Raw genomic sequence first — 230,686 nt, 5'->3', positions numbered from 1 at the left:
TGTCCGTCAAGTGGTACTCCACATCGTCAACGATCACGGGCCGTGATGCATTCCTGACGGGAGAATCCACCGGAACTGACCGGTGAGTCAGTGCCGGGTACCCGACATTGGCCAGAAATGCATCCGACGTCTTCGGTCCGGACCATTGACCGCAGGCCCGTCCTCCCGCAACTCTGGATCGCGCCACCGAACGAGTTCGTGAACTCGGTGCAAGCATGTGAACGCCTCGCACCTGTCTGGGCATCTGAGACCCCCCACCCCTCAGGAAAGCAGGTACAGCCGCATGAACGAGACGTCTCCGCGCGCCCTCCGGATGGAACAGCCTCTCCCGGAGACCGAGCAGACATCGGATGAAAAGGTCTGGCAAAGCCCCGGTTATGCGGTGGTGGAGACCGCGCTGGAGGTCACCGCGTACGCCCTCGGCGACCGCTGACCGGCTCTGCGGACACCGCACCATGACCGCGACACACGCGCGGGTCGAGCGCGCCGCCGCCTGGGGGACCGACGAGTTCACCGAGCGGCTGCGCGCCGTCACCGCGGCGCGCTACCACGACCGGCATCCCTTCAACCTGCGGATGCACAGCGGCGATTTGACCCCCGCCGAGCTGCGCCGCTGGATCGCCGCCCGCTTCCACTACCAGCGGCACATCCCCGTCAAGGACGCCCTGATCCTCGCCAAGCTGGACCGCCCCGAGCTGCGCCGCGCCTGGCTGCGCCGCATCCAGGACCACGACGGCACGGCCCCGGGCGAGGGCGGCATCGAACGCTGGCTGCGGCTCGGCGAGGCGGCCGGACTGCCCCGCGAGGAGCTGTGGCGCGGCACCCGGGTACCGCCCGGTGTACGCCTCGCGGTCGAGGGTTACGTCAACTTCTGCCGCCTCGGCCCGGCGCTGGACGCGATCGCCGCGTCCCTGACGGAGCTGTCCGCGCCCGACCTGATGCGCACCCGCATCGCCGCCTTCGAACGCCACTACCGCTGGATCGACCCCGCCGGCCTGGCCTACTTCCGCACCCGCATCGACCAGGGCGCCCGCGACGGAGCAGAGGCTCTCGCGCTGGTCCTCGCCCGCGCCCACACCCGCAGCGAGCAGGAACGGGCGCTCGCGGCGCTGGAGTTCAAGTGCGATGTGCTGTGGGCGTTGCTGGACGCGGTGGCCGGGGCGGGTGTGAGGGAGGCCGTGGCCGGGGCGGGCGTGCGGCCGACGCCAGCCGGGGCGGGCGTACGGCCGACCACGGGCGGGGCGGACACGCAGCCGGCGCCGACAGAGGCGGGCGCGCGGGCCGCGGTCGACGCCGCGGACGCGCGGGGTGCCATCGGCGGGGCCGAGGCGCGGGGCATCTGGGCCGAGGCCGAGGCAAGAGGCATCCGGGGCGGTGGTGCGCCATGACCTGGCGCCCCGTACTCGACCGTTCCGTCGTCCTGCGCCACGACCAAGTACGCGGCACCGATCTGCTGCTGCTTCCCGAGCGCGTGGTCGTGCTGCACGGCAGTGCCGGACCGGTCCTGGGCCTCTGCGACGGGAGCCGGGTTGTGGACGACATCGTCGCCGAGCTCGGTGCGTGGTTTCCCGGCGCTCCCGTAGCCCGCGAAGTCCCGGAATTCCTCGCCGCGTTGCGAAAGGAGGGCTGGCTCCGGTGACCGTCGATCCTCCCTGGGCGCTGCTCGCCGAGCTCACCCACGCCTGTCCGCTGCGCTGCGGGTACTGCTCCAACCCCGTCGAACTGACCGGTCGGTCAAGGGAGTTGGACGCCGACCAGTGGTCCGACGTGTTCCGCCAGGCCGCCGCTCTGGGCGTCGTACAGACCCATCTCTCCGGCGGCGAACCCCTGTTGCGCCGCGACCTGTCCCGTATCGTCGCCGCGGCCGACACCGCCGGCCTCTACACCCAGCTCGTCACCAGCGGAGTCGGCCTCGGCGACCGGCGCATGACGGAGCTCGTCGACGCGGGCCTGCGCAGTGTCCAGCTCTCCGTGCAGCACGCCGACCCGGCCGCCTCCGAAGCCATCGCCGGTGCCCGCTCCTTCGCGGCCAAGGAACGCGCCGCCCGCCTCATCCGCGCCTCCGGCCTCCCCTTCGGCCTCAACATCGTCCTGCACCGCGCCAACCTCGACGCCCTCGACGAGCTGATCGACCTCGGCCTCGCCTGGGGCGCCGACCGCATCGAACTCGCCCACACCCAGTTCCACGGCTGGGCGCTGCGCAACCGCGCGGCCCTGCTGCCGACGTGCGAACAGGTCGAGCGGGCCCGTGCCGTGGTGGTCCGCCGACGCGAACTCCTCGACGGCGTCGTCGAGTTGGTGTGGGTGGCGCCCGACTGGGTGGAGGCCACCGCGAAACCCTGCATGGGCGGCTGGGGCGCCGTCTCGCTCACGGTCGCCCCCGACGGCACGGTCCTGCCCTGCCCGGCCTCGGCCGCCCTCCCCGGCCTCGACCCGCCGAACGTACGCGAGCACCAACTCTCCTGGATCTGGCGGGAGTCCAAGGCGTTCAACGCCTACCGCGGCGAGTCCTGGATGCCCGAGCCCTGCCGCGGCTGCGCCCTGCGCAGTGCCGACCACGGCGGCTGCCGCTGCCAGGCCCACGCCCTGACCGGCGACGCCGCCCGCACCGACCCGGCCTGCCGGCACGCCCCCGACCACCACCTCGTACGCGATCTGGTGCAAGGCCCTCGCACCGGTCTCGTGTACGCCCATCGAGAGGCAGCTCCATGAGACGACGACGTCTGCCGACGGCACTGACCACCCTGGCGCTCGCCACCGCCACCCTGGCCGCCCTGCCCGCGGCCGCCCCGCTACCGGCCGCCGCGGCCCCGACCGTCGCGAGCCGTCCGGCCGCCGCCCCCGACTGGTCCGTGGCGATGATCGACTCCACGATGGCCCGCTACACCCCGAGCACCATCGGCGGCTGGTCCTACCCGGTCGGCCTCTACCTCTACGGCCAGTACCTCACCTACAAGCGGACCCACGACGCCCGCTACCTCACGTACATCAAGAGCTACGTCGACCGGTTCGTGAAGAGCGACGGGTCCATCGACCAGTCCTTCAACAGCCTCGACAGCATGCAGGCCGGCCGCCTGCTGGTGATCCTGCACCACGAGACCGGCCAGGACCGCTACCGCAAGGCGGCGAAGAAGATCCGCGACCGCCTGAACACCTACCCGCGCACCGGCGACGGCGGCTTCTGGCACGCCGACACCAGCAGCCGCGCCCACCAACTCTGGGCGGACGGCGTCTACATGGTGAACCCGTTCCTCGTCGAGTACGGCAAGGAGTTCGGCGACAGCGCGTACACGAACGACGAGGCGGCCAAGCAGCTCTACGTCTACGGCAGCCATCTGCAGGTCGCGAACGGGCTGTTGAAGCACGCCTACGACGAGTCGAAGACGGTGAGCTGGGCGGACCCGCAGACCGGGCTCGCCCCCGAGCACTGGTGCCGGGCGGTCGGCTGGTACTCGATGGCGATCGTGAACGTCCTGGACGCCATTCCCGCCAGTCAGTCCCGGCGGCCGCAACTCCTCTCCATCTTCCGGAAGCTGGCGGCCGGACTGGAGAAGCACCAGGACCCGGCGACCGGCCGCTGGTTCCAGGTGATCGACAAGGGCGACCGCTCCGACAACTGGACCGAGACCTCCGGCTCCAGCATGTTCACCTACGCCCTCTCGCGCGGAGCCCAACAGGGCTACATCGACAAGCACTTCGCCGCCGTCGCCCGCCGCGGTTACGAGGGTGTGCTCGCGAAGCTGTCCGTCGGCTCCGACGGGCGGACCGACCTCGCCGACATCTCCATCGGCACGAACGTCGGCGACTACGCGTACTACGTCGGCCGCACCCGGGCCACCAACGACTTCCACGGCCTGGGCGCCTTCCTGATCATGAACGAACAACTGCGAGGTGATTAGTGTCATGAGCACGTCCAGAAGGGCGGTTCTCGGTGCCGCCATCGCCGGGGCCGCGGTCGGACTCACCGGCGTCACCCCGGCCCACGCCGCCTCCTGGCAGCAGAAGTGGGCACCCTCGGCGAGCAGCGACGGCCTCGGCGCCTTCGAGACCGTCGAGGACGACCGTGCCGACTCGCACCCGGCCGGGCATCCGCACATCTTCGCCACCGGCAACAACTGGCGCTTCAACATGCACACGGTCGACCGGGACACCTCCACCGACCGGCAGCGCCAGGAGGTCACCGGCCTGCGCACCGGCAGCAGCAGCTACCTCAAGTGGACCGAGGGCCAGACCTGGCGGGTCACCTACTCGATGTACATCCCGAGCTCGCTGAAGGCGACCACCACCTTCACGCACATCATGCAGATGAAGCAGCCCGGCACCGGCACCTCGCCGATCGTCGTGCAGTCCCTGCGCCGGGTGAACGGCAAGCAGACCATCGAGCTCAAGCTCGCGATCGACGACATCCTCGTCGGCCGCACCGACCTCGACCCGCTGCACGACAAGTGGACCGACGTCGACTTCCAGATCAAGGTCGGCAACGGCTCGGCGGGCTCGGTGCGCTGGATCCTCAAGTCCGGCGGCTCGACCGTGATCGACGCGTCCAAGACCGGGGTCGACACCTTCCTGGCCGACCGGGTGCGCCCGAAGTGGGGCATCTACCGCTCCCTCGGCGACACCTCCGGTTCCCTGCAGGACACCTACCTGCTGCTCACCAACCTCCGCGGCTATCAACTGGTCTGAGGAGCCGTCAGTCATGAAACCCCCCACCCCGCGACGCAGAGCGGCAGCGGTCGTCCTGTTCGTGGTCGCCGTAGTCCTCGGACTCGCGCACCCCGCCGCCCTCGCGGCACCGCACACCGCCGCACCTGCCGCAGCCGTCTACAACGTGCGTGACTACGGCGCCAAGGGCGACGGCTCCACCAACGACACCCCGGCGATCAACAAGGCCATCACCGCGGCCAATTCGGCGGGCGGCGGCACGGTCCGCTTCCCCGCCGGCAAGTACAAGTCCAAGAACACCATCCACATGAAGAGCGATGTGACGCTCCAGGTCGACACGGGCGCCACGATCCAGGGCTCCAGCGCGGACACCTACGACGCGCCCGAGTCCAACCCCAACGACAAGTACCAGGACTACGGGCACAGCCACTTCCACAACGCGATGATCTACGGCGACCGGCTGACGAACATCGGCTTCGTCGGCGGAGGTGTCATCGACGGCGCGGGCAACCTGATCACCGGTAACCCCAAGTCCGGCGAGGCCGACAAGATCATCTCCCTGACGCGGTGCGACGGACTGCGCATCGGCGACGGCCTCACCCTGCGCCGGGGCGGCCACTTCGCGGCCCTGATCAACGGCTGTAAGAACGTGACCTCCGACCACCTGACCATCGACACCGCGAGCGACCGCGACGGCTGGAACGTCATCTCCACCACGAACGTCACGGTGACCAACGCGAACATCAAGGCCAACGACGACGCGCTCGTCTTCAAGAGCGACTACGCGCTCGGCGCCAAGCTCCCCAACGGCCATGTCCGCGTGAGCGATTCGTATCTCTCGGCCCGCTGCTGCAACGCCCTGATGTTCGGCTCCGAGACCTGCGGCGACTTCTCGGACTACCAGTTCGAGAAGATCCGTATCGAGGGCGCCGACAAGTCCGGCCTCGGGATGGTCTCCATGGACGGCGCGAAGATCTCCGACGTCCACTACCGCGACATCACGATGACGGGCGTCCACTCCCCGATCATGCAGAAGATCGGCACCCGCAAGCGCTGCGGCAACAGTCCCGGCATCGGATCGATCAGCGACATCACGTACGACAACATCACGGCGATCGGAAACACCCCTTCCTTCAGCCCGACCCTGTGGGGCGAGACCGGTCACCGCATCCACGGGGTGACGTTCAACAACGTCAACATCACCGTCCCCGGCGGCAACGGCACCATGTCCACCGCCGTGCCGAGCAACGACCCCAACGACTACAACCCCAAGGCGATCGGCACCCGGCCGGCCTACGGCTGGTACCTGCACAACGCCGACGACGTCCAATTCACGGACAGTTCGGTGAAGTTCGCGGCGGACGACGGCCGCCCCGCGGTCATCGCCAACGCGGCGAGCGGCATCCGCTTCATCCGGTTCACCGCGCAGAAGGGCAGTGACTCACCCTTCGACGTCGGCTTCCAGGACGTCACCGGCGGCTGCCTGACGGACAGTCACAACACTTCCGGGGGTGCCCTGCGGGTCTCGGGTGCACAGGACTGCGGTACGGCGGCCAGGCCGCTCGACCTGGAGAACCCCCGCCAGGACTTCCTCCGCGGCTCCGTCGGCGGCCTCTTCCTGCACTGGGGGCTGCGCACCGCGCCCGCCCACACCAACTGCACGACGTGGGAGAACGACGTCACCAACGGCGGCTGGAGTCCCGACTACTGGGTGAACGAGGCCCAGAAGCTGCACACCCAGTACCTCGTCCTCGCCACCTTCCACAGCCGCCTCGGCTACGCCCGCCCCTGGCCCTCGAAGATCCCAGGCTCCTGCGCCACCAGGCGCGACTTCCTGGGCGAGCTGATCACCGCCGCCAAGGCCAAGGGCATGAAGGTCATCCTCTACATGACCAACGACCCCCAGTGGCACGACGAGGGCGGCCACGAGTGGCTCGACTCGGCCGCCTACTCCGCCTACAAGGGCAAGAACGTCGACCTGACCACCAACGACGGCTTCGGGCAGTTCAGTTACGACAACTTCTTCGAGGTCATGGACCGCTATCCCGACCTCGGCGGCTTCTGGATCGACAACGACAACGCCTACTGGGAGAGCCACGACCTCTACCAGCAGATCTACCAGAAGCGCCCGAACTACACGATCAGCAACAACAACGAAGACACGCCGATCATGGACATGATCAGCAACGAGCAGAAGACGGGCATGACCCCCGCCTACGACTACCCCCAGGCCGTCTACACGGCCCAACCGCGCCTGACCGAGGCCGACTTCAAACTGCCCTCCTCCGGCGCCTGGTGGTACGACGGCTCCAACCCGTCCGTCGACAGGAAGCTCACCCTGGGCCGGCTGATCACCAACGCGGGCTCCTCGGTGAAGGCCCTGATGGCGGAGACCGCCCAGGTGAACGGCAAGTTTCCTTCCAATCAGGCCGCCTTCAACACCTTCGCCGACTCCTACCTCGACCCCATCTGGGAGTCCCTGCACGGCACCGAGGGCGGCGGCTACATGTACGGCGGCCTCAAGCCCGGCTTCTGGAACGACGGCGCCCACGGCGTCACGACGATCAGCAAGGCGGACCCGAACCTCCAGTACGTCCATGTCCTGACCCCGCCCAGCACCAGCACCCTGCGCATCCGCGACAACGGCTACCGCATCGCCTCTGTCACCAACCTCCGCACGGGAGCGGCGGTTTCGTGGACCCAGTCTGGCGGGGTGCTCACCCTGACCGGGCTCGGCGCCTGGGACCCGTACGACACCGTCTTCAGGGTCACCACCGCCGGCCGTCAGGGCATCCTGACCGGCGTCAAGGTCACCGCGAGCGCCTCGGCGAGCGGGCACCCCGCAACGGCCGCGGGCGACGGCGACTACGGCACCTACTGGGACAGCAACAAGACCCTGCCGGTCAGCCTCACCTTCGACCTCGGCTCGGCGAAGAAGGTCCAGTACATCGGCCTCAACCAGCGGGAGGACTCCGTCGCCTACGCCCGCTCCGACACCGAGCAGTCGGCGCGGATCAAGGACTACAAGGTCTATCTGAGCGACGACGGCTCCAACTGGGGGAGTCCGGTCAAGACGGGCCAGCTGCCAAGTCGCCGCGGAATCCAGGGCATTGACCTCACCGCGGCCAACGCCCGTTACGTCCGCCTCCAGGTCGACACCACCTGGGCCGCGTCCAGCGACTCGACCCGCTACAAGCGGCTGCGGATCGACGAGGCCTGGATCGGCACCTCGTACGCCACCCCGGCGGCGGCCTTCGCGCCCATGTCGGACAACGGCCAGTCCCTGCGCCCGGCCATGGGCTGGAGCAGCTGGAGCTTCGTGCGCCGCTGGCCGACCGAGGCGAAGATCAAGGCACAGGCCGACGCGCTCGCGGCGAGCGGGCTGAAGGACCACGGGTTCGTGTACGTCAACCTCGACGACTTCTGGCAGAAGTGCGACAGCAATGGCTTCGTCGTCGACTCCTACGGCCGCTGGGCCGTCGACACGGCCAAGTTCCCCGGCGGGATCAAGGCTCTCGCCGACTACGTCCACTCCAAGGGCCTGAAGTTCGGCTTCTACGTGACCCCGGGCATCGCGAAGAACGCCGTCACGAAGAACACCCCGATCGAGGGCACGTCGTACCACGCGAAGGACATCGCGGACACCTCGAAGACCGAGAAGAACTACAACTGCAAGAACATGTACTACATCGACTACGGGAAGCCGGGCGCGCAGGAGTTCGTGAACTCGTGGGCGAAGCAGTTCGCCTCCTGGGGAGTCGACTACCTGAAGATCGACGGGGTGGGCAGCCAGGACATCCCCGACGTCCAGGCCTGGGACAAGGCGCTGCGGGCCTCCGGACGGCCCATCAACTTCGCCCTCTCCAACAACCTTCCGATCGCCAACGCCTCCACCTGGCGGCAGCTCGCGAACAGCTGGCGCACCCAGGGCGACGTCGAGTGCTACTGCGGGCCCGGCGACAACGGCAGCGGCTATCCGCTCACCGACTGGTCGCATGTCTCCGCCCGCTTCACCTCGGCCGCCAACTGGCAGCAGTACGCCGGACCGGGCGGCTGGAACGACCTGGACTCGCTGGAGATCGGCAACGGCGACCAGGTGGGCCTCACCGCCGACCAGCGCCGCTCCCACTTCACCCTCTGGGCGATGGCGGCCTCCCCGCTGCTGCTCGGCACCGACCTCACCCACCTCGACACCGTCGACAAGGCGATGCTGACCAACGACCGGCTGATCGGCGTCGACCAGGACGGCGTCGCCGCCAAGCGGGTCGTGAACAGCGGTGTCAAGCAGGTCTGGAGCAAACGCGAGAGCAGCGGCGCCTACGTGGTCGCGCTGTTCAACACCGGCACGTCCGGCAGCAGCACGGTCTCCGTGAACTGGTCGCAGGTGGGATTCACCGGCTCCGGCGACGTCACCGACCTCTGGTCCGGCTCCCACAAGGGCGTGATCGCCGACTCGTACAGCGCGACGCTGCGGCCGGGCGAAACACGTCTGATCCGGGTGAACCCCGTCAACAGCGCGCTGAGGGGACAGTAATGAAACACAACAGAGCTCCCGCCTGGGGCCTCTCCCTGGCCCTCGCGATCCCGCTCGCCGGCCTCACCGGCGCGAGCACGGCACAGGCGGCCACCGACTACCAGGCCGAGGACGCGGCCATCACCCAGGGCACGGTGGCCAGTAACCACACCGGCTACACGGGCACCGGCTTCGTCGACTACACCAACGTCAAGGGCTCCTACGTGGAGTTCACGGTGAGCGCCGCCTCCGCAGGCCCCGCCTCCCTCACCCTGCGCTACGCCAACGGCACCGCCACCGACCGCCCCATGGACATCTCCGTCAACGGCACGGTCGTCTCGCCCGCCCTGTCCTTCCCGGCCACCGCCGACTGGAACACCTGGGCCGAGAAGACGGTGAACGTCACCCTCAGCGCCGGCTCCAACAAGATCCGCGCGACCGCCACCACGGCCAACGGCGGCCCCAACCTCGACCGCATCCGCATCGGCACCCCGTCCGACACCCAGGCCCCGACCCGCCCCGGCCAGCCGAGCTGCTCCGACATCGGCGAGGACGGCCTCACGCTGAGCTGGGGCGCCTCGACGGACGACACGGGCGTGACGGCGTACGACCTCTACGAGCACGGCAACAAGATCGGTGAGGCGTCCGGGAGTTCGACCTCGAAGGCGCTGACCGGTCTGACCCCTAACACCACCTACAACCTGACCGTGATCGCCCGCGACGCGGCCGGCAACACCTCCTCGGCCAGCCCGGTCGTCGACTGCACCACCAAGCCCAGCTCCGACACCGCCCCGCCGACCAAGCCGGGCACGCTGTCCGCCACCGACGTCACCGCCAACAGCGCCGCCCTGAGCTGGGGCGCCTCGACGGACGACCGGGCGGTCGTCGCCTACGACGTGCGCAGCGACACCACCGTCTACAAGTCCGTCACCAGCGGCACCTCGACGACCCTCACCGGCCTCGCCTGCGACAGCCCGTACGCGCTGAACGTCGTCGCCCGCGACGCGGCGGGCAACGTCTCCGCGCAGAGCAACACGGTGAACTTCACGACCAAGGCGTGCGCGACCGACGGCGGCGTCCCGTCCTCGATCTCCACGCTCTCCAGCGGCTGGACGATCCCCTGGGGCACCTACTGGATGCCCGACGGCCAGACCGCGCTGGTCACCGAGCGGGACGACTTCCGCGTCTGGAAGGTCACCAAGGACGGCACGCGGACCCAGGTCGGCACGGTCCCCAACGCGGTCACCACCAACGGCGAGGGCGGGCTGCTCGGCGTCGCCGTCGACCCCAAGTGGGCGAGCAACCACTACGTCTACTTCATGCACACCGCGTCCGAGGGCAACCGCGTGGTCCGCATGACGTACGACGGCACCAAGCTCAGCGACTACAAGATCCTGCTCCAGGGCATCAAGAAGAACCGCTACCACAACGGCGGCCGTCTCGCCTTCGGCCCCGACGGCTACCTGTACGTCTCCACCGGCGAGGCGCAGACGCCCGACCTCGCGCAGGACAAGGACTCCCTGAACGGAAAGATCCTGCGCATGACCACCGACGGCAAGCCGGCCCCCGGCAACCCGTTCGGCAACTATGTTTACAGTTACGGCCACCGCAACCCGCAGGGCCTCGCCTTCGACCGCAGCGGGCGCTTGTGGGAGGCGGAGTTCGGCAACAGCTCCAAGGACGAGCTGAACCTCATCAAGCCGGGCGCCGACTACGGCTGGCCGATCTGTGAGGGCAGTTGCAGCACCTCGGGGATGACCAACCCCAAGGCCACCTGGAACGTCTCCGAGGCCTCGCCCAGCGGTATCGCCATCGTCCGCAACGTCGTCTACATGGCGTCCCTGCGCGGCGAACGCCTCTGGCGGATCCCGATCAACGGCGACAACGAGAGCGTCGGCACACCGACCGCGTACTACGTCGGCACGTACGGCCGTCTGCGTACGGTCACCAAGGTGCCCGGCGCCGACCAGCTGTGGCTGTCGACCACCAACGCCGACAACAACGGCAACGAACCGGACGGATCCGACAAGATCTTCCGGGTCAACATCAGTTAGGAGTGCTACCAGTTGGGGCGCTGTGCCGGTCAGGCCCGGTACAGCGCCTCGACCTCGTTCGCGTAGGCGTTCTCGATGGCCTTGCGCTTCAGCTTCAGGGACGGGGTCAGCAGACCGTGTTCCTCGGTGAACGGCTGGGCCAGTATCCGGAACGTACGGATCGACTCGGCCTGCGAGACCAGGGTGTTGGCGGCGACCACCGCGCGCCGTACCTCCGTCTCCAGGTCCGCGTCCCGCACCAGCTGGGCCGGCGACATCTGCGGTTTGCCGCGCATCGTCAGCCAGTGCTCCACGGCCTCCTGGTCGAGGGTGACCAGGGCGGCGATGTACGGGCGGTCGTTGCCCACCACGATGCACTGGTTGACCAGCGGATGGTCGCGCACGCGCTCCTCCAGGATGCCGGGGGAGACGCTCTTGCCGCCGGAGGTCACCAGGATCTCCTTCTTGCGGCCGGTGATGGTGAGGTAGCCGTCCTCGTCCAGCGAGCCCAGGTCGCCGGTGGCGAGCCAGCCGTCGTGCAGGGTCTCGTCGGTGGCCTTCTGGTTGTTGAGGTAGCCCTGGAAGATGTTCGGGCCGTGCAGCCAGATCTCGCCGTCGTCCGCGATGTGCACGGTGACGCCCGGAATGGGCACGCCGACCGTGCCGTAGCGGGTGCGCTCGGGCGGGTTGGCCGTCGCGGCGGCCGTCGACTCGGTGAGGCCGTACCCCTCGTAGATCTGCACGCCGGCGCCCGCGAAGAACAGGCCGAGTCGGCGGTCCATCGCGGAGCCGCCGGACATGGCGTTGCGGATCCGGCCGCCCATCGCGGCCCGCACCTTGGAGTAGACGAGCTTGTCGAAGAGCTGGTGCTGCATGCGCAGCCCCGCCGAGGGCCCCGGCCCGATGCCCCAGGCCTTCGCCTCGACGGCGTCGGCGTACTTCACGGCGACCTCGACGGCCTTCTCGAACGGCCCGGCCTTGCCCTCCTTCTCGGCCTTGCGCCGGGCGGAGTTGAAGACCTTCTCGAAGATGTACGGCACCGCGAGGATGAACGTCGGCTTGAACGCCTGGAGGTCCGGCAGCAGGGCCGCCGCGTTCAGCTGCGGCTGGTGGCCGAAGCGGACGCCGTTGCGGATCGCCGCCACCTCGACCATGCGCCCGAAGACGTGCGCGAGCGGCAGGAACAGCAGGGTCGCCGCCTCGTCGCCCTTCTTCGAGTGGAACACCGGCTCGTACTTCTCGACGACCGTGTCCGCCTCGTACATGAAGCTGCCGTGCGTGATGACACAGCCCTTCGGGCGGCCCGTCGTGCCCGAGGTGTAGATGATCGTCGCGACCGAGTCGGGGGTGACCGCCTGCCGGTGCCGGTGCACCAGGTCGTCATCGAGATGCGCGCCGGCGTCGTACAGCTCCTGGACGGCGTTGTTGTCCAGCTGCCACAGCTGGTGCAGCTGCGGCAGCCGGTCGATGACGGTGGCGATGGTCATCGCGTGGTCCTCGTGCTCCACGATCGCCGCCGAACACTCGGCGTCGTAGAGCATCCAGAAACACTGCTCGGCCGAGGAGGTGGGGTAGATCGGCACCACCTGGGCGCCGATCGTCCACAGCGCGAAGTCGAACAGGGTCCACTCGTAGCGGGTGCGGGACATGATCGCGACCCGGTCGCCGAACCGGATGCCCCGGGCCAGCAGCCCCTTGGCGAGGGCCAGCACCTCGTCCCGGAACTCGGCCGAGGTGACGTCCCGCCACTGGCCGCCGTCGTCCTTGCGGCCGAGCGCGATGTGCAGCGGGTCTTCCTGGGCACGCTGGAACACGACGTCGGCCAGACCACCCACCGGCGGGGCCAACGCCAACGGAGGGCTGGTGAACTCGCGCAAACCCACTCCCCGCTCCCTCAGCGCCGTATTCGAGACTCCGCAAGCGCCGTGAAAGCTACCCCACCCTGAGACGCGGCGGGAGAGGGGCCGAATCGGAGCAACCCTCACTTACAGCCTGGTCACAGGCCGGAAAATGCCCTCACATCAGGAAGGGTCGGACAGAAAACTGACGGTTGAGTAAGTTTCGGTCCCGTAATCTCCACCGAATCTGTACGACCTGACTACGGCCCTTGACCGCTGGTCAACGGCCTCATCGGTGGTGCGCCGGCGTCTCTTCCTTCAGCGTCGCAGGGGCGGAATTCGTCACTCCGGTCGGGGTCGGTTTCGGGCTCCTGACCAGGCCGACCACCAGGGCCCCGGCCACCGTCGCGGTCAGCCCGGCCGGCACGGCCGCCGAGGAGAGCCCGGAGGCGAAGGCGGTGCGCAGCGTGTGCTCGGAGAAGGTCCCGCGCAGCGCGCCGGCCGCGCCGCCCGCGAGCGCGTGGGCCGCGCCGCTCGGCAGGGTGTCGCCCATCCGCGAGGTCACCACGGTGCCGTACACGGCGATCCCCAGCGCGTACCCGAGCTGCCGGAAGGTGTTCACCGCACCGCCCGCCATCCCGGACCGCTCCGGCGGTACGGCGGCCAGCGCGGCCCCCGCGATGCCGGGCGCCACCAGACCCGTACCGATGCCGACCAGAATCAGCCCCGGCACCAGCGCCGACGCCGTCGAGCCCGCGTCCAGCCCCGTCATGCAGAACTGCCCGGTGCCGATCAGCAGCAGCCCGCCGCCGACGGTGATCCGCGCCGGCACCCCGTGCAGCAGCCGCCCGCCGGCCGCCGCCACCACGAACGAGGCCAGCGACAGCCACAGGAACACCAGCCCGCCGCGCACCGGGCTCATCCCGAGCATGGTCTGCAGCCAGATCGAGTCGTACGCCATGAGACTGAACGCCGCCGCGTTGAAGGCCAGCGCGCCCACCATCACGCCCGAGAACGCGGGCTTCAGGAACAGCCGCGGATCCAGCAGCGGGTCGGCGGAGCGCAGTTCGACGGCCAGGAAGCAGCCCAGCGCCACGACGGCCGCCGCGAAGGTGGCGAGGGTGCCCGTGTCGGCCCAGCCGTCCTGCCCGGCCCGCACCGCGCCGTACGTCAGCGCCCCCGCGAAGGCCGCGAAGCTCACCGTGCCCGCCCAGTCGACGCGCCGATCGCGCGAGCCGTGCGACTCCGGTACGGCCTTCAGGGTCAGCCACACCGCGGCCAAGCTCACCGGCAGATTGACGTAGAAGATCCACCGCCAGCCCGGCCCGTCCGTCAGCAGCCCGCCGACCACCGGCCCCACCGCGGCCGCCGCGCCGCTCACCGCGCCCCACACGCCCAGCGCCACCGAGCGCTGTTTGCCCTGGTAGACGGAGCCCAGCAGCGGCAGCGTGGTCGCGAACATCGCCGCCGCGCCCAGCCCCTGCAGACCGCGCGCCGCGACCAGCATCCCCGGCCCGCTCGCCAGCCCGCACAGCAGCGAGGCCGTCGCGAACACGACGACACCGACCAGGTGCACGCGCCGCCGCCCCAGAATGTCGGCCGCGGCGCCTATGCCGAGCAGCAGCGCGGCCAGTGCCAGCGCGTACCCGTCCATCACCCACTGCAGATCGCTCAGCGACGCGTGCAGCGAGCGCGCCATGTCCGGCAGCGCGACCACCGCGATCGTCACGTCCAGCAACAACATGAACGTGCCCAGGCACACCGCCGTGAGCGGCCCCCATGTACGCATGTCCCCAACTCCCTGTGCTTCTTCTCCGTCGGATGCGTTTCTCTCCGTACGATGGGCTCCGCGCGGCCGATCACGGTGGAACCGAGGCCTCGGCCGCGGAAACCCGACAGGAGAGGGCATGACGACGACGGAATTCCACGGGCCGGTCATGGAGTCGGACACTTTCGACCGGCTCGATCTGCAGATCCTGGCCGCCCTGGAGACGAACGCCCGGGCCTCCTTCAGCCGCATCGGCGCGGTCCTCGGCGTCTCCGACCAGACCGTCGCCCGGCGCTTCCGCAGGCTGTCCGCCGAGGGCGGGCTGCGGGTGGTCGCGGTGCGCGACCCCGAACTGCTCGGCCACGACCAGTGGAACCTGCGGCTGCGCTGCGTCCCCGACACCGCGCTCAAGATCGCGGAGGCGCTCGCGAAACGGCCCGACACCAACTGGATCGCGCTCGCCGCCGGCGGCACCGAGGTACTGGCCGGGACCCGGCCCCACAGCCCCGGCGACCGCGACGACCTGCTGCTCGGCAAGCTGCCGCGCACGCCCAGCGTGGTGGAGATCCGCGCCCACCAGCTGCTGCACCGCTTCTTCGGCGGCCCTGACGGCTGGCTGCAGAAGTTCCGCGCGCTCACCGACGACCAGAAGGCCGCCCTGCGCCCCGACCCGCCCGCGCCCGTCACCGGACCCGCCCGCATCGACCCCGAGGACGAGCCGCTCGTCGACCTCCTCGAACGCGACGCCCGGGCCACCTACCCCGAACTCCAGCGCGCCACCGGCCGCTCCGAGTCCGCCGTCAAACGCCGGCTCGCCGCACTCGTCGCCTCCGGCGCGATCTACCTCGACGTCGAGTACCACCCCGAGATCCTGGGCTACCCGCTCTCCGCGTCCCTGTGGATCACCGCCGCGCCCGCCCGGCTGCACTCCGTGGGCGAGGCCATCGCCGGCCACGCGGAGTCCGCCTACGTCACCGCCACCTCCGGCGTCTCCAACCTGCTGGTCAGCGCGGTCTTCAAGAACACCGCCGGGCTGTACGAGTACCTCAGCGGCCCCCTCGGACGGCTCGACGGGATCCAGCACGTGGAGTCGGTGCCGTATCTGCGCCGCATCAAGCAGCTGACGTACCCGCCACCCGTCCGCTGAGCGGACCTGGTGAAGTCGGCTGCGGTTCGGCAGCGCCGCCAAGGGGCGCGGGGCTGTGCCGAGCGTGGGGGAGCGACCAGCCACGACGGCGCCGCAGACGAACGACGACACATCGCCGCACATCCAGCGGAGCGCTCAGCCCCTGCGCCGGCGCTGCAGGCGGTCGCCGCCCGTCAGGATCGCCGCCGCCAGGGCGTCCGCCGCGCTCTGGGCCGTGGTGGGGCGGCGGCCGTGGACCAGGACGAAGTCGACGCGGCCCAGTTCCGGGAGGCCGAAGCGGTCCGGGACGCGGACCAGGCCCGGCGGGATCAGGCCCCGGGAGTGGGCCATCACGCCGAGGCCCGCCCGGGCCGCCGCGATCAGGCCGTTGAGGCTGCCGCTGGTGCACGCGATGTGCCACTCCCGGCCCTGCCGCTCCAGGGACTCCAGGGCCAGCGCGCGTGTGATGCCCGGCGGCGGGAACACGATCAGCGGCACCGGACGGTCCGGGTCCAGGCGCAGCCGCTCCGCGCCGATCCAGACCAGCTCGTCGTGCCAGACCAGCTCGCCGCGCGGGTCCTCGGGCCGCCGCTTGGCCAGCACCAGGTCCAGCTTCCCGGCCTCCAGCTGCTCGTGCAGCGTGCCGGACAGCTCGACCGTCAGCTCCAGGTCGACCTCGGGGTGGTCGTGCCGGAAGCCCTCCAGGATCTCCGGCAGCCGGGTCAGCACGAAGTCCTCCGAGGCGCCGAACCGCAGCCGCCCGCGCAGCCGCGTGCCCGTGAAGAACGCCGTCGCCTGCTCGTGCACCTCCAGGATCCGGCGCGCGAAACCGAGCATCGCCTCTCCGTCCTCCGTCAGCTCCACGGAGTGGGTGTCCCGCGAGAACAGCTGCCGGCCGGTCGCGTCCTCCAGCCGCCGCACATGCTGGCTGACCGTCGACTGCCGCAGCCCGAGCCGCCGCGCGGCCTGCGTGAAGCTCAGGGTCTGCGCCACCGCGAGGAAGGTGCGCAGGTGGGAGGGCTCGTACATGGGGACAACCGTAGCCGGTCATCACGAAAAGCGATGACAGTCAGAGCGGTATGACGGATTCCCGATCGGCTCGCCGAGGAGGACGATGAACGGGGGCCCTCCGGGCCCCGGACAGCCACCAAAACCGCCGACAGCAACGAGCAAGTGGAGCACCGTGAAACGCCTGCAATGGCCGAGTTGGATGCCGATCGACCCGTACATCCTGCTGCTGCTCGGGACGGTGGGCCTCGCCGCCCTCTTCCCGGCACGCGGGACCGGCGCCGACGTCGCCTCGGGCGCCTCCACGGCCGCGATCGCCTTCCTCTTCTTCCTGTACGGCGCCCGCCTCTCCACCCGTGAGGCGCTGGACGGACTCAAGCACTGGCGGCTGCACGGCACGGTCCTCGCCTGTACGTTCGTGATCTTCCCGCTGCTGGGCCTCGCGGCCCGCGGCCTGGTCCCGGTCCTCCTCACCCACCCGCTCTACCAGGGCCTGCTCTTCCTCACCCTGGTCCCCTCGACCATCCAGTCGTCGATCGCCTTCACGTCGATGGCGCGAGGGAACGTTCCGGCGGCGATCTGCGCCGGCTCCTTCTCCTCCCTGGTCGGCATCGTCGTCACCCCGCTGCTCGCCGCGGCGCTGCTCGGCAGCAGCGCAGGCGGCTTCTCGGCCGACTCGCTCGTCCAGATCGTGCTCCAGCTGCTGGTGCCGTTCGTCGCCGGGCAGCTGCTGCGGCGCTGGATCGGCGGCTTCGTCGCCCGGCACAAGAAGGTCCTCGGCCTGGTCGACCGGGGTTCGATCCTGCTCGTCGTCTACACCGCGTTCAGCGAGGGCATGGTCCAGGGCATCTGGCACCAGGTCAGCCCCGCCCGGCTCGGCGGCCTGCTGGTCGTCGAGGCCGTGCTCCTCGCCGTGATGCTCGCGCTGACCTGGTACGGCGGCAAGGCGCTGCGCTTCGACCGCGAGGACCGCATCGCCATCCAGTTCGCCGGCTCCAAGAAGTCCCTCGCCTCCGGACTCCCCATGGCGAGCGTCCTGTTCGGCGCCCACGCCTCCCTCGCCGTGCTGCCGCTGATGCTCTTCCACCAGATGCAGCTGATGGTGTGCGCGGTGATCGCCAAGCGCCGCTCGCACGACCCGCAGACCGAGATCGTCAAGCCCGCTCCAGCCGCACCGTCACGAACCGCGGTCGGTACAGGCTCACGTTCGCGTTGATGCTCGCCGAAGCGCCGGTCGTCTCCAGCCAGTTGACGTCGTAGCTGAGCACCAGCCGTCCGTCGCCGTCCAGTTCGGGGTGGGCCTGCGGGTTGTACGCGGCCACCCCGGACGTCGGCAGCGACGGGCTGAAGCTCTTCGTCGGCCCGTGCCAGGGCCCGGTGGGGGAGCAGGACCAGTACGAGGTCACGGTGGTCAGCCCCGCCGCACCCGTCGCCATCGTGAACAGCACGTACGTGCCGCGGACTTGAACGACGGAGAACGCGCTGCCCACCTTCGCGCCCCGCAGCGCCCGCGGCTTCAGCCCCCACCCCGAGCCGTCCCAGTACCGCCAGGCCGACGGGTCCGCGAGCCTGCCCTCCGGCACCCGCGCGACATACGCCGACGAGGCCGGGCGGGCGACCGCCTGCCCGTCGTCGCCGCCGAAGACGTACGTCCAGCCGCCCCTGCTCACCAGCGTCGTCCCGAACAGCAGCCGCCGGGACGGATCCGGCACCAGGCTCTGGTCGAGCACCTTCACCACCGACTCGACCTTCAGATCGGGCAGCGACAGCGTGGCGACCTCGGTGGCGGTCGGCACCCCGTAGATCCACGGCGACTGCCCGGCCGTCCGCACCCACAGCAGCACCCGTACGACCGACTCGGACGAGCCGGGGGAGCGCGGCTCGACCCGGGCCGCGACCGGCCACCGCCACTGGTCCGGGGCCGGGTCGGGGAAGAGCGGGGCGGACAGCGTGGACTGCAACCGGCCCTTGCCGTCCATCACCACGGCCGAGTTGCGGACCAGCGGGGCCGCGGTGTCGCGCCAGGCGTAGGACTCGCCGACCGGGTTGGGCGGGCGGTGCACCTGGCCCAGATAGGTGTCCGAGAACAGCCACAGCACCCGGCCGTCCGGCAGCCGCACCGAGTGGGTGCCGTCGCCGCCGGTCCAGTCGTCCGTCTGGGTCGCGTCGTCGCCGTACCGGGCGAACTCGGTGGTGAGACCGGCGTCCGCCGACACCTTGCCGAGCCTGAGCGGGCCGCAGCCGCCGCCCTCCCGCTCCCCTCCGTGCGGAAGGGCGGTGAGCAGCACGGCCCCGAGGACCAGGGCCAGCAGCAGGCCCAGCCCGGTCCCCGTCCGCTGTCGTGCTCGTCGGTCCTCGGGCACCCACGGGACGTTAGTGGCTGCCGCTCACATGGTCCATGGGCAGCCACAGCACGGTGTCCTTCGACGACTCGGCGGAGAAGTCTGGCTTGGCCAACTCCTCGTCGCTCAGCGCCCGGTCCCACACGTGTACGTCGTCGATCGCGCCGGTGAAGAACGCCCTGCTGTCCATGCGCTGCCCGATGTGCACGCCGAAGGGCGAGTTACGGCTGACCGAGCCCGGCACATCGGCCGCGCCGACCGCCGTACCGTCGATGAAGAGCGTCAGCCGGCCACCGCCTCTCCGCAGGGTCAGGTGGTGCCACTGGCCGTCGTTGTAGGCGCCGGCCGTGCGGACGGACGCCGACCGCGGGGCCGCCGCTCCGTCGCGCACGGTGATCAGGCCCTGGACGCGGTCGCCCGCGGGCTCCCCGCGCAGCCACACCTGCGGCTGGCCGGACCCGACGCCGCCCATCCACAGCAGCGGCTGCTCACCGGTCGTGGCCGCGTACCGGAACCACAGCGACGCCGTGAAGTCCCTTGTCCCGAGCGGCAGTCGGTCGCTGTACGGCAGTCGTACGGCGTCGTCCGTGCCGTCGAACTCCAGCGCGCCCCCGGACACGCCCGCGGTCTCCCGGGCGCCGCCGAGGACGGCCGCGGGGCGGGCGTGCGGGGCGAGGTCGGCGGTGGTCGGGTCGGGGCCGCGGCGCGGTCGCAGCCAGTCCTCGGTGAAGCGGGCGAAGCGGATCTCGTCGCGTGCGTCCACGGCCCCGCCCTCGTACATCAGCCCCACCGTGTCGTGGCTGATGCGGGCCATGTCGGAGTAGCCGGACCAGTCCGTCGTCACGACCGTGCCCCGGTCCACGCTGTCCCAGCTGCGCCCGCCGTCGTACGAGGAGCGGATCATCATGGTCCGGCGGCGGTCGGGGTCGCCGGGGCAGGCCAGCAGCAGGCGGTCGCCGAGGCGCAGCATCGAGCCCTGGACCTGCGGGGTGTAGAGGTCCGGGAGGTCGCGGAAGGGGGCGGCGAAGCTGTCGCCGCCGTCGCGGCTGACCGCCTGGGTGCGGTGGCCGAGGTCGGTGCCGTCCTGTTCCCGGCCGCTGACGAGGATCGAGCCGTCGGCACGCTCGGCGAGGGTGACCTCGGAGGGCTTCTGCCGGAAGGTGCCGTCGGCCGCGATCGGCCAGGAGTCGGTGGCGCCGATCCGCCAGTGGTCGCCGCCGTCGTCGCTGACGATCAGCGCCGCGTGGTTGGCGCTCACCCGATTCCCGTCCCAGGTCTCGGTGTTGACGCCGAAGACCAGTCGCCCGGCACGCTTGCCACGGGTGAGCTGGATGCCGTGCACAGGACCGGTGGCGTACCAGGAGTTCCAGTCCGGGGGCAGGATCTCGGGGCTCAGATCGCGCGGCTCGGACCACGTCAGGCCGTCGTCGTCGCTGTACTGCAGATGCGGGGTGCGGTCGCAGGGCACCGAGCAACTGGCCGCGTCCGTACGGCCCGTGTTGTACGTCTCCGCCAGCAGGACGCGGCCCGTCCCGCGGTCCACGATCGGCGCCGGGTTGCCGTGCGTGTCGCCGCCGCCTGGGTTCACGACCCGGAGCGGGCTCCAGGTGCGGCCGCCGTCCTGAGACCGCTTGACCACGATGTCGATGTCGGCGGCGTCCCCGCAGTTGAGCCGGCGGCCCTCGGCGAACGCGAGCAGCGTGCCCTCGGTGGTCCGCACGATCGCCGGGATGCGGAAGCAGGCGTAGCCGGGCTCCTGGGCGGCCTTGAAGAGGACCTGCTGCTCGAAGTCGGAGGCGGACGCGGTCGGTTGGGCGTGTGCCGGGTTCGGGAGGGCGGCCAGCGCCGCGGCTGCGGCGAGTGCGGTGACGGTGGCTCTCAGACGTGTGCGAAGACGTGATGGCATGGTGCGAACCTGCCCTTCAGAGGTCTGGACATCTGGACATCCCACGTCCAACGTCCCGATCGCAGAGGCTAGTTGGGGGCTCAGGCGCCTCACAAGGAGCGTGCGGCTACTCGGTCGGGTCGCGGCGGCGCAGGGCCGGCAGGACGGGAAGTACGGTCGCGGGTCCGGGACTTGGCGAGGGAGCGGCGCCCGTCCTGCGGCAGACCAGGGCGTCGGGGTCGCTCGCCGGGGTCTGGAGGGTGTAGCCGTTGGGGCACGCGGGGCCCGGGTCGCCCTTGGGTCCGGGATCCCCCTTGTCCCCCTTCGGGCCCTGGACGCCCTGGGTCCCCGGGTTGCCGTTCACGCCGGAAGCGCCGGTGGGTCCGGCGGCTCCGTCGGCCCCCACGGGGCCGGGGTCGCCCGACGGCCCGGGCGAGCCCTCGGGGCCGACGGGCCCCTCCGGACCGGCGGGGCCCGTGGGCCCGGACGGACCGGGCACGCCGCGCGGCCCCTGGGCGCCGTCGGCCCCGGCCGCACCACCCGCCCCCCGGTCGCCCTTGTCGCCCTTCGCGCCCCGAGCGCCGGGGAGCGCGGCGGGCACCCGGATCCGGTCCAGCAGGTCGTCGACCGCCTCCGACGGGTCCGGCGCCGCCGGGGTCCCGCCGCTGGCCCGGACCTGGTCGCGCAGGGCCCGCACGTCCTGTGCGAGCGTGGACAGGGCCTGGCCGCGCCGGTCGGCCTCGGCCTGCATCTGGTCGGCGCGCCGGTCGCCGGAGTCGATGCGCGCCCACAGGATCACCGCCACCCCGCACAGGGCGACCAGCACACAGACCAGGAAGACGCTGCGCCAGCGCGGGGCGAGCAGCCGCTCGAATCGGGACGTCACGGCGCACCTCCGGGCCGCTTGATGTCGGGCCGGTTCACGGCGCACCGCCGAGCCGGTGGATGTCGAGCCTGAGCCGCGCGATCTCCGACTGGTCGGCGGCATGCAGCGTGGACAGTTCGGTGATGCGCGTGTCCCGTTCGGCCACTTGCCGTTCGAGCCGGTCGCGCTCCGACTGGAGCTTCTCGGTCAGGCTGGAGTAGCCGCTCAGCGCGTTCTCCCCGCGCTTGCCGAGATAGGCCACGGCGGCTGCGCCCAGCACGCCCGCGGCCGCCAGTAACGAGCCGAGCAGGGTGGTGCCGGCATCCAAGTGACTGCCTCCTACTTGGACGACGGGCCGCACGGCACGCGGCCCGTGGAACTCACCCAAGTAACGAGCCACTTGCCAACGGGGTGTGCCAAGGTGAACCACTACGCCGGACGGGTGGTGATGGGGCGTCAGAACTGACGCATAAATGCAGATTTCAGGGCCGGAGCACCACCTTGCCCCGATTGCTCCGCGACTCGATCACCGCGTGCGCCCGCGCCGAGTCGGCCAGCGCGAACTCCCCGTGCACGGTGGGCTTCAGCGCACCCTCCCCGAACAGCCGCCACAGCTCCCGCCGCCACCGCTCGTACAACTCCGGCTTACCGCGCGCGATCCGCGCCATCTGGAAGCCGATCACCGACTTCGCCCCGACGAGCAGGTCGTACGCCTGTATCGTCCCGCCGCCCGAGCTGTACGCCACCAGCCGCCCGCCGGGTGCGAGGGCGCCGATCGCCGGGGTGAGCAGCTCGCCGCCCACCGCGTCGAGGGTGTAGTCGACGGGTTCGCCCCAGCTCTCGTCGGCGTAGACGATCACCTCGTCCGCGCCGAGCGAGCGCACGAAGTCGGCCTTGCCCGGGTCGGACACGGCACCCACGACCCGCCCCGCGCCCCGCACCCGCGCCAGCTGCACCGCCAGGTGGCCGACCCCGCTCGCCGCGGCCGTGACGAGCGCCGACTCGCCGGGCTCGGGACGCGCTGCCTCCAGGGCGCCGAGCGCGACCAGTCCGCTGCGCACGAGCGCGACCGCGTCGACGGCCGAAGCGGTGTCCGGGACCGGGGAGGCCATCGCCTCGTGCAGAAGCGCGAAGTCGGCGTAACCGTCCCCGAAGCACAGCCCGGTCACGCGCTCGCCCGCGCGGAAGCGGCCGACGCCCTCGCCGACCGCCACCACCTCACCGGCGATCTCCCCGCCCAGCGGGATCGGCTCGGCCGCCTCGGTGACCTTGCGGACGACGGGCAGCGTGACGCCGACGGCCTCGCAGCGGACGAGCAGCTCTCCGGGGCCGGGCTCCGGAACCGGGGCTTCCTCCAGGAACAGGGGCCCGCCGGTGGACTCGTACCGAACGCGACGCATCGCACCTCCAGAAATCGTTGGGAGTCCCAACGGTATGGCGTCAATCGTTGGGAAGTCCAATGAATTCTCGGTACGCTGTCCGCATGTCCGAAACCGGAGCCCCCCTCGCCGCCATCCGCTCGCTCCCCAGCTGGCTGCTCGGCCGTGCCGCCGCCCGTGGCCGCGCCCTGGTCGCCGAGGCGCTGGCCGCGGAGGGGCTCAAGATGTGGCACCACGTGGTCCTGTCCGCCGTACGGGACCTCGCGCCCGTCGCCCAGGCCGACCTCGGCCGGAGCGTGCGGCTCGACCCGAAGGACCTCGTCGGCGTCCTCAACGACCTTCAGTCCGCGGGCCTCGTCGTGCGCGAACCGGACCCCAGGGACCGCCGCAAGAACGCCGTGTCCCTCACCGAGGAAGGTGCGCGGCTGCTCAAGCGCTGCGAGAAGGCGGCCCGCGCGGCCAACGACGAACTGCTCGCCCCGCTCTCGGCGGCCGAACGCGACCGGTTCATGGGCCTGTTGATCCGGATTTCCGGTACGGAAGGCTGATACGGAGGGCTGACGACGGATAACGTTCCGTCATGACCGCACCCCTCGCCCTCGATCCAGCGCGCAGCGCCCTCGTCCTCGTCGATCTGATGGACCGGATCGTCGCGCTGCCCCTGGAGCCCCGTAAGGGCACCGAAGTCCTGTCCACCGCCGAGGAGTTGGCGACCGCCTTCCGGGTGGCCGGAGCGCCCGTCGCGCTCATCCGGGTGGAGCGGCCCGGTGTCCCGGAACAGCCGCCCGGCAGCGGGCTGGTGGCCGGCCTGGCCCGGGACGGCGATGTGGAGGTCGTGAAGCGGACGATCGGCGGCTTCCAGGGCACGGACCTGGACGAGCGGCTGCGTGAACGGGGCGTCCGTACCCTCGTGTTCGGCGGTATCGCCACCAACCTCGGCGTCGAGTCCACCGCCCGCGCCGCCGGCGACCTCGGCTACGACCTGGTCTTCGTCGAGGACGCCATGGCCGCGTTCACGGCCGCCGAGCACGACGCGTCGGTACGGCTGGACTTCCCGCGGCTGGGGACCGTGGTGACCGCGGCCGAGGTGAGGTTCGTGGGCTGACCCTCACACCAGCGTCCCGCCGCCGTCCACCACCACGACCGAGCCCGTGCTGTAGCCGCCGCGCATCAGGTAGAGGTACGCCTCGGCGACATCCGCCGGCTCGCCCACCCTGCCCACGGGGAGCGAGCCGGCGGTCGAGGCGTACAGGCCCTCGCGCTCGGCCTCGGGCAGGTCCCGCCACAGATCGGTGCGGATCACACCGGGCGAGACGACGTTCACGCGGATGGGCGCCAGCTCCAGGGCGAGCGCGCGGGTGAGCGACTCCATCGCCCCGCACAGGCTCGCCGCGACCGTCGTGCCCGGCATCGGGCGGCGGCCCGCGGTGCCGGTGGTCAGCACGACCGAGCCGCCCGGCCGGATCGCCGGGGCCCCGTGCTTGACGGCCGTGTACGCGCCCCACAGCCGCGTGTCCAGGAAACCCCGGGCGCGGCCGAGGTCCGAGTCGGCGAGACCACCCAGCAGGATGGAGTCGCCCGCCGTGTACACGAGGTGGTCGAAGGCGCCGAGCCCCTCGAAGAAGGCCCGTACGGCCTCCTCGTCGGTCGCGTCCAGGACGTGCCCCTCGGCGCCGTCCGGCAGCCGCTTCAGCGCCGCGGCCACGCTCTCCTGCCGGCGCGAGGCGACCACCACCTCGGCGCCCTCCCCGGCCGCCGCCTCCGCCACCGCCAGTCCGAGCCCCGCCGTACCGCCGATGACGACGATCCGCTGTCCTCGCAGGCTCATGCCGTGCTCCCTTCCTCCACTGTTCGACTCGACGCCGTCCAGCCTGCGGCCGCCCCCGTGCCGCCGTCCAAGACCTCTTCCGGCGTCGGCGATACCCTGAAGGCATCGCCGAGGGAAGGGGCGGCCATGGACCTGGACCTGCGGAAAGTGCGCTACTTCGTCGCGGTGGCCGAGCTGCTGCACTTCGGACGCGCGGCCGAGCGGCTGCACATCGCGCAGCCGGTGCTGAGCCGTCAGATCCGGGCGCTGGAGAAGGACTTGGGCGCGGAGCTGTTCGTACGGGACAGCCACGGGGTGACGTTGACGACGGCGGGTGGGCAACTCCTCGACGACTCACGTCAGTTGCTGGCCTCGGCGGATGCCGCTCGGCGCCGGGTGTGGGCCGCCGCCCGTGGTCGGCGCCGCTTCGTCGTCGGCTTCCGGGCGGGTGTCGTCGTGACGCATGTCCTGCGCGCCTTCGGCGCCGCGCACCCCGACGTCGACGTACAGGCCCGCCGGGTGGAGTGGGACGACCAGGAGCAGCTGATTCTCGACGGGACCGTCGACGTGGCGTACGTACGGCGTCCGATCCGCGAGCAGGGGCTGCGGCTGCTGCCCCAGTACACCGAGGACATGGTGGCCATGCTCCCCGCCGAGCACCGGCTCGCGGGCAAGCAGGAGCTGCGCCGTGCGGACCTGGACGGTGAGACCTGGCTGCGCTACGTCGATCCCCGGCCGGACGACGTGCCGATCCGCACGGTCGAGGAGAAGTTCGAGCGGGTGGCCGCCGGCACCGGCATCACGCTGGTACCGGTGTCCGTCGCCGAGCAGTACTCCCGCCCGGACATCACCTACGTGCCCGTCGTGGACGCCGAGCCCGGTGCGGTGCTGCTCGCCTGGGACGCGGGCCGGCACTCGGCCCTGGTCGAGGCGTTCGTGGCGGCCGCACGCGGCTGAGGCGGGGCCCCGCGGCGCAGGGGGCGCTCCCCGCCGGTCGGGGCCCCGCCGCCGTGTCGCGGGGGGCCGGTCAGCTCTGGGCGGCCGCGGTCCGTAGAGCGATGCGGTCCTCGCCCGCGTACACGTTCATGGAGGCGCCCCGCAGGAAGCCCACCAGGGTCAGGCCCGTCTCCGCGGCCAGGTCCACCGCCAGGGAGGAGGGGGCCGAGACCGCCGCCAGGACCGGGATCCCGGCCATGACGGCCTTCTGGGCCAGCTCGAAGGAGGCCCGGCCGGAGACCAGCAGGATCGTGCGGGACAGCGGCAGGTCGCCGTTCTGCAGGGCGCGGCCGACCAGCTTGTCGACGGCGTTGTGGCGGCCCACGTCCTCCCGTATGTCCAGCAGCTCCCCGTCCTCGGTGAACAGGGCCGCCGCGTGCAGACCCCCGGTCCGGTCGAACACCCGCTGGGCCGCGCGCAGCCGGTCGGGGAGGCTCGCGAGCAGTTCGGGCTCGACCCGGACCGGGGGAGTGTCGGCTATCGGCCAGCGGGCCGTCGTACGCACCGCGTCGAGGCTCGCCTTGCCGCACAGGCCGCAGGACGAGGTCGTGTAGACGTTCCGCTCCAGGGTGATGTCGGGGATGATCACGCCCGGTGCGGTCTTCACGTCGACCACGTTGTACGTGTTCGAGCCGTCGACCGTGGCGCCCGCGCAGTAGACGATGTTCTGCAGGTCCGACTGCTCGGCCAGCACGCCCTCGCTGACCAGGAAGCCCGCGGCCAGCGCGAAGTCGTCGCCCGGGGTGCGCATGGTGATGGCGAGGGGTTTGCCGTTCAGCCGGATCTCCAGCGGTTCCTCGGCGACGAGGGTGTCCGGGCGGGACGAGACCGCCCCGTCGCGGATGCGGATCACCTTGCGTCGTTCCGTGACTCGTCCCATGTGTGCCTCAGTCCCGGTTCTGTACGTGCTGGTAGCCGAAACGGCCCTTGATGCAGAGATTGCCGTGGGTCACCGGGTTGTCGTGCGGGGAGGTGACCTTCACGATCTCATTGTCCTGCACGTGCAGGGTGAGGTTGCAGCCCACTCCGCAGTACGCGCACACGGTCGTCGTCTCGGTCTGCTCGGACTCGTTCCACGTACCCGCCGCGCGCATGTCGAACTCCGACTTGAACGACAGCGCCCCCGTGGGGCACACCTCGATGCAGTTCCCGCAGTACACGCAGGCCGAGTCGGTCAGCGGGGCGTCGTGCTCGACGGCGATCCGGGCGTCGAAACCGCGCCCGGAGACGGAGATCGCGAAGGTGTTCTGCCACTGGTCGCCGCAGGCGTCCACGCACTTGTAGCAGAGGATGCACTTGTCGTAGTCGCGCACATACAGATCGTTGTCGACCTTCGGTTCCTCGTTCAGGCGGGCCGCGTCCGGGCCGAAGCGGTCCGGCTTCGCCTCGTACTCCTTGATCCATTCGGCGACTTGTGGAGTCGTCGACAAGTCGACCGAGGAGGCGAGCAGTTCGAGGACGATCTTGCGGCTGTGCCGGGCGCGCTCGGTGTCCGTGTGTACGACCATGCCGGGCTCGGCCTTCCGCGAGCAGGCCGGCACAAGGGTCCGGGAACCCTCCACCTCGACCACGCACACCCGGCAGGCGTTCTTCGGCCGGAGCGTGTCGCCCTCGCAGAGGGTCGGGACGTCCTTCCCGGCCGCCCGGCACGCGTCGAGGATCGTCGAGCCCTCCGGGACCCTGGCCTCCCGGCCGTCGATGGTGAACTCGAGCAGCCGGCGCGGGATCCCCAGCGGTGTCACGGTCATTCGTACGCCCCCAGACGGTCGATGGCGGATTCCACGGCGTTCCACGCGGTCTGCCCCAGACCGCAGATCGAGGCGTCCCGCATCGCGCGGCCGACCTCCCTGAGCAGCGCGATGTCACCGGCGGCCGCCGCGCCCGACCGCTCCACGATCCGGTGCAGCGCCTCCTCCTGCCGCACGGTCCCGACCCGGCACGGCACGCACTGCCCGCACGACTCGTCCCGGAAGAACTCGGCGATCCGCAGCAGCAGCCGGGGCAGCGGGACCGTGTCGTCGAAGGCCATGACCACTCCCGAACCGAGCGTCGTGCCCGCCTCCCGGGTGCCTTCGAAGGTGAGCGGGATGTCCATTTCGTCCGGCCGTACGAAGCCGCCCGCGGCTCCGCCGAGCAGGACCGCGCGGAGGTTGTCCCGGACCCCCGCGAGCGCGAGGACCTCGCCCAGCGTCGCCCCGAACGGCAGCTCGTAGATCCCGGGCCGCTCCACGCTGCCCGACACGCAGAACAGCTTCGGCCCGGTGGACTTCCCGGTCCCGATCGCCGCGTACGCCGGTGCGCCCATGGTCAGGATCGGCAGTACGTTGACCAGCGTCTCCACGTTGTTCTCGACCGTCGGCCTGCCGAACAGGCCCTTCTCCACGGGGAACGGCGGCTTGGAGCGCGGCTCGCCGCGGTAGCCCTCGATGGAGTTGAAGAGGGCCGTCTCCTCACCGCAGATGTAGGCGCCCGCACCGCGCCGGATCTCCATGTCGAAGGCGTAGCCCTGGCCGAGGACGTCCTCGCCGAGGAGGCCACGCGCGCGTGCCTGCGCGATCGCGTGCTCCAGCCTCCGCAGCGCCCGCGGGTACTCGCCGCGCAGATACACGTACCCCTTGTGCGCGCCGGTCGCGTACGCGGCGATCGTCATCGCCTCGACCAGCGCGTACGGGTCGCCCTCCAGGATCACCCGGTCCTTGAAGGTGCCCGGTTCGGACTCGTCGGCGTTGCACACCAGGTAGTGGGGGTGGTCGGGCTGGGACGCCGTGGCCTGCCATTTGCGGCCGGTGGGGAAGGCGGCGCCGCCACGCCCGACCAGGCCGGAGTCGGTGACCTCGCGGATGACTCCGGCGGGGCCGAGCTCGAAGGCCCGGCGCAGGGCGGTGTAGCCGCCGTGGGAGCGGTAGTCGTCGAGGCTTTCCGGGTCCACCACGCCGACCCGCCTAAGCAGGACCAGCCCGTCCTGCCCCGCCTGGGGAACCGCCAGTGCCGCCGGCGGTTCCTCCGGCGCCGAATCCGGTGAGCTCGCCGCGAGTACGGCCTCGTGGACCGTCGCCGGCGCCGACACCGCCGTACGCACCGGATCGCCCGCCCTGATCGCGAGCGCGGCGGGCGCCCTTTCGCACAGGCCCAGACACGGGCTGCGCTCCACCGAGACACCGGGACCGAGCCGTGCCTCGATCCCGGCGCACAGGTCGGACGCGCCCGCCGCCGTGCACGCGAGGTCCGTGCAGACGTGCAGTACGGTCGCCGGGCGCGGCTTCACCGAGAACATCGCGTAGAAGGTGGCGACCCCGTACGCTTCCGCCGGCGGCACGGTCAGCCGCCGGCACAGGTAATCGAGGGCGCCCTCGCTGATCCAGCCGATCCGGTCGTTGATCGCGTGCAGCCCCGGCAGCAGCAGGTCGCGGCGGTCCCGTGCCTCCCGGCCGCCGCGGGCCCACCTCAGGTCGGCGTCGGAACGGTCCGCGCCCTCCCACGAGGACTCCGGGGGGCCCAACAGGGCGTCCACGGCGGCCCGTTCGTCGTCCGTCGGCTTGCTGTCGCCGAAGTGCAGGTCCACCACATCACCTCACGATGGTCGCAACCGGAAGCTTCTCGATCCGGATCGCCGACGCCTTGAACTCCGCCGTCCCCGCGATCGGGCAATTGGCCTCGATCGTCAGCTGGTTGGTGTCCACCTCGTCGGGAAAGTGCATGGTCATGAAGGCGAGCCCGGGCCGCAGCGCGGTGTCGATCCACACCGGCGCCACCACAGAGCCCCGCCGCGAGGACACCTGCACCTCCTCGCCGACCACCACCCCGTACCGCTCGGCGTCCTCCGGGCACAGCTCGACGTACTCGCCGCGCCGCAGCGGGGAGGCGTAACCGCCGCTCTGCACACCGGTGTTGTAGGAGTCGAGCCGCCGCCCGGTGGTCAGCCGGATCGGGTACTGGTCGTCGGTGAGGTCGACCGGCGGATCGTGCTGGACGATCCCGAAGGGAGCCGACATCCCGCGCCGCGCCGGGTCCTTCTCCCACAACCGGCCGTGCAGATACGTCGGTTCGAGCTCCTCGGTGCTCGGGCACGGCCACTGGATGCCCTGGTGTTCCTCCAGGCGCTCGTACGTCATCCCGTAGTGGTCCGGCGAGACCGAGCGCAGCTCGTTCCAGACGGTCTCCGAGTCGGCGTACTTCCAGTCGTGGCCCAGGCGGGCCGCGAGGTCGCAGATGATGTCGATGTCCTCGCGCGCCTCGCCGGGCGGGGTGACCGCGCGGCGCACGCGCTGAACTCGGCGCTCGCTGTTGGTGGTCGTGCCGTCCGTCTCCGCCCAGCCGGCGGTCGCGGGCAGGATCACGTCCGCCAGTTCGGCCGTCTTCGTGAGGAAGATGTCCTGCACGACCAGGAAGTCCAGCTCGCGCAGCCGCCGTACCGCCTGCTCGCTGTCGGCCTCCGACTGCGCCGGGTTCTCGCCGATGCAGTAGACGGCCTTGAGCGTGCCCTCCTCCATCGCCTCGAACATCTCGGTGAGGTTCAGGCCGTAGTGGGGCTGGATGACCGTGTCCCAGGCCGACTCGAACTTCAGCCGCGTGTCCGGGTCGAGGATGTCCTGGAAGCCCGGGAGACGGTTGGGGATGGCGCCCATGTCGCCGCCGCCCTGCACGTTGTTCTGGCCGCGCAGGGGCTGCAACCCGGCGCCGTACCGGCCGACCTGGCCGGTCAGCAGGGAGAGGTTGATGAGCGCGCGGACGTTGTCGGTCCCGTTGTGGTGCTCGGTGATGCCGAGGGTCCAGCACAGCTGGGCGCGCTCGGCGCGGGCGTAGGCGTGCGCCAACTCCCTTATGGCGCGGGCCGGTACGCCCGTCACCTTCTCCGCGAGGGACAGCGTCCAGGGCTCGACGAGTTTCCGGTACTCCTCGAAGCCGCTCGTCGCCCGCTCGATGAACGCCTCGTTGGCCAGGCCCGCGTGGATGATCTCGCGCCCGATCGCGTGCGCCATGGGGATGTCCGTGCCGACGTTCAGGCCGAGCCAGCTCTCCGCCCACTCGGCGGTGGACGTGCGGCGCGGATCGACGGCGTACATCCGGGCGCCGTTCCTGATCCCCTTCAGCACGTGCTGGAAGAAGATCGGGTGCGCGAAGCGGGCGTTGGAGCCCCACATCACGATGACGTCGGTGTGCTCGATCTCCTCGTACGAGGAGGTCCCGCCGCCCGAGCCGAATGCGGCGGACAGTCCGGCGACGCTCGGGGCGTGGCAGGTCCGGTTGCAGGAGTCGACGTTGTTGGTGCCCATGACGACCCGCGCGAACTTCTGCGCCACGTAGTTCATCTCGTTCGTCGCTCGGGCGCAGGAGAACATGCCGAAGGCGCCGCGGTTGCGCTCCAGGCCGGCGGCCGCCCGGTCCAGGGCCTCATCCCAACTCGCCTGCCGGAAGGGCTCGTTGCGGGAGTCGCGAACCAGGGGGTGGGTGAGGCGGGCGTAGGTCTTCGGGGTCCGGTCGCGTTTGCTCATACGACACTCCTCATGCGGCGGTCCTCAGTGCGAGCAGGTCCGAGATGGCGTGCACGGTGCGCAGGGTGGGCACCTCCACGCCGGTGATCTCCGCCAACTCGACGACGGCCGCGAGGAGTACGTCGAGTTCGAGCGGCTTGCCGCGCTCCAGGTCCTGGAGCGTGGAGGTGCGGTGGTCGCCGACCTTCTCGGCGCCCGCGAGCCGGCGTTCGATGGAGACGCCGACCTCGCAGCCCAGGGCCTCGGCGACCGCGAGCGTCTCGGCCATCATGGTCTCGATGACCTTGCGGGTGCCGCCGTGCAGGCACATCTGCCGCATGGTGGCGCGGGCCAGCGCGCTGATCGGGTTGAACGAGATGTTGCCGAGCAGCTTGAGCCAGATGTCGTTGCGCAGATCGGGTTCGACCGGGCACTTCAGGCCACCGGCGACCATGGCCTCGCTGAAGCCCTGACAGCGCTTCGAGACGCTGCGGTCGGGCTCGCCGATCGAGAACCGGGTGCCTTCGAGATGTCGCACAACTCCCGGGCCCGCCAGCTCTGTTGCCGCGTAGACGACACAGCCGACGGCCCGTTCGGGCGCGAGCACCGCACTGACCGCGCCGTCGGGGTCCACGCTGTCGACGCGGTGGCCGTCGTAGGGGCCGCCGTGCCGGTGGAAGTACCACCAGGGGATGCCGTTCTGGGCGGCGACCACCGCCGTGCTGTCGTGCAGAAGGGGCTCGATCAGCGGCCCGCACGCCGCGTACGAGTTGGCCTTCAGACCGAGGAAGACATAGTCGACCGGACCGATCTCGCCCGGGTCGTCGGTGGCGTGGGCGCGCGCGGTGAAGTCGCCGCGCGGGCTCAGCACCCGTACTCCGTGCTGCCTCATGGCCGCGAGATGCGGTCCACGGGCGACGAGATGCACATCGGCGCCGGCGCGGTGGAGCGCGGCACCGACGTAGGCGCCGATCGCACCGGCGCCGAGAACTGCGACTTTCATGACGAGGGAGCTCCGTTCGGTTCGAGGGATACCGCGGAGATGGCTGACCGTCGAGCTGACGGCCGAACTCTGTCGACTGAATATTGTCTACAGTATGGGAGTGAGGGCGACAAGACTCCGCGCAGCACCTGGTGGTTGACCGTTCATCGACCGCGACCGACCGTTCGTCGCGCGATGCATACCGCTCACCGCATACGGTCGACGCTTTGCCTCCCCGGTCCTTCCCAACTCCTTTACGGATTCCTAGGGTTCGGGATCATGAGCCCCCCTGTAGCACCGCCCGGCTGGAGCCGTTGGCTCGTTCCCCCGGCCGCGCTGTCCGTGCATCTCTCCATCGGCCAGGCCTACGCCTGGAGCGTCTTCAAGCCGCCGCTCGAGTCCGCGCTGAACCTGGACGGCACCGAGAGCGCGCTGCCCTTCCAGTTCGCCATCGTGATGCTGGGCCTGTCCGCCGCGTTCGGCGGCACGCTCGTCGAACGCAACGGGCCGCGCTGGGCGATGACCGTGGCGCTGGTCTGCTTCTCCTCCGGCCTGCTGCTGTCCGCGCTGGGCGCCGAGACCAAGCAGTTCTGGCTGATCGTGGTCGGCTACGGCGTGGTCGGCGGCATCGGCCTCGGCATCGGCTACATCTCGCCCGTGTCGACATTGATCAAGTGGTTCCCGGACCGGCCCGGCATGGCCACCGGCATCGCCATCATGGGCTTCGGCGGCGGCGCGCTGATCGCCTCGCCCTGGTCGGCGCAGATGCTGGAGTCCTTCGGCACCGACCACTCCGGGATCGCGCAGACCTTCCTCGTGCTCGGGCTGTCGTACGCCGTCTTCATGACCCTCGGCGTGCTGCTGGTGCGGGTGCCGCGGACGGAGCGGCCGGTCGAGAGCGCGCCGAGCGCCTTCGAGGGCGTGCAGGTCTCCGCCAACAGCGCTGTGCGCACGCCCCAGTTCTGGTGCCTGTGGCTCGTGCTGTGCATGAACGTGACCGCGGGTATCGGCATCCTGGAGAAGGCCGCGCCGATGATCACGGACTTCTTCGCCAACTCCTCGGCGGCGGTGTCCGCTTCGGCCGCGGCCGGCTTCGTGGCGCTGCTGTCCGCCGCCAACATGGCGGGCCGGATCGGCTGGTCGTCCACCTCCGACCTGATCGGCCGCAAGAACATCTACCGCGTCTACCTCGGTGTCGGCGCCCTGATGTACGCGCTGATCGCCCTGTTCGGCGACTCCTCCAAGCCGCTGTTCATCCTGTGCGCGCTGGTGATCCTCTCCTTCTACGGCGGTGGCTTCGCGACCATCCCCGCCTACCTCAAGGACCTCTTCGGCGCCTACCAGGTCGGCGCGATCCACGGGCGGCTGCTCACCGCCTGGTCCACGGCCGGCGTCCTCGGACCGCTGATCGTGAACTGGATCGCCGACCACCAGAAGGACGCCGGCAAGTCCGGCTCGTCCCTCTACACGCTCTCCTTCATCATCATGATCGGCCTGCTCGTCGTCGGCTTCGTCGCCAACGAGCTGGTCAAGCCGGTCGACGCCCGTCACCATGTCCCCGCCCCGAAGGAGGAGGCCGTCGATGTCGAACGACAGCAGCCAGAGTCCGCCTGACCGGCGCCTGCTCATCGCCTTCGCCTGGCTGTGGGTGGGGGCACCGCTCGTCTACGGCCTGTACGAGCTCGTACAGAAGGCGACGAAGCTCTTCAGCGGGTGACTGTTCGGCAGGTGTTCGGGCGTCCGAGGGTCTGACAGAAGCCGACAACCCGGACGCCCGAATCCTGTCGCCTTACCTGCCGCCGTACTGGTGAGTCACTGATCAGACTGGTGGATCCCGCTACCCGAGGTACTTACGAGGGGGACCACCCAATGAACCGCTCGCGTATCGCCGCCGTCGGTCACTACCAGCCCGCCAAGGTGCTCACCAACGAGGACCTGGCGGGGATGGTGGACACGAGCGACGAGTGGATCACGTCCCGGGTGGGGATCCGTACACGCCACATCGCGGGCCCGGACGAGCCGGTGGACGAGCTCGCCGCGCACGCCGCCGCGAAGGCGCTCGCGGCGGCCGGCCTCGCGCCCGGCGACATCGACCTGGTCCTGGTCGCCACCTCCACGGCGATCGACCGCTCGCCCAACATGGCCGCCCGGGTCGCCTCCCGCCTCGGCATCCCCTCGCCCGCCGCGATGGACGTCAACGTCGTGTGCGCCGGGTTCACCCACGCCCTCGCGACGGCCGACCACGCGGTGCGGGCCGGCGGCTCGGCCCGGGCCCTGGTCATCGGCGCCGACAAGATGTCCGAGGTCACCGACTGGAGCGACCGTACGACCTGTGTGCTCGTCGGCGACGGGGCGGGTGCCGCCGTGGTCGAGGCCGCGGACGAGTCCGGCATCGGACCGGTGCTGTGGGGCTCGGTGCCCGAGATGGGGCACGCCGTGCGCATCGAGGGCACGCCCCCGCGGTTCGCGCAGGAGGGGCAGAGCGTCTACCGCTGGGCCACCACCCAGCTGCCGGCCATCGCCCGCAAGGCCGTCGAGCGCGCCGGGCTCACCCCCGCCGACCTCGCCGGAGTCGTCCTCCACCAGGCCAACCTGCGCATCATCGAGCCCCTCGCCGACAAGATCGGCGCCGTGAACGCCGTCGTCGCCCGGGACGTCACCGAGTCCGGCAACACCTCCGCGGCCAGCATCCCGCTCGCGTTCTCGAAGCTCGTCGAACAGGGCGCGCTCTCCACCGGCGACCCGGTCCTGCTCTTCGGCTTCGGCGGCAACCTCTCCTACGCCGGCCAGGTCGTCCGCTGCCCGTGACCTGCGGGTACCGCACGGTGTGACGCAGTCAACTCCCTGTTTCCCTGGCCGCGGTGCGCCGTAGACTGTAGACGAAAGACAATCCATACTGGCTTTCCGGCTGCAGTTGCCCCGCGCTGCCCCAGGAGGGGGACCGACCGATGTTGTCGACAGGACTGCCGCAGGGCGCGGTGCCCAAGCTCGAACGGCCCGGCCCGCTGCGCGACCGCGTCTACGAGGCGCTGCTCGAACTCATCACCACCCGCGCCCTCCAGCCCGGCCAGCACCTGGTCGAGAGCGAACTCGCAGGCCACCTCGGCGTGTCGCGCCAGCCCGTGCGCGAGGCGCTGCAGCGCCTGAACACCGAGGGCTGGGTCGACCTGCGGCCCGCCCAGGGCGCGTTCGTGCACGAGCCGACGGAGGAGGAGGCCGACCAGCTCCTCACGGTCCGTACGCTCCTGGAGGCCGAGGCCGCCCGGCTCGCCGCCGCGAACGCGGGCCGGGCCGGCATCACCGTGCTCGAAGAGCTGTGCGCGGAGGGCGAGAAGGCCGTCGCCGCGGACGACGTGGACGGGGCGGTCGCGATGAACGCCCGCTTCCACGCGAAGATCATGGAGCTGGCGGGCAACGCGGTCCTCGCGGAGCTGGCCGCCCAGGTCGACCGCCGGGTGCGCTGGTACTACACGCCGATCGCCCGCCAGCGCGGTGTGCAGTCCTGGATCGAGCACCGCGCGCTGATCGCCGCGATCTCCGACCGGGACGAGCAGCGGGCGACGGAACTGATGCGGGAGCACACGGAGCACACCCGGCGCTCGTATCACGACAGGGCGAAGTCCTGAGCCCTCGCGGTTCTGCTGCCGCACCAGCGGTTCTCCACCGCCAGCATGACCGTCAACACGCCCACCAGGGCGAGCAGTTCGGCCATCGCCGAGACGTGCACCCCGAGCAGCGCCGTCGCCAGGGCCACCGGGGCGGCACTCGCGCGGAAGCGTACGGGGTACAGGCGCAGGACCGCGCGGAACGCCACGTCCCCGACGAGGAACAGCGCCACACCGCCGGCGAGCGCCAACGCGGGTCCGGTGTGGAGGTGTTCGGTGAGATGGCCGAGGGTCTTCTTCACACCGGTGGCCAGGTAGGCGATGCCGAGCAGCATCGGCAGGAAGGAGTAGTAGTACGCGTTCATCGCCAGACGCCAGCGTCTCGGTGCCGGCGTCGCGCGGAACGCGGCCTCGGCGACCTCCTCGTCGCGCACGAAGTACGTCCACCACAGCGCGATCCCGAGCGCCAGCGACAGGAACGCGCCGCCCAACAGGCCCGGCGTCAGCGGCAGATCACCGATACCGGTGCCGATCGCGATCACCGACTCGCCGAACGCGACGATCAGCAGCAGCCCGTGCCGCTCCACGAAGTGCGCCGGGTCCAGGCTGCCCAGCTGGACCCGCATGGTGGCGCTGGACCGGCCGTCCGCGCGGCGCGGCCCGTGCTCGGCGATGAACGGCGTGACGAACTGCAGGACCAGCGCGAGGAGCCAGAACCCGTCCGCCGTAAGCCCGTTGAAGAAACCCGCCGCCGTCACCGACAGCGCGGCCAGGCCGTTCGGGACGCCGTACCAGATCGAGTCCAGGCCGTGGCTGCGGGTGTAGAGCGCCGTGTGGACGATCACGACGCCCAGGAAGCCGAGGCCGAAGACCACGCCGGTGTCGTCGAAGACGCGGGGGATCGCCAGCGCGCACACCAGGAACGCGCCCATGCCCAGCATCAGCAGCAGCCGGCGTGAAGGGCGGTCCGGCGGCACCTGGTTGGTGAGGTACGCATAGGCGCCGTACATCCAGAACAGCACCACGAGGATCAGCGCGACGCGGCCCGCGGTGGCGAAGGTCAGGTCACCGGCGAGCAGCACGGTGAGCTGGGTGAGGGTGAAGACGAAGACCAGGTCGAAGAAGAGCTCGAGGGTGGTGACTCTCCGGCCCTCTTCCTGGCCCTTTTCCCGCACTGCCATGTCCACGTGTCCCCCCTGAACCGACGCTGACCAGATCGTATGCGGCGGCGTGGAGCCCGGCGCGCGGATATCCGGGGCGCCGGTCTTTGTCCTGTCAGTGGAGAAAGTCGAGGACAATTCGCGCACAGCTTCTTCCCAGGTTCGGCGCCCGCTGCTACGTTCCCCTCGAAAGCCCGAACACTGGTGGCCGGTTGAGGCGGGGAGGGGCTCGTGAGACGCATGACGGCACGACCCGCGAACGCTCATCAGGCCAGGCTGCTCAAGCTGTTGCGCGACGGCGGCCCCAACTCCCGTGCCCAGCTGGGCGATCAGATCGACCTCTCGCGGTCCAAGCTGGCCGTGGAGGTGGACCGGCTGCTGGAGACGGGCCTGGTCGTGGCCGACGGACTCGCCGCATCCCGCGGTGGCCGCCGTTCCCACAACGTCCGGCTCGCCCCCGCTCTGCGCTTCCTCGGCGTCGACATCGGCGCGACCTCGGTCGACGTCGCCGTCACCAACGCCGAGCTGGAGGTCCTCGGACACCTCAACCAGCCCATGGACGTACGCGAGGGACCCGTCGCGGTCTTCGAGCAAGTGCTGTCCATGGCCGCGAAGTTGAGGGCCTCGGGGCTCGCGGAGGGCATCGACGGCGCCGGCATCGGCGTCCCCGGACCCGTCCGCTTCCCCGAGGGCGTGCCGGTGGCCCCGCCGATCATGCCGGGCTGGGACGGCTTCCCCGTGCGGGAGGCGCTCAGCCAGGAACTCGGCTGCCCCGTCATGGTCGACAACGACGTGAACCTCATGGCGATGGGGGAGATGCACGCGGGCGTCGCACGCTCCGTGGGCGACTTCCTCTGCGTCAAGATCGGCACCGGCATCGGCTGCGGGATCGTCGTCGGCGGTGACGTGCACCGCGGGGTGACCGGCAGCGCGGGCGACATCGGGCACATCCAGGCCGTGCCCGACGGGCGTCCGTGCGCCTGCGGCAACCGGGGCTGCCTGGAAGCCCACTTCAGCGGGGCGGCCCTCGCCCGGGACGCCGTGGAGGCGGTCGAGCAGGGGCGGTCCGACGAACTCGCCTCGCGGCTGGCGGCGAACGGCACCCTGACCGCCGTCGACGTCGCCGCCGCTGCCGCCGCGGGCGACGCCACCGCCCTCGACCTGATCCGCGAGGGCGGCACCCGCACCGGCCAGGTCATCGCCGGCCTCGTCTCCTTCTTCAACCCCGGCCTGGTGGTGATCGGCGGCGGGGTGACCGGCCTCGGCCACACCCTGCTCGCCGCGATCCGCACCCAGGTCTACCGCCAGTCACTGCCCCTCGCGACGGGCAACCTGCCCATCGTGCTGGGGGAGTTGGGGCAGAACGCCGGAGTCATCGGCGCCGCCCGTCTCATCAGCGACCATCTCTTCTCGCCCGCGTAAAGCCACTTCCCGACACGGCTCACCCGCACAACGCGCCGCTTCGCCCTGCCCTCTGCACCTGAAGCCCTGCTCCGCCCTGCCCTGAAACCGGCCCGCACGCCCGCCAAGGGGACCTCATGGCACCAGAATCACCGCTCCTCAGCATGTCCGGCATCACCAAGTCGTTCCCCGGAGTCCGGGCCCTCGACGGCGTCGACCTCGACGTCCAGGCCGGCGAAGTCCACTGTCTGCTCGGCCAGAACGGGGCCGGCAAGTCCACCCTCATCAAGGTCCTGGCCGGCGCCCACCAGCCCGACACCGGCACCATCCGCTGGCGCGGCGACGAGGTCACCCTCCGCTCACCGATCGCCGCCATGCGCCTCGGCATCGCCACCATCTACCAGGAACTCGACCTGGTCGAGCACCTGTCGGTGGCCGAGAACGTCCACCTCGGCCACGAACCCACGGCCGCCGGCTTCGTCGTACGGGGAAAGGCCGCCAAAGCATCAACGGCCGCACTGCTCAAGCGACTTGGGCATCCCGAGATCGACCCGGGGCGACTGGTCGGTGAGCTGTCCGCGGCCCAGCAGCAGATCGTGTCCATGGCCCGGGCGCTCTCCCACGACGTACGGCTCATCGTGATGGACGAGCCGTCCGCCGCCCTCGACCCGGACGAGGTCGACAACCTCTTCCGCATCGTCGGCGACCTGACCGCCGACGGGGTCGCCGTCGTCTACATCTCCCACCGCCTGGAGGAGATCCGCCGCATCGGCGACCGCGTCACCGTCCTCAAGGACGGCCGCGCGGTGGCGGTGGGACTGCCCGCGAAGTCGACGCCGACGCGTGACGTGGTGGCGCTGATGACCGGGCGGAACGTGGAGTACGTCTTCCCCGAGAGGCCAGTCTCGGTGCCGGAGGCCGCGCCCGTGCTGGAGGTCCAAGGGCTGTCCCGGGAGGGGGAGTTCGAGCCGCTAGACCTGGCGGTGCGGCCCGGCGAGATCGTCGGGCTGGCCGGGCTCGTCGGCTCCGGGCGCTCCGAGATCCTTGAGACGATCTACGGAGCCCGCAAGGCGAGCGCGGGCCAAGTCCGGGTCGACGGGCGAGTGTTGCGTCCCGGGAGCGCGCGCGCGGCGGTACGGGCCGGGCTCGGGCTCGCGCCCGAGGAACGCAAGGCGCAGGCCCTGCTGATGCTGGAGTCCGTCACCCGCAACGTCTCGGTCTCCTCCATGTCCCGCTTCTCACGCGGCGGTTGGATCGACCGCGGCGCCGAACTGGGCGCGGCACGCGCCGCGACACGCGAGCTGTCGCTGCGCCCCGACAACCCCGCCGTACCGATCCGCACCCTGTCCGGCGGCAACCAGCAGAAGGCCGTCCTCGCCCGCTGGCTGCTGCGCGGCTGCCGTGTCCTGCTGCTCGACGAACCCACCCGGGGCGTCGACGTCGGCGCCCGCGCCGAGCTCTACGCGGTGATCCGCCGCCTCGCCGACGAGGGCCTCGCCGTGCTGCTGGTCTCCAGCGAGGTACCCGAGGTGCTCGGCCTCGCCGACCGCGTACTGGTGCTCCGCGAGGGCCGCGTCGTCCACACGGCGCCCGCCCGGGAGCTCGACGAACACCGCGTACTCGACCTGGTCATGGAAGGAAGCCCGGCGTCATGACGCAGCACGCCTCCCCGCCGCGGGACAACACCGACAAGGTGCCGTCGCTCGGCCAACCCCCCTCCTGGCGCGGCCTGTTGGCACGGACCGACGTCCGCACCCTCTCCCTGCTCGGCGTGCTCGCCGCGCTGGTCCTGATCGGCGGCATCACCAAGCCCGACGAGTTCCTCGACACCCGCAACCTCCAACTCGTCCTCACCCAGGCCTCCGTGATCGGCGTCGTCACCGTCGGCATGACCTTCGTCATCACCTCCGGCGGCATCGACCTCTCGGTCGGCGCGATCGTCGCCCTCGCCTCGGTCTGGGCGACGACGGTGGCCACCCAGGACTACGGCTTCGCGGGAGTTCTCTTCACGGCGGTGATCGTCGGGGTGGGCTGCGGTCTCGTGAACGGACTGCTCATCGCGTACGGCGGGATGGTCCCGTTCATCGCGACCCTCGCGATGCTCGCCTCGGCGCGCGGCCTCGCCCTGCAGATCACCGACGGCAAGACGCAGATCGTCAGCATTCCCAGCGTCCTCGACCTGGGCGAACGGGACGCGTACGTGCTCGGCATCCCGCCGCTGGTGATGGTGTTCGCGGTGGTCACGATCATCGGCTGGCTGATCCTGAACCGCACGACGTTCGGACGCCGCACGGTCGCCGTCGGCGGCAACGCGGAGGCCGCCCGGCTCGCCGGCATCGACGTCCGCCGGCAACGGCTGTACCTGTACCTGCTGTCCGGGCTGTGCTGTGGCATCGCCGCCTTCCTGCTGATCATCCTGTCCGGCTCGGGACAGAACACCAACGGCAACCTGTACGAGCTCGACGCCATCGCCGCCGCGATCATCGGCGGCACGCTGCTCAGCGGTGGGCGCGGGACGATCACCGGGTCCGTGCTGGGTGTCCTGATCTTCACGACGATCACCAACATCTTCGCCCTGAACAACCTGCAGAGCGACGTCCAGCAGATCGCCAAGGGCGCGATCATCGTGGCGGCTGTGCTGGTCCAGCGTCGTACCGCCAGCGTGTCCTGAGGAAAGGTTTCAGTAATATGTCACATACCACCCGTGGATCCAGTGCTATGTCACATACCACTGGCCGCAGAGGCTTCCTCTTCGGTACCGCAGCCCTCTCCACAACCGCCCTCCTGGCAGGTTGCACGAGTAACGAGTCCAAGGACGAGAGCCCCGCAGCCAACGACCAGTCCGCCGCCGACGACAAGCCCGGCAAGCACGTCACCATCGGCTTCGCCGGCCCGCAGGCCGATCACGGCTGGCTCAACGCGATCAACGACAACGCCAAGAGCCGCGCCAAGAAGTACTCGGACGTCACCCTGGAGATCACCGAGGGCTCCAACGACACGGCCGCCCAGATCGGCCAGATAGAGACCCTCATCAACAAGAAGGTCGACGTCCTGGTGGTGCTGCCCGCCGACGGCAAGGCGCTCACCCAGGTCGGGCTGAAGGCGATGCGCGCGGGCATCCCGGTCGTCAACCTGGACCGGATCTTCAACTCCCCGCAGGCGTACCGCTGTTGGATCGGCGGCGACAACTACGGCATGGGCCTCAACGCCGGCACGTACATCGGCGAGAAGCTCAAGGGGAAGTCGGGCGCCAAGGTCATCGAGCTGGCCGGCCTCGACAACCTGGAGCTGACCAAGCAGCGCACCCAGGGCTTCGACGACGCCCTGAAGAACTACCCGAACATCAAGAAGGTGGCCCGGCAGGCAGCCGAGTTCACGGTCGAGTCCGGGCAGGCCAAGATGGCCCAACTCCTGCAGGCGCAGCCCAAGTTCGACGCGCTGTGGAACCACGACGACGACCAGGGCGTGGGCGCGCTGCGCGCCATCGAGCAGGCCGGGCGCGAGGACTTCCTGATGGTCGGCGGCGCGGGCGCGCTCTCCGCCTTCCAGGCCATCAAGCAGGACAACGGCGTCCTCAAGGCGACCGTCCTCTACCCGCCGACGATGGCCGCGTCCGCGATCGACCTGGCCCGCGCGCTCGGCCAGGGCAAGGGCGTCAGCGGTCTCGCCGAGTTCGAGATCCCGGCCTCCCTGACGCTCTACTCGGCGGTCGTCGACAAGGACAACGTCGACCAGTACATGCCCACCGGCTTCCGCTGACGGGCCCCGCCCCGCACCCCCCACGGCGCCGCCGCACGCGGACCCGCGGCGCCATCACGACGAGGACGAGGAGGACATCCGTATGGGACAGCCCGAGCAGCCGGACGGACCGGAGGGCGCGAAGCCGCCGCTTCGGGTCGGCATGGTCGGCTACGCGTTCATGGGTGCCGCCCACTCCCAGGGCTGGCGCACCGCGGGCCGCGTCTTCGACCTGCCGCGCCGCCCGGTCCTCGCCGCCATCTGCGGGCGCGACGCGGCCGCCGTGCGTCAGGCTGCCGACCGGCACGGCTGGGCGACGGCCGAGACCGACTGGCGGGCCCTGGTCGAACGGGACGACATCGACCTCGTCGACATCTGCACACCCGGCGACAGCCACGCCGAGATCGCCCTGGCCGCCCTCGCCGCCGGAAAGCACGTGCTGTGCGAGAAGCCGCTCGCCAACACGGTCGAGGAGGCCGCCGCGATGACGGCGGCGGCCGAAGAGGCGTACGGGCGTGGCCAGTTGGCGATGGTCGGCTTCAACTACCGCCGGGTCCCGGCGACCGCGCTGGCCCGCCGGATGGTGGCCGAGGGCAGGATCGGCACCCTGCGGCACGTACGGGTGACGTACCTTCAGGACTGGCTCGTGGACCCGGAGTTCCCGCTCACCTGGCGGCTGCGCAAGGAACTGGCCGGCTCCGGTTCGCTCGGCGACCTGGGCGCGCACATCGTCGACCTCGCGCAGTACCTGGCGGGGGAGCCGCTGGCCGGGGTGTCCGCCCTGACCGAAACCTTCGTACGGCAAAGGCCGTTGCCCGTCGGCGCCACCAGCGGACTGTCCGGCACCTCGTCCGCCGGCACCGGTGAGGTCACCGTCGACGACGCGGCCCTGTTCACCGGCCGCTTCACCTCGGGCGCCCTCGCCTCCTTCGAGGCGACGCGCTACGCGACCGGCCGCAAGAACGCCCTGCGCATCGAACTCAACGGCGAGCGCGGCTCGTTGGCCTTCGACCTGGAACGCCTCAACGAGCTCTCGTACCACGACGGTACGGAGCCCGGGACGCACGCCGGCTTCCGCCGCATCCTCGTCACCGAACCCGACCACCCCTACCTCGACGCCTGGTGGCCGCCGGGCCACGGCCTCGGCTACGAGCACACCTTCGTCCACCAGGCCCGCGACCTCGTCCACGCCATCGCCGAGGGCAGGCGGCCCGAACCCTCCTTCGCCGACGGACTGCAGGTGCAGCGCGTGCTCGCGGCGGTCGAGGAGAGCGCCGAGAAGAACTCCGTCTACACGACCGTCGCCGTCTGAGGAGGACCGGACCCATGCCACGCCAGTTCACGCTCTTCACCGGCCAGTGGGCCGACCTGCCGCTCGAAGAGGTGTGCCGCCTCGCCCGCGACTTCGGCTACGACGGCCTCGAACTCGCCTGCTGGGGCGACCACTTCGAGGTCGACAAGGCCCTGACGGACCCGGCGTACCCGGACTCCCGGCACGCACTCCTCGACAAGTACGGACTCAAGTGCTGGGCCGTCTCCAACCACTTGGTCGGCCAGGCCGTCTGCGACGCCATCATCGACGAGCGCCACCAGGCGATCCTGCCGGCTGAGGTGTGGGGAGACGGCGACCCCGAGGGGGTACGGCGACGCGCCGCCGACCGCATCAAGGACACCGCGCGTGCCGCCGCCGCCTTCGGCGTGGACACCGTGATCGGCTTCACGGGCTCGTCGATCTGGCACCTCGTCGCCATGTTCCCACCCGCACCCGAGTCCATGATCGAGCGCGGTTACGAGGACTTCGCCGAACGCTGGAATCCCGTCCTGGACGTCTTCGACGCCGAGGGAGTGCGGTTCGCGCACGAGGTCCACCCGAGCGAGATCGCCTACGACTACTGGACAACTCGGCGTGCCCTGGAGGCGGTTGACCAGCGTCCCGCCTTCGGCCTGAACTTCGACCCCTCCCACTTCGTGTGGCAGGACCTCGATCCGGTCGGCTTCCTGTGGGACTTCCGTGAGCGGATCTACCACGTCGACTGCAAGGAGGCCCGCAAGCGCCTCGACGGGCGCAACGGCCGCCTCGGCTCCCATCTGCCCTGGGGCGACCCGCGCCGCGGCTGGGACTTCGTCTCCGCAGGTCACGGAGACGTCCCCTGGGAGGACGTCTTCCGGATGCTCCGCTCCATCGACTACCAGGGCCCCATTTCGGTCGAGTGGGAGGACGCCGGCATGGACCGGCTGCAGGGCGCACCCGAGGCCCTGACCCGCCTCAAGGCCTACGACTTCGAGCCGCCGTCGGCCTCCTTCGACGCGGCCTTCGGCAACTGACCCTTTCCAACCAGTAATTGACTGCTCATCAGCTCTCCGGGACGACGGCGCGTCCCGGCGTACGCACCCGCCCGTACAACCGGCCCCTTACTGGAGGCATTCGTGCACGGGAACGACCGCACCACCAGCACCGACAGAACCGAGACCCACAGACGACGCTTCCGCAGAGCCGTCGCCGTCCTCGGCGCCGCGCTCCTCGCAGGTGCGTCGCTCACGCTCACCGCACCCCAGGCCGGCGCAGCCGTCGCCGACCCGGGCACCGCCCCCGCCGCGGCGGAGGACTTCCAGCAGGTCACCCTCGCCAAGGGTGAGGCGGAGACCGGCGAGCCCATGTCGCTCGCCGTCCTCCCGGACCGCTCGGTCCTGCACACCTCCCGCGACGGCGAACTCCGCCTCACCGACGCCGCCGGCAACACGCGGCTGATCGGCAAGCTCGACGTCTACTCCCACGACGAGGAGGGCCTCCAAGGCGTCGGCGTGGACCCGGACTTCGCGACCAACCGCGCCATCTACCTGTACTACGCGCCCCCGTTGAACACCCCGGCGGGTGACGCACCCGAGACCGGCACCGCAGCCGACTTCGCGCCCTTCGACGGCGTCAACCGCCTCTCCCGCTTCGTCCTGAAGGCCGACGGCACCCTCGACACGGCCAGCGAGAAGAAGGTCATCGACATCCCGGCCTCCCGCGGCCTGTGCTGCCACGTCGGCGGCGACATCGACTTCGACGCGGCGGGCAACCTGTACCTGTCGACGGGCGACGACACCAACCCCTTCCAGTCCGACGGCTACACCCCGATCGACGAGCGCGCCGACCGCAACCCGGCCTTCGACGCCCAGCGTTCGGCCGGCAACACCAACGACCTGCGCGGCAAGATCCTGCGCATCAAGGTGGGCGCCGACGGCTCGTACACCGTCCCCGACGGCAACCTCTTCGCCCCCGGCACGGACAAGACGCGCCCCGAGATCTACGCGATGGGCTTCCGCAACCCGTTCCGCTTCAGCGTCGACAAGAAGACCGGGATTCTGTACGTCGGTGACTACGGTCCCGACGCCGGCGCCGCCGACCCCGCCCGAGGCCCCGCGGGACAGGTCGAGTTCGCCCGCGTGACAGGCCCCGGCAACTTCGGCTGGCCGTACTGCACCGGCGCCAACGACCCCTACGTGGCATACGACTTCGCGACCAAGACGTCGGGTTCGGCTTTTGACTGCGACGCACCGAAGAACAACTCCCCGCACAACACCGGTCTGACGGACCTGCCCCCGGCCCAGCCCGCCTGGATGCCGTACAACGGACCCTCCGTACCCGAGTTCGGCGACGGCTCCGAGTCCCCGATGGGCGGCCCGGTCTACCACTACGACGCCTCCCTCGACTCGCCCGTCAAGTTCCCGCAGGCGTACGACGGGAACTTCTTCGCCGGTGAGTTCGGCCGCCGCTGGATCAAGCGCGTCGTCAGCGACGGCAGCGGAACCGTGCAGTCCATCAACGCCTTCCCGTGGACCGGTACCCAGGTGATGGACATGGCCTTCGGCCCCGACGGCGCGCTGTACGTCCTCGACTACGGCACCGCGTGGTTCGGCGGCGACGAGAACTCGGGCCTGTACCGCATCGAGAACGCGACCGACGGCCACTCCCCGGTGGCGCAGGCCGCGGCGAGCAGGACCTCTGGGCAGGCACCGCTGCGGGGCCAGTTCTCCTCAGCGGGCACGTCCGACCAGGACGGCGACGCGCTCACGTACAGCTGGGACTTCGGCGACGGCGGCAGGTCGACGGCGGCGAACCCGACGTACAAGTACAAGAAGAACGGCACCTACACCGCGACGCTGACCGCGAAGGACACCACCGGCCGGACCGGCAGTGCGAGCGTGCAGATCGTCGTCGGCAACACGGCGCCCACGGTGACGCTCGAACTCCCGCGTGACGGGCAGCTGTTCAGCTTCGGTGACGCGATCCCGTTCAAGGTGAAGGTCACCGACCCCGAGGACGGCCAGACCATCGACTGCTCGAAGGTCAAGGTCACCTTCGTCCTCGGCCACGACACCCACGGCCACCCGATCACCTCGGCCAACGGCTGCACCGGCACCATCCAGACCACCGCCGACGGCGGCCACGACGAGGACGCCAACATCTTCGGGGTGCTCGACGCCGAGTACACCGACGGCGGAGGCGGCGGCCAGGCCGCGCTCACCTCGCACGACCAGAACGTGCTGCAGCCGCGGCACCGCCAGGCCGAGCACTTCGGCAACAGCTCCGGCGTCTCGGTCATCACCAAGGACACCGCGCACGGCGGCAAGACGGTCGGCGACATCGACAACGGCGACTGGATCTCCTTCACGCCGTACGTCCTGAGCAACGCCAAGAAGATCACGGCGCGCGTCTCGTCGGGCGGCGCGGGCGGAACGCTCGAGGTCCGGGCCGGCTCGTCCACCGGCACCCTGCTCGGCAAGGCGACCGTCCCGGTCACCGGCGGCTGGGAGACCTTCCAGGACGTCAGCGCCGATCTGTCCCGCGCACCGAGGGGCACGACCACGCTCTACCTCGTCTTCAAGGGCGGCACGGGCGCGCTGTTCGACGTGGACGACTTCACCTTCACGACCGGCTGAGAGGAGGAACCGTGATGCGCTCAACTGCCCGACTGGCGACCGCCGTTGTGGGCGCGGCACTGCTCCTCGGCTGCGTCTCGGGCCCCGCCTCCTCGCACCCCGGGGCGGCCGGGAAGCGGGTGCTGGTCTTCTCCAAGACGGCCGGCTTCCGGCACGACTCCATCCCGACGGGCATCGAGGCGGTGAAGCAGCTCGGCACCGACGGCGGCTTCACGGTCGACGCGACCGAGGACGCGGGCGCGTTCACGGGGAAGAACCTGGGGCGTTACGACGCGGTGGTCTTCCTCTCCACGACGGGCGACGTACTCAACGACGCCCAACAGGCCGCGTTCGAGGGCTACATCCGGCACGGCGGCGGTTACGTCGGCATCCACGCCGCCGCCGACACCGAGTACGACTGGGCGTTCTACGGCGGCCTCGCCGGCGCCTACTTCCAGTCGCACCCGGCGATCCAGCAGGCCACGGTCGACGTCGAGGACCGCGCCCATCCCTCGACGTCCGGCCTGGCACGGACCTGGGACCGCACCGACGAGTGGTACAACTACCGCTCGAATCCCCGCGATCGGGTCCATGTGCTGGCCTCGCTGGACGAGTCCTCCTACACCGGCGGCACCATGAACGGTGATCACCCGATCGCCTGGTGCCAGAACTACCAGGGCGGCCGGGCCTTCTACACCGGCCTCGGCCACACCAAGGAGTCCTACGCCGAACCCGCGTTCCGCGCCCACCTGTTGGGCGGCATCCGCTGGGCGACCGGCGACGCCCAGGCCGACTGCCGGCCGGAGAACGGCTACCGCGCGCTTTTCGGCGGCGGTTCACTGGACGGCTGGAAGCAGGCCGGCCCGGGCTCCTTCACCCTCTCCGACGACGGCACGCTGACGTCGTCGGGCGGGATGGGCCTGCTCTGGTACGCCACGTCGGGCTTCACCTCGTACTCCCTGAAGCTCGACTGGAAGATGGCCGGCGCGGACGGGGACGACAACTCCGGTGTGTTCGTGGGCTTTCCGCCCTCGGACGACCCCTGGTCGGCCGTGAACAACGGCTACGAGATCCAGATCGACGCCACCGACGTCCCGGAGAAGACGACCGGGTCCGTCTACGGCTTCCGGTCCGCCGACCTGAAGAAGCGTGACCGTGCGCTGAACCCGCCGGGGGAGTGGAACACGTACGAGATCCGCGTGGAGGGCGAACGCCTCCGCGTCTGGCTCAACGGCGTGAAGATCAACGATTTCACCAACACCGACCCGGCCCGGAGCCTCGTCGACGGCCACCTCGGCATCCAGAACCACGGAGCCGACGACCAGGTGTCCTTCCGCGACATCCGGCTCAAGGAACTGCCCGCCAAGGGCAATTGAGCGACGGCGGGCGGGGGACGCCGGACCTCCGCCCGCCGTCTTCGCACCCCGTGGGGGCGTCCGTACGACGTTCGGCGTGACGTCGTACACCTCGCTCGCGACTCCTCGGTGCCGCACGACTCGTCCAATGCGCTCGACAAGGAGGCTGCCCATGTCCGCGCCCGATTCCGTGTCCCTTGCCGTCTCCGACTCCGGTTTTTCAGGGCCGCGCGTCGGTGTATGGCTGATCGGGGCGCGTGGTTCCGTCGCCACCACCGTCGTCGCGGGCTGTGCCGCGCTGACCGCCGGCCTGCACGCGCCGACCGGCCTGGTGACGGAGACACCCGAGTTCGCGGAGGCTCAACTCCCGCCCCTGTCCGCGCTCGTGTTCGGCGGCCACGACACCCTGGACTGCCCGCTGCCCAAGCGCGCGGAGGCACTCGCGGCCGGCGGAGTCCTGCCGCACGGCCTCTCCGCGGCGGTCGCCACCGAACTCGCCGCCGCCGAGCGGGAGATCAGGCCCGGCGGCCCGACGCCGGGCGACACCCGGACCGAGACGGAGCTCATCACCACCTTCACCGCGGACATACGTGACTTCGTACGACGGCACGGCCTGGCGCGCGCGGTGGTCGTGAACGTCGCCTCCACCGAGCCCGCGGCCACGGGGGCGACCCTGCCGCCCAGTTCCCTCTACGCGGCGGCAGCCCTCCGCGCGGGCTGCCCCTACGTGAACTTCACGCCCTCGACCGGCCTGCACCACCCCGCGCTGGCCGCAGCTGCCGAGTCGAGCGGGCTGCCGTACGCCGGCCGCGACGGCAAGACGGGCCAGACGCTGTTGCGTTCCGTGCTGGGGCCGATGTTCACGCAACGTGCTCTGACGGTCCGTGCCTGGTCCGGCACCAACCTCCTCGGCGGCGGCGACGGAGCGGCCCTTTCCGACCCGGCTGCGGCCGCCGCCAAGAACGCCGGCAAGGAACGGGTCCTGACCGACACCCTCGGCACGTCCCCCGAGGGCGAGGTCCACATCGACGACGTCCCGGCTCTCGGCGACTGGAAAACGGCCTGGGACCACATCGCCTTCGACGGCTTCCTCGGCACGCGCGTGATCCTCCAGACCACATGGCAGGGCTGCGACTCGGCGCTTGCGGCGCCTCTGATCCTCGACCTGGCACGACTGGCCGCACGGGCGCAGGAGGTGGGGCTGAGGGGTCCGCTGACCGAGCTCGGCTTCTTCTTCAAGGACCCGGTGGGGGACGGGCCTTCGGCGCTGGGTGAGCAGTATGCGGCGTTGGTGGGGTTTGCGGGGCGGTTGAGGGGTGTGGCGCGGGGCGGCGGTGAGGGCCGGGTGGTGGCGGGCGGGCCCGGTGAGTCTCCGGAGGTCGAGCGGAGTGGTGGCTTCCTCGGGGTGGAGGGGGCTGAGGGTTTCGCCGAGTGGGTGAGGTCTGGTGGTGCCGTTGGGGTGAAGGGGGCTGGAGGTTTCGCCGAGTCGGCGAGGCCTGGCGGTGCCGTCGGGGCGGAGGAGCCAGAGGGTTTCGCCGAGTCGGTGAGGCCCGGCGGTGCCGTCGAGTCGGAGGGTGCCGGTGGCTCGGTCGCGTTGGAGCGTCCCGGTGGCTTCCCTCGTGCCGGACGGCTGGAGGAGCTGCGGTGAGCCGTACTCGTGCCTGGGCCGAACTCCTGCGCCTTCCCGCCCTGTTCACCGTCCCCGGCGACGCCATCGCCGGCGCGGCGGCGGCCTCCGCGACGCCGACCCCCCGCACCTTGCTCGCCGTCGGCTCCTCCGTCTGTCTCTACGAGGCCGGCATGGCCCTCAACGACTGGGCTGACCGCGGGGAGGACGCCGTAGACCGTCCCCACCGCCCTCTCCCTTCCGGCCGCATCCACCCCGACGCGGCCCTCGCCGTGGCCAGCGCCCTCACCGGCGCGGGGTTGGCGTTCGCCGCCCGAGCCGGCCGTCCCGCCCTGACGGTCGCCGCGCCCCTCGCGGCCACGGTCTGGGCCTACGACCTCCGCCTCAAACACACACCGGCCGGCCCGCCAGCCATGGCGGCGGCCCGCGGACTCGACCTGCTGCTGGGCGCGGCGGCGACGAGCGGTCACACCCGTAAGGCCCTTTCCTCCGCGGTACTGCTCGCTACGCACACCCTCGCGGTGACGGCGGTGTCCCGCCAGGAGACGAGGGGCGGCTCGCCCCTCGCACCGGTGGCGGCCTTGGGCACCGCTGGCCTGCTGACCCGGGTGCTAACCCGCGCCGCGTCCCGACTCCCGGCAGGCCGAGAGCAAGCAGGCGCCTACGGCCCGGCGGGAGACTCACGCGCCACCGCGGCCGACGCCCTGCGCCTCGCCCTCGGTGCGGCCTACGCCTCCACCGTCGCCCGCCCGTACCTCCACGCCACCCTCAACCCCTCACCCCCGCTCACCCAGCGGGCCGTCAGCAGCGGCATCCGCGCCACGATCCCCCTCCAGGCGGCCCTCGCCGCCCGCTCCGGCGACGGCGCCAGTGCCGCCCTGTTCGTCGCGGCTCTCGCCCCGCTCGGCAGGAGGTTCGCGAAGAAGGTGAGCGTGACGTGAGCCGGGGACCGATACGTGGTGAGGGCGCCGAGGCGGAGAGCGCGCCGGTCGCCGAGGCGGAGAACGTGCCCGGTGTGGGACGGGCACCCGGTGTGGGGCGGGTACCCGGCGTCGGACGGGCACCCGGTGCGGGACGCGTGCCCGGTATGGGACGCGTGCCCGGTGCAGTGGGCCGGGTCAGCGCCACCCCCAGCAGCAACCCCAACACCACCCCAAGCCACAGCTCCAACACCAGCCCAAGCCACAACCCCATCACCAACCCCAGTCACGCCCTCGTCACCCCACCCCCCACCAACACCCCCCTCCGCTTCGGCTACGGCACCAACGGCCTGACCGACCTCCGCCTCAACGACGCCCTCGCCCTCCTCGCCGACCTCGGCTACGACGGCGTAGGCCTGACCCTCGACCACATGCACCTCGACCCGCTGGCCCCCGACCTCCCCGCCCGCACCCGCCGCGTCGCCCAACGCCTCGCCACCCTCGGCCTGGACGTCACCGTCGAGACGGGCGCCCGCTACGTCCTCGATCCGCGTCGCAAACACGGCCCCACGCTGCTGGACCCGGAACCCGACGACCGCTCCCGCCGCGTCGGCCTCCTCATCCGCGCCGTGCAGGTCGCCGCCGACCTCGGCGCTCACGCCGTGCACTGCTTCAGCGGCATCACCCCGGCCGGCACCGACCAGGACACGGCGTGGAAACGCCTGGTCGAATCACTCACCCCCGTCCTGGAGGCCGCCACCACCGCCGGCGTCCCCCTCGCCGTCGAACCCGAGCCGGGCCACCTCCTCGCCACCCTCGCCGACTTCCACCACCTGCGCCGCATCCTCGGCGACCCCCAGGACCTCGGACTGACCCTCGACATCGGCCACTGCCAGTGCCTCGAACCCCTCTCTCCCGCCGACTGCGTACGCGCCGCCGCTCCCTGGCTCCGCCATGTCCAGATCGAGGACATGCGCCGCGGCATCCACGAACACCTCCCGTTCGGTGACGGCGAGATCGACTTCCCGCCCGTCCTCTCGGCCCTCGCCGCCACCGGCTACCAGGGCCTGACCGTCGTCGAACTGCCCCGCCACTCCCACGCGGGCCCTCACTTCGCCGACCACTCCCTCCAGTTCCTCCACCGAGCGGCGGCCACGGCCGTCACCCCGTCCGATCCCGCCCCACCACACGGCGATCCCTCCGCCACCCCCGAAGGGAGCAGCACCTCATGAACCACCCGCACGCCACCTGGGAGACCCCCACGGCAGCCCTCGGACCCACCGATCCGACCGCCACTGCGGAGGGAGCGGCCAACGGCACGACCCCGGCCGCACCTCCACGGAGACCAGAAGACGGCACGAACCTCGCAGCAAGCCCGGAGCCGCAAACCGACGACACCGGCCCTGCCCCCGCTCCGGAGCCGACGACTGATGGCACCGGCGCTGCCTCCGTTCCGGAGCCGACGACTGATGGCACCGGCGCTGCCCCCGCCCCGGAGCCGACGACTGATGGCACCCGGATCGCCTCGGCCCCCGAGTCGGAGACTGATGGCACCCGCATTGCCCCGCCCCCCGAGTCGACGACCAATGGCACCCGCGTTGCCCCCACCCCGAAGTCACCCGCCCGAACCCCCGTCCCCACCCTGCACGATCACCTCACCGCCCACCTCGACGCAGCCGCCCGCGCCTGGCTCGGTCAGGCTCTCGGCGAGGCCGCCGAGCAGCCGGGGATCCATGGGCCCATCTCCGTATGGGAGTTGCGGCTCGCCGAGGCCGGGCGCCGATGCGGGGCCGAGTACGCCGACGCCGCCCGCGTGCTGATCCTGCACGCCGCCCGCGCCGGCACGGACGCCCTCAACCGCGTCTACTCCCAGGGCACCGCCGCCGAACGCCGCGCCGTCCTGCACGCCTTGCCCCACCTCGTCCCGGGCCCCGAGGCCGTCCCGCTCGTCGAGGACGCCCTGCGCACCAACGACACCCGGCTTCTCTCCGCCGCCGTCGGCCCGTACGCCGCCCGTCACCTCACCCCCCACCACTGGCGGCACGCCGTCCTGAAGTGCCTGTTCACCGGTGTGCCCGTCGCCGAGGTCGCCGACCTGGACCGCCGCGCCCGCGCCGACGCCGAACTCGCCCGCATGCTCGCCGACTACGCCGCCGAACGCACCGCCGCGGGCCGTCCCGTGCCCGAAGACCTGCACCGCGTCCTGACCCTGACCGACCCCACGGCCACCCCACCCGCACCGGCCGCCGAACACGGCCCGCGCGGAACCGACGGCAAGGAGTCCTGATGCGCATCTTCGACCCCCACATCCACATGACCTCCCGCACCACCGACGACTACGAGTCCATGCACGCCTGGGGCGTCCGCGTCGTCGTCGAGCCCTCTTTCTGGCTCGGCCAACCCCGCACCTCGCCCGCCTCCTTCTTCGACTACTTCGACTCCCTCCTGGGCTGGGAGCCCTTCCGCGCCGCCCAGTACGGCATCGCCCACCACTGCACGCTCGCCCTCAACCCCAAGGAGGCGAACGATCCCCGCTGTGTGCCCGTCCTCGACGAACTGCCCCGTTATCTCGTCAAGGACCAGGTCGTCGCCGTCGGCGAGATCGGCTACGACTCGATGACCCCCGCCGAGGACACCGCCCTCGCCGCCCAGCTCCAGCTCGCCGCCGAACACGGCCTGCCCGCGCTCGTCCACACCCCGCACCGCGACAAGCTCGCCGGCCTGCGCCGCACCCTCGACGTGGTCTGCGAATCCGACGTTGCCCCGGACCGCGTCCTCGTCGACCACCTCAACGAGACCACCGTCAAGGAGGCGAAGGACAGCGGCTGCTGGCTCGGCTTCTCCGTCTATCCCGCCACCAAGATGGACGAGGAACGGATGGTCGCGATCCTGCGCGAGTACGGCCCCGAGCAGGTGTTGGTCAACTCCGCCGCCGACTGGGGGAGAAGCGACCCGCTCAAGACCCGGCGGGTCGGGGACGCGATGCTCGCCGACGGATTCAGCGAGGACGAGGTCGACCGGGTGCTGTGGCGCAACCCCGTCGCCTTCTACGGGCTCAGCGGCCGCCTGAACCTCACCCTCGCCGACACCGCGGCCACCCACGAGGGCAACTCCGTCCTCCGCGGCGGGGAGTGACCGATGCGCTTCCGGCACCCCGACGGCTCCACCGTCCACCTCGCCTACTGCACCAACGTCCACCCCGCCGAAACCCTCGACGGCGTCCTCGCGCAACTCCGCGACCACTGCGAACCCGTCCGCCGCCGCCTCGGCCGGGACCGCCTCGGCATCGGCCTGTGGCTCGCCAGGGACGCCGCGCACGCCCTGGTCAGCGACCCCTCCGCACTGCGCGGCCTGCGCACCGAACTCGACCGGCGCGGCCTCGAAGTCGTCACCCTCAACGGCTTCCCCTACGAGGGCTTCGGCGCCGAAGAGGTCAAGTACCGCGTCTACACACCGGACTGGGCCGATCCCGAACGCCTCGACCACACCACCGCCCTGGCCCGCGTCCTCGCCGGGCTCCTCCCCGACGACGTCACCGAGGGCACCATCTCGACCCTGCCGCTGGCCTGGCGCACCGCCTACAGTCAGGACCGCGCCGAGAAGGCCCGCTCCGCCCTGCTCACCCTCGCCGAACGCCTCGACGCCCTCGACGAGTTGACCGGCCGCTCCATCCGCATCGGTCTGGAGCCGGAACCCGGCTGCGTCGTCGAGACCACCGCCGACGCCCTCGCCCCGCTCACGGACATCGCCCACGACCGCGTCGGCGTCTGCGTCGACACCTGCCACCTCGCCACCTCCTTCGAAGACCCGCACACCGCCCTGGACGCCCTGACCGAAGCCCGCGTCCCCGTCGTCAAGTCCCAGCTCTCAGCCGCCCTCCACGCCGAACACCCCCATCTCCCCGAGGTACGCCAAGCCCTCGCCGCCTTCGACGAACCCCGCTTCCTGCACCAGACCCGCACGGCGACCGCCGCCGGCCTGCGCGGCACCGACGACCTCGGCGAGGCCCTCGCCGCCGACGCCCTGCCCGACGCGGCACCCTGGCGCGCCCACTTCCACGTCCCGCTCCACGCGGCCCCCGCCGCGCCCCTCACCTCCACGCTCCCCGTACTCAGGGCGGCCCTGTCCCGGCTGGTGGGCGGCCCGCACCCGCTTACCAGCCACCTGGAGGTCGAGACCTACACCTGGCAGGCCCTCCCACCCGAACTGCGCCCCCGCGGCCGCGCCCAGCTTGCCGACGGCATCGCCGCCGAACTCACCCTCGCCCGCGACCTGCTGACCGACCTCGGCCTGAAGGAACTCCCATGAGCACCGACCCACGACCGGCCAGGGGCGCCCACCAAGCACCCACGGTCAGCGCGCAGGCCTCCCTCGGCGCCGAGCAGGCCGCTCCCGCTCCCACTCCCCTCCTCGTCCTCGACGTGGTCGGCCTCACCCCCCGTCTCCTCGACCACATGCCCCACCTCAAGACGCTCGCCCGGTCCGGCTCCCGCGCCTCGCTCGGTACCGTCCTGCCCGCCGTCACCTGCGCCGCGCAGTCCACCTTCCTCACCGGCACCCACCCGTCCGAGCACGGCATCGTCGGCAACGGCTGGTACTTCCGCGAGCTCGGCGACGTACTCCTGTGGCGCCAGCACAACGGTCTCGTCGCCGGAGACAAGCTGTGGGACGCCGCCCGCCGGGCCCACCCCGGCTACACGGTCGCCAATATCTGCTGGTGGTATGCCATGGGCGCCGACACCGACATCACCGTCACTCCCCGTCCCGTCTACTACGCCGACGGCCGCAAGGAACCCGACTGCTACACCCGGCCCCCGGCCCTGCACGACGAACTCACCGAAAAGCTCGGCACCTTCCCCCTCTTCCACTTCTGGGGACCCGGCGCGGACCTGGTCTCCAGCCAGTGGATCGTCGACGCGACCCGCCACATCATGCGCACCCGGCACCCCGACCTGACCCTCTGCTACCTCCCTCACCTCGACTACGACCTGCAGCGCTTCGGCCCCGACGACCCACGCTCCCTGCGGGCGGCCGCCGACCTGGACGCAGCCCTGGCCCCGCTCCTGGACGACGCCCGCGCCGAAGGCCGTACCGTCGTCGCGCTGTCCGAGTACGGGATCACCCGGGCCGACCGCCCCGTGGACATCAACCGGGCCCTGCGCCGCGCCGGACTGCTGGAAGTGCACACGCAGGACGGCATGGAGTACCTCGACCCGATGGCGTCCCGTGCCTTCGCGGTCGCCGACCACCAGATCGCCCACGTCTATGTGCGCCGGCCCGAGGACCTCGACGTCACCAGGGCAGCCCTGGCCGGACTGCCCGGCATCGACCAACTCCTCGACGACGAGGGCAAGAAGGCCCACCACCTCGACCATCCGCGCTCCGGCGAGCTCGTCGCCGTCGCGGAGCCGGACGCCTGGTTCACGTACTACTACTGGCTCGACGACGCCCGCGCGCCCGACTTCGCGCAGCTCGTCGAGATCCACCGCAAACCCGGTTACGACCCGGTCGAGTTGTTCATGGATCCCCTCGACCCCTACGTCAAGGTCAGAGCCGCCACCGCGCTGGCGCGCAAGAAACTCGGCATGCGCTACCGCATGGCGGTCGTGCCCCTGGATCCCTCACCTATTCGCGGCAGCCACGGCCGCCTTCCTGCGAGCGACGACGACGGTCCGCTCCTCATCTGCTCCACCCCCCGCGCCGTCGGCGACCGCCTCGCGGCCACCGACGTGAAGTCACTCCTGCTCCAACTGGCCGGTCTGGACAGGCCGGTCCCTTCCAACCCGTCTCTTCCGACTGGTCACCAGTGAAGCACTCACCACTGACAACGCCCTCCGATCCCGAGGAGTTCCACGCATGAGCCGCACCTCGCAGACCGACCCCGAACTCACCCACCGCCTCACCAGACGAGGCATGCTCGGCGTCGCCGCCGGTGCCACCGCCGCCGCGCTGCTCGGCGCCGCGGCAGCTCCCGCGACGGCCGCCGAACCGACCGCCGCCGGCCGCGGCCGCCCCGTCCTGCCTCCCGGCCGGCTCGGCATCCAGCTGTACAGCCTGCGCGACAAGGTCTCCACCCTCGGATTCGCGCCCGTCTTCGCCGAACTGGAGAAGTACGGCTACGACGAGGTCGAGTTCGCCGGATACACCCAGGGCTCGGCCGGCCCCATCACCCTCGCCCAGCTCAAGCGGCTGGCCAGGAACCACGGACTGACCCCGATCGGCAGCCACGTCGGCTACTACGCCAGCGACCCGAACGCCTACACCTTCGCCCAGAACCTCACCAAGGTCCTCGACGACGCCCAGGCCCTCGGCCTCAAGCACATCGGCACCGCCTCGGGACCGTTCCGCTACGGCTCCACCGTCGACGCGTGGAAGCGCGCCGCCGAGGAGTTCAACACGTACGGCGCGGCGGCGAAGGCGCGCGGCATGAAGTTCTACCAGCACAACCACTCCGACGAGTTCTCCTTCGCCACCGACAATCCCAAGGTCCGCCTCTACGACGTACTGCTCGCCGAGACCGACCCCGACCTGGTGTTCCTGGAGATGGACATCTTCTGGGCGTACGCGGGCCAGTTCCGCTTCTCCAAGCGGCCCGACGGTTCCGCCGCGCCCTTCGAGCCGCTCGACTACGTCCTCAGGCAGCCGCACCGCTACCCGCTGTTCCACGTCAAGGACGGAGTGAGCGACCCCTCCAACCAGTTCGGCTACCGCATGGTCGACGTCGGCGACGGCGACATCGACTACCAGAAGTTCATCTCCGCCGTCACCCGACTGCGCGGCGAACGCCTCGCCCACCACTGGCAGACGGAACACGACCAGCCCACCGAGTCCTACACGTTCGCGCGCCGCTCCAGCGAGTACCTGCACAGCCTGCGCGAGAACTGCTGACCGACTGGACAGCACACACATGAGGAGGCCCTCCCCGCATCGCCGGGGAGGGCCTCCTCACGCGCGTGTGCCCGTCAGCCCGCGGGCTGCGGCTGCGCGCTCAGCACGTCGGAGCCGCTGCGCCCCGGCTGCCGCAGCAGCAGCGCGATCGCCGCCGCGACCATCGAGACGCCACCGGCCAGCGCGTACGCCCCGTTATAGCCCCAGGCCGCGACCACCATGGAGCCGAGGCCGCCGCCGAACAGGCCACTGATCAGCTTGCCGCTGTAGACCAGGCCGTAGTTGGTGGCGTTGTAGTTCTCCCCGAAGTAGTCCGGGGTCAGTGCCGCGAACATCGGGTAGAAGGCGCCGCCGCCGAAGCCGGAGAGGAAGGCGAAGAACAGGAACAGCCACTCGCTCTTCATCTCGCCCGCCAGGATCACGCCGAACTGGGCGAGTCCCAGGACGACGATGACGAACACCAGGGTCGACTTGCGGCCCCACTTGTCCGACAGCCAGCCCACGACACCGCGGCCGACGCCGTTGATGACCGCCATGACACCCATCGAGGACGCGGCCACGAGCGGGCCGAAGCCGATGTCCTTGGCGTAGTCGACCTGGAAGGAGATCCCGAAGATCGAGACTCCGGCGGTCATCACGATGGCCACCCACATCAGGGGCAGCATGCCGGTCCTGATGGCCTCCTTCGGCGTGTACTGCTTCACCGCCGGAGGGTTCTTGGCGAGGCTCGCCGCGTTCTTCTCGCTGCCGGAGAACGTCAGCGGGTCGATGTCCGCGGGCCACCAGTTCTTCGGCGGGTCCTTGAAGAAGAACGCGCACCCGAAGACCACGATCATGATGTAGCAGCCGATCAGGTCCAGGACGCGGTGGTAGTTCCCGGTGTCGAAGGCGTAGTTGAAGATGAAAATGAACGGCAGCGACCCGTACGCGAAGCCGCCGTTGACGAATCCCGTCCGGGCGCCACGGCGCTCCGGGAACCACTTGCCGACCATGTTGATGCAGGTCGCGTACACCAGACCGGCGCCTATGCCGCCGATCACGCCGAAGCCCAGGATCGCCAGCAGGACATTGCTCAGGTGCGACAGGGCGAGGAAGCCGACCAGGCACATGCCGGAACCCATGTACATGGCCCTGCGGGCCGTCAGGATGCCCTTCTCGCGCATCCAGCCCGCCGGGAAGGCGATGCCCGCCTGGAAGAACACCCAGACACTGAGGATCCAGAAGGTGTTGGACTGCGTCCAGCCGTGCGCGTGGGACAGCGTGTCCTCTGCGGAGCCGTACGCGTATTCGAAGACGCTGATGGCCATCATGGCGATCCACGGGAGATACACCATGAACTTGCGGGAGTGTCCGAGGATGTCCCGGTCGGTCTCGCCGATGCGGTAGACGCGGCCTCGGGAGTCGGTCACCTCGCGGTAGGGACGGTGTGCGGCTGCCGGGTCGGCCGAGAGCGGATCTGCGGTCATGCTTATGCCATCTCCTCGCCGAGCGGGTGCGGGTTGGGGACGATGCGCCGGGCCTTCGGCCTGCCCGGGGACTTCAGGAAGAGCGCCAGTACGGCGGAGGCGAGGCCGATGGAACCGGCCAGCACGAACGCGCCGTGGTAGTCCCAGGCGCCGACGACGACCGCGCCCAGGCCGGAGCCGACGAGCCCGGAGATCAGCTTCGAGCTGTAGACCATGCCGTAGTTGGTGGCGTTGTTGTTCTCGCCGAAGTAGTCCGCGGTCATGGCCGCGAACAGCGGGAAGATCGCGCCGCCGCCGAAGCCGGAGACCATGGAGCAGAACAGGAAGAACGGCATGCTGCCCATCTGGCCGGATACCAGCACGCCGAACTGCGCCGAGCCGAGCACGATACAGACGATGATCAGGGTGTTACGGCGCCCGGAGCGGTCGGATATCCAGCCGATGACGCCACGCCCGGTGCCGTTCACGATGGCCTTCAGGGACATCGCCGTGGCCACGATCCCGCCCGCGAACCCCATGTCCTTGCCGAACGGCACCTGGAAGGCGATGCCGAAGATGTTGATGCCGGCCGTGCACAGCAGACAGAACCACATCATCCACAGGACGGGCGTACGGGCGGCCTCCTTCGGGGTGTACTGCTTGACCGCCGGCGGGTTCTTCTCCAGGGCCCGGCGGATCTTCGGGTCGTCGGTCAGCCGCAACGGGTCGACATGGGCGGGCCACCAGTTCTTCGGCGGGTCCCTGAAGAACCAGCCGGCCGCGGCCACCACCAGACACAGCCCGATGCCCACACAGGCGAGCACGGTCCGGTAGTTGCTCAGGTCCATGTACGAGGTGAACAGGAACACGAAGGGCACGGACCCGTAGGCGAAGCCGCCGTTGACGAAGCCGGTCTTGCCGCCCTTGCGCTCCGGATACCACTTGCCGACCATGTTCACGCAGGTCGCGTAGACGAGACCGGCGCCGATGCCGCTGAACATGCCGAAGCCGACATAGGCGACGGCCACATGCGGTGCGTACGCCAGCGACAGATAGCCGAGCATCGTGCCGACGGCGCCGATCATCATGGCCGTACGGGCGGGCAGCTTTCCGCTCTCCCGCAGCTGGCCGGCGGGGAAGGCCACGGCGGCCTGGAAGAACACCCAGACGCCCATCAGCCAGAAGATGTGTCCGCTGCTCCACAGATGCGCCTCGTGGAGCGTGTCCTCCGCCGACGTGAACGCGTACTCGGCGGAGCTGATGCCCATCATGCCCACCCAGGGCAGGATGACCATCCATTTGCGTGTCCGGCCCATGATGTCGACATCGGATTCCCCGATGCGGTACACGCGGCCGTTGCGGTCCGTCACCTCCCTGTAGGGCACGGACCTCGAGTAGTCGGTGGTTGTCATGTCTCAGCAGCCCCTTGCGTCGAAAGTTCTGGCCAGCGCCCCCTGTCCAATGCCTTTCGCGTGCGCACGGGTCCCGGGGCCGGCCGACCGCACTGTCGGCCGGCCCCGCGTCTCGCTCACCTCATGAACCGCCCCCCAACAGGCCCGCCGCCCGCGCCCAGCGGTACTTCGCACCGAGCACGGCCACCGGCTTCTCGGTCGTGTACGGGTACGCCACGACCCCGCGCTCGTAGAGGTACTGGCAGGCCTCCTCGACCTCGACGTCGCCCGCGAGCGAGGCCACCACGGGCTTCTCGATCCCGCGCTCCCGGAACTCGGCCACCACGCGCGCGGTGAGCTCCGCGAAGACCATCGGCGGAGTCACGATCGTGTGCCAGTAGCCGAGCACGAGCGCGTGGATGCGCGGGTCCTCCAGACCGAGCCGGATCGTCGCCTCGTACGTCGACGGCGGCTCGCCCCCGGTGATGTCGACCGGGTTGCCCGCGGCCCCGAAGGGCGGGATGAACTTCCGGAAGGCCTCGTCGAGATCCGGCGGGATCTCCATGAGGGACAGCCCGTTGTCGGTCACCGCGTCCGACAGCAGCACACCACTGCCGCCGGCCCCGGTGATGATCACGACGTTGTCGCCCTTGGGTGCGGGAAGCACCGGCAACGCGCGCGCGTACTCGAGCATCTCGTTCAGCCCGGGCGCCCGGATCACCCCGGCCTGCCGCAGGATGTCGTCGTACACGGCGTCGTCGCCCGCGAGCGCCCCCGTATGCGACCCGGCCGCCTTCGCACCCGCCGCCGTACGACCGGCCTTCAGTACGACCACCGGCTTCCTGGGTACGGTCGCCCGCGCGGCCTCCACGAAGGCGCGCCCGTCCTTGAGGTCCTCCAGGTGCATCGCGATGCACTCGGTGTGCGGGTCCTCGCCGAACCAGGTCAGCAGGTCGTCCTCGTCCAGGTCCGACTTGTTGCCGAGGCCCACGATCGCCGACACGCCCGTCTTCGTGGTGCGGGCGAAGCCCAGGATGGCCATCCCGATGCCGCCGGACTGCGAGGTCAGGGCGACGCCGCCCTTGACGTCGTACGGCGTGCAGAACGTGGCGCACAGGTCCTGCCACGTCGAGTAGTAGCCGTAGATGTTCGGGCCGAGGAGGCGGACGCCGTACCGCTCGGCGATCGCGACGATCTCCTCCTGGAGTTCGTGCTCGCCGGTCTCGGCGAAGCCGGAGGGGATCAGTACGGCGTTGGGGATGTTCTTGCGTCCCACCTCCTCCAGCGCCGAGGCCACGAACTTGGCGGGTATCGCGAAGACCGCCACATCCACCTCACCGGGAACGTCCGTGACACTCTTGTACGCCTTGCGGCCCAGAATGTCATCGGCCTTGGGGTTCACCGGGAATATGTCCCCGGCGAATCCACCGTCGATGAGGTTGCGCATGACCGAATTGCCGATCTTGCCCTGCTCGTTGGAGGCACCGATCACGGCCACCGCCGAGGGCTGCATCAGCCGGCGCATCGAGGTGAGCATCTCATCGCGCGTGTACTTGCGACGAGGCGGCGGCTGCTTCTCGGCGAGGATCACGCGGATGTCGGCGGCGACCGCACCCTCCGGGGTGGCGATCACCGGGTTGAGGTCGACCTCCGCGATCTCCGGGAAGTCCGCGACCAGTTGGGAGACCCGCCGGATCTGCTCGGCGATCGCCCACCGGTCCACGGCCGCCTGCCCTCGCACCCCGTGCAGGATCTCCGCCGACCGGATGGAGTCCAGCATGGACAGCGCCTCGTCGGCGCTCACCGGCGCCAGCCGGAACGTGACGTCCTTGAGGACCTCGACGAGCACCCCGCCGAGCCCGAAGGCGACCACCTTCCCGAAGGTCGGGTCGGTCACCGCGCCGACGATGACCTCCTGCCCCTGCGGCAGCAACTCCTGGACCTGCACGCCCTCGATGCGCGCGGTCGCGTCGTACGCGCGCGCGTTCTCGATGATTTTGTGGAACGCCGCCCGTACGTCCGCCGCACCCTCGACGCCGACGATCACCCCGCCGGCGTCGGTCTTGTGCAGGATGTCCGGGGAGACGATCTTCATCACCACGGGCCCGCCGAACCGCGCCGCGTACGACACGGCCTCGTCGACGTCGGTCGCCAGCTCCTCCCCGGGTACGGCGATCCCGTACGCGTCGGCGATCACCTTGCCCTCGGGCGCGGTGAGCGCGGTCCGCCCCTCGGCCCGCACAGTGTCGAGGAGCGAGCGCACCCTCAGCTCCCGGTCTTCCGCCATCACGTCAGATCACTCCGTTCGACTTGAGCAGGCGCAGCTCCTCGTCGCCGAGGCCGAGCTCGCCGATGTAGACCTCTTCGTTGTGCTCGCCGAGCAGCGGTGAACTGGTGACCTCGACGGGGGAGTCGGAGAGCTTCAGCGGGCTGCCGACGGTCGTGAACTCGCCGCGCTCGGGGTGCGGGACGGTGACGACCATCTCGTTGGCGACCAGGGAGTCGTCCTCGATGATCTCCCTGGTCGAAAGGATCGGCCCGCACGGGATGTTGTGGGCGTTGAGCCGCTCCAGCACCTCCCACTTGGGCAGCGTCGAGGACCACTCCTCGATCAGCTGGAACATCTTGTTGAGCTTGGGCAGGCGCGCCTCCGGCGTGGCCCACTCGGGGTCCTCGGCGAGTTCGGGCCGGCCGATGAGCTCGCTGAGCGGCTGCCAGCCCACGGGCTGCACGATGACGTACACGTAGTCGTTCGGGCCGCCCGGCGCGCACTTGACCGCCCAGCCGGGCTGGCCGCCGCCGGACGCGTTCCCGGACCTGGGAACCTCCGTGCCGAAGTCCTCGTTGGGATATTCACGGAGCGGACCGTGGGCCAGGCGCTGCTGATCGCGCAGCTTCACCCGGCAGAGGTTGAGCACAGCGTGCTGCATGGCCACGTTCACCCGCTGACCGCGCCCGGTGTGCTCGCGCTGGAACAGAGCGGCGAGTATCCCCGCCACGGCGTGGACGCCCGTGCCCGAGTCCCCGATCTGGGCCCCCGTCGCCAGCGGCGGCCCGTCCTCGAACCCGGTGGTCGACATCGACCCGCCCATGGCCTGAGCGACGACCTCGTACGCCTTGAAGTTGGTGTACGGGCCCTCGCCGAACCCCTTGATGGAGGCATAGACGATCCGCGGATTGATCTCCTGGATGCGGTCCCAGGTGAAGCCCATGCGGTCGACCGCGCCCGGTCCGAAGTTCTCGACCATGACGTCCGAGCGCCGGATCAGCTCGGTGAGGATCTCCTTGCCGCGCTCGGTCTTGGTGTTGAGGGTGATGCTCCGCTTGTTGCAGTTGAGCATCGTGAAGTAGAGGGAGTCGACGTCCGGGAGGTCGCGCAGCTGCTTGCGCGTGATGTCCCCGGTCGGCGCCTCCAGCTTGACGACGTCCGCGCCGAGCCAGGCCAGCAGCTGGGTCGCCGAGGGACCGGACTGGACGTGGGTCATGTCGAGGACACGGACACCGGCGAGTGCCTTGGTGGGCGTTCCAGTCATGCGGGCCACCTCACTTGTACATGGTCTGGTTCATGGTTCCGGGGGCGTACGCGTCCGGGTCGACCCAGACGTTGATCAGCGACGGCTTGCCCGACTCACGGGCGCGGCGCAGGGCGGGGCCGATGTCGGCGGGGTCGCGGACCTCCTCGCCGTAACCGCCCAGCATCTGCGCGAACTTGTCGTAGTGGACGTCGCCGAGGGTGTTGCCGACCCGCTCGCGCTCCAGGCCGTACTTCTGGGCCTGGCCGTAACGGATCTGGTTCATCGAGGAGTTGTTGCCGACGATGCCGACGAACGGGAGGTCGTAGCGGACGAGGGTCTCGAAGTCCCAGCCGGTGAGGGAGAAGGCGCCGTCGCCGAAGAGGGCGACGACCTCCTTGTCGGGCCGCGCCTGCTTGGCGGCGAGCACGAAGGGGACGCCGACGCCGAGGGTGCCGAGCGGGCCCGGGTCCATCCAGTGCCCGGGCGACTTGGGCTGGACGACCTGCCCGGAGAAGGTGACGATGTCGCCGCCGTCGCCGATGTAGATCGAGTCCTCGGTCAGGAAGTCGTTGATCTCGCTGACCAGACGGTACGGGTGGATCGGTGAGGCGTCCGACTTCAGGCTCGGCAGTCGCTTCTCGATGGCGGTCTGCTCGGCCGCGCGCAGCTCGTCGAGCCACTCCTTGCGCTTGGCGGCGCCGCCGTTGATGCGCCCGGAGGCCGCGTCGGTCACCGACTTCAGCACCAGGCCCGCGTCACCGACGATCCCGAGGTCGATGTCGCGGTTCTTGCCGACGGTCCGGTAGTCGAGGTCGATCTGCACGACGGTCGCGTCCGGCGAGAGGCGCTTGCCGTAGCCCATGCGGAAGTCGAAGGGCGTGCCGACGATGACGATGACGTCGGCGTTGGAGAAGGCGTAGCGGCGCGACAGCTGGAAGTGGTGCGGATCGCCGGGCGGGAGCGTGCCGCGCCCCGCGCCGTTCATGTACGCCGGGATGTTGAGGGTCCGTACGAGCTCGATCGCGGCCTCGGTGCCGCGGGTCGTCCACACCTGGCTGCCGAGCAGGATGGCCGGCTTCTCGGCGTGGACGAGCAGGTCGGCGAGCTTCTCGATCGCCTCGGGGTCGCCGGCCGAGCGGGTCGAGGCGCGGTAGGCGCCCTGCTTCGGCACGCGCGCCTTGCTCACCGGCACCTTGGCGTCCAGCACATCGCGCGGGATCTCCAGGAAGGAGGGCCCTGGCGCGCCGTGGTAGCACTCGCGGAACGCCATGGACACCATGTCGGCGGCGCGGGCCGTGTCCGGCACGGCCGCCGCGAACTTGGTGATCGGCGTCATCATGTCGACGTGCGGCAGGTCCTGCAGGGACCCCATCTTGTGCTGGGTGAGCGCCCCCTGGCCGCCGATCAGCAGCATCGGGGACTCCGCGCGGAAGGCGTTGGCGACACCGGTGACGGCGTCGGTCGTACCCGGACCGGCGGTGACGACCGCGCAGCCGGGCTTGCCGGTGAGGCGCGCGTAGCCGTCGGCGGCGTGGGCGGCGACCTGCTCGTGGCGGACGTCGACGACCTCTATGCCCTCGTCGACGCAGCCGTCGTAGATGTCGATGATGTGGCCGCCGCACAACGTGTAGATGCGGTCGACTCCCTCTGCCTTGAGCGCCTTGGCAACGAGATGACCACCGGAAATCACGTCCTGGGTGTCGTCGGGCATGGCGAAGTCCTGTCCCTTCGTAGGGGGTTGGAACGCTCTCGCGGTACATTGCATACAGTCGACGAATACTGTATGAAGCTTGTTATCCCGCATCCGGTGGGTGGTGTCCAGGGGGCGTGCGGCACTTTTAAGTCAGGAGCCGGAATGGACCTGTACGAGCACCAGGCAAGGGAACTCTTCGAGGAACACGGCATTTTGGTGCCGAGGGCCGAGGTGACCGATTCTCCCAAGAAGGCCCGTGAGATCGCCCGCGCACTCGGTGGGCGCGTAGTAGTGAAAGCTCAGGTCAAGACGGGTGGGCGAGGCAAGGCGGGCGGGGTGAAACTCGCCGCCGACCCGGCCGCCGCGGAGCTCACCGCGCGCCAGATCCTGGGCATGGACATCAAGGGGCACACGGTCGGCAAGGTGATGCTGGCCCAACCCGTGGACATCGAGACCGAGTTCTACGTCTCCTATGTGCTCGACCGCGCGGCGGGCACCTTCCTCGCGATCGCCTCCGCCGAGGGCGGCATGGAGATCGAGGAGGTCGCGGCCACCCGGCCCGAGGCCGTCGCCCGCATCCACATCGACCCGGCCGAGGGTGTCACCTCGGCGAAGGCGGGCGAGATCGCCGAGGCGGCCGGACTGCCCGCGCAGACCGTCGACGTTCTCGTACGGCTGTGGGAGGTGCTGGTCCGCGAGGACGCCGTACTCGTCGAGGTGAACCCACTCGTGCGCACGCGACAGGGCCAGATCCTCGCCCTCGACGGCAAGGTCACCCTCGACGACAACGCCCGCTTCCGGCAGGCGCGTTGGGGCGCCGACGACGTGGAGCACGACGACGCGCTGGAGGCGGCGGCCGCCGCGAAGGGCCTCAACTACGTCAAGCTCGACGGCGAGGTCGGCGTCATCGGCAACGGCGCGGGGCTCGTCATGTCGACCCTGGACGTGGTCGCGGGCTGCGGCGCCCGGCCCGCCAACTTCCTCGACATCGGCGGCGGCGCCTCCGCCCAGATCATGGCGGACGGCCTGTCCGTCATCCTGTCCGACCCGGCGGTGAAGTCGGTCTTCGTCAACGTCTTCGGCGGCATCACCGCCTGCGACGCGGTCGCCGACGGCATCGTGCAGGCCCTGGACTCCGTGCAGTTGACCAAGCCGCTGGTGGTACGCCTCGACGGCAACAACGCGGCCCGCGGCCGCGCCATCCTCGACGGCCGCGCGCACCCACTGGTCCAGCAGGCCACCACCATGGACGGCGCCGCCCGCCGTGCCGCCCAACTCGCCACCGCCGGCTGAAGGAGCCCGACATGGCCATCTACCTCACCAAGGAGAGCAAGGTCCTCGTCCAGGGCATGACCGGCGGCGAGGGCATGAAGCACACCCGGCGCATGCTCGCGGCCGGCACGAACGTCGTCGGCGGCGTCAACCCGCGCAAGGCCGGACAGACCGTCGACTTCGACGACCGTGCCGTCCCCGTCTTCGGCTCGGTCGCCGAGGGCATCCACGCGACCGGCGCGGACGTCACGGTCGTGTTCGTGCCGCCCGCCTTCGCGAAAGCGGCCGTCATCGAGGCCGCCGACGCCGGTATCGGGCTCGCGGTCGTCATCACCGAGGGCATCCCCGTCCACGACTCCGTCGCCTTCCACGCCTACGCCAAGTCGAAGGGCACCCGGATCATCGGGCCCAACTGCCCGGGCCTGATCACCCCCGGCCAGTCCAACGCGGGCATCATCCCCGCCGACATCACCAAGCCGGGCCGCATCGGCCTGGTGTCCAAGTCCGGCACGCTCACCTACCAGCTCATGTACGAACTCCGCGACATCGGCTTCTCGACCTGCGTGGGGATCGGCGGCGACCCCGTCGTCGGCACCACGCACATCGACTGCCTCGCCGCCTTCCAGGACGACCCCGACACCGAACTGATCGTCCTCATCGGGGAGATCGGCGGCGACGCGGAGGAACGCGCGGCCGCCTACGTCCGCGAGCACGTCACCAAGCCCGTGGTCGGCTATATCGCCGGTTTCACCGCCCCCGAGGGAAAGACGATGGGGCACGCGGGCGCGATCGTGTCCGGTTCCTCCGGCACCGCGCAGGCGAAGAAGGAAGCGCTCGAGGCGGTCGGAGTGAGGGTGGGATCCACACCGACGGAGACGGCGAAACTCGTGCTCGCCCGTCTCGAAGCCGGGCGTGGCGGCACTCATAGTTGATGTGAGCCATGCAACCCCCGCCCCCGACTGTGCACCGAGAGCGGAGCAACCCGATGGCAACCGACCTCAACCCCGGCAAGACCCCTACCCTCACCCTGAAATCAGGCACGTCCTGGTCCGACGCCTGGCAGCGCTGCCTCGCCGTCGCCCCCGAGGCCTTCCAGGACGACCGCGTCCGCAACCTCTGGGGCGCCGCCTGGCGGACGGACGGCCGGGCGCTGCCCGCCACCAGCCCCGTCGACGGCAGCCCCATCGCCGGCCCGCCCCGACTGGACCGGGACACCGCCCACCAGGCCGTCCGTGCCTCGCTCGACCAGCACCGTGCCTGGCGGCACGTCCCCCTCGACGAGCGCCGGGCCCGCGTCGCGGCCACCCTCGACGCGCTCACCGAACACCGCGAACTGCTCGCCCTGCTCCTCGTCTGGGAGATCGGCAAACCCTGGCGGCTCGCGCAGGCCGACGTCGACCGGGCCATCGACGGAGTGCGCTGGTACGTCGACGGAATCGACCCCATGCTCGACGGCCGGGCCCCGCTGGACGGGCCGGTCTCCAACATCGCGAGCTGGAACTATCCGATGAGCGTGCTCGTTCACGCAATGCTGGTACAGGCACTGGCAGGCAACGCGGTCATCGCCAAGACCCCGACCGACGGCGGGCTCGCATGTCTGACCCTGGCCTGTGCGCTGGCCGCCCGCGAGGGGATTCCCGCCACCCTCGTCAGCGGCAGCGGGGGCGAGCTGTCGGAGGCGCTGGTGCGGGCGCCCGAGATCGGCTGCGTCTCCTTCGTCGGCGGCCGCGACACCGGCGCCGCGGTGGCCACCGCAGTCGCCGACCTTGGCAAACGACACGTACTCGAACAGGAGGGACTCAACACCTGGGGCATCTGGAACCACTCGGACTGGGACGCGCTGACGGCGGTGATCCCCAAGCTCTTCGACTACGGCAAGCAGCGCTGCACGGCGTACCCGCGCTTCGTCGTCCAGCGGCAGCTGTTCGACGAGTTCCTGGCGGCGTACCTCCCGGCGGTGCGCACGCTCAGGGTCGGCCACCCGCTCGCCGTCGAGCAGCCCCAAGACCCGTATCCCGTACTGGACTTCGGACCGGTCGTCAACGCCGCCAAGGCCAAGGAGCTGCACGACCAGGTCGCCGAGGCCGTCGACCGCGGCGCCGTCCCGCTGCACCGCGGCAGCGAGACCGAAGCCCGCTTCCTCCCCGGCCAGGACACCTCGGCATACGTCCAGCCGGTCACGCTCCTCAACCCGCCGCCGTCCTCCCCGCTGCACCACGCGGAGCCCTTCGGCCCGGTCGACACCATCGTCCTGGTCGACACGGAGGCGGAGCTGCTGGCCGCGATGAACGCCTCGAACGGCGCGCTGGTGGCCACCCTGTCCACGGACGACCGGGCCACCTTCGACCGACTGGCCCCGCAGATCCGGGCGTTCAAGGTCGGCCACGGCAAGCCCCGCTCCCGCGGCGACCGCGACGAGCTGTTCGGCGGCTTCGGCGCGTCCTGGCGCGGCGCGTTCGTCGGCGGCGAGCTACTGGTGCGCGCCGTGACACAGGGCCCTACAGGGGAACGGCTGCCGGGGAACTTCCCGGACTACCACCTCATGCCGTGACCTGAGCTGCTGCTCGGCTCATGCCGTGATCGACGGCCGGGTGGCGTCCCCCGTGTCCGCGTCCCGGGGGCGCCACCCGGCGATCACCTCGTCGGCCAACCACCGTGCCACGCCCCGCGGATAGGGGCGGGGCAGGCTCAGTACGACGTGGTTCACGCCGGCGTCGACCAGTGCGGCCACCGTCGCGCGCGTCGCCGCCGGGTCGTCGTACGACACGAGGACCTGTACGGACCGTGTGATCTCGCGCGGATCGCGGCCCAGTTCGGCGCAGTGCGCGTCCAGCACGCGTGCCCGCTCGGCGACGAACTCGACGCTGTTGTGCGGCGGTCCGGGGACGTTCCACACGTCGGCGTGCTCGGCGACCAGCCGCAGCAGCCGGGTGCCCCAGCCGCCGATCAGCAGCGGGGGACCGGGGCACTGCACCGGCTTGGGCTCGTTCCGCGTGCCCCTCAGCCGGTAGTGCCGGCCGTCGAAGTCGAAGACGTCCCGTGTCCACATCAGCTTCAGGATCTCCACCGTCTCCGCCAGCCGCGCGATGCCCTCGGCCGGCGGCACCAGCGTCAGCCCGTACGCCTCGTACTCCTCGATCGCCGGATTGGCCCCGGCGATCCCGCCCGCGCCCGGCGGCTGGTGCGTGCCGCCCACGCCGAGCCCCAGTACGAGCCGCCCGCCCGAGATCACGTCCACCGTGGACGCCATCTTGCCCAGCAGAGCCGGCGGGCGGATCCGGTTGCTCGTCACCAGCAGGCCCAGCCGCAGCCGCTCCGTCTGCGCGGCGAGCGCGCTGAGCAGGGTCCAGCCCTCGTGTATCTGTCCGTCCTTCGGGCCCGCGACCGGCAGCAGGTGGTCCCACAGCCAGGCGTCCTCGATCTCCGGCACGGCGTCCGCCTCCAGCCAGACGCGGCGGATGTCCTCGTACGGCACATGCATCGGGGTGGTCTTGATGCCGAAGCGCACAGTCGTCATCGTCATGTTCGTCAGCGTAGCGAATCATCATGGCTGCTGACGATCAGGTAGGGTTACAGTCTGGGCATGGCAGCAGACGTGAGACCCGCGCCCCTCGAAGCCCGGCTCGGCTACCTCCTCAAGCACGCGCAGGCCCAGCTGGCCCGGGCGTCCGCGGAGGCGCTCGCGCCGTACGGGATAGACGGTCATGAACTGGCCGTGCTGGTGGTGCTGTCCGGCGAGGAACCCTTGTCGCAGGCCGAGGCGGCCGCCCGGCTCGGCGTGGACCGGACCACGATGGTGTCGCTCGTCGACGGCCTGGAGGGCCAAGGCCTGGTGACCCGGCGACGCAGCCCGCGGGACCGCCGTAAGAACATCGTCGAGCTGACCCCCGCGGGCCAGGAGTGTCTGCGCGAGGGGGAGCGGGCGCGGCGGGCCGCCGAGCGGCGCTTTCTCGCGCCGCTGGAGGAGGGGCAGGCGGAGGGGCTCGTACGGGCACTTCAGGCCCTGCTCGCCGACGGCAAGCCGTAGCGGAACGGACACCTCGGGTGACGGATATGCAGGTGAAAGGCGCTCCGAAACCTTGGTATTGTTGTCCGTGTCGCCGCGGGGAACACCCCCGGTCAGGCGGCAGACACCTGGTCCGGGTGGCGGAATGGCAGACGCGCTAGCTTGAGGTGCTAGTGCCCTTTATCGGGCGTGGGGGTTCAAGTCCCCCCTCGGACACCAGCAAGACCCCTGCCGAGCAGGGGTCTTTCGCGTTCCCGGGGTTCCCGGCCGGTCAGCCCGCCCGTCTCGTCGCGGGCGAGGCGGGCGGCGGAGACGTACGCGAAACTCCTGGGCGACGAAATAGCCGGTGCCGGCCGTCAGTACGAGCACAGCCACACTTCCACGGCACTCATCGACGGGACCTTTGAGTCGGGGCATCCCGCCGCGTGCCGTGCCCCGAGGGGTCCGTCGATCCGGCGGACAACGGGTGGCTCCTCTTGCTCGGTCGGTATCAGGACAACGCCCGTGACCCGGTCCGAGTTCCCAGCTCACGGGCCGGTTCCGGCGCGCCCCGCGGGTCACGTCGGAACGCCCACTCCATGGTCGGCTCCACCACGAAGCGGAAGATCCGCCGGACGGGCGGTGTGCACAGCACCGTGACGATCGCGGCGGCCGCCACCGTGACGGTGAGCTCCCCGAGCGGCCGGTGGATCCAGTCCGGCGAGTACCAGCCCCAGAACTTGGACCCCTGGGCGACGAACCCGTGCAGCAGATAGCCGTAGAGCGTGCCCGCGCCGAGGGCCGTGAACCACATCCGCCGCCCCGGCACCCAGGCCAGGAAGCAGGCGACCAGGACCATGGAGCAGCCGAAGGACGCCAGCGTCATCAGCGGCCCGTACCAGGTGGGCGCGCCCAGCTCCGCCGCGCTGTCGCGGTGGAAGAACCAGGCGCCGGTCATCCGCGGCACCGTCCAGTACGCCACGGCGAGCGCGGCGGCGAACACCGGGACCGCCAGCAGGCGCACCCTCCATTGCCGTACCAGCCGGAAGTGCTCCGGCCGCAGACACAGGCCGAGCACGAAGTACGGCAGGAACTGCAGGACCCGCTGCAGGTCGAGGTCGTTGCCGATGGACGGCGAGACGGTCGCCAGCGCGGCGATCACCAGGGCGAGCGGCAGCGGCCATCGCACGCGCTGCCAGATCGGGGTGGTCAGCCGCCAGACGAACAGCGCGACCAGGAACCAGGTCAGATAGAGCGGGTCCAGCAGGCTGATGGGCCGGTCCGGCTCCTGGTCGGTCCAGCGGGTGAAGAGGGTGTACGCCGTCTCGAACACGACGTACGGCACGGCCACCCCCGTCACCAGGCGCCTGATCCGGCCCGGGCTCGCGTCGAAGCTGCGCGAGAAGTAGCCGGAGACCACGATGAACGCCGGCATGTGGAAGGCGTAGACGAGCATGTACAGCGCGGAGACGGTACGGCTGCCGTCCCGCAGCGGCTCCCAGGCGTGCCCTGTGGCCACCAGCACGATCGCCAGGTACTTCGCGTTGTCGAAGTAGGAGTCCCGCTCCTTCGCCCGCGCGCGGGGCGGGGAAACCCCGCGCTCCGGTAGAACTGGCACGGGAGTTTCGGCGGTGGCCACTGTGGCCTGGTGCTGGGACATTACGACCGCCTCACCCGTTCCGGCGGCCGTAAACCACCCCGTACGGGTCCTGGCGTGAACTCAGCGGTTGACGCCGGGGCCCGTACCGGGCGTCCGGGGGCCGGTCAGAGGTCGAACTCGTGCGGCGGCAGGTCCAGGATGAAGCAGGCCTCCCGTACGACGGCCTGCTCGGTCTTGTCGAAGTCGCCGTCGGCGCCGCCGATGACGATGCCGATCTGGATGACGGCACGGGCCTCGGCGGGCTTCTTCTTCGCCTTGGCGATCTCCTGGAGCACGCTGACCTTGCCGAACGCGAAGTCCGTGGTGAGCTTGTTCAGGTTCTCCTCGAAGCGGCGGCGCAGGTCGTCGGCGGGGAAGTTCTGCAGCACCTCATTGGTGGCGATCAGCTGGGCCACGCGCTGCCGCTCGGCCGGATCGATGGTGCCGTCGGCAGCCGCGACCAGGGCGCACATCGCCATGCTGGCGTCACGGAAGGCGCCGCTCTTCAGATCGTTCTTCTTCGCCACGAGCTGGGTCTGCATCGTCGTCGCGGATTCCTTGATGCGGTCCCACAGGGCCATGAGAACTCCAGATGTTCGGTGTCGTATGAGATCTACAGCACCGTAGAAACTAGTGGCGCGGCGGATAAGTTCCGTCCGTTCCAGGAAAGTTCACCTGCCGCGCGCCGCCGCGAAAATCCGGTGCACCGGACCCTCCCCGCTCCCTACACTCGCCACGCACCGTGCGTCACCGTGACGCGCGGGCAGGCGAGGGGAGACGGCCGTGCGGTACCGCACCGAAGTCGTCGTCCCCTGCGCGCAGTACGAGGTGATCCTCGTGTCCCCGTCCGTCCGGTGCCCGCTGCGCGGCCGGTACCGGATGCCCCTGGCACACGTCTGACACGACCCGCCGCCCTCACCGGCGTGCCACGGCCGTGCCCGCCCCGCCCGGGAAATCGCGCTGCCCGATCCCACAGATCACCAGAAAGGCCAACGGGCCGTGCGCACCAACACCAACCCCCTCGCCCTCGTCCGCAACCTCGGCATCCTCGCCCACGTCGACGCGGGCAAGACCACCGTCACCGAGCGGATCCTGTACGCCACCGGCACCATCCACCGGCGCGGCGAGGTCCACGACGGCACCACCGTCACCGACTTCGACCCGCAGGAGCGCGACCGGGGCATCACCATCTTCGCCGCGGCCGTCAGCTGCGACTGGGACGGCCACCGGATCAACCTGATCGACACCCCCGGGCACGTCGACTTCGCCGACGAGGTCGAGCGTTCGCTGCGGGTGCTGGACGGGGCGGTCGCGGTGTTCGACGCGGTGGGCGGCGTGGAGCCGCAGAGCGAGTCGGTGTGGCGGCAGGCCGACCGGCACGGCGTGCCGAGGATCGCGTTCGTCAACAAGCTGGACCGCGCGGGCGCCGACCTCGACACCGCGGTCGACTCCATCCGGCGACGGCTGCATCCGGCGCCCCTCGTCGTGCAGTTGCCGATCGGCGCGGAGGACGGCTTCACCGGTGTCGTCGACCTGGTACGCATGCGTGCCCTCGTCTGGGCCGACGGCAGCGACACCGCCGAGCACACGCGCGTGCCGGACGAGCTGCTGGACGAGGCGCGCAGGCGTCGGCGGCTGCTGGAGGAAGCCGTCGCCGAACTCCACCCGGCCGCGCTGGAGGAGTTCGTCGACCGGGAGTCGCTGTCCGCCGACACCCTCGCCGGCGCCCTGCGGGACCTGACCCGCAGCGGCGACGGCGTGGTGGTGCTCTGCGGCTCCGCCTACCGCAACCGCGGCATCGAGCCGCTGCTCGACGCCGTCGTCGCCTACCTGCCCTCACCGCTCGACGTGCCCGCCGTACGGGGCACGTACGACGGTACGGAGCAGGAGCGCGCGGCCGACCCGGCGGCGCCCTTCGCCGCGCTGGCGTTCAAGGTGAACGCCACGCCGACGGGACGGCTGACGTACGTACGCATCTATTCGGGCACGATCGAGAAGGGAGACACCGTGTGGGACGCGGGCACGCGCCGCGCCGAGCGGATCGGGCGCATCCTGCGCGTCCAGGCCGACCGCCACGCGCGCGTGGACCGCGCGGTCGCCGGGGACATCGTCGCCGTGGTCGGGCTGAAGTCGGCCCGCGCCGGCTCGACGCTGTGCGCTCCCGGGCATCCGCTCGTCATCGAACCCCCGGGTGTCACCGAGCCGGTGGTCTCCGTGGCCGTCGAGGCGCGGCGCACCACCGACGCCGACCGGCTGGCCTCGGCGCTCGGACGGCTGGCCGAGGAGGACCCCTCGCTGGTCGTGCGGACGGACCCCGAGACCGGTCAGACGGTGCTGTCCGGCATGGGTGAACTGCACTTGGAGGTGGCCGCGGAGAAGCTCCGGCTCGCACACGGGCTGGAGGTCAACGTCGGCCGCCCGAGGGTGAGTTACCGCGAGACCGTCGGGCGTGGGGTGTCCGGTCTTGTCTTCCGGTACGTCAAACAGGACGGCGGGGCGGGCCAGTTCGCCCATCTCGTCCTCGATGTCGAGCCGCTGGAGGCCGGGTTCGAGTTCCGGTCGGCGGTCGTCGGCGGGCGGGTACCGCAGGAGTACGTCCGCGCGGTCGAGGCCGGTTGCCGGGACGCCCTCGCCGAGGGCCCGCTCGGCGGACACCCGGTGACCGGGCTGCGCGTCACCCTGACCGACGGGGCGACGCACGTGAAGGACTCCTCGGAGACCGCCTTCCGTACGGCGGGCAGGCTCGGCCTCCGGGAAGCCCTGCGGGCCTGCGCGATGGTCCTGCTGGAACCGGTCGCCGAGGTCACGGTCACCGTGCCCGAGGACTTCGTCGGCGGCGTGCTCGGCGACCTCGCCGCGCGCCGCGGCCGGGTCTCGGGCTCGACGACGCGGGCCGGCACGGCGGTGGTGACGGCCACCGTGCCCCTGGCCGAACTCTTCGGCTACGCAACCCGGTTGCGCAGCCGGAGCCAGGGCCGGGGCACGTTCACCGCCCGCCTGATCGGCCACGCACCGGCACCGGCCGCCACGGCGGCCCGGGCCTAGCGGCCGGGGTGGCCCCCACTCGCATCCGGGTGGGGGCCACCTCCGCGTGATCCCGGCGAGGCCGGCGACTGGCTCAGCCGACGCCACCGCGAGTCCCGCCCGCGTCAGGGATACGACACCACCGTCGACGGCGTGGTCGAGGTTCCCGACGTCGGCGCCCCGGTGTCGTTGACGACGTGCTCGTACTGCCCGTTGCCGCCCAGCGACACCACCAGCAGGTCGTGGAAGCGCACCCCCGGCCGGTTGGGCGCCGCGAAACCGCTGTGCTGCACGATCGTCGGGTCCACGTTGTAGTAGCAGTAGCTGCCAAGTCCCCAGCCCTCGTGGGCGGTTACTCCGTCGCCCACCTTGTAGGCGGCGTAACCCTTCACCGACCCGTTCTGGATCGCGGCCTGGTTCGGGGCGTCGTACGCCTTCTCGTTCTGGAAGAAGATCGTGCGGCCTCGCTGCCCGTACCACTGCACGTCGTACTTGTTGAAGTGCTCGACGAACAGCCCGGCGCACAGCACGTCGTCGCCGTTCACGACGACTCCGTAGTCGGCCCGGTTGGTCTCCCAGCCGACGCCCGTGCCGTGGTCGGCGCGCCAGACCCAGGTGTGGTCGACGATGGTGTGCCGGCTGTTGATCACCATGCTGGTGGTGGCCTTTCCGGCGCCCGCGCCGCCGATCCGCACGAACACGTCCTGCACGGTGGTGGGGTTGGCGGAGTGGTCCCGGGAGGCGCCCCTCGGGCCGACCTCCAGCAGGGTGGGGGAGTTGACCGGACCCGCGTCGATCAGGAAGCCGGCCAGCCGCACGCCCTCGACGTCGGCCACGCGGAGGGCCGTAACTCCGTTGTCCGGTACGAGAGTCGCGTAACCGAGGCCCAGGACCACGGTGTTGGCCCGGTTCACCTGGATCGGCCGGTCGAGGTGGTAGATCCCCGGCGTCAGCAGCAGGTGGAGGCCCTGGGTGAGCGCCTGGTTGAGGGTGGCCGCGGAGACACCCGGCTTGGCGACGTAGAACTGCGACAGGGGGAGTGATGTGCCGCGCGGGGTGCCGTTTCCCCAGGTCACCCCACGGGCGTTGGTCCGCTTCTCCGGCAGGAAGACGCGGAACTCGGAGCCGCTGACGTACAGGAACGGCTTCTCGCGGGAGACCGGTGTCGTGGCGAGCGTCGTGTACGGCGGGTTCGGGAAGCTCTGCGCGGGGGCGCCCTCGACGCCCGAGAACACCATGTTCCAGACGCCGTTGAGCCAGCTGCCGATCGCGCTGTCACGGGTGTACCACTGCTGCTGGGAGTACGGGCCGACCTGGCCGTCGATCCGGCTGTCCGCGATGTAGCCGCCGCTTGCCCAACCGTAGCCCGTGGGCGAGAGGTTGAGGCCGCCGCGGACGTGCATCCGGCGGAACGGGGCGGCCTGCGCGACCGCCCAGCGGTTGGTGCCGTTCGCCGGGACCAGGGCGAGGTTCTCCGCCGAACGCCAGAAGTTCTGCGTCGCGTTGCCGTTGAACCAGCCCGCGTCGACCGTCACGTCCCCGTTGATGGTCGTGTCGTCGGGGGAGAGGCCGAGGCCCATGACCGAGGTGTAGAAGCCGAGTTGGGCGTTGAGGCCGTTGTAGGTGCCGGGCTTGAAGAGCAGGGCGTAGCGGCCCGTCCCGAACTGGGCCGACTCCTGCTGCTTGAACACCTCGTCCAGCCGGGCCTGGATGCCGGGCGTGGACGGGTCGAAGACGAGGACGTTCGGACCGAGGTCGCCGCCTCCGGGGAGGAGGCGCGGCTTCCCGGTCCGCGCGGGGGCGGCGGACGCGCGGGCCGGCAGGGCGAGCGCCGCCGGAGCGGCGGCCGCGGCGGCGAGGACGGTTCTGCGGCCGATGTCGGGCACAGGCATGGGGCGGCTCTCCTGTTCAGGAAGTGAACCTGGTGGGGTTTGGGAGCGCTCTCTCGCCGGTGAATGCTTCAACTGCTCGAACGCTCGCGTCAAGAGGCGCGACCGGAGTTCCACAAGGGTTGCCGTACCCCTTGACGAGGCCATCTCTTGAGGTTTAACTCACGTCCTAAATTAAGCCATGAGTGCAATCCCTGAAGGGACCCGGGAGCCATGCGCAGCATCCGAGCCGCGGCCGTAGGCGCCGTCACCATGTCACTCGCCCTTGCCGCCTCGGCCTGCGGGGGCGGTTCGTCGAACGGTGGCGGGTCCAACGACTCGCCGAAGACGCTCACGTACTGGGCCTCCAACCAGGGCGCCAGCATCGCCGTCGACAAGAAGGTCCTGCAGCCGGAGCTCGACAAGTTCGAGAAGCAGACCGGCATCAAGGTGAATCTGGAGGTCGTGCCCTGGTCCGACCTGCTGAACCGGATCCTCACCGCGACCACCTCCGGCCAGGGCCCCGACGTCCTGAACATCGGCAACACCTGGAGCGCGTCCCTGCAGGCGACGGGTGCGCTGCTGCCCTGGGACGCGAAGAACTTCGCGAAGATCGGCGGCAAGGACCGCTTCGTCGACTCGGCGCTCGGCTCGACCGGCGCCGAGGGCAAGGACCCGGCCGCCGTACCGCTGTACTCGATGGCCTACGCCCTCTACTACAACAAGGAGATCTTCGCCGACGCCGGCATCACCAAGCCGCCGGCCACCTGGGCCGAACTCATAGCCGACGGCAAGAAGATCAAGGCGAAGGGCAAGTCCCCGCTGGGCGCGGAGGGTTCGAACCTCTCGGAGAACATCCACCACGTCTTCGTCTTCGCCAAGCAGCACGGCGGCGACTTCTTCACCGCCGACGGCAAGGCCGACTTCACCAACGACAACGTGGTGGCCGCGGTCAAGCAGTACGTCGACCTGATGGCCAAGGACAAGGTCATCCCGACCGGTGACGCCGAGTACGCGCAGAACCAGTCGGTCAGCGACTTCGCCAAGGGCAAGCAGGCGATGCTGCTGTGGCAGTCCGCGTCCGCCAACCTCAAGTCCCAGGGCATGAGCGAGAGTTCGTACGGCATCGCGCCCGTGCCCGTGCAGTCCGGCACCCCCGGCACCGGCGCCCAGATCAACTCGATGGTCGCGGGCATCAACCTCGCCGTCTTCAAGAACACCGACAACCTCGACGGCGCCACCAAGTTCGTGAAGTTCATGACGAGCGACGCCGAGCAGAAGATCCTCAACACCGCCTACAGCTCCATCCCGCCGGTCAAGGCGGCCCAGGAGGACGCCGCGTTCAACACCGCTTCGAACGCCGTGCTGAAGCAGACCCTGGCGACGAGCGCCGCCGCGCTGCCGCAGGTCGCGGACGAGTCGCAGTTCGAGACGGCGGTCGGCACGGCGGTCAAGAACCTGTTCGCCGACGCGGCCGCCGGACGCGCGGTCACCACCGACTCCGTCAAGAGCGCGCTGGAGAAGGCCCAGCAGCAGATGCCGGCGAAGTGAGCACGATGACGACGACCGCACCGGCGGAGGCCGCGGTGCAGCAGAGCCCTCCCGGGACGGCGGAGAAGGCGCCCCGCCGCCGCCCCGGGAGGATCCGCCGCATCGGACTGCCGTATCTGCTCCTGCTGCCCGCCCTGCTCCTCGAACTCCTGGTCCACCTGGTGCCGATGGTGATCGGCATCGTGATGAGCTTCAAGGAGCTCACCCAGTTCTACATCCGCGACTGGGGCACCGCGCCCTGGTCCGGCCTCGACAACTACAAGGTGTCGGTGGACTTCGACGCCCCCGTCGGCGAGGCACTCCTCCACTCCTTCCTCGTCACCGTCGCCTTCACCCTGCTGTCGGTCGGCCTGTGCTGGCTGATCGGCACCACGGCCGCGATCTACATGCAGGACACCTTCCGCGGCCGCGGTCTGCTGCGCGCCCTGTTCCTGGTGCCGTACGCGCTGCCGGTCTACGCGGCCGTCATCACCTGGGTGTTCATGTTCCAGCACGACAACGGCCTGGTGAACCACGTCCTGCACGACCAGCTGCACCTCACCGACAAGCCGTCCTTCTGGCTGATCGGCGACAACAGCTTCTACGCCCTGCTGACCGTGTCGGTGTGGAAGGGCTGGCCGTTCGCCTTCCTCATCGTCATGGCGGGGTTGCAGAACATCCCGGGCGAGCTGTACGAAGCAGCCGCGTTGGACGGCGCCGGCATGTGGCAGCAGATCCGCCGCATCACGCTGCCGTCCCTGCGGCCGGTCAACCAGGTTCTGGTCCTCGTCCTCTTCCTGTGGACCTTCAACGACTTCAACACGCCGTACGTCCTGTTCGGCAAGGCCGCCCCCGAGGCCGCCGACCTCATCTCCGTCCACATCTACCAGGCGTCCTTCGTCACCTGGAACTTCGGCACCGGATCCGCGATGTCCGTACTCCTGCTGCTGTTCCTGCTCGTCGTGACGGGCGTGTACCTGGCGCTCACCTCACGCGGACGGAGGGCCGCAGATGCCTAAGTCCCCGATGGCACCGCCGAGTTCGTTCCTCTGGTCCCGGCGGGTGTTCCTCACCCTGCTCACCGGATTCGTCCTGATCCCGGTGTACGTGATGGTCTCCAGCTCGCTGAAGCCCCTCGCGGACGTGACCGGCGAATTCCGTTGGCTGCCCAGCGGTCTGACGATCCGTCCGTACATCGACATCTGGTCCACCGTCCCGCTCGCGAAGTACTTCGTGAACTCGCTGATCGTGTCGGTCGCGGCCACCGTCTGCTCGGTGGTGGTCGCGGTCTTCGCCGCGTACGCGGTCAGCCGCTACAGCTTCCGCGGCAAGCGCGTCTTCACGGTCACCGTGCTGTCCACGCAGATGTTCCCGGGCATCCTCTTCCTGCTCCCGCTGTTCCTCCTGTACGTCAACATCGGCAACGCCACCGGCATCGCCCTGTTCGGTTCGCGCGGCGGCCTGATCCTGACGTACCTCACCTTCTCCCTCCCCTTCTCGATCTGGATGCTGATCGGGTACTTCGACTCGGTGCCGCGCGACCTGGACGAGGCGGCGCTCGTGGACGGCTGCGGCCCGCTCGGCGCGCTGTTCCGAGTCGTCGTACCGGCCGCGATACCCGGCATCGTCGCCGTCGCCGTCTACGCCTTCATGACCGCCTGGGGTGAGGTGCTCTTCGCCTCCGTCATGACCAACGACACCACCCGCACCCTCGCCGTCGGCCTCCAGGGCTACTCGACCCTCAACGACGTGTACTGGAACCAGATCATGGCCGCCTCGCTGGTCGTCAGCGTGCCCGTGGTGGCCGGCTTCCTGCTGCTCCAGCGCTATCTCGTCGCCGGGCTGACGGCGGGCGCCGTCAAATGACCGACTCCCGGCAGCCCGTCACCGACTCCCGACATCCCGTGACCAACTCCCCGTATCCCGAAGGGACTTCCGTGTCCGACCGCATCGACCTCGCCGCCTTCCCGCCGGACTTCCTGTGGGGCACGGCCACAGCGGCGTACCAGATCGAGGGAGCCGTCGCCGAGGACGGCCGCTCCCCGTCGATCTGGGACACCTTCTCGCACACGCCCGGCAAGGTCGCGGGCAACGACAACGGCGACGTGGCCTGCGACCACTACCACCGCTGGCGCGAGGACATCGGCCTGATGCGTCAACTCGGCACCAACGCCTACCGGTTGTCGATCGCCTGGCCCAGGGTCGTGCCGGGCGGCACCGGCCCGGTCAACCCCAAGGGCCTCGCGTTCTACGACGAGTTGACCGACGGACTGCTGGAGGCGGGCATCACCCCGTCCGTCACCCTCTACCACTGGGACCTGCCCCAGGTGCTCCAGGACCGAGGCGGCTGGCCCGAGCGGGACACCGCCCTCGCCTTCGCCGAGTACGCCTCGGTCGTCGCCGAACGCCTCGGCGACCGCGTCTCCCTCTGGGCCACCCTCAACGAACCCCTCTGCTCGGCCTGGATCGGCCATCTGGAGGGCCGGATGGCACCCGGCCTCACCGATCTGACCGCCGCGGTCCGGGCCTCGTACCACCTGCTCCTCGGCCACGGACTCGCCGCGCAGGCGATCCGCGCCGCCGCGCCGAACGCCCAGGTCGGCCTCGTCACCAACCTCTCCACCGTGCACGCCGCGACCGACCGCGAGGAGGACGTGCGGGCCGCCCGCCGCATGGACGGCCACGTCAACCGCTGGTGGCTGGACCCCGTCCACGGCCGGGGCTTCCCGGCCGACATGCGCGAGGTGTACGGCGTCGAACTACCCGAGCGGAAAGGCGACTTGGCGACCATCGCGACACCCCTCGACTGGCTCGGCCTGAACTACTACATGCCGGCCACCGTCGCCGACGACCCCTCCGCCCCCGCGCCCCACGTCCGCTCGGTCCGCCGCCTGGGCGTCCCGCGCACCGGCATGGACTGGGAGATCGACGCGAGCGGCATCGAGACGCTCCTGCTCCGCCTCACCGAGGAGTACGGCGCCCGCCGCCTGTACGTCACCGAGAACGGCTCCGCCTACCCGGACGTCGTACGCCCCGACGGAACCGTCGACGACCCCGAACGCCAGCGGTACCTGATCGACCACCTCGCTGCCTGCGCCTCGGCCGCCCGAAAGGGCGCCCCCCTGGCCGGCTACTTCGCCTGGTCGCTCCTCGACAACTTCGAGTGGGCGTACGGCTACGACAAGCGCTTCGGCCTGGTCCACGTCGACTACCGCACCCAGAAGCGCACGATCAAGGGCACGGGTCACCGGTACGCGGACATCGTCCGGGCACACCGCGGACGGGCCCGGAACGCGGCCTGAGCAACGGGCCGAAAGTCCAGGGAGAGGGGGTCCCAGGGCGGCGCGCGTTGCCGCCCCAGGACCCTGCCGTACAGGAAGCGACCGAGGTCGCCGGGCGGCAGTCGGCTTCTCCTTCAGCACCTCCCAGCTGTTCTGGCCGACCGCGCGGGAGTAATCAACTTCCGTCCGAGCGGGACGAGTTCATCTGCATCGGGGTCACTTGGTGGCACTGCGCCCGCAAGGTTGCCGAGTCACTGAGCTAGCAGTCCCTGAACTCCGGGGACTGGTTCAGGATCTGGGAGCGCTGGGAGGTGAAGCGCTTGTATGTTTCGCCGTTTCGCGCGCCCGGGTGGAAGGTCGCCACCCTGTGGCAGTTCTGGAAGGCCAGTTCCACCCCGAAGTGGCGTTCCAGGCTGCCGCGGATGGCGTCGCTCGCGAGGGCGCGGAGGAGCTGGCCGCGTTCCGTTTCCGACGGGGGAGGGGTCTGGTTGTCGGTGAACTCGGCCTTGCCGTCCTTCAGTTCGGTGGCCAGGGAGGCGATGAGGTCATAGGCGTAGGGGAGGGACGTGCGGACCGTGTCCACGAAGTCCTCCTCGCGGATGTCACCGGACTCGGCTTCGGCGAGGAGCTTCGGGGAGACGTCGAGAGACATGAAAGGGGGTGTCCGTTCTAATCGTTGGTGTAGGTGGCTCATGGGGGGTGGGTCAGCCGAGGGTCGTCGGGTCCGGGACGAAGTCCGGGTCCACCTGGGCCGCCAAGTCGGTGCCCGTCGCCTTGTCCGCCCACGCACGGGCGTTGCGCAGGTGGAACTCGACGGCATGGCGCTGGAGGCCGGCCCAGTCCTTGGGGCGGGCGTCGGCCGCTTCGCGCAGGACGTTCAGGGCGTGGTGGTTGTGGGGCTCCAACTCGCCCTCCGTGCGGCCCTGTTCGGCCGCCCGTACCCAGGGGGAGTGGACCAGGTGGGTCAGGAGGTCGTCGCCCACCTGTTCCTTGAGGAAGAGGAGGTCGTCCTCGCCGGTCACCTTGTTGCCGACGACCGCGGTCCGGATGCCGAACTCCCGGGCGTGGTCGCGGTACTGGCGGTAGACCGAGACTCCCTTGCGGGTGGGTTCCGCCACCAGGAAGGTGATGTCGAAGCGGGTGAACAGGCCCGACGCGAAGGCGTCCGCGCCCGCCGTCATGTCGACGACGACGTACTCGCCGGGGCCGTCCAGCAGATGGCCCAAGTAGAGCTCCACCGCGCCGAGTTTGGAGTGGTAGCAGGCGACGCCCAGATCGCTCTCGTCGAACTCGCCCGTCACCATCAGCGGTACCTCGCCCGCGCGCCGGACGTGCCGGGCGTGGATCTCGTCGTCCCCGAGGAGGCGGAGCAGGCGGGAACCGTGGCCGGGCGGGGTCGTCTTGATCATCGACTCCGCGGACGCGATCCGGGGATTCGTACCGCGCAGATAGTCCTTGATGGCGGGCAGGTGTGCACCCAGCGGTGGTGCGGCCGGGGTTTCGCCCTCGTGGCCCAGCGCCTCGGCCAGGTGCTGGTTGATGTCGCCGTCGATGGCGAGTACCGGCGCGCCGGAGCGGGCCAGATGGCGGGAGAAGAGTGCCGACAGCGTGGTCTTGCCGCTGCCGCCCTTGCCGACGAACGCGACCCGCATTACCGGGCCCGGGCCGGGCTCATTTTGAAAATGAATGTCATGTGGCTAGGTTTTAGGCACGTTCCCCGCCCGTGTCAAATCGAGGTGATCAAGCGGATGAGGGTGATCAAGTCGCAGTCCTTAATGCATATGATGTGCAAGTGCTTGACTACTGCATCAGGGCGGCGGGCCCGGACGACCTCGATGGTGCTCGAGCCGTGATGCTCGACACCCTCTACCGCGACTTCGGCACCGGCTACGTACCGCACTGGCACGGCGATATCGTCGACCCGGCCGCCGCGTATCTCGCCCCGGCCCGCCACACCCTCCTCGTCGCCCTCGACCCCGAGGACGGAGCCGTCGTGGCCACCGGCGCCCTCGACTCCCGCGGCCCCGCCCACCCGCCGAACCCGCGGCACATCGCCGAGCGCTTCCCCTCCGGCGAGACCGCCCAACTGCGCCGGATCTACGTCCGCCCCGAGCATCGCCGCCGCGGTCTCGCCCGGCGTCTCGTCACCGAGCTCCTCGCCTTCGCGGCCGCCGACGGCGGCTACCGCGCCGTCTATCTGCACACCGACCCGGCCGTCGAGGGCGCCGAGCCCTTCTGGCGGTCGCTCGGCAAGGTCGTGCTCGATGAGCGCGAGGAGCCCGCCGGCGGACAGGGGATCATCCACTTCGAGATACCGATGGGGCGATAGCCGCCGTGCACCGACTCCGACTGCTCCTCGCCCTGCTGCTCACCCCGGCCCTCACCGGCTGCTTCGCCTCCGGCGGCGCCGACGGCTCCTCCGGCGACGCCAAGTCCGGCTCCCGGCTGCGGGTCGCCCTCGCCTTCCCGCCCGCCGAGAACCTCTCCCCGTACGGCGCCGACGCCACCATCCTCAGCCGCCTCGGCGTCACCGAAAGCCTCACCGCCCTGGACGCCAACGGCGCCGCCGCCCCCGCGCTCGCCGCCTCCTGGCGCCAACTGGACGACCGCACCTGGCTGTTCACCCTCCGCGAGGCCACCTTCCAGGACGGCACGGAGGTCACCCCGGCCGCGGTCGCCGCCTCCCTCACCCACGCCACCGAGGCCAAGCCGGCCCCGGCCGCCCTCTCCGGAGTCACCCTCAAGGCGGAACCCCAGGGCAGCACCGGCGTACGCGTCACCACCGGCAACCCCGACCCCGTACTCCCGCTCCGCCTGTCCAGCCCGAGCCTCGCGATCCTCGCCGAGAAGGGTTACGACGAGAAGGGCGCCGCCGACCCGGTCGGCACCGCCACCGGCCCCTTCGAGATCACCCAGGTCACCGGCGCCACCTCCGCGACCCTCGACCGATACGATGACTACTGGGGCGGCCGCGCCCAATCCTCCGGCGTGGACGTGAAGTTCATCGCCGACGGCACCGCCCGCGCCGCCGCCCTGCGCACCGGCCAGACCGACCTCGCCGAGGCGATCCCGGTCGCGCAGGCCGCCTCCCTCGACAAGGCCACCCGCAGGGAGACGGCCACCACCCGCACCACCGGCCTGCTGCTCAACGCGAAGAAGGGCCCCTTCAAGGACCCGAAGCTACGGGCCGCCGCACGCCGGGCCGTCGACACCTCCGCCCTCGCCGACGGCGTCTACGAAGGCCACGCGGACCCCGGCGTCGGCATCTACGGACCCGCCGTCACCTGGGCCGAGGGCCAGCGGCAGCAGCCGGCCGGGCGCGCGAAGGCCGCGGCGCCCGACGGCACGAAGGTCACCCTCGCGACGTACGACAACCGGCCCGAACTCCCCGAAGTCGCCCAGGTGTTGAAGCAGCAGCTGGAGCAGGCCGGATTCGAGGTCCGGCTGGAGGTGCGCGAGTACTCGCGGCTGGAGAGCGACGCGCTGGCCGGGAGGTTCGACGCCTTCGTCCTCGCCCGCAACACCCTGGTCGACATCGGCGATCCCGTCGCCGTGCTGGCCAGCGACTTCACCTGCGACGGCGGCTACAACCTGGCGCTGCTGTGCGACAAGGCGGTCGACCGCGCGGTGGCCCGGGCCGAGGGCATCGCCGACACCGGCGAACGGCAGGGCGCGGCCATGGCGGCCGAGGCGGCGATCCTCGGCACTGACGCCGTCGTACCGCTGGTCCACCAGCGCGTCATCACCGGCGTCGGCACCTCGGTCCGCGGCGCGCTGCTCGACCCGTACGAGCGCACCCTTGTCACCTCCGGCACCCGGCGCTGATCGCATGCGGCACCAACTGACCGCGCTTTTCTGGCGGGTTGGGCTCGCTGGCGCCCTCGTCTGCGGCATTGGCCTACTGCCCTGGCTCTCGCGCACCGACCCGGCACTCACCGTGCTCAAGGCGCGTTCGGTCGAACGGGAGCCGACGCGAGAGGTGTTGGCCGACATCCGCTCCCAACTCGGCCTGGAAGAGGGCCCATTGCGGCTGCTCGGACAGTGGACGGGCGGGCTGTGGCGCGGTGACGCCGGACGGTCGTGGATCTCCGGCGCCGAGGTCACCCCCACTGTTCTCCAGGCCCTCGGGGTCTCCCTGCTGCTCATGGCGGTGGCGCTCGCGGTCGCCGCCGGCACCGCCGGACTCGTGTGCGCCCGCACGCTGCACCGGCAGGGGCGCCGGGGGCGCGCGGGTGGCAGCGGCTCCGCCGTGCTCGCCGCGCTGCCCGAGTTCCTCACCGCGTCCTTACTGGCCACGGTCGTCGGAGTGCAGCTCGGCTGGCTGCCGGCCCTCGGCTGGTACGGGCCCCGCTGGACCGTGCTGCCCGCGCTCGCTCTCGGCCTCCCCGCGGGGGCCGTGCTCGGGCGGCTCCTCGACGACCTGCTGCCCGGCGCGTTCGCGGAGTCCTGGGCGCGGGCCGCGGCAGCGCGCGGACTGCCCCGCCGTACCATCGCCCGCCAGGCGGTACGCCGTTGCGTGCCCGCGCTGCTCCCCAACACCGGCCTGTTCGTGGTCGGGCTGACCGGCGGTTCGGTGGCCGTCGAGCAGATCTTCGACATCCCCGGCCTCGGCCGCACCACCCTCCAGGCCGCCCTCGCCCAGGACCTCCCCGTCCTCCAGGCGGGCACCCTCGCCCTCGTCCTCCTCGCCGCGGCGGCGACCGGCGCCTCCCGCCTCACCACCCGCCTGCTGATCGGACCGGCCCTGCGCGACGGAGCCCTGCCGTCCCTGCACCGCCCGACCCCACCGGCCCGCGGAATCCGGCCTTACCTGTACGGCGGTGTCCTGCTCGCCGTCGTGGCCCTCGGCCTGCCCCGCGACCCGCTCGCCCTGAACACGCGCGAGCGACTCCAATCCCCGTCCCGGGCACACCCGTTCGGCACGGACGCCCTCGGCCGGGACATCCTCGCCCGGGTCGCCCATGGCGCCCTCGACACCCTCCTGCTCGCCCTCGCGATCAGTGCCGTGGCCCTGGCCGCCGGTGTACTGCTCGGGCTGCTGCCGCGCCTGTCCGGGCCGTTGGTCGACACGGTCAACGCCGTACCACCTGTCCTCGGCGCGCTCCTCGTCACCGCCGTCGCGGGCAGCGGGCCGGTCACGCCCGCGCTGGCCGTGTTGCTCGTGGCGTGGGCGCCGCTGGCCACGCACACCTCGGCGCTGCTGCGCCAGGAACGGGCTGCGCAGCACGTGACCGCCACGCGGGGCCTGGGCGCGGGGAGTTGGTACGTCCTCCGGCATGAACTCCTCCCCGCCGTCCTCCCGCCCGTCACCCGCCACGCCCTGCTCCGCCTGCCCGGCATCGCCCTCGCGCTCGCCTCGCTGGCCTTCCTCGGGCTGGGAGCGCAGCCGCCGTCCCCGGAGTGGGGCCTGCTCCTCGCCGAGAACCAGCCCTACGCCGAGCGCGCGCCCTGGGCGGTCCTGGCACCGGCGGCCGTACTCGCCCTGTTGGGGGCGCTGGCGGTGAGCGCGGCGGGAGGGGTACGACGGCGGCCGGGGCGTCGTACGGTCGCAGCCGCCGCGTCTGTCGAACGATCTGCTCGGGCACGGGAGTTGGTGGGGGCGGAATGATCTCCGCCCTGTCGGCCGGCGTGCGTCGGCGGACGCGGAACGACACCCAACTCACTCCGCTGCTCAAGCTCCTGATCCTCACTCAACTCGCCTTCAACCTGGGCTTCTTCGCTGTGCTGCCCTTCCTGTCGGAGCATCTGGGGCGGGCGGTGGTGATGGCGGGGTGTGGGCTGCGGATCGCCGGGTTCGCGTGGCTGGGGTATGCGGAGGCGACCTGGGCGGTGATCGGGTCGGTGCTGCTGATCGGGTTCGCGGACGCGGGTCCTGGCGTTGTTCGCGGTGGCGGGTCAGGCCGGGGTGTTCGTCGGGCCGTTGCTGGGGGCGCTGCTGCTGGGGTTGGACTTCCGGGCGGTGTGTCTGGCTGGGGCCGGGATCTTCGTACTGGCCCTCGCGGGGCACGCCTGGCTGTTGCCGCAGCGGATACCGGGCTGGGCGCGGACGCGTATGAGCGGCGGCCTGGGCCTGCTCCTCCGCAACCGGCGCTTCCTGGCGCTGTGTTGTGCGTACGGCGCCCACCTGCTCGCCTACAACCAGCTGTACCTAGCCCTGCCGGCGGAGCTCGAACGGGTCGCGGGCTCCCAGGCGCCGGTGGCGTGGCTGTTCGCGCTGTCGTCGCTGCTGGTGGTGGGGGCGCAGTTGCCGGTGACGCGGTGGGCCGGGTCGCGCCTGACTCTCCGCCGCTCGATGCTGGCGGGGCTCCTGCTGATCACGGTCGGCTTCACGACGGTGGCCCTGGCTTGCCCGGCCGCGTGGACCGGCGCACCGGGCCTGCTCCCGTCCGCAGCGTTCGTCGTCCTGCTCACCCTGGGCCAGATGCTGGTCACCCCTGTCGCCCGCGCCTGGGTCCCCGACCTGGCGGTGGAAGGCCGCAACGGCCTCTACACGGGCGCGTTGTTCTCGGTGTCCGGCCCGATGGTCCTGGCAGGCACCTCGGCGACGGGCCTACTGCTCGACAGCGGCCTGCCACCGACCGTCCCGTGGCTGACCCTGGCCGCCGTACCGGCTGCGGCGATGGTGCTGCTGCCCCGCGGATAGGGTCGCCGCCATGAAGATCAAGACGGAAATCGCGCGAGAACCGAGCGAGGAACTCGTAGATGCCTTCAGCCGATTGCTGCCCCAGCTGTCCCGAACCGCAAGGCCCCTGGACGCCGAGGCCGTCGGCCGGATCCTCTCCAGCGACGCGAACACGACCCTCGTAGCCAGGGCCGACGGGCGAATCGCCGGCACCCTGACCCTGGTCACTTTTCCTCTGCCGTCCGGCTTCTGGAGCGGATCGTCGAGAACGGTGGCGGCGACCAGTTCGCCTTCGTCAGGACCCCGCCCCGGGCCGATGTCTTCGTATCCCTGGTACCGATGGCCGGCACCGCGGCGATGAGCGGGTCAGGACGCGATCGGCTCGCGTTCCGCCTCCTGTTCCAGCATCTGCTCCACCTCGCCCTCCTGGACCCTCGACGTGCGGTACAGCCAGTAGATGTCTCGGCCGAAGGACCAGGTCAGGGTTGTGAGGGCCAGGGCTGTCACCGCGAAGGAGGCCGCGTGGGGGAGGAGGCCCGAGGCTGCCAGGAGGAGGCAGATGCCCTGCATCGCCGCCACCGTCTTGCGGGCCGTGCTCGGGGGGAGCGGGGCGTTCAGCCAGGGGTAGGCGCGGGCCGCCGCCACGAACGCGTAGCGCATCGCGCCGATCAGCAGGACCCAGGGGCCCAGCCGCATCGAGACGTACACGCTCAGCACCAGGATCAGGAACGCGTCGACCTCCATGTCGAAGCGTGCGCCGAGGGGGGTGGAGGTGCCCGTCGCGCGGGCCACCTTGCCGTCCACACCGTCCAGGATCAGGGCCACCGCCGTGAGACCCACGAAGAGGGTTACCGGGGGTGAGCTCTCGAAAGAGTCCGCCACCAGGGCTGTTACTCCGCCCACCAGCGTCGCCCTGCCCAGTGTCACCCGGTTCGCCGGGCCGAAGGAGCGCACGCGCGAGCGGTGCAGTGCCTTGGAGAGCACCGCCCAGCTGGCGACGGCGAAGGCGAGGCCGGTCAGCCAGCCCGCCGGCCCCATGCCGATCGCCGTACCGAGCAGGGCAAGCAACAGGATCTGCAGACCCGCTCCCACAGCGGTCTCCTGCTGGACCAGCCTTGCGTCGTAAGTGTTGTTCAGGGCCACCGCACACCCTCCGGCCATGTGACAGAGTCGATCAACGCCGCGTACTGTGCGCGGCCTGTGCACACCTCGGTACGTGAACCACTTCCCGATCGTTCAGGAGGACGCCGATGAACCGCACCGCAAGGGCGTTCTGGCTACGCCAACCGGGTGAAGGTGAGATACGGGACGCAGACCTGCCGGAACCCACGCAGAGTGACGTTCTGGTGCGTTCGCTCTTCTCCGGAGTGAGCCGGGGGACCGAAACGCTCGTGTTCCGCGGAGGCGTCCCCGAGAGCCAGCGCGCGGCCATGCGGGCGCCTTTCCAGAAGGGCGAGTTCCCCGCTCCCGTGAAATACGGCTACCTGAGCGTGGGCGTGGTGGAGGAGGGGGCCGAGGAGCTGGTGGGGCGGACGGTTTTCTGCCTCTACCCGCATCAGACGCGGTACGTCGTCCCCGCCACCGCCGTCACCCTCGTACCGGACACCGTCCCCGCCGAGCGCGCCGTCCTCGCCGGCACCGTGGAGACCGCCGTCAACGCCCTCTGGGACGCCGCGCCCCTGGTCGGCGACCGGATCGCCGTCGTCGGTGGGGGAATGGTGGGCTGTTCGGTGGCCGCACTGCTCGCACGATTTCCGGGCGTACGCGTGCAGCTCGTCGACGCCGACCCCGCCCGCGCCAAGGTCGCCCAGGCCCTCGGCGTCGACTTCGCCCTGCCCGCCGACGCCCTCGGTGAACGCGACCTCGTCGTGCACGCCAGCGCCACCGAGCAGGGCCTGGCCCGGTCGCTGGAGCTGCTGCGGGACGAAGGGACCGTCCTGGAGCTGAGCTGGTACGGCGACCGCAGGGTCTCCCTGCCGCTCGGCGAGGACTTCCACTCCCGCCGGCTCGTCGTCCGCAGCAGCCAGGTCGGCACCGTCGCCCCGGCCCGCCGCTCCAGCCGTACCTACGCCGACCGGCTCGCCCTCGCCCTCGACCTGCTCGCCGACCCCGCGCTGGACGCCCTCATCACCGGCGAGTCCGCCTTCGAGGAGCTCCCGGACGTCATGCCGCGCCTGGCCGCCGGGGAGATCCCGGCCCTCTGTCACCGGGTCCGGTACGCGGACACAGCCTGACGAGTCGTTCAATCCGGGACGACCTGTGGGCTTGCAAGACCGCCTGACCTGAGAAAAGAGTGAGAGGCGGCTGAACGCAGGGAAGCGAAGAGCCGTACTACACGGCATCCCCCGGCAGGGATCAGCCGGGGGACCAGACGCGCCGCACCTGGAGGGTCGTCCGTTGTTCAGTGTCACTGTCCGCGATCACATCATGATCGCCCACAGCTTCCGCGGGGAGGTCTTCGGACCCGCGCAGCGCCTGCACGGAGCCACGTTCCTCGTGGACGCGACGTTCCGCCGCGAGCAGCTGGACGACGACAACATCGTCGTCGACATCGGACTGGCCACGCAGGAACTCGGTGCCGTCGTGAGCGAGCTGAACTACAGAAACCTCGACAACGAGCCCGAGTTCGCCGGCGTGAACACCTCGACGGAGTTCCTCGCCAAGGTCATCGCCGACCGGCTCGCCCAGCGCATCGAGAAGGGCGCGCTCGGCGAGGGCGCCAAGGGCATCGCCGGAATCACCGTCACGCTCCACGAGTCGCACATCGCGTGGGCGAGTTACGAGCGTGCCCTGTGACCGACGTGACCCTGGAGAAGGCCGCGAAGCCCGCACTCGGCTATGTGCCGGTGCAGAACTCTGTCCTGAAGAACGCCGAGATCCTCCCCATGTCCCTGCGCTCCGTGCACTTCGTCCTGCCGGGCGGCGTCGACGACCCGGCCGCGCCGAGCGGCGGCAACGCCTATGACCGGCGCGTGAGTCTGGACCTCCCCGGCTTCGGCTGGCAGGTCCACAAGCACGCCGTCGACGGCGGCTGGCCCCGGCCCGATGCCTCGGCCTGCGCGGAACTCGCCCGCACACTGCGGGAGTTGCCGGACGGCAGCGTCGTCATGATGGACGGCCTCGTCGCGTGCGGCGTCCCGGAGATCGTCGTCCCGGAGACCGAGCGGCTGAACCTCGCCGTCCTCGTCCACCTCCCGCTCGGCGACGAGACGGGCCTGGAGCCCGCGGTGGCCGCCGAGTTGGACGCCAAGGAGCGTGACGTGCTGCGGGCCGTGCCCGCCGTCATCGCCACCAGCGACTGGGCGGTACGGCGCCTGGTCTCGCACCACGGCCTGGCCCCCGAGCGCGTCCATGTCGCCGCCCCCGGCGCCGACATCGCGCCCCTCGCCTCCGGCACCGACGGCGTCTCCCGGCTGCTGTGCGTGGCCGCGGTGACCCCGCGCAAGGGCCAGCACCGGCTGGTGCAGGCGCTGGCCGCCGCGGCCGACCTGCCGTGGCACTGCGTGTGCGTCGGCGGACTCACCCAGGACCCCGAGTACGTCGGCCATCTCCGGGCACTGATCAGGGAGTTCGGCCTGGAGGACCGCATCGAGCTGGCGGGCCCGCGGGCCGGCGCCGAGCTCGACGCCAGCTACCACACCGCCGACCTGATGGTCCTGACCTCGTACGCGGAGACGTACGGCATGGCCGTCACGGAGGCCCTCGCGCGCGGCATCCCGGTGCTCGCGACCGACGTCGGCGGTCTGCCCGAGGCGGTCGGCCGCGCCCCCGACGGAGGCGTGCCCGGCATCCTCGTACCGCCGGAGGACCCCGCCGCCCTCGCCGCCGAACTGCGCGGCTGGTTCGGGGAGGCGGACGTACGACGCCGGCTGAAGGCCGCCGCCAGGGGCCGGCGGGCCGCCCTGGACGGCTGGGCGACCACGGCCCGCAGCCTCGCCGGAGTACTGGGCCGGCTGCCGAGCGAACCCAGGAGGGCGGCATGAACAGGACCAGCACCAAGGTCGGCGGGAAGATCCCGGCACAGCCGGGACCGAGGGAGACGAAGGTGGGATCCGTGGCAGCTGCCGCCCAGCAGGAAAGCGCGACCGGGCCCGGGTTGACACCGGGTTCCGTGATCCCCGGCGCCGGCCCCGCACAGCGCCCCGGCGAGCGGGCCACCGTACGCCTGCGGGAGACCGGGCCCGACGAGCCGCCGCGTTACGCCCCGGAGTGGCTGGAGCTGCGTGAGCCCGCCGACGCGGCCGCGCGGGCGCATGAGCTGCTCGACCCGCTGCGGATCCGGCTCGCCAACCTGCCGGGCAAGGCCGGTCTCGTCATCCACGACCTCGGCTGCGGCACCGGCTCCATGGGCCGCTGGCTCGCCCCGCGCCTCGACGGCGCCCAGCACTGGATCCTGCACGACCGCGACCCCTACCTGCTGCACTTCGCGGCGGTCGCCTCCCCGCGCTCGGCCGCCGACGGCAGCCGGGTCACCGTGGAGACCCGGCGCGGCGACGTCGCCCGGCTCACCCCGGACGCCCTCGCCGGCGCCTCCCTGGTGACCGCGTCCGCTCTCCTCGACGTCCTCAAGCGCGAGGAGATCGAGACCCTCGCCGCCGCCTGCACGGGCGCCGGCTGCCCGGCCCTGCTGACGCTCTCGGTGGCGGGCCGCGTCGAACTCACCCCGTCCGACCCGATGGACGCGGAGATCGCCGAGGCGTTCAACGCCCACCAGCGGCGCGACGGACTGCTCGGCCCGGACGCCATCACCGTCGCGTGCGAGGCCTTCTCGGAGCGGGGCGCGACGGTACGGGTCAACCCGAGCGCCTGGCGCCTCGGCCCCGGCGAGGCCGCGCTCACCTCGCAGTGGCTGCGCGGCTGGGTCGGCGCGGCCGTCGAACAGCGCCCCGAGCTGAAGCAGCGCGCAGAACGGTATCTGCAGGACCGCCTGGCGGCCTGCGAGGCGGGCGAACTGCACGTCACGGTCCACCACAGCGACCTACTGGCACTGTCCCGGCCGACGGGCGGGGCGTCATGAGCGTGGAGACGGTACGGGCGCTCGTGGTACCGACCGACCGACGTGGCACGGCGGAGGCACGACGGGGAGTGGACGTCGTGTCCGGGGCGCCGGCGGGTGCCGAGGCGCGGGCCGCTGTGCCGACGTGCGGTGCTGTTGAGGCGCGCGCCTCCCTGCCGACGCGGCCCCGCGTCGAGGCTCGGGCCGAGAGCGCCGCCCGCCCTGCGGTTCTGCCCGTTTCCTCCGTCGCCGTCGAGGTGTGGGAGGACGGCTTCGCCTGTCTCGCCGCTCGGGACGCCGCTCTGCTCGCGCGGGCCGATGTGCTTGCCGCCGCCCCGCCCACCGGGCCCGCCGTCTCCGAGGCCCGTATCGGTGTGATCGTCTCCTCGGCCCGGCCCGAGCCCGCCGCCGCGCGGACGCCCTGGTGGCGTGGCGCGCTCGCACGGATCAACTCCCGCGCCGTACGCACCCACTTCGGCACCGTCGCCGGTGTCGTCATCCTCGGCGCGCTGCTGTGGCACCTCGGCACCGGCGTCCTGCTGGACGGGCTGCGCAGCATCGACGCGACGACCCTGGTGGTGTCCCTGCTGATCGGCGTCGCCACCACCGTGCTCAGCGCCTGGCGCTGGTCGCTGGTGGCCCGAGGCCTGAAGATCCGCCTGCCGCTCGGCCCGGCCGTCGCCGACTACTACCGCGCGCTGTTCCTGAACGCTGCCCTGCCCGGCGGCGTCCTCGGCGACGTCCACCGCGCCGTCCGGCACGGACAGAACGCCGGCGACCTCGGCCGCGGAGTTCGTTCCGTCGTCCTCGAACGCGTCGCCGGACAGGTCGCGTTGACGGTCGTCGGTACGGCGATGCTGCTCACGATGCCGTCACCGGTGCTCGGCGAGGTACGGCACTTCGCGCCCCTCGTCGGCCTCGCGGCCGTGGGAGCGCTCGCCGTCGTCGTCGCGCTGCGCATGAACAAGGCGCCGTCCCGCCGCGGAACGCGCCTGCGCTCCACGCTCGCCGAGGCCCACGAGGGCCTGCTGTCGCGCCGCAACTGGCCCGGCGTCACCGTCTCCTCACTGCTGATCCTGGCCGGCCACCTCGGCATGTTCGTGCTGGCCGCCCGGGTCGCCGGCTCCGGCGCCTCCGTCGCCGTCCTGCTGCCGCTGGCCGTCCTCGCCCTGGTCGCCATGGGACTGCCCCTGAACATCGGCGGGTTCGGCCCCCGGGAGGGCGTCACCGCCTGGGCGTTCGGCGCGGCCGGCCTCGGCGCGAGCAGCGGTGTGGCCGTCGCCGTGGTGTACGGCGTGCTGAGCTTCGTGGCCGCCCTGCCGGGCGCCGTCGTCCTCGTCGCCCGCTGGTACACGGGCCTGCGGGCGGGTTCCGGGACGTCCCCGGAACCCGAGGGCTCCTATGCGCGCCCCTCCTCGGAGGTCAGCAGCGAGAAAATCGCGCCGAAGGAATCCGCGAGGCTCGCCAGCAGTTCCTTCCCCTTTCCCGCGGAACCCAGCGAAGGGCGCCCGATGACACCTGAATCGGTATAGCCGGACATACCGAGGGTGAGCAGATGGCGCCGGTCGTCCGCGACGAAATCGGAGGTCTCATAACCGGGGCGGAGAAATTCCGGATGAGCGTGCAGAAGGATGGAGGTCTCGATTTCTCCCGCGTGCATGTCGGTCAGCAGCGAGGTGGTCACCCCCGCCCGCTGCCGCGCCGCTTCCCAGTCCTCCGCGGCCGGGAACAGGGCCATGCGCTCGCCGCGGGCGGAGGATTCCTGGACGACGTTGCCCAGTACGTAGTTCCCGCCGTGCCCGTTGACCACCACCAGGGCCTCGACGCCGGAGCGGCGCAGCGACTGGGCGATGTCACACACCACCGAGTGAAGGGTCACCGAGGAGATGCTGACGGTCCCGGGCCAGGCCGCGTGCTCGTGCGAGCAGGAGATCGTCACCGGAGGGAGGAGGTGCACCGGGTACGCCGCGGCGATCTCCCGGGCCACGGCACAGGCGACCAGCGTGTCGGTCGCCAGCGGAAGAAACGGACCGTGTTGTTCGAAGCTCCCCACCGGAAGGACGGCGACCTGCGTTGAGACACCCGCCGCCCTGGTCCGTACCTCTTCCGTAGTGTCCGCCGGCACCAGTCCGTATGCCGCCGTACGCGCGCCCGAACCACTCATTTCTTCACGGCCTTTCGTCTCTGCTTAGGAATCGAATCATGACAGAAAAAATCGGCGTACTCGCCAAGAAGACCCCGCAGCGCACGGGCGTGGAACGGATAGTGAATGCACCGCTGCCCACGGTGTACGGGCAATTCCGGGCCGTGGGTTACATGGATCACGACCGCGGCGATGAACAAGTGGCCCTGGTCTACGGTCAGATAGGCACCGACGAGGTCCTGACCCGGCTGCATTCCGAGTGCCTGACCGGTGACGCGTTCGGCTCCCAGCACTGCGAGTGCGGCGACCAGCTGGCCTCCGCGCTCAAGGCCGTCGTGGCCGAAGGCAGCGGCATCGTCGTGTACTTGCGCGGTCACGAGGGCCGCGGCATCGGCCTGCTCGCCAAGCTGCGCGCGATGGCCCTGCAGGCGGAGGGCCTGGACACGGTCGAGGCCAACCTCGCGCTCGGCCTGCCGGTCGACGCCCGCGACTACGGCGTCGCCGCCGGGATGCTGCACGACCTGGGCGTGAAGTCCGTACGGCTGCTCTCCAACAACCCGCGCAAGCGCGAGGCGTTGGTGCGCCACGGCATCGAGGTCGCCGAGACCGTCCCGCTGTTGATCCCGCCGTGCGAGAGCAACATCACCTATCTGCGGACGAAGCGGGAACGGCTGGATCACGTCCTGCCACACCTGGACGCGGTGGCTCACCTGTCAAGCTGACCGCGTGCAGACACAAGCCAGTGCCGTAGTCATCGGCGGTGGGGTGATGGGCACGAGCATCGCCTACCACCTCGCCGCCGCCGGTGTCCGGGACGTCGTACTCGTCGAGCGGGACGAACTGGCCTCCGGGTCCACGTCGAAGGCCGCGGGCGGGGTGCGGGCGCAGTTCTCCGACGAGCTGAACATCCACCTCGGGGCGCGCAGCCTGGAGGCCTTCGGGCGGTTCCAGGAGGAGATCGGGTACGACATCGGACTGCACCGCGTCGGCTACCTCTTCCTGCTCTCCACGCCCGAGGAGGTCGCCTCCTTCGAGCAGAGCGTCCTGCTGCAGAACTCGCTCGGCGTGCCGAGCCGCATGATCACGCCGAAAGAGGCGCGCAAGCTCTCCCCGCTGATCAGCACCGACGGCCTGCTCGCCGCCGCCTGGTCGCCGGACGACGGCCACTGCACCCCCGAGGCCGTCGTCCAGGGCTACGCCTCCGCCGCCCGCGCGCTCGGCGTCCGCATCCTGCGGCACACCGAGGTCACCGGCATCGAGCTGCACGGCAGCACGATCACCGCGGTGTCGACGACTCTCGGCCGGATCGCCACCGGCACGGTGATCTGCGCGGCCGGACCCTGGTCGCGGGCCGTTGGCAAGATGGTCGGCGTGGACCTGCCGGTGGTGCCGCTGCGCCGCCAGATCGCCGTCACGGAACCGGTCAAGGGCCTGCGCCCCGACCTGCCCATGACCATCGACTTCACCACCAGCCTGTACTTCCACGCCGAGGGCCCCGGACTCCTGCTCGGCATGTCCGACCCGGGCGAGCGGCCGGGCTTCGCGACCGACCCGCACGACCGCTGGATCCCCGCCCTGTACGCGGCCATGGAGCGCCGCGCCCCCGCCCTGCTCGACCTGCGCCGCACCGGCGGCTGGGCGGGTCTGTACGAGATCACCCCGGACCACAACGCGCTGATCGGCGAGGCCCGTTCGGTCTCCCGCTTCCTCTACGCCACCGGCTTCTCCGGGCACGGCTTCCTGCAGGGACCCGCCGTCGGCGAGGTCGTCCGCGACCTGTGCCTGGGCCGCGTACCCTTCGTGGACGTCAGCCCCTTGAGCGCCGACCGTTTCGCGGCCGACGCCCCGCGCCCGGAGGCCAACCTCGTATGACAGAGCTCCACCTGTGGCTGCGCCACGAGGACCGCAGGACCGAACGCCGCACGCCGATCGTGCCGTCCGACGCCCGGCGGCTCGTGGACAGCGGAGTGACGCTGACCGTGGAGGAGTCCCCGCAGCGGATCTTCCCGATCGAGGAGTACGAGGCGGCCGGCTGCCATGTCGCGACGGCGGGCTCCTGGGTGTCGGCGCCGCCGGACGCGGTGATCCTCGGCCTGAAGGAACTCCCGGACGGGCCGGGCGAACTGACACACCGCCACATCTTCTTCGGCCACGCCTACAAGCGGCAGCCCGGCGCGGAGGCCCTGCTGCGCCGGTTCGCGGCGGGCGGCGGCGCGCTCCTCGACCTGGAGTACCTGGTGGACGACCACGGCCGCCGCCTCGCCGCCTTCGGGTTCTGGGCCGGCTATCTGGGCGCCGCCCTCGCCGTGCTCCAGCAGCGCGGCGGACTGGTCGCTCCGCTCACGCCCACCTCCAAGGACGAGCTGGACGAACGGCTCCAACGGGCCGACGGCGACGAGGAGTTCACGGCCCTGGTGATCGGCGCCCTGGGCCGCAGCGGCCGCGGCGCGCGCCTCGCCCTCCAGGTGGCCGGCGTCGAGCCCACCTGCTGGGACCTCGCCGAGACCCGCGACCTGGACCGGCCCGCCCTGCTCGCGCACGACGTCATGGTGAACGCGGTCCTCGCCACCACCCCCGTCCCGCCCTTCCTGCGCGAACAGGATCTCGACGACCCGGCCCGCCGCCTGCGCACCCTGTGCGACGTCACCTGCGACGTCGGTTCCCCCCTGAACGTCCTGCCGGTCTACGACCGCACCACGGACTGGACGGACCCCGTGCGCCGGCTGCGCAAGGAACCCCCGCTCGACCTGATCGCCATCGACAACCTGCCCTCCCTCCTCCCGAGGGAGTCCAGCACCGACTTCTCCGCGGCTCTCGTCCTCCAACTGCTGGAGTTCGGCACCGGCGGACCGTGGGGCCGCTGTCTGGACCGCTTCCACCAGGCCAACCGTGAACTCGGCATCGCAGAAGGGGAGTTCCGCAATGTCTGAGCGCGTCCCGGCGAGCGGCACCGTCCACTGGATCGGCGCCGGCCTGTCCACGGGCAGCGGTCTGGCCCGGCTGTGCGAGAGCGCCGACCGGGTACGGCTGTGGCACCGCACCGAGGAGCGCGCCGCCGGGGCCCTCTCCCGGCTGGGCCTCGTCGGCCGCGCCGAGCCCCGCACCTACACCCTCGCCGCGCTCACCGCCGAACTCGCCCCCGGCGACGTCGTCGTGTCGATGCTGCCCGCGCCGGAGCACGCCGGGATCCTCGCCGCCTGCGTCGCGGGCGGCGCCCACTTCGCCTGCTCCAGCTATGTCTCGGACGCGGTCCTGGAACAGGTGCCCCAGGCCGCCAAGGCCGGCCTGGTCGTCCTCACCGAGGCCGGGCTCGACCCGGGCATCGACCACCTCTTCGCCCACAGCCTGGTGGCCCGCGCCCGCGAGGCGATCGGCGACGGTACGGCGGCCTCGTACAGCTTCACCTCGTACTGCGGCGGCATCCCCGCGGTGCCGAACGACTTCCGGTACCGCTTCAGCTGGGCACCCGCCGGAGTCCTCAACGCCCTTCGCTCGCCCGCCCGTTACATCGAGGACGGCGCCGAGACGACGGCGGACCGGCCCTGGGAGGTGACCCGGCCGCACGTCCTCGACGGCGAGACCTTCGAGGTCTACCCGAACCGGGACAGCGTCCCCTTCGTCGAGCAGTACGAGCTGCCGGCCGCCTGGCAGGCCCGGTCGTTCGTGCGCGGCACCCTTCGGCTGGAGGGCTGGCTGCGGGCCTGGGACGCCGTGTTCGATGAGCTCAAGGGCGGGGACGACGCCCGGATCGCCGCCCTGGCACGGGAGTTGGCGGACCGGTACCCGACGACGCACGCCGACCGCGACCGGGTCGTACTCGCCGTCTCGCTCGACGTGCGCTCGCAGGAGGGCCGGAACTGGTCGGGCTCCTACCTCCTGGACGTGGTGGGCGACGCGGAGGAGAGCGCGATGGCCCGGCTGGTCTCCCGGCCGCTCGCCCTCGGCGTCGGGCACATCCTGGACGGTTCGCTGCCCGCGGGCCTGAACCGGGCCGCCGAGACGGCGGCCCGCTCCGAGGAGTGGTTGGGTGAACTGGCCGGCCAGAGCGTGGAGTTCACCCTTCGCACCGAGGGGTAGCGGCGGCTCAGTCGGTGACCGACTCGTGCACCAGCCGCTTGAGGTCCGGGAAGAGCTTCAGCGAGGACTTGGGGCGGACCTGGGTCATGAACTGCACGGTCAGATCACGGCTCGGGTCCACCCAGAAGGTGGTTGTCGCCACCCCGCTCCAGCCGTACGTGCCCGTGCCCGTCGGCGCCTGGCAGCGCTCGGGGTCGATCACGACCGAGACGCCGAGGCCGAAGCCGACGCCGTCGTTGCCGGGCTCGTCGTGGGCCGGGCGGGCGCCGAAGGAGCGCAGGTCGGCGCCGCCGGGCAGGTGGTTGCGGGTCATCAGATCCACCGTCTCCGGCTTGAGCAGTCGGACGCCGTCGAGCTCGCCGCGGCGGCGCAGCAGCTCCATGAAGCGGTGCACGTCGTACGCGGACGCGACCAGGCCGCCGCTGCCGGACAGGAAGCGGGGCCGTCCGCGCAGCGGCAGCCCCGGGATCGGCTCGATGCCGCCGGCGTCCGTCTCGCCGTACAACTCGCTGAGCCGCGTGGCCTGTTCGTCCGTGACGCAGAAGCCGGCGTCGGTCATGCCGAGCGGGCCGAGGACGCGCTCGGCGACGAACTCGTCGAGCGGCTGCCCGGAGACGACCTCGATGACCCGGCCGAGGACGTTGCTGGCCACCGAGTAGTTCCACTGCGTGCCCGGCTCGAACTGGAGCGGCAGGCTCGCGTACACGTCGACCGTCTCGGCCAGGTTCGAGCCCGGCACCACGGCCGACTCCAGGTTGGCCGCGCGGTAGAGGGCGTCGACGGGGTGCGAGTGGTAGAAGGCGAAGGTCAGGCCCGCGGTGTGGGTCAACAGGTGCCGGATGAGCGGGGGTTGGGATGCGGGGCGGGTCACGACCTCCGTGCCCGAGCCGCTCTCGTACACCTGCGGGTCGGCGAAGGCGGGCAGGTGGCGGGCGACCGGGTCGTCGAGCGAGAGGCGGCCTTCCTCGACGAGTATCAGCGCGGCGACCGTGGTGACCGGCTTGGTCATGGAGTAGATCCGCCACAGGGTGTCGGGCTCGACGGGCAGGTCGGCCGCGAGGTCGCGCCGGCCGTGCGTGGTGAGGTGGGCGACGCGGCCGCCGCGGGCCACGGCCACCAGGTAGCCGGGCAGGCGCCCCTCGTCGACGTAGTGGGCGAAGTGCTGGTCGAGGCGGTCCAGCGCCTTCGCGTCCAGCCCGATCTCGCCCGGGTCCACCTCTTGCCGCAGCTGTGCCATCGCTCGTTCTCCTCCACTTGCACTGGTCGAGGTTGCGCTCCGGTGCACACTCGCCGAACCGGCCTCAGACATCATCGTCGCGCAGGAACGCGGGTCGGGTCCCCCTCTTGGCCGGTATTGATCGCTTGGGGCGAACGTTTCGGCAGCCGCAGTCCGGCCGCCGCGCCGATTCCGGCCGACGCGGCGAGCACCAGCAGCGGCAGCGCGTGACCGTGCCCGAGCCCCATGAGCGTCGTGGCCACGGCCACTCCCAGCACGGGTCCGACGTTCATCGCGGTCTGCTGCAGCCCGCCCGCGACTCCGGCCGACTCCACGGGCGCCTGCCGTACGACGACATGGGTGGCCGCGACCATCACCGTCCCGTATCCGGCCCCCAGCAGCGCGAACCCGGCGCACAGCGCGGGCGCCCCGGAGGCGCGCACGAGCACGAGTACCCCGGCCGCCAGCACGCCCATCGCTCCCACGGTCGTACGGCGGGCCCCGGCCCGGCGCAGCAGCACGGCGGCGCCGGGCGCGGCGGCGATGACCAGGGCGGCGAGCGGGAGACCGAGCAGGGCCATGTGCAGGGGGTCGAAGCCGAGGGTGTCCTGCAACAGGAAGGTGGCGACGAAGAGTGTGCCCTGCAGCGTGGCGGAGGCGACGACCAGGATGCCGAGCGAGGAGGCGACGGCGGGGGACCGGACGACGTCCGACGGCAGCAGGGGGCTGGGGGAGCGCCGCTCGTGGCGGAGGAAGGCGACACCGGCGGCGAGGGCGAGGAGGAGGGCGGCCCAGCCGGTGGGGGAGCGGCCGTCGGAGGTCAGCGTGACGAGGAAGTGGACCAGGGCGGCGAGGGAGAGGGCGAGGAGGGTGGTGCTGAGGGTGTTGAGGCGGGCCTCTGATGGGGCAGCGCCGGGCTGCTCGGCAATGGTGTCGGGTCGGCCCGTCCGCGGCTGTTCCGGGCCGTCGCGGACGGTGAGGGCGAGGGTGCCGAATGCCAGTGCCGGTGCGACGTTGAGGAAGAAGACCGTTCGCCAGCCCGGCCCCGAGACCAGCGCCCCGCCCAGGACCGGCCCCGCCGCGGCCGCCAGGCCGATCGCGCTCATGCGCAGGGCGATCGGCATCCGCAGCCGGTCCGGGGGGAACGCGGCCCGCAGCATTCCGAGCGTGGCCGGTTGCAGCAGCGCCCCGAACACGCCCTGGGCGACCCGCAGTGCGATCACCCAGTCGATCCCGGGCGCGACCCCGATCCCCGCCGAGGCGGCCCCGAATCCCAGCATCCCGACGCCGAAGACCCGTTGATGCCCGTACCGGTCACCGAGCCGCCCGGCGAACACCAACAGCCCCGCCACCGCGATGAGATACCCGGTACTGGTCCACTGCACCTGCGCGAAGGACGCGCCCAACTCCCGCTGCAGGGTTGGCTGCACGACGGTGAGGACCGTGCCGTCCAAGGCGACGATCATCGCCCCGACGACGCTGCTCGCAAGGGCGACGGCGCGGTGCGCGGTCACGCCTCGGCTCCCAGGTGCGCGTCGAGCGCCGAGTGCAGCAGCGGTACGAAGTCGTCCGCGCCGGTGGCGAGTTGGAGGCTGCCCCAGCCCCACAGCTGGGCGATGCCGTGCAGGTTCGCCCAGAGCGCGCCCGCGACCAGCCGGGCGTCGACGTCGGGGCGGGTCAGGGTGACCAGCTCCACCAGGCGGCCGAACAGCGGCAGGCTGGTGTCCCGGAGCCCCAAGTGTCCGCTCTCCAGCAGATCGTGACGGAACATCAGCTCGTACATGCCGGGGTTGTCGAGCGCGAACCGCAGGTACACCTCGGCGAGCGTCGTCAGCTGCTCGCGCGGTGGCGCCGTATCGCCGGCGGCCGTCGCCGCCGTCGCCCGCTCACCCAGCTCGGCGAAACCGCGCCGCGCGATGGCGGACAGCAGCTCCAGGTGGGTGGGGAAGTGGCGGCGCGGCGCCCCGTGCGAGACCCCGGCGCGGCGGGCGATCTCGCGCAGGGTCAGTGCCTGCACGCCTTCCCGGGCGACCAGCTCCACGCCGACGTCGACCAGCCGGGCCCGCAGCCCCGTCTCCGCTTCTTCAGGCATAGACAGTGTCTACCAGGTATGGATAGACACTGTCTACCGATGGCTGCCGAGGCCGGTAGGTCGGGAATGCGGCACGCCGCTGTGCGGGTTGACCAGATATGACTCAGGACACACTGCTCGAACTGCTCCCGGACCAACGTGGCGGCGTACTGGTCACCCTCAAGGCCGACGGCCGCCCCCAGCTGTCCAACGTCAGCCACCACTACGACCCCGACGAGGGCATCATCCGGATCTCGGTCACCGACGACCGTGCCAAGACCCGCAACCTCCGCCGGGACCCGCGGGCGTCCTATCACGTGTCCACCCCCGACCGCTGGGCCTACACGGTCGTCGAGGGCGTCGCCGACCTCTCGCCGGTCGCGAAGGATCCGCACGACGACACGGTCGAGGAGCTGGTCCGCCTCTACCGCGCGGTCCTGGGCGAGCACCCCGACTGGGACGACTTCCGTGCGGCGATGGTCCGCGACCGGCGACTGGTGGTACGGCTGAAGGTCGACCGGGCGTACGGGATCCCGAAGGGGGTCATCAAGCGCTGAAGCGCCCATCAGGTGATGGCCTGTCACCTCGCCGCGCTCCGGCTAAGGTTGATCCACTGAGAGTGACGCGGACGCGGGGAGCGGGGGAGCGCGGGACATGCTGGATCTCCTTTCGGTGGGCGCCATCAGCGCCGTCCTCGGCGCGGTCGGCAACGGCATGGCCGGGGAATTCGGCAGGTGGGCCTGGGAGTCGGCGGGCGGAGCGGTCCGCCGCGTCGCCGGGCGGGAGGTCCCCGCACCCACGACACCCGGCCAACTCGACGACGTGGCACGCCTGGTGCACGAGCGGGTGCACACGGATCCGCAACTCGCCCACGCCTGGGCCCTGTTCGCCCGCTCGGCCCCCGTACCCGGAGTGCCCGAGCGTCTCGCGCGCCCGCGCCTGCCCGGTGCCCCGCGCTTCTTCACGGACCGCGAGCAGGCCGTGAAGCTCCTCGACAAGGAGGCGACCCGCCCCTTCGAGGGCCGCCCCAGGCTCGCTCTGCTGCACGGCCCCGAGGGCATCGGCACGACCACCCTGGCCTGCCACTGGGGCTGGCGTCAGACGGACCGCTACCCCGACGGCCAGCCGTACGTCGACCTGCGCACCCGCACCCCCGAGGCCGCCCTCGGCGATCTCCTGCGCCAACTCGGCCTGCGGGACGAGCAGATACCCGCCTCCGCCGACGCCAGGACCGAGCTCTTCCGGCGCTGCGCCGCCGACCGCCGGCTGCTCCTCGTCCTCGACCACGCCACCTCGGCGGCGCAGCTCGAACCACTGCTGACCACCGCGCCCGGGGTGTTCACCATCGTGGTCGCCCGGCATCCGCTCGTAGGTCTCGGCGCCCTGCGGATCCCGGTCGGTCCACTCGCCCGGCGGGACGCGGTACGGATGCTGAAGAGCGTCGCGGGCGAGGACGCGATCGCCGCCGCGCGCGCCGGCCTGCCCACGGTCCTCGACCGCTGCGCCGGCTCACCGTACGCGCTACGGGCCGCGGCCCTGCGCCTGACGACGGGGGTCGGCGGCCCCGAGGACCCCGCAGCGTCCCCGGCCGATCCAGCCGCACCCGCGACCGACCCCGTCCGGGCCGCCACCGAGGACTCCTACCGCCACCTCGCCCCCGACGCCGCCCGCCTCTACCGCCTTGCCGGTCTGCGCGACTGGCCCGCCCTGGACGCGGCCATCGCCGCGCGGGCCGCCGACATCGACGAGACGGAGGCCGCCCGGCTCCTGGGAGAGCTCGCCGAGGCGCTGCTCCTCGAACGCGCCGACTCCGGCCGCTACCGCTACCGCCCCTCCGTCCGCGCCCACGCGGAACGCACGGCAGCCGCCGTCGACGGAGTCGCGGCCTGCTCGGCGGCGGTCGCCCGAGTCGTCGACCGCTGCCGTGACCTGGCCGTCGGCGCGGCTCAGGCCGCGCTGCCGGAGAGCTGGCGGGTGCCCACCGCCCACTCGCCGGTCACCTTCGCGTCCAAGGGCGAGGGCGTCGCCGCCCTGACCGCCGAGGCGCCGACCCTCGTCGAAGCGGTCGCCGCGGCGGACGAGTTCGGCGACCCGGACTCCGTCGTGCTGCTCTGCCAGGCCCTCTGGCCGCTCCAGCTCAAGGCCGGCCGGCACGAACTCCTCCTGCCCGCCCTGCGCACCGGCGCCCGGGTCGCCGACGAACACTTCCCCGGCACCCGCACCGCCGGCGCCCTGCACGCCCAACTCGCCCACACCCTCACCGAGTTGCGCCGCTGGGACGCGGCCGAGCCCGAGGCCCTCGCCGCCGCACGCGACGAACGAGCCGCCGGACATGTCCGCGGTCACGCCTCCGCGGTCGAGTTCCTCGGCCTGCTGCGGCTGCGGCAGTGGCGGTTCCAGGAGGCGTACGACAGCTTCGAGCAGGCGTACGGCATCCTCGACGGCATCGGCCCCGACGACGAGGGCGCCGCCGACCTCCCGCGCGCCCGCGCCCTGCTGGACCGCCACCGTGGACGCGCCCTCGGCCGCCTCGACCGCCGCGAGGAAGCACTGGACCGGCTCCGGCACGCCCTGGCCTTCTTCCGGGGCCGCGAGCCCTACAACATGGCCCGCACCCTCACCGACATCGCCGAGATCCACCTCGACGCGGGCCGGCCCGAGACCGCACTGCCGCTGATCGACGAGGCGTTGGTGGCGCTGGAGGGCGAACAGGCGGAGTACCAGGTGGAGTTGCTGCGGGTGCTGAGGGAGCGGTGCGCTGCGGCGTAGTGACCGACTCGGTCGTCAGGCCCGCACGACGGTCACCGCGCGCGTGACCTTCCCCGTCCGTACCGTCATCCCCCGCCCGAACAGCTCCTCCAGCGACTTGCCCGAGGCCAGCCACGCGTGCAGCGCGGACGCGTACACGGCCGGGTCGGCGTCGGCGGCCCCGGCCGCCGCGGTGAGCCGCAGCAACGCACCGGCGCGGGTGCGCACGACACACGACCCAGGATCCGTCACGTACGCCGCGAGCGCGCAGTGCGGATGCCGGTCGAGCACCTCTGCCGCCCACTCGGCGGGCGACCCGAACCGTCGGTCGTCCGCCTCCCCGTGCCGGAACACCACGTCTGCCAGGTCGAGTTGATCGACCTCACGCGTGTCCTCGTGCACCGCGAGATGCGCCTCTCCGTCCTCGTACGGCGCCTGGTGCGGTCCGGCGTACCGGGTCACCGTGATCTCCCCGGCGCCCGGCAACCGGCTCAGCACCTGGAGGGGGACGGTCGGGGCCGATGCTTCGTACGCGGGCAGCGGGAGGGGTTCGAGGCGTGCGGGGAGGGCGGGTTCAGGGATGCCGAGAGCGTCGTAGAAGAGGCGGCGCAGGCGGGTGGCCGACTCGCCGGGCAGGGAGCTGATGAACTCCGCGTGTTCGGGCCGGGGTTGGTGGTGTTCGAGCAGAGACTCCACGTGTGGCCTCAGGGGGAGTGAGGGATCCAGGCGAGGCGCGCCACGTACGAAGTCGTACACCGGAGCCTGCGGATCGAGGCCCTCCAGGGGTGCGGCCCCCAGCAGGACCGGCGTGCCCAGTGCGGCGGCGTAGTACGTCACCGAGCCGTGGTCGCCGATCACCGCGTCCGCGGCGAGCAGGGCCTGGCGCCAGCCCTTCAGGGGGTCGATCAGTGCGAGGCCGGCGCGGCGGGCGCGGTCGAGCCAGGCGCGGATCTGGCCGGGGCCGTGACCGTGCCAGACGTTGGGGTGCAGTACGGCCGCGAGACGGTACTCGTCGGCCGGGAACTCCGAGGTCAGACGGGGGAGGAGGGAAGGGAGCAGGTCATCCCCGCCGCCGTCGCCGAAGAGGGACTCCGGGTTCCAGGTGGAGGTGAGGACGATCAGGCGTCTGCCCCGGCCCACGTCCAGGGCCCGGCGGTAGCGCTCGCGGTAGGGGCGGGCCGCCAGCAGGCGGTCCCAGCAGGGGTCCCCGGCGAGCACGGCCGTGGCCGCGGCCTCGGGGCAGGCGGCGCGCAGACGCTCGTACTGCTCGGGGTGCGAGAGGACCAGGGTGTCCGCGACGGGACGGCCGTCGGGGTCGAGCAGCCACTCCGGTGACAACCCGAAGACCGGTTCTGTCGCCTTCTGCCCACCGCCCGCTGTCGGGTGTCGGGTGTCGGGTGTCGGGTGTCGGCAGTTTCTTAGTGTATCCGACACCGTGGGACAACACGGTCAACTGTCCTGAAAGTGAATGGAGTTGACCGCCGAAGCTCGCGGAGAGCGCGAGTGCGACCGGGGTGGCGATCGCCTGCTCCCACGGGAGTACGGGGATCCCCGTGTCGGCGAGCAACTCGGCGACGCCCGCCAGGAACGCCGAGGAGCCCGGGCAGGTCGCGAGGAGCTGCACCCTGAAGTCGTCGTGGAAGAGGGGCAGGACGTCCAGCAGCCGGGTCGCCGCGGTCACGTTGTGGACGACCAGGAGCACTTTGCGGCTGCGCCCGCGCGTGGCCCACCGCGCCGCCTCGTCGCCGACCGGCACCCGTATCCACCCGGCCCCCGCCACGTCCTCGCCCGCCTCTCGTACCGCCCCGCACCCGTTCGGGTGATCGGGCAACGATAGCTCCGGTCCGTCGTGGCGGTCCTAGGTCCCCGGGTGCAGGGCCGAGGACTGATGTTCCGGCGGGCGCGTTCTGCCTAGGCTGCCGGGAGAGATCACGCAGCTCAGGAAGGGATCATGATGCCTGTCAACGGCCGTAGCCACATCCGGATCGCCCGCCCGTCACGGGACCTCGCGGTCGCCGAGCGGTTCTGGGTGCGCGGGCTCGGGCTGAGTGTGGTGTGGCGGACCGAGGGCGGCGTCGAGCCCGGGGAGCACGACCTGTTGATGGTGGGGTGGCCCGACGCCGGATGGCATCTGGAGCTGGTGCATGAGCCGGGGCAGCCCGTGGAACCCCGGCCGACCGAGGAAGACCTGCTGGTCGTGTACGTCGACGGGCCCGTCCCGGAGGATCTGGTCGCGAAGCTGGAGGCGCACGGGGGCAAGCGGGTGCCCTCGCCGAATCCGTACTGGAACCGGTGGGGTGTCACGGTCGAGGATCCCGACGGGTACCGGCTGGTGCTGTGCGAGCGGGGCTGGTCCAACGGCTGAGCCGGGCTTCAGGGCGTTGCGGTCCGCCAGCGCTTCACGCCGACCGTCGGCCTCGTCGTCTCGCCCGCCCAGCCCTCCAGGAGACCCGTGAAGTCCGCTGCTCCGCGCTGCCAGTTGAGGGTGGTGAGGGCGGCCGCGCGGCCCTGGTTCGCCGCGCGCAGCCGGAGTGCGGGGTCCGTGCGCAGGCGCTGGACCGCCTGGGCCGCGGCTGACGGGTTCTCGTACGGGACGATCAGGCCGCAGTGGTGGCGCTCGACCAGTTGCGCCGCCAGTGGTGTGGGTGTCGTGACCACGGGGACGCCGTGGGCCATGTACTCGACGACCTTCGTGGGGCGCGAGTGGCGGTAGTTGGGCTGGTCGTGGAGGAGGGACAGGCCGGCCAGGGCGCCGGGGAGCAGGGCCAGGGCACGGTCGTTGGGGAGGAAGCCGTGCCAGCGCAGGACGCCGTCCCGGTCGGCCGCGGTGAGGGCGTCCCGGACGTCGGGGTCCGCCGCGCCGATCACCTCCACACGCACCGCCGGTGCCAGCAGGGCCGCAGTCTCGATGAGGTCCAGGGTGCCGCGGGCCCGTGACAAGTGGCCCAGATAGACGACCCGTTCGGCGCCGGGCGGCGGGGGCGGGTCCGGCGGTGCGGTCGCCAGGTTGGGGACCACCGGGTGGGTGCGGCGGAAGCGCTCCTGGTACGCGTCCTCGGCCAGCAGCAGCCGCAGGTGGCGCTCCGCCAGACCTTCCGCGGCCCGTACCGCGAACCGCAGCGGTGGGCGCAGTGCCCGTGGCACCCAGCGTTTCATGGTGAGCGCCGCCGCGGTGTCCTCGTGTACGTCCCAGATCGTCACCGGCGCCTTTCCGGCCCGCCGCCAGCGGCGCAGCGTGCCCGGGAGGGCCAGCAGGAGCTCCGGGTCGTGGAGGAGGACGACGTCCGCCTCGGGCCCGCGCTCGGCGAGCAGCTCGCGGGCCGCCCTCAGTGCCGCCCGGCGGTCGCGGCCGGCGGCCCGCGGGAGGTCGACGCCCTCGACGTCGGCGCGCGGGGTCACCTCGCGTGCCGTGAACGGGGCGGCGTACACCACCTGGTGCCCGCGCTCCCGCAGCGCGGCGATCTGGCGGTGCAGGATGCGCGCGTCCTCGGGGTGGTGCACGACGGTGACGACAAGTATCCGCATCTGAGCGCCTTTCAACTCCACGCGCGGGGAAGGGGGTTGAAGGGAACGGGTGGTGGGGTCTCAGAGGACCTCGACGCCCGGATGGAAGATCCGGCCCCGGGTGTCGAAGAGCAGGCGGGCCTGGTCGGCCAAGGCCGGCAGGTCGTAGGCGGAGTGGTCCTGGAGCAGCATGGTCAGGTCGTGCTCGCGGACGGCGGCGGTGAGGTCGGCGACGCGGGGGACGGTGACCCCGTCGACGGACCAGCGCGGTACGTGCGGATCGTGGAAGGACACCTCGGCCTCCCGCTCCCGCAGCAGCTTGGCCACCGGCACGGCCGGGCTCTCCCGCTGGTCGGCGACGTCCGGCTTGTAGGTGACGCCGAGCAGCAGTACCCGTGAGCCGTGCAGCGGCCGGCCCGCGCTGTTGAGGAGGTCCTGGGCCCGGCGCACGACGTACTCGGGCATGCGCCGGTTGATCTCCTGGGCCAGCTCCACGAACCGGAACTCGTAGCCGAGCGACGAACGCACCTTGTAGGAAAGGTAGTTGGGGTCGATCGGGATGCAGTGGCCGCCCACCCCGGCGCTCGGCCGGAAGGCCTGGAAGCCGAAGGGCTTGGTGCCCGCGCAGCGGATCGCGTCCCAGACGTCGATGTGCAACTCGCGGCTGATGATGGCGAGTTCGTTGACCAGGGCGATGTTCACATGCCGGTAGGTGTTCTCCAGGAGCTTGGCCATCTCGGCTTCCCGAGTGCCCTTGGCCTGCACGACCGTGTCGATGAACTTGCCGTAGAAGGAGACCGCGCGCACCGCGCACGCAGGCGTCAACCCGCCGACGACCTTGGGCACTTCACGCAGGGCGTGGGTGGTGTTCCCGGGGTCGATGCGCTCCGGTGAGAAGGCGAGCGCGAAGTCCTCGCCGGCCTTGAGACCGGACTCCTCCAGCAGGGGACGTACCACTTCGTCGGTGGTGCCCGGATAGGTGGTCGACTCCAGCACCACCAACTGGCCGGGCCTGAGCCACCCGGCCACCGCCCGCGCCGCCGAGGTCACGGCACTCAGGTCCGGTCCGCCGTCCTCGCTCAGCGGGGTCGGCACACAGATCACCACGGTCTGCGCGCGGGCCAGGCAGGCGTCGTCCGTGCGGGCCGTGAAACCGGCCTCGCGCATGCGGCGGACGTCCTCGTCGGACACGTCGTCCACGTGCGAGCGGCCGGAGTTGAGGTCCGAGACGACACGCGCGTTACGGTCCAGGCCCAGCACGCGCAGGCCGACCGAGGCCGCTTCCCGTGCGAGTGGCAGTCCTACGTAACCGAGGCCGATCACCGCCAGTTCGACGTGGTCGGCCCGTGCTGATTCCCCGAGCTGTTCGCTGTTTTCCCCGAGCGATCCGGTCTCGTCGACCTGCATAGGGATTCACCCACTGGGTCTCGAATGAGGGACTAGGCGCATCCGAGGGCGCGATACGCCTCGCGGGTCGTGGCGGCGACCCGCTTCCAGGTTCGTTCACGCGCCACCAGCGCGCGGGCGGACGCTCCCCACTGGGTGCGCCGCTTTTGACTGTAAAGCAGTTTTTCGAGCGCATCTGCCCAGGCAAGGGACGATTCGGGAAGAATTAGCTGCCCGTTAACCTCCGGTTCGATCAGTTCTCTCATTGCGGTGAGATCACTACTGGCCACAGGAAGACCGCTCGCCATCGCTTCGACCGGCTTGAGAGGGGTCACCAGATGGCAGACGCGCTCGTCGGTGCGCGGCACCGCGAACACATCCAACACCGCGTGGAACTCCCGCACTTGGGCATGCGGCACCCGTCCGGTGAACAGGGCGACGCCGCGGCCGAGCCCCAGTCGTACGGCCGTCCGCTCCAGCTCCGCCCGCGCCGGACCGTCGCCCACGATCAGCAGCCGCAGCGGTACACCCCGGCGCCGCAGCTCGGCACCCGCATGGAGCAATGTGCCGATGCCCTCGAGCGGGGTGAGGCTGCTGACCGTACCGACGACCAGCTCGTCCGGCGCGATACCGAGCCGCGCCCGCACCGGCGCCCCGTCCGGCAGCGGGGCCAGGAACTCCTCGTCCACCGCGTTCGGCGAGATCAGCACCCGCTCCTCGGGCACCCCGCGCGACACGATCTCCGCCTTCATCGCCGCGCCCAGCGTCAGCACCAGGTCCGCCTCGCGCATGCAGTACGTCTCCAGCTCGCGCCGCGCCCGGTAGGTCTCGTCCCGCGGGGACCGGCCCGGCGCCTGGGTCAGCCAGGTCTCCTCCAGGAAGCCCCGCACCTCGTACACCACGGGCAGCCCATAGGCCTCACGCAGGGCGAGCGCCACCCGCCCGTTGCCGTGATCGGTGGCCGCGTGCAGCACCGCCGGCCGCAGCCGCTCCACCAGCCGCCCGGCCAGTTCGGCGTTCAGCGAGAGCGTCGCGCCCTGCCCGTACGGCAGCGTCCGCGGCAGCAGCCGGTGCTGCGGCACCCCGTCCACCAGCTGCAACGGCCGCGCGTCCAGCACGCCCTGCGCCACCGGGAACCCGATGCGCGTCACCACATGCGCGTCCAGCCCCGCCGCCCGCTGCGCCTCGGCCAGCTTCTGCGTGCGCACGGTGTATCCGGCATGCTTGAACGGCAGCCCGTTGGTGACCAGATGCAGTACCCGTCCGGGCACGGGCCGGACCGCCCGTCCCACGGGCGCGGGCACCCGGGCGGCGGACGGCGTCGCGGTGGGCCCCGCGGTACGGGCCCGGCCGGCCAGCCTCCGCTCGACCGGCCGCACCCGCCGCCGCAACCGGGCCGGCAGCAGCCGTACGCCGAGCAGCGCGGCCCGCACCGGATCGTGCCGCACCTCACCCCAGGCGACGGAGGCGGCGAGCAGAAGGGCGCGGGGAAGGCGACGCGGCATGCGGCCACGGTAGGACGCGACGGTGAACACGAGGGAAGCCGACACCGCGGTGATCGGGCGACCCGGGACAGCGAGAGGTACCTCGGAGGTGAGGCCGCATGACCGGCACCGTTCTGCATGTCGTCGGGACCCGGCCGAACTTCGTCAAGGCCGCCCCGGTGGTCGCCGCGCTGCGGACGGTCGGCTGCGAGCAGGTCCTCGTACACACCGGACAGCATTACGACGCCCGACTCTCGGACGTCTTCTTCCGCCAGCTGGGCCTGCCCGAACCGGACACCTACCTCGGCGTCGGCTCCGGCAGCCACGCCCACCAGACCGCCGACCTGCTGGTGGCCCTGGAGACCGAACTGACCGCCCGCGCACCGGCGTTGACCGTCGTCTACGGCGACGTCAACTCCACCCTGGCCGCCGCGCTCGTCGCCGCCAAGCTCGGTATCCCGCTGGCCCACGTCGAGGCGGGCCTGCGCAGCTTCGACATGGCGATGCCGGAGGAGGTCAACCGGCGCCTGGTCGACCAGCTCGCCGAGCTGCTCTTCGCCACCAGCCCGGAGGCGATCGGCCACCTCGCTCGCGAGGGCGTCGACCCCGGCCGCGTCCACTTCGTCGGCAACCCGATGATCGACACCCTCCTCGCGCACCTGGACCGCCTCGACCCGGCCGCCGCCCGCGCCGCGCACGGCCTGCCCGAGCGCTACGGCGTCGTCACCCTGCACCGCCCCGCCAACGTCGACGACCCCGAGGCGGCCCGCGCCGCCGCCCGCGCCCTCACCGAGGCCGCCGCCCACCTCGACCTCGCCGTACCCCTCCATCCGCGCGGCGTCACGGCCCTGCGCGCCGCCGGACTCGCCGACGCGCCCGGCGTCCACCTCCTCGAACCGCTCGGGTACCTGGAGTTCATGAGTCTGGTGCGCGGCGCCGCCGCCGTCATCACCGACTCCGGCGGAGTCCAGGAGGAGACCACCGTGCTCGGCGTCCCCTGTCTGACCCTGCGCACCACCACCGAACGCCCCGTCACCGTCACCCACGGCACCAACCGCCTCGTCCGGCCGGAGGAGTTGGCGCCCGCCCTGCACAAGGTGCTGGTCGGCGCGGTGAGCACACCCGCCGAAGGCCCGCCACTGTGGGACGGGAAGACCGGCCCGCGCATCGCCCGGGTGCTCACCCACTGGCTGGAGAACCATGACTGACCAGCCGACCCGGGACCGCACCCGCGCCTACTGGGACACCCGGCACCGCGAACGCGACACCCTCGCGTCCGGCGGCCACATCGGCCTCGACCGCCCGGGCAACGAGATCTTCTACGCCCAGCGGCTGGGCGCCCTCCTCACCCTGATCGGCGACCTGTCCAGTCCCGCCGCCCCGCTCTTCGTCCTCGACGCGGGCTGCGGCAAAGGGCACTTCGCCCGCGCCCTCGCCCGCTGCGGCCACCGCGTCGACGCCTTCGACGCCAGCCCCGAGGCCGTCGCGCAGGACCGCGCGGAAGGCGGCGGCCCGCGCTACGATCTCGCCGCGCTCGCCGACTTCCGCAGCCCGTGGCCGTACGACATCGTGCTGTGCGTGGACGTCCTGTTCCACGTCCTGGACGACGTCGAGTGGTCGGCAGCCCTGCGCAATCTCGCCTCGCTGGTCCGCGTCACCGGCCGCCTGATCGTCACCGACGAGGAGGGCCCCGGCCGCACACCGCGCGGCGACTACATACTGCACCGCCCAACGGACGCCTACCGCATCGAACTTGAGCCGCTGGGCCTGACCCACACCCTCTTCCGGCCGTACGGCTTCCGGGAAAACCTGGTCGGCTTCCACGTCTTCACGAGGACCCGCTGATGCGCCTCACCGATCTGCTCCGCCCCCACCTGGACGGCGTCACCACCGTCGTGGACGCCACGGCGGGCGGCGGCCTCCGCCTCGCGCCCTACCTGCACCTGCCGACGGGGGTCGAGCTGCGGGAGGGCGGTGAACAGCCGGTCGGCGAGGGCGAGTTGGTGCTCCTCTCTTACGGCCCCGACCCCGCCCTGCACGGCGACGAGGAGCACTGCCGTCGCGCTCTGGAGCGGATGCGTCCCGGCGGCCGCGGGCTGCTCCTGTTCGGCCACCGCCCGGCCGAACTGCCGTACCACCGCCTCCTCGACGACCTGGTGACCCACCGCTGCCAGGTCCTGCGCGCCGCCGCCCTCGACTACGCCCATCTGCACGCGGGCGCGGTCTTCGCCCGCACGGACGAACTCCTGCCCCTGCACGACTGGTTCGGCCGACCGGTCCCCTCGGACGGCCTCGCCACCGCACTGCGCGTGGCCGACGAGTACGTGCTGTCCGACTTCGTCTCCCGGGCCGTACGGGCCCGAGCCCTCGACCTGGAACGCACCGCCGAGGAGGCCGCCCGCGCCCTCGACGCGGCCCGCGACGACTCCACCGCCGAGCGACTGGCCGCCGCCGTACGGGAGAAGGAACAGCTGGCCGCCGCCCTGCGCGGCGCCCGCGACCGGGTCGGCGTGCTGGAGGCGCGGGTGGCGATGCTGGAGGGCTCGACATCGCTGCGGGTCGGGCGGGCACTGGTCGCCGCCGCACGGTCGCCGCGTCGCGGGGCGGTCCGGCTGCCGGGGGAGCTGTACGGCCTGTGGCGCGGGCGGCGCCGGACGCCGGTGCCCCGGGTGGCGGGTGCCGCCAAGCCGGGACCGGAGCGCGAGGCCGTCGTCGTCGCGGACGACCGGCTCCACCTCGCCCACCGTGCCCTGACCTCCGCACCCCGCGACCGGCTCGTCCTCGCCGGCGTGCTCACCGACCGCACCGCCGAGGACTTCGCGGCGGACGTCGTCGTCAACCGGCTGCTGCCGCACGACGGACGCCTCCTGGTGGAGCGCACCGACCCGGACGCCGTGGTCGTGCAGCTCGGCGCCTGTGCGGCGGAGAGCGGTCCGTGGTCGCTCGCGGGCACGGGACTCGCCCCCGACCTCGACCGGAAAATGGTTGAACTCATCGCCGAGGCAAGGGCGTTGGGCCGCGCGACCGTACTGTGGCGGGACGCCCCCGCGTCGGCCGCACCCGGTCTCGCACAGTTCGCCTGGGACGCCGTCCTCGACACGGACACCGGCGTACGGCTCTCCCGGCTCGACCCCGCCGAGGACGGCCGGGAGCTGCTGCGGGAGGCTTTCCGCCGGGAGAGCACCCGGGTCCGCCTCGCCGAACTCGCGCGGCTCACCGGCGCTCCGGACCCGCTCGCCCAGCGGCGGGTCGCCGTCGTCGCGGCCCCGCGTGACGCCGCCGAGGTGGCGGAGCTGACGGCCCAGGTGCTCGGGCAGCTCCACCGCCCCGCCGAGGTGGTCGTGCCCGATCCGGACGGGCTGGGGGAGTTGGCGGCGGCCGGCGTCGAGCTCCGCCGGGGACAGCCCACCGCACCCTGGGTCGCCGACTGGACGGACCTCGCCGAGGACCGCCCCGACACCCTGCTCCTCGATCTGATGTGCGCTCAGGAGTACTCGGGCGCCGACGCGTTGGGCCACGACCCGGCCGACGAGGACTACACCTTCGTACCCACCCTGCGTCCGCTGCTCGTCCGGCGGTCGCTGTTCCTCTCCGGTCTGCCGCCCGAGAGCTGGTCCGGGCGGGGCCACCGCCTGTTCGCCGTACGCGGGAAGGAGCCGGCATGACCCGCACGATCAAGGCGCTCGTCTACGGCGACGTCGACCTCAACCTCATCGACGGCTCCGCCGTGTGGGCCCAGTCCACCGTCCAGGCACTGTCGCTCGCCGGGTGCGAGACCCGACTGGTGCTCAAGTCACCCGTCCGCACAGGGCGGTTGGTCGATCCGCTGGCCGGGCTACCCGGAGTCACGGTGGTACGGCCGTACGAGGAACGGCTCGTGGCCGGGCAGGGGACGCACCCCTTGTCGCCGGCGCAGGCCTCGCAGCTGCTCGCCAGGCTGGACGGGGACGAGCCCTGCGATCTGCTGGTCCTGCGCGGGCGGCGACTGGTCACCCGGGTGGTGGCCGACGGCGCCTTCGACGGGCGGATCTGGGCCTACCTCACCGACATCCCGCAGTCGGCCACCGAGATGACCGAGGAGGCGCGTGAGGAGCTGGGGCGGATCGCCGTGGCGTCTCGCCAACTCCTGTGCCAGACCGAGGAGTTGCGCTGCTTCCTGGAGAGCTGGGTGCCGGAGGCCTGCGGGCGGGCCGTGCTCTGTCCGCCGTCCGTCCCCGAGCCGGTTTTCCCGGTGCCGGAGCAGGACCGCCCGCACGAACCCCTGCGGCTCGTCTACACCGGCAAGTTCGCGCCCCGCTGGAACACCCTGCCCATGACCCAACTGCCCGAAGTGCTCGCCGAACAGGGCGTCCGGGCCGAACTCCACACCGTCGGCGACAAGATCCACGACGACCCGGCGCACCCGGACTTCAAGGAGGCCATGACGCAGGCGCTGCGCGGTGCGCCCGGCGTCCACCACCACGGCGGACAGCCCCGCGAGCAGGCCATGCGCATCGCCGCCGAGTGCGACCTCGGCCTCGGCTGGCGCGACCCCGTCCTCGACGCCAGCCTCGAACTCTCCACCAAGGTCCTGGAGTTCGGCGCCCTGGGCCTGCCCGTCGTCCTCAACCGCACCCCCGCCCACGAGGCACTCCTCGGCGCCGACTATCCGCTCTACGTCCCCGGCCGCGCCGGACTGACGGAAGCCGCCGAAGCCGTGGCTCGGGCAGCCGGCGAACCGGAGGCGCGGCGCCTGGCCGCCGACCGCTGCCGGGAGGCCGCCCGGCGCCACACCCTGGACAGCGCGGCGGTCCGCTGGCGCGGTCACCTGGACCGGGCCTTCCCCTCCGCACCCGCCTCGGTGACCGGCCGCTCCCGCCCGCTGCGGGTGGGGGTCGCCGGGCACGACCTGAAGTTCCTCACCCGGCTCCTCGACCACTTCCGCGCGCTGCCCGGTGTCGACGTACGGCTCGACACCTGGTCCGCGCTCGCCCGCCACGACCCCGTCGCCGGCCGTGAACTCGCCGACTGGGCCGATGTGGTGGTCGTGGAGTGGTGCGGGCCCGCCGCCGTCTGGTACAGCCGCCACAAGCGGCGCGGCAGCCGGCTCGTCGTACGGCTGCACCGCTTCGAACTCGACGCCGAGTGGCCGCGCCAGGTCGACATCGACGCCGTCGACCAGGTCGTGTGCGTCAGCCCCTACTACAAGCGGCGGGCCCTGGATGTCACCGGATGGCCGGACGCGAAGGTCACCGTCGTCCCCAACTGGGTCGACACCGGGCAGCTCGACCGGCCCAAGGCGCCCGGCGCCCGCTTCCGGCTTGGCATGATCGGCATCGCGCCCAGCCGCAAGCGCCTCGACCTCGGCCTCGACGTCCTGGAGAAGCTGCGTGCCCACGACCGCCGCTGGCAGCTGTCGGTGAAGTCGAAGCCGCCGTGGGAGTACTGGTGGGTCTGGAACAAGCCCGAGGAACGCGAGCACTACGACGCGATCCTGCGCCGGATGCAGAACTCGCCGCTGCTCGAAGGGGCCGTCGTCTTCGACGAGTTCGGGCCGGACGTGGCGAACTGGCTGCGGCGGATCGGCCACGTCCTGTCCACCAGCGACGACGAGAGCTTCCACCTCGCCCCGGCCGAGGGGATGGCCTCCGGAGCCGTACCCGCGCTGCTGCCGTGGCCGGGGGCGGACGAGATCTACGACCGCCGGTGGATCCACGAGACGCCGGAGGCGATGGCGGAGGCGATCGCCTCACTGGTCGACACCGAGGGCGGCTGGGAGGCGGCCGGAGCGGTGGCGCGGGAGCAGGTGCGGGAGGGGTTCGCGCTGGAACGGGTGGCGGCGGCCTGGACGGGGCTGCTGACAAGCGATGGTATGTGACATAACACTGACGAATCAGTGTTATGTCACATATCGCTGGCGCTCAGGCCGTAACCGTCTCAGGCTGTGACACCTCCCTGCCCGCGCGCTCGCCCAGCCGCTCCGTCGGGACCCTGTGGGTCTCGCGGGCCGAGAGGGCGGCGATCACCGGCGGGACGCACAGGGCCGCGGTGAACAGGGCCACCGAGAACCAGTCGTCGCCGTCCGGCCCCGCGATCTGCGCGGCGAAGGTGACCGCGAAACCGGCCACGGCGAAGCCGATCTGCGTGCCGATCGCCATGCCGGACAGCCGCACCCGGGTCGAGAACATCTCGCCGTAGAAGGACGGCCAGACACCGTTCGCGGCGCTGTAGACGACACCGAAGGCGACGATGCCCAGGATCAGGATGAGTGCGTAGTTGCCCGTGGAGATCGCCCAGAGGTACAGGAACATGGTGATCGCGCTGCCGACCGCGCCGATCAGGTACACCGGACGGCGCCCGATCCGGTCCGACAGCGTGGCCCACGCGGGGATCGCGCCGAGGGCGACCAGGTTGGCGAGCGCGCCCACCCACAGCAACGAGGAGCGGGACATGCCGACGGAGTCGCTGGTCGCGTAGGCCAGCGCCCACACCGTGAAGATCGTGGAGACCGAGGCGATCAGCGCGCCCCCGATCACCCGCAGCACGTCCACCCAGTGCTCGCGCATGAGCACCGCCAGCGGCAGCTTCACGACCCCCTCGGAGGCCGCCTGCTGGGCGAAGACCGGCGTCTCCTGCAGCTTGCGGCGGATGACGTAACCGACGACGGCGACCGCGACGCTCGCCCAGAACGGCACCCGCCAGCCCCAGGACATCAGCTGGTCGTCGGGGAGCTGGGCGACCGCGAGGAAGACCAGGGTGGCGATGAGCTGGCCGCCCTGGGTGCCGCTGAGCGTGAAGCTGGTGAAGAAGCCGCGCCGGTTCGGCGGCGCGTGCTCCAGCGTCATGGAGTTCGCGCTGGCCTGCTCGCCGGCCGCGGAGATGCCCTGCAGTACCCGGCACACCACCAGCAGCACCGGCGCGAGCCCGCCGACCTGGGCACGCGTGGGCAGACAGCCGATCAGGAACGTCGACAGGCCCATCAGGATCAGTGTGAAGACCATGATCTTCTTACGGCCGACCTTGTCGCCGAAGTGCCCGAGGAACAGCGCGCCGACCGGCCGGGCCGCGTACGCGACACCGAACGTGGCCAGCGACAGCAGGGTCGCGGTGGCCGGGTCGGACTCGTCGAAGAAGACCTTCGGGAAGATCAGCGCGGCCGCGCTGCCGTAGATGAAGAAGTCGTAGTACTCGAGGGCGCTGCCGATCCAGGCGGCGGCGGCCGCCTTCTTCGGTTGCCCGACGGCTTCGGCGGGGACGGACACGGGCTTGCTCCTTCGGGGGAACTCCAGCGTAGGTGGAGTGAGCGGAGGACCGGCTAATTAACCCACTGGATAGTTAGTAGCGGTTGGCTACGGATGTTGCGCCCACGTTTCCCGCCTGTCAAGGGGTGCTGTCGTACGTGCTGCCGTACGACCTCAGTCGGCCGCCCGCTCCGCCGTCAGATAGGCGATCACCATGTCGCCGAGCATGGCCCGGTAGTGCTCGCGCTGCGCCGGGTCCACCAGGTCGCGGCCGAACAGGGCGCCGAAGGTGTGCCGGTTGGCGACCCGGAAGAAGCAGAACGAGCTGATCATCGCGTGCAGGTCGACCGCGTCGACATCGGCCGTGAACAGGCCGGACTCCTGTCCGGCGGCCAGGATGCGGCGGATCACGTCGAGCGCGGGGGAGCCGATCCTGCCGAGCTTCTCGGAGCCGGCGATGTGCTCGGCCCCGTGGATGTTCTCGATGCTGACCAGGCGGATGAAGTCGGGGTGCTGTTCGTGGTGGTCGAAGGTCAGCTCCGCCAGGCGCCGGATCGCGGCGACCGGGTCCAGATGCTCGACGTCCAGCTTCTGCTCGGCCTCGCGGATCACGGTGTACGCCCGCTCCAGCACGGCCGTGAACAGCTGCTCCTTGCCGCCGAAGTAGTAGTAGATCATCCGCTTGGTGGTACGGGTCCGGGCGGCGATCTCGTCGACGCGGGCGCCGTCGTAGCCCAGCCGGGCGAACTCCTGCGTGGCCACGTCGAGGATCTCGGCCTGGGTGCGGGCGGCGTCGCGGATCCGCCCGTTCGGTCGTGCCGGTTCGTCGACGCTGGTCATCGGGTTCCTTCGGGAGTGCCGCCAGTGTCGCCGATTCTAGAAGGCGGGCCGGTCGCCGCCTGCGGGGTCTTCCCCGAGTGGCGGCGGGCTGATATAGCTAACGTACTAGTTCGTACATTAGCGCTGCCAATCAGGAGGGCTGCCGTGGCCAAGGACTCGTATCTCGTCGGGCTGATCGGTTCCGGTATCGGGCCGTCGCTCAGTCCGGCCCTGCACGAGCGGGAGGCCGACCGGCTGGGGCTGCGCTATGTGTACCGGCTGATCGACATCGACCCGCTCGGCCTGCCGCCGCGGGCCGTGGGCGACCTGGTGCGGGCCGCGCGGGACCTGGGCTTCGACGGGCTGAACATCACGCATCCGTGCAAGCAGCTGGTCATCGAGCACCTCGACGCGCTCGCCCCGCAGGCCGAGGCACTGGGCGCGGTCAACACGGTCGTCTTCGAGGGCGGGCGGGCGATCGGCCACAACACGGACGTGACCGGGTTCGCCGCGTCGTTCGCGCGCGGGCTGCCGGACGCGCCCCTGGAGCGGGTCGTGCAACTGGGCGCGGGCGGCGCGGGGGCGGCGGTCGCGCACGCCACCCTCACGCTCGGCGCCGGACAGGTCACGGTCGTCGACGCGCTGGCCGACCGGGCGGCGGATCTGGCGGGCGCGCTGAACCGGCACTTCGGGGAGGGGCGGGCCATGGCGGCGACCCCGGACCGGCTGCCGCACTTGCTGGCGCGGGCCGACGGGGTGGTGCACGCCACGCCGACGGGGATGGCGGCGCGCCCCGGGCTGCCGTTCGCCGCGGACCTGCTCCACCCCGGGTTGTGGGTGGCCGAGGTGGTCTACCGCCCCCTGGAGACCGAGCTGCTGCGCACCGCCCGCGCGGCCGGCTGCGCCACGCTGGACGGGGGCGGGATGGCGGTGTTCCAGGCCGCGGACGCGTTCCGGCTGTTCACCGGGCGGGAGCCCGACGCCGCCAGGATGCTCGCCGACATCGCCGAACTGGCCGGCGCCGTAGGGGTCCAGAAGTAGTCCCGGACGTCTCCGCACGCCCCCGGACGTTTCCCGTGGAAGAGGTACCGACATGCGTACGTCCATCGCCACCGTCTCCCTCAGCGGGTCCCTGACCGAGAAGCTCAGCGCCGCCTCGCGGGCCGGGTTCGACGGCGTCGAGATCTTCGAGAACGACCTGCTGGCCAGCCCCCTCACCCCCGAGGAGATACGCGCACGCTGCGCCGACCTCGGGCTCACCATCGACCTCTACCAGCCCATGCGGGACATCGAGGGCGTGCCCGAGGAGGAGTTCCGGCGGAACCTGCGGCGGGCCCGGCACAAGTTCGAGCTGATGCGGCGGCTCGGGGCGGACACGGTGCTCGTGTGCTCCAGCGTCCATCCGCTCGCGATCGACGACGACGCACTCGCCGCCGACCAGCTCGGCCAACTCGCCGGCCTGGCACAGGAGTCCGGGATCCGGGTGGCCTACGAGGCGCTCGCCTGGGGACGGCACGTCAGTACGTACGACCACGCCTGGCACATCGTCGAGAGCGCCGGGCACCCGGCCCTCGGCACCTGCCTCGACAGCTTCCACATCCTCTCCCGCGGCTCCGACCCCAAGGGCATCGAGGACATCCCCGGCGAGAAGATCTTCTTCCTGCAGCTCGCGGACGCCCCGCTGCTCGCCATGGACGTGCTCCAGTGGAGCAGGCACTACCGGTGCTTCCCCGGGCAGGGCGGGTTCGACGTCGCCGGGCTCGTCGGGCATGTGCTGCGTGCGGGATACGACGGCCCGCTCTCCCTCGAAGTCTTCAACGACGTCTTCCGGCAGGCCGAGGCGGGCCCCACCGCCGTGGACGCCCACCGCTCCCTCCTGGTGCTCCAAGAGGCCCTGGGCGTGGCCGAGTTGCCCGCCCCCGTCGTCCCCACCGGCGTCGCCTTCGCCGAGCTGGTCACGCCGGACGCCGAGCCGGTCGCCGAGGTGCTCGGCGCGCTGGGCTTCGCTCGTACCGCACGGCACCGGAGCAAGCCGGTCGACCTCTGGCAGGCCGGGGAGGCCCGGGTGCTCGTCAACACCGGCCCGGCCGCCCGGCGCGACGGCACCGGCCTCGCCGCGATCGGCCTGGAGTCACCCGACCCGGCCGCCGCCGCGCGCCGCGCCGAGGCCCTCCTCGCACCGGTGCTCCCGCGGCGCCGGGCGAGCGAGGACGCCCCGCTGGACGCGGTCGCCGCCCCCGACGGCACCGAGCTGTTCTTCTGCGCCACCGACCGGCCCGAACTGCCCAGCTGGCGCGCCGACTTCGAGGACGTCGTACACGCGCCGGAGACCGCGGGCGTACGGCGCATCGACCACCTCGCCCTGGTCCAGCCCTGGCACCACTTCGACGAGGCGACCCTGTTCCACCGCGGCGTCCTGGGCCTCGCCGCGCAGGAGAGCGTGGACGTCGCCGACCCGTACGGTCTGCTCCGCAGCCGCGCCGTGACCAGCGCCGACGGCGGTGTCCGCATCGCCCTGTCGGTCGGCGCGGCACCGGCCGACGACACGGTCCACGCCCAGCACATCGCCCTCGCGACGGACGACGTGGTCGCGACGGCCCGGCGCTTCCGGGAGGCGGGCGGACTGCTCCTGCCGATACCGGCCAACTACTACGACGACCTCGCCGCCCGATTCGAGTTCGCCGACGGGGAGTTGGCGACGTACCGCGAACTCGGCATCCTCTACGACCGCGACGCGTACGGGGAGTTCCGGCACTGCTACACCCGGACCGTCGGCCGCGTCTTCTTCGAACTCGTCCAGCGCGACGGAGGCTACCGGGGTTACGGCGCCCAGAACGCGCCCGTCCGCCTCGCCGCCCAGCACGCGGCGCGGCGGCTCACTGGCGGCTGACCGTCCTGGTCACGCCGGTGACGACCGTGGTGGCCAGGATCCAGCCGGTGATGATGAGGCCGTAGGAGAGGTACTGGTACCAGCCGTCCGGCGCGAAGGCCTCCTCCTGGCCGAAGGAGATCACCGGCAGGAGCAGGTCGAGGGTGTAGAAGACCGGGTTGAAGTGCGGGGCCTCCGACGGCTTGAGGGCGTGCGGGTGGTGCAGGGCGTACGCGGTCGAGCCGACGGCGAGCAGGGACAGCAGCCAGACCGCCGCGCGCAGTGGGTGGAAGCCGTAGCCGACGGTGACGTCCTGGACGTAGCCCCACAGGCGGCCGTACCAGGCGCGGGTGGTGCGCAGGCGGCGCTGCTTGGCGAGTTGGACGCGCCGGGCCGCGTAGTCGTCGCCGATGCGGCGGTAGGCGGCGGTCAACTGCTCGTAGGAGTGGGGTTCGTAGCGCGGGTCCCGCTCCAGCATGTGCAGGCGGCGCTCGGCGGGTTCGTGCGGGGTGAGCGTGGTGTAGGTGAGGTCGCTGAGGAACACCTTGTCCGGGAGCATCTCCGGGTCCAGGTACAGGACTTCGAGGTGGGCGCGGCGCAGGTTGAGGACGCCGTCGAGGACGCCTCGCAGCAGCCAGAGCTCACCGACCGTGCAGCTGCTCACCCGCAGTGCCGTGCCCTCCGGGTTCGACAGGTGCGCGCGGGTCAGGTCGAAGCGGGCCGGGACCCGGGAGCCGCGGAGGTCCACACGACCGTGCGTGCGCGCGAACCTCATCCGCAGGTCGGAGCCCGTCTCGAAGCTCAGGGCACTGATGGCGGTGGAGCCCGGGTTGTGGAACTCGGCCTCCTCCAGGTTCACCGCGCCGGTGACGGTGGCCCCGTCGAGCCGCACCAGGCCGTGCGACCGCATCCCCGGTGCCCACAGGTCGTCGCCGATCTCGGCGTGGTTGAGCTGGAGCACCGGCTCCGAGTCGTCCGGTGCCGACAGGTGCGTCCGATCCATGAACAGGGCCCCGGCGATACGCGCCCCGCCCAGCCGCACCGGCCCCCGGATCCGGGCATCCGTCAGCCGCAGCACGCCCTCCACCCGCACCGTGGCCGCGGTCAGTCCCGGCAGCACCGAGTTGCTCAGGTTGAGCTGGCGGAACCGGGCGCCGTACAGCATCGGCACGTCGTCGAAGTGGCAGTGGCTCAGCCGTATCGCGAACTCCGCCGTGCCGTACGGCATGTCGAGCAGGCCGGTGATCCGGGCGCCCGCCACCTTGAGCGCGGCTATCTCCCCCGGCTCCTGCGGCCCGTTCAGCAGCAGGGCGCGCAACACGGCCGCCCGTACCGTCCGTTCGGGCCCCCACTGCGCGCCCTCCGCCACGTCCTCGTCGGTCGACTCACGGAAGTCGACCGACACCCCCGTCGGAAACGCCCGCCACACGCGCTGCTCGGCCGGCGTCAGATCGTTGATCTCCACAGAGCGGGACTCTAATCCCACAACTCCCGGTGCCGCCGGTGGGTCTCGGTCAGCCCGTGCACGAAGAACCGCTCGTAGTACTCGCGTTCCACGTGATGGGCCTGGAGCCAGATGCCCGGGACGTGGATCGCGTCCGTGTGGGCGGGGAAGCGGCGGTGGGTGCGGATGACGTACTCGCAGATGTCGCGGGCGCAGTCGATCACCCGCTCCTCGTACTCGCTCGCCTCCGCGAGATAGCGCTGCCCGTAGTCCTCCTTGTAGATACGGGTGAAGACGTCCTTGTCGGTGTAGGTCCCGCCGGTGCCGAACTTCGCGGCGATCACCGAGTCGACCGCGTCCGACATGGACTTGTGGGCGGGCGGGCACGCGGCGGCGATGAGCTGCTCGCCGTCCTTCGACGTCAGCCCGACCGGATGCGAGCGCAGGGTCGCGTACTTGGGCAGCGGGACGTGCCAGCGCCAGATGTCCGCCAGGCGCCAGCGCGGGGTGACGAAGGTGAAGCCGAGCATCCTGCCGTACGCCTTCGAGAACTTCGGGTCGCCCAGGGCGATCTGGGGGTTGATCGACGCGTGGATCCAGGCGCCGAGTCCCATCGCCTCGGCCGTCAGCATCAGGTTCTGCAGCAGCAGGTCCGCCTCGATCTGCGTGCGCATCGGGCCCAGTGCGCCGAGCGGGAGCTTGAGGTCGGCGTTGAGGAAGCCGTCGCGCACCCACTTCCTCACCCCGGCGGGACGGTAGAAGTTGCGGTCGTCCACCAACGTCGGCCGGGCGCCGTCCGGTTGGGTCAGCAGGTACATCAACGCGTTGATGTACTGGTGGGAGAGGTCGACCACCGGGAAGAACACCGTCGTCCCGGCGAGGTTCGACAGGAAGCGGTTGGAGTCCAGGTACGCGGGGAAGTCCCGCTTGTTCTGCGGCACGTCGAGGCGGTGGTCCAGGACCCGCACCTTGGACTGTGCGGCACGGGACACCAACGTCTCGGCGCTGAAGGGCTCTTGAGGCGTCGGCGGCAGCTTGCGCAGGTAGTACGTGCCGGTGTCGTTGATCATGAAGAAGTGGGTGCCCTGGGCGTTGTCGGGGCTGCCCGCGGTGCGGCCCGCCATGGTCAGGTTGGGCTTGGCCATGATGGGCGTGCCGTCGCGCGGGTCCTCGAAGGGGCGGTCCGGCATGGTCAGGCCCGTGCAGCCGGTGATGGCGATCAGCACCGCCTCCTCCAGCTCCGACAGCGGCTGCTCGGCGTGCGGGGAGCGGTAGCTCATCGACCCTGCCGGCACCGAGGCGCCCCGGCTGACGCGGTGGGTGCGCCGGTGCCAGACCGTGTCGAGCAGGGGCCGGCCGAACAGGTCGGCCAGCCCCGGGTGCCCGTCAACCGTGGTCATCCACGCCCCCGTTCACGTTCCCGTCGCTCGTGGGCCGTACCGTCCGCCAGGGTGCGAACGCGCTCGCCCCGCGCGGCAGCAGCGCCGCCAGCTCCGGGCAGTGCCGCTGGATCACCGAGTCCATGTCGCCCTTCTCCACCCAGTCGATGCCGAGCGGGGTGTACACCTCGGGCCGGTAGTCGACGTTGAGGAAGCGGTCGGACTGCAGGCGCCGGCTCGCCATCAGGATGAAGATCCGGAACGCCGTGTCGCTGAAGCCGAACCCGGTCGGCGGGTTCTCCCCGAACAGGCCGACGACCGTGTCGATCTCGTCGACCGAGCGGTAGACGTCCTTCAGCCGGGCCAGCGTCTCGGCGTTCTCCGTCAGTTCCTCGAAGGAACGGATGCGCTGCTTGTGCAGCCCCTCGCGGAAGTCGTTGTAGCGCGGGACGCCACGACGGCGGGTACGCACGAGGTCGACCACCGACAGGTCGATGATCTCCCCGTCGCGCTCGAACTGCTGAAGCGCGCGAGGGTAGTTGTGCAGGGTGATCGCGCCCGGGTGGGCGATGCCGAAGGAGTACAGGGTGTTCGCGAGGCCCGTCTTGCGGATCTGTGTCTCGGCCGCGCCGCCCTGGATGTCCAGGAAGCCCACCGTCTCCAGGCGCTGTCCGAAGTGGTGCTCGCGCAGCTCGAAGTCGTCCGGGACCAGCGGGTGCATGCGGTAGACGGTGACGAAGTCCTCGGTCAGCGAGTACGGCGCGGTGTGGTGGTCCGGCAGGGTCTTGGGGATGCCGGTCAGCGAGTGCGCCTCAAGCAGCCACAGGCCCAGCTGGTTGAGCCAATTCCGCGGCGGTCCCTGCCAGTTGGTCTTCAGGGCGATGTCGATCGCCTCGGTGGCGAGGATGGCCGGTGTCCACTCCACGGTGTGGATCTTCGCGATCAGCGCGGAGACCACCAGCCGGGCCGTCTGGTAGATCCGCTCCTCGCTCATCGCCGGGTACTCGGCGCGCAGCGCGCCGCACACCGCGTTGTGCTCGCGGGCGAACAGCGTGTGCATGGCGCTCAGGCCCATCCACCAGCTCTCGTTGAAGCCGGTCAGCGGAATGTGCCCGTTGCTGCCGCCCGGCAAGTGGCCGTCCTCCAGCCGGAGTTCGGCCCGGCCGTCGGCCTCCCGCAGGAACCGCGCGGTCTGCTCGTCCTCGCCGTACACCTCCGAACCGTCCCACCAGTGCGAGGCGTTGTTGCCGAACAGGATCGGCGGGCGGCCCGGCACCTCGATGCCCTCGTTCTCCGCGAACCGCATCACGTTCTCGCCGGGCCCGCCGGGCGTGTTGTGCCAGGGTCCGCTGCCGGGCGGCAACGGCACCTCGACACTGCGCTCGCCGGGCTTGTAACGGCGGTGGTTGACCCAGTCGTGCACCTGGAACTGGATCCAGGCCGCGGCGAGCACGTTGAGCGAGGTCGCGGGTACGAAGCTCTCGCGGTACAGGAGCTGTCGGCTGACCGTGACCGGGTTCGGGGTGTCGAAGAGGTCGGGGCGGTACTCCGGCGTCAGGTTGCGCCCGAAGGCCGCGCCCACCGCGCCCATCTTCGGCGCCGACAGATCGTTGTACGTCCCGTCGTACGACCGCTCGCCGCGCAGCCGCTCCGGGATCGGCGCCGGCACCCGCTGGGCCCTCGGCGTGCCTCGCGCGGCTCGGTGTCGATCAGGTTCAGGCGGCGCAGCACCTTCCGCAGGAACACCAGGTTCAGCAGGCTCAGCTGCAACGGCAGCCGGTGCCAGGGGACATAGCGGTTGAGGAGCGCGAAGGCCGCCTCGATCGGACGGCCGAGGACACGGTTGCGCAGCGGCTCCTCGGTGACGAAGCGCAGCCCCAGCCGGTGCGCGCTCGCCGCCTGGTACGCCGCCTTGCGGGCCCGGTTGATGTTGCCGAGCGGGCGGAACTCGTCGGTCGTGTACCAGGGGTTGAAGGCGAGGTCCTCGACGCGCCGGGCGGTCGCCCGCGCCTCCGCGCTGTCCAGGTCCTGGCCGGGAATGGTCAGCCGGGCCACCGCGATCGCCGGCGAGACCCCGTCCTTCCACTCCACCGAGGCGTCCTCGACCGGCGTGCGCCGCTCGTCCACGAAGCGCTGAACGCACAGGTCGTAGCTGACGTCCGTCCGCGCGAGCCGGTGCGCGAACTCCCGGTGCAGCAGATCCGGGTCGCGGCGGTCGGCGGAGGGCGCGGCCGGGGTGCCGGGCGCGGGCCGGAGCAGGAACCGCACCGGCCCCGCCTCGCCCCACAGGATCGCGCCCCGGCTCCAGAAGGTCTCGTTGGCGAGGGAGTCGACGGTGTGCCGGGTGGCCGCCTGGACGTTGCGGCGCATCCGGTTCGCGGTGCCGAGGCCCACGGCCAGCGGCAGCTTCACGAACAGCCCGAAAGCCTTCTGCACGGGGCTCCTGGCCCCGGCCATCGTCTTGGCGAAGGCCACGAACTCCCGCGCGTTGCGGGCGTGCGAGACGGGATGGCTCGTGGCGAGCAGGTCGTGGCTCTCCTCCTCCGACACCTGCACGCGCACCGCCGCCCCGCGCAGGTCCGGCGAGCCGTCGCCCTGCCGGATGCCGCTCGCGTTGGACAGCCGTACCGTCGCCGGATACTCGGCGCCCGGCCGGGCGAAACCCACCCGCAGGGCCGCCGGGAGATCGTCGTGGAAGCGCAGCCGGGCGTTCTCCACCGCCACCGGCGCCTTGGCGTGGAAGGTCCTGGCGATGCCACCGCCCCCGGCCCGCCGGTTCCTGACCTGCACCTTCATCAGTTCGGCGGCCAGCTGCTCGAACACCAGCCGCTCCGCCTCGGGACTGCCGCCCTCGTACCTCTCGTACTGCGGTTCTTGCTGCCCGGTCTCGGCCATCGGTCGTTTCCTCACGTACGGAGACGTCACGGATACGTACGGGACAGGGGCCGCACGCTACCCGTGGCCCCCGGCGCCCGCAGCGATGGTTCGCGCCGATCTGCGCCACCTTGCGCCCCATGCGAACAATTGCACGCAGAGCGGCATTTGAGCACGTCAGTCGGGGCTGTGAGGGTGTCGTAACCTCCCGTGCGCGCCTCGCGTGCGCCCCCGCTTCCCAGCAACCCCATCCGGCCGCCCCCGGTATGGCCGGGGAACGACTCCTGGTCGGTTGACGGCCCGCGGCGCCGGTGGTGTGCTCACCACCCGCCGACGTCCCGGGGGAGGTCCCACATGCGGGACACATACGTCAAGGGGCCCAGCTACACCGCGCTGCGCCCGTGCAAGCCGGACACCGACCCGAGCAGCTTCCCGGTCTACCCCGACCTGGTCGACCGGCTCGTCGAGGACAAGCACCAGCCCGACCCGGACGGGGTCGTTCCGCACGCCATGGCGACTTGTGCGGCCTACGCGTACGCCGGATTCGAGCAGCACAGCGACGTGGAGACCGTCGCCATGATCATGGCGCGGCTCGGTCTGGAGGAGAACCGCTGCCGGGCCTTCGAGCAGCGCGTGGACGCCATGTACATCGCCTCGGCCGCCTATCTCGTCCAGGACCGGGACCGCAGGGTCGTCATCCTCTGCTACCGCGGCACCCAGCCCGAGGACATCATCAGCATCCTCACCGACGCCGACGTACGCCCGGAGACGCTCACCGTCGAGCTGGAGGGCCACCGGCACGAGGTCCACGCCGGCTTCTACCGCAACGTGCGCGCCACCCGCCACCTCATCGTCCAGGCCCTGGAGCGGGCCCTGCGCGGCGAGTCGGTCGACCCCGACGAGGAGGGCACCCGCGGCAGCGGCCTGGAGGCCCTCTACATCACCGGGCACAGCCTGGGCGCGGCGATGGCCGCGATCATGGCCGTCACCCTGGTCCACGAGCCGCGCTACCGGCACATCGCCGAGAAGCTCAAGGGCGTCTACACCTTCGGCCAGCCCATGGTCGGCGGCCCCGACCTCGCGAGGGCCTGCGAGGAGACGCCGGGCCCGCACGGCACATACGTGCTGCGCGACCGGCTGATCCGCTACATCTTCGACCGCGACGTCGTCCCGGCGCTGCCGCCCCGCCCGGTCGGCCCGTACGCCCCCTTCGGCCGCGAGTTCCACTACCGCAGGCGCCACGGCCTCACCGACGCCGCCCTCACCTTCGCCGCCGACTCGGCGATCGAGGCCCTGACCCTGCCCAGCGACGTCCTGCGCACGGCCGCGAGCCGCGACTGGGGCGGACTGCTGGTCCGGGCCACGGAAGGGGTACGGCGTTCGGTACGGCCCCTGGTGCGCGCCCGCGAGGAAGGCTGGACGGAGGTCACCGAACCGGGCCTGCACTACCCCCAGATGGACTCTCTCGCGGGCCTCGCCGTGGTCGCCCCGCTGGCTTTCTTCGCGACCCGTCTCGCGCTGACCCGCACGATCCCCTTCAAGTACTCCTTCGACGACCACGGCCCGGGCCACTACGTCAACGCGCTTGCTCCACCGGGGGTGTTGAGCGAGTTCGGGGACGTGCTGTAGCCCGGGCCGGATTCGAGGTCTACGCCCTGGTGTTCCACTCGGCGATGACCGGGCGCCCGTGCTCGGTGGACAGCCGGCTGACCGTGCCCGTCGACAGCTGGAACAGCCGTCCGTCGGCGGGCGGCAGACCCAGCCGGCGGGCCGTCAGGACGCGCAGGAAGTGGGCGTGGGCGACGAGGACGACGTCACCCGTGCGGTTGGCGAGCGCCGCGTCGACCCGGGCCAGCACCCGGTCGGCGCGCTCGCCCACCTCGGCCGGCGACTCGCCCGGGTGGCCCTCGGTGCCCGGCGGGACGCCGTGCAGCCACAGGTCCCAGTTCGGGCGGGTGCGGTGGATGTCGACGGTGGTGACGCCCTCGTAGGCGCCGTAGTCCCACTCGTGCAGGTCGGGTTCGACGGCGGCCCCGGCGATGCCCGCGAGTTCGGCGGTGCGTATCGCGCGGCCGAGCGGGCTGGTCAGGGCGAGTGCGTAGGTCCGCTGCGAGAGGAGGGGAGCGAGCGACTTGGCCTGCTGCTCACCGTGGTCGGTGAGGGGCAGGTCGGTCCAGCTGGTGTGCTGTCCCGACACGCTCCACTCCGTCTCGCCGTGGCGGACCAGGAGAAGGTCCCCCACGGCGCGCCTACTTGGACTCGACGGCGTGTCCGCCGAACTGGTTGCGCAGCGCCGCGATCATCTTCATCTGCGGCGAGTCGTCCTGGCGGGACGCGAACCGCGCGAAGAGGGAGGCGGTGATCGTGGGCAGCGGAACGGCGTTGTCGATGGCCGCCTCGACGGTCCACCGGCCCTCGCCGGAGTCCTGCGCGAAGCCCTTCAGCTTGTCCAGGTGCTCGTCCTCGTCGAGGGCGTTGACCGCGAGGTCCAGCAGCCAGGAGCGGATGACCGTGCCCTCCTGCCAGGAGCGGAACACCTCGCGGACGCTGTCCACCGAGTCGACCTTCTCCAGGAGCTCCCAGCCCTCGGCGTAGGCCTGCATCATGGCGTACTCGATGCCGTTGTGGACCATCTTCGAGAAGTGCCCGGCACCGACCTTGCCCGCGTGGACATAGCCGTACGGGCCCTCCGGCTTGAGCGCCTCGAAGATCGGCTGGAGCCGGTCGACGTGCTCCTTGTCGCCGCCGACCATGAGCGCGTAGCCGTTCTGCAGGCCCCACACACCGCCGGAGACACCGGCGTCGACGAAGCCGATGCCCTTGGCGCCGAGCTCCTCGGCGTGCTTCTCGTCGTCCGTCCAGCGGGAGTTGCCGCCGTCGACGACGGTGTCGCCGGGGGACAGGAGGGTGCCCAGCTCGTCCACGACGGACTGGGTGGCGGCGCCGGCCGGGACCATCACCCAGACCACGCGCGGCGCTTCGAGCTTGTCGACCAGTTCGGCGAGGCTCGCCGCGTCGGAGAGGTCGGGGTTGCGGTCGTAGCCGATGACGGTGTGGCCGGCGCGGCGGATCCGCTCGCGCATGTTGCCGCCCATCTTGCCGAGACCGATGAGACCGAGCTGCATTTCAGTTGCCTTCCTTGAGCTCGCGGTAGGCGGCCACGAGTGCTGCGGTGGAGGGGTCGAGGCCGGGGACGTCCGCGCCCTCGGTCAGGGCGGGTTCGACGCGCTTGGCGAGCACCTTGCCGAGCTCGACGCCCCACTGGTCGAAGGAGTCGATGTTCCAGACGGCGCCCTGCACGAACACCTTGTGCTCGTAGAGGGCGATCAGCTGGCCGAGGACCGAGGGGGTCAGCTCACGGGCCAGGATCGTGGTCGTCGGGTGGTTGCCCAGGAAGGTGCGGTGCGGCACCTGCTCCTCGGGCACCCCCTCGGCGCGCACCTCGTCGGCCGTCTTGCCGAAGGCCAGCGCCTGGCCCTGCGCGAACAGGTTGGCCATCAACAGGTCGTGCTGCGCCTTGAGTTCGTCGCTGAGCTCGGGCGCGGGACGCGCGAAGCCGATCAGGTCCGCCGGGATGAGCCGGGTGCCCTGGTGGATCAACTGGTAGTAGGCGTGCTGCCCGTTGGTGCCGGGCGTGCCCCACACCACCGGACCGGTCTCCCAGCCCACGACGTGCCCGTCGCGGTCGACCGACTTGCCGTTGGACTCCATGTCCAGCTGCTGGAGATACGCGGTGAACTTGGAGAGGTAGTGGCTGTACGGCAGCACCGCGTGCGACTCGGCGCCGAAGAAGTTGCCGTACCAGATGCCCAACAGGCCCAGGATCAGCGGGGCGTTGGACTCGGCGGGCGCGGTGCGGAAGTGCTCGTCGACGATCCGGAAACCGTCGAGCAGTTCGCGGAAGCGGTCCGGGCCGATCGCGATCATCAGGGACAGGCCGATCGCCGAGTCGAAGGAGTAGCGTCCGCCGACCCAGTCCCAGAACTCGAACATGTTGTCCGGGTCGATGCCGAACTCGGTGACCTTGCCGGCGTTCGTCGACAGCGCCACGAAGTGCCGGGCGACCGCCTTGTCCTCACCGAGCCCTTCGAGGAGCCAGGACCTGGCCGACGTCGCGTTGGTGATCGTCTCGATCGTGGTGAAGGTCTTGGACGCGACGATGAACAGCGTCTCCGCCGGGTCCAGGTCGCGCACGGCCTCGTGCAGGTCGGCGCCGTCGACGTTCGAGACGAAGCGGAACGTCAACTCCCGTGCCGAGAAGGTGCGCAGGGCCTCGTACGCCATCGCCGGACCGAGGTCGGAGCCGCCGATGCCGATGTTCACGACGTTCCTGATGCGCTTGCCGGTGTGCCCGGTCCAGGCGCCGGAGCGGACCCGCTCGGCGAAGTCGCTCATCTTGTCGAGGACCGCGTGCACCTTGGGCACGACGTTCTCGCCGTCGACCTCGACCACCGTGTCCCGGGACGCGCGCAGCGCGGTGTGCAGCACCGCCCGGTCCTCGGTGACGTTGATCTTGTCACCGCGGAACATCGCGTCCCGCAGCCCGAACACGTCCGTGGCGGCGGCCAGTTCCCGCAGCAGGGCGAGCGTCTCGTCGTTGATCAGGTGCTTGGAGTAGTCGATTCGCAGATCGCCGACGCGCACGACGTACCGCTCGGCACGGGAGGGATCCGCGTCGAACAGCTCACGCAGCCGCGGCCGTTGCAGCACGTCCGCACGGTGGTCCTCCAGCGCCGTCCACTCGGGACGGTTGGTGAGCCGGGGAGAGTCAGACATGGGAAGGCGTCTCCTTCGTCGCCTCGCCCCGCAGGGCGACGGCGTACATCTCGTCGGCGTCGAGGCGGCGGAGTTCCTCGGCGATGAGTTCGGAGGTGGTGCGGACCTTCAGGGCGAGGGTGCGGGAGGGCTGGCCCGGCAGGGAGAGCGTGGCGAGCGGGCCCTCGGGGCGGTCGATGACGACCTCGCCGTCGGCCGTGCCGAGGCGGACCGCGGTCACCACCGGGCCGGCCGTGACCACGCGGTCGATCTTCACCTTGAGCCGCGCCTCCAGCCAGCGCGCGAGCAGCTCGGCGGCCGGGTTCTCGGCCTCGGCCTCCACGGCACCGGAGATGATCTGCGCCCGCGCCTGGTCCAGGGCCGCCGCCAGCATCGAGCGCCAGGGCGTCAGCCGGGTCCAGGCGAGGTCGGTGTCGCCGGGCGCGTAGGAGCGGACCCGGGTCTCCAGCGTCTCCAGGGGGTTCTCGACCGCGTACAGGTCGGTGATCCTGCGCTGCGCGAGCGCGCCCAGCGGGTCCTTCGACGGCACCTCGGGCGCGTCCACCGGCCACCACACCACGACCGGCGCGTCCGGCAGCAGCAGCGGCAGGACGACCGAGTCCGCGTGGTCGGACACCTCGCCGTAGGTGCGCAGGATGACCGTCTCGCCGGTGCCCGCGTCGGCGCCGACCCGCACCTCGGCGTCCAGCTTGGAGGCCATGCGGTCGCGCGGGGTGCGGGCGTGCCGCTTGATGACGACCAGGGTGCGCGAGGGGTGCTCGTGCGAGGCCTCCTCGGCCGCCTTGATCGCGTCGTAGGCGTTCTCCTCGTCCGTGACGATCACCATCGTCAGGACCATGCCCACGGCAGGCGTCCCGATGGCGCGGCGACCCTGCACCAGCGCCTTGTTGATCTTGCTTGCCGTGGTGTCGGTCAGGTCGATCTTCATGGCCTGCGCCAGCTCCGTCCGTCTCGTGCGAGCATCTCGTCGGCTTCCCCGGGTCCCCAGCTCCCCGAGGGGTACTGCGCCGGCTTGCCGTTCTTCGCCCAGTACTCCTCGATCGGGTCGAGGATCTTCCAGGACTCTTCCACTTCCTGGTGACGGGGGAAAAGGTTGGCGTCGCCGAGCAGTACGTCCAGGATGAGCCGCTCGTACGCCTCCGGGCTCGACTCCGTGAACGACTCGCCGTACGCGAAGTCCATCGTGACGTCCCGGATCTCCATCGAGGTGCCCGGCACCTTGGACCCGAAGCGGACCGTCATGCCCTCGTCGGGCTGGACGCGGATGACGATCGCGTTCTCGCCGAGCTCCTCCGTGGCGGTGGAGTCGAAGGGGGAGTGCGGGGCCCGCTTGAAGACGACGGCGATCTCGGTGACCCGGCGGCCCAGCCGCTTTCCGGTGCGCAGGTAGAAGGGGATGCCCGCCCAGCGCCGGTTGTCGACCTCCAGCTTGACGGCCGCGTAGGTGTCGGTCCTCGACTCGGGGTCGATGCCCTCCTCCTGGAGGTAGCCGAGCACCTTCTCGCCGCCCTGCCAGCCCTCGGCGTACTGCGCGAGGACCGTGTGCTCGCCGAGCTCCTCCGGCAGTCGCACCGACTTGAGGACCTTGAGCTTCTCGGTCAGCAGCGACTCGGCGTCGAAGGCGATGGGCTCCTCCATCGCGGTGAGCGCCATCAGCTGCAGCAGGTGGTTCTGGATGACGTCACGGGCGGCGCCGATGCCGTCGTAGTAGCCGGCCCGGCCGCCGATGCCGATGTCCTCGGCCATGGTGATCTGGACGTGGTCGACGTACGACCGGTTCCAGATGGGCTCGTACATCTGGTTGGCGAAGCGGAGCGCCAGGATGTTCTGGACGGTCTCCTTGCCGAGGTAGTGGTCGATGCGGAACACCTGGTCCGGCTCGAACACGTCGTGCACCAGCGAGTTGAGCTCACGCGCGGTCGTCAGGTCGCGGCCGAACGGCTTCTCGATGACCGCGCGCCGCCAGGAGCCCTCGGGCGCGTTCGCAAGGCCGTGCTTCTTCAGCTGCTGGACGACCTTGGGGAAGAACTTCGGCGGTACGGAGAGGTAGAAGGCGAAGTTGCCGCCGGTGCCGCGGGAGGAGTCCAGCTCCTCGACGGCCGACTTCAGCTGCTTGAACGCCGTGTCGTCGTCGAAGTCGCCCGGGATGAACCGCATGCCCTCGGCGAGCTGCTGCCAGACCTCCTCGCGGAACTCGGTGCGCGCGTGGTCGCGGACGGAGTCGTGCACGACCTGCGCGAAGTCCTGGTCCTCCCAGTCGCGGCGGGCGAACCCGACGAGCGAGAAGCCCGGCGGGAGCATGCCGCGGTTGGCGAGGTCGTAGACGGCCGGCATCAGCTTCTTGCGGGACAGGTCGCCGGTGACGCCGAAGATGACGAGCCCGGACGGACCGGCGATGCGGGGCAGCCGCCGGTCGCGCTCGTCGCGGAGCGGGTTCGTCCAGTCGGAGACGATGGTCATTCCGCGTCAACTCCCTTGCTGTCCAGGGACTTCGTGACGGCGTCCAGCAGGTCCTGCCAGGCCGTCTCGAACTTGGCGACGCCCTCGTCCTCCAGCTGCTGCACGACCTCGTCGTAGGAGATCCCGAGGGTCTCCACGGCGGCCAGGTCGGCGCGGGCCTGCGCGTAGCCGCCGGTCACCGTGTCGCCGGTGATCCCGCCGTGGTCGGCGGTGGCGTTCAACGTGGCCTCCGGCATGGTGTTGACCGTGCCGGGGGCGACCAGCTCGTCGACGTACAGGGTGTCCTTGTACGCGGGGTCCTTCACGCCGGTCGAGGCCCACAGCGGGCGCTGCTTGTTGGCCTTCGCGCGGGCGAGCGCGGTCCAGCGCGCGGAAGCGAAGACCTCCTCGTAGGCCTCGTACGCGAGACGGGCGTTGGCGAGCGCCGCCCTGCCCTTGAGCGCGAGCGCCTCCCGCGTGCCGAGGAGCGTCAGCCGCTTGTCGATCTCGGAGTCGACGCGGGAGACGAAGAAGGACGCCACGGAATGGATCGTGGCGAGGTCAAGGCCCTTCGCGGCGGCCTTCTCCAGGCCGGCCAGATAGGCGTCCATGACCTCGCGGTAGCGCTCCAGGGAGAAGATCAGCGTGACGTTGACGCTGATGCCCTGGCCGATGACCTCGGTGATGGCGGGCAGGCCCGCCTTGGTCGCCGGGATCTTGATCATGACGTTCGGGCGGTCCACGAGCCAGGCCAGCTGCCGGGCCTCGGCGACCGTGGCCGCCGTGTTGTGGGCCAGGCGCGGGTCGACCTCGATGGAGACCCGGCCGTCCCGGCCGCCGGTGGCGTCGTACACGGGCCGCAGGATGTCGGCGGCGGCGCGGACGTCGGCGGTGGTCATCATGCGTACGGCCTCGTCGACCGTCACACCCCGCACGGCCAGGTCGGCGAGCTGCTCCTCGTAACCCTCACCGGAGCCGATGGCGGCCTGGAAGATGGAGGGGTTGGTGGTCACGCCCACCACGTTCTTGTTCTCGACGAGTCCGGCGAGGTTGCCGGACTCGATCCGCCTGCGCGACAGGTCGTCCAGCCAGATGGAGACGCCTTCGTCGCTGAGGCGCCTGAGTGCTCCCGCGGACGCGGTTGCTTCGGTCACAGTGATCATCTTCTTTCTGGCGATCGGATCAACCGCGGGCGGCGGCAAGGGATTCCCTTGCGGCGGCGGCGACGTTCTCGGGGGTGAAGCCGAACTCGGCGAACAGGGTCTTGGCGTCGGCGGAGGCGCCGAAGTGCTCGAGGGAGACGATGCGTCCTGCGTCACCTGTGAAGCGGTACCACGTCAGGCCGATGCCCGCCTCGACCGCAACGCGGGCCTTCACCGACGGCGGAAGCACCTGGTCGCGGTACTCGCGCGGCTGCTCCTCGAACCACTCCACGGACGGCATCGACACGACCCGCGCGCCGATCCCCTCGGCCTCCAGCTGCTCGCGTGCGGCGACGGCGAGCTGCACTTCGGAGCCGGTGGCGATGAGGACGACGTCGGGGGTCTCCTTGGACGACTCCTTCAGGACGTAACCGCCCTTCGCCGCATCCGGGTTGGGCGCGTACGTCGGCACGCCCTGGCGGGTGAGCGCGAGGCCGTGCGGGGCCGGGTTGGTGGCGTGCCGCTTGAGGATCTCGGCCCAGGCGGTCGCGGTCTCGTTGGCGTCGGCCGGGCGGACCACGTTCAGGCCCGGGATGGCGCGCAGCGAGGCGAGGTGCTCGACCGGCTGGTGCGTCGGCCCGTCCTCGCCGAGGCCGATGGAGTCGTGGGTCCAGACATACGTCACCGGCAGCTGCATCAGGGCCGACATACGGACGGCGTTGCGCATGTAGTCGGAGAACACCAGGAAGGTGCCGCCGTAGATGCGGGTGTTGCCGTGCAGGGCGATGCCGTTCATCTCCGCGGCCATCGAGAACTCGCGGATGCCGAAGTGGACGGTTCGGCCGTACGGGTCGGCCTCGGGCAGCGGGTTGCCCTTCGGCAGGAAGGACGAGGTCTTGTCGATGGTCGTGTTGTTCGAGCCGGCCAGGTCGGCGGAGCCGCCCCACAGCTCGGGAAGCACGGAGCCGAGCGCCTGGAGCACCTTGCCGGAGGCGGCGCGGGTGGCGACCGACTTGCCCTCCTCGAACACCGGGATCGAGGACTCCCAGCCCTCGGGCAGCTGACCGGCCACGATCCGGTCGAACAGCTCGGCGCGCTCCGGGTTGGCGCCGCGCCACTTGTCGAGCTGCTTGTCCCAGGCCGCGTGCGCCTCGGCGCCCCGGTCGAGGGCCTCGCGGGCGTGGGCCAGGACATCGGCGTCGACCTGGAAGGACTGCTCGGGGTCGAAGCCGAGGACGCGCTTGGTGGCGGCGATCTCCTCGGCGCCGAGCGCGGAGCCGTGGGAGGCCTCGGTGTTCTGCGCGTTCGGGGCGGGCCAGGCGATGATCGTGCGCATCGCGATGATGGACGGCCGCTCGGTCTCGGCCTGCGCGGCCTTCAGCGCCGCGTACAGGGCCGGTACGTCGATGTCGCCGCCGAGCGCCGGCTCGATCCGCTGCACGTGCCAGCCGTAGGCCTCGTACCGCTTCAGCACGTCCTCGGAGAACGCGGTCGCGGTGTCGCCCTCGATGGAGATGTGGTTGTCGTCGTACAGGAAGACCAGGTTGCCGAGCTTCTGGTGCCCGGCGAGCGAGGAGGCCTCGGCGGAGACGCCCTCCTCCAGGTCGCCGTCGGAGACGATCGCCCAGATCGTGTGGTCGAAGGGGGAGGTGCCCTCGGGCGCCTCCGGGTCGAACAGACCGCGCTCGTAACGGGCGGCCATCGCCATGCCCACGGCGTTCGCGACACCCTGGCCGAGCGGACCGGTGGTGGTCTCGACGCCCGCGGTGTGCCCGTACTCGGGGTGCCCGGGCGTCTTGGAGCCATGGGTCCGGAAGGCCTTCAGGTCATCGAGCTCGACCTCGTAACCGGCGAGGAAGAGCTGGGTGTAGAGGGTCAGCGAGGTGTGCCCGGGGGACAGAACGAAACGATCCCGCCCGGTCCACTCGGGATCGGCGGGATCGTGGCGCATCACCTTCTGAAAGATCGTGTACGCGGCCGGGGCGAGGCTCATCGCGGTGCCCGGGTGCCCGTTGCCGACCTTCTGCACGGCGTCGGCGGCCAGCAGACGTGCGGTGTCGACGGCACGCCGGTCGAGTTCGGTCCATTCGAAGCTGTCCGATGTCTGCGTACTCATCTTCAAGAAGTCCTCGATCGCAGCGGTGTTTCTGGCTCGTTGCGTTCAAATTTAAAAGTCTGACTTTTACGAGGGAAGGTCCTCGTGTGCCAGCCTGTGGTGAAAGTGGGACACCGGGACGTACCAGCTGGGCGGCGTGAGAGGGACATGGCGGACAGAACCATCCAAGGCGGAGACGGTGAAGGCAGCGTGGACGGGATCAGAACGTTCCCCTTCCCGGTCGAGCTGAGTGTGTGCGGGGTGGGCATGCAGGTGGGCCCGATGGGCGCCGACCGCACGTGGCACGCCGACGCCCCCCTGCACCGCGTCCACCGCATCGACTTCCATGTCGTGATGCTCTTCGACGAGGGGCCCGTCCGCCACATGATCGACTTCGCCGAGTACGAGGCGACGGCCGGCGACCTGCTGTGGATCCGCCCGGGTCAGGTCCACCGCTTCTCGAAGACGAGCGAGTACCGCGGAACCGTCCTGACCATGCAGCCCGGCTTCCTGCCCCGGGCCACGGTCGAGGCCACCGGCCTCTACCGCTACGACCTGCCGCCGCTGCTGCGCCCGGACGAGGCCCAGCTGACGGCCCTGCGCTCCTCGCTCGCCCAGCTGCGGCGGGAGTACGAGGACACGACGACGCTCCCGCTGAGCCTGCACACCGCGGTCCTGCGCCACTCCCTCACGGCGTTCCTGCTGCGCCTCGCGCATCTGGCGGCGAGCTCCGCGGAGGCGGTCCGCCGCCAGTCGGACACGACCTTCACCCTGTTCCGGGACGCCGTGGAGAAGGGCTTCGCCACCAACCACAGCGTCAGCGCCTACGCCGACGCGCTCGGCTACTCCCGCCGCACCCTGGTCCGCGCGGTCCGCGCCGCGACCGGCGAGACGCCCAAGGGCTTCATCGACAAGCGGGTGATCCTGGAGGCGAAGCGCCTGCTGGCCCACACCGACATACCGATCGGCCGGGTGGGCGCAGCGGTGGGCTTCCCGGACGCCGCGAACTTCTCCAAGTTCTTCCAGCAGCACACGGAGCTGACCCCGGCGGCCTTCCGGGCGGAGCTGCGCTGAGGCTCCTACTCCGTGCGCAGTGCCGTGGCCGTGCGGGCCCTCGCCGCCCAGCCGGACGGGAGTAGGGCGCCGAGCAGCGCGATCGCGATGCCGGCCAGCCCGAGGAGCACCAGTTCGGGGACGTCGTACACGTCGAGGACCGATGGCGGGAGGTCGGTGCCCGCCGCGTGTCCCATCACCGGCAGGATGTAGCCGTGCAGCGCGAACCCGAGCGGTACGCCGATCAGCCCGCCGAAGACGCCGATGCCGGCCACCGACGCGAGCACGAGGCTCACGGTCTGCCGCGGTGACATGCCGAGCGCCTTGCAGACGCCCAGGTCGTGCACGCGCTCCCGGGTGTCGAGGACCACGGAGTTGAGCACGCCGAGGCCCGCCACGGAGACCAGCATCAGGGTGAGCAGTGCCGCGATCGAGTCCAGGACGAGGATCATGCCGTCCTGCTGCGAGTTCTCGTTGGCCATGACGTCGCCGCCCAGCGGCCTCACCACCGTGGCGAGCTTCGCCGCGTAGTCGGTGGGGGAGACGCCGTGCTTCACCTGGATCTGGAAGGCCTGGGGCCTGGCCCCCGCGAAGCTGGCCATGTCCGCGTGGACCGACAGACCGTCGTTGCTGGTGTCGAAGACCTCGCCGACGATCCGCAGGGACTGCGTGTCCTTCCCGAGCGTCACGCGCACCGTGTCACCGAGCCTGGTCCCGGTCCGCTCCAGGAAGCGTGTGGGTACGACGACCTGCCCCGCGCCGGTGATCCAGTGCCCGGAGATCATCTCGTAGCTCCCGGACTCCGAATCGCCCTGGTAGAGGGTGGCTTCGACCGAGCCGGAGATCCCGGCCACGGTGACGTCGGTCTGGGTCATGCCGTAGTACGAGGCGGTGCCGGACTGCGCCTTGATGGCCGCGCTCACCTTCGCCGGGTCGGCGGACGGAGGCTTGCGGTCGGCCCCCGCGGGGCCAGGCCCGCGGTTCTGGGCGGCTCCGCCGCTGACAGCGGTGACGTCGGCGCGGTCCTGGGGGTCCTGAGCGCTGCCCACCGCGTTCAGGGACGAGGTCAGCCCCACCGCGAAGGTCGCCGCGACCGTGCCGAAGGCCACCGCGAGCAGCATCGCCGCGGTGCGGACCGGGTGGGTGAAGGGACTGGCGAGGCCGTACGTCACCGCCCGCGGCAGCGGCAGCCACCCGGCCGTCCGGTGCGCCCACTGGCCGCGTCCCGTGCGGGGCGCCCGGCCCACCGCGATGGCCTCGACCGTCCGCAGCCGCCCGGCCCGCAGCGCGGGGACCAGCGCCGCGACCGTGACGATCAGCAGCGCGACGGCCGGTACGACGACGTCCACCCACCAGGTCACCGACAGCGAGACACCCCCGTACACCTGCGCGGTGTCGGCCAGCAGCGGCACGGCAAGCACATTGCCCAGCACGATCCCGAGCGCGATGCCCGCGGCTGCCGGGATCAGCGCCTGGGCCACATAGGCCCGCACCACCTCGCGCGGGGTGAAGCCGATGGCCTTGAGGATGCCGATCCGGCGCAGGCCGGTGCCGACCGCGCCGCTGATCACGCTGCTGACGATGATCACCGACATGACGATGCCGAGGACGCCGAAGGCCACCAGGAACGGGATGGTCGCCGCCGCGCCCCGGTCGGCGGAGTGCTTGGTGTCCAGATAGGACTGGGTGGCCAGCAGGGACCCGGACGGCACGGCGGCGGCGAGCAGCTTCCGGTCGGCGGCGATCTGCCCCTTGCTGCCCGCCGACTCGAAGCGGTAGAGCATCTGGCTCGTGACCGGCGAGTCCTTCGAGGCCAGCGCGCGGACCTGCCCGGGGGTCGCCCAGGCGTCGGCGCTCCGGCCGGAGGACAGCGCGAAGCCGACGACCGTCAGGCCCTGGCTGTCGGCGGCGTCCGAGGCCTTCATGACGGAGCCGATCCTGAGCGGGGAGTTCATGAAGGACGCGGAGAGGACGATCTCGCCCGGCTTCGTCGCCCACCGCCCGGCCCGCAGGTCCAGGTCGTCCACCTTGCTGTGCGGACCCGAACGCCCCACCAGGGTCAGCCGGTTGAAGGTCGTGGTCGGATACGGCCCCGCGCTCGCCGTGACACCGTCCAGCCGCCCGGTCTCCTTCAGTGCCGCCGCGCTCACCTTCGCCGGATCGAACTGCGCGGTGATGTGTGCGCCGTGCTGCTTGGCGAAGGCGTGGTCGAAGGGGGCGTTGGTGGCGACGATGAGCGCCCCGGCGATCACCGCGGCCGCGACGGCCATCATGCAGGCCACGGCGATCACCGTCGTCTGCACCCGGCGCCGGCCCACCCCGGAGCGCACGACCCGGCCCAGCGCGCCGGTGCCGAGGAGGCTCATCGGACGGCCTCCGCACGCGAGTCGAGGGAGAGATGGCCGTCGACCAGCTGGATGGTGCGGCTCGCGCACGCCTGCGCCAGCGCCATGTCGTGCGTGACCAGGACGAGGGTCTGCCCGCCGCGGTGCAGTTCCACCAGCAGCTCGCGTACGTCGTGGCCCGAGGCGGTGTCGAGCGCGCCGGTCGGCTCGTCGGCGAGCAGCAGCGCGGGCCGGTTGACCAACGCCCGGGCGACCGCGACGCGTTGGCGCTCACCGCCGGACAGCCGGCCCGGGTAGGCGCGGGCGTGCCGGGTGATGCCCAGCAGCTCCATCAGCTCGTCCGCGCGGGCCGCCGCCTTGCGTCGGGCGGTACCGGTCAGCTGGGCGGGCAGCCGGATGTTGTCGGCGACGGTGAGGTCGTCGAGGAGATTGAAGAACTGGAAGACCATGCCGACCTGTTCGCGCCGGAACCGCGCCAGCGCGTGCTCGCTCAGCCGGTCGATCCGCTCCCCGGCCACGGTCACCGCGCCCTCGGTCGGTTTGTCGAGGCCGGCGACCAGGTTCAGCAGCGTGGACTTCCCGCTGCCGGAGGGGCCGGTCACGGCGAGCGCCTCGCCCGGGGCGACACCGAGGTCGAGCGGTCCGAGTGCGGGTGCGCCGGCGTTGTCGTAGCGCTTGGCCACGCCCGCCAGTTCGATCACGTGAGTCATGGGAGTCCGTCCTTCGTCCTTGCGGCGCAAGGGAGTTGTCTGTGCCGGCCCGGCGACCGTAGGGGCGCGGGCGTGTGGTGCGCGTCGGCCGCGGCACCGACTTGTGGGCGTCCCCGCGAAGGACGTGCGCGCGGGGTCATCCCTGCGAAGTACGCCTCAGGGACCGGTGCTCGACCGTGCAGGCGGACGCGGGAGCGGGCGGGGGCACCCCACAATGAGGCGATGGAGACGGAGGACCGGCAGGGCCTGCGCCGGCAACTGCGCGACGCCCTGAGGCCGGAGCCGGAGAGCGCCCCGGCGTCGCGGCGGGCGGTGCGCGCCGATGTGGTGCTGGCGGTCCTGCTGACCGTCGTGGCGCTGATCGTGGCCGCGCGCTATCCCGGCGACGGGCCGGTCCACATCAGCGTGAAGAACGAGTACGGGGTGCCGGTCCCGCCACCGCCACCCGTACCGGGTGCGCAGGTGGACGAGGTGGTGGAAGGACGTGGACCCTGGTGGCTGGTCGTCCTGTCCGCGCTGCCGCTGGCGGCCCGGCGCCGGTATCCGCTGGCCGTGTTCGGGGTGGTGCTCGCGGCGGCCCTGGCCATCGGCGACCAGGCCTCCTGGATCAACGTGCTGACCTGCGTCATCGGCGCCTACAGCGCTGCCATGTACAGCCGCTATTGGGCGCGGGCGGCGGCCGGGCTGGTCCTCGCCGCCGTGCTGGCCGGCATCGCGTTCCGGGACACCGACCCGGCGTTCCCGGGCTGGTCGAGCCCCGCGGTCGTCCTGCTGGTCGCGGCCGTGCTGGCCGTCACCGTCCGCTTCTGGCAGCGGCGGCTGTCGGACAGCCGGGCCCGCTACACACGGCTCCAGAAGGCCCAGGAGGAGGGCATGCGGCGGGCCGTCGAGGAGGAGCGGGCCCGCATCGCCGCCGAACTGCACGACGTCGTCACCCACAATGTGAGCGTGATGGTCATCCAGGCGGGCGCGGCCCGCAAGGTGATGGACGGCGCGCCGGAGCGGTCGAAGGAGGCCCTGCTCGCCGTCGAGGCCGGGGGACGGGCCGCGATGGCCGAACTGCGCCATGTGATGGGCCTGTTGGCCGCCCCGGACACCGGCCGACCCGACAGCCCCGCCGACGGCCTGGAACCGCAGCCCGGCCTCGGGCAGCTCGACGCCCTCACCGAGCGGGTGCGCGCCGCCGGCACACCGGTGGCCGTCGCGGTGTCCCTGCCCCCGGACCCGCTGCCGCCCGGAGTGGAACTTGCCGCCTACCGCGTCGTGCAGGAGGCCCTGACCAACACCATCAAGCACGCGCCCGGCGCCGACGCCTCGGTCACCGTCGGATACACCGGGGACGTCCTGGAGATAGAGGTCACCGACACCGGCGCCACCCGCGACGCACCCGAGGGCGAGGGCAACGGCCGCGGACTGATCGGACTGCGCGAACGGCTCGCGGTGTACGGCGGCGAGCTCACCGCCGGTCCGACCCTGGCCGGCGGCTACCGCATCACCGCCAGAGTCCCGTGGCGGACGTCATGAACGCGCCCGCGCTGCGCGCCGTCATCGCCGACGACCAGGCCCTCGTACGTACCGGCTTCGGCATGATCCTGGCCGCGGACGGCATCGAGGTGACAGCCGAGGCGGCCGACGGAGCCGAGGCGGTCGCCGCGGTCCGGCGCACCCGGCCCGACATCGTGCTCATGGACATCCGGATGCCCCGTATGGACGGCATCGAGGCGACCCGGCGGATCCTCGCCGACGGCCCGGACGGCACGAGGGTCGTCATCCTGACCACGTACGACCTCGACCACTACGTCTACGCGGCGCTCACCGCCGGCGCCAGCGGCTTCCTGCTCAAGGACGTCACGCCCGAGCACCTGGTCGCCGCCGTACGCCTCGTACAGGCCGGGGACGCCCTGCTGGCCCCCGCGATCACCCGCCGGCTGATCGAACGCTTCACACATCGCGAGGAGGCCCGGCCGGCCGGCCTCCACCGCGACCTGTCCGGCCTGACCCCGCGCGAACTGGAGGTGCTCCGGCTGCTCGCGACGGGCCTGAGCAACGCCGAACTCGCGGACCGCCTGGTGCTCAGCCCCACCACGGTCAAGACGCACATCGGTCGCATCCTGTCCAAGCTGGACCTGCGCGACCGGGTGCAGGCGGTCGTCCTCGCCTATGAGACGGGACTGATCTCCCCCGGGGGCGGGGACTCCTAGGACCCCGCCCCCGAGGATGCCGCTCAGTGCCCGAAGTCGAACCAGTTGACGTTCACGAAGTCCGCCGACTGGCCGCTGCTGAAGGTCAGATAGACGTCGTGGGTGCCCGTCACCGAGCTGATGTTGGCCGGGATCGTCGTCCAGGTCTGCCAGCCGCCGGTGTTGTCCACCGAGAAGCTGCCGATCGGTGTCGCCGTGGCACTGTCCAGCCGGACCTGCACCAGACCGCTCACGCCGGAGGCGGCCCCGCTGGCGACGCGCGCATAGAACTGGGTGGCCGCCGTGGCGCCGAAGTTGACGCCCTTGTAGAGGGCCCAGTCGCCGTTGGCGATGTAGCCGATGTCCTGGCCGCCGCCGGTGTCCGTGGTGGTCTCCGCGGTGACGCCGGACTGGCTGTCGTACGACTCGGCCTGGATGGCACTGTAGGCGTCACGGTTGCCGGTCGGCGGGGTCGTGGTACCGCTCCCACTGGCCGACAGGACCTGGACGTAGTCCACGACCATCGGATGGCCGGACTCGGTGGCGCTGGTCGGGCCGCCGCCGAACGCGGCCGGGAAGCCGCCGCCCATCGCCACGTTCAGGATGACGAAGAAGCCGTGGTTGGTCGCGTTGGCCCAGGTCGTCGCGTCCACCTGACTGGCGGTCACCGTCTGGTAGTTGACGCCGTCGACGTAGAAGCGGATCGCCTCGGGGCTGACCGAGCGGTCCCACTCCATGGTGTACGTGTGGAAGCCCGACTGGCAGGTGGTGTTGGGACAGGCGGTGGAGTTGCCGAGGCCCGTCGTCTCGTTGCAGGGGCCGCCGGACGCCGTGCCGCAGTGCATGGTCGCCCAGACCTTGTTGATGCCGTTGACGTTCTCCATGACGTCCAGCTCGCCGACGCTCGGCCAGTTCTGGTAGTTGCCGCGGTAGGGGGCGCCGAGCATCCAGAACGCCGGCCAGTAGCCGAGCGCCGCGTTGCCCGTGACGTTCGGCATCTGGATGCGGGCCTCGACGCGCAGCTTGCCGCCGGACGGGGGCTGGAAGTCGGTGCGGGTGGTCTCGATACGGCCCGAGGTCCAGTTGCCGGCCGAGTCGCGGATCGGGGTGATCTTCAGGTTGCCGCTGCCGTCGAGCGCGACGTTGCTGGTGCTGTTCGTCATCGTCTCGACCTCGCCGGTGCCCCAGTTGGCGGGGCCGCCCGGATACGAGGTCCCGGTGTCGTACTGCCAGTTGGAGGTGTTGACGCCGGTGCCTGCGGAGCCGTTGAAGTCGTCGACGAAGACCTGCGTCCAGCCCGACGGGGGAGCGGGCGCGGACGCGTCGGCGGACTGGGTGGCGGCCGTGGCCAGCGCGGCCGCCAGACCGAGCGTGCTGAGCACGGCGACGAGCGCGCGTCGCCGTCTGGGTATGCCGGAGGTTGCACTCATGGGGGTGCCTCCCGGGTACGGGGTGATGGGCTGCGGATGCCCTTCGGGAACGCTCCTTGAGAGCGCTCTCAAAGTGGGCCCAATGTGCTCTCCGGTACCAGGGCCGTCAAGACTTAAAGCAAGGAAAGTCCTTTCGGGACAGGCAAGTTCACGCCGTGAACGGTGCAAAGAGGGGCCAACCGCGCCACCCCGGGGGTCAGACCGCGCTGCCCGCCTTCCAGTCCGCCCAGGACAGGTTCCAGCCGTTCAGGCCGTTCGACGCCTCCACGGTCTTCTCGCCGGAGTTCTTCACGATCACCACGTCGCCGAGCATCGAGGACTCGTAGAACTTGTAGCCCGCCACCGAGCTGTCGTTCGCGCCCTTGGCGTCGTGCAGGCCGACGCAGCCGTGGCTGGTGTTCTCGTGTCCGAACACCGAGGTGGACGCCCAGTAGTTGCCGTGCACGAAGGTGCCGGACGTGGTCAGGCGCTGGGCGTGCGGGACGTCGGAGATGTCGTACTCGTCGCCGAGCCCCACCGTCGAGGACTCCATGCGGGTCTGCTTGAACCGCTCGCTGATCACCATGATCCCGGACCAGGTGGTGTGCTGGGCGTTGCCGCCCGAGACGGGATAGGTGGCGTAGGTCGCGCCGTCCCGCTTGACCACCATCTCCTTGGTGGACAGGTCGACCGTGCTGATCTGCTCGCGGCCGATGTGGAAGGTGACGTCCTTCTGCTGCACGCCGTAGACGCCGTCCTGGCCCTCGACGTCCTTCAGCCGCAGGCTGAGGGTGATCTTCGTGCCGGCGGCCCAGTACGTCTCCGGGCGGAAGTCCAGCCGGGTGTCGCTGAACCAGTGGCCGACCACCTCGACGGCCGGCTCGGCGGTGACGGTGATGGCCTTCTGGACGGCCTCCCGGTCCTTCACGGCGTGCGTGAAGTTGATCGACACGGGCATGCCGACGCCGGAGGTCGAGTCCGCCTCGGGCGTGAAGTAGCCGACGAAGGTCTCGCCGGGCGACTTGGTGGTGAAGGTCGCGGTCTGCGCGGCGGCGCCCTCCGGAGTCGCCGTGACCGTGTACTTCGTACCCGAGTACGGGTTCTTCGCCGAAGTCCACTTCGTCTTGGCCGCGTTGAGCGAACCGTCCAGGGTGGAGCCGTCGTTGCCGGTGACCTTCACGGAGGCGAGCGTGCCGTCGGTCACGGTGATCTCGACCGGGCTGGTGAAGTCGGCCTTCTTCGTGCCGTCGGCGGGCGTGACCGAGACGGTCGGCTTCTTCGTGACCGTGGCCTTCGCCGACGTGTCCGACTTCGCCGTCCCCTCCGAGGCGCCCGCCGAACTGCTGCATCCGGTCAGCGCGACGGCGGCGGGCACCGCGCCCAGCACACCGAGCAGTCCCCGCCGGGACCACTTCTGCGACAGCTGGGACCGGTTCGATATGTGCGAGACGCCCACGGCAGGCCTTCCTGGGATATCCACCTTTTCCGGGTGCATCCTGCGCCGCGCAGATTTGTTGATCCTTTGAATACCCCGGCCGCTTCCTGAGATTCCTGTGAGGACTCCCTGGGGGAAGGCCTGAAACGGCGGTTGCCGTAGTGCCGGGGATTGTGAACAGAGTATGAACGGTCCGGCCGGCGCCCTGAGTATCCGGTGAGATCCGTGTCGCGCCATGGCTTCCCAACCATCCCGGTCGGAATAGTTCGCAACAGCGCGGAGACGAGGAACGACCGAGCACCCCGGAGGCGTACGTGACCGAAGTCCGTGAGCGGTACACCGTGGCCGTCGTCGGAGCCGGCGCGGCGGGCACACTCACCGCCGTCCAGCTCTGCGAGACGGCGACGCGCCGCCGGACACCGCTGGACCTGGTCCTGATCGACCCGGCGCCGGAGGCGGGCCGCGGCACCGCCTACGCGACCCGTGACCCACGCCACCGCCTCAACGTGCCCGCGGGCGGCATGAGTTGCTACCCCGACGAGCCGGACCACTTCACCCGCTGGCTGTGCCGCCACGGCGAACCGTCCGTCACGGCCGCGGACTTCGCGACGCGCTACCGGTACGGTGCCTACCTCGCCGACACCCTCGCGCGGGCGATCGTCCGGGCCAGGGGCACGGTGTCGGTACGACGCCTGCGCACCCGCGCCGAGACCTGTACCGACACCCCCGACGGCCGGGTGGAGCTCCAGCTCGCCGACGGGGGCCACCTGACGGCCGACGCCGCGGTCCTGGCCACGGGTCCTGCGGCACCGTCTGCAACCTGGGCACCACCGGGCCTGCGGACCTCGGCACGTTTCGTGGCCGAGCCGTGGGCGACGGGGGCCTTGGACGGGCCGCTGGCTCGGCCGACCGCCGCCGTGCCGGCCGAGCCGCGTGTGTCGAAGGGCTCGGACGGACTCGCGCACGCGACTGCGACTGCCGAGCCGCGGGCATCGGAGGGCCCGGTCGATGTCCTCCTCGTCGGCACCGGGCTGACCGCCGTCGATCTGGCCCTCACCCTCGACCGCCCAGGGCGGACGGTCCACGCGCTCTCCCGCAGTGGGCTGCTGCCCCAGTCGCATGCCCTCGTGCCCGCCGGGTCGATGCCCTCGCCCGAGGGGCTCGACGACACCTCGCTGGGGCGGCTCCGGCGTGCCGTGTACCGGCATGTCAGCCGCTCCGTGCGTGCCCACGGTGACTGGCGCCCGGCCCTGGACAGCCTGCGCCCGCACACCGCGCGGCTGTGGCACAGCCTGACCCCCGAGGACCGCGCCGAGTTCCTCGCCCGTGAGGGCGCCCTGTGGAACACCCACCGGCACCGCATGGCCCCCGCCACCGCCGAGTCCGTCTCCCGCGCCCGCACGGCACGCCGGCTCACCGTGCACACCGGCACGGTGACGGACGCGGTCGAGCACGACGGCGCACTCGTGGTCACCCTCTCCAACGGCCGTACCCTGCGCGTCGGTTGGGTGATCGACTGCACCGGGCCGGGGCGGCGGCTCGACGATCCGCTGTGGCGCTCCCTGTTCGCGTCGGGCGCGGCCGTCGCCGGACCCCTCGGCATGGGCGTCGGCACGGTCGAGGCGCGGCTGCTGGACGCGGAGGGGCGGGCCGACCGGCCGCTGTTCACGCTGGGCGCCCCGCGCCGCGGCGAGCTGTGGGAGACGACGGCCATCCCCGAGATCCGGGTCCAAGCGGCGGCCCTGGCACGGCAGTTGCTCGAACCCCTCGCCCTGAAGCCCCGCAAGCGACCCCGCCCCTCCCGCCGCCCCGTCGACGGCCACGGCCTCGCCCTCTCCACCCACGCCGACGCGGCCGCCGCCTACCGCACCGGCCTCGACCGCGTCCTCAAGGTCCGGGCCGGCGCCGAGGACGCCTTCGCCCGCGCGGTCGCCCTGGACCCCGGGTTCGCGCTCGGCCACGCGGCCCTCGCCCTGCTCGGCCACGAGTGCGGGGCCGCCGTCGACGTACCGCGGGCGCTCGCCGAGGCACAGCGCAGCGCGGCCGAGCGGGCCGACGAACGCGAGCGGTCGTTCGTGGAGACGGTCACCCGGCGGGTGCACGGCGACGAAGGGGACCTGGCGCTCGTACGACATCTCGACGCGCACCCCGCCGACGCGCTCGCACTGGCCGCCGCCGTGCCGACCATCGCCTTCTCCGGGGTGACGGACCTCGACGACGAGCACGCGCTGCGGCTGGTCGAGCGGACGTCGCCCGTGTACGACGGGCACTGGTTCCACACCTCGCTGCTCGCGTTCCTGCGGCAGGAGCAGGGGCGGCTGGGGGAGGCGGGTGAACTCGCCCACCGGGCGCTGGCCTTGGAGCCGGCCTCCGGGCACGCCGTGCACGCTCTCGCGCACGTCCACTACGAGTCCGGGGCGCACGAGGCGGGGCGGGACTGGCTCGACGGGTGGGTGTCCGGACAGGGGCGGGGTGCCGTGCACCGGGCGCACTTCTCATGGCACATCGCGCTGCACGAACTCGCCCTGGACGACCCCGCGGCGGTGCGCCGGCGCTGGTTCGCGCAGCTCGCACCGGGGCGGGTGGTCACAGGCGTGCGGGCGCTGGTCGACTCGGGGTCGCTGCTGTGGCGGGCGCGGCTGAGCGACAGCTGGCGGGGCGAACTGCCCACGGCCGACGTGCTGGAGACGGTCGCCCGGGATGTCCTGGAGCGTCCGACGACCGCCTTCACCGCGCTGCACGCGGCCGTCGCTCTCGCGGCGGCGGGCGACCTGCCGGCGCTGTACCGGCTGCGGGACCACGCTCTCGGTGCCGACGAGGTGCAGCGGGAGGTGATCGTGCCGTTGTGCGAGGCGTTCGTCGCGGTGGTCGAGGAGCGGTTCGCGGAGGCGGCACGGGAGTTGGACGCGGTGCTGCCAGTGGTGCGGCGGGTGGGCGGGAGCGCGGCACAGCGCGAGGTGGTCGAGGAGACGCTGCTGTACGCCCTGGTCGCCGCGGGCCGCTGCGACGACGCGGGCCGTCTGCTGGACGCCCGGCTGGAGCGCCAACACGCCCCGCGCGACCGGCGGTTGCGCGCCGACCTGCCGGTCTGAGCCCGGCGCGAGGACCCTGCGGAACGCACCGCTACCCTGTCGTGATCATCCACGACAGGGGGAACACATGAGTCAGCGCCGCCGTCCCGGCCCAACCGCCCGCGCCGCCACGGCAGTTGCCGTACTGGCCACCGCACTCGCCGCGTGCTCCGGCTCCGACGGTGCCGCCACGTCCGAGGGCGGAGGCAAGGCCGCGGCCGGGGTCATCTCCCTCGCGGACGCGCGAGCCGTGCTGCGGAACTACGTGAAGGTCAACAACGCGGCCAACGCCACGCGGGACGCGGAGAAGACGGCGACGATCGAGAGCGGCGCGATGCTGGCGCAGAGCCAGGCGGGCTTCCGGCAGTACCCCGCCTGGTCCGAGAAGGAGCAGGAGCAGTCGAAGACCCCGTTCAGCTACCCCGTCGGGAGTGCGCGCTTCTACATCCCGCGCAAGGGCTCCGCGGACTTCTTCATGGTGAACACGGCGATCACCGGCGAGGGCATCGCCAAGGACCGCCGCCGGCTCATCGTCTTCAAGAGCGTCGTGGACGAGAAGGCCAAGGGCGGCAAGGGCTGGCGGGCGGTGACCGTCGGCGAGGTCACCGGCAAGCCGCCCGCCGTGGACGTGGACGGCGACGGCTTCGCCACCCCGCTCGCGGCGACCGGACGGGTGGGGTCCCTGCCGCTCGGCGACCTGGTCAGCCTCTCCCAGGACTTCTATGTGACCGGAGGAACGAAGGCCGCGGCCTCCTTCGCCGACACGACAGCCGTCAAGGACTGGAAGAAGGCCTACGCCGATCGCGCCCCGGCCGCCGACAAGTGCGTGGACGGCGAGTACGCGGCCGGCTCCGGCGGCGGCGACACCGCGTACGGGATGAAGACCGAGGACGGTGGTGCGCTGGTCCTCTACGACTTCGGGGTGCAGTACAAGAACTGGGGCAAGGCCGACTGCGGCGGCGGTGACCTGAAGCTGAAGAACCTGCCCGTGATCAGCGACATCTACCTGGACGGCAGGACCTCGGTCACCATCCTGACCCGCACCGAGTCGTTGATGGCGCTCGCCGTGGTCCCGCCGTCCGGGAAGAAGGTCCAAGTCACCGGCTACCAGGAGCGGTTGACGTCCGCCCAGTAGCCGCCGGCCTCAGACGCCCGTCGTCGCGGGCGGCCGGGGAGCCGCCTCCTCGCTCACCCCGAACCTCTCGTGCGCCCGCCGCAGCGGCCTCGGCGCCCACCACGCCCGCCGCCCCAGCAGCGCCATCGTCGCCGGGACCAGCAGCATCCGTACCACCGTCGCGTCGATCAGCACCGCCAGCGTCAGGCCCAGGCCGATCTGGAGGATCGGGGAGAAGCCGCCCGTCATGAAGGCACCGAAGACCACCGCGAGGAGGAGGGCCGCGCAGGTGACGACCCGGCCGGAGCGGCGCAGGCCCTCGACCACCGCCTCCTGGTCGTCGCCGGTCCGTTGCCGGGCCTCGCGCATCCTGGCCAGGATGAACAGCTCGTAGTCCATGGCCAGACCGAAGGCGATCGCGACGATCAGCGGCGGTGCCGTGAGGCTGAGCGCGCCCAGGCCCTCGGCGCCCAGCGCTCCGGCCAGGTGGCCGTCCTGGAAGACCCAGACCGTCACGCCCAGCGCGGCGCCCAGGCTGAGCAGCGTCGTCAGGATCGTGCGCAGCGGGATCAGGACCGAGCCGGTGAAGGCGAACAGCAGGGCGAAGATGCCGGCCAGCACGGTCAGCGCCGCCCAGGGCGCGCGGTCCGAGAGCATCGCGCGGAAGTCGACGAGGCGGGCGGCCGGGCCGGTGACCTCGACCGGTTCGCCGCCGCGGATGTCACGGACCCGCTGGACGAGGTCGGTGGCCTCGGCGCCGTCCACCCTGCCCGACGGCTGGAGCTGTACGACCGTTGCACCGCCCGGCAGTTGGCGCGAGCCGGAGGTGGGAGAGAGGGCGCGGATGCGGTCCGCCGTGCCCGCGTCCGTGCCCGGCTTCAGGACCACCGTGACCGGCGAGACACCGGTCCCTGCCGGGAAGTGGGCGTCCACGGTGTCGTACAACTGCCGTGCCTCCGTGCTCGACGGGAGCTGGGTCGCGTCGCCGATCTCGATCTTCATGCCGGTGACGGGGAGTGCCAGGACGAGCAGGGCCGGGACGACCGTGGCCACGACGGCGATACGGCGGCGGGTCGCGAAGCGGGCCACGCGGGCGAAGAAGCGGCCCTCCTCGCCCTCCGGGCGGGTCTTCGCCGGCGCGATCTTTCCGCCGAACCTGGTCAGCAGGGCGGGGAGAAGAGTGACCGCGGCCAGCATGTCGATGACCACGACCGCCGCCACCGCCAGGCCCATGCTCCGCAGGAACACGCTCGGGAAGACCAGCAGGCCGGTCAGGCTGACCGCCACCGTGAGGCCGGAGAACAGGACGGTCCGGCCGGCCGCGGCGACCGTGCGGTGCACGGCCTCGACGACGTCCTCGGTGTCCCGGCGCTCCTCGCGGAAGCGGACCAGCATCAACAGGGCGTAGTCCACGGCGAGTCCGAGCCCCAGCATGGTGGTGACCTGGATCGCGTACACCGAGATGTCGGTGACCTCGCTGAACGCGAACAGCGCCAGGAACGCGCCCGCGATGCCGCTCACCGCGATCACCAGCGGCAGCGCCGCCGCGCGCAGTCCGCCGAACACCACGAGCAGCAGGGCGAGTACGACCGGCAGCGAGATCAACTCGGCGTTCTTCACGTCCTGTTGGGCCCGCTCACCGAGCTGCTTGCCCAGCAACGGGCCGCCGCTGACGTGGACTTCGGGCGCGTCGATCTGCTTGATCCGGTCGGCCGCCGCGTCCACGGCCCGCTCCTCGGCGTCGTCGTCGAGGCCGCCCTTGAGGGTGACGGGCACGATCAGCGCCCGTCCGTCCTCGGCGGTCAGACCGCGCGTGGTGTACGGATCCGGTACGGCGGCGACCCCGGCGATGGTCCGTACGTCCGCGACGGCCCGCTCGACCTGGCCGCGCAGACCGGGGTCGGTGACCGCGACGCCCTCGACGACGCCGGTGATCGACTCGCCCGTCGGGTCGGTGCGGTCGAGGTACTGGGCGGCGCGCTCCGACTCGGTGCCGGGGACCTCGGGCACGTTGTCGGACAGCCGCCCGAAGACGCCCGTGCCGAGGCCGAAGCCGAGCAGCAGGAAGAGCACCCACAGAAGGATGACGGTCAGCGGGCGGCGGGTCGCTGCCCGGGCGAGGGTGGAGAGCACGATGCCTCCCGGCGATTCGTCGGTTTCCTGACGCCCCCAGGCTCGTCCCGGCGGGGGCGCCCCCGGATCGCCGGAGGGAGCGGTTTCGAGGACTCCGTCGTACGGGGGAGACGGCGGCGCGACTCACTCCTCGGAGGGAGGGAATCCCCCGGCAGGTCCGGGAGTTGATCCTTCCGTCCGCGCGATCCCGAAGGAGCCCGTATGTCCGAGGAGCCCGCCGTCCGTGAACTCCGACTGGTCGTCACCGCCGAGGACTACGACGAGGCCCTGCGCTTCTACCGGGACGTCCTCGGCCTGCCCGAGCGGGCCGCGTACTCCTCGCCCGACGGCCGGGTCACCATCCTGGAGGCGGGCCGGGCCACGCTGGAGCTGACCGATCCGAACCACGCCGACTTCATCGACCAGGTCGAGGTGGGCCACCGCGTCGCCGGCCACATCCGGGTCGCCTTCCAGGTCGCCGACTCCACCGCCGCCACGGCACGGCTGGCCGCCGCCGGAGCCGAGGTGCTCGCCGAGCCGACCCGCACCCCCTGGAACTCCCTGAACTCCAGGCTGGAGGCCCCGGGCGCCCTCCAGCTGACCCTCTTCGAGGAACTCGACACCCCCTAGGGGGCTCCCGGAGTCACCAGACCCGTCTCGTACGCGCAGATCACCGCCTGCACCCGGTCCCTGAGGCCCAGCTTGCTCAGGACGTTGCTCACATGCGTCTTCACCGTGTGCTCGCTGACGAACAGGGTCGTGGCGATCTCGGAGTTGGACAGGCCGCGGGCCAGCAGCCGCAGGGTCTCCGTCTCGCGGGCGGTGAGGACGTCCAGGCGCTCGGCGGGGACCTCCGCGGCGGCCTCCTCCCGGCGGCGGCGCACGATGTCCGCGACCAGCCGCCGGGTGACCGTCGGCGCGAGCAGCGAGTCGCCGGCCGCGACCACGCGCACGGCGTGCACGAGGTCGTCCCGGCGCACGTCCTTCAGCAGGAAGCCGCTGGCGCCCGCGTACAGCGCCTCGTACACGTACTCGTCGAGGTCGAAGGTGGTCAGCATGACCACCTTGCAACCGGACTGCGCGCACACCCGCCGGGCCGCCTCCAAGCCGTCCATCACCGGCATGCGGATGTCCAGGAGCAGCACGTCGGGCGTGTGCCGCTGCACCGCCGCGACCGCCTCGGCGCCGTCCCCGGCCTCGGCGACCACCTCGATGTCCCGCTGCGCCTCCAGGATCATGCTGAAGCCGCTGCGGACCAGCTCCTGGTCGTCGGCGACGACCACCCGGATGCTCACCCCGGGCCCCGCCGTCCACTGCCCGAACGCACCGCCCGTCTGTCGCCGGCCACGGGCAGTCGTACGACGACCCGGAAGCCGCCGTCCGGTCCGCGCCCGGCCTCCGCGCTGCCCCCGCAGGCGCCCGCCCGCTCCCGGATGCCGATCAGCCCGTGCCCGCCGCCCGGACCCGCCGGACCCCGGCCGTCGTCGGTCACCGTCAGCGTCAACGCGTCCTCCGTCCAGTCCAGTTCGACCGTCGCGCAGGTAGCGTACGCATGCTTCACGGTGTTGGTCAGCGCCTCCTGCACCACCCGGTAGGCGGCCACCTCGGCGTCCGGCGGCAGCGGATACGGCTCCCCCGTGTCCCTCAACTCCACGCGCAGGCCCGCGGATTCACCGACCTGCCGGACCAGCGCGGGCAGCGCGGCCACGCCGGGCTGCGGTGAAGTGCCGTTCCACTGCTCCTCCTTGAGGACACCGAGGATCCGCCGCAGCTGGCCCATCGCGTCCCGCCCGGCCGCCGCGATCGCGTCGAAGGAGGCCTCCGCGCGCTCCGGGTCCGAGCGCACCACGACCGGCCCGGCCTCCGCCTGCACCACCATCAGGCTCACCGCGTGGGCCAGGATGTCGTGCATGTCCCGGGCGATCCTGGCGCGCTCCTGCGCGATGGCCCGCGCGGTGTCCGCGGCCCGCTCCCGCTCAAGGCGCCGGGCCCGGTCCTCGACCTCGGCGGTGTAGGCGCGCTGGACCCGGGCGAGAGTCCCGAGGCCGTACGTGCACAGGACCGTCAGCAGGTGGAAGGCGTACTCGAAGGGCCGGGCACCCTCCTTGTGCTGCATGGTCAGGGTCACGCCGATCAGCCAGCCCACCAGCATGACCCGCCGCTGCCACGCGGGGGACCGGGCGGCCAGCGTGTACAGGACGACCAGACCGCCCCACACCACGTCCGGCGGCGGCGCGTGGTAGACCGCCATCGCCGGGGTCGCCACCGACACCGCGCACGCCGTCGCGAAGGGCGCCCGGCGCCGCCACACCAGCGGCGCCGCCGTCGCGGCGCCGAGCAGCCAGCCCTGCCAGGTCAGGCGGTCGTCGCCCTCGTCGGGGAAGATCCACTGCAGCGAGACGGCGAACAGGACCAGCGCGGCGAGCGCGGTGTCGACGACGTACGGATTCGCCGTGCGCAGCCGCGCGACGACCCGGGTGAACCAGGACGGCGGGGACATGGGCGGCTCCTGAGGGGGACGGGCCGTTCCAGTATCACCAGGGGCGCGCGGGCGGCGCCTCGCCGGTGAGAGGGATATCGCGGCCGCCGATCCTGATCGTTCCTTTGCCATGGAGGGGGAACCTCCGGCCCCGGGCGCCCCTCTGAAGAGATGCAACAGAGCGTTCACAGCGTGTGCATGGTCCTGGACCGACCGTCCTGATCATCATCGGTCCAGCAGCCGCATTCGCCGTCGTACCGGGGGACCCCGCATGCCCACTCGCCGCAGCGTCATCGCCGGTGCCGCCGCGCTCACGACGGTCTCGGCCTGCGGACCGGGCGACGAGGCCGGGCCCGCACCGGACGCTCGGCGGGCGGCGGCGCTGCCCGCCGCCCGGTCGTCGCCGGGGCGGCTCAACTTCGTGGTGATCCTCGCCGACGACCTCGGCTACGGCGAGCTCGGCTCCTACGGCCAGAAACTGATCCACACCCCGCGCCTGGACGCCCTCGCGGCCGAGGGCCTGCGCTTCACCGACGCCTACGCGGCCGCCCCGGTGTGCGCGCCCTCGCGCTGCTCGCTGCTGACCGGGCTGCACGGCGGGCACGCCACCGTGCGGAACAACCCGTGGGGGCCGGGCGGCCAAGGCGCCCTCACCGAGAAGGACTTCACCTTCGCCGAGGTGCTCCGGGCCCGCGGCTACCGCACCGGCCTGATCGGCAAATGGGGCTTCGGACCCAACGCCCCCGACCAGCCGAGCCACCCCAACGCCCGTGGCTTCGAGGAGTTCTACGGCTACCTCACCCACCACCACGCCCACGACTACTTCCCCGACTACCTGTGGCGCAACGGCACCCGAGAGGAGATCCCGGAGAACAAGGGCGGTGCCCAGCAGGTCTACGCCCCCGACCTCGTCTCCGAACGCGCCCTGAGCTTCATTCACACCCACCAGCGCGAGCCGTTCCTGCTGTACCTCGCCCCGACCGTGCCGCACGCCCCCAGCAAGGACCCGCACCTCGGCGCGTACGCCGACCGGCCCTGGACCGGCCCCAACAAGCGGCACGCCGCCCAGGTCACCACCTTCGACACCCTCGTCGGCGACATCACCGACAAGCTCACCGCGCTCGGCCTCGCGGACAACACGATCGTCCTGGTCACCAGCGACAACGGACCGCACGAAGAGGCCGGCACCGACCCCGAACTCTTCGACGGCAACGGCCCGTTGCGCGGCTTCAAGCGGAACCTGTACGAGGGCGGCATCCGTGTCCCGTTCATCGCCTGGTCCCCGCGGTACATCCCGGCCGGCACCACGGACCGGCCCACCCCGCTCACCGACCTGCTGCCCACCCTCGCCGACCTCGCGGGCGCGCCCGTCCCGACGGACGTCGACGGCCTGTCGATCGCCCCGCTGCTGCGTGGCTCCCGGGACGCCGCCCGCCACGACAGCCTGTACTTCTACCGCAACCACGCCGGCGTCACCGCCCGGCAGAACGCCGTCGACCACGGCCGGGGCGACCGCCTCGCCGAGGCCCTGCGCCACGGCGACCTCAAGGCGATCCGCTTCGCACCGGGCCAGAACCGCCGCGCCCCCGACGACCAGTGGGACGTGGAGCTGTACGACCTCGCCAAGGACCCCGGCGAGCAGCACGACCTCGCTGCCGCCCTGCCCGCCCGCGCGGACGAGCTGGTGAAGGTGATGCGCGCGTCATGGGCGCCGGAGTACCCACGCAGGCCCTTCGGCGTCACCCTCGAAGTCACCGGTCACGGAACCGAGTTCACGGTCACCGCAACCCTCGCCAACGGCTCCGCCAAACCCTGGATCACACCCCGGCTCACCCTCGGCACACCCACCGGCTGGAGCATCCGCGCCCTCGACCCGCTCACCACCTCCCGCCTCCCGGCGGGCGACCACCTCACCACCCGCTGGCACGCGACCCGCGCCCAGGTCGCGACAGCCACGACGCTGGTCTGCCGGGCCACGGCCCAACTCGGCGACGACGAGCTGACGTTCACGGCGACTGCCGGGATCGGGGGCGGGTGAGCGGGACACGGCCGGGACCCGCCCGGTTGGTCGGCGCCTACTCCGGCCGCCACCCCAACGCCCGCGATATCCCCCGCGCCGCGAGCCGTACCGCCGGGACCAGTACCGGGACCTGGGCGTCGGCCTGGGGTACCACCACCGACACCGCGGCCACCACCGCGCCGCCCGGGCCGCGTACCGGGGCCGCCACCGACAGCGCGTCGTCCGTGACCTGGCGGCTGCTCACCGCGACGCCCGTGCGCCGTACGTCGGCCAGCACCCGGCGCAGCCGCCCCGGGTCGGTCACGGTGTACGGCGTGAAGGACTGCAGCGGACCGGCGCAGTACTCCTCCTGGGACCCGGCGTCCCCGTGCGCGAGCAGCGCCAGTCCCACGCCCGTCGCGTGCAGCGGCCAGCGCGCCCCGACCCTGATGTGCACGCCCACCGCCGAACGCCCCGAGATCCACTCGATGTAGACGACCTCGCCGCCGTCCCGCACCGCCAGCTGCACGTTCTCGTGGGTCGCCTCGTACAGGTCCTCCAGATACGGCAGCGCGATCTGGCGGAGGGCCAGCCCGCGTGGTGCGAGTGCCGCGACCTCCCACAGCCGCAGCCCCACGTGGTAGACGCCGGACCCGTCCCGCTCCAGGGCGCCCCACTCGGTGAGCGCGGTGACCAGCCGGTGCGCGGTGGTGAGGGTCAGCCCGGCCCGCCTGCTGATGTCCGTCAGGGACAGCGCCGGATGCTCGTGGTCGAACGCGGCGAGCACGGCCAGCAGCCGGTCGGGCGCGGAGCGGGCGGCCATCTCGTCCCCTCGGGCATGCGTGGTCATCACCCCAGCCCGTCCTCCGCGATCCGCAGCAGCAGCGCGTGCAGCGTCTCGCGTTCGGCCGGGTCGAGCGGCTCGAAGAGCTCACTCGTCGCGCGCAGGCCCGCCTCGTCGGTGTCGCGCAGGAAGGCGCGGCCGTCCTCGGTGAGGACGACGATGCGGCTGCGGCGGTCGTCGGGGGAGGGGCGGCGCTCGGCGAAGCCCAGCTTCTCCAGGTCGTCGACGAGGCCGACGATCGCGCTCGGGTCGTAGCCGAGGCGCGTGCTCAGTTCGCGCTGCAGGGCACCGTCGGAGGTGGCGAGGAAGCGCAGCACCGCGTAGTGCCGCAGGCGCACCCCCGACTCCTGCAGGAACGCGTTGAACAGCTGCCCGGAGCGCAGGCCCAGGCGGTAGAGCAGGTAGCCCGTGTCCGCGTGCAGCCCGCGCATCCACGGCTCGTCCACGTCGATGGGCTTCGGGGTGGCGTGCTGGCGTGTGATGGCGGACTCCCTGTGCTCGTTGCGTCCTGGTGATTCCAGCATGACGTACCCATAGGTCGCCAACAACTATTGACGTCAACAATTATTGCTCTTAGCTTCGATCTCGAAGCCGCACCCCATGCGAAAGGGACCCACCCGTGCCCAGCATCGATCTCACCGGCAAGGTCGCCGTCGTCACCGGCAGCGGCCGGGGCCTCGGCCTCGCCTACGCGCACGCCCTGGCCGCCCACGGCGCGTCCGTGGTCGTCAACGACGTCGACGAGGCCGTGGCCGAGGCGGCCGTGAAGTCCATCGCCGAGGCGGGCGGCACCGCCGTGGCCGAGGTCGTCCCGGTCGGCACGACCGAGGCCGCCGAGCGCCTGGTGAACCGGGCCGTGGCGGAGTTCGGGCGGCTCGACATCCTGGTCACCAACGCCGGCATCCTGCGCGACAAGGTGCTGTGGAAGATGACCGACGAGGACTTCGACGCGGTGATCACCACTCACCTCAAGGGCACCTTCACCTGCGCCCGCGCCGCCGCCGTACGCATGCGTGAGCAGGGCGAGGGCGGCACGCTGATCCTGGTCGGCTCCCCGGCCGGCCAGCGCGGCAACTTCGGCCAGACCAACTACGCCGCCGCGAAGGCCGGCATCGCCGCCATGGCCCGTACCTGGTCGATGGAGCTGGGCCGCGCGAACATCACCGTCAACGCGATCGTGCCGGTCGCCGCGACCGCGATGACCGAGACGATCCCCGCCTTCGCCCCCTACGTGGAGGCCCTGAAGAACGGGCAGCCCTTCCCGGACTTCCTGCGCAAGGGCGAGGGCTTCGGCACCCCCGAGGACTGCGCGGCCCTGGTCCCCTTCCTCGCTTCCGAGGCGGCCCGTGGCATCACCGGCCAGGCCATCGGCATCGGCGGCGACAAGGTGGCACTCTGGTCCCATCCGCAGGAGATCAGGGCGGCGTACGCCGACGGCGGCTGGACCCCGGACAGCCTGGCCGACGCCTTCCCGACGTCGGTGGGCGCCGAGCTCCAGTCGGTCGGCATCCCGGCGCCGAAGTTCCCGGAGGCCTGATGAACATCGAGGAACTGGTCGCGATCGACGTCCACACCCACGCGGAGGTCTCCTCCAAGGGCCACTCCTCCCTGGACGACGACCTGCACGACGCCTCCTCCGCCTACTTCAAGGTCGAGGGCAAACGGAAGCCGACGCTGGAGGAGACGGCCGCGTACTACCGCGAGCGGAAGATGGCCGCCGTGATCTTCACGGTGGACGCCGAGTCCGCGACCGGCACCGCGCCCGTCCCGAACGAGGAGGTCGCGGAAGCGGCGGCCGCCAACTCCGACGTCCTCATTCCCTTCGCCTCCATCGACCCCTTCCGCGGCAAGGCCGGCGTCAAGCAGGCCCGGCGCCTGGTCGAGGAGTACGGGGTGAAGGGCTTCAAGTTCCACCCCAGCATCCAGGGCTTCTTCCCCAACGACCGCTCGGTGGCGTACGACCTCTACGAGGTGATCGAGGAGACGGGCACCATCGCCCTCTTCCACACCGGCCAGACCGGCATCGGCGCCGGGGTCCCGGGCGGTGGCGGCATCCGCCTCAAGTACTCCAACCCCCTCCACGTGGACGACGTGGCGGCCGACTTCCCGCACCTCAAGATCATCCTGGCGCACCCGTCCTTCCCCTGGCAGGACGAGGCGCTCGCCGTCGCCACGCACAAGCCGGGCGTGCACATCGACCTGTCCGGCTGGTCGCCGAAGTACTTCCCACCACAGCTCGTGCAGTACGCGAACACCCTGCTCAAGGACAAGGTCCTCTTCGGCTCCGACTTCCCCGTCCTCACCCCCGACCGCTGGCTCGCCGACTTCGAGAAGCTGTCGATCAAGGACGAGGTCAAGCCGAGGATCCTCAAGGAGAACGCCGCCCGCCTGCTCGGGCTGACCAAGCCATAAGGGGCCGTAGATGCGCAATGAGGGACTGGGTTCGTGGCCCGCACGCCGGGCCCGCAAGACCCCGCACCGCACCGCCCTGATCCACGGCGGCACCTCGCTCACGTACGCGCAGCTGTACGACCGCACCACCCGCCTCGCCCACGCCCTGCGCTCGCGCGGCATCCGGCGCGGCGACCGCATCGCCTACCTCGGCCCCAACCACCCCTCCTACCTGGAGACACTGTTCGCGGCCGGCACGCTCGGCGCGGTCTTCGTGCCGCTCAACACCCGGCTGGCCGGGCCGGAGATCGCCTTCCAGCTCTCCGACTCGGGCGCGAAGGCGCTCGTCTACGGCCCCTCGCACGCGGGACTGGTCGCCGGGCTGCCCGGCGACACCGATGTCCGGGCGTACGTCGAAGTGGGCGCCGAATACGAGGAGTTGCTGGCCTCGGCCGCAGCCGAGCGGATCGATGAGCCGGTCGTCGCCGACGACACCTGCATCATCATGTACACCTCGGGCACGACGGGCCGTCCCAAGGGCGCCATGCTCACGCACGGCAACCTGACCTGGAACGCCGTCAACGTCCTCGTCGACACCGACCTGATCGCCGACGAACGGGCCCTGGTCTCCGCGCCGTTGTTCCACACGGCCGGCCTGAACATGCTGACGCTCCCGGTGCTGCTCAAGGGCGGCACCTGCGTCCTGGTCGAGGCCTTCGACCCGGGCGCCACCTTCGACCTGATCGAACAGCACCGGATCACCTTCATGTTCGGGGTGCCGACGATGTTCGAGCAGGTCGCCCGCCACCCGCGCTGGGCCGACGCGGACCTGTCCTCCCTGCGCATCCTGACCTGCGGCGGCTCCCCGGTGTCGACGCCGCTGATCACCGCGTACGGGGAGCGGGGTCTCACCTTCCTCCAGGGCTACGGCATGACGGAGGCGTCCCCCGGCACCCTGCTGCTGGACGCCGAGCACTGCGTCAGCAAGGCGGGCTCGGCGGGTGTCCCGCACTTCTTCAGCGATGTGCGGGTCGTACGGCCGGATCTGGCGCCCGTCGACGTCGACGAGACCGGCGAGGTCGTGATCCGTGGCCCGCACGTCATGCCCGGCTACTGGGGGCTGCCCGAGGAGACCGCCGCCTCCTTCACCGACGGCTGGTTCCGCAGCGGGGACGCGGCCCGGATCGACGAGGACGGCTACGTCTTCATCGTCGACCGCATCAAGGACATGATCATCTCCGGCGGCGAGAACATCTACCCCGCCGAGATCGAGGACCTGCTCCTCGCCCACCCGGACATCGTCGAGGCCGCGGTCATCGGCGTGCCCGACGACAAGTGGGGCGAGGTGCCGCGCGCGGTCGTCGTGCCGCGCGAGGGTGCCTCGGTCGACCCCGACGAGGTGCTGGCCTCCCTGTCCGGCCGCCTCGCCAAGTACAAGATCCCGAAGTCGGTGGTCCTCGCGGACGAACTCCCGCGCACCGCCTCCGGAAAGCTCCTCAAGTCCCGTGTGCGCAAGCGCTACGGCAACCAGTAAGGAACCCCATGAGCCTCACCGTGAACGGCCTCGACGAACTGAAGAAGCTCGCCGGCAGCGACCTCGGCGCCAGCGAGTGGATCGAGGTCACCCAGGAGCGCATCGACACCTTCGCCGACGCCACCGGCGACCACCAGTGGATCCACGTGGACCCCGAGAAGGCGGCGGCGGGTCCCTTCGGCGCCCCCATCGCGCACGGCTACCTCACCCTCTCGCTCTTCATCCCCCTGTTCACCGAGCTGCTGGACGTCCAGGGCGTCACCACGAAGGTCAACTACGGCCTGAACAAGGTCCGTTTCCCCTCGCCGGTGAAGGTCGGCTCCCGCATCCGGCTCGTCGGCAGGCTCGCGGACGTCGAGGAGGTGCCGGGCGGGGTGCAGATCACCGTGGACGGCACGATAGAGATCGACGGCGGCGGGAAGCCCGCCGCCGTCCTCCAGAGCCTGTCGCGGTTCTACGCCTGACGGCAGGAGCGGACCGCCGCCCGGCGACGGCGACCCGTGATCCGACGCTTCGTCAGGCGCCCGCCACATCGACGAAGATCGGGTTGGAGTAGAACCAGGTGTCGGCCCACGGGTCGCCGTCGCCGGGCGTGTGCGGGATCGGACCGTTCGGGTCGATCGAGGCGCCCAGGTAGCCCGCGCCGTGCCGCTTGCCGTCGCTGCCGCGCAGCCGGACGTAGAAGGACTCGTCCCCGGCGGTCAGCGGGACGCGCAGGGTGTACGTGCCCTTCCGGCCCGACACGTCCTTCGTCTGGACGACCCTGGTGTCCGGCGCCTGCCAGCTGTCCCGGTCGCTCACCGCGCCGCGGACCGCGCCCCGGATCACGTCCACGTGCGCCAACTGGGGCAGGATTCCCTGGGGGTTGGCCCGCGAGGCGGTCGTGACGGTGACGTACAGCGTGATCTTCTCGCCCTTGCGGACCCGCAGCCGGCCGCCGAGCGTCACACCGCGGCCGAGGTCGCAGTCCCGCTTCAGCCGCACGTCCAGGCCGTCCAGCAGGTGCCCGTGGTCCACCCAGACGCGGCCCGCGCGCAGGCCCGCCATCACCGCGCGGTAGCCGTAGCGGGTCACACCGACGTGGGTGCGGCTGAACTCGCCCGGCCAGAAGTCGCTGCCGGGCTGCGGGGTGTCGGTGTTCACCGGGTCGGGCAGCTTGCCGGTGTTGTCGAAGTTCTGCCCGGCCTGCCAGTCGCCGTTCTTCCACGTGTCGAAGACCGTGCGGTGGTTGTCGGAGTTCGTGGTGATCGTGAACAGGCGGCCCTCCGCCAGCATCGCGTCCCACAGGCCGCCGACCGTCGCCGTCGCCCAGTCGAAACCGCCGTACGTGAGGTACGCGTCCGCCGGGTAGCCCGCCCACGACTGGGCCGACGGCTTGTTCTCGTACTCGCCGCGGATGGACGTGTTGCTGCGCCAACCGGGGATGGCCGCGCCCTGGGCGCCCGGCGCGCCCTCCATGCCGATCATGATCTCGGGGGCCGCGTCCCGCCAGTTGCGCATCTCGTGCGGGGAGTCGATGCCGAGGCGCAGCGGGTGGTTCGCCAGCACCAGGACGTCGTCGACGTAACCCGAACGGCGCTGCTCGGCAAGCCACTTGATGGCCTTGACGGCGTGCGCCTCGTTGCGGGCGGTGTCCGTGCCGGTGGCCGAGCCGTCGGTGTAGCCGAGCAGCTTGCCGTCGTAGGCCAGCTCGAACTGGGTGAGGAGGTCGGTCTCGTTGGGACCGGGGGCGGCGAAGATCGTGCAGTGCTCGGCGGCCGGGATGTACCACTCCAGGCCCTGGAAGATCAGCTGACGCGGGTTCTCGGCGCGGGCCTTGAGGATCTCCGCGTGCTCCATCTTCGCGCCGTAGTAGGCGTGCCCGAAGTTGGAGTGCTCGTTGAACACCATCCAGTCCAGGCCGTACTTGGCGGCGGCCTGCGCCTGCTGGGAGAACGTGTACTTGGCGTCGTGGCTGTAGACGGAGTGCACGTGGTGGTCGCCGACCAGGTAGGCCAGGCGCGGGTCGTCGCCGCCGAAGCCCTTCCCGTCGGAGGAGGAGGAAGGGGAAGACGCGGCGAACGCGGGCGTGGCCGCCGAGCCGAGGGCGAACGCGGCGCCGAACAGGCCCGCGCGGCGCATGAGTTGACGCCGGGACACACCCTGGGCGTCGAGGTCGGCGGGGGAGACGGACGGGTCGGCCCAGGCGGGCAGCTGCTGCTCGGTCATGATCTTGGAAAGGTCCTCTGGGAAGGGCGTCAGTGGGTCATGAAGGAGGTGACGGGCAGCGCCCGCGAGACGATCCGGACGTCGCCGAGGCGGCCGTGCAGGATCTGGTCGATCTGGTCGGCGTAGGTGTAGCCGCCCAGCAGCCACGGCTCTCCGACCGAGGTGATCCCGACGGCGGACGCCTTCGGGTTGCGGACCACCGGGCAGCCCTGGACGTACATCGTGGTGTGCCTGCCGTCGTTGACGACGGCGAGGTGCCACCAGGTCTCCAGCGGAGTCTCCTGGCCCCAGTTGGTGGCGATGCCCTCCTGGTTCAGCGGGCGCATGGCCCACTGCGGCTCGCGGTCGTTCGACAGCGACAGGGTGGCGAGCGGCTCGTCGGGGTCGTCGCCGGTCTTGCCCGCCGCGCCGCCCGTGCCCCGCCGACTGACCAGTCCCGCCCAGGCGTTGTGGTCCGGGTCCCAGTCGGCCGGCATCCGGTAGAACACCTCGATGGTGTAACCGTCCTTGAACACCGCCGAGTTGAGCGGCGCCTTGTCGACCGTCTGCAGATAGGCGCCCTTCAGCGGCGACTTGTAGCCGGTGAACTCCAGGCTGCCGTGGCCCGGTTGATCCGGGTGGTGGTCCGCAGACCAGCCGAGCGTGCCGCCGCCCACCGACACCACGGTGAGGTCGTTGCCGTTGCCGGACAGGTCACGGACCGTGCCGGAGACCGCCGAGTCGAAGCGCCAGTACGCGGCCGTGCCCCGGACCAGCAGCTGCGAGGCGGGCCGTGCCGGACGCGCCGGCACCGGGTCGAAACCGGCGAAGCGGTCCGCGAAGTCGATGTCGACGGAGAAGCGGTCGGCGTCGCCGCTGAGCTCGATCTCCTGCCGCTCCAGCTCGTTCAGGCCCTTCTTCGCCCGGCCGAGGATCCACGGGGAGACCGTCTCGACGTCGATGACGTTCCGGTCCAGGTCGAAGCGGTAGAGGCGGATCATCGCCGCGCCGCCGAAGTAGCGGTTCTGGTAGTTCGTCAGGTGCAGGTGGACGTCGTTGCCGGCCGCGTTCTTGCGGGTCGCCCGCCCGGCCGGCCAGTAGTGGCCGTTGAGGGTGAGGAAGATCTGGTCGTGGTCCGCGACCAGCTGGTCCCACAGCTGCCGGCCGTAGGACGACAACTGGTCGTCCTCGACGACGAGTTCGTGCGTGGTGAGGATCACCGGCGTCTTCGGGTGCCGGGCGAGGACGTCCTTCGCCCAGGCGTAACCCTTGTCCGACAGCCGCCAGTCCAGCGCGAGCACCATCCACTCGCGCCCGGCCGCCCGGAACAGGTGGTAGGTGTTGTAGCCGTCGTCGGACGCCCCGCCGAACGTCTTCCTCCCCTTGAAGCGCTGCGGCCCGAACGCGTCCAGGTACGGCGTCGCACCGCGCTGGTCGGTCGTCGAGGACTTCACGTCGTGGTTGCCTGCGAGCACGCTGTAGCCCACGCCCTTGCGGTCCAGCAGCTCGAACGCCTCGCTGATCGCGGCGAACTCGGCCGTGGCGCCGTTCTGGGTGAGGTCGCCGAGGTGGGACAGGAAGACGATGTTCTCGCCGGACTCGTCGCCCTGCTCCAGGAGATAGCGCAAGGAAGCCTCGACCGGTGCCTTGTCGATGCTCGGCCCGTCGAAGAGGTACTGGGTGTCCGGCATCACCGCGAGCGTGAAGCGGCGGCTCGTGGAGTCGGGCCGCCAGCCGCTCGCGGTCGCGGGCGCCGCCTCGGCCACGGCCGGCAGGGCGACCCCGGCGGTGGCGGCGGCGCCGAGCAGCGCGGTGGCCCGGAGGAAGCTGCGTCTTCCGGCATCGGCCTGCGCGGCCTCGCCCTGGTTGTGGTCATGCGAAGTACACACGTGTGCTCCGTGAGAGGTGACATGAGCGGGGAAAGGCGCGGGGGGTTCGCGGGGGATTACAGAACGCGCAGGGTCCAGCTCCAGCGGTGGACGCCCGCCGCGATGCGGTACTCGGGGAAGGTGTCGGGGCCGCACGACGCCGTGCCCAGGCCCCGGTGCGCCGCGTCCAGGTGCACCACGCACCCGGCCCGCGGCACAAGCTCGTCGTGATGCGTGGCGGCCGTCAGATCCGCGGCGCGGTGCCGGGTGACGGAGACCTGACGCGGTTCGTCCAGCTCGACCGCGAGACCGGTGGCGTCCGGCGCCGACAGCCTGAACCGCCGTACACCGTGCCGCCCGCCGCTCTCCTGCGGACGCAGATAGGGGGTGAACAACTCGTCGACGGGCAGGGAGTGATGGCCGACCGGCGCGCCCGCGCTGCGGTCGGGATACGACTCCCAGGGCCCCTGCCCGAACCACTCCAGCAGGTCCAGGCCCGGCGCCGTCTCGAAGACGGACCCGACCCGCGCCACGTCGTCGAACTCGGCCGGCAGCTCGGCCTCCTCGTCGATCCGCACCCCGCCCTCGACCGGTGTCAGCACCTGCCGGTGCCGTACCACCCCGACCGTGCCGGCGTACTCGGCGACCACGGTCACCCGGCCGCCGTCCTCCCGCACCGACACCACCTTGCGGACCAGCGAGTCCAGCCCCCAGGTCCGCCAGCGCAGCGCCATGCCGCCCAGCTCGTCGTTGTCGGTGGGCGCCCGCCACAGGGACAGCGCGGGGGCGGCCGCGAGCAGCGGGTGGACCAGCAGGCCCTCGCCGTCGACCTCGACGGGCCGGTCCACGGCGGTGTCCTCGCGCTCGGCGGGCCCGCGCAGCCGGATCTGCGGCACGCACACCTCGGTGCCGGCCGGCGCCCACGGCTGGTCCTCGGCCACGGTCACCCGCAGCGTCAGCCAGACCTCGCCGCCGTCGTGCGGCACCTCGAAGGGCAGCGGGACCGCGGCCGTCTCACCGGGCCGCAGACCGGGCAGTTCGGCGGGCGCGGTCAGGGTGCGCCCGTCGGCGAGCGCCAGCTCCCAGGTGCCGGACAGCCAGTCCAGGCCCCGGAAGTGCTGGTGGTTGCCGAGCACGACGCCCTCGTGCTTGAAGCACTCGATGCGCACCGGCGCCGCGATCTCCCGGTGCTCGTACAGGGAGGGCTTGGGGGTGCGGTCCGGGAAGACCACGCCGTCGGCGATGAAGGCGCCGTCGTGGATGGTCTCGCCGAAGTCGCCGCCGTACGCCCAACGATGTCCGGGCGCGGCGACACCGTTGTCATACAGTCCGGCGCCAGTGCGCCCGACCGGTCTGCCGTCGCTCACGCGTTGCAGAATCCCGTGGTCCCAGAACTCCCAGATGAACCCGCCCTGAAGACCTGGCGTGGACTCGATGGCGGCCCAATGGTCCGCCAGCGTGCCGTTGCTGTTGCCCATGGCGTGGGAGTACTCGCACTGGATGAGCGGCCTGGTCTGCCGCCCGGACAGGGCGTGCGCGACGCAGTCCTCCAGCGGCGCGTACATCGGGCAGGCGATGTCGGAGCAGTCGTCGGTGGCCGCCCAGTCGAGCTTGGCGGCGCCCTCGTACTGGATCGGCCGGGTCGGATCGTGCCGCCGCACCCATCCCGCCGCCGCGTCATGATTGGCGCCGTAGTCGGACTCGTTGCCCAGGGACCAGATGATGATCGAGGGGTGGTTCTTGTCCCGCAGCACCATCCGCGAGACCCGGTCCACGAAGGCGTTGAGATAGCGCGGGTCGTCGGCGATCTCGTGCGCGTGGTCGTGCGACTCGACGTCCGCCTCGTCGACCACGTAGAAGCCGAGCTCGTCCGCGAGGTCGTACAGCGTCGGGTCGTTCGGGTAGTGGGAGGTGCGGATCGCGTTGAACCCGAAGCGCTTCAGCAGCACCAGATCGGCGCGCATGTCCTCGTACGACACGGTCCGCCCGGTCAGCGGATGGAAGTCGTGCCGGTTCACGCCCCGGATGTACACGCGCTCACCGTTGACCAGCAGGTCCCGGCCGCTGATCTCGACGTCGCGGAAGCCGATGCGCTGGTACGAGGTGTCGGCGACCGTTCCGTCGGGGCGGTGCAGCCGGACGGTGAGGTCGTAGAGCTCCGGCGTCTCGGCGTTCCAGGTGCGGACCTCGGGCACGGTGGCGTGCAGCCGGGCCTCGCCGAGGAAGTCGGAGACGCGGTCGTCCTCGATGTTGACGCGGTCGAACTCGGCGTCCTGGGCGAGGAGTTCACCCTCCAGCTCGCCGCTGACGTACCACCCGGAAGGCAGCGCCCCGCGTGTGTCCCGCACCCGGCAGTCGACGCGCAGCTCGCCGTCGTACCCCGCCCGGACGGTCACGTCGGCGAGGTGCAGCGGGTCGGTCGCGTACAGCAGCACGGACCGGGTGATCCCGCCGTGCCACCACTGGTCCTGGTCCTCGATGTGCGAGGCGTCCGACCACTTGACGACGGTGAGCCGGACCACCGACCGCTCGCCCGGCCGCACGACCTCGCTCAGGTCGAACTCGGCGGCCAGATGGGAGTCCTTGGAGATGCCGACGGGCCGCCCGTCCACGTGCACGAGCAGCACGCTCTCGGCGGCCCCGACCTGGAGCACGATCCGGCGCCCGGCCCACTCGGCGGGCACGTCCACCTCACGCTCGTACACGCCCGTCGGGTTGGCGTCGGGCGAGCCGGGCGGGAAGTCCGGGAACGGCATCCGGACGTTGGTGTACTGCGGCAGGTCGTCCGTGCCCTGCATCGTCCAGACGCCGGGGACGTACGACGACCCCCAGTCACCGCCGACCGGCGCGTCCGGCGCGGACAGCAGCTGGAAGCGCCAGTCGCCGTCCAGGGGCAGTGCGCCGGAGCGCCGGCCTGTGGCGTTCATGGGCAGCCGCCCCCAGGAGGTCACCTCAGGTGCCTCCCAGGGGCGGAGGGCGAGCAGGGGATACCTCGTCATCCGCGAACCGCTCCCTTCGCGAGGTCGCCGATGATCTGCTTGGCGCCGATCGCGAAGACGATCAGCAGGGGGATGAGGGCGAGCAGGGCTCCGGTCATCACGATTCCGTAGTCGGTGGTGCCGTGCGTGCCGTTGAGCTGGGACAGCGCGACCTGGAGGGTCACGTTGTTCGGGTTGGTCAGGGCGATCAGGGGCCAGGCGAAGTCGTTCCACTGGCCCATGAAGGTGAAGATGCCGAGGAAGGCGAGGCCCGGCCGGACCACCGGGAGCGCCACGTGCCAGTACTGGCGCAGGAAGTTCGCGCCGTCCAGCTTGGAGGCGTCGAGCAGCTCGTCGTGGATGGCGGACTTCATGTACTGGCGCATCCAGAAGATGCCGAAGGCGTTGGCCGCGGCCGGCACGATCAGCGCCGTCATCGAGCCGATCCAGCCGATCTTCGCCATGATCACGAACTGCGGGATGACCGACAGCTGCGCCGGCACCATGAAGATGACCATGAGCAGCCCGAACAGCACGTTCTTGCCGGGGAACTCGAACTTGGCGAAGACGAACGCCGCGAGCGAGTCGAAGAGCAGCACCAGGAAGGTCACCGACACCGCGACGATCAGCGAGTTCCACATCGACCCGAAGAAGTCGACGGCGTCGAACAGGTTGCGGACGTTCTCCAGGAAGTGCGTGCCCGGCAGCAGCTTGGGTGGGTAGGAGAAGATCTCCGACGAGCTGTGCGTCGACATGATCACGGCCCAGTAGAACGGGAAGGCCGAGATCAGGGTGCCGAGGATCAGCGGGAGGTGCAGCGCGATCCCTCTGCGGCGGGACCCCTTGATGGAAGACATGGCGGTCCCTTCCTACTCGCCCCGGCGCTGCACGAGGCGCCAGTTGATGATCGAGAAGAGCACGACGACCAGGAAGATGCCCCAGGCCACCGCGGCTCCGTACCCGAAGTCGTTGTTGTCGAAGGTCTGCTGGAAGAAGTAGAGGACCATGGTCTGGCCCGAGTGGCCCGGACCGCCCGCGAACGTCGAGTCGTTGGACGAGGTCTGGAGCAGCACCTGTGGTTCGGAGAAGCTCTGCAGGCCGGTGACCGTCGAGACGACGAGCACGAACAGCAGCGTGGGCCGCAGCAGCGGCAGCGTGATCCGGAAGAAGGTCTGGATCGGCCCGGCGCCGTCCATGCGCGCGGCCTCGTACAGGTCGCTCGGGATGGTCTGGAGGCCGGCGAGGAAGATGATGGCGTTGTAGCCGGTCCACTGCCAGGTCATCAGGGCCGCGATGGTGACCTTGATGCCCCAGGGCGTGTTCAGCCAGGCCACCTGGTCGAGTCCGACGCCGTGCAACACGGCGTTGATCACACCGTTGTTGGTGGAGAAGATCGAGCCGAAGACGATCGCGATCGCGACGACCGAGGTGACGTTCGGCAGGAAGTACGCGACGCGGTACAGGCCCTTGAAGCGGACCGCCGAGTTGAGCATCACGGCCGTGACCATCGCCAGGAAGATCATGGGGAAGGTGGCCAGCGCCCAGATGATGATCGTGTTGCCGATCGAGTTCCAGAAGTCGCTGTCGCTCAGCAGGTACTGGTACTGCGAGAGCCCGGCCCACTCCATCGAGCCGAGGCCGTCCCAGCGGTGGAAGGACAGGTAGAGCGAGAAGCCGACCGGGAAGAGGCCGAAGGCGAGGAAGATCAGATAGAAGGGCGAGATGGCGGCGTAGAGGTGCCAGTACTTGCGAAAGCCCGTTCTGGGCTTGGTGGTCGACGGTTGCGCCACCGCGGGCGGGGTCTGTTCCAGGACGGCCATCAGTAGCTCACCCCCAGGTGCTTCGCGATGCGACGGCACTTGCTCATGGCGTCACTCCAGGCCTTCTTCGGGTCCTTGCCGAGGACGCCGACGTTCTTGATCTCGTCCTTGAGGGGCTGCCCGAGCGCGATGTCGTACGGGCTGTTGTAGGCGACCACGATCTTCTGCGCGGCCGGCCCGAAGACGTCGGTGGTGACCTGGCCGCCGAAGAAGGGGTCGGGCTCCTGCATCTGCTTCAGGTCGTACGAGGCGGGAGTGGAGGGGAACAGGCCCGCGTCCACGTAACCCTGCGCCTGGTTGGCCGCGTTGAGGATCCAGGTGATGATCTCGAAGGCCTTCTCGGGCTCGCGGCACTCCTTGGTGATCGACAGGAACGAACCGCCGCTGTTGGCGGGCCGCACGGGCATCTGCGCCACCCGCCACCTGCCCTTGGTCTTCGGCACGCCGTTCTTGATGTCGAAGCTGGCCCAGGAGGCGTTGAGCTGGCACGGCAGCTTGCCGTCCTGGATGGCGGACAACTGGTCCGGGGTGCCGCTGACCAGGTCCGAGACGATCCCGCGCTGCTTGGCCTCCACGGCGAGCGCCCAGGCCCGGCGCACGTGTTCCTGGTCGCCGATGAAATGGCGGTCCTTGTCGACGTACCGCTTCGCGCCCTGCTGCACGACGTTCTCGAAGACGCCGTTGACGTCGGTGAGCAGCTTGGCCCCGGACACCCGCTTGCCCAACTGCACGCCCGCGTCGAAGAACTTCTCCCAGGTGTCGAGCTCCTTCGTCACGTCGTCGGGCTCGTACGGCAGCCCGGCCTTGCGGAAGACCTCGTACTGGTAGAAGTGCGCGACCGGCCCGCAGTCGATCGGGAAGCCGACCATCGTGCCGTCGTCGGCGATGCCCTGGTCCCACTTCCAGGACAGGTACTGGTCCTTGTACTTCTCCGCGCCCAGCGTCCTGAGGTCGATGAACTGGTCCGCGTTCGGGAGATACGCGGCCATGTCCTCGCCCTTGAGCCCCGCGATGTCGGGGATGCGGGCGCGACCGGTGATGGTGGTGATGAGCTTCGAGCGGTACTGGCCGCCGATCTGGATGGCCTCCAGGTCGACCGAACTGCCGTAGCGGGCCTTGGCGTTCTTCACGACGGTGTCGCTCAGACCGCCGCTCCAGTACCACAGGACCATGTTCCGGCCGGTGGAACCGGTCGGTACGGCACAGCCGGTCGCCAGGCCGCCGAGTGCCGCGGCGGCTGTACCGCCCAGGCCCGCGCGGAGCAGGCCTCTTCGTGAGAGCCGCACAGCTCCCACCGCCTTTCGGATCTTTTCGGGACGTGCATACGAGGGGCTTGTGGGGGAGGGGTGGTGCAGGGGGTTTCAGTGGGGGCGTGCGGGTGGGGTCACCGGGGCGTGGTGGACCGGCGGCCCGGGGTCCGGGGGCAGCCGGTCGGTCAGGAAGCCGTACGCGCGCCTGAGCTCGGGGTCGGTCAGCGAGCGCCACCAGCGGTCGACGCCGTACCAGCCGGGGGCGGCGAGCGCCCCGCCGTGCCGCTGGACGGAGAGGCCGGCGGCGAGGACCGCGAACCGCAGCCGTTCCTCCAGCGGCCAGCCGCCGAGCGAGGCCGCGACGAAGCTCGCGCCGAAGACGTCGCCGGCGCCCGTCGCGTCCAGGACGTCGACGTCGAGGGCCGGGACCTCCGCGTACTCGCCGGTCGTCTGGTCCACGGCCACCGCGCCGTCCCCGCCGCGGGTGACGACGGCCACCGGGACCAGCTCGGAGAGCGTGCCGAGGGCCGCGACCGCGCTGTCGGTGCGGGTGTAGGCCATCGCCTCGGTCTCGTTCGGGAGGAAGGCGTGGCACAGCTTCAGCTGGTCGAGGAGGTCGGTGGACCACTGCTGGGTGGGGTCCCAGCCGACGTCGGCGTAGATGTGCGTGCCGTTCGCGGCGGCCTTCGCGATCCACTCGCGCGGCTCGGCCTCGATGTGCACGAGCGCCGTGCGCGCCTCGGGCGGGTCGCCCATCAGCGCGTCCTGCGAGTACGGGGGCTCCTGGCCGTGGGTGACCAGGGCCCGGTCGTGGCCGGTGGCGATGGAGACGGTGACCGGGGTGGGCCAGCCGTCCGCGGTGCGGGAGAGCGAGAGGTCGATGCCCTCCTGGTCGCACAGGACGTCCCGGCAGTACTCGCCGTAGAAGTCGTCGCCGAAGACCGTGGCCAGCGAGGTGCCGAGGCCGAACCGGGACGCGGCCACCGCGAGGTTCGCGATGCCGCCGGGGCCGCAGCCCATGCCGCCCGTCCAGATCTCCTCGCCCGGCGTCGGCGGCTTCCCGAGCCCGGTGAGGACGAGGTCGTAGAAGAGCAGCCCGGTCAGGAGCACGTCGGGCCTGTCGTCGTCCACGCGCGCAGCCTCTCGTCAAAACTCGTCAATTTCGATGACCGGAATCGTGCGCCGCTCCGCACGATTGGTCAATACCTGAGCAGAACTGAGCATGGAAATGATTGAAGATGACGAGTAGTGTTCACGGCGTGCTGGCAGAACGACGACATCAACTCATCCTGCGGGCCCTGCGCTCGGGTGGCCCCGCGGCTGTGACCGACCTCTCCGAGCAGCTGGGTGTGAGCCCCGCCACGATCAGGCGCGACCTGGTCAAGCTGGAGGAGGACGGGCTGCTCACCCGGGTCCACGGCGGCGCGCGCGCCGAGGAGGGCGACCAGCCCTTCGCCGAGGTCGCCGAGGTCCGGGTGGCCGAGAAGGACGCGATAGCCGCGCGCGCGGCGGCCATGGTCCAGGACGGCCAGTCCGTGCTGCTCGACATCGGCACGACCGCCTACCGCCTGGCCCGTCAGCTGCACGGCCGCCGCCTCACGGTGATCACCAGCAACCTGGTGGTCTACGAGGAACTCGCCGACGACGAGGGCATCGAGCTGGTGCTGCTCGGCGGCATGGTCCGCCGCGAGTACCGCTCCCTGGTCGGCTTCCTCACCGAGGACAACCTGCGCCAGCTGCACGCGGACTGGCTCTTCCTCGGCACCAGTGGAGTGCGCCCCGGTGGGCAGGTGATGGACACGACGGTCGTCGAGGTGCCGGTCAAGCGCGCCATGATCAAGGCGAGCGACAAGGTCGTCCTCCTCGCCGACGCGGCGAAGTTCCCGGGTACGGGGATGGCGAAGGTCTGCGGTCCCGAGGACCTGGACGTGGTGGTCACGAACGCCCCGGCCGACCCGGCGACCCGCTCCTCCCTGGAGGAGGCGGGCGTCGAGGTGGTCCTGGCAGGAAAGGTGCAAGCTTGAAGGCTCCCCCTCGCGAGCGAAGGAGGCTCCCGGCTCACCCCGTGCGGACGGCCGTCCGCACGCACGCCGACTCCCCTCTCCCCGACCTGTTGCGCAGCAGCCCGTTCTCCCCCCAGCCTGAACGCCGGGGCGTCTTCGGAGGAACCCGGTGAAACTCACTATTCTCGGCGGCGGCGGTTTCCGCGTGCCGCTCGTGTACGGCGCCCTCCTGGGCGACCGCGGCGAAGGGCGCGTCACCCGTGTCGTCCTGCACGACCTCGACGCCGGCCGGCTCTCCGCGGTGACCCGGGTCCTCGCCGAGCAGGCCGCCCGTGTGCCGGACGCCCCCGAGGTGACCGCCACGACCGACCTCGACGAGGCCCTGCGCGGCGCCGACTTCGTCTTCTCCGCGATCCGCGTCGGCGGCCTGGAGGGCAGGGCGAACGACGAGCGCGTCGCCCTCGCCGAGGGCGTCCTCGGCCAGGAGACGGTCGGCGCCGGCGGCATCGCCTACGGCCTGCGCACGGTCCCGGTCGCCGTCGACATCGCCCGGCGGGTCGCCCGCCTCGCCCCCGACGCCTGGGTCATCAACTTCACCAACCCGGCCGGTCTCGTCACCGAGGCCATGTCCCGCCACCTCGGCGACCGCGTCATCGGTATCTGCGACTCCCCGGTCGGCCTCGGCCGCCGTATCGCCCGGGTCCTCGGCGGGAACCCCAAGGAAGCGTGGATCGACTACGTCGGCCTCAACCACCTCGGCTGGGTCCGCGGCCTGCGCATCGCCGGCCGGGACGAGCTGCCGCGGCTGCTCGCCGACCCCGACCTGCTCGGCTCCTTCGAGGAGGGCAAGCTCTTCGGCGTCGACTGGCTCCAGTCCCTCGGCGCGATCCCGAACGAGTACCTGCACTACTACTACTTCAACCGCGAGGCCGTCCGCGCCTACCAGCAGGCCGAGAAGACCCGCGGCGCCTTCCTGCGCGACCAGCAGGCGCACTTCTACGAGGAGATGCGCGACCCCGACGCCCAGGCCCTCGCCGCCTGGGACCGTACCCGCGCCGAGCGCGAGGCCACGTACATGGCCGAGAACCGGGAGACCGCCGGCGCCGGCGAGCGCGACGCCGACGACCTCTCCGGCGGCTACGAGAAGGTCGCCCTCGCCCTGATGCGGGCCATCGCCCGCGACGAGCGCACCACCCTGATCCTCAACGTCCGCAACCAGGGCACCCTGTCGGTCCTCGACACCGACGCCGTGATCGAGGTCCCCTGCCTGGTCGACGCCAACGGCGCCCACCCGGTCTCGGTCGCCCCGCTGCCCGACCACGCCACCGGCCTGGTCTGCGCGGTCAAGGCCGTCGAGCGCGAGGTGCTCGCCGCCGCCGAGTCCGGCTCCCGTACGACGGCCGTGAAGGCCTTCGCGCTGCACCCGCTGGTCGACTCCGTGAACGTGGCCCGCCGTCTGGTCGAGGGCTACAAGGCCGCCCACCCGGGCCTCGCCTACCTGAAGTAAGCTCCCGGCGGACGTCGGAAAGCGCTTTCCGCCCCTCCTTCCGCCCTCTAGCCGCCGCCCTCTCCGCCTCTTCCTGGAGACTTTCATGCACGACGAACGCCGCCGGATCGAGGAGCGCGCCGAGCGCCTCCACGACCAGCGCATCAAGCCCGCGATCTACGCGGCCACCACCCCCTTCACGGTCGAGGCCTGGCAGGCACCGGGCGAGCCGGTCTCCTTCGAGGAGGCCGCGGCCGCCCCGTACGAGCCCTTCGCGATGGACACCCCGTGGGGCCCGCCGTGGGGCACGACCTGGTTCCGGATGAGCGGGCAGGTGCCCGCCGAGTGGGCCGGCAAGCGCGTCGAGGCGGTCATCGACCTCGGCTTCGTCGGCGACTGGCCCGGCAACCAGGCCGAGGCCCTGGTCCACCTCACCGACGGCACCCCGCTGAAGGCGGTCAACCCGCTCAACCAGTACGTGCGTGTCGCCAACCCCGCGACGGGCGGGGAGCGGATCGACTACCTGGTCGAGGCGGCCTCCAACCCCGACATCCTCGCCAACAACTTCGCGGAGCCGACCCCGCTGGGCGATGTCCTCACCGCGGGCGACAAGCCGCTGTACACCTTCAAGCGCGCCGACCTCGCCGTCCTCGACGAGGAGGTCTGGCACCTCGACCTCGACCTCCAGGTGCTGCGCGAGCTGATGGTGGAGCTCGGCGAGCACGACCCGCGCCGGCACGAGATCATGCACGCGCTCGACCACGCCCTGGACCTGCTGGACCTGGACGACGTCCCGGGCTCGGCCGCCGCCGTCCGCGAGGCGCTGAAGCCGGTGCTGTCCAAGCCCGCCAACGCCAGCGCGCACATCATCTCCGGCGTCGGCCACGCGCACATCGACTCGGCGTGGCTGTGGCCCATCCGCGAGACCAAGCGCAAGACCTCCCGCACCTTCTCCAACGTCACGTCCCTGGCCGAGGAGTACGAGGAGTTCATCTTCGCCTGCTCGCAGGCCCAGCAGTACGAGTGGGTGCGCGACAACTACCCGCAGGTGTGGGCCCGCATCCAGGAGTCCGTGAAGAAGGGCCAGTGGGCGCCGGTCGGCGGCATGTGGGTGGAGGCCGACGGCAACCTGCCCGGCGGCGAGGCGGTCGCCCGCCAGCTCATCCACGGCAAGCGCTTCTTCATCGAGCACTTCGGCATCGAGACCAAGGGCGTCTGGCTGCCGGACTCATTCGGCTACACCGCGGCCTACCCGCAGCTCGCCAAGCTGGCCGGCAACGAGTGGTTCCTCACCCAGAAGATCTCCTGGAACCAGACCAACAAGTTCCCCCACCACACCTTCTGGTGGGAGGGCATCGACGGCACCCGCATCTTCACCCACTTCCCGCCGGTCGACACCTACAACGCCCGCTTCAGCGGCGAGGAGATGTCCCGCGCGGTCCGCAACTACGCGGAGAAGGGCGGCGCCACCCGCTCGCTGGCCCCCTTCGGCTGGGGCGACGGCGGTGGCGGACCCACCCGCGAGATCATGGAACGGGCGCGCAGGCTCGCCGACCTGGAGGGTTCGCCCAAGGTCGTCGTCGAGCACCCGGACGACTTCTTCGCCAAGGCCCGCGAGGAGTACCCGGACGCCCCGGTCTGGGTCGGCGAGCTCTACCTGGAGCTGCACCGCGCCACCTACACCTCGCAGGCCCGCACCAAGCAGGGCAACCGGCGCAGCGAACACAAGCTGCGCGAGGCGGAGTTGTGGGCGACGACGGCCGCACTGCACGCGCCGGGCTACACCTACCCGTACGAGAAGCTCGACCGCCTCTGGAAGACGGTCCTGCTGCACCAGTTCCACGACATCCTGCCGGGCTCGTCGATCGCCTGGGTGCACCGCGAGGCGGAGGCCGAATACGCGCGCGTGGCGAAGGAGCTGGAGGAGCTGACCGCGGAGGCGGTGGCAGCGCTGGGCGGCGGCACCACCCGCGTCTTCAACACCAGCCCCTTCGACCGCGCCGAGGTCATCCGTACGGCCACCGGTGTCCCGATGTTCGTCGAGGTGCCCGCGAACGGCAGCGCGGCCCTCGCCGCCGAGGCGGTGCCGACGCCGGTGACGGTGAGCGGCCGGGTCCTCGACAACGGCCTGGTCCGGGTCGAGGTGGCGGAGGACGGCACGCTCTCCTCGGTCTTCGACGTCCGCGCGAACCGCGAGGTCCTCGCCGACAAGGGCAACCTGCTCCGGCTGCACACCGACCTCCCGAACTACTGGGACGCCTGGGACGTCGACAAGCACTACAAGAACCGCTACACCGACCTGCTGGACGCCTCCGAGATCACGGTCGCCGACGAGGACCCGCTGCTCGGCTCGATCCGCGTCACGCGCTCCTTCGGCAAGGGCTCGAAGATCACCCAGACGATCACCCTGCGCGCGGGCAGCCCGCGGATCGACTTCGAGACGGACATCGACTGGCACGAGGCCGAGAAGTTCCTCAAGGCCGGCTTCCCGGTGGACATCCGCGCCCCGCACTCCTCCGCGGAGATCGCCTACGGCCACATCCAGCGGCCCACGCACACCAACACCAGCTGGGAGGCGGCCCGTTTCGAGGTCTCCGGCCACCGCTGGGTGCACCTCGCCGAGCCCGGCTACGGCGTCGCCGTCATCAACGACTCGACGTACGGCCACGACGTCTCCCGCACGGTCCGCGAGGACGGCGGTACGACCACCACGGTCCGCCTCAGCCTGGTCCGCGCCCCGCGCGTCCCGGACCCGGGGGCCGACCAGGGCCGCCACCGCTTCACCTACTCGCTGCTGCCCGGCGCGAGCATCGAGGACGCGGTCGCCGAGGGCTACGCCCTCAACCTGCCTTTGCGGGTGGCCGATTCGGCGGGCGCGCCCGAGCCGGTCGTCTCCGTGGACGGCCAGGGCCTGACCGTGGAGGCGGTCAAGCTCGCGGACGACGCCTCGGGCGATGTCGTCGTACGGCTCTACGAGTCCAGTGGCGGCCGCGCGACCGGCGTCCTGCGCACGGGCTTCGCGCTCGCCGGCGCCCAGGTGACCGACCTGCTGGAGCGCCCGCTGGAGGACGCGGAGCTCGTCGACGGCGGAGTCCGCGTCGAGCTGCGGCCCTTCCAGATCCTGACGCTCCGGCTGCGCAGGGGCTGACCCCATGGCGATGCAATCCTGGTTCACCGACGCCAAGTTGGGGATCTTCGTGCACTGGGGCATCTACGCCGTCGACGGCGTCCAGGAGTCCTGGTCGTTCTACGACGACATCGTGCCGCACGACCAGTACATGTCCCAGCTGGAGCGCTTCACCGGCGCCAACTACGACCCGAAGGCCTGGGCGGACCTTTTCGCCCGGGCGGGCGCCAAGTACGCGGTGCTGACGACCCGTCACCATGACGGTGTGGCCCTGTGGGACACCGGGTACGGCGACCTCAACCTCGGCAAGGACTACCTCGGCCCCTACGCCGAGGCCTTGCGGGAGAAGGACCTCAAGGTCGGCTTCTACTACTCCCACTCCGACTGGAACCACCCCGACTACGCCTCCACGCGCAAGCCGGGCCGCCCGCCGGAGCAGGAGGACAACCGCTACTCGGAGGTGGCGGCCGAGGACGAGGACCTGGAGGCCTGGGAGCGGTTCATCGCCTACCGGGACGGCCAGATCAGGGAGCTGGCCTCCCGCTACCGGCCCGACCTGATGTGGTTCGACGGCGAGTGGGACCGCAGCGAGGAGCAGTGGCGCATCCCCGAACTCGCCGCGCTCATCCGCTCGTCCGTGCCGGACGTGGTGTTCAACGCCCGCATGCTCAGCGAGGGCGACTACGCCACCCCCGAGCAGGGCGCCCCCATCGTGCCGCCGGACGGCCCCTGGGAGCTGTGCCTGACGATCAACGACTCGTGGGGGTACCAGCACCACGACCACAACCACAAGTCGCTCGCCCAACTCGTCCGGTACTTCACCGAGACCATCGGCGGGGGCGGCAATCTGCTGCTCGACGTCGGCCCGATGGAGGACGGCACCATCCCGCAGCCGCAGGTCGAGCGCCTGGAAGGGCTCGGGGAGTGGATCCGCAAGCACGCGGAGGCCGTGTACGGGACGGTGCGCGGGCTGCCGGCCGGGCACCACTACGGGCCGAGCACCCTCTCCGCCGACCGGCGCACGCTCTACCTCACCCTGTTCGACATCCCGCGCGCCGAGATCGGGGTGCGGGGCCTGGCGACCAAGGTGCGCCGGGTGAGCGTGCTCGGCAGCGGCACGGAGCTCGCGCACCGGGTCGTCGGCGGCCTGCACGAGGCGGTCGGCGTGGTGTGGATCGACCCGCCGTCCCAGGAGGACCTGGACCCGTACGCCACGGTGCTCAAGGTCGAGCTGGACGGGGAGCTGGAGCTGTACCGCGGAGCGGGCCGGTTCTGAGGAGCCGCACAGGTCGGCCGATTCCCATCGAGAATTAAGAAAACGGTAAGTCCCCTGGTCGCGGCCCGGTTCCGGGCGGCCGCGACCAGGGGCGTTCTTTTCCCGGACACCTGGAGTTCGTCTTCTACCCCTGTGATGCGGCCGAAAGACGAGAGAAAGGTGCCAGCGTGCGTGAGCCGCGTATGTCCGCGATCGGCAAGGGACTCAAGCGCCGGGGGAGGCTCATGGCGCAGGCGGTGAGCCCCCCGCGCCGCACCCTGGACGCCGTACCGTCGCCGCGCACCGGCCGGACGCCGTCCGGCACGGCGAAGTCGTCGTACGCGGCCCCGCCCGCCCCGCGTCTCGTCGAGTCGCCGGTCTTCGTGCTGTCCTCCGTGCGCTCCGGCTCGACGCTGCTGCGGGTCCTGCTGAACAGCCACAGCCGCATCCGCGCCCCGCACGAGATGCATCTGCGCACCCTGCACGTGGACCTGTCCCGCTCGTTCACCGCGGCCGCCATGGAGGCGCTCGAACTCGACAGGGCCGAGCTGGAACACATGCTGTGGGACCGGGTGCTGCACCTGGAGCTCACCCGCAGCGGCAAGGACGTCATCGTCGACAAGACGCCGCCCAACACCCTCATCTGGCCTCGCCTGCACCGATGTTGGCCGAACGCCCGCTACATCCTGCTGCTGCGTCACCCGGGCGCGGTCATCGCCTCCCTGACCGACCGCCGCAAGGACCCCGACCACGAGGCCATCCGCGCCGAAGTCCTGCGCTACGCCGAGAAGCTGGAAGAGGCCCGGCAGAGCCTGGACGTCCACGTGGTCACCTACGAGGACCTCACCGCCGACCCCGAGGGCACGACCCGCGCCCTGTGCGCCTGTCTCGGCGTCGACTGGGAGCCCGCGATGCTCGACTACGGCTCCAAGGACCACGGCACCTTCCGCCCCCAGCTCGGCGACTGGTCCAGCACCATCAGGTCCGGCCGCGTCCAGCCCGCCCGCGCCGCCGACGAGACCGCCGAACTCCCGGCGCGCCTCGCGGAGTTGGCGAAGGCGTGGGGCTACCCGGTCTGAGCGGGCGACCCCACGCCTGTGTCCGTCGTACGGCTCAGCCGGTGAAGCCGGCCGTGATCGAGGTGAACTGCCAGTTGTTCTGGCTGATGCCGGAGCAGTTGCTCACCACGCCCCCGCCCGCGCACGGCCGGTCACGGTTGACCGACCAGAAGGCGAGCCGCGCGATGTGGTGGCTGTTGCTCCAGTCCTTGATCTGGGTCCAGATCGCCGGGGTCGTCGTCTCCTGCTGATCGGACAGCCCGTTCATGCCGGAGATGCCGATGTGGGAGTACGCGGTGGCGTCGTCCCACCCGAACGTCGACTTCAGCTTGGTCTTCAGCCCCTCGGCCGCGTTCACGGTGTTGCCGTACATGTCCGAGCCGCCGCCGAAGTCGAACGGCATGATGGTGAAGACGTCGATGTTGGCACCGAGCGACTGGGCCTGCTCGATGAGCCGGTTGCCGTAGTACGTCGGACCGGTGGTGGACGTGCCGAAGGTGACGATGGTCTTCAGGCCGGGGTTGTTGGCCTTGACCGTCTTCAGCGCGGTCAGGATCTTCGCCTGCACGGCCTCGTTCTCGAACTCGTCCGTGTTCTCGATGTCCATGTCGATCGCCTTGAGCGAGTAGGCGTCGATCACCTTCTGCAGGGCACCCGCGAGCGCGCTCGCGGAGGAGCAGTTGGCCCCGAGCTTGCTGCCCTGCCAGCCGCCGAACGAGGGCACGATGTCACCGCCGGCCGACCGGATCTGGTTGATGGCGGTCTGGTCGACTCCGCCGGTCAGCGCCCGGCTGCCGTCCCAGGCGGGCGTGCAGCCGCCGGAGTCCAGCACGAAGGCCATCGTGAACCACTTGATGCCGGTGGCGCTCATCACGGTGCTGGGGCTCGGCGGATCGCCCCAGCCCTCGTACAGATAGGGCGCGGCCTGCTTGAACCCGCTGCTGCCGCTGCCCGCATCGGTCGTCACGGACACGGAGCCCGAGGCCCCGGAGGTGTTCCCGGCCGCGTCCCGCGCCTTCACCGTGAAGGTGTAGGCGGTGCTCGGCGAGAGGCCGCTGACCGTGGCGGACGTACCGGAGACGCTGAGCACGTTGTTGGAGCCGCTGTAGATGTCGTACGCCGTGACACCCACGTTGTCCGTGGAGGCGTTCCACTGCAGCGAGACGCTGGACGAGGTCTTGCCGGTGGAGGTCAGGCCGCTGGGTGTGGTGGGCGCCTGGGTGTCGGAGCCGCCACCGCCGCCGGGCCCGTCGAGGCTGATGTCGTCGGCCCAGTAGGTCCCCTGGGCGTACCAGCCGTGGACGTAGATGGTGGCGCTGGTCTGGGAGGCGCCGGTCGTGAAGGACACGGTCAGCTGGCTGTAGGCCGAGGGGGAGGTGGTCCAGGTGGACGCGCCCCCGTTCACCCCGAGGTACACGTACGAGCCGCGCACCCAGCCGCTGAGCGAGTAGGTGGTGTTGGGCTGTACGGCGACGGTCTGGGTGCACTGGGCGTTGTCGCTCGAACTGGCCGCCCCCTGAAGGGCCTTGGACCCGCCGTGCACGGGCGAGGAGACGACCGAGCCGAGGTTCCCGGTACAGGTCCAGGGGGAGAGACTGCCCGATTCGAAGCCGGGGTTGGTCAGGATGTTGGCCGCCTGGGCGGTGCCCGGAAGGGCGATGGCTCCGGCAAGGGCGAGAGCGGCGGAGCCGAGCAGGGCAAGGAGCCGACGTCTGGAACGTCTGAGTGTGTTGCGCACGCGATCTCCCTGAAGGAATGGGGGTGTTCGGGAGTGCAGAGAGAAGTGCAGGGGTGCGTAACACAAGTTGGTATGGACCAATCCGCCTGTCAAGGAGAACGACGGAATTGGTCCATACCGGTGAGTGAAATGTCTTTCCTAAAGGGGCAGTACCTGGGCCGCCACCTCGACGGAGTCGACCGGTGCCGGTGTCGGAACCGCCGGGAGCAGCGGCTCCGTGGCCTCCTCCGTGCGCTGCTGCGGCAGCGACACCGCCCGCAGCGGCCGCGGTCCGGAGACCACCGTGTAGTCCTGCCCGAGGAACGGCGGGACCATCTCCCCGGGATCCTCCCCGAGCGCCAACTGCACTGCCGCCCAAGGCGCGTTGACCCCGCACAGCGACAGCTGGTGCAGCCCGCCCGCGGGCCGCGTGTTGACGTCCATCAGCACCGGGGTGTCCCCGAACATCCGGAACTGGATGTTGGACAGGTAGTGCAGCCCGAACCCTTCGGCGATCCGCCGCGCCGGCTCCAGCCACTGCTCGTGCAGCGTGAACCCGCGCCGCCGCCCGTTCTTCGTCCGCCCCACGGCCAGCCGCAGCCGGTTGTCGGGCCCGGTCAGGCAGTCAACCGACACCTCCGGCTGCTCCAGCCGCGGCATCACGATCCAGTCGACCGGCTCGTCGCTCTCCTTCAGCGCCGTCAGCACCAGGTCCATCGGCACGTACGGGCTCGGGAAACCGTTGAGGTGCATCATCGAGAAGGGCGCACGCGTGATCACCCGGAAGCCCACACCGCCCGCGCCGGACGCCGGCTTGAAGCACGCCTTGTGCCCTCCGGCCTCCAACTCCTCGACGGCGGCGACGAGTTCGTCGGCGGACCGCACCCGCCACCACGGCGGCACCGGCACCCCGATGGCCTGCACGGCCTCGTAGGCGATCACCTTGTCCTCGAAGACGGCGACGCCCTCCGGCGGCGGCGCGAGCAGCGCCGTACCGACGGCCTCGAACTCCGCGCGGTGCGCCACGATCGCCGACTGGTGCAGCCGCGGCACGAACACGTCGATGCGGCGCCGCTCGCACTGGGCGAGCGCGAACTCCACGTAGGCGGCCGGGGAAAGACCCTCCGGCTCCAGCTCTGCGGTGTCGGCGGCGGCCAGCACGGGTGAGTCGGCGTCCCCGTGCGTCGCATGGATCTCCACCGCCCGATCGCTGGGATTTCGGCGTAGCTGATCCATGAAGAACACGTTCTCCGCGTACGTGCGGTTGAGCCAGACGCGTACGCGAGAGACCATGCAGGGCCGTCCTTTCAAGGTTCGCGGGCACGGCAAAGCAAGCCCGTGCCCGGGCAGGGGAGTTGGAGGGTCGCCAAAAAGCCCCTGTGGAGGGGAGCTCGTAGCGGTGGTGTTGGGGCGATCATACGGCTTTCGAGAGGCCCCGCGTGCAACGTGCGTGTTACGGATTCCCCGACATCCGGTGCCGGCCCTCCGCCGCCCGTCCGGTGCCGCCTTGTCCGGGCGGCACGGATATGTTGTCGTGGTGCCGATCGGGTGCGCGTGGGAGTGCGGAGGGGGCGACAGGTGACGTCGACGGCCGGTGGTGCCGGACGGCTGCTGGCCATCAGCGACCTCCACATCGGATACCCCGAGAACCGCGCCCTCGTCGAGGCGATGCGCCCCGAGACCGACGAGGACTGGCTGCTCGTCGCCGGCGACGTCGCGGAGACCGTGTCCGACATCCGGTGGGCCCTGAAGACCCTCGCGAGCCGCTTCGCCAAGGTGGTCTGGGTGCCGGGCAACCACGAGCTGTGGACCCACCCCAGGGACCCCGTCACCCTGCGCGGGGTCGCCCGCTACGAGCACCTCGTCGACATGTGCCGCGACCTGGGAGTCCTCACCCCCGAGGACCCCTACCCGGTCTGGGACGGCCCCGGCGGCCCGGTGGCCGTCGCCCCGCTCTTCCTCCTCTACGACTACTCGTTCCTGCCGTCCGGCTGTGTCACCAAGGCGCAGGGGCTGGAGTACGCGCACGGCACCGGGATCGTGTGCAACGACGAGTTCCTGCTGCACCCGGACCCCTACCCGTCCCGCGAGTCCTGGTGCCGGGCCCGGGTCGCCGAGACCGAGCGCAGGCTCGCCGCGCTGCCCGCGGACCTGCCGACCGTCCTCGTCAACCACTACCCGCTGGACCGGCACCCCTGCGACGTCCTGTGGCACCCCGAGTTCGCCATGTGGTGCGGCACCGGACTGACCGCCGACTGGCACCGCCGCTTCCGCGTGGAGACCATGGTCTACGGCCATCTCCACATCCCGCGGACCACCTGGCACGAGGGCGTCCGCTTCGAGGAGGTGTCCGTCGGCTACCCGCGCGAGTGGAGCAAGCGCCCGCAGCCGCCGGGAAGACTGCGCCGCATCCTGCCGAAGGAGGTCGGGGACGGGTGATCGAGGAGCTGCTGCCGCACGAGGTGGTGGCCGTGGAGGTGCACGGCGACGACGGGACCGAGCCCGCGCCGCTGTACCCCGAGGAGGCCGAGGTCGTCGCGCGGGCCGTGGAGAAGCGGCGCCGCGAGTTCGCCCTCGTGCGCGCCTGCGCCCGCCGCGCCATGGAGAAGCTCGGCGTGCCCCCGCAGCCCCTGCTGCCCGGCGAGCGCGGCGCACCCGGCTGGCCCGCCGGCCTGGCCGGCAGCATGACCCACTGCGACGGCTACTGCGCCGCCGCCCTGGTCCGCACCCGTGACCTGGCCTCCCTCGGCATCGACGCCGAACCCCACGGGCCGCTCCCGGAGGGCGTCCTGGACGCCGTGTCCCTGCCCGCCGAGGGCGCGCGCCTGCGCCGGCTGACCGTGGACCACCCCGAGGTGCACTGGGACCGGCTGCTGTTCAGCGCCAAGGAGTCGGTCTACAAGGCGTGGTTCCCGCTCACCGGCCAGTGGCTGGAGTTCACCGAGGCCGACATCGAGGTCACGGTCGACCCCGGCGAGCGCCTGCACGGCGCCTTCCGGGCCGAGCTCCTGGTCCCGGGCCCGGTCGTGGGCGGCCGTCGGCTCGGCCGCTTCGAGGGCCGCTGGACGGTCCAGCGGGGGCTGGTGGCGACGGCGGTCACCGTGCCGCACACCACCACCTGACCCCACCGGGCGTCACGGCTCCGGGCACCAGCTCTGCAGCAGCCGGAAGAACTCCTCCTCGTTCCCCGTCAGGCCCGCCGCGGCCAGCGCCTGGTCCGCCTCCGCCAGCACGGCGGGCGGCACGACGGGTGGTCGGGCGTCTCCCGGCGGACCGTCGAAGGCGGCTCGTACGGTGTGCAAAAGGCGCAGGTAGGCCTGTACGGCGGTGCGCTCGCGGTCGGTCAGTACGGCTGTCGGCATCGGTCGGCTCTCCCCGCGTCGGCTGGTCGGTCACGCCCCGCACAGAGGGGCGCAACTCCAGCTTGCCGTCCACCACTGACAATCGGGTCCGGGCACCGGCCCTTTCGCCCGCTTAGCGGAGGCGAAACGTCCTCGAAATCCCTTGTGGGAAAGCCGTCCTACGCTGGAGGGCAAGGGCTTTCGGCAGCTGCCGAGCGGCCGAGGAAGGGGTGAGGCGAGCGTGGTCGAAGGACCTCGACGGCGCCCGGTGCGCGCGGTGCGGCTGCGCCCGGTGGCCGACGGCGAACTGGAGTTGCAGTACCGCGTGGTGCACGGCTACCGGCGCGCGTTCCGCATGGCCGGCGAGGGCCCCGCGCTGGTCCTCATCCACGGCATCGGCGACTCGTCCGCGACCTGGGCCGAGCTGATCCCCGACCTCGCCCGCACGCACACCGTCATCGCCCCCGACCTGCTCGGCCACGGCCACTCCGACAAGCCGCGCGCCGACTACTCGGTGGCCGCCTACGCCAACGGCGTGCGGGACCTGCTCACCACGCTCGGCATCGAGTCGGCCACACTGGTCGGGCACTCGCTGGGCGGGGGCGTGGCCATGCAGTTCGCGTACCAGTTCCCCGAGCGCACCGAGCGGCTCATCCTGGTCAGCGCGGGCGGCGTGGGACGCGAGGTGAATCCCGTGCTGCGCCTGGTGTCGCTGCCCGGGGCCCATCTCATGCTGTCCTCGCTGCGGTTGCCGGGGATGCGGATGCAGGTGGGGCTCGCGGTACGGCTGATGAAGTACCTCGACACCGACCTCGGCCAGGACGCCCCGGAGTTGGTCAACCTCGTGGACGCCCTGCCGGACGAGACCTGCCGCAACGCCTTCATCCGCACCCTGCGCGCCGTCGTCGACTGGCGTGGCCAGGTCGTCACCATGCTGGACCGCTGCTATCTGACCGAGGGCATGCCGACCATGCTGCTGTGGGGCGACCGGGACAGCGTGGTGCCGGTACGGCACGCGTTCGGGGCGCACGAGGCGATGCCGGGCAGCCGGCTGGAGATCTTCGAGGGGGCGGGCCACTTCCCGTTCCACACCGACCCGGCCCGCTTCGTCGCCCTGGTCGAGGAGTTCACGGCGACCACCGATCCCGCGGACTGGAGCCGGGAACACTGGCGCGACCTGCTCGTGGAAGGCCCCGACACGGACCGCACCCGAGCCGTGGAACGGGACCTGAGAGAGGCCAGCGAACGCAGCGCCACATGAGGGGACGGTCAGCCCTGCGGTCCCAGATACCCCAGCGACGCCTCGATACGGCCCGCCAGATGATCGCGCGGCACCGGGCCCCGCTGCCCCGAACCAGCAAGCCAGGTACGGCACTTGCTCGCCAGAAGCAGACCGAAGGCCTCGGCCTCCTTCTCCTCGGCCAGGTCGAAGTGGGTGCGCGCGGCCACCGTACGGACCGTGGCCCGCAGATCGGCCTCGTCGTCCAGGAGCCGGGCCGCCACCTTCGTACCCTCGACGTGGTGGCCGCGGTGGCCGGCCTGCATGTGCCACAGCTCGTGGCCCAGGATCACCAACTGGTGGTCGGGGGCGGTGCGTTCCTCGATCACCACGAGGTCCTGGTCGGCCATGTCCAGCCACAGGCCGCTCGCCGTGTCCGGCGGGAAGGCGGCCGTGCGGAAGTGCACCGGGCGGGCGCGGCGCCGGCTCATGGCCGCGCACAGGGCGCCGTACAGGTCCGTGGGCGCGGCCGGTACCGGGAGCGTGAGCTCCGCGACCAACTCGCCGCACAGGCGGCGCATTTCCCTGCCGATGCCCACAGTTCTCCCCCGGCTCACGACTCGGGCCGCTTGACGCTCTCCAGGAGCATGTCCAGCCACTCCGCCACCTTGTCGCGGTGCTGGTCGGTGGGCAGCTGGGCGGCCCGCCAGGCGATGCCCCGGACGCCGTGGTCCTGCAGCAGCTTCTCCAGCGGGTCCTCGGCCGCCCCGGCCTCCTCCCGCTCGGCGAGCTTCTGCAGCAGCTCCTGCTCGGTGCTCTGCAGGGTGCCGGTGAGGGCCTCGGGGTCCTCGGCGGTCAGGAAGCCCGCGTGCACGCGGAAGAAGCGCTGGATGGCGTCGCAGTGCTCCATCGTGGGCCGGCGGTCGCCGTTGATCAGCGCGCCCGCCTGCTGGCGGGACATGCCCGCGCCGTCGGCGATCTCCTGCTGCGTGTACTTGCGGCCGTTGGGCTTCAGCCGAGTGCGCCGGAGCAGGTCCAGGCGCTGCAGGAAGCGGGCCTGGACATCGGGCTCACCGGCGGGACGGCCGCGCAGGAGCGCCTTGACGACCGGTTCCGGGACGCCCGAGGCGGCCGACAGCCGGGCCGTGTCGAAGACCTCCGCGTGCGGCACGCCGAGGCGGTCGGCGAGCGCGGTGACGCGAGCGACGACGGCCGACAGCGCGGCGGGCGTCGCCGTGGTGCCCGGACTCTCGAAGCCATCCGTCACCGACAGATCTCCTACGTGTCTCACAGGCCTACGTATCTCACAGGCTTCTCACAAGCGGTTGCCGTGAACTCGACGGAGATTACCGGTTGGTTCGAACTCACATCCAGACGTCGCCACAACTGTGGCCAATTTCAGCCGTCAACAGGCACGGAATGCCACGATAGTTGACACAACTCGCGTCCGGGCCGCAGGATCAAGGCGCCGCGTGAAGGCCGCATAGGCAAGAGGGGTGACCTCCCGATGGCGTTTCAGGCAGGAGGGCAGCGACCGGCACCGCGGCCCGTCCCCGAGAGTCCCGAGGCCCAGGCGTATCTGCAGGACTACGCCACCCTTCTGGAGGCCGTCCCCTTCCCGTCCGTCGTCGTCGACCACCGCTGGGACGTCGTTCTCTCCAACAACGCTTTCGCGTCACTTTTCCGTACGGTCGGACCTCATCCCACGGCCATGCCCGGCGAGAACTTCCTCAGGTTCGTCCTCTTCCACCCGGACGCGGGGACCGTGCTCGGCGAGCACGAGTCGAGCTGGTGCCTGCCGATGCTGGCCCACTTCGCCGCCGCCGTCGAGCGGTACGGCCACGACCACGGGCTGCAGGCCATCCGGCGGGAGATCGCCCAGGACCCGATCATGGAGGCCGCCTACCGGCAGGGCCTGCCGCACTGGATCCGGGTGATGGGCGAGCGCGCGGTGGAGCACGACGGCGCCGTACGGCCGCTGGTGCACCCCGATCCGCGGTGGGGCGCCACCGACTGCCGGGTCGTGGACGAGACGCCGCGGACGCTTCAGGACATGGGATACACGCGGATGACGCTGGTGATGCGGGAGGCCCGCCGCGAGCGGCCTCGGGCCCGCTCGGCACGCCTCGCGGGCTCGCACCTGAAGGTGGTGCCGGCCTCCGAGGCCTGACCTGGCCCCGCCGGCGTTCAGGTCGCCGACGGTGCCAAGTCAGCATGCCGGTCAGCGGGTTGCCGTGACGAGGACCAGCGGGACGCCCCGGCAGGGGATCAGCCGTGTCCCGTCGTGCCGGGCGGGCCGTCCCCGCTCCAGTACGGCGCCGAAGTCCGGTCCCTTGGTCAGCGAACCGGCGAGGTGCGCCGGATCGGCCGAGGCCGCCACCCGCCCACGGGCGTTGACCAGGTGGGCGCGTCCGGGCAGCCGGCGCAGCAGCGGCAGCGCGGCCGCCTCGAAGTGGCGCAGGTAGACGTCCGCCGCGGCCACCCCGGCGAACCGTCCCTCCACCTCGACCGGCGCGGAGAGGGTGAGGCTGTACTCGTCCGAGCAGAGGTAGTCGACGTACGGCCCGGCGACCGCCCGCTCACCGGTGTCGCGGGGCAGCGCGAACCAGTCCCAGTGCGTGTAGTCCGAGTACGCCGACTGGTTCGGATCCAGGTCGAGCAGCAGCGGCCGTACGCCGCCCTCCGCGGTGGTCTGCCACCACTCCAGCCACGCGGGTACGTCCGTCAGCAGCCCGGGCGCGGCGACGAAGCCGACGCCGGACACCAACTCCTGCCGGGCCAGCCGCAGATGGAGACCGGGGCGCAGCGCGGCGAGGTCCACGGTCGCGGGCCGGCGGTGTTCCGCGGCCACCCGCGCGAGCAGGGCCGCCGTATCGGCCCGGGTCTCGGCGACGGCCTCGAACACCGCCTCCAGGGCGCCGCCGACCTGGGCCGCCACCTGCTCCTCGACGGACGCGACGAGCGTCGTGGTCGCCGCGGGGACGAGGCCGGGGCTGCTGCGCATGGCGCCCTCCAGCGGACGGAACCGGGCGCGGCGCGGCTTCAGAGGGCGAGGCGCAGCGCGATCAGCCGTGCCGTCGACTCCTGGACGCACCGCTCGGCCAGCTCCCTGGCCGATGTGTGGGCCCCATCCTGCACGGCCGAGATTACGGACCGGTGACGGTCCGCCACCTCTTCACGATATTCGTCGTCCCCGAGCACAAGGCAGAGCAGCGCCCCGACCTCCGTCTGCAGGGCCACCTGTTCCCGGGTGAGCCGCGCCGACTGGGCCGCCGCGGCCAGCTCCACATGGAAGCGCCCGTACACCCGGCTGCGCGCCGCGGCGTCCTCGGCATGCGTCAACTCCTCGGCCGTACGCCGAAGTTGTACGAGGTCGTCCGGCTCCGTGCGCTCGGCGGCGAGGCGGGCCGCCGTACCGGACAGGGCGGCCCAGTGGTCGCCGAGGTCGCGCAGCTCCTCGGGGCTCCAGCCGCGCAGCCGGACCTTGAGGCGCTCCTCGCCGGGGACCTCCGGGAGGGAGACGAAGGAGCCGCCGCCGCGGCCCCGCCGGGTGGTGACCAGACCCTGCTGGCGCAGGGCCATCAGCGCCTCGCGCAGGGTCACGGTGGACACGCCCAGCTGGCCGGCCAGCTCGCTCTCGCCGGGCAGCTGCTCCCCGTCGGCGAGCAGGCCGAGCTCGATGGCGTCGCCGATGCGGCGGACCACCGCGTCGACGCGCGCGCGGTTGTCCACCGGGGTGAAGACGGCTCTGCGGGCGCCGCCGTTCATCTGCTGCTGCTTCACGGCCACCACCTTGTGCGTTGACTCAAGCTTTACCCTAAGGGGGCCTTGAGCTTTGAACTATGACTTCATATCTTTCCGTGCAACGTAAGAGAGCGCCAGAAAGGTTCCCGCCCATGGAGGGAATTGCGATCCGGCTGCAGGACCTGCGGAAGTCGTTCGGGGAGACGACCGCGGTGGCCGGGATCGACCTGGAGATCAGGGACGGGGAGTTCTTCTCCATGCTCGGCCCCTCGGGCTCGGGCAAGACCACCGTGCTGCGGATGATCGCCGGGTTCGAGACGCCGACGGAGGGCCGGATCGAGCTCGCCGGACAGGACGTCACGGGGCTCGCGCCCTTCGAGCGGGACGTGCACACCGTCTTCCAGGACTACGCCCTGTTCCCGCACATGACCGTCGAGCAGAACGTCGCCTACCCCCTCAGGGTCCGCAAGGTCCCCAAGGCGGAGCGGCTGGTGCGCGCCCGCAAGGCGCTCACCGAGGTGCGCCTGGAGGGGTACGGCAGGCGCAGGCCCGCCCAGCTCTCCGGCGGCCAGCGCCAGCGCGTCGCCCTTGCCCGCGCCCTGGTCGGCCGCCCCCGCGTGCTGCTCCTGGACGAACCGCTCGGCGCCCTCGACCTCAAGCTGCGCGAGCAGATGCAGGTCGAGCTCAAGGCGCTGCAGCGCGAGGTCGGCATCACCTTCGTCTTCGTCACCCACGACCAGGAGGAGGCCCTGACGATGAGCGACCGCATCGCCGTCTTCGACCAGGGCCGCATCCAGCAGGTCGGCACCCCCGCCGAGATCTACGAACGCCCCGCGACCCCCTTCGTGGCGTCCTTCGTCGGCACCTCCAACCTGCTGGAGGGCGAGTCCGCCCAGCGCGTCGTCGGCACCCCCGGCGTCTACAGCATCCGGCCCGAGAAGATCCGCGTCCTCAAGGAGTCCGCCGAGGCCGACGAGCCGGACCACGCCACCGCCGTCGGCACCGTCGCCGAGGTCGTCTACCTGGGCGACGCCACCCGCTTCCTCGTCGACCTCGACGCCGGCGGCCGCCTCACCGCCCTCCAGCAGAACCTGGAGACCTCCGCCGAGGACGTGGCCGCCTACCGAGGCACCCGGGTGCGGCTGCGGTGGCACCACCGCCACACGATCCAGGTCCCCGACACCCGCTGAAGCCCCCTCACGGTTATGGAGAACGTCGTGCGCATCACCCGAACGTTCCAGGTGGCGGCCGCCGCCGCGCTGCTCGTCGCAGCCACCGCCTGCGGCTCCTCCGGCTCCGGCAGCTCCTCCGCCACCGGCCTCAACCCCCCTGATCTCAAGGCGCAGTCGAAGCTCGGCACGTCCGAGGGCCAGGTCAACCTCATAGCCTGGGCCGGCTACGTCGAGGACGGCTCCAACGACCCCAAGGTCGACTGGGTCACCCCCTTCGAGAAGCAGACCGGCTGCAAGGTCAACTCCAAGGTCGCCGCCAGCTCCGACGAGATGGTCAAGCTGATGAAGACCGGCCAGTACGACGCCGTCTCCGCCTCCGGCGACGCCTCCCTGCGCCTCATCGCCTCCGGCGACGCGGCCCCCGTCAACACCAAGCTCGTGCCCAACTACGCCGACATCTTCAGCGGGTTGAAGAACGGCAGCTGGAACTCGGTCAAGGGCCAGATGTACGGCATCCCGCACGGCCGCGGCGCCAACCTGCTGATGTACAACACCGCGAAGGTCAGCCCGGCACCCACCTCCTGGTCGGCCGTCTTCGACGACGCGTCGAAGTACAAGGGGCATGTGACGGCGTACGACTCGCCGATCTACATCGCGGACGCGGCCCTGTATCTCAAGGCCACCAAGCCCGAGTTGAAGATCAAGGACCCCTACGCGCTCGACCAGAAGCAGTTCGACGCGGCCGTGGCCCTGCTGAAGAAGCAGAACGCGGACATCGGCGAGTACTGGAGCGACTACCTCAAGGAGATCTCCGCGTTCAAGAGCGGCGACTCGGTGGTGGGGACGACGTGGCAGGTGATCGCCAACCTCACCGCCGACGAAGGCGTCAAGGTCAAGGCCTTCGTGCCCACGGAGGGTTCGACCGGCTGGTCCGACACCTGGATGCTCTACTCCAAGGCCAAGCACCCCAACTGCGCCTACCAGTGGATGAACTGGATCGTCTCCCCGAAGGTCAACGCCCAGGTCGCCGAGTACTTCGGCGAGGCCCCGGCCAACTCCAAGGCCTGCGACCAGACCAGTGACAAGACCTTCTGCGAGACGTACCACGCGGCCGACGAGAGCTACTGGAAGAACATCGCCTTCTGGAACACGCCCATCGAGCAGTGCCTCGACGGCCGCACCGACGTGAAGTGCGTGCCGTACGCCAAGTGGGTGCAGGCCTGGACCGAGATCAAGGGCTGAGTACGTGACCGTACTGACCCGGACGGCGGGGGCGCTGCACCGGCGCCCCCGGCTGCGGCTGGCCCTGCTGCTGACCGCGCCGCTGCTGTGGCTGGCCGTGCTCTACCTCGGCTCGCTCGCCGTACTGTTCGTCTCCGCGTTCTGGACCACCAACTCCTTCACCTCCGAGGTGGTGAAGGTCTGGTCGACCGACAACTTCCACGCCCTGTTCACCACGCCGGTCTACCGCCAGGTGATCCTCCGCAGCATCGGCGTCGCCCTCGCGGTCACCGCCCTGTGCGTGGTGATCGCCTTCCCGCTCGCCTTCTACACCGCGCGGGTGGCGAAGCCGAAGTGGCGTCCGCTGCTGGTCGTCGCCATCCTGACGCCCCTGTGGGCGAGTTACCTGGTCAAGGTGTACGCGTGGCGCCTGATCCTGTCCGAGGGCGGGCTCGCGGACTGGATGCTCAAGCCGTTCGGCCTGAGCGGACCCGGCTTCGGCCTCCCCGCCGCCGTGCTCACGCTGACGTACCTCTGGCTGCCGTACATGATCCTGCCGATCCACACGGCGCTGGAGCAGCTGCCCGCCAACTTGCTCGACGCGTCGGCGGACTTGGGCGCGCGGAGCGGGCGGACCTTCCGGTCGGTCGTCGTCCCGATGGTGCTGCCGTCCGTGGCCGCCGGGTCGATCTTCACCTTCTCGCTCAGCCTCGGCGACTACATCACTGTGCAGATCGTCGGCGGAAAGACCCAGCTCATCGGGAATCTCGTCTACTCCAACATCGAGCTCAACCTGCCGATGGCCGCCGCGCTCGGCACCGTCCCGGTCGTCGTCATCGTCGTGTACCTGCTGGCCATGCGCCGCACCGGCGCGCTCAGCAGCCTGTAGAGGAGCCCGCCGTGCAACTCTCCCGTTCCGCGCGCATCGCGCTGCGCGTCGCAGCCGGGCTCGGATTCGCCGTGATCTACGTCCCGTTGCTGCTCGTCCTCGTCAACTCCCTCAACCCCGACCGCAGCGCGAGCTGGCCACCGTCCAGCCTGACCCTGCACTGGTGGTCGGTGGCATGGGACAACTCCGGTGCGAGGGAGGCGCTTTGGGTGTCGGTGAAGGCGGGCCTGGGCGCCACCGCCATCGCTTTGGTGCTCGGCACGCTGATCGCCTTCGCGGTCGCCCGCCACCGCTTCTTCGGCCGGGACGCCATCTCCTTCGTGGTCGTCCTGCCGATCGCCCTGCCCGGCATCGTCACGGGCATCGCCCTCAACTCGGCCTTCGGCACGGTACTTGAGCCGCTGGGCGTGGGGCTGGGCCTCTTCACGGTGATCGTCGGACACGCCACCTTCTGCATCGTCGTGGTCTTCAACAACGTGGTGGCACGGCTGCGGCGTACGGCGGGCTCGTACGAGGAGGCGGCGATGGACCTGGGCGCGAACACCTTCCGGGCCTTCGTGGACGTCACTTTCCCGCTGGTGCGGTCCGCCTTGTTCGCGGGCGGCCTGCTGGCCTTCGCGCTGTCCTTCGACGAGATCGTGGTGACGACGTTCACGGCGGGGCCGGGGATCGAGACCCTGCCGATCTGGATCTTCAACAACATGACACGCCCCCAGCAGGCACCGGTGGTGAACGTGGTGGCGGCGGTGCTGGTGCTGCTGTCGGTGGTTCCTATTTATGTGGCTCAGCGGTTGTCGGCGGACACGGCCGGCGGGAGCCGGGTCTAGGGGGAGGGCGCTTGTCGGTCGCGTCCGCACTGTTCCCAGGCCCAGTGGTATGTGACATAGTACTGGCGTGAGCCAGCCGCTGACCTGCGATGTCGTGGTCGTCGGCGCCGGAATGGTCGGCGCCGCCTGCGCCCTGTACGCGGCTCGTGCCGGCCTGGACGTCGTCGTCGTGGACCGCGGCCCGGTGGCCGGCGGCACGACCGGCGCGGGGGAGGGCAACCTCCTGGTCTCCGACAAGGAACCAGGACCCGAGCTCGACCTCGCACTGCTGTCGGGCCGCCTGTGGGAGCAACTCGCCCAGGAATTCGGGCAGTTCATCGAGTACGAGGCCAAGGGTGGCGTCGTCGTGGCCACTTCCCCCGGAAGCCTCACCACACTCGAGGACCTCGCCGCCGAGCAGCGCGCCGCCGGAGTCGTCGCCGAACCGGTCGCGGGCGACGCCCTCTACACCCTCGAACCCCACCTCGCCCCGGGCCTCCCCGGCGGCGTGCACTATCCGCAGGACAGCCAGGTCATGCCCGCCCTGGCCGCCGCCCATCTGCTACGCGCGTCCGGCGCCCGTCTGTTCACCGGCCGGACCGTGACGGCCGTACTGCGCACCCCGGAGGGGACGGTCCGAGGCGTCCGCACGGGCCAGGGCGACATCCACGCCCCCGCACTCGTCAACGCGGCCGGTACCTGGGGCGGCGACCTCGCGGCCCTCGCCGGCGCCACCCTCCCCGTCCTCCCGCGCCGCGGCTACGTCCTCGTCACCGAACCCCTCCCGCGCCTGGTCCGGCACAAGGTGTACGCCGCCGACTACGTGGCCGACGTGGCCAGCGACTCGGCCGCGCTGCAGACCTCGCCCGTGGTGGAGGGCACCGCCGCCGGGCCGGTCCTGATCGGCGCGAGCCGCGAACGCGTCGGCTTCGACCGGTCGTTCTCGCTCCCGGCCCTGCGCGCGCTCGCGGCGGGGGCCACGCGGCTCTTCCCGTTCCTGGCCGACGTCCACGCCATCCGCTCGTACGTCGGCTTCCGCCCCTACATGCCCGACCATCTGCCCGCCATCGGCCCCGACCCGCGTGTCCCCGGCCTCTACCACGCCTGCGGCCACGAGGGCGCGGGCATCGGCCTCTCGACCGGCACCGGTCATCTGCTCGCGCAGGTCCTGGCCGCGAAGGCGCCCGACCTCGACCTGACCCCGTTCCGCCCCGACCGCTTCGCCGAGGAGGCCGCGTGAGTTCTCCGCTCGACCTGGCCGACGCCCACCCTGGCCCCGCCTTCACGGTCACCCTGGACGGCCGGGAGATCGAGGCCCTGCCCGGCCAGACCGTCGCCGCCGCGCTCTGGACGGCAGGCATCACCTCCTGGCGCACCACCCGGGGCGAGGGCCGCCCCCGCGGCGTCTTCTGCGGCATCGGCGTCTGCTTCGACTGCCTCGTGACCGTCAACGACCGCTCCAACCAACGGGCTTGCCTGGTGCCGGTGACCCCGGGCGACGTGATCCGTACGCAGGAGGGGACGGGCCGGGATGGGTGAGCGGCCGCATCTGGCGGTGATCGGCGCCGGGCCTGCGGGCCTTGCCGCGACACTGGCGGCCGCCGGTCGCGGGGCGCGGGTCACGCTGATCGACTCCGGCGCCGCAGCCGGCGGGCAGTTCTACCGGCAGCCCGCCGCCGAGCTCCGCGCGGGCCGACCGCAGGCGTTGCACCACCAGTGGCGGACCTGGGAACGACTGAGGGACGGGCTGCGCGAGCACGTAAAGGCACGCGCTGTCAGTCATTTGACGGACCATCACGTCTGGTTCGTGGAGCGGCGGCTGCCCGACGGCTTCACCGTGCACGCCCTGCTCGGCCCCGAACAGCAGGACCCGGCCGTCGTCCACGCCGACGCCGTGCTCCTCGCCACCGGCGGGTACGAACACGTCCTGCCCTTCCCCGGCTGGACCCTCGCCGGCGTCCTCACGGCAGGCGGCGCCCAGGCCATGCTCAAGGGCACCCTCACCGCGCCCGGCCGCACCGCGGTCGTCGCCGGAACCGGTCCGCTGCTCCTCCCGGTCGCGACCGGACTCGCCGCGGCCGGGGTGGAGTTGGCGGCCCTCGTCGAGTCCGCCGATCCCCGTGCCTTCGTACGGCAGTCCCGTGCGCTGGTCTCGCAGCCGGGCAAGCTCGGCGAAGGAGCCGCGTACGCGGGCCAGTTGCTCCGGCACCGCGTGCGCACGCTCTTCCGGCACACCGTCGTCGAGGCGCACGGCACCGACCGCGTCGAGGCCGTCACGGTCGCCGCGCTCGACGCGGACGGGCGGGTCAGGCCCGGCACCGGACGCCGTATCGCCTGCGACAGCCTGGCAGTCAGCCACGGCATGCTGCCGCACACCGACCTCGCGGAGAGCCTCGGTTGCCGTCTCGACGGCCCGCGCGTCCACGTCGACGACGAGCAGCGCACCGACGTGCCGGGCGTCTGGGCCGCGGGGGAAGTCACCGGCATCGGCGGCTCGGCGCTCGCGCTCGCCGAGGGGCACATCGCGGGACTCTCGGCCGCGGCACGCCTGCTCGGCACCGAGGCCGACCCGGGGGAGTGGGCGGCCGCCGCCAAGTCCCGTACCGGACAAAGGGAGTTCGCGGCAGCGCTCGACCGCGTCTACCGGCCGCCCGCGCACTGGACCGAGCAGGTCGCCGACGACACCGTCCTGTGCCGGTGCGAGGAGGTGACCGCAGGGGCCGTGCGCGAGGCCGTCGACGAGCTCGGCGCGGGCGATCTGCGCACCGTGAAGCTGCTGACCCGGGCCGGTATGGGCTGGTGTCAGGGCCGGATGTGCGGGCCCGCCGTCGCCGGGCTCACCGGATGCCAATTCACGCCGTCCCGGCGGCCGTTCGCCCGTCCCGTGCCGCTCGGCGTGCTCGCCCAGGAGCCCGACCAGCCCACTGAGAGAGGACCCTCATGACCGACCACCGCCCCTGGCGCGGCGTCCTCGTCGCCACCGCACTCCCGCTGAACGACGACCTCTCCGTCGACTACGACAAGTACGCCGAACACTGCGCCTGGCTCGTCGAGAACGGCTGCGACGGAGTCGTCCCCAACGGGTCGCTCGGCGAGTACCAGGTGCTCACCCCCGAGGAGCGGGCGCGGGTTGTGGAGACCGCCGTCGCCGCCATCGGCGGGCGGCGCGTCATGCCCGGCGTCGCCGCCTACGGCTCCGCCGAGGCCCGCCGCTGGGCCGAGCAGGCGCGTGACGCGGGGTGCGCGTCGGTGATGCTGCTGCCGCCCAACTCCTATCGCGCCGACGAGCGTTCGGTGCTCGCCCACTACGCCGAGGTCGCGAAGGCGGGCGTGCCGATCGTGGCGTACAACAACCCGATCGACACCAAGGTCGACCTCGTACCGGAGCTGCTCGCCGAACTGCACGCCGAAGGTCACATCCACGCCGTCAAGGAGTTCTCCGGCGACGTCCGCCGCGCCTGGCGGCTGGCCGAACTCGCCCCGGAACTCGACCTGTTGATCGGCGCCGACGACGTCCTGCTGGAGCTGGCGATCGCCGGCGCGAAGGGATGGGTGGCCGGCTATCCGAACGCCCTGCCCGCCGCGAGCACCGAGCTGTACCACGCGGCCGTCGGCGGAGACCTGGCCACCGCCAAGAAGCTGTACGAGCAGCTGCACCCACTGCTGCGCTGGGACTCGCGGGTCGAGTTCGTGCAGGCCATCAAGTTGTCCATGAACATCGTCGGCCGGCACGGCGGACCCGTCCGGCCCCCACGCGTGCCCCTGCTGCCCGAGCAGGAGGCCGCCGTCCGCGCCGCCACCGAACAGGCCGTAGCCGCCGGCCTCGCCCAGGAGAGGTAGCCATGCGCAGCAAACTCGTCCTGCACGCCGTCGACTCGCACACCGAGGGCATGCCCACCCGCGTGATCACCGGCGGCATCGGCACCATCCCCGGCGCGACCATGAACGAGCGGCGGCTGTACTTCCGCGAACACCGCGACGACATCAAGCAGTTGCTGATGAACGAGCCGCGCGGCCACTCCGCCATGAGCGGCGCGATCCTTCAGCCGCCGACCCGCCCCGACTGCGACTGGGGCGTGGTCTACATCGAGGTCTCCGGCTATCTCCCGATGTGCGGGCACGGCACGATCGGGGTCGCGACCGTGCTCGTGGAGACCGGCATGGTCGAGGTCGTCGAACCGGTCACCACGATCCGCCTCGACACCCCGGCCGGGCTCGTGATCGCCGAGGTGGCGGTGGAGGGCGGGGCGGCGAAGGCGGTGACGCTGCGGAACGTGCCGTCGTACTCGGTGGGGCTCGACCGGAAGGTGACGTTGGCTGACGGGTCGTCAGTAATATATGACATGGCATACGGCGGGAACTTCTACGCCATCCTCCCCATCGACCGCCTCTCCCTCCCCTTCGACCGCTCCCGCAAGGACGACATCCTCACCGCCGCCCTCGCCCTCATGGACGCCATCAACGCCGAGGACGAGCCCGTCCACCCCGAGGACCCGTCGATCCGCGGCTGCCATCACGTCCACCTGATCGCCCCCGGCTCCACCGCCCGCCACTCGCGTCACGCCATGGCGATCCACCCCGGCTGGTTCGACCGCTCGCCCTGCGGCACCGGCACCAGCGCCCGCATGGCGCAGCTGCATGCACGCGGCGAACTCCCGCTGCACACCGAGTTCGTCAACGAGTCCTTCATCGGCACCCAGTTCACCGGCCGCCTCCTCGGCGCGACCGAGGTCGCCGGCCGCCCGGCCGTCCTGCCCAGCTTCACCGGCCGCGCCTGGATCACCGGAACCGCCCAGTACCTACTGGACCCGGAGGACCCCTTCCCCGCCGGGTTCGTCCTCTAGACGACCCGATAATGTCCGGTGACCCAAGGAGGACGATCACCATGACCCCGCAGAAACGCCCCGCCGTGCCCGACCTCGGTGGCAGGAGCCCGAACTACCGGGAACGGGTCGTGAACGTGCTGCGGGCTGCGCTGATCTCCGGCGAACTGCGCCCCGGCCAGGTCTACTCGGCCCCCGCGCTCGCCCCCCGCCTCGGCGTCTCCGCGACCCCGGTCCGCGAGGCGATGCTGGAGCTGGTGAAGGAGGGCATGGTCGAGATCGTCCCCAACAAGGGCTTCCGGGTCACCGCCGTCTCCGAGCAGCAGCTCGACGAGTACACCCACATCCGCTCCCTGATCGAGATCCCCACCACCGTCGGCCTCGCGGCCACCGCGGACCCCGTCGACCTGGAAGCGCTCCGTGCGACCGCGATGGAGTGCGTCACCGCGGCCGGGAAGGGCGACCTCATCGCCTACGTCGAGGCCGACCTGAACTTCCACCTGGGTCTGCTGGCGCTGGCCGGCAACGAGCATCTCGTCGAGGTCGTACGGGACTTGCGCCGCCGCTCCCGCTTGTTCGGGCTCACCGCACTGGTCGAGGCGGGCCGGCTGGAGGCCTCCGCCCGGGAGCACCTCGAACTCCTCGACGCACTGCTGGCCCGCGACGCCGAGAAGACGCGGGAAGTGATGACCCGGCACCTCGGGCACGTCCGCGGGCTGTGGTCGGCTCGCGGCGAGGACGGCTGACGGGCCCGGCTGAGATCCGGTGACATCGTTACGCAAACTGCTTGCGTTTCTTGCGCTATTCTTGCGTTCATGACGCGACGACTTGCTGAAGTGGCGAAGAAGGTCGGGGTCAGCGAGGCCACGGTCAGCCGGGTGCTCAACGGCAAGCCCGGCGTCTCCGAGGCCACCCGGCAGTCGGTGCTGAGCGCGCTGGACGTGCTCGGCTACGAGCGGCCGACGCAGCTGCGCGGTGAGCGCGCGCGGCTCGTCGGACTCGTGCTCCCTGAACTGCAGAACCCGATCTTCCCGGCGTTCGCCGAGGTGATCGGCGGGGCGCTCGCCCAGCTCGGGCTGACGCCGGTGCTGTGCACCCAGACCAAGGGCGGCGTCTCCGAGGCCGACTACGTGGACCTGCTGCTGCAACAGCAGGTGTCCGGCGTGGTCTTCGCCGGCGGACTGTACGCCCAGGCCGATGCCCCGCACGACCACTACCGGCGGCTCGCCGAGCGCAACATCCCGGTCGTGCTGGTCAACGCGTCCATCGACGACCTGGGCTTTCCCGGCGTCTCCTGCGACGACGCGGTGGCGGTCGAGCAGGCCTGGCGGCACCTCGCCTCCCTCGGGCACGAGCGGATCGGGCTGGTGCTCGGGCCCGCCGACCACATGCCGTCGGCCCGCAAGCTGGCGGCCGCGCGGACGATGGGCGAGCTGCCGGACGAGCACGTCGTCCGCGCGATGTTCTCGATCGAGGGCGGGCACGCGGCGGCGACCCGGCTCATCGACCGGGGCGTCACCGGGATCATCTGCGCCAGCGACCCGCTGGCGCTGGGCGCGATCAGGGCGGCCCGCCGCAAGGGGCTGGCCGTCCCCGGCGAGGTGTCGGTGGTCGGCTACGACGACTCCGCCTTCATGAACTGCACGGAACCCCCGCTGACCACCGTCCGCCAGCCCATCGAGGCCATGGGCAGAGCGGCCGTGGAGCTGCTGAACGCGCAGGTCAACGGTGCTTCCGTAGCCCCCGACGAGCTGCTCTTCGAGCCCGAGCTGGTGGTCCGGGGGTCGACCGCGCAAGCGCCGCGCGACTGAGATCCGCTCGGCTGTCCAATAATTTCAAATTTCGCGCGACATCTTGCGGACGGATGTCGGCGGTGCTTGAGTGTGCCCCGCCCACCGCTCCTGCCACGAGGGGTCCACCGATGAGAAGCACCGGGTTCCGCCGTACGTTCGTCGCGCTCAGCGTCTGTTCCCTCGCCCTCGCGGCGTCCGCCTGCGGGTCGGGCGACGACGGCACGGCGAGCGGCAAGACGCGCATCACCGTCAACTGCGAGCCGCCCAAGAGCGCCAAGGTCGACCGCGGCTTCTTCGAGCAGGACGTCGCCGCCTTCGAGAAGCAGAACCCGGACATCGACGTCGTCGCGCACGACGCGTTCCCCTGCCAGGACCCGAAGACCTTCGACGCCAAGCTCGCCGGCGGGCAGATGGAGGACGTCTTCTACACGTACTTCACCGACGCCAGGCATGTCGTCGACATCAAACAGGCGGCCGATCTCACCCCGTACATCAAGGAGTTGAAGAGCTACGGCACCATCCAGAAGCAGCTGCGCGACATCTACACCGTCGACGGGAAGATCTACGGCATCCCGCGCACCGGCTACTCGATGGGCCTGATCTACAACCGCAAGCTCTTCGAGAAGGCCGGCCTCGACCCCGACCAGCCGCCGACGACCTGGGAAGAGGTCCGCGCCGACGCCAAGAAGATCGCCGCGCTCGGCGGCGGCACGGTCGGTTACGCCGACTACAGCGCCCAGAACCAAGGGGGTTGGCACTTCACCGCCGAGCTGTACTCACAGGGCGGCGACGTCGTGAGCGCCGACGGCAGGAAGGCCACCGTCGACACCGCCGAGGGCCGCGCCGTCCTGCAGAACCTGCACGACATGCGCTGGACCGACGACTCGATGGGCAGCAAGCAGCTCCTGGTCATCAACGACGTGCAGCAGATGATGGGTTCGGGCAAGCTCGGCATGTATCTGTCCGCGCCGGACAACATCCCGATCCTGGTCAAGGAGAAGGGCGGCAACTACAAGGACCTCGCCCTCGCGCCCATGCCCGGCGGCAAGGGGACGCTCATCGGCGGCGACGGCTACATGTTCAACAAGCACGACACGCCCGCCCAGATCCGCGCCGGCCTGAAGTGGCTCGACCACATGTTCCTCACCCCGGGCACGGGCTTCATCGGCGACTACGCCCGCGCCAAGAAGGCCGACGCCCCGGTCGGACTGCCCGAGCCGCGCCTGTTCACCGGCGCCGCCGACGCCAAGGACCAGCAGGTCAAGAAGGCCAACGCCAATGTCCCGGTGGAGAACTACCAGGCCTTCCTCGACGGCAACCACAGCCTCCAGCTGAAGATCGAGCCGCCGAACGCCCAGCAGATCTACTCCGTCCTCGACGGCACGGTCTCCGCCGTCCTCACCAAGAAGGACGCGGACATCGACCAGTTGCTCAAGGAAGCCTCCGGCAAGATCGACAGCATCCTGGCGCGAGGTTGAGCATGACGAAGACGGCCGAGCGGCGGCCGGTCGAGACGGCCGCCGCCCATCCGGTCCCGGCGCCGCCCCCGGCAGGGGACCGGAGGCGGCGCCGCCTCGCCGACCAGGCCCGCGCCTACGCCTTCCTCCTCGGCGGCCTCGCCTGCTTCGCCCTGTTCTCCTGGTACCCGGCGATCCGCGCGGTCGTGATCGCCTTCCAGAAGTACACGCCCGGCTCACCACCGGAGTGGGTCGGCACCGCGAACTTCACCCGCGTCTGGCACGACCCGGAGTTCGCGGCCGCCTGGCGCAACACCCTCACCTTCACCCTGCTCGCCCTGCTGATCGGCTTCGCGATCCCCTTCGTGATGGCCCTCGTCCTCAACGAACTCCGGCACGCCAAGGCCTTCTTCAGGGTTGTGGTCTACCTCCCGGTGATGATCCCGCCGGTGGTCAGCGCCCTGCTGTGGAAGTGGTTCTACGACCCGGGAGCCGGCCTCGCCAACGAAACCCTCCGCTTCCTCCACCTGCCCACCTCGAACTGGTCCAACGGCGCCGACACCGCCCTCGTCTCCCTTGTCATCGTGGCCACTTGGGCCAACATGGGCGGAACCGTCCTGATCTACCTGGCCGCCCTCCAGTCCATCCCCGGCGAGCTGTACGAGGCCGCCGAACTGGACGGCGCGAACCTCCTCCAACGCATCCGCCATGTGACGATCCCTCAGACCCGCTTCGTCATCCTCATGCTGATGCTCCTTCAGATCATCGCCACGATGCAGGTCTTCACCGAGCCGTTCGTCATCACCGGCGGCGGCCCGGAGAACGCCACGGTCACCGTCCTCTACCTGATCTACAAGTACGCCTTCCTCTACAACGACTTCGGCGGCGCCTGCGCGCTCAGCGTCATGCTCCTCGTGCTGCTCGGCGCCTTCTCCGCCGTGTACCTGCGGCTCACCCGCTCCGGAGAGGGGGACCTGTGAGCACCCGCACCCTGATCTCCCCGGCGGCCCTGGCGCGCCCGCGCGGCAAGGCCCTCTACTGGACCGTCTTCACCACCGTCGTCCTGCTCTTCGCCCTCGCCTTCCTCTTCCCGGTCTACTGGATGGTGACCGGCGCGATGAAGTCCCCGGACGAGGTGACACGGACCCCGCCCACGCTCGTGCCCGAGCACTGGCACCTCGGCGGCTACACCGATGCCTGGGATCTGATGCAACTGCCGCAGCACCTGTGGAACACGGTCGTGCAGGCGGCCGGCGCCTGGGCGTTCCAGCTGGTCCTGTGCACGGCCGCCGCCTACGCCCTCTCCCGGCTCCGGCCGGTCTTCGGCAAGGTGATCCTCGGCGGCATCCTCGCCACCCTGATGGTCCCGGCCCAGGCGCTCGTCGTACCGAAGTACCTGACCGTGGCGGACCTGGGCCTCCTCAACGACCCGCTGGCCATCTGGCTCCCGGCCGCCGCCAACGCCTTCAACCTCTATCTCCTCAAGCGGTTCTTCGACCAGCTCCCGCGCGATGTGCTGGAGGCCGCCGAGATGGACGGCGCCGGAAAGCTGCGCACGCTCTGGTCGGTCGTGCTGCCGATGTCCCGTCCGGTCCTCGGTGTGGTCTCGATCTTCGCCCTCGTCGCCGTCTGGCAGGACTTCCTCTGGCCGCTGATGGTCTTCTCCGACACCGACAAGCAGCCCATCAGCGTGGCCCTCGTCCAGCTCTCGCAGAACATCCAACTCACCGTGCTCATCGCGGCGATGGTCATCGCCAGCATCCCGATGGTCGCGCTGTTCCTCGTCTTCCAGCGGCACATCATCGCCGGGATCAGCGCGGGCAGCACCAAGGGCTGACGCCCTCCCTCCGACAGAAAGGCAAGCACCGTGGGACAGCCCCGCCCTGCCCAGAAGGAGTGGTGGCGCTCCGCCGTCATCTACCAGGTGTACGTCCGCAGCTTCGCCGACGGCGACGGGGACGGCACCGGCGACCTCGCGGGCGTCCGCGCGAAGCTCCCGTATCTCGCCGAACTCGGCGTCGACGCCCTGTGGTTCAGCCCCTGGTACCTGTCACCGATGAAGGACGGCGGTTACGACGTCGCCGACTACCGTGCGATCGACCCGGCCTTCGGCACGCTCGCCGAGGCCGAGAAGCTGATCGCCGAGGCCCGCGAACTCGGCATCCGCACCATCGTCGACATCGTGCCCAACCACGTGTCCGACCAGCATCCCTGGTTCCGGGCCGCGTTGGCCGCAGGACCCGGCAGCCCCGAGCGCGAGCTGTTCCACTTCCGGCCCGGCCGCGGCGAGGACGGTCGACTCCCGCCCAACGACTGGCCGTCCCAGTTCCTCGGCTCCACCGAGCCGGTGTGGACACGGCTGCCCGACGGCGACTGGTACCTGCACCTGTTCACGCCCGAACAGCCCGACCTCAACTGGGCGCATCCGGCGGTCCGTCAGGAGCACGAGGACATCCTGCGCTTCTGGTTCGAGCGGGGCGTCGCCGGCGTCCGCATCGACTCGGCCGCCCTCCTCGCCAAGGACCCGGACCTGCCCGACCTCGCCGACGCACCCGACCCGCACCCCTTCGTCGACCGCGACGAACTCCACGACGTGTACCGCTCCTGGCGCGCGGTGGCCGACGAGTACGACGGCGTCTTCGTCGGCGAGGTGTGGCTCCCGGACGCCGAGCGCTTCGCCCGCTACCTCCGCCCCGACGAACTGCACACCGCCTTCAACTTCTCCTTCCTGTCCTGCCCTTGGGAGGCGGACAGGCTCCGTACGTCGATCGACACCACGCTCGCCGAGCACGCCCCCGTGGGCGCCCCCGCCACCTGGGTGCTCTGCAACCACGACGTCACCCGCACGGTCACCCGCTACGGCCGCACCGACACCGGTTTCGACTTCGCCGCAAAGGCCTTCGGCACCCCCACCGACCTCGCCCTCGGCACCCGACGCGCCCGCGCCGCCGCCCTGCTCTCGCTCGCGCTGCCCGGTGCCGTCTACGTCTACCAGGGCGAGGAACTGGGCCTGCCCGAGGCCGACATCCCGCGCGACCGCATCGAGGACCCGATGTACTTCCGCTCCGGCGGCACCGACCCGGGGCGCGACGGATGCCGGGTGCCGCTGCCGTGGGCCGCCGGGGAACCGTATGCCGGTTTCGGCTCGAAGCAGCAGGAGCCCTGGCTGCCACAGCCCGCCGACTGGGCGGCGTACGCCGCCGACCGCCAGGCCGCGGACCCCTCCTCGATGCTCGCCCTGTACCGCGCGGCGATCGGTCTGCGGCCCGTCTTCGGCGACGACCCGCTCACGTGGCTGCCCGCACCCGACGGTGTCCTCGCCTTCGCCCGTGCCGAAGGGGCCCTGTGCGTGGTGAACCTCGCCGACACCCCCGCCGACCTGCCCGCCCACTCCCAACTCCTTCTCACCAGCGGCCCGTTGACCCCCGACGGCCGGCTGCCGAAGGACACCGCGGTCTGGCTGCGCGCCTGAGCCGCAGCCGACCGCACCGCTATCCCCGCACCCCCACCCCGAAGGGATCAGCACATGCACAGGTCCAGATCTGTCAGGCGCATGCCAGCAACCGGTGCCGTGGTCGCCCTCTCCGCCGGCCTGCTCACCGCCGCCGTGCCCGCCGCCCACGCGGCCTCCGGCGCCACCCTGCCCTTCACCTCCGTCGAGGCCGAGTCCGCCACCTCCACCGGCACGAAGATCGGCCCCGACCACACCCAGGGCACCCTCGCCTCCGAGGCCTCCGGACGCCAGGCCGTGCGGCTCACCTCGGGGCAGCGCGTGGAGTTCACCGTGCCGCGCGCGGCCAACGCCGTGAACCTCGCCTACAGCGTCCCGGACGGCCAGTCGGGCTCGCTCGACGTGTACGTCAACGGCACCAGGATCAGCAAGACGCTGCCGGTGACCTCCAAGTACTCGTACATCGACACCAGTTGGATACCGGGCGCCAAGCAGCACCACTTCTTCGACAACTCCCGGCTGCTGCTCGGGCAGAACCTCCAGGCCGGCGACAAGGTCGCCTTCCAGTCGACCGGCACCCAGGTCACCGTGGACGTCGCCGACTTCGAGCAGGTCGACGCCGCGGCCGCACAGCCCGCGGGCTCGGTCTCGGTCACCTCCAAGGGTGCCGACCCCAGCGGGAACGGCGACTCCACGCAGGCCTTCCGGGACGCGATCGCCGCCGCCCAGGGCGGAGTGGTGTGGATCCCGCCGGGCGACTACAGGCTCACGTCCTCGCTGAGCGGGGTCCAGAACGTGACGCTCCAGGGCGCGGGCAGTTGGTACTCCGTCGTGCACACCTCCCGCTTCATCGACCAGTCCAGCTCCTCCGGAGGCGTGCACATCAAGGACTTCGCGGTGCTCGGCGAGGTCACCGAACGCGTCGACTCCAATCCGGACAACTTCGTCAACGGCTCGCTGGGACCGAACAGTTCGGTCTCCGGGATGTGGTTGCAGCACCTCAAGGTCGGCCTCTGGTTGATGGGCAACAACGACAACCTGGTCGTCGAGAACAACCGCGTCCTCGACACCACCGCCGACGGCCTCAACCTCAACGGCAACGCCCGCGGGGTCCGCGTCAGGAACAACTTCCTGCGCAACCAGGGCGACGACTCCCTCGCCATGTGGTCGCTGTACTCGCCGGACACCAACAGCAGCTTCGAGAACAACACCATCTCGCAGCCCAACCTCGCCAACGGCATCGCGATCTACGGCGGCACCGACATCGCGGTGAAGAACAACCTGGTCTCCGACACCAACGCCCTCGGCAGCGGCATCGCGATCTCCAACCAGAAGTTCCTCGACCCCTTCTCGCCGCTGTCCGGCACGATCACGGTCGACGGCAACACGCTCCTGCGTGCGGGGGCGATGAACCCCAACTGGAACCATCCGATGGGCGCGTTGCGCGTCGACTCCTACGACAGCGCCATCAACGCCACCGTGAACATCACCAACACGACGATCACCGACAGCCCGTACAGCGCCTTCGAGTTCGTGTCGGGCGGCGGGCAGGGATACCCCGTCCGCAATGTCACCGTGGACGGCGCGACCGTGCGGAACACCGGGACGGTCGTCGTCCAGGCGGAGGCGCAGGGCGCGGCGACCTTCCGCAACGTGACCGCGAGTTCGGTGGGCGCGGTCGGCATCTACAACTGCCCCTACCCGGCGAGCTCCGGCACCTTCACGCTCACCGACGGCGGCGGCAACTCCGGCTGGAGCAGCACCTGGTCGGACTGCTCGACCTGGCCGCAGCCCGGCCAGGGCAACCCCGACCCGGACCCGAACCGCAACCTCGCCAAGGGCCGCCCGGCGACGGCGACCGGCTCACAGGACGTCTACACGCCCGGCAAGGCGGTCGACGGCGACGCGAACAGCTACTGGGAGTCGGCCAACAACGCCTTCCCACAGTCCTGGACCGTCGACCTGGGCTCGTCCTACGCGGTGCGCCGTCTGGTGCTGAAGCTGCCGCCGTCCTCGGCCTGGGGCGCCCGTACGCAGACCATCACCGTGCTGGGCAGTGCCGACGGCTCCAACTACTCGACGGTGGTGGGATCTTCCGGCTACCGCTTCGACCCGGCGACCGGCAACACGGCCACCGTCTCGCTGCCGAGCAGCGCGAACCTGCGCTATCTGCGGCTGTCCGTCAGCGCCAACACCGGGTGGCCCGCAGGGCAGTTCAGTGAGGTGGAGGCGTATCTGACTTCGTGACCGCGTCCTGAGGCTCCCCGCGCTTCGCCGCCTGGATCTGCTCGTACACATGGGTCCGCAGCTCGGCGAAGCGCGGGGCGACCCGCGTGTGCAACTGGTCGCGCTCGTCGGGGAGATCGACCTTCAGCTGTTCCTGTACGACGGTGGGGGAGGCGGAGAGGACGACCACGCGCTCACCCAGGTACACGGCCTCGTCGATGTCATGGGTGACGAACAGGATCGTCATCCCGCGCTCCCGCCACAACCGCCGTACGAGATCCTCCAGATCGGCGCGGGTCTGGGCGTCCACCGCCGCGAACGGCTCGTCCATCAGCAGGACGTCGGGCTCGTAGGCGAGGGCACGGGCGATGGCGACGCGCTGCTGCATACCGCCGGACAGCTGCCAGGGGTAGGCGCCGGCGGCGTCCGTGAGGCCGACCGACTCCAGCGCGTCGGCCACCAGCTCCCTGCGCCGGGACCTGGTCAAGTCCTTCTGTTTCAGGGGGAGTTCGATGTTCTCGGCGACCCGCATCCAGGGGAACAGGCTGCGGCCGTACTCCTGGAAGACGAAGGCCATTCCGGGCGGCGGCCCGCTCACCGGTTTGTCCGCGAGCGTCACCCGGCCGGCCGTCGGCGTGAGCAGGCCGCCCACACACTTCAGCAGAGTCGTCTTGCCGCAGCCCGACGGGCCGACCAGGCAGACGAGTTCGCCCGCCTCCACGGTGAAGGTGAGGTCGCGCACCGCTTCGACGCGGCGGCCGGACCCTTCGTAGACCTTCTTGAGGCCGCGTACGTCGAGCATGGATTGCCCTTTCGCGAGCTTCACTGCGACCGCCGGGTGGACGCGCGCAGACCGTGGTACCAGCCGAGCACCCGCCGCTCGACCAGCTGGAAGACGACGGAGAGAAGGAAGCCGAGCAGGCCGAGGACCAGGATCCCGGTCCACATGTCCGGGATGGCGAAGCTGCGCTGGAACTGGACGACGGTGAAGCCGATGCCGTTGCTGGCCGCGACCATCTCGCTGATGACCATGAGGATGATGCCGATGGACAGCGCCTGGCGCAGCCCCGCGAAGATCTGCGGGCTCGCCGAGCGCAGGACCAGGTCGCGCAGGCGCGCCACGCCCGTGATGCCGTACGAGCGGGCTGTCTCCAGCATCACCGAGTCGACCGCGCGCACCCCCTCGACCGTGTTGAGCAGGATCGGCCAGACGCAGCCGCTCGCGATCACCACGATCTTCATCGTGTCGCCGATGCCCGCGAACAGCGTGATCACCGGGATGAGCACGGGCGGCGGGATCGCCCGCAGGAACTCCAGGACCGGTTCGCACACCGCCCGCACCCGCCGGTAGGAGCCGATGACCGTGCCGAGCGCGACACCGACGACGGCCGCCAGAGCGTAGCCGGCCGCGAGGCGCAGGACGCTGGGCAGGACGTCGGTGCGCAGCCGGTCGGCGGTCCAGACGTCCGGGAAGGTCGTGAGGATCGTCCGCAGCGGCGGCCAGAACGGGTTCGTGCTGCCGGAGGACGCGGCCCACCACACCGCGACCAGCAGCACGGGCAGCGCCACCACGAAGAACAGCCGCAGCAGTATCCGCATCACACCGCCACCTCTCCGCGCACTGACTGGTGCCAGGCCAGCGCCCGGCGCTCCACCGCCCGCGCGCCGACGTTGATGAGCAGACCGAGGAGACCGGCGACCACGATCAGCGCGTACATCTCCGGCACCGCCTGCGAGGTCTGCGCGACCGCGATCTCCCGCCCCAACCCCGGTGCGCCGATGACGAGTTCGGCGGTGATGGCGAGGATCAGCGCGACCGCCGCGGCGAGCCGGACACCCGTCATGACGTACGGCAGCGCGGTCGGCCACAGCACATGGCGCACGCGCGCCCAGGTGCCGAGACCGTACGACCGCGCCGTCTCCTCGGCGACCGGGTCCACGTCCTGGACGCCGTACAGGGTCTGGATGAGCACCTGCCAGAAGGACGCGTACACGACGAGCAGGAGCACCGACTTGAGCTCGGTGCCGTACAGCAGGACCGCGAGGGGGATCAGGGCGACCGAGGGAATCGGGCGGAGGAACTCGATCGTCGAGGCCGTCGCCTCGCGCAGATACGGCACGATCGAGACCAGCACGCCCACGACGACACCCGCGCCGACCGCGATCGTGAGGCCGATCGCCCAGCCGGTCAGGGTGTCGCCGAGCGCCGACCAGAAGCCGCCGTCGGAGAGTTCGTCACCGAGTGCGGAGGCGATACGGCTGGTCGGCGGGAAGTAGGCCTCCTTGACGAGGCCGAGCCGCGGCACCGCCTCGCCCAGGGCGAGGAAGGCCGCGAGCCCGGCCGCGCCGAGCGCGGCGTTCGTACCCCTCACGGCAGCAGCGCGTCCAGATCGGGCGACTTCTTGAAGAAGCCGAACTGCTCGCCCAGCTTCGCCTGCGTCTCGATCGAGGCGCGGTTCGCCTCGGCCGGCCACTTGGGCAGGGTGACCTTGGCCAGCACCGATGCCGGGACCTGGGTGTACGTGGTGACGATCTTGCGGACCTCGTCGGGGTGGGCGTCCGCGTAGGCGAGGGACTCGGCGGTCGCCTTCTGGAACTTCTTCACGATCTCGGGGTTCTTCTGCGCGTAGGCCGTCGACGTGAAGTACATCGCGACGGTCAGCTTCGAGGCCATGTCGACGAGCGGGGACGCGATCTCCTGGGCGCCCTGGTCCTTCATGGTGGTGAGCGCCGGCTCCACGGCCATGGCCGCGTCGACCTGCCCCTTGTCGAGCGCCGCGGGCATCTGGTCGAAGGGGAGCTCGACGAACTTGACCTTGTCCGGGTCGCCGCCCGCCTTCGTCACCGACTCCCGGACCGCCAACTCATTGATGTTCTTGAGGGTGTTGACTGCGACCTTCTTGCCCTCGAGGTCCTTCATCGTCTTGATCGGGCTGTCCTTCTTCACCACGGTGGCCCCGAAGTCCTTGCCCTGTACGCCGGTTGACGCGGCGCCGTTCGATATCGCCTTCAGGGACACGCCGTTGGTCTGGGCGACCATCAGGGAGAACACGTTGGAGAACCCGAACTGGTACTGGCCCGAGGCCACCGCGGGCACGATGGCGGCTCCGCCCGAGGCGAGCGTCGGCGACAGTTTCAGGCCCTGCTTCTCGAAGAAGCCCTTCTTCTCACCGAGATAGAGCGGCGCCACGTCGACGATGGGGATCAGGCCCACCTTGACCGTGGTGATGCCCCCGGACGACGTGCTCCCGCTGGACGAGTCGCCGCCCGACGAGCCACAGGCCGTCGCGACGAGCAGGAAGGCGCCGGTGGTGAGACCGGCGATCAGACGGCGCATGGCTCCTCCTGTGCAGAGAACGGTGCAGCGGTGTTCCGACAGGTTGTGCGCAAGGCGCACAGTAGTGCGCGGACTTGCTCAGCCGGAAGGTAGAAGCCGTAATCGAGTCCGGTCAATGGGTTCGCCGACAACATTGTTGACACTTTTGGGGGCGCGATGCCAGCCGGAGCCCGTCCGCCACACTTCGTGAGGTCCTTCGAGCGCGGTCTCGCCGTCATCCGCTCCTTCGACGCCGAGCACCCCGCCCGCACCCTGAGCGAGGTCGCCGACAGCTGCGACCTGACCCGCGCCGCCGCCCGCCGCCTGCTGCTCACCCTGGCCGACCTGGGCTACGTCCACCAGGAGGGACGCCAGTTCCGGCTCACCCCAAGGGTGTTGGAGCTCGGCTACTCCTACCTCTCCAGCTTCACCCTGCCGCAGATCGCCGAACCGCATCTGGAGCGGCTCGTCGCGGAGGTCAAGGAGTCGTCCTCGCTGTGCGTCCTCGACGGCGACGACATCGTGTACGTCGCCCGGGTCCCGACCCGCCGCATCATGTCCGCGGCCATCACGGTGGGCACCCGCTTCCCCGCGTACGTCACCTCGGTCGGCCGCGTGGTCCTCGCCCATCTGCCGGACGAGGAGATCGACACCCGGCTCGCCCGGACACGGCTGCGCCCCCTGACCGAGTTCACCGTCGTGTCGGCGCGCGAACTCCGCGCCGAACTACGGCGAATACGCGATCAGGGGTACGCGCTCGTCGACCAGGAGCTGGAGGAGGGGCTCCGGTCGATCGCCGCCCCGGTGCGGGACCGGAGCGGCGAGGTGGTCGCGGCTGTGAACATCGCCGTGCCGGCCGGCCGCAACACCGTCGGGTCGATACGGCGGGACCTGCTGCCGCCGCTGCTGGCGACCGTCGCCCGGATCGACGCCGACCTGAGGATCACAGGTCCAGCACGAGCCGCTTCCCACGACAGCGGGACACACAGATCATCATCGTCTCCCCGCTCTCCCGCTCCGCGTCCGTGAGCACCGAGTCCCGGTGCTCCGGCGTCCCTTCGAGGACATCGGTCTCGCAGGTGCCGCAGGTGCCCTCGGTGCAGGAGAACAGCACCTCGACACCGGCGGCGCGCACCGCGTCCAGCACGGAGACGTCCGGCGCGACCGTGACGGTACGGCCGCTCTGTGCCAGCTCGACCTCGAACTCGCCGTTCTCGCCCGCTTGTTGGGCCTTCGGCGCGAACCGCTCGACGCGCAGCCGGTCGGCCGGGCAGCGCGCCTCGACCGCGTCCAGCAGGGGCCCGGGGCCGCAGCAGTAGACGAGCGTCCCCTCGGGCAGGCCGTCCAGCACGGAGGCGAGGTCCAGCAGACCCGTCTCGTCCTGCGGGGCGACGGTCACCCGGTCGCCGTACCGCCCCAACTCCTCGGTGAACGCGATGGATTCGCGCGTGCGACCGCCGTACAGCAGCGTCCACTCGGCGCCCGCCGCCTCCGCCGCGGCCAGCATCGGCAGGATCGGCGTGATGCCGATGCCGCCCGCGATGAAGCGGTAGCGCGGCGCGGGCTCCAGGCGGAAGTGGTTGCGCGGGCCGCGCACCCGCACCTTGTCGCCCTGCCCCAACTGCTCGTGCACATGGGCGGATCCGCCGCGCCCGTCCGGCTCCCGCAGTACGGCGATCCGCCACGCCGAACGGTCGGCGGGGTCGCCGCACAGCGAGTACTGGCGCTCCAGCTCCGGCCCGAGCGCCACGTCGACGTGGGCGCCCGGCTCCCAGGCCGGCAGCTCCTCGCCCAGCGGGTGGCGCAGGGTGAGGGCGAGCACGCCGTCGGCCGCGAACTCCCTGCGCTCGACGACGAGTTCGGCTTCGTACACGTCACTCATGAATCGCCACCTCGCGGTTCGTGGCCCGGCGGCTGGTGTCCTGCCGGCTGGTGTCCTGGCGGCCGGTGTCCTGGCGGCCGGTGTCCTTCGGGGTGGCCGAGCATCCACTCCCACATCTCGATCGGGTCCTGAGCGGCGTGCTCGGCGCCGCAGTGGCAGGTGCCGTGCAGGATGTCCGTGCCCGGCAGCCAGTCGATCCGGTAGATCTCCCCGGTGGGGCTGTTGCTCACAGGACCTTCTCCACGGGCTTGTCGCCCTCCTCGACGAGGCGGGCGAGGATACGGCGGGCGGCCAGGCCGCCGGTGTCGATGTTGATGCTCAGCTCCTGGTAGCCCGCGCGCTCCGAACCGAGCGTGCGCTGAAGGAGGTTGAGCGCGTCCACGTCCTGCATCACGACGGTGTGGTTGTTGCCCCGCAGGAACTCGGTGACCTCGTCGTCCTCGGTCGCCCAGTCGCGCGAGACGGCCCAGAAGTCGTACACCTTGCCGTCGGCGGACGGCGTGATCGCGTACGTGATCTCGGTGTGGAAGGCGTTCGGGTCGCTCCCGTCGGCCTCCGGCAGCACGCCCACCGGCGCGATCCGGCTGTGCAGCAGATACAGGCACGGGGCGTGGTACTCGATGTCCTGCCAGCGGGTGATCCGGCCCTCGATGCCGGTCGACTTGGCGTAGAACGGCGGGCACTCGGCGTCGTCCATGTGCCGGCTGACCCGTACGATGCCCGCGCCCTCGTCGACCTCGGTGGTGATCGGCGTCTCGGCGACCTCGGGGGTGCCGATGTAACCGCCGTGCAGATACGTCTCGTGGGAAAGGTCGAGGAGGTTGTCGACGAGCAGGCCGTAGTCGGCGTCGATGGGCTCCATGCCGCGGACGGTCGTCCAGCCGGGGGAGTCGAGGTGCCGGGCGCGCGGAATGGTGTCCGCGTCCGCGAGCGCCGGGTCACCGATCCACACCCACACCAGGGAGTCCACCTCGGCGACGGGGTACGAGGCGACGCGGGCGGTGCGCGGTATGCGCTTCTGACCGGGCACGTACACGCAGGTACCCGTCGTGTCGTAGGTGAACCCGTGGTACCCGCACACCAGCCGGTCGCCGTCCAGCCGGCTCGGCTTCTCGTGCAGCGGGAAGCGGCGGTGCACACAGCGGTCCGCGAGCGCGACGGGCGTCCCGTCCTCCTCCGTCCGGTAGAAGACGAGCGGCTCACCGAGAATCGTCCGACCGAGCAGCTCCTCGCGGCCCACCTCGTGGCTGTAGGCGGCGACGTACCACTGGTTCCTGGCGAAGGCGGTCATGTGCGGCATGGCTGCGGCTCCCGTCGTTGGGTGGTGGCGACATCGTCGGGAAGGACGTCACGGGGGCGCAATACTGCTTCCGCCTCGCGGAAGGCTTGACATAAAAGGCCTGTTCAAAGGGGCTGCTCTGAATAGAAGGTGTATTTCTGCAGATCGAGGAGGATCGCTGCCGCGATCAGAGGCTTCCGGGTAGAAACGCCAGGAACATCGTCCTGCCCACGATCATCGGTGGGCAGCGCTTGGAGGGTGGAGACGATCCGGCGATCGCGGCAAGGGCATCGAGCAGCGGCACGAGCTGTACGAGCTGGTCACCGAGTTCACCATCGGGGACGCGGCGGGTCTGCCAACTGCTTCGTGGAGACCGGCTTCCACAAGGCGTTGCTGATCGACTTCGACTACGACAACGAGCCGCTGCCCGGTCACTGTCCGCCTGAGAGAACCACGTGTCCGTCCAAGGGGAGAGGACACCGCCATGCCGACTGCCACCTACGACAAGTAGAAGCCCCACCCGCCACTCACACCCGGCGCTCGCCTCGTGCCTTGAGGCGAGCGCTACGGCGTCGACATCGCCCACCGCATGATCGCGTCGGCCCTCACGGTCCGATCGTCGGCCGTACCGTGGCCAGTTCGCCGGCGAAGTGGCAGGCGGCTCGCTGCCCGGCCGGGGTCAGGGTGAGCCCCGGATCGGTCTCCGCGCAGATGGTGCGCTCCGGGTGGGCCAGCGGACCGATCGGGCAGCGGGTGCGGAAGCGGCAGCCGGAGGGCGGGTTCGCGGGGCTCGGCAGGTCGCCCCGCAGGACGATCTGTTCCCGCTCGGGGGCCGTGACGTCCACCACCGGCGACGACGACAGCAGCGCGGCGGTGTAGGGATGCTGCGGGTTGCCGTAGACGTCCGCGACATCGCCGTACTCGACGATCCTGCCGAGGTACATCACCGCGACCGTGTCACTGAGGTGCCGTACGACCGACAGGTCGTGGGCGATGAACAGGTATCCCAGGCCGAGATCGCTCTGCAGTTCCTGCAGGAGGTTGATGATCTGGGCCTGGACCGACATGTCCAGCGCGGAGACCGGTTCGTCCAGGACCAGGGTGCGCGGGCGGCGGGCCAGGGCCCGGGCGATGCCGATGCGCTGGCGCTGGCCGCCCGAGAACGCGTGCGGATAGCGGTCGAGGAGTTCCGGGCGCAGCCCGACCTGCTCCATCAACGAGCGTGCCTCGGACTCGAGTTCCCGGCCGCCGATGCCGCGCAGGCCGAGCGCCTCGGTGAGGGACTGCCGGATCGTGCGCCGGGGGTTCAGGGAGGCGTAGGGGTCCTGGAAGACGTACTGCACCGAGGACCGGACCCGGGCGAGGTCGGCCTCGCGCATCGCGGTCACGTCGGTGCCGTCGACGTGGACCGTGCCGTCGGCGATCGGGTTGATGCCGACGACGCTCCGCGACAGCGTGGACTTGCCGCAGCCGCTCTCGCCCACCAGCCCGAGGGTGCGGCCGGCGTGCACGGCGAGGCTCACCGAGTCGACGGCGTACACCGGGGGTTCACGGTGGAACAGCCCGCGCCGGCGCGATCCGACGTCGACCCGCAGGTCGCGGACCTCCAGCACAGGCACGTCCGTCGCGGAGACGGCGGGACGCGGTGCCGGGGCCATCGTCTCCTCGGTGGGGACGGCGGAGACGTCGACTCCCCGCTGGGACACGAAGCAGGCCGCGGACCGGCCCGAGTCGCCGATCTCCAGCAGTTCCGGCGCCGCCTCGGTGCACCCGTCCTCGGCGAACGGGCAGCGCGGTCCGAACGCGCAGCCCGGCGGGAGGGCGGCCGGGTCGGGCGGGGTGCCGGGGATCGCGGGCAGCGGACCGCCCTTGCGGTCGTCGTCGACGCGCGGCATGGCCGCGAGCAGCGCCGCCGTGTAGGGGTGCCGGGGGTCGGTGAAGACCTGCTCGACGGTGCCCTTCTCGACCGTGCGCCCGCTGTACATGACGACGACGTCCGTGCAGAGCTCGGCGACCACGCCCATGTCGTGGGTGATGATCGCCACGGCGATGCCGAGCTCGGTGCGCAGCCGCGCGAGCAGCCGCAGGATCTGGGCCTGGATGGTGACGTCGAGCGCGGTCGTGGGCTCGTCGGCGATGAGCAGGGCCGGATCGTTGGCCAGGGCGATCGCGATGACGACGCGCTGGCGCATACCGCCGGAGAACTGGTGCGGATAGTGGTCGATCTTCGTCCGCACGTCCGGGATGCCGACCTGTTCGAGGAGTTCGACCGCCCGGGCCCGCGCGGTCCTCTTGTCGACGCCGTGGACCGTCATCGCCTCGACGATCTGGTCGCCGACCTTCATGGCCGGGTTGAGGGCGGCCTGCGGGTCCTGGAAGACCATCGCGACCCTGCTGCCGCGCCGGCGCCGCATCTCGCTCTCGGGCAGCGTGAGCAGGTCCTCGCCGTCGAAGCGGACGGTGCCCGCGACGACCTCGCCGGGCGGGCGCAGCATCCGCATGATCGAGCGCGCGGTGACGGACTTGCCCGAGCCGGACTCGCCCACGATGCCGAGGACGTCACCGGCGTGGATGTCGAAGCTGACGCCGTCGACGGCCCGGACGGCACCGCCTCTCAGCCTGAACTCCGTGCCCAGGCCCTCGACGCGCAGCAGCGGGACGCGCTCGGCGGTCTCGGGAGCCTGCGGCTCTGTCACATGGGGATCGGTCGTCGGGGTCATCGGCGATTCACCGCCTCGTTGAGGGCGTCCGACATCAGGCTGACCCCCACCGCCAGCAGGAGCAGCAGGAGGGCGGGGCCGACGATGTAGGTGGAGGACTGGGACACGAACCGCAGTCCGTTGTTGAGCAGCACGCCGAGCGACGGCGTCGGCGGCTGGACACCGAGGCCGACGATGGACAGGCCCGCCTCGATGTAGACGCCGATGACCATCCACACGGCGCCGTTCACGACGATGGCGTCCATCGCGTTCGGCAGGACGTGCCGTACGAGCAGCCGGCGGCGCGAGACGCCGAGCACCCGGGCGGCCAGGACGTACTCCTTGTTCTGCTGGGCGAGCCAGGCGCCGCGGGCCAGGCGGCCGGCGCTGGGCAGACCGCCGATCAGGATGGTCAGGAAGAGCGCGAACCAGCCCGTGCCGAGGATCGCCACCAGGCAGACCCCGAGGATCAGCCCCGGGAAGCCGATGATCACGTCCAGCAGCCGCTGCACCCCCGCGCCGAGCCACTCCGAGAGCGCGCCGCACAGCCCGAGCAGGGTGCCGATCGCCATGCTCAGCGGCACGGCGGTCAGCACCAGGCTGAGGTCGACGCGGAGCCCGTAGACGCTGCGGACGAAGATGTCGCGGCCGAACTCGTCCGTGCCGAAGAGGTGACCGGCCGAGGGGCCGGCGAAGGTGGTCGTCCCCTGCTGGTCGAAGCCGCCCGGGAAGAGGACGGGGGCGAGCAGCGCGGCGAGCGCCAGGAGCACCAGGATCGACAGCCCGATGACGCCCCGCGGGGTGCGGAACGCCGACAGATAGCGGGCCAGCGTCGGGTTCAGCCTCCGCCGCACGGCCACCGGCGGCGACAGGGGTACGTCTGTCATGGTCAGTCTCCCAACCTGATCTTGGGGTCGAGTGCCGCGAGGACCAGCTCGGTGACGATCTGGCAGACGACGGCCACGCAGACCACGCCGAGGATCAGCACCTGCAGGACGGTGAAGTCGCGGGTGGTCACGCTGGAGACGGCGAGCTGTCCGAGGCCGTTGCGGTTGAACACGGATTCGATGACCACGGCGCCGGCGAGCAGGGTGCCGATCTCCAGGCCGATCGCGACGACCGCGGTGCCGAAGCTGTTGCGCAGCACGTGGCGCAGTGTGATCCGAGTCGACGAGACCCCTTTGGCGAGGGCCAGGTCGACGTAGTCCTCGCCCCGCACCCGGGCCATCTCCGTCTGGAGCAGCCGGGCCACGCCGCCGGCGGGCGGCAGCGCGAGCGCGACCGCGGGCAGCACCAGGTACTGGATCCCGATCGCGGGGTCGTGCACCACGCTCACCTCGCCGCTGACCGGCAGCCAGCGGTGGTACACACCGAAGACGAGGATCAGGGCGAGCGCCGTGAGGAACGACGGGATGGCGACCAGGACGCTGTTGCCCAGGTCGAGAACGGTCCGCGCCCACCGGCGCCGGGTCGAGCCCGCGAGGGTCCCGAGCAGCGTGCCGAGCGCCACGGCGAGCACGGTGGCGAACACGGCCAGCTCGACCGTGCTCTCCAGCCGGTCGCCGATGAGGCTCGTGACGCTGCGGTCGAGCAGGTAGGACCGGCCCAGGTCACCGTGGAAGAGCCCGGAGATCCAGTCCCAGTACTGCACCACGGGGGACCGGTCCAGCCCCAGCTGCCGCCGGATGGCCGTGATGTTCGCGGCGGTCGCGTCCGGCCCGGCGAGGCTGACGGCGACGTCCCCCGGGGCGAGCCGGGGGAGGGCGAAGGCGATGACCGAGCTGGTGAACAGCACGAACACCACCGAGGGCACCTTGCGCAACAGGAAGCGGATCATTTCGACAGCCAGGCCGTTCCGAGCTCGATGAAGCCCGCCTGGGTCGACTGGATGCCGCCCACGGACTTCGTCCGGACCGTCAGGGTCGGCCGCGTGACCAGCGGGACCGAGAACGCCTGGTCGAGCAGATAGTCGTTGTAGTCGTGCGTCGCGGCCTTCTGGTCGGCCGCCGACGTGGCCGTGGCCACCTTCTGGACGAGCGTGGAGTACTGCGGACTGCTGAACTTCAGCAGGTTGTCACCGGCGAGGTACTCGGGCCGGCTCACGACCTGGGACGCGGGCGACTGGGCGTTGCTGCCCATCACCAGCACTCCGGGCGCGCCCATGTTCCGCGCGGCGATCTTCGCGTCGTACTCGGTCGGGCTGAGCAGGACCGCCTTGGCGGTGATGCCGACGGCCGCGAGGTTGTTCTTGACGATCTGGAAGATGCCGGTGTTCTCGGGGGTGTTGAGGGTGACGACATTCAGCGTCGCGTTCTTCACGCCGGCCGCGGCGAGCATCTTCTTGGCCTTGCCCGGCTGGTACGTGTAGTGCTTCGCCTGGGTGGCGTCGTACCCGGCGGAGGAGGTCCGCCACGGCAGGTCGGTCGCCTGCGCCTGTCCGCCCTCGACCTGCTGGACGATGCGGCCGCGGTCGATCGCGTACTGGATCGCCTGGCGCACGGTCTTGTCGTCGAACGGCGCCTTCGTCACGTCGAGGGAGAGCGAGATGGCCGCTCCGCCCGAGGTCACCAGGGCGTATCCGGGCTGCTCGCTCAGGCTGCGGGCGTCGAGGGCCGCGACCCCCACGCCGTACTGCACGCGACCGCTGCGGATCGCCGACACGATGGCCGTGGGGTCGGTGATGATGTTGATCTCGATCTTGTCGAGGTGGGTGTTCTTGGCGTCCCGATACTTGGCGTACTTGGTGAGCACGACCTTGCCGCCGGGCGTCCAGGACGTCCACTGGAAGCGGCCGGTGCCGTCGACGACCTTTCCGGCGGAGTTGCCGGCGTAGGACGCGGGGTTCACGATCGGCATCGTCTCGAAGAGGTCGAAGACGTTCGGCGTCGCCTTGGAGAAGGTCAGCTTCAGCTCGTGGTCGCCCACGGCCTTCATCGTCTTGATCTGGGCGGCGATCGGCTGGTTCGCCGCGCCCGTCGCCGGGTCCTGCACCTTCTTCAGGGTGAAGATCACGTCGTTCGCGGTCAGTTTGCGGCCGCTGTGGAAGGTGACGTCGTCGCGGAGCGTGATGTCCATGCTCATCGCGTCGGGGGCGAGCTTCCACGACTTGGCGAGGACGCCGGTCGGCTTGCCGGTGGCGGTGTCGATGAGCGTCAGGGTCTCGAAGACCTGGTACTCGGAGAGCAGGTTGCCGAAGGAGGTCTTGAGGAATCCTCCCGGGTCGACGTCGCTCGCCTGGGCGACGACGAGGGTGCCGCCGTCGCTGACCGCGGCCGAGGAGGTCCCGCCGACGGGCTGCTGGGTGGCCGCGCTGCACGCCGAGGTGAACAGCGCGGCGCCCACGGCGACGCCCGCTGTCAGCCGGCGGACATGGACTGGCGTGGTGAGTGACATCGGTGCTCCTTGCGAGGGTGAGAGCCGGGGAGGGCTCGGATGTGGGTGGTCGGCTGCACCGTGGGGGGAGCGGGTCGTACGGGGGTCAGCGGTCCGCGCGCATGACGAGCGCGACCTTGCCCCGGGGGTGGCCGGACTCGACCGCGTGGAGGGCGGCCCCGGCGTCCTCGAACCGGAAGACGCCGTGGACCTGGGGATCGAGCTGTCCCTGGGCCACCCGCCGGGCCAGTTCGGCGAGGGCCTCGGTCGAGCCGCTGCGGGACAGGGGGAGGGCTTGAAAGCGGGCCGCGGTGTCGGGGTCGGCGACCGTGCGGATCCGGTCGCCGGGCGGGAGCACCGCCGAGACGGTGTTCAGCGCGTCGCCGCCCACGAGATCGAGGACCGTGTCGGCTCCCTTCGGCAGGGCCGACCGGAGCTGTTCGTCGAAATCGCCACTGTCGTAGGCGATCACGCCGACGCCGAGCGACTCGACGAACTCCCGCTTGGCCGCGCCGGCGGTGCCGACGACCGACACCCCGGCCGCTCGGGCGAGCTGCGCGGCGGCCACGCCGACACCGCCGCCGATCCCCAGGACCAGCAGGGTCTCGCCGGCCTCGGGGACGAGTCCGGCCAGCCCGTCGTGGGCGGTGCCGGCCGCCACCGGCAGCACGGCCGCGTCGGTCCAGGAGACGGCGTCGGGCTTGTGCGCCGTGCTGCTCGCGGTCAGCAGCGCGAAGTGCGCGTAGCCGCCGCAGCCGCGGGCGCTGGCGCCGAACACCGGGTCGCCGACGGCGAACCCCTCGACGTCCGCGCCGACCGCGGCGACGACGCCCGCGGCCTCGCGCCCGAGCACGGCCGGCAGGTCGAGGGGGAGGAAGGCGCGGTGCTGACCTGCCCGGACCTTCCAGTCCACCGGGTTGACCCCGGCCGCGTACACCTCGACGAGCAGTTCGTCCGGCCCCGGCACGGGCATGGGCAGCTCAAGGAACCGCTGCACCTCCGGTCCGCCGTAGGCGGTGAATCCATAGGCCGTGGGCACTGGGGGCCTCCAGACGGGTGACGTCGTGTTCAGTGGGGCTGTCGCGCCCAGGCGCCGCAGAGCCGGACGCTCTCCTCGGGCGTGGCCTGGGCGCCCTTGTCGACCTCGATGACGAGCCAGCCGTCGAAGGTGTCCGGCAGGGCGGCGAGGGTGGCGGGGAGATCCACGGAGGCGTGGCCCGGCTCCGCCCACAGACCCGCGAGCACGGTCTGCTGGTAGGTCCAGCCCTCGGCCCGGCCGCGCTCGGCCACCTCCGCGTGGAAGTCCTTGACGTGCATGGCGGCGACCCGGTCCCCATACTCGCGTATCAGGCCGATGACATCGGCACCGGCCCAGCCGAGGTGGCCGATGTCCGGACCGAAGGACAGGACGTCCGCAGGGATCGTGTCGAGGATGAACCGGGTCTCCTCCTCGGTCTCCGCCCAGGTGCCGACATGCGGGTGGAAGGCGGCGGCGACACCGTTGGCCCGGGTGGTCTCGCCCATCCTGGCGAACACGTCCCGGACCCGCTCCAGGCGTTCGGGCGTGCCGTGCGCGCCGACCGCCGGGCGGTGCACGCGCGGGGCCTGCTTGTTCATCCCGGTGGCCACGAAGACGGTGGGCAGGCCGAGCTCGGCCATCTGCGTACTGATCCGGTCCGTCTTGTCGAGCAGTTCCCGCAGGCCCGCCTCGTCCTCGGGCAGCGGGCCCGAGATGTAGCCGGGGGCGGGCAGCAGACCGTGGTCGGCGAGGAGCCCGCCGTACTCGGCGGTGGTGAGGTCCGCCGGGACCTCGGCGTGCACGGAGCGGATGCCCGACTCCTGGATGACCTTGAGCCGGTCGGCCAGCGGCGGGGCGATGGCGGGGTCGATCCAGCCGTCGTCGGTGGCGATCCACTGCAGCGGGTTGATCGCGATCTTCTCGGGGGTGATGGTCACGGTGGTCCTTTCGGGGCGTGGTCGGCGTCAGGCGGAGTAGCGGGGCTCGGGGCGTTCGCAGGTGGTCTCCAGCTGTGCCGTACGGCCCGAGCGGGACGACTCCTCCACCGCGCACAGCGTTTCGAGGACGTGGAGGGCGAACGGGGCGTTGGCGCGGTGCGGGCCGCCCTCGACGGCGTTCGCGAGGTCGCGCACGCCGAGCCCGCGGCGGGCCTGCTCGCGGGTGCCGACCGCGCCGAAGAGCTCGACGACCGGCTCCAGCACGGTCCAGTCGGCGTCGCCGTGCCGCCGCAGCCGTACGTCGCCGTCGAAGTGGTTGGGGTTGGGCAGGGACAGGGTGCCCTCGGTGCCGTAGACCTCCACCGCCGGCAGGTCGGTGTCCCAGACGTCGAAGCTCATCTGGGTCGTCCCGATGACGCCCGAGGCGAAGGTGAGGACCGCCGCCGCGTGGGTGGGGACGGTGACCTCGATGGTGTCGACCGTCCGTTCCGGCGCGGTCACCGTCCGCCGAGGTGCCCCGATCCGGCTGGCGGCGGCCACCGACCTGACCGGGCCGAGGGCGTTGACCAGGATCGCCACGTAGTACGGGCCCATGTCCATGACCGGGCCGCCGCCCTCCTGGAACAGGAAGGACGGGTTCGGGTGCCAGTTCTCGGCCTTGCTGTGGCCGATGAACGCGGAGGCCCCGATCGGCTCGCCGATCGCCCCCGAGTCGATCGCCTTGCGCAGGGTCTGGCTCGCGCTGCCGAGGAAGGTGTCCGGCGCGGAGCCCAGCAGGCGCCCCGTGCGGGTCGCCGCAGCCAGGGTGGTCCGGCCCTCCTCGACGGTCGTGGCCAGGGGCTTCTCCACGTAGACGTGCTTTCCGGCCTCCAGGGCCGTCACCACGGTGCGCGCGTGGTGCACCGGCGGTGTCAGGTTGACGAGGATGTCCACCGAGTCGTCCGCGTAGAGCTCCGCGTCGTCGCCCCAGGCCGGGATCGCGTGCTCGACGGCCGCCTGCTTGGCCCGGGCCGTGTCGATGTCCCCGACGCGGACGATCCGCAGCTCCGGGTGGCGGGCGAGACCGGTGACGTACCGGCCGAAGATGTTGCCGCTGCCCAGGATGCCGATGCGATGCGTCTGCTTGGCCATGCCGTGGTTCCTCTCCGGAGGGCGGTGGGGGTGCGGGAGCGTGGCGCGGACGGGGCCGCGTCGGTGCGGGTGCTCCGTGGGAGCCGGGCCGGTGGTGCGCGGGACCGGCGGTTCAGGCCGGACCGGATGGCCGGATCCGGCGGGGTTGCTCGGTAGTGAACTGCCGTGCCGGGCCGGGAGACGAGGACCGCGGTCCGGTGAGCAGAACACCGGGAGTCCCGTCATCGGATCGTGACAAGGGTGGACGGTGGGGTGTCGGGCGGCTTGCCCAGGGGGTCGCCGGAGGCGGGTGCGCACCGGTGCGGCCGACGGGCCGGAAAGGGCGTGTGACCAGGGGAAAGCGTGTCTCGCGGGCGCACGCGCGGGAGACGGCGAGGGGGTGCCCCGGCCCGGCGGAGAGCCGTGCCGGCGGTGGGCCGGCCGGTCGGCGGGAAGGGGTGGGCTCACACCGGGAGCGATCCGATCTCATTGCCTCGGCTGCCTCCTCCGGATAGGCTCGGCAATTTTTTCGAGCCGTCCGGAGGTCATGGTCTGCCGTCGTCGAACCGGCCACGGCGTGAACGCGGGGTGACCCACACCATCCGTTGGTTCGCACGGAACGGACAAGATGCCGCTTTTAATTTTTCTCGCGCACTAAAGCAGTCCGAAATGCCGTCCGCGGGTCGCCCTGACCCGCCTGTTGACGCGCGGCCTGCGCACATCCGATGGTGATCGGTGTGAGGAGGCCGAACAAAGACCGTGACCGTACATAAAGGAGCCTTCGCAGCTCACAAACACGAGCTGTATCCGCCGACGCCCACCGCCCTGCTGCCCGCGGTCCCCCTGGGTCTGCGCGCCGTCCTGGACCTCGTCGTCTCGGGCGAGGCGACCAGCAGGGCCGAGATCGCCCGGCGCACCGGCCTGGCCCGCTCCACCGTCGGCCAGCACGTCGGCCATCTCCTCGGACACGGCCTCCTGGAGGAGATCGAGTCCGGCGAGTCGGTGCGCGGCCGGCCGCCGCGCGTGCTGACGCTCTCCCCGCGCGCGGGGACCGTCGCGGTCGCCGACGTCGACACGTCCGGGGCGCAGGTCGCGATCGCGGACCTCACCGGGCGGATGCTCGCCCGGGAGACCGTGCCCGTCCGCATCGAGGCCGGACCCGAGGCCGTGCTGGACGCGGTGGCGGAACGCGTCCTCGCCCTGCTGGAGCGGACCGGCCGCGACCCGCGCCGGGTCCGCGAGGTGGTGCTGGGCCTGCCGGGCCCCGTCGACGTCGGACGCGGCTGCGCCGTCCGGCCGACCGGGATGCCGGGCTGGGACGGCTATCCCGCCGCCGAGACGCTGGGCGTACGGTTCCGCGCCCCCGCCCGCGTTGACAACGACGCCAACCTCATGGCCCTGGGCGAGGCGAGCCGGCGGGAGGCCGACACGCCCCTGCTCTGCCTCAAGATCGGCGCCGGGATGGGGGCCGGCCTCGTCACCGCCTCCGGCGACATCTACCGCGGGGCGGACGGCGCCGAGGGCGACGTCGGCCACATCCCGGCCGCCGACGGCGGCGACTCCCTGTGCACCTGCGGCAACGTCGGCTGTGTCCGGGCCGTCGCCTCGCACCGCGCAGTCCTGCGCGCCCTGGGCATCCCCGAGACGACGGACGACGACCTGAGGCACGGCGAGCGCGAACTGGCGGAACGCATCGCCGACAGCGATCCGCCCGCCGTACGCGCCCTGCGGGAGGCCGCCACGGCGATCGGCGAGGTCGCGGCCACGCTGGTGCTGGTCTACAACCCCCGCACGCTGGTCCTCGGCGGCCCGCTCAGCGACCTGAGCGACGACCTCCTGTCGGGGGTGCGCGCCGTCGTGTACCGCCGTGCGCTGCCCCTCACCACCCGGGCCCTGATCATCACCACGACCCTGCCCGACGGCACGGCGGCACTGCACGGCGGCATCGTCCTCGCCCTGCGGGACGTGTTCAGCGCGCAGGGGGTCGCGCGGCTGCTGGTGGACGACGGGGAGGCGGACTGAGGGGCGTTTGCCGTACGACGACCAGGACCGGGGCCGCGCTGTCAGTGCCCGGTGTCGGCGCGCTCGCGGTCCCAGGTGCCGGGCGTGACCCCACGCTCGCGCAGCACCGCCTTGCGCACCTTGCCGGTCTCGGTGAGCGGCAGCGCGTCGACCCGCTCGATGTAGCGGGGCACGGCGAAGCCGGGCAGTTCGCGGGCGCAGTGCCGGGCCAGGTCCGCCGGGTCCAGGGTGTGCCCGGGGCGCGGGACCACGGCGACCATCACCTCGTCCTCGGCCAGTTCGGAGGCGACCGGGAAGGCGGCGGCCGCGACGACCGCGGGGTGGGAGCGGACGGCCGCCTCCACCTCGTGGGAGGAGATGTTCTCGCCGCGCCGCCGGATGACGTCCTTGATGCGGTCGACGAACCGGAACCAGCCGTCGGGCTCCCGGACCACCCGGTCGCCCGTCCGGCGCCAGGAGTCCGGGGGCGGCTCCGGATCGCCCAGGTAACCGGTGGCGAAGGCGTAGGGGCGGTGGCTGCGGACGAGGAGTTCGCCCGGGGTGCCGTCCGGCACGGGGGCGAGGGCCTCGTCGACCACTCGGGCGTCGAAGCCCGGGCGGACCGTGCCCATGTACCCGGGCCGGCGGTGCTCGGGGGTGGAGCCGATGACGAGGTTCGTCTCCGTGGAGCCGAACCCGTCCACCAGGGTGACGCCGAACCGCTCACGGAACGGCTCCCACAGCGGGCCCGGCGTGGCCGGGGAGAGGCCGCGCCGCACCCGGTGCGCCCGGTCGTCCGGGCCCGGCGGCCGGGCGAGCAGCATGGGCGGCATCGCGCCGAGCAGATGGACGGCAGTGGCACCGGCGTCGGCGGCCTGCCGCCAGAACCGCGAGGCGGAGAACCGCTCGCCGACCACACAGCACGCGCCCACGGTCATCGCCTGGGCCAGGGTGTTCAGGGCGTTGGTGTGGAACAGGGGCAGACAGGTGAACAGGACGTCGTCGCAGGTCAGGCGCAGGGCGTCCGAGACGGTACGGCCCCACTGGACGAACTGCCCCTGCGGGCACCGCACTCCGCGCGGCGGACCGGTCGTGCCGGAGGTGAACAGGACGGCGACGGTGTCCTGCGGACGGACGGGGGAAGGGGGCAGCGGGTCGGCCCCGCCGGGACGCGGGGCCTCGGCGGCGCCGGCTGTCCAGGGCCCACCGCCGCTGAGTCCGCCCCTGTGCAACCCGACCCCGCCCCCGAACCCCCCGCCCCCAAGAAGCGCAAGCGCCGGGGC

General features: G+C 71.2%; 184 protein-coding genes, 1 tRNA gene and 5 pseudogenes. 105 read left to right on the top strand and 85 right to left on the bottom strand.

All coding sequences use genetic code 11. The annotated features are described in order from the left end of the window. Positions 1-313 precede the first annotated feature (313 nt). The 8 genes and pseudogenes from ABZ848_RS25685 to ABZ848_RS25650 all read left to right on the top strand — a co-directional run bounded on the left by ABZ848_RS25685 (position 314) and on the right by ABZ848_RS25650 (position 11,229). Positions 314-433: a pyrroloquinoline quinone precursor peptide PqqA gene (locus ABZ848_RS25685; protein WP_360835665.1), complete on the top strand. Its 120-nt coding sequence runs from the start codon at positions 314-316 to the stop codon at positions 431-433. Between the two features lie 22 nt (positions 434-455). After that, positions 456-1,163 (top strand): annotated as a pseudogene (pqqC, locus tag ABZ848_RS25680) (pyrroloquinoline-quinone synthase PqqC); the annotation flags it as partial. A 221-nt stretch (positions 1,164-1,384) separates the two neighbouring features. Then, positions 1,385-1,639, top strand: a complete 255-nt coding sequence (gene pqqD / locus ABZ848_RS25675) for a pyrroloquinoline quinone biosynthesis peptide chaperone PqqD (protein ID WP_360835575.1) — start codon at positions 1,385-1,387, stop codon at positions 1,637-1,639. Continuing rightward, a complete protein-coding gene (gene pqqE, locus ABZ848_RS25670; protein WP_360835573.1) occupies positions 1,636-2,712 on the top strand; it encodes a pyrroloquinoline quinone biosynthesis protein PqqE in 1,077 nt (358 codons plus the stop codon). The genes pqqD and pqqE overlap by 4 nt, the downstream gene beginning before the upstream one ends. Continuing rightward, a complete protein-coding gene (locus ABZ848_RS25665; RefSeq protein ID WP_360835571.1) occupies positions 2,709-3,899 on the top strand; it encodes a glycoside hydrolase family 88 protein in 1,191 nt (396 codons plus the stop codon). Before pqqE ends, ABZ848_RS25665 begins: the two co-directional genes overlap by 4 nt. 4 nt (positions 3,900-3,903) lie before the next feature. Continuing rightward, positions 3,904-4,683, top strand: coding sequence for a Tat pathway signal sequence domain protein (locus ABZ848_RS25660; RefSeq protein WP_360835569.1), 780 nt, complete (start codon positions 3,904-3,906; stop codon positions 4,681-4,683). A 13-nt stretch (positions 4,684-4,696) separates the two neighbouring features. Beyond that, positions 4,697-9,196, top strand: a complete 4,500-nt coding sequence (locus ABZ848_RS25655; RefSeq protein WP_360835567.1) for a glycosyl hydrolase family 28 protein — start codon at positions 4,697-4,699, stop codon at positions 9,194-9,196. Further along, positions 9,196-11,229: a PQQ-dependent sugar dehydrogenase gene (locus ABZ848_RS25650; protein ID WP_360835565.1), complete on the top strand. Its 2,034-nt coding sequence runs from the start codon at positions 9,196-9,198 to the stop codon at positions 11,227-11,229. Before ABZ848_RS25655 ends, ABZ848_RS25650 begins: the two co-directional genes overlap by 1 nt. A 29-nt stretch (positions 11,230-11,258) precedes the next feature. On the opposite strand, the gene ABZ848_RS25645 is transcribed toward ABZ848_RS25650, so the two are convergent. Both ABZ848_RS25645 and ABZ848_RS25640 read right to left on the bottom strand, forming a co-directional pair. Beyond that, positions 11,259-13,085, bottom strand: a complete 1,827-nt coding sequence (locus tag ABZ848_RS25645; protein WP_360835663.1) for an AMP-dependent synthetase/ligase — start codon at positions 13,083-13,085, stop codon at positions 11,259-11,261. A 250-nt stretch (positions 13,086-13,335) separates the two neighbouring features. Further along, the gene (locus tag ABZ848_RS25640; protein ID WP_360835563.1) at positions 13,336-14,835 is read right to left on the bottom strand and encodes an MFS transporter; all 1,500 of its coding nucleotides are present in this window, start codon (positions 14,833-14,835) and stop codon (positions 13,336-13,338) included. A gap of 118 nt (positions 14,836-14,953) precedes the next feature. Here ABZ848_RS25640 and ABZ848_RS25635 point away from each other — a divergent pair, with 118 nt between their 5' ends. Next, positions 14,954-15,961 carry an Lrp/AsnC family transcriptional regulator gene (locus ABZ848_RS25635; protein ID WP_360835561.1) on the top strand — a complete coding sequence of 336 codons (1,008 nt, stop codon included), beginning with the start codon at positions 14,954-14,956 and terminating at the stop codon, positions 15,959-15,961. A 135-nt stretch (positions 15,962-16,096) separates the two neighbouring features. On the opposite strand, the gene ABZ848_RS25630 is transcribed toward ABZ848_RS25635, so the two are convergent. After that, positions 16,097-16,969, bottom strand: a complete 873-nt coding sequence (locus ABZ848_RS25630; RefSeq protein ID WP_360835559.1) for a LysR substrate-binding domain-containing protein — start codon at positions 16,967-16,969, stop codon at positions 16,097-16,099. A gap of 181 nt (positions 16,970-17,150) precedes the next feature. Between ABZ848_RS25630 and ABZ848_RS25625 the strand changes: the two genes are divergently transcribed. Beyond that, positions 17,151-18,164 carry a bile acid:sodium symporter family protein gene (locus ABZ848_RS25625; protein WP_360835661.1) on the top strand — a complete coding sequence of 338 codons (1,014 nt, stop codon included), beginning with the start codon at positions 17,151-17,153 and terminating at the stop codon, positions 18,162-18,164. Here the strand turns inward: ABZ848_RS25625 and ABZ848_RS25620 are convergent. The 5 genes from ABZ848_RS25620 to ABZ848_RS25600 form a co-directional block, all read right to left on the bottom strand. Further along, complete coding sequence (locus ABZ848_RS25620) at positions 18,103-19,311, bottom strand: DUF4185 domain-containing protein (RefSeq protein ID WP_360835557.1); 1,209 nt, start codon at positions 19,309-19,311, stop codon at positions 18,103-18,105. The two genes, ABZ848_RS25625 and ABZ848_RS25620, sit on opposite strands and share 62 nt — an antisense overlap. A 10-nt stretch (positions 19,312-19,321) precedes the next feature. Beyond that, entirely contained in the window at positions 19,322-21,196 is a 1,875-nt protein-coding gene (locus ABZ848_RS25615) for a sialidase family protein (RefSeq protein ID WP_360835555.1), read from the bottom strand. A gap of 106 nt (positions 21,197-21,302) precedes the next feature. After that, positions 21,303-22,061: a collagen-like protein gene (locus ABZ848_RS25610; RefSeq protein ID WP_360835553.1), complete on the bottom strand. Its 759-nt coding sequence runs from the start codon at positions 22,059-22,061 to the stop codon at positions 21,303-21,305. A 34-nt stretch (positions 22,062-22,095) separates the two neighbouring features. Continuing rightward, positions 22,096-22,368 carry a hypothetical protein gene (locus ABZ848_RS25605; protein ID WP_360835551.1) on the bottom strand — a complete coding sequence of 91 codons (273 nt, stop codon included), beginning with the start codon at positions 22,366-22,368 and terminating at the stop codon, positions 22,096-22,098. A gap of 154 nt (positions 22,369-22,522) precedes the next feature. Next, complete coding sequence (locus ABZ848_RS25600) at positions 22,523-23,440, bottom strand: zinc-binding dehydrogenase (protein ID WP_360835549.1); 918 nt, start codon at positions 23,438-23,440, stop codon at positions 22,523-22,525. An 83-nt stretch (positions 23,441-23,523) separates the two neighbouring features. On the opposite strand from ABZ848_RS25600, the gene ABZ848_RS25595 reads away from it, so the two are divergent. Next, positions 23,524-23,967, top strand: coding sequence for a MarR family transcriptional regulator (locus ABZ848_RS25595; protein ID WP_360835547.1), 444 nt, complete (start codon positions 23,524-23,526; stop codon positions 23,965-23,967). 32 nt (positions 23,968-23,999) lie between these two features. Then, the gene (locus ABZ848_RS25590; RefSeq protein WP_360835545.1) at positions 24,000-24,524 is read left to right on the top strand and encodes an isochorismatase family protein; all 525 of its coding nucleotides are present in this window, start codon (positions 24,000-24,002) and stop codon (positions 24,522-24,524) included. 3 nt (positions 24,525-24,527) lie between these two features. Here ABZ848_RS25590 and ABZ848_RS25585 read toward each other — a convergent pair whose 3' ends face one another. Continuing rightward, positions 24,528-25,247 carry an SDR family oxidoreductase gene (locus tag ABZ848_RS25585; protein ID WP_360835543.1) on the bottom strand — a complete coding sequence of 240 codons (720 nt, stop codon included), beginning with the start codon at positions 25,245-25,247 and terminating at the stop codon, positions 24,528-24,530. Positions 25,248-25,373: 126 nt separating this feature from the next. On the opposite strand from ABZ848_RS25585, the gene ABZ848_RS25580 reads away from it, so the two are divergent. Continuing rightward, complete coding sequence (locus ABZ848_RS25580) at positions 25,374-26,183, top strand: LysR substrate-binding domain-containing protein (RefSeq protein ID WP_360835541.1); 810 nt, start codon at positions 25,374-25,376, stop codon at positions 26,181-26,183. 70 nt (positions 26,184-26,253) lie between these two features. Here ABZ848_RS25580 and fdhD read toward each other — a convergent pair whose 3' ends face one another. From fdhD to ABZ848_RS25555, 5 genes are read right to left on the bottom strand one after another with little or no spacing between them, the layout of a single operon-like run. After that, positions 26,254-27,102, bottom strand: coding sequence for a formate dehydrogenase accessory sulfurtransferase FdhD (gene fdhD, locus ABZ848_RS25575; RefSeq protein WP_360835539.1), 849 nt, complete (start codon positions 27,100-27,102; stop codon positions 26,254-26,256). 7 nt (positions 27,103-27,109) lie between these two features. Continuing rightward, positions 27,110-27,970 carry a 2Fe-2S iron-sulfur cluster-binding protein gene (locus ABZ848_RS25570; RefSeq protein WP_360835537.1) on the bottom strand — a complete coding sequence of 287 codons (861 nt, stop codon included), beginning with the start codon at positions 27,968-27,970 and terminating at the stop codon, positions 27,110-27,112. Further along, a complete protein-coding gene (locus ABZ848_RS25565) occupies positions 27,967-29,784 on the bottom strand; it encodes an NADH-ubiquinone oxidoreductase-F iron-sulfur binding region domain-containing protein (RefSeq protein ID WP_360835535.1) in 1,818 nt (605 codons plus the stop codon). The genes ABZ848_RS25570 and ABZ848_RS25565 overlap by 4 nt, the downstream gene beginning before the upstream one ends. A gap of 4 nt (positions 29,785-29,788) precedes the next feature. Further along, positions 29,789-31,714 (bottom strand): molybdopterin-dependent oxidoreductase, encoded by a 1,926-nt coding sequence (locus ABZ848_RS25560; RefSeq protein ID WP_360835533.1) that lies wholly within the window; start codon positions 31,712-31,714, stop codon positions 29,789-29,791. Between the two features lie 10 nt (positions 31,715-31,724). Continuing rightward, positions 31,725-32,696 carry a 2-dehydropantoate 2-reductase gene (locus ABZ848_RS25555; RefSeq protein WP_360835531.1) on the bottom strand — a complete coding sequence of 324 codons (972 nt, stop codon included), beginning with the start codon at positions 32,694-32,696 and terminating at the stop codon, positions 31,725-31,727. A 258-nt stretch (positions 32,697-32,954) separates the two neighbouring features. Here ABZ848_RS25555 and ABZ848_RS25550 point away from each other — a divergent pair, with 258 nt between their 5' ends. The 4 genes from ABZ848_RS25550 (at position 32,955) to ABZ848_RS25535 (ending at position 36,301) form a co-directional block, all read left to right on the top strand. After that, on the top strand, positions 32,955-34,289 hold the full coding sequence (locus ABZ848_RS25550) for an OFA family MFS transporter (protein WP_360835529.1): 1,335 nt from the start codon (positions 32,955-32,957) through the stop codon (positions 34,287-34,289). Continuing rightward, complete coding sequence (locus ABZ848_RS25545; RefSeq protein ID WP_360835527.1) at positions 34,258-34,392, top strand: hypothetical protein; 135 nt, start codon at positions 34,258-34,260, stop codon at positions 34,390-34,392. The genes ABZ848_RS25550 and ABZ848_RS25545 overlap by 32 nt, the downstream gene beginning before the upstream one ends. 152 nt (positions 34,393-34,544) lie before the next feature. Then, a complete protein-coding gene (locus tag ABZ848_RS25540; RefSeq protein ID WP_360835525.1) occupies positions 34,545-35,483 on the top strand; it encodes a beta-ketoacyl-ACP synthase III in 939 nt (312 codons plus the stop codon). 140 nt (positions 35,484-35,623) lie between these two features. Continuing rightward, on the top strand, positions 35,624-36,301 hold the full coding sequence (locus tag ABZ848_RS25535; protein WP_360835523.1) for a GntR family transcriptional regulator: 678 nt from the start codon (positions 35,624-35,626) through the stop codon (positions 36,299-36,301). Here the strand turns inward: ABZ848_RS25535 and ABZ848_RS25530 are convergent. Then, positions 36,280-37,461 carry a low temperature requirement protein A gene (locus tag ABZ848_RS25530; RefSeq protein ID WP_360835521.1) on the bottom strand — a complete coding sequence of 394 codons (1,182 nt, stop codon included), beginning with the start codon at positions 37,459-37,461 and terminating at the stop codon, positions 36,280-36,282. The two genes, ABZ848_RS25535 and ABZ848_RS25530, sit on opposite strands and share 22 nt — an antisense overlap. A 219-nt stretch (positions 37,462-37,680) precedes the next feature. Between ABZ848_RS25530 and ABZ848_RS25525 the strand changes: the two genes are divergently transcribed. From ABZ848_RS25525 to ABZ848_RS25450, 16 genes and pseudogenes are all read left to right on the top strand, one after another. Further along, complete coding sequence (locus ABZ848_RS25525; RefSeq protein ID WP_360835519.1) at positions 37,681-38,862, top strand: ROK family transcriptional regulator; 1,182 nt, start codon at positions 37,681-37,683, stop codon at positions 38,860-38,862. 116 nt (positions 38,863-38,978) lie between these two features. After that, a complete protein-coding gene (locus ABZ848_RS25520) occupies positions 38,979-40,496 on the top strand; it encodes a sugar ABC transporter ATP-binding protein (RefSeq protein WP_360835517.1) in 1,518 nt (505 codons plus the stop codon). Beyond that, on the top strand, positions 40,493-41,512 hold the full coding sequence (locus ABZ848_RS25515) for an ABC transporter permease (protein ID WP_360835515.1): 1,020 nt from the start codon (positions 40,493-40,495) through the stop codon (positions 41,510-41,512). Before ABZ848_RS25520 ends, ABZ848_RS25515 begins: the two co-directional genes overlap by 4 nt. 47 nt (positions 41,513-41,559) lie before the next feature. Then, positions 41,560-42,600 (top strand): substrate-binding domain-containing protein, encoded by a 1,041-nt coding sequence (locus ABZ848_RS25510; RefSeq protein ID WP_360835513.1) that lies wholly within the window; start codon positions 41,560-41,562, stop codon positions 42,598-42,600. A gap of 82 nt (positions 42,601-42,682) precedes the next feature. After that, a complete protein-coding gene (locus tag ABZ848_RS25505) occupies positions 42,683-43,891 on the top strand; it encodes a Gfo/Idh/MocA family oxidoreductase (protein ID WP_360835511.1) in 1,209 nt (402 codons plus the stop codon). Positions 43,892-43,905: 14 nt separating this feature from the next. Then, positions 43,906-44,904, top strand: a complete 999-nt coding sequence (locus ABZ848_RS25500) for a sugar phosphate isomerase/epimerase family protein (RefSeq protein WP_360835509.1) — start codon at positions 43,906-43,908, stop codon at positions 44,902-44,904. 102 nt (positions 44,905-45,006) lie between these two features. Next, positions 45,007-47,505, top strand: a complete 2,499-nt coding sequence (locus tag ABZ848_RS25495) for a PQQ-dependent sugar dehydrogenase (protein ID WP_360835507.1) — start codon at positions 45,007-45,009, stop codon at positions 47,503-47,505. Between the two features lie 14 nt (positions 47,506-47,519). Further along, a complete protein-coding gene (locus ABZ848_RS25490) occupies positions 47,520-48,860 on the top strand; it encodes a ThuA domain-containing protein (RefSeq protein WP_360835505.1) in 1,341 nt (446 codons plus the stop codon). Positions 48,861-49,011: 151 nt separating this feature from the next. Continuing rightward, a pseudogene (locus ABZ848_RS25485) lies at positions 49,012-50,154 on the top strand (inositol-3-phosphate synthase); the annotation flags it as partial. Between the two features lie 329 nt (positions 50,155-50,483). After that, a complete protein-coding gene (locus tag ABZ848_RS25480) occupies positions 50,484-51,407 on the top strand; it encodes an SCO3242 family prenyltransferase (RefSeq protein WP_360835503.1) in 924 nt (307 codons plus the stop codon). Between the two features lie 251 nt (positions 51,408-51,658). Next, positions 51,659-52,618 (top strand): sugar phosphate isomerase/epimerase family protein, encoded by a 960-nt coding sequence (locus tag ABZ848_RS25475; protein ID WP_360835659.1) that lies wholly within the window; start codon positions 51,659-51,661, stop codon positions 52,616-52,618. 326 nt (positions 52,619-52,944) lie between these two features. Next, a complete protein-coding gene (locus ABZ848_RS25470) occupies positions 52,945-53,673 on the top strand; it encodes an EboA domain-containing protein (protein WP_360835657.1) in 729 nt (242 codons plus the stop codon). Beyond that, positions 53,673-54,521 (top strand): TatD family hydrolase, encoded by an 849-nt coding sequence (locus ABZ848_RS25465; RefSeq protein ID WP_360835501.1) that lies wholly within the window; start codon positions 53,673-53,675, stop codon positions 54,519-54,521. The genes ABZ848_RS25470 and ABZ848_RS25465 overlap by 1 nt, the downstream gene beginning before the upstream one ends. 3 nt (positions 54,522-54,524) lie before the next feature. Beyond that, on the top strand, positions 54,525-55,694 hold the full coding sequence (gene eboE / locus ABZ848_RS25460) for a metabolite traffic protein EboE (protein ID WP_360835499.1): 1,170 nt from the start codon (positions 54,525-54,527) through the stop codon (positions 55,692-55,694). Continuing rightward, positions 55,691-57,196 (top strand): nucleotide pyrophosphatase/phosphodiesterase family protein, encoded by a 1,506-nt coding sequence (locus tag ABZ848_RS25455; protein ID WP_360835497.1) that lies wholly within the window; start codon positions 55,691-55,693, stop codon positions 57,194-57,196. Before eboE ends, ABZ848_RS25455 begins: the two co-directional genes overlap by 4 nt. A gap of 46 nt (positions 57,197-57,242) precedes the next feature. Then, the gene (locus ABZ848_RS25450; RefSeq protein WP_360835495.1) at positions 57,243-58,274 is read left to right on the top strand and encodes a sugar phosphate isomerase/epimerase; all 1,032 of its coding nucleotides are present in this window, start codon (positions 57,243-57,245) and stop codon (positions 58,272-58,274) included. Between the two features lie 74 nt (positions 58,275-58,348). On the opposite strand, the gene ABZ848_RS25445 is transcribed toward ABZ848_RS25450, so the two are convergent. The 5 genes from ABZ848_RS25445 to ABZ848_RS25425 all read right to left on the bottom strand — a co-directional run bounded on the left by ABZ848_RS25445 (position 58,349) and on the right by ABZ848_RS25425 (position 66,336). Beyond that, positions 58,349-59,740 carry an OFA family MFS transporter gene (locus ABZ848_RS25445; protein ID WP_360835493.1) on the bottom strand — a complete coding sequence of 464 codons (1,392 nt, stop codon included), beginning with the start codon at positions 59,738-59,740 and terminating at the stop codon, positions 58,349-58,351. Between the two features lie 2 nt (positions 59,741-59,742). Continuing rightward, positions 59,743-61,131, bottom strand: coding sequence for an OFA family MFS transporter (locus ABZ848_RS25440; RefSeq protein WP_360835491.1), 1,389 nt, complete (start codon positions 61,129-61,131; stop codon positions 59,743-59,745). 121 nt (positions 61,132-61,252) lie between these two features. After that, positions 61,253-63,397 carry an acetate--CoA ligase family protein gene (locus ABZ848_RS25435; protein ID WP_360835655.1) on the bottom strand — a complete coding sequence of 715 codons (2,145 nt, stop codon included), beginning with the start codon at positions 63,395-63,397 and terminating at the stop codon, positions 61,253-61,255. 4 nt (positions 63,398-63,401) lie between these two features. After that, the gene (frc, locus tag ABZ848_RS25430) at positions 63,402-64,643 is read right to left on the bottom strand and encodes a formyl-CoA transferase (RefSeq protein WP_360835489.1); all 1,242 of its coding nucleotides are present in this window, start codon (positions 64,641-64,643) and stop codon (positions 63,402-63,404) included. Positions 64,644-64,653: 10 nt separating this feature from the next. Continuing rightward, complete coding sequence (locus ABZ848_RS25425; RefSeq protein ID WP_360835487.1) at positions 64,654-66,336, bottom strand: thiamine pyrophosphate-binding protein; 1,683 nt, start codon at positions 66,334-66,336, stop codon at positions 64,654-64,656. A 144-nt stretch (positions 66,337-66,480) separates the two neighbouring features. On the opposite strand from ABZ848_RS25425, the gene sucC reads away from it, so the two are divergent. The 3 genes from sucC to ABZ848_RS25410 are packed head-to-tail and all read left to right on the top strand — an operon-like array spanning position 66,481 to position 70,141. Next, on the top strand, positions 66,481-67,611 hold the full coding sequence (gene sucC / locus ABZ848_RS25420) for an ADP-forming succinate--CoA ligase subunit beta (protein WP_360835485.1): 1,131 nt from the start codon (positions 66,481-66,483) through the stop codon (positions 67,609-67,611). Positions 67,612-67,622: 11 nt separating this feature from the next. Beyond that, positions 67,623-68,522: a succinate--CoA ligase subunit alpha gene (gene sucD / locus ABZ848_RS25415; RefSeq protein ID WP_360835483.1), complete on the top strand. Its 900-nt coding sequence runs from the start codon at positions 67,623-67,625 to the stop codon at positions 68,520-68,522. A 53-nt stretch (positions 68,523-68,575) separates the two neighbouring features. Next, complete coding sequence (locus ABZ848_RS25410; protein WP_360835481.1) at positions 68,576-70,141, top strand: aldehyde dehydrogenase family protein; 1,566 nt, start codon at positions 68,576-68,578, stop codon at positions 70,139-70,141. 18 nt (positions 70,142-70,159) lie between these two features. Here the strand turns inward: ABZ848_RS25410 and ABZ848_RS25405 are convergent, their stop codons facing one another. Then, the gene (locus tag ABZ848_RS25405; RefSeq protein WP_360835479.1) at positions 70,160-71,113 is read right to left on the bottom strand and encodes an LLM class flavin-dependent oxidoreductase; all 954 of its coding nucleotides are present in this window, start codon (positions 71,111-71,113) and stop codon (positions 70,160-70,162) included. Between the two features lie 60 nt (positions 71,114-71,173). Between ABZ848_RS25405 and ABZ848_RS25400 the strand changes: the two genes are divergently transcribed. Next, complete coding sequence (locus tag ABZ848_RS25400; protein ID WP_360835477.1) at positions 71,174-71,617, top strand: MarR family winged helix-turn-helix transcriptional regulator; 444 nt, start codon at positions 71,174-71,176, stop codon at positions 71,615-71,617. A gap of 110 nt (positions 71,618-71,727) precedes the next feature. Beyond that, positions 71,728-71,815, top strand: a tRNA-Leu gene (locus tag ABZ848_RS25395). Between the two features lie 271 nt (positions 71,816-72,086). Here ABZ848_RS25395 and ABZ848_RS25390 read toward each other — a convergent pair. Together ABZ848_RS25390 and ABZ848_RS25385 are read right to left on the bottom strand one after the other, a co-directional pair. Then, the gene (locus ABZ848_RS25390) at positions 72,087-73,235 is read right to left on the bottom strand and encodes an acyltransferase family protein (protein WP_360835475.1); all 1,149 of its coding nucleotides are present in this window, start codon (positions 73,233-73,235) and stop codon (positions 72,087-72,089) included. A gap of 104 nt (positions 73,236-73,339) precedes the next feature. Beyond that, on the bottom strand, positions 73,340-73,795 hold the full coding sequence (locus ABZ848_RS25385; protein WP_360835473.1) for a TerB family tellurite resistance protein: 456 nt from the start codon (positions 73,793-73,795) through the stop codon (positions 73,340-73,342). A 418-nt stretch (positions 73,796-74,213) separates the two neighbouring features. Here ABZ848_RS25385 and fusA point away from each other — a divergent pair, with 418 nt between their 5' ends. Beyond that, positions 74,214-76,259 (top strand): elongation factor G, encoded by a 2,046-nt coding sequence (fusA, locus tag ABZ848_RS25380; RefSeq protein ID WP_360835471.1) that lies wholly within the window; start codon positions 74,214-74,216, stop codon positions 76,257-76,259. A gap of 104 nt (positions 76,260-76,363) precedes the next feature. Here the strand turns inward: fusA and ABZ848_RS25375 are convergent, their stop codons facing one another. After that, positions 76,364-78,130: a coagulation factor 5/8 type domain-containing protein gene (locus tag ABZ848_RS25375; protein ID WP_360835469.1), complete on the bottom strand. Its 1,767-nt coding sequence runs from the start codon at positions 78,128-78,130 to the stop codon at positions 76,364-76,366. A 210-nt stretch (positions 78,131-78,340) separates the two neighbouring features. Here ABZ848_RS25375 and ABZ848_RS25370 point away from each other — a divergent pair, with 210 nt between their 5' ends. The 4 genes from ABZ848_RS25370 to ABZ848_RS25355 all read left to right on the top strand — a co-directional run bounded on the left by ABZ848_RS25370 (position 78,341) and on the right by ABZ848_RS25355 (position 82,938). Continuing rightward, positions 78,341-79,657: a sugar ABC transporter substrate-binding protein gene (locus ABZ848_RS25370; protein WP_360835467.1), complete on the top strand. Its 1,317-nt coding sequence runs from the start codon at positions 78,341-78,343 to the stop codon at positions 79,655-79,657. A 5-nt stretch (positions 79,658-79,662) separates the two neighbouring features. Further along, on the top strand, positions 79,663-80,655 hold the full coding sequence (locus ABZ848_RS25365) for a sugar ABC transporter permease (RefSeq protein WP_360835465.1): 993 nt from the start codon (positions 79,663-79,665) through the stop codon (positions 80,653-80,655). 7 nt (positions 80,656-80,662) lie between these two features. After that, the gene (locus tag ABZ848_RS25360; protein WP_360835653.1) at positions 80,663-81,502 is read left to right on the top strand and encodes a carbohydrate ABC transporter permease; all 840 of its coding nucleotides are present in this window, start codon (positions 80,663-80,665) and stop codon (positions 81,500-81,502) included. A 71-nt stretch (positions 81,503-81,573) separates the two neighbouring features. Then, the gene (locus ABZ848_RS25355) at positions 81,574-82,938 is read left to right on the top strand and encodes a GH1 family beta-glucosidase (RefSeq protein WP_360835463.1); all 1,365 of its coding nucleotides are present in this window, start codon (positions 81,574-81,576) and stop codon (positions 82,936-82,938) included. Positions 82,939-83,176: 238 nt separating this feature from the next. On the opposite strand, the gene ABZ848_RS25350 is transcribed toward ABZ848_RS25355, so the two are convergent. Both ABZ848_RS25350 and ABZ848_RS25345 read right to left on the bottom strand, forming a co-directional pair. Next, the gene (locus ABZ848_RS25350) at positions 83,177-83,569 is read right to left on the bottom strand and encodes an SCO5389 family protein (RefSeq protein ID WP_360835461.1); all 393 of its coding nucleotides are present in this window, start codon (positions 83,567-83,569) and stop codon (positions 83,177-83,179) included. Between the two features lie 52 nt (positions 83,570-83,621). Then, entirely contained in the window at positions 83,622-84,569 is a 948-nt protein-coding gene (locus tag ABZ848_RS25345; protein ID WP_360835459.1) for an ATP-binding protein, read from the bottom strand. A gap of 140 nt (positions 84,570-84,709) precedes the next feature. On the opposite strand from ABZ848_RS25345, the gene ABZ848_RS25340 reads away from it, so the two are divergent. From ABZ848_RS25340 to ABZ848_RS25325, 4 genes and pseudogenes are all read left to right on the top strand, one after another. Then, positions 84,710-85,246 (top strand): GNAT family N-acetyltransferase, encoded by a 537-nt coding sequence (locus ABZ848_RS25340; RefSeq protein WP_360835457.1) that lies wholly within the window; start codon positions 84,710-84,712, stop codon positions 85,244-85,246. A gap of 5 nt (positions 85,247-85,251) precedes the next feature. Continuing rightward, positions 85,252-86,742 (top strand): ABC transporter substrate-binding protein, encoded by a 1,491-nt coding sequence (locus tag ABZ848_RS25335; RefSeq protein ID WP_360835455.1) that lies wholly within the window; start codon positions 85,252-85,254, stop codon positions 86,740-86,742. Positions 86,743-86,746: 4 nt separating this feature from the next. Beyond that, positions 86,747-88,525 (top strand): ABC transporter permease subunit, encoded by a 1,779-nt coding sequence (locus ABZ848_RS25330; RefSeq protein ID WP_360835453.1) that lies wholly within the window; start codon positions 86,747-86,749, stop codon positions 88,523-88,525. Further along, positions 88,522-89,560: pseudogene (locus ABZ848_RS25325) on the top strand (MFS transporter). Before ABZ848_RS25330 ends, ABZ848_RS25325 begins: the two are co-directional and overlap by 4 nt. 345 nt (positions 89,561-89,905) lie before the next feature. Here the strand turns inward: ABZ848_RS25325 and ABZ848_RS25320 are convergent. Then, complete coding sequence (locus ABZ848_RS25320; RefSeq protein ID WP_360835451.1) at positions 89,906-90,682, bottom strand: CDP-alcohol phosphatidyltransferase family protein; 777 nt, start codon at positions 90,680-90,682, stop codon at positions 89,906-89,908. Positions 90,683-90,789: 107 nt separating this feature from the next. On the opposite strand from ABZ848_RS25320, the gene ABZ848_RS25315 reads away from it, so the two are divergent. From ABZ848_RS25315 to ABZ848_RS25295, 5 genes and pseudogenes are all read left to right on the top strand, one after another. Then, on the top strand, positions 90,790-91,773 hold the full coding sequence (locus ABZ848_RS25315) for a zinc-binding alcohol dehydrogenase (protein ID WP_360835449.1): 984 nt from the start codon (positions 90,790-90,792) through the stop codon (positions 91,771-91,773). A gap of 163 nt (positions 91,774-91,936) precedes the next feature. Then, positions 91,937-92,335: a 6-carboxytetrahydropterin synthase gene (locus ABZ848_RS25310; protein WP_360835447.1), complete on the top strand. Its 399-nt coding sequence runs from the start codon at positions 91,937-91,939 to the stop codon at positions 92,333-92,335. After that, positions 92,332-93,522 (top strand): glycosyltransferase family 4 protein, encoded by a 1,191-nt coding sequence (locus ABZ848_RS25305; RefSeq protein ID WP_360835445.1) that lies wholly within the window; start codon positions 92,332-92,334, stop codon positions 93,520-93,522. Before ABZ848_RS25310 ends, ABZ848_RS25305 begins: the two co-directional genes overlap by 4 nt. After that, on the top strand, positions 93,519-94,556 hold the full coding sequence (locus ABZ848_RS25300) for a class I SAM-dependent methyltransferase (protein ID WP_360835443.1): 1,038 nt from the start codon (positions 93,519-93,521) through the stop codon (positions 94,554-94,556). Before ABZ848_RS25305 ends, ABZ848_RS25300 begins: the two co-directional genes overlap by 4 nt. Beyond that, positions 94,553-95,848, top strand: a pseudogene (locus ABZ848_RS25295) (lysylphosphatidylglycerol synthase transmembrane domain-containing protein); the annotation flags it as partial. The gene ABZ848_RS25300 and the pseudogene ABZ848_RS25295, both read left to right, overlap by 4 nt. Before the next feature lie 86 nt (positions 95,849-95,934). On the opposite strand, the gene ABZ848_RS25290 reads toward ABZ848_RS25295, so the two are convergent. Further along, positions 95,935-96,699, bottom strand: a complete 765-nt coding sequence (locus ABZ848_RS25290) for a creatininase family protein (protein ID WP_360835441.1) — start codon at positions 96,697-96,699, stop codon at positions 95,935-95,937. Between the two features lie 38 nt (positions 96,700-96,737). Between ABZ848_RS25290 and ribA the strand changes: the two genes are divergently transcribed. The 4 genes from ribA to ABZ848_RS25270 are packed head-to-tail and all read left to right on the top strand — an operon-like array spanning position 96,738 to position 100,755. Beyond that, complete coding sequence (gene ribA, locus ABZ848_RS25285) at positions 96,738-97,400, top strand: GTP cyclohydrolase II (protein WP_360835439.1); 663 nt, start codon at positions 96,738-96,740, stop codon at positions 97,398-97,400. Positions 97,401-97,404: 4 nt separating this feature from the next. Beyond that, positions 97,405-98,550, top strand: coding sequence for an FAD-binding oxidoreductase (locus ABZ848_RS25280; protein WP_360835437.1), 1,146 nt, complete (start codon positions 97,405-97,407; stop codon positions 98,548-98,550). Beyond that, positions 98,547-99,608 (top strand): saccharopine dehydrogenase, encoded by a 1,062-nt coding sequence (locus tag ABZ848_RS25275; RefSeq protein ID WP_360835435.1) that lies wholly within the window; start codon positions 98,547-98,549, stop codon positions 99,606-99,608. The genes ABZ848_RS25280 and ABZ848_RS25275 overlap by 4 nt, the downstream gene beginning before the upstream one ends. Further along, positions 99,601-100,755 carry a saccharopine dehydrogenase family protein gene (locus ABZ848_RS25270; protein WP_360835433.1) on the top strand — a complete coding sequence of 385 codons (1,155 nt, stop codon included), beginning with the start codon at positions 99,601-99,603 and terminating at the stop codon, positions 100,753-100,755. The genes ABZ848_RS25275 and ABZ848_RS25270 overlap by 8 nt, the downstream gene beginning before the upstream one ends. Positions 100,756-100,762: 7 nt before the next feature. On the opposite strand, the gene ABZ848_RS25265 is transcribed toward ABZ848_RS25270, so the two are convergent. The 3 genes from ABZ848_RS25265 to ABZ848_RS25255 form a co-directional block, all read right to left on the bottom strand. Beyond that, positions 100,763-101,992 (bottom strand): serine hydrolase domain-containing protein, encoded by a 1,230-nt coding sequence (locus ABZ848_RS25265; protein ID WP_360835431.1) that lies wholly within the window; start codon positions 101,990-101,992, stop codon positions 100,763-100,765. 71 nt (positions 101,993-102,063) lie between these two features. Next, positions 102,064-103,485: an MFS transporter gene (locus ABZ848_RS25260; RefSeq protein WP_360835429.1), complete on the bottom strand. Its 1,422-nt coding sequence runs from the start codon at positions 103,483-103,485 to the stop codon at positions 102,064-102,066. Further along, complete coding sequence (locus tag ABZ848_RS25255; protein ID WP_360835427.1) at positions 103,482-104,063, bottom strand: TetR/AcrR family transcriptional regulator; 582 nt, start codon at positions 104,061-104,063, stop codon at positions 103,482-103,484. The genes ABZ848_RS25260 and ABZ848_RS25255 overlap by 4 nt, the downstream gene beginning before the upstream one ends. A gap of 98 nt (positions 104,064-104,161) precedes the next feature. Here ABZ848_RS25255 and ABZ848_RS25250 point away from each other — a divergent pair, with 98 nt between their 5' ends. Next, positions 104,162-104,599 (top strand): PPOX class F420-dependent oxidoreductase, encoded by a 438-nt coding sequence (locus tag ABZ848_RS25250; protein WP_360835425.1) that lies wholly within the window; start codon positions 104,162-104,164, stop codon positions 104,597-104,599. 97 nt (positions 104,600-104,696) lie between these two features. Further along, positions 104,697-106,811, top strand: coding sequence for a tetratricopeptide repeat protein (locus ABZ848_RS25245; RefSeq protein WP_360835423.1), 2,115 nt, complete (start codon positions 104,697-104,699; stop codon positions 106,809-106,811). A gap of 15 nt (positions 106,812-106,826) precedes the next feature. On the opposite strand, the gene ABZ848_RS25240 is transcribed toward ABZ848_RS25245, so the two are convergent. Next, complete coding sequence (locus tag ABZ848_RS25240) at positions 106,827-108,128, bottom strand: hypothetical protein (RefSeq protein WP_360835421.1); 1,302 nt, start codon at positions 108,126-108,128, stop codon at positions 106,827-106,829. A 215-nt stretch (positions 108,129-108,343) separates the two neighbouring features. Here ABZ848_RS25240 and ABZ848_RS25235 point away from each other — a divergent pair, with 215 nt between their 5' ends. After that, positions 108,344-108,613, top strand: coding sequence for a hypothetical protein (locus tag ABZ848_RS25235; protein WP_360835419.1), 270 nt, complete (start codon positions 108,344-108,346; stop codon positions 108,611-108,613). A gap of 131 nt (positions 108,614-108,744) precedes the next feature. Continuing rightward, positions 108,745-109,155 (top strand): VOC family protein, encoded by a 411-nt coding sequence (locus tag ABZ848_RS25230; RefSeq protein WP_360835651.1) that lies wholly within the window; start codon positions 108,745-108,747, stop codon positions 109,153-109,155. Between the two features lie 8 nt (positions 109,156-109,163). On the opposite strand, the gene ABZ848_RS25225 is transcribed toward ABZ848_RS25230, so the two are convergent. From ABZ848_RS25225 to ABZ848_RS25215, 3 genes are read right to left on the bottom strand one after another with little or no spacing between them, the layout of a single operon-like run. Beyond that, a complete protein-coding gene (locus tag ABZ848_RS25225) occupies positions 109,164-110,315 on the bottom strand; it encodes a glycosyltransferase family 4 protein (protein ID WP_360835417.1) in 1,152 nt (383 codons plus the stop codon). Between the two features lie 60 nt (positions 110,316-110,375). After that, entirely contained in the window at positions 110,376-111,701 is a 1,326-nt protein-coding gene (locus ABZ848_RS25220; RefSeq protein ID WP_360835415.1) for a nucleotide sugar dehydrogenase, read from the bottom strand. A gap of 32 nt (positions 111,702-111,733) precedes the next feature. Further along, complete coding sequence (locus tag ABZ848_RS25215; RefSeq protein WP_360835413.1) at positions 111,734-113,185, bottom strand: glycosyltransferase family 4 protein; 1,452 nt, start codon at positions 113,183-113,185, stop codon at positions 111,734-111,736. 98 nt (positions 113,186-113,283) lie between these two features. Between ABZ848_RS25215 and wecB the strand changes: the two genes are divergently transcribed. From wecB to ABZ848_RS25195, 4 genes are read left to right on the top strand one after another with little or no spacing between them, the layout of a single operon-like run. Next, positions 113,284-114,372 carry a UDP-N-acetylglucosamine 2-epimerase (non-hydrolyzing) gene (wecB, locus tag ABZ848_RS25210; RefSeq protein ID WP_360835411.1) on the top strand — a complete coding sequence of 363 codons (1,089 nt, stop codon included), beginning with the start codon at positions 113,284-113,286 and terminating at the stop codon, positions 114,370-114,372. Further along, complete coding sequence (locus tag ABZ848_RS25205) at positions 114,365-115,009, top strand: methyltransferase domain-containing protein (RefSeq protein ID WP_360835409.1); 645 nt, start codon at positions 114,365-114,367, stop codon at positions 115,007-115,009. Before wecB ends, ABZ848_RS25205 begins: the two co-directional genes overlap by 8 nt. Next, the gene (locus ABZ848_RS25200) at positions 115,009-116,829 is read left to right on the top strand and encodes a hypothetical protein (protein WP_360835407.1); all 1,821 of its coding nucleotides are present in this window, start codon (positions 115,009-115,011) and stop codon (positions 116,827-116,829) included. The genes ABZ848_RS25205 and ABZ848_RS25200 overlap by 1 nt, the downstream gene beginning before the upstream one ends. Beyond that, entirely contained in the window at positions 116,826-119,021 is a 2,196-nt protein-coding gene (locus ABZ848_RS25195) for a glycosyltransferase (RefSeq protein WP_360835405.1), read from the top strand. Before ABZ848_RS25200 ends, ABZ848_RS25195 begins: the two co-directional genes overlap by 4 nt. A 43-nt stretch (positions 119,022-119,064) precedes the next feature. Here ABZ848_RS25195 and ABZ848_RS25190 read toward each other — a convergent pair whose 3' ends face one another. Together ABZ848_RS25190 and ABZ848_RS25185 are read right to left on the bottom strand one after the other, a co-directional pair. Continuing rightward, a complete protein-coding gene (locus ABZ848_RS25190) occupies positions 119,065-120,405 on the bottom strand; it encodes an MFS transporter (RefSeq protein WP_360835403.1) in 1,341 nt (446 codons plus the stop codon). Positions 120,406-120,558: 153 nt separating this feature from the next. Beyond that, complete coding sequence (locus ABZ848_RS25185; protein ID WP_360835401.1) at positions 120,559-121,224, bottom strand: TetR/AcrR family transcriptional regulator; 666 nt, start codon at positions 121,222-121,224, stop codon at positions 120,559-120,561. A gap of 144 nt (positions 121,225-121,368) precedes the next feature. Here ABZ848_RS25185 and ABZ848_RS25180 point away from each other — a divergent pair, with 144 nt between their 5' ends. Further along, a complete protein-coding gene (locus ABZ848_RS25180) occupies positions 121,369-122,244 on the top strand; it encodes a shikimate dehydrogenase (RefSeq protein ID WP_360835399.1) in 876 nt (291 codons plus the stop codon). 52 nt (positions 122,245-122,296) lie between these two features. Further along, positions 122,297-124,093 carry a TIM barrel protein gene (locus ABZ848_RS25175; RefSeq protein WP_360835397.1) on the top strand — a complete coding sequence of 599 codons (1,797 nt, stop codon included), beginning with the start codon at positions 122,297-122,299 and terminating at the stop codon, positions 124,091-124,093. Here ABZ848_RS25175 and ABZ848_RS25170 read toward each other — a convergent pair. From ABZ848_RS25170 to ABZ848_RS25160, 3 genes and pseudogenes are all read right to left on the bottom strand, one after another. Then, positions 124,080-125,537, bottom strand: coding sequence for a membrane-associated oxidoreductase (locus ABZ848_RS25170; RefSeq protein ID WP_360835395.1), 1,458 nt, complete (start codon positions 125,535-125,537; stop codon positions 124,080-124,082). The two genes, ABZ848_RS25175 and ABZ848_RS25170, sit on opposite strands and share 14 nt — an antisense overlap. An 11-nt stretch (positions 125,538-125,548) precedes the next feature. After that, positions 125,549-126,916, bottom strand: coding sequence for a hypothetical protein (locus ABZ848_RS25165; RefSeq protein WP_360835393.1), 1,368 nt, complete (start codon positions 126,914-126,916; stop codon positions 125,549-125,551). Then, positions 126,903-129,790 (bottom strand): annotated as a pseudogene (locus tag ABZ848_RS25160) (peroxidase family protein). Before ABZ848_RS25160 ends, ABZ848_RS25165 begins: the two are co-directional and overlap by 14 nt. A gap of 333 nt (positions 129,791-130,123) precedes the next feature. On the opposite strand from ABZ848_RS25160, the gene ABZ848_RS25155 reads away from it, so the two are divergent. Beyond that, complete coding sequence (locus tag ABZ848_RS25155) at positions 130,124-131,398, top strand: lipase family protein (protein ID WP_360835391.1); 1,275 nt, start codon at positions 130,124-130,126, stop codon at positions 131,396-131,398. 19 nt (positions 131,399-131,417) lie between these two features. Here the strand turns inward: ABZ848_RS25155 and ABZ848_RS25150 are convergent, their stop codons facing one another. The 7 genes from ABZ848_RS25150 to tkt are packed head-to-tail and all read right to left on the bottom strand — an operon-like array spanning position 131,418 to position 140,242. After that, positions 131,418-132,011 (bottom strand): histidine phosphatase family protein, encoded by a 594-nt coding sequence (locus ABZ848_RS25150; protein WP_360835389.1) that lies wholly within the window; start codon positions 132,009-132,011, stop codon positions 131,418-131,420. Between the two features lie 7 nt (positions 132,012-132,018). Further along, positions 132,019-132,894 carry a phosphogluconate dehydrogenase (NAD(+)-dependent, decarboxylating) gene (gene gnd / locus ABZ848_RS25145; RefSeq protein ID WP_360835387.1) on the bottom strand — a complete coding sequence of 292 codons (876 nt, stop codon included), beginning with the start codon at positions 132,892-132,894 and terminating at the stop codon, positions 132,019-132,021. Between the two features lies 1 nt (position 132,895). Continuing rightward, on the bottom strand, positions 132,896-134,545 hold the full coding sequence (gene pgi / locus ABZ848_RS25140; RefSeq protein ID WP_360835385.1) for a glucose-6-phosphate isomerase: 1,650 nt from the start codon (positions 134,543-134,545) through the stop codon (positions 132,896-132,898). Continuing rightward, a complete protein-coding gene (opcA, locus tag ABZ848_RS25135) occupies positions 134,538-135,473 on the bottom strand; it encodes a glucose-6-phosphate dehydrogenase assembly protein OpcA (protein ID WP_360835383.1) in 936 nt (311 codons plus the stop codon). Before opcA ends, pgi begins: the two co-directional genes overlap by 8 nt. Beyond that, complete coding sequence (gene zwf, locus ABZ848_RS25130) at positions 135,470-137,005, bottom strand: glucose-6-phosphate dehydrogenase (RefSeq protein ID WP_360835381.1); 1,536 nt, start codon at positions 137,003-137,005, stop codon at positions 135,470-135,472. Before zwf ends, opcA begins: the two co-directional genes overlap by 4 nt. Continuing rightward, positions 137,002-138,147 carry a transaldolase gene (tal, locus tag ABZ848_RS25125; protein WP_360835379.1) on the bottom strand — a complete coding sequence of 382 codons (1,146 nt, stop codon included), beginning with the start codon at positions 138,145-138,147 and terminating at the stop codon, positions 137,002-137,004. Before tal ends, zwf begins: the two co-directional genes overlap by 4 nt. Before the next feature lie 19 nt (positions 138,148-138,166). Further along, positions 138,167-140,242, bottom strand: coding sequence for a transketolase (tkt, locus tag ABZ848_RS25120; protein ID WP_360835377.1), 2,076 nt, complete (start codon positions 140,240-140,242; stop codon positions 138,167-138,169). 147 nt (positions 140,243-140,389) lie between these two features. Between tkt and ABZ848_RS25115 the strand changes: the two genes are divergently transcribed. Next, a complete protein-coding gene (locus ABZ848_RS25115) occupies positions 140,390-141,295 on the top strand; it encodes an AraC family transcriptional regulator (protein ID WP_360835375.1) in 906 nt (301 codons plus the stop codon). A gap of 5 nt (positions 141,296-141,300) precedes the next feature. On the opposite strand, the gene ABZ848_RS25110 is transcribed toward ABZ848_RS25115, so the two are convergent. Then, the gene (locus ABZ848_RS25110; protein ID WP_360835373.1) at positions 141,301-143,640 is read right to left on the bottom strand and encodes an FtsX-like permease family protein; all 2,340 of its coding nucleotides are present in this window, start codon (positions 143,638-143,640) and stop codon (positions 141,301-141,303) included. After that, positions 143,637-144,329 (bottom strand): ABC transporter ATP-binding protein, encoded by a 693-nt coding sequence (locus ABZ848_RS25105; RefSeq protein WP_360835371.1) that lies wholly within the window; start codon positions 144,327-144,329, stop codon positions 143,637-143,639. The genes ABZ848_RS25110 and ABZ848_RS25105 overlap by 4 nt, the downstream gene beginning before the upstream one ends. Positions 144,330-144,551: 222 nt before the next feature. Between ABZ848_RS25105 and ABZ848_RS25100 the strand changes: the two genes are divergently transcribed. Both ABZ848_RS25100 and ABZ848_RS25095 read left to right on the top strand, forming a co-directional pair. Further along, positions 144,552-145,853, top strand: coding sequence for a histidine kinase (locus ABZ848_RS25100; protein WP_360835369.1), 1,302 nt, complete (start codon positions 144,552-144,554; stop codon positions 145,851-145,853). Next, a complete protein-coding gene (locus ABZ848_RS25095) occupies positions 145,850-146,530 on the top strand; it encodes a response regulator transcription factor (protein ID WP_360835367.1) in 681 nt (226 codons plus the stop codon). Before ABZ848_RS25100 ends, ABZ848_RS25095 begins: the two co-directional genes overlap by 4 nt. Positions 146,531-146,553: 23 nt before the next feature. On the opposite strand, the gene ABZ848_RS25090 is transcribed toward ABZ848_RS25095, so the two are convergent. Continuing rightward, positions 146,554-147,939 (bottom strand): glycoside hydrolase family 16 protein, encoded by a 1,386-nt coding sequence (locus ABZ848_RS25090; protein WP_360835365.1) that lies wholly within the window; start codon positions 147,937-147,939, stop codon positions 146,554-146,556. 196 nt (positions 147,940-148,135) lie between these two features. After that, positions 148,136-149,374: an Ig-like domain-containing protein gene (locus ABZ848_RS25085; protein ID WP_360835363.1), complete on the bottom strand. Its 1,239-nt coding sequence runs from the start codon at positions 149,372-149,374 to the stop codon at positions 148,136-148,138. Positions 149,375-149,667: 293 nt separating this feature from the next. Between ABZ848_RS25085 and ABZ848_RS25080 the strand changes: the two genes are divergently transcribed. Beyond that, positions 149,668-152,445, top strand: coding sequence for an FAD/NAD(P)-binding protein (locus ABZ848_RS25080; RefSeq protein ID WP_360835361.1), 2,778 nt, complete (start codon positions 149,668-149,670; stop codon positions 152,443-152,445). 67 nt (positions 152,446-152,512) lie between these two features. Then, complete coding sequence (locus tag ABZ848_RS25075) at positions 152,513-153,559, top strand: hypothetical protein (protein WP_360835359.1); 1,047 nt, start codon at positions 152,513-152,515, stop codon at positions 153,557-153,559. 9 nt (positions 153,560-153,568) lie between these two features. On the opposite strand, the gene ABZ848_RS25070 is transcribed toward ABZ848_RS25075, so the two are convergent. Then, the gene (locus ABZ848_RS25070) at positions 153,569-155,671 is read right to left on the bottom strand and encodes an MMPL family transporter (protein ID WP_360835357.1); all 2,103 of its coding nucleotides are present in this window, start codon (positions 155,669-155,671) and stop codon (positions 153,569-153,571) included. A 201-nt stretch (positions 155,672-155,872) separates the two neighbouring features. Here ABZ848_RS25070 and ABZ848_RS25065 point away from each other — a divergent pair, with 201 nt between their 5' ends. Next, the gene (locus ABZ848_RS25065; RefSeq protein ID WP_360835355.1) at positions 155,873-156,280 is read left to right on the top strand and encodes a VOC family protein; all 408 of its coding nucleotides are present in this window, start codon (positions 155,873-155,875) and stop codon (positions 156,278-156,280) included. On the opposite strand, the gene ABZ848_RS25060 is transcribed toward ABZ848_RS25065, so the two are convergent. Beyond that, complete coding sequence (locus ABZ848_RS25060) at positions 156,277-156,945, bottom strand: response regulator transcription factor (protein ID WP_360835353.1); 669 nt, start codon at positions 156,943-156,945, stop codon at positions 156,277-156,279. The two genes, ABZ848_RS25065 and ABZ848_RS25060, sit on opposite strands and share 4 nt — an antisense overlap. Further along, the gene (locus ABZ848_RS25055; protein WP_360835351.1) at positions 156,942-158,150 is read right to left on the bottom strand and encodes a sensor histidine kinase; all 1,209 of its coding nucleotides are present in this window, start codon (positions 158,148-158,150) and stop codon (positions 156,942-156,944) included. Before ABZ848_RS25055 ends, ABZ848_RS25060 begins: the two co-directional genes overlap by 4 nt. Positions 158,151-158,400: 250 nt before the next feature. Between ABZ848_RS25055 and ABZ848_RS25050 the strand changes: the two genes are divergently transcribed. After that, positions 158,401-160,167, top strand: a complete 1,767-nt coding sequence (locus ABZ848_RS25050; RefSeq protein ID WP_360835349.1) for a sulfatase-like hydrolase/transferase — start codon at positions 158,401-158,403, stop codon at positions 160,165-160,167. A gap of 37 nt (positions 160,168-160,204) precedes the next feature. Here ABZ848_RS25050 and ABZ848_RS25045 read toward each other — a convergent pair whose 3' ends face one another. Then, the gene (locus ABZ848_RS25045) at positions 160,205-160,951 is read right to left on the bottom strand and encodes an IclR family transcriptional regulator (RefSeq protein ID WP_360835649.1); all 747 of its coding nucleotides are present in this window, start codon (positions 160,949-160,951) and stop codon (positions 160,205-160,207) included. Positions 160,952-160,977: 26 nt separating this feature from the next. Continuing rightward, positions 160,978-161,403: a MarR family transcriptional regulator gene (locus tag ABZ848_RS25040; RefSeq protein ID WP_360835647.1), complete on the bottom strand. Its 426-nt coding sequence runs from the start codon at positions 161,401-161,403 to the stop codon at positions 160,978-160,980. 188 nt (positions 161,404-161,591) lie between these two features. On the opposite strand from ABZ848_RS25040, the gene ABZ848_RS25035 reads away from it, so the two are divergent. From ABZ848_RS25035 to ABZ848_RS25020, 4 genes are read left to right on the top strand one after another with little or no spacing between them, the layout of a single operon-like run. Continuing rightward, the gene (locus tag ABZ848_RS25035) at positions 161,592-162,509 is read left to right on the top strand and encodes an SDR family oxidoreductase (RefSeq protein ID WP_360835347.1); all 918 of its coding nucleotides are present in this window, start codon (positions 161,592-161,594) and stop codon (positions 162,507-162,509) included. Continuing rightward, positions 162,509-163,384, top strand: a complete 876-nt coding sequence (locus ABZ848_RS25030; RefSeq protein WP_360835345.1) for an amidohydrolase family protein — start codon at positions 162,509-162,511, stop codon at positions 163,382-163,384. Before ABZ848_RS25035 ends, ABZ848_RS25030 begins: the two co-directional genes overlap by 1 nt. A 10-nt stretch (positions 163,385-163,394) precedes the next feature. After that, the gene (gene menE / locus ABZ848_RS25025; protein WP_360835343.1) at positions 163,395-164,897 is read left to right on the top strand and encodes an o-succinylbenzoate--CoA ligase; all 1,503 of its coding nucleotides are present in this window, start codon (positions 163,395-163,397) and stop codon (positions 164,895-164,897) included. 8 nt (positions 164,898-164,905) lie between these two features. Beyond that, positions 164,906-165,361 (top strand): MaoC family dehydratase, encoded by a 456-nt coding sequence (locus ABZ848_RS25020; protein ID WP_360835341.1) that lies wholly within the window; start codon positions 164,906-164,908, stop codon positions 165,359-165,361. Between the two features lie 52 nt (positions 165,362-165,413). Here ABZ848_RS25020 and ABZ848_RS25015 read toward each other — a convergent pair whose 3' ends face one another. From ABZ848_RS25015 to ABZ848_RS24985, 7 genes are all read right to left on the bottom strand, one after another. Beyond that, positions 165,414-167,105: a PHP domain-containing protein gene (locus tag ABZ848_RS25015; protein WP_360835340.1), complete on the bottom strand. Its 1,692-nt coding sequence runs from the start codon at positions 167,103-167,105 to the stop codon at positions 165,414-165,416. A 29-nt stretch (positions 167,106-167,134) separates the two neighbouring features. Next, a complete protein-coding gene (locus ABZ848_RS25010; RefSeq protein ID WP_360835338.1) occupies positions 167,135-168,973 on the bottom strand; it encodes a LamG-like jellyroll fold domain-containing protein in 1,839 nt (612 codons plus the stop codon). Between the two features lie 56 nt (positions 168,974-169,029). Beyond that, complete coding sequence (locus ABZ848_RS25005; protein ID WP_360835336.1) at positions 169,030-171,951, bottom strand: glycoside hydrolase family 2 TIM barrel-domain containing protein; 2,922 nt, start codon at positions 171,949-171,951, stop codon at positions 169,030-169,032. Then, positions 171,948-172,787 (bottom strand): carbohydrate ABC transporter permease, encoded by an 840-nt coding sequence (locus ABZ848_RS25000; protein ID WP_360835334.1) that lies wholly within the window; start codon positions 172,785-172,787, stop codon positions 171,948-171,950. Before ABZ848_RS25000 ends, ABZ848_RS25005 begins: the two co-directional genes overlap by 4 nt. A gap of 12 nt (positions 172,788-172,799) precedes the next feature. Beyond that, complete coding sequence (locus tag ABZ848_RS24995; RefSeq protein WP_360835332.1) at positions 172,800-173,750, bottom strand: sugar ABC transporter permease; 951 nt, start codon at positions 173,748-173,750, stop codon at positions 172,800-172,802. Beyond that, complete coding sequence (locus ABZ848_RS24990) at positions 173,750-175,036, bottom strand: extracellular solute-binding protein (protein WP_360835330.1); 1,287 nt, start codon at positions 175,034-175,036, stop codon at positions 173,750-173,752. The genes ABZ848_RS24995 and ABZ848_RS24990 overlap by 1 nt, the downstream gene beginning before the upstream one ends. A 75-nt stretch (positions 175,037-175,111) precedes the next feature. After that, positions 175,112-176,131, bottom strand: a complete 1,020-nt coding sequence (locus ABZ848_RS24985; RefSeq protein WP_360835328.1) for a carbohydrate kinase family protein — start codon at positions 176,129-176,131, stop codon at positions 175,112-175,114. A 128-nt stretch (positions 176,132-176,259) separates the two neighbouring features. On the opposite strand from ABZ848_RS24985, the gene ABZ848_RS24980 reads away from it, so the two are divergent. The 5 genes from ABZ848_RS24980 to ABZ848_RS24960 all read left to right on the top strand — a co-directional run bounded on the left by ABZ848_RS24980 (position 176,260) and on the right by ABZ848_RS24960 (position 183,950). Continuing rightward, the gene (locus tag ABZ848_RS24980) at positions 176,260-177,024 is read left to right on the top strand and encodes a DeoR/GlpR family DNA-binding transcription regulator (protein WP_360835326.1); all 765 of its coding nucleotides are present in this window, start codon (positions 176,260-176,262) and stop codon (positions 177,022-177,024) included. Between the two features lie 148 nt (positions 177,025-177,172). Continuing rightward, positions 177,173-178,510 carry a 6-phospho-beta-glucosidase gene (locus ABZ848_RS24975; protein ID WP_360835324.1) on the top strand — a complete coding sequence of 446 codons (1,338 nt, stop codon included), beginning with the start codon at positions 177,173-177,175 and terminating at the stop codon, positions 178,508-178,510. An 85-nt stretch (positions 178,511-178,595) separates the two neighbouring features. Next, positions 178,596-181,637: a glycoside hydrolase family 38 C-terminal domain-containing protein gene (locus ABZ848_RS24970; RefSeq protein WP_360835322.1), complete on the top strand. Its 3,042-nt coding sequence runs from the start codon at positions 178,596-178,598 to the stop codon at positions 181,635-181,637. A 4-nt stretch (positions 181,638-181,641) separates the two neighbouring features. Then, positions 181,642-182,892 carry an alpha-L-fucosidase gene (locus tag ABZ848_RS24965; protein WP_360835320.1) on the top strand — a complete coding sequence of 417 codons (1,251 nt, stop codon included), beginning with the start codon at positions 181,642-181,644 and terminating at the stop codon, positions 182,890-182,892. 167 nt (positions 182,893-183,059) lie between these two features. Next, positions 183,060-183,950, top strand: a complete 891-nt coding sequence (locus tag ABZ848_RS24960; RefSeq protein WP_360835318.1) for a sulfotransferase — start codon at positions 183,060-183,062, stop codon at positions 183,948-183,950. Between the two features lie 34 nt (positions 183,951-183,984). Here ABZ848_RS24960 and ABZ848_RS24955 read toward each other — a convergent pair whose 3' ends face one another. Further along, the gene (locus tag ABZ848_RS24955) at positions 183,985-185,667 is read right to left on the bottom strand and encodes a carbohydrate binding domain-containing protein (protein ID WP_360835316.1); all 1,683 of its coding nucleotides are present in this window, start codon (positions 185,665-185,667) and stop codon (positions 183,985-183,987) included. A 138-nt stretch (positions 185,668-185,805) separates the two neighbouring features. Next, positions 185,806-186,939, bottom strand: a complete 1,134-nt coding sequence (locus tag ABZ848_RS24950) for an ATP-grasp domain-containing protein (protein WP_360835314.1) — start codon at positions 186,937-186,939, stop codon at positions 185,806-185,808. Between the two features lie 285 nt (positions 186,940-187,224). Here ABZ848_RS24950 and ABZ848_RS24945 point away from each other — a divergent pair, with 285 nt between their 5' ends. Together ABZ848_RS24945 and ABZ848_RS24940 are read left to right on the top strand one after the other, a co-directional pair. Then, the gene (locus ABZ848_RS24945; protein WP_360835312.1) at positions 187,225-188,085 is read left to right on the top strand and encodes a metallophosphoesterase; all 861 of its coding nucleotides are present in this window, start codon (positions 187,225-187,227) and stop codon (positions 188,083-188,085) included. Then, positions 188,082-188,768: a 4'-phosphopantetheinyl transferase superfamily protein gene (locus ABZ848_RS24940; RefSeq protein WP_360835310.1), complete on the top strand. Its 687-nt coding sequence runs from the start codon at positions 188,082-188,084 to the stop codon at positions 188,766-188,768. Before ABZ848_RS24945 ends, ABZ848_RS24940 begins: the two co-directional genes overlap by 4 nt. A 12-nt stretch (positions 188,769-188,780) precedes the next feature. Here ABZ848_RS24940 and ABZ848_RS24935 read toward each other — a convergent pair whose 3' ends face one another. Beyond that, on the bottom strand, positions 188,781-189,008 hold the full coding sequence (locus ABZ848_RS24935; protein ID WP_360835308.1) for a hypothetical protein: 228 nt from the start codon (positions 189,006-189,008) through the stop codon (positions 188,781-188,783). Between the two features lie 220 nt (positions 189,009-189,228). Here ABZ848_RS24935 and ABZ848_RS24930 point away from each other — a divergent pair, with 220 nt between their 5' ends. Further along, positions 189,229-190,248 (top strand): alpha/beta hydrolase, encoded by a 1,020-nt coding sequence (locus tag ABZ848_RS24930; protein WP_360835306.1) that lies wholly within the window; start codon positions 189,229-189,231, stop codon positions 190,246-190,248. 8 nt (positions 190,249-190,256) lie between these two features. Here ABZ848_RS24930 and ABZ848_RS24925 read toward each other — a convergent pair whose 3' ends face one another. Then, a complete protein-coding gene (locus tag ABZ848_RS24925; RefSeq protein ID WP_360835645.1) occupies positions 190,257-190,787 on the bottom strand; it encodes a toxin-antitoxin system, toxin component in 531 nt (176 codons plus the stop codon). Between the two features lie 32 nt (positions 190,788-190,819). After that, the gene (locus ABZ848_RS24920; RefSeq protein WP_360835304.1) at positions 190,820-191,473 is read right to left on the bottom strand and encodes a helix-turn-helix transcriptional regulator; all 654 of its coding nucleotides are present in this window, start codon (positions 191,471-191,473) and stop codon (positions 190,820-190,822) included. 240 nt (positions 191,474-191,713) lie between these two features. Here ABZ848_RS24920 and ABZ848_RS24915 point away from each other — a divergent pair, with 240 nt between their 5' ends. Next, positions 191,714-192,376: a hypothetical protein gene (locus ABZ848_RS24915; RefSeq protein WP_360835302.1), complete on the top strand. Its 663-nt coding sequence runs from the start codon at positions 191,714-191,716 to the stop codon at positions 192,374-192,376. 51 nt (positions 192,377-192,427) lie between these two features. On the opposite strand, the gene ABZ848_RS24910 is transcribed toward ABZ848_RS24915, so the two are convergent. Next, positions 192,428-193,210 carry a cache domain-containing protein gene (locus tag ABZ848_RS24910; protein ID WP_360835300.1) on the bottom strand — a complete coding sequence of 261 codons (783 nt, stop codon included), beginning with the start codon at positions 193,208-193,210 and terminating at the stop codon, positions 192,428-192,430. Between the two features lie 38 nt (positions 193,211-193,248). Next, positions 193,249-193,989, bottom strand: a complete 741-nt coding sequence (locus tag ABZ848_RS24905; protein WP_360835298.1) for a GntR family transcriptional regulator — start codon at positions 193,987-193,989, stop codon at positions 193,249-193,251. Between the two features lie 113 nt (positions 193,990-194,102). Between ABZ848_RS24905 and ABZ848_RS24900 the strand changes: the two genes are divergently transcribed. The 16 genes from ABZ848_RS24900 to ABZ848_RS24825 all read left to right on the top strand — a co-directional run bounded on the left by ABZ848_RS24900 (position 194,103) and on the right by ABZ848_RS24825 (position 211,809). After that, positions 194,103-195,140: an ABC transporter ATP-binding protein gene (locus ABZ848_RS24900; protein ID WP_360835296.1), complete on the top strand. Its 1,038-nt coding sequence runs from the start codon at positions 194,103-194,105 to the stop codon at positions 195,138-195,140. A gap of 15 nt (positions 195,141-195,155) precedes the next feature. Continuing rightward, entirely contained in the window at positions 195,156-196,364 is a 1,209-nt protein-coding gene (locus ABZ848_RS24895) for an ABC transporter substrate-binding protein (RefSeq protein WP_360835294.1), read from the top strand. Positions 196,365-196,368: 4 nt separating this feature from the next. Further along, on the top strand, positions 196,369-197,232 hold the full coding sequence (locus ABZ848_RS24890; RefSeq protein ID WP_360835292.1) for an ABC transporter permease: 864 nt from the start codon (positions 196,369-196,371) through the stop codon (positions 197,230-197,232). A gap of 11 nt (positions 197,233-197,243) precedes the next feature. Next, on the top strand, positions 197,244-198,059 hold the full coding sequence (locus tag ABZ848_RS24885; protein ID WP_360835290.1) for an ABC transporter permease: 816 nt from the start codon (positions 197,244-197,246) through the stop codon (positions 198,057-198,059). 67 nt (positions 198,060-198,126) lie between these two features. After that, the gene (locus ABZ848_RS24880) at positions 198,127-199,278 is read left to right on the top strand and encodes an FAD-binding oxidoreductase (RefSeq protein ID WP_360835288.1); all 1,152 of its coding nucleotides are present in this window, start codon (positions 198,127-198,129) and stop codon (positions 199,276-199,278) included. Continuing rightward, positions 199,275-199,577, top strand: coding sequence for a (2Fe-2S)-binding protein (locus ABZ848_RS24875; protein ID WP_360835286.1), 303 nt, complete (start codon positions 199,275-199,277; stop codon positions 199,575-199,577). The genes ABZ848_RS24880 and ABZ848_RS24875 overlap by 4 nt, the downstream gene beginning before the upstream one ends. Further along, on the top strand, positions 199,570-200,982 hold the full coding sequence (locus ABZ848_RS24870; protein ID WP_360835284.1) for an NAD(P)/FAD-dependent oxidoreductase: 1,413 nt from the start codon (positions 199,570-199,572) through the stop codon (positions 200,980-200,982). Before ABZ848_RS24875 ends, ABZ848_RS24870 begins: the two co-directional genes overlap by 8 nt. After that, on the top strand, positions 200,979-201,878 hold the full coding sequence (locus ABZ848_RS24865) for a dihydrodipicolinate synthase family protein (protein ID WP_360835282.1): 900 nt from the start codon (positions 200,979-200,981) through the stop codon (positions 201,876-201,878). Before ABZ848_RS24870 ends, ABZ848_RS24865 begins: the two co-directional genes overlap by 4 nt. Positions 201,879-201,880: 2 nt before the next feature. Next, positions 201,881-202,882: a proline racemase family protein gene (locus ABZ848_RS24860; protein ID WP_360835280.1), complete on the top strand. Its 1,002-nt coding sequence runs from the start codon at positions 201,881-201,883 to the stop codon at positions 202,880-202,882. Positions 202,883-202,923: 41 nt separating this feature from the next. Beyond that, entirely contained in the window at positions 202,924-203,607 is a 684-nt protein-coding gene (locus tag ABZ848_RS24855) for a GntR family transcriptional regulator (RefSeq protein WP_360835278.1), read from the top strand. 69 nt (positions 203,608-203,676) lie between these two features. Continuing rightward, positions 203,677-204,672 carry a LacI family DNA-binding transcriptional regulator gene (locus tag ABZ848_RS24850; RefSeq protein ID WP_360835276.1) on the top strand — a complete coding sequence of 332 codons (996 nt, stop codon included), beginning with the start codon at positions 203,677-203,679 and terminating at the stop codon, positions 204,670-204,672. A 110-nt stretch (positions 204,673-204,782) separates the two neighbouring features. Further along, positions 204,783-206,132, top strand: a complete 1,350-nt coding sequence (locus ABZ848_RS24845) for a sugar ABC transporter substrate-binding protein (RefSeq protein WP_360835274.1) — start codon at positions 204,783-204,785, stop codon at positions 206,130-206,132. A gap of 2 nt (positions 206,133-206,134) precedes the next feature. Continuing rightward, a complete protein-coding gene (locus tag ABZ848_RS24840) occupies positions 206,135-207,091 on the top strand; it encodes a sugar ABC transporter permease (protein WP_360835272.1) in 957 nt (318 codons plus the stop codon). Then, a complete protein-coding gene (locus ABZ848_RS24835; protein ID WP_360835270.1) occupies positions 207,088-207,948 on the top strand; it encodes a carbohydrate ABC transporter permease in 861 nt (286 codons plus the stop codon). The genes ABZ848_RS24840 and ABZ848_RS24835 overlap by 4 nt, the downstream gene beginning before the upstream one ends. Before the next feature lie 30 nt (positions 207,949-207,978). Next, positions 207,979-209,583 (top strand): alpha-amylase family glycosyl hydrolase, encoded by a 1,605-nt coding sequence (locus ABZ848_RS24830; protein ID WP_360835268.1) that lies wholly within the window; start codon positions 207,979-207,981, stop codon positions 209,581-209,583. A gap of 81 nt (positions 209,584-209,664) precedes the next feature. Continuing rightward, the gene (locus tag ABZ848_RS24825) at positions 209,665-211,809 is read left to right on the top strand and encodes a discoidin domain-containing protein (protein ID WP_360835266.1); all 2,145 of its coding nucleotides are present in this window, start codon (positions 209,665-209,667) and stop codon (positions 211,807-211,809) included. Here ABZ848_RS24825 and ABZ848_RS24820 read toward each other — a convergent pair. The 4 genes from ABZ848_RS24820 to ABZ848_RS24805 are packed head-to-tail and all read right to left on the bottom strand — an operon-like array spanning position 211,778 to position 215,125. Further along, positions 211,778-212,590, bottom strand: coding sequence for an ABC transporter ATP-binding protein (locus ABZ848_RS24820; protein ID WP_360835264.1), 813 nt, complete (start codon positions 212,588-212,590; stop codon positions 211,778-211,780). The genes ABZ848_RS24825 and ABZ848_RS24820 overlap by 32 nt on opposite strands. Before the next feature lie 20 nt (positions 212,591-212,610). Continuing rightward, a complete protein-coding gene (locus ABZ848_RS24815) occupies positions 212,611-213,390 on the bottom strand; it encodes an ABC transporter permease (protein ID WP_360835262.1) in 780 nt (259 codons plus the stop codon). Then, positions 213,387-214,160 carry an ABC transporter permease subunit gene (locus ABZ848_RS24810; RefSeq protein ID WP_360835260.1) on the bottom strand — a complete coding sequence of 258 codons (774 nt, stop codon included), beginning with the start codon at positions 214,158-214,160 and terminating at the stop codon, positions 213,387-213,389. The genes ABZ848_RS24815 and ABZ848_RS24810 overlap by 4 nt, the downstream gene beginning before the upstream one ends. Next, entirely contained in the window at positions 214,157-215,125 is a 969-nt protein-coding gene (locus tag ABZ848_RS24805) for an ABC transporter substrate-binding protein (protein ID WP_360835258.1), read from the bottom strand. The genes ABZ848_RS24810 and ABZ848_RS24805 overlap by 4 nt, the downstream gene beginning before the upstream one ends. 156 nt (positions 215,126-215,281) lie before the next feature. Here ABZ848_RS24805 and ABZ848_RS24800 point away from each other — a divergent pair, with 156 nt between their 5' ends. Beyond that, a complete protein-coding gene (locus ABZ848_RS24800; RefSeq protein WP_360835256.1) occupies positions 215,282-216,133 on the top strand; it encodes an IclR family transcriptional regulator C-terminal domain-containing protein in 852 nt (283 codons plus the stop codon). On the opposite strand, the gene ABZ848_RS24795 is transcribed toward ABZ848_RS24800, so the two are convergent. The 10 genes from ABZ848_RS24795 to ABZ848_RS24750 all read right to left on the bottom strand — a co-directional run bounded on the left by ABZ848_RS24795 (position 216,048) and on the right by ABZ848_RS24750 (position 227,423). Continuing rightward, on the bottom strand, positions 216,048-216,986 hold the full coding sequence (locus tag ABZ848_RS24795) for a PDR/VanB family oxidoreductase (protein WP_360835254.1): 939 nt from the start codon (positions 216,984-216,986) through the stop codon (positions 216,048-216,050). The genes ABZ848_RS24800 and ABZ848_RS24795 overlap by 86 nt on opposite strands. Beyond that, positions 216,983-217,216 (bottom strand): hypothetical protein, encoded by a 234-nt coding sequence (locus ABZ848_RS24790; protein ID WP_360835252.1) that lies wholly within the window; start codon positions 217,214-217,216, stop codon positions 216,983-216,985. The genes ABZ848_RS24795 and ABZ848_RS24790 overlap by 4 nt, the downstream gene beginning before the upstream one ends. Beyond that, positions 217,213-218,286, bottom strand: coding sequence for an aromatic ring-hydroxylating dioxygenase subunit alpha (locus ABZ848_RS24785; RefSeq protein WP_360835250.1), 1,074 nt, complete (start codon positions 218,284-218,286; stop codon positions 217,213-217,215). The genes ABZ848_RS24790 and ABZ848_RS24785 overlap by 4 nt, the downstream gene beginning before the upstream one ends. Positions 218,287-218,870: 584 nt before the next feature. Beyond that, a complete protein-coding gene (locus ABZ848_RS24780) occupies positions 218,871-220,985 on the bottom strand; it encodes an ABC transporter ATP-binding protein (protein WP_360835248.1) in 2,115 nt (704 codons plus the stop codon). Continuing rightward, a complete protein-coding gene (locus ABZ848_RS24775) occupies positions 220,982-221,851 on the bottom strand; it encodes an ABC transporter permease (protein ID WP_360835246.1) in 870 nt (289 codons plus the stop codon). Before ABZ848_RS24775 ends, ABZ848_RS24780 begins: the two co-directional genes overlap by 4 nt. Before the next feature lie 2 nt (positions 221,852-221,853). Continuing rightward, on the bottom strand, positions 221,854-222,801 hold the full coding sequence (locus tag ABZ848_RS24770) for an ABC transporter permease (protein ID WP_360835244.1): 948 nt from the start codon (positions 222,799-222,801) through the stop codon (positions 221,854-221,856). Then, a complete protein-coding gene (locus tag ABZ848_RS24765) occupies positions 222,798-224,357 on the bottom strand; it encodes an ABC transporter substrate-binding protein (RefSeq protein ID WP_360835242.1) in 1,560 nt (519 codons plus the stop codon). Before ABZ848_RS24765 ends, ABZ848_RS24770 begins: the two co-directional genes overlap by 4 nt. Positions 224,358-224,442: 85 nt before the next feature. Next, a complete protein-coding gene (locus ABZ848_RS24760) occupies positions 224,443-225,375 on the bottom strand; it encodes an NADP-dependent oxidoreductase (RefSeq protein WP_360835240.1) in 933 nt (310 codons plus the stop codon). Positions 225,376-225,404: 29 nt separating this feature from the next. Continuing rightward, positions 225,405-226,292: a sugar phosphate isomerase/epimerase gene (locus ABZ848_RS24755; protein WP_360835238.1), complete on the bottom strand. Its 888-nt coding sequence runs from the start codon at positions 226,290-226,292 to the stop codon at positions 225,405-225,407. Positions 226,293-226,319: 27 nt separating this feature from the next. After that, positions 226,320-227,423: a Gfo/Idh/MocA family oxidoreductase gene (locus ABZ848_RS24750; protein WP_360835236.1), complete on the bottom strand. Its 1,104-nt coding sequence runs from the start codon at positions 227,421-227,423 to the stop codon at positions 226,320-226,322. A gap of 738 nt (positions 227,424-228,161) precedes the next feature. On the opposite strand from ABZ848_RS24750, the gene ABZ848_RS24745 reads away from it, so the two are divergent. Further along, positions 228,162-229,424 (top strand): ROK family transcriptional regulator, encoded by a 1,263-nt coding sequence (locus tag ABZ848_RS24745; RefSeq protein WP_360835234.1) that lies wholly within the window; start codon positions 228,162-228,164, stop codon positions 229,422-229,424. A gap of 41 nt (positions 229,425-229,465) precedes the next feature. Here ABZ848_RS24745 and ABZ848_RS24740 read toward each other — a convergent pair. Further along, the coding region (locus ABZ848_RS24740; RefSeq protein ID WP_360835232.1) for an AMP-binding protein at positions 229,466-230,686 on the bottom strand (1,221 nt) is incomplete at its 5' end.

The sequence above is a fragment of the Streptomyces sp. NPDC047081 genome, from assembly GCF_040643775.1.
Classification (GTDB): Bacteria; Actinomycetota; Actinomycetes; order Streptomycetales; family Streptomycetaceae; genus Streptomyces.
This window is presented reverse-complemented; position numbering and strand designations above follow the sequence as displayed.

Bases quoted from the DNA above. Each gene is read 5' to 3' on its own strand.
- ABZ848_RS25405 (WP_360835479.1), bottom strand. From the start codon at position 71,113: ATGACGATGACGACTGTGCGCTTCGGCATCAAGACCACCCCGATGCAT.
- ABZ848_RS25045 (WP_360835649.1), bottom strand. From the start codon at position 160,951: ATGGCCGCCCGCTCCGCGCCCGACCGGCTGCTGGCCGTGCTCGCCGCG.
- pgi (WP_360835385.1), bottom strand. From the start codon at position 134,545: ATGTCTGACTCTCCCCGGCTCACCAACCGTCCCGAGTGGACGGCGCTG.
- ABZ848_RS25520 (WP_360835517.1), top strand. From the start codon at position 38,979: ATGGCACCAGAATCACCGCTCCTCAGCATGTCCGGCATCACCAAGTCG.
- ABZ848_RS25390 (WP_360835475.1), bottom strand. From the start codon at position 73,235: ATGTCCCAGCACCAGGCCACAGTGGCCACCGCCGAAACTCCCGTGCCA.
- ABZ848_RS24950 (WP_360835314.1), bottom strand. From the start codon at position 186,939: ATGGTCTCTCGCGTACGCGTCTGGCTCAACCGCACGTACGCGGAGAAC.
- ABZ848_RS24925 (WP_360835645.1), bottom strand. From the start codon at position 190,787: ATGCGCCGCCTGTGCGGCGAGTTGGTCGCGGAGCTCACGCTCCCGGTA.
- ABZ848_RS24935 (WP_360835308.1), bottom strand. From the start codon at position 189,008: ATGCCGACAGCCGTACTGACCGACCGCGAGCGCACCGCCGTACAGGCC.
- ABZ848_RS25650 (WP_360835565.1), top strand. From the start codon at position 9,196: ATGAAACACAACAGAGCTCCCGCCTGGGGCCTCTCCCTGGCCCTCGCG.
- opcA (WP_360835383.1), bottom strand. From the start codon at position 135,473: ATGAAGATCGACCTGACCGACACCACGGCAAGCAAGATCAACAAGGCG.
- ABZ848_RS25090 (WP_360835365.1), bottom strand. From the start codon at position 147,939: ATGAGTGCAACCTCCGGCATACCCAGACGGCGACGCGCGCTCGTCGCC.
- ABZ848_RS24970 (WP_360835322.1), top strand. From the start codon at position 178,596: ATGCACGACGAACGCCGCCGGATCGAGGAGCGCGCCGAGCGCCTCCAC.
- ABZ848_RS24825 (WP_360835266.1), top strand. From the start codon at position 209,665: ATGCCAGCAACCGGTGCCGTGGTCGCCCTCTCCGCCGGCCTGCTCACC.
- ABZ848_RS25290 (WP_360835441.1), bottom strand. From the start codon at position 96,699: ATGAGTGGTTCGGGCGCGCGTACGGCGGCATACGGACTGGTGCCGGCG.
- ABZ848_RS24785 (WP_360835250.1), bottom strand. From the start codon at position 218,286: ATGCCGCACATGACCGCCTTCGCCAGGAACCAGTGGTACGTCGCCGCC.
- ABZ848_RS25175 (WP_360835397.1), top strand. From the start codon at position 122,297: ATGCGTACGTCCATCGCCACCGTCTCCCTCAGCGGGTCCCTGACCGAG.
- sucC (WP_360835485.1), top strand. From the start codon at position 66,481: ATGGACCTGTACGAGCACCAGGCAAGGGAACTCTTCGAGGAACACGGC.
- ABZ848_RS25590 (WP_360835545.1), top strand. From the start codon at position 24,000: ATGACCGCACCCCTCGCCCTCGATCCAGCGCGCAGCGCCCTCGTCCTC.
- eboE (WP_360835499.1), top strand. From the start codon at position 54,525: ATGCGCTTCCGGCACCCCGACGGCTCCACCGTCCACCTCGCCTACTGC.
- ABZ848_RS25500 (WP_360835509.1), top strand. From the start codon at position 43,906: ATGCCACGCCAGTTCACGCTCTTCACCGGCCAGTGGGCCGACCTGCCG.
- ABZ848_RS25095 (WP_360835367.1), top strand. From the start codon at position 145,850: ATGAACGCGCCCGCGCTGCGCGCCGTCATCGCCGACGACCAGGCCCTC.
- ABZ848_RS25445 (WP_360835493.1), bottom strand. From the start codon at position 59,740: ATGACCGCAGATCCGCTCTCGGCCGACCCGGCAGCCGCACACCGTCCC.
- ABZ848_RS25550 (WP_360835529.1), top strand. From the start codon at position 32,955: ATGAGCCCCCCTGTAGCACCGCCCGGCTGGAGCCGTTGGCTCGTTCCC.
- ABZ848_RS24965 (WP_360835320.1), top strand. From the start codon at position 181,642: ATGGCGATGCAATCCTGGTTCACCGACGCCAAGTTGGGGATCTTCGTG.
- ABZ848_RS25365 (WP_360835465.1), top strand. From the start codon at position 79,663: ATGACGACGACCGCACCGGCGGAGGCCGCGGTGCAGCAGAGCCCTCCC.
- ABZ848_RS25065 (WP_360835355.1), top strand. From the start codon at position 155,873: ATGTCCGAGGAGCCCGCCGTCCGTGAACTCCGACTGGTCGTCACCGCC.
- ABZ848_RS25155 (WP_360835391.1), top strand. From the start codon at position 130,124: ATGCGGGACACATACGTCAAGGGGCCCAGCTACACCGCGCTGCGCCCG.
- ABZ848_RS24865 (WP_360835282.1), top strand. From the start codon at position 200,979: ATGACCGACCACCGCCCCTGGCGCGGCGTCCTCGTCGCCACCGCACTC.
- ABZ848_RS25315 (WP_360835449.1), top strand. From the start codon at position 90,790: ATGAACCGCACCGCAAGGGCGTTCTGGCTACGCCAACCGGGTGAAGGT.
- ABZ848_RS25600 (WP_360835549.1), bottom strand. From the start codon at position 23,440: ATGCGTCGCGTTCGGTACGAGTCCACCGGCGGGCCCCTGTTCCTGGAG.
- ABZ848_RS25265 (WP_360835431.1), bottom strand. From the start codon at position 101,992: ATGGCACAGCTGCGGCAAGAGGTGGACCCGGGCGAGATCGGGCTGGAC.
- ABZ848_RS25490 (WP_360835505.1), top strand. From the start codon at position 47,520: ATGCGCTCAACTGCCCGACTGGCGACCGCCGTTGTGGGCGCGGCACTG.
- ABZ848_RS24770 (WP_360835244.1), bottom strand. From the start codon at position 222,801: ATGATCCGCTTCCTGTTGCGCAAGGTGCCCTCGGTGGTGTTCGTGCTG.
- ABZ848_RS24780 (WP_360835248.1), bottom strand. From the start codon at position 220,985: ATGACCCCGACGACCGATCCCCATGTGACAGAGCCGCAGGCTCCCGAG.
- ABZ848_RS25100 (WP_360835369.1), top strand. From the start codon at position 144,552: ATGGAGACGGAGGACCGGCAGGGCCTGCGCCGGCAACTGCGCGACGCC.
- ABZ848_RS24750 (WP_360835236.1), bottom strand. From the start codon at position 227,423: ATGGCCAAGCAGACGCATCGCATCGGCATCCTGGGCAGCGGCAACATC.
- ABZ848_RS24800 (WP_360835256.1), top strand. From the start codon at position 215,282: ATGCCAGCCGGAGCCCGTCCGCCACACTTCGTGAGGTCCTTCGAGCGC.
- ABZ848_RS25255 (WP_360835427.1), bottom strand. From the start codon at position 104,063: ATGCCTGAAGAAGCGGAGACGGGGCTGCGGGCCCGGCTGGTCGACGTC.
- ABZ848_RS25640 (WP_360835563.1), bottom strand. From the start codon at position 14,835: ATGCGTACATGGGGGCCGCTCACGGCGGTGTGCCTGGGCACGTTCATG.
- ABZ848_RS24915 (WP_360835302.1), top strand. From the start codon at position 191,714: ATGGCGTTTCAGGCAGGAGGGCAGCGACCGGCACCGCGGCCCGTCCCC.
- ABZ848_RS25110 (WP_360835373.1), bottom strand. From the start codon at position 143,640: ATGAGCCTCCTCGGCACCGGCGCGCTGGGCCGGGTCGTGCGCTCCGGG.
- ABZ848_RS24910 (WP_360835300.1), bottom strand. From the start codon at position 193,210: ATGCGCAGCAGCCCCGGCCTCGTCCCCGCGGCGACCACGACGCTCGTC.
- ABZ848_RS25560 (WP_360835533.1), bottom strand. From the start codon at position 31,714: ATGAGCAAACGCGACCGGACCCCGAAGACCTACGCCCGCCTCACCCAC.
- gnd (WP_360835387.1), bottom strand. From the start codon at position 132,894: ATGCAGCTCGGTCTCATCGGTCTCGGCAAGATGGGCGGCAACATGCGC.
- ABZ848_RS25270 (WP_360835433.1), top strand. From the start codon at position 99,601: ATGTCTGAGCGCGTCCCGGCGAGCGGCACCGTCCACTGGATCGGCGCC.
- ABZ848_RS25230 (WP_360835651.1), top strand. From the start codon at position 108,745: ATGCCTGTCAACGGCCGTAGCCACATCCGGATCGCCCGCCCGTCACGG.
- ABZ848_RS25040 (WP_360835647.1), bottom strand. From the start codon at position 161,403: ATGCGCGGGCTGCACGCGGACACGGGCTACCTGCTCTACCGCCTGGGC.
- ABZ848_RS24995 (WP_360835332.1), bottom strand. From the start codon at position 173,750: ATGGCCGTCCTGGAACAGACCCCGCCCGCGGTGGCGCAACCGTCGACC.
- pqqD (WP_360835575.1), top strand. From the start codon at position 1,385: ATGACCTGGCGCCCCGTACTCGACCGTTCCGTCGTCCTGCGCCACGAC.
- ABZ848_RS24765 (WP_360835242.1), bottom strand. From the start codon at position 224,357: ATGTCACTCACCACGCCAGTCCATGTCCGCCGGCTGACAGCGGGCGTC.
- ABZ848_RS25385 (WP_360835473.1), bottom strand. From the start codon at position 73,795: ATGGCCCTGTGGGACCGCATCAAGGAATCCGCGACGACGATGCAGACC.
- ABZ848_RS25195 (WP_360835405.1), top strand. From the start codon at position 116,826: ATGACCCGCACGATCAAGGCGCTCGTCTACGGCGACGTCGACCTCAAC.
- ABZ848_RS25630 (WP_360835559.1), bottom strand. From the start codon at position 16,969: ATGTACGAGCCCTCCCACCTGCGCACCTTCCTCGCGGTGGCGCAGACC.
- ABZ848_RS24850 (WP_360835276.1), top strand. From the start codon at position 203,677: ATGACGCGACGACTTGCTGAAGTGGCGAAGAAGGTCGGGGTCAGCGAG.
- ABZ848_RS25185 (WP_360835401.1), bottom strand. From the start codon at position 121,224: ATGACCAGCGTCGACGAACCGGCACGACCGAACGGGCGGATCCGCGAC.
- ABZ848_RS24820 (WP_360835264.1), bottom strand. From the start codon at position 212,590: ATGCTCGACGTACGCGGCCTCAAGAAGGTCTACGAAGGGTCCGGCCGC.
- ribA (WP_360835439.1), top strand. From the start codon at position 96,738: ATGACAGAAAAAATCGGCGTACTCGCCAAGAAGACCCCGCAGCGCACG.
- ABZ848_RS25525 (WP_360835519.1), top strand. From the start codon at position 37,681: ATGACGGCACGACCCGCGAACGCTCATCAGGCCAGGCTGCTCAAGCTG.
- ABZ848_RS25000 (WP_360835334.1), bottom strand. From the start codon at position 172,787: ATGTCTTCCATCAAGGGGTCCCGCCGCAGAGGGATCGCGCTGCACCTC.
- fdhD (WP_360835539.1), bottom strand. From the start codon at position 27,102: ATGGGACGAGTCACGGAACGACGCAAGGTGATCCGCATCCGCGACGGG.
- menE (WP_360835343.1), top strand. From the start codon at position 163,395: ATGCGCAATGAGGGACTGGGTTCGTGGCCCGCACGCCGGGCCCGCAAG.
- ABZ848_RS25465 (WP_360835501.1), top strand. From the start codon at position 53,673: ATGCGCATCTTCGACCCCCACATCCACATGACCTCCCGCACCACCGAC.
- ABZ848_RS25535 (WP_360835523.1), top strand. From the start codon at position 35,624: ATGTTGTCGACAGGACTGCCGCAGGGCGCGGTGCCCAAGCTCGAACGG.
- ABZ848_RS25435 (WP_360835655.1), bottom strand. From the start codon at position 63,397: ATGGCGGAAGACCGGGAGCTGAGGGTGCGCTCGCTCCTCGACACTGTG.
- tkt (WP_360835377.1), bottom strand. From the start codon at position 140,242: ATGAGTACGCAGACATCGGACAGCTTCGAATGGACCGAACTCGACCGG.
- ABZ848_RS24840 (WP_360835272.1), top strand. From the start codon at position 206,135: ATGACGAAGACGGCCGAGCGGCGGCCGGTCGAGACGGCCGCCGCCCAT.
- ABZ848_RS25655 (WP_360835567.1), top strand. From the start codon at position 4,697: ATGAAACCCCCCACCCCGCGACGCAGAGCGGCAGCGGTCGTCCTGTTC.
- ABZ848_RS25455 (WP_360835497.1), top strand. From the start codon at position 55,691: ATGAGCACCGACCCACGACCGGCCAGGGGCGCCCACCAAGCACCCACG.
- ABZ848_RS24860 (WP_360835280.1), top strand. From the start codon at position 201,881: ATGCGCAGCAAACTCGTCCTGCACGCCGTCGACTCGCACACCGAGGGC.
- ABZ848_RS25400 (WP_360835477.1), top strand. From the start codon at position 71,174: ATGGCAGCAGACGTGAGACCCGCGCCCCTCGAAGCCCGGCTCGGCTAC.
- ABZ848_RS25220 (WP_360835415.1), bottom strand. From the start codon at position 111,701: ATGCAGGTCGACGAGACCGGATCGCTCGGGGAAAACAGCGAACAGCTC.
- ABZ848_RS25030 (WP_360835345.1), top strand. From the start codon at position 162,509: ATGAACATCGAGGAACTGGTCGCGATCGACGTCCACACCCACGCGGAG.
- ABZ848_RS25360 (WP_360835653.1), top strand. From the start codon at position 80,663: ATGGCACCGCCGAGTTCGTTCCTCTGGTCCCGGCGGGTGTTCCTCACC.
- ABZ848_RS25115 (WP_360835375.1), top strand. From the start codon at position 140,390: ATGGCGGACAGAACCATCCAAGGCGGAGACGGTGAAGGCAGCGTGGAC.
- ABZ848_RS25595 (WP_360835547.1), top strand. From the start codon at position 23,524: ATGTCCGAAACCGGAGCCCCCCTCGCCGCCATCCGCTCGCTCCCCAGC.
- ABZ848_RS25545 (WP_360835527.1), top strand. From the start codon at position 34,258: ATGTCGAACGACAGCAGCCAGAGTCCGCCTGACCGGCGCCTGCTCATC.
- ABZ848_RS25450 (WP_360835495.1), top strand. From the start codon at position 57,243: ATGAGCCGCACCTCGCAGACCGACCCCGAACTCACCCACCGCCTCACC.
- sucD (WP_360835483.1), top strand. From the start codon at position 67,623: ATGGCCATCTACCTCACCAAGGAGAGCAAGGTCCTCGTCCAGGGCATG.
- ABZ848_RS25615 (WP_360835555.1), bottom strand. From the start codon at position 21,196: ATGCCATCACGTCTTCGCACACGTCTGAGAGCCACCGTCACCGCACTC.
- ABZ848_RS25250 (WP_360835425.1), top strand. From the start codon at position 104,162: ATGACTCAGGACACACTGCTCGAACTGCTCCCGGACCAACGTGGCGGC.
- ABZ848_RS25275 (WP_360835435.1), top strand. From the start codon at position 98,547: ATGACAGAGCTCCACCTGTGGCTGCGCCACGAGGACCGCAGGACCGAA.
- ABZ848_RS25050 (WP_360835349.1), top strand. From the start codon at position 158,401: ATGCCCACTCGCCGCAGCGTCATCGCCGGTGCCGCCGCGCTCACGACG.
- ABZ848_RS24795 (WP_360835254.1), bottom strand. From the start codon at position 216,986: ATGAGTGACGTGTACGAAGCCGAACTCGTCGTCGAGCGCAGGGAGTTC.
- ABZ848_RS25015 (WP_360835340.1), bottom strand. From the start codon at position 167,105: ATGACCGAGCAGCAGCTGCCCGCCTGGGCCGACCCGTCCGTCTCCCCC.
- ABZ848_RS24845 (WP_360835274.1), top strand. From the start codon at position 204,783: ATGAGAAGCACCGGGTTCCGCCGTACGTTCGTCGCGCTCAGCGTCTGT.
- ABZ848_RS25205 (WP_360835409.1), top strand. From the start codon at position 114,365: ATGACTGACCAGCCGACCCGGGACCGCACCCGCGCCTACTGGGACACC.
- ABZ848_RS25425 (WP_360835487.1), bottom strand. From the start codon at position 66,336: ATGCCCGACGACACCCAGGACGTGATTTCCGGTGGTCATCTCGTTGCC.
- ABZ848_RS25105 (WP_360835371.1), bottom strand. From the start codon at position 144,329: ATGACTCACGTGATCGAACTGGCGGGCGTGGCCAAGCGCTACGACAAC.
- ABZ848_RS24870 (WP_360835284.1), top strand. From the start codon at position 199,570: ATGGGTGAGCGGCCGCATCTGGCGGTGATCGGCGCCGGGCCTGCGGGC.
- ABZ848_RS25350 (WP_360835461.1), bottom strand. From the start codon at position 83,569: ATGTCTCTCGACGTCTCCCCGAAGCTCCTCGCCGAAGCCGAGTCCGGT.
- wecB (WP_360835411.1), top strand. From the start codon at position 113,284: ATGACCGGCACCGTTCTGCATGTCGTCGGGACCCGGCCGAACTTCGTC.
- ABZ848_RS25660 (WP_360835569.1), top strand. From the start codon at position 3,904: ATGAGCACGTCCAGAAGGGCGGTTCTCGGTGCCGCCATCGCCGGGGCC.
- ABZ848_RS24895 (WP_360835294.1), top strand. From the start codon at position 195,156: ATGGAGAACGTCGTGCGCATCACCCGAACGTTCCAGGTGGCGGCCGCC.
- ABZ848_RS25410 (WP_360835481.1), top strand. From the start codon at position 68,576: ATGGCAACCGACCTCAACCCCGGCAAGACCCCTACCCTCACCCTGAAA.
- ABZ848_RS25225 (WP_360835417.1), bottom strand. From the start codon at position 110,315: ATGCGGATACTTGTCGTCACCGTCGTGCACCACCCCGAGGACGCGCGC.
- ABZ848_RS25375 (WP_360835469.1), bottom strand. From the start codon at position 78,130: ATGCCTGTGCCCGACATCGGCCGCAGAACCGTCCTCGCCGCCGCGGCC.
- ABZ848_RS25530 (WP_360835521.1), bottom strand. From the start codon at position 37,461: ATGGCAGTGCGGGAAAAGGGCCAGGAAGAGGGCCGGAGAGTCACCACC.
- zwf (WP_360835381.1), bottom strand. From the start codon at position 137,005: ATGACCATCGTCTCCGACTGGACGAACCCGCTCCGCGACGAGCGCGAC.
- ABZ848_RS24855 (WP_360835278.1), top strand. From the start codon at position 202,924: ATGACCCCGCAGAAACGCCCCGCCGTGCCCGACCTCGGTGGCAGGAGC.
- ABZ848_RS25665 (WP_360835571.1), top strand. From the start codon at position 2,709: ATGAGACGACGACGTCTGCCGACGGCACTGACCACCCTGGCGCTCGCC.
- ABZ848_RS25215 (WP_360835413.1), bottom strand. From the start codon at position 113,185: ATGCCGCGTCGCCTTCCCCGCGCCCTTCTGCTCGCCGCCTCCGTCGCC.
- ABZ848_RS25440 (WP_360835491.1), bottom strand. From the start codon at position 61,131: ATGACAACCACCGACTACTCGAGGTCCGTGCCCTACAGGGAGGTGACG.
- ABZ848_RS25625 (WP_360835661.1), top strand. From the start codon at position 17,151: ATGCCGATCGACCCGTACATCCTGCTGCTGCTCGGGACGGTGGGCCTC.
- ABZ848_RS25300 (WP_360835443.1), top strand. From the start codon at position 93,519: ATGAACAGGACCAGCACCAAGGTCGGCGGGAAGATCCCGGCACAGCCG.
- ABZ848_RS25635 (WP_360835561.1), top strand. From the start codon at position 14,954: ATGACGACGACGGAATTCCACGGGCCGGTCATGGAGTCGGACACTTTC.
- ABZ848_RS25515 (WP_360835515.1), top strand. From the start codon at position 40,493: ATGACGCAGCACGCCTCCCCGCCGCGGGACAACACCGACAAGGTGCCG.
- ABZ848_RS25555 (WP_360835531.1), bottom strand. From the start codon at position 32,696: ATGAAAGTCGCAGTTCTCGGCGCCGGTGCGATCGGCGCCTACGTCGGT.
- ABZ848_RS24805 (WP_360835258.1), bottom strand. From the start codon at position 215,125: ATGCGCCGTCTGATCGCCGGTCTCACCACCGGCGCCTTCCTGCTCGTC.
- ABZ848_RS24775 (WP_360835246.1), bottom strand. From the start codon at position 221,851: ATGACAGACGTACCCCTGTCGCCGCCGGTGGCCGTGCGGCGGAGGCTG.
- ABZ848_RS25685 (WP_360835665.1), top strand. From the start codon at position 314: ATGGAACAGCCTCTCCCGGAGACCGAGCAGACATCGGATGAAAAGGTC.
- ABZ848_RS25370 (WP_360835467.1), top strand. From the start codon at position 78,341: ATGCGCAGCATCCGAGCCGCGGCCGTAGGCGCCGTCACCATGTCACTC.
- ABZ848_RS25580 (WP_360835541.1), top strand. From the start codon at position 25,374: ATGGACCTGGACCTGCGGAAAGTGCGCTACTTCGTCGCGGTGGCCGAG.
- ABZ848_RS25245 (WP_360835423.1), top strand. From the start codon at position 104,697: ATGCTGGATCTCCTTTCGGTGGGCGCCATCAGCGCCGTCCTCGGCGCG.
- ABZ848_RS25005 (WP_360835336.1), bottom strand. From the start codon at position 171,951: ATGACGAGGTATCCCCTGCTCGCCCTCCGCCCCTGGGAGGCACCTGAG.
- ABZ848_RS25510 (WP_360835513.1), top strand. From the start codon at position 41,560: ATGTCACATACCACTGGCCGCAGAGGCTTCCTCTTCGGTACCGCAGCC.
- ABZ848_RS25165 (WP_360835393.1), bottom strand. From the start codon at position 126,916: ATGACCACGGTTGACGGGCACCCGGGGCTGGCCGACCTGTTCGGCCGG.
- ABZ848_RS25055 (WP_360835351.1), bottom strand. From the start codon at position 158,150: ATGTCCCCGCCGTCCTGGTTCACCCGGGTCGTCGCGCGGCTGCGCACG.
- frc (WP_360835489.1), bottom strand. From the start codon at position 64,643: ATGACTGGAACGCCCACCAAGGCACTCGCCGGTGTCCGTGTCCTCGAC.
- ABZ848_RS25540 (WP_360835525.1), top strand. From the start codon at position 34,545: ATGAACCGCTCGCGTATCGCCGCCGTCGGTCACTACCAGCCCGCCAAG.
- ABZ848_RS25075 (WP_360835359.1), top strand. From the start codon at position 152,513: ATGAGTCAGCGCCGCCGTCCCGGCCCAACCGCCCGCGCCGCCACGGCA.
- ABZ848_RS25330 (WP_360835453.1), top strand. From the start codon at position 86,747: ATGCGGCACCAACTGACCGCGCTTTTCTGGCGGGTTGGGCTCGCTGGC.
- ABZ848_RS25345 (WP_360835459.1), bottom strand. From the start codon at position 84,569: ATGCGGGTCGCGTTCGTCGGCAAGGGCGGCAGCGGCAAGACCACGCTG.
- ABZ848_RS24900 (WP_360835296.1), top strand. From the start codon at position 194,103: ATGGAGGGAATTGCGATCCGGCTGCAGGACCTGCGGAAGTCGTTCGGG.
- ABZ848_RS25570 (WP_360835537.1), bottom strand. From the start codon at position 27,970: ATGACCGTGACACCGCTGGGGATCCCGCGCCGGCTGCTCGAGTTCACC.
- ABZ848_RS25200 (WP_360835407.1), top strand. From the start codon at position 115,009: ATGCGCCTCACCGATCTGCTCCGCCCCCACCTGGACGGCGTCACCACC.
- ABZ848_RS25505 (WP_360835511.1), top strand. From the start codon at position 42,683: ATGGGACAGCCCGAGCAGCCGGACGGACCGGAGGGCGCGAAGCCGCCG.
- ABZ848_RS25585 (WP_360835543.1), bottom strand. From the start codon at position 25,247: ATGAGCCTGCGAGGACAGCGGATCGTCGTCATCGGCGGTACGGCGGGG.
- tal (WP_360835379.1), bottom strand. From the start codon at position 138,147: ATGATCACTGTGACCGAAGCAACCGCGTCCGCGGGAGCACTCAGGCGC.
- ABZ848_RS25020 (WP_360835341.1), top strand. From the start codon at position 164,906: ATGAGCCTCACCGTGAACGGCCTCGACGAACTGAAGAAGCTCGCCGGC.